This is a genomic window from Enteractinococcus coprophilus (genome assembly GCF_006716305.1).
GTDB lineage: Bacteria > Actinomycetota > Actinomycetes > Actinomycetales > Micrococcaceae > Yaniella > Yaniella coprophila.
This window is the reverse complement of record NZ_VFOU01000001.1, coordinates 1-230,686: the sequence shown is the minus strand read 5'-3', so window position 1 is coordinate 230,686 and position 230,686 is coordinate 1. Positions and strand designations below refer to the sequence as shown.

Below are 230,686 nucleotides of genomic sequence, written 5' to 3'. Positions count from 1 at the left end.
GCTCGGCGTCGATCAGCAAGTAGTCCATCCCGGCACCGGCGACGATCTCGGCGATGCCAGCATCCCCGGAGGACAGGAATATGCCGGCGGCTGCACGATTACGCTGGGCCTTGGCTTCGTCGGTGAACAGGGTTTTCAAAGAGGGGCGCGGGGTCAAAGCCATGGGCGAGTCTCCTTCGTCGTCGTGAAGTGTTATTCGAACTGGATGCCGATGCTGCCCAGCGGACCGAATTCGGCGAAGACCGTATCGCCTTCATAGACCCACATGTAGCGGGTGAAGGAACCGGCCAGGATGATTTCGCCGGCTTCTAGATAATCGTCGTGACCGGCCAGGCGGTTGGCGAGCCAGTGCACGCCGTTGGCTGGGTGACCCAGAATGCCGGCGGATAGGCCGGTTTCCATGATTTCATTATTGCGCCACAGGGCTCCACCAATCCAACGCAGATCGATATCTTCCGGTTTGACCGGGGTGCCACCCAATACCATGGCGCCTAAGGCTGCATTGTCCGAGATGGTGTCGGTAATCGTACGGCCTTCCATCTCGATATGTGCGTCCAGGACCTCCAGCGCGGGGGTGACGTATTCGGTTGCGCGCAGCACGTCGAAGATGTTGACGTTGGGGCCGCGCAGGTCGTCTTTTAGTACGAAGGCTAATTCGATTTCGATGCGCGGGTGGGTGTATTTCTTCCACTCGAACACATGTCCGGATTCAAACACCTGGTCGTCAAAGATGACGCCGTAGTCGGGTTCATCAATGCCGGTTGCGGCCTGCATGGCCTTGGAGGTCAGCCCAATTTTGTGGCCGACTTTGCGGCGCCCAGCTTCAATCTGGCGGTCGGCCCAAATTTTCTGGATGGCGTAGGAATCTTCGATGACCATCTCGGGGTAGCGCTTGGTCAGCAGCGGGACCGGGGTGCGGTCAATGTTGGCCTGGTGTAGTTCGTCAGCGATTTTGACGTGGGTTTCGTGGTCTAACATCGGACTCCTTATGAGATAGAAAAGCCTGGGGTTAATCGTATACGAAACGAGTTTCGGGTGGGCAAAGACATCGTTTTGTTCAGTGAGGCTATCGGCCACTGACTTTGCGCAGGTTGCCGTCCAAGCGTTGCGTCCAGCCGCGGGCATCTAAATGTTCCAGCAGCGGGATGAGCGTGCGTCGGGTCGTGCCCAGAGCCTGCCGGGCATCGGCTGCGGTAAAGGGTTGCTCCAGGCGGACCAGTTTACGCATCGCCATCGCGGGGGTTTTGGGGTGCAGCACAATATTGTCAGGCAGACGGAGCAGCCGCTGTTGGTGGGCTGCGGCGGCCAGTTCTTTATCGCTCAGGCCCAGCTCGGCGAGTTCATCGGCGGTTGGAGCGGTGAAGGGGTCAGCCAGGAGTCGGCGCTCAAGTTGGACAACCGCCGCTTCGGCTGCGCCTAGCGTCGGTTTTAGCCCTGGGTCGGTCACGCGGCCACTGCGCTCCGCCAGTTCGGCATGCTCTACGACCAGCTGTAGCAGATTTCTATGTGGGAGTTCCAGCAGATGGACGGCGGCCTGCTGGCTGATCCCACCGGCCGCAGGATCGCGCTCGTATTGTGCCGCCACAGCGTCACGAAGCTGCCGCGCCCAGGCGGCCAAACGCTCGCGGTGAATAAACCATTCGTCATGGTTCAGGACGGTTTCCGGAAGAGGATCGGGGACCGGAATGCCCATTGCATCGAGGCTCGCCTGTTCGATCGCACCACGCCGGGTGATTTCGACTTCGAGATGGTTAGCGGCACCAAGCTGGCCAAGAGTTTCGGCTCGCCGTTTGGCCGCCCCACGACGACGGAGCGTTGGTGGGTCGACGTCCAACACAGTTGCTCCACCGGTGATGAGCCGTTGGCCGGTCCCGCGCAGGATGAGGCGGTCGCCCACGTGGAGAGGCAGCGCGCGATCCAAAGTGAGCCGCGCAAAATTCGTTCCGAGCGGTCGACAGTGAACGTAGGCCGTTGCCGTCCCAATATGGACGGAGAACTCTTGGGCCAGGTCAGTGAAATCGACCCCCGGTGTGCCGACGACGTCGACGACCTCCGTGTGAAACCACGCGCCCGGGGTGACCAGGACGTCGCCACGAGTGATGTTCTCGGCGTCGACACCGCGCAGATTGACCGCTGCTCGAGTTACCGGGGTGAGTTCATTCGCTGAACTGCCGTGGCTTTGTAGGTTGCGAACCGTCGCCTGGGTATCAGTTCCCGACAGCTGCAGCACGTCATTGATTCGAAGGGTCCCGGCCGCCAGCGTGCCAGTGACCACAGTGCCCGCGCCCTTGACCGCAAAGCTGCGATCCACCCAGTACCTGATGGGCGCCGAGGTATCGGGGGAGTCAATACCGTTGAGTATTCCGTCGAGCTCCTGCGGGAAGGTATCCAAACCGGTGCCAGCGAGCGCTGAAACGGCCACGATCGGAGCCTCAGCCAGCGCAGTGTCCGCGAGTTCCTCGCGGATTTGCTGGGTCACGATCTCAACGTTATCCGGTGCTAGATCAAGCTTTGAAATAACGACCAGCCCGGTGTCAATCCCCAGGGCCGCTATGGCGTCGCGGTGTTCGGAGGTCTGGGCAGACCAACCGTCATCCGCGGACACGACCAGGCACACAATCGGCGCTGGGCCGAGTCCGGCCAGCATATTGCCCAAGAAGCGTTCGTGGCCGGGCACATCAACAAAGGACACCGAGCGCCCAGAGTCCAGTGTCATTTCGGCAAAACCTAAATCGATGGTGAGTCCGCGCTCGCGTTCCTCGTCCCACCGGTCGGGCTCTGTGCCGGTCAGCGCGCGAACCAGTGCAGATTTGCCGTGATCCACGTGGCCCGCGGTAGCAATCACGAACCGCTGGGTCACAGTGCTACCTCATCGGCGGCCTCACGTAGCCGGGTCAGCAGAGCCTCATCTTGATCCGCGGGCACGCAGCGCAGGTCGACCAGACACTGACCGTCTGCGACCCGGGGCAAAATTGCCGGGGTGCCGTTGCGAAGCGGATATGCATAAGACTCGGGCAGACGAATCGCCCAGCCGGGCAGCGGAACGCCGGCGCCGCCACCACCACCGACTCGACCATCGTGCGCCACCACATCGACGCCCAGCTGACTGGCGATGCTTTGACTGCGCTCGCGGAGTGTATCGGAGTCCGCATGCAGCGCGTCGTGTATGGGCGTCGATGGCGAATTCAGGGTTGCTTCCAGAGCCGCCAGGGTGAACTTATCGGCTCTGAATGCTCGGGCCAACGGGTGTTTCGCCAGCTGTTCGATGATCTCTGTCTTACCCAACAGAATCCCGGCCTGCGGTCCGCCGAGGAGTTTGTCGCCGCTAGCAATCACGACGTCGGCGCCGTCGCGCAACGCTGCTGACATGGTCGGTTCATCGGTGAGTACTTCATCGGATTCGACCAGCCCGGAGCCGACATCCACGATTAGCGGCAGGTTGTGCTCGCGGGCCAGCTGCGCAAGCTCTTTGATTTCAACCGATGCGTTGAACCCACCGATCCAGTAATTGGACGGATGCACCTTCAGCATCGCGCCGGTGCGTTCGGTAATTGCCGACCGGTAGTCATTGATATTGGTCCGATTCGTCATGCCGACTTCAGCCAGCTCTACGCCAGCCGAGACAATCAGATCCGGTAAGCGGAATCCCGCACCGATCTCTACCAGCTCACCGCGACTAATCACCACCTCTGGTAGGTGCTGGGCAACAGATAAGGTCGTCGTTGCCAGCGAGAGCGCGGCAGCCCCATTATTGACCACGAGCGCATCTTCGGCTTCTGGCACCGCAGAGAGTAACGCGGCCTTGGCCCACATGCCACGTTTGGAGCGTTTTCCATCGCGCAGGTCAAGTTCCAAATCCACGTATCCCGCCGCAGTTATCAGGGCTTCGCGTGCAGCCTTCGATAGAGGAGCCCGCCCGAGATTGGTGTGGATGATGACGCCGGTGGCATTGAGTACCGGAGATAACCGGGTTGGGTGCGTAGCCTCAAGCCTGGTGGTAATGATTGTGGCGACGTCGTCGGGAGCCAGTTCACCGTGCCGGGCATCGTTTTGCACATCTGTGATGATGCGTCGAATGACGTGTGGTGCCAGCCGGGTGCTTGCGGCTTGCACTTCAGGCAGAGCTAGCAGTCGGTCGGTCGAGGGAATCGCGCGGCGCGGATCTGCAGCCAACAAACGGTCCTTTCATCGCACATCAACCGGTTCTGGCGGAGGCGGACGGGAATCGAACCCGCCAGACCAAGCTACTTGGTCTCGTCGGTTTTGAAGACCGCGGGGACCACCAGGAACCCTGACGCCTCCAAAACTTCAAACTATCACGTTTATTCTGTTTGATCCCATAGATCAAGGTTCCTGTCACAGAAGCTGGCCCGTTCCTATACTGGGTGGCATGACTGAAACATTTGAACAGACCACACTTCCGCGACTAACCACAACTGCGTCCGGCGGCGGGTGCGCCTGCAAGATCCCACCCGGTGAACTCGAGGAGGCCGTGGCGCAGCTCGCCGGTCAAGACTATGACCACGTGATTGTCGGCGTTGACGACGGCGACGATGCCGCAGCTGTCCGATTGGATGGCGATACCGCGATCTTGTCGACGGCGGACTTTTTCACGCCAGTGGTCGACTCAGGCTATGACTGGGGTCGAATTGCCGCAGCGAATGCGATGAGCGATATTTATGCAATGGGCGGCAGCCCGATCGTTGCCATCAACCTAATGGGCTGGCCGCGAGGTGTTCTGCCGGCTGAGCTGATGTCCGAGGTGCTCGCCGGTGGACTGGCTGTGGGTAAGGAAGCTGGATGCCCGGTGATCGGTGGCCACACCGTCGACGATCCCGAGCCCAAATACGGCATGGCCGTTACCGGCGTGGCGAAAGTCGATCAGCTGATGCGCAACGATGGTGCCACAGCTGGGCTTCCGTTGACCTTGACCAAGCCGATCGGTTTGGGATTGTTGAATAACCGTCATAAAGCTACCGGTGAGGTCTTTGAAGAAGCAATCGCGACCATGACCACGCTGAATAAGGCTGCTGCAGAGCAAGCGGTTGCTGCGGGAATCAAGGCCGCAACTGACGTGACCGGATTCGGTCTGCTGGGCCACCTGTACAAGATGATGCGTGCTTCCGGCACCGGTGCAGTTATTGATCGCAGTGCTGTCCCGCTGGTCGACGGCGCTGCCGAAGCGCTACGCGACGGCTTTGTCTCGGGTGGCTCCCGACGCAACCTGGAGTGGGTGTCTCCAAACGTTGAAACAGGCGAGGCCGTTACGGAAGATGACCTGTTGGTCCTGGCTGATGCTCAAACATCTGGTGGTCTGTTAGTTGTTGGTGAATTACCAGGCTATCCAGTCATCGGGTACACCACAGATCGCGCTGGTGTGGTTGAAGTTCGCTAACCGACCGTCGTAATCGAGTCGTCTACAATACCCTTAGCGCGGCGGGCGGCCAGCCGGTCGCGTTGCGGTTCCACAACGTGGCGTGGGTCCTTGGTCGAGTTGATCCCGGCTTCCATGATGGCCGAACGGGTCAGCATCGATGCCGTGGCGAGGGCGGTTCCTGATGCGATGGCTGCAATGCGGTTGCGACTCAGAAGCGCTGCACCAACTCCGCCTGCGATGGTGAGTGCTTGGGCCCAGCGCAGTTTGCGTGCCGGACGCCCGGTCTGGAGCGGCTCGGCTTCGACCGGGTGCATATCGGCGGTGAGCTTTTCAGAAAAGAAGAGCTCAGCGACGGCGCCAAGAGTCGCAAACGTCCGGGCGGGGCGGGTTTGGGATGTTGGTGTGGTTATGAGCGCGAACCCAGAGGATGCCATCGCTGCGGAAGAAACGAAAAGGTACGACAGATTATCTTTACCGCCGTTCCAGGTCGGAACCGAGGTATCGGCCAGCAAAGCCCCGGTATATGAGGCCAGGGGCGCCCCCATGACGGCGGCTAATAATGCTGCTGGTTTTTCGAACGCGTAGACAACTTTACGCAGCACACCCAATGGGATCTTCTGACCTGTCAACTGGTCGACTTCGATGGCCGCGACCACGCCTGCACCCATCCCGAAAGAGCTCAAGATCCAGGTTCCCATGTTCATCGGGGAGGCAGGTTTGAAGGTGCGTAGCATGTGGTGGAAACGTTCGGGCCGCCCCAGGTCCAGGATCAAAAATACGGTCCCGCCAATAGTGGCCCCCAGCGCGGTCAGTCGAGTGTTGCGCCGCAGCTTGTCGAAACCGATACGGTCGGCACCGACCGCTAACATCGCCGAACCGCCTGCCACGCCACCTAAAAATAGGTAAGCGGAGATTTTATCGTCCCAGGGTGGGGCTTTGACAATGGGACGACCGTAGTACGAGTCTGCGAATTCAACGTCTTCGACCATCGGCATTTCGCGCGCACCGTCGCCGTTACCGCCCCCACGGCGTTTGCCGGGTGGGCGATTGCGGCGCCTTTTGCGACGCGGTTCGTTTTCGGGCCGATAGGCGTCAAATTCAGACAGGGTCACTTCTTGCGGGCTCCTAGAAATGCGGTCGCAGCAGCGGCTAACATACCAGCGGCAGCGATACCGACCTTCTTATACATCTTCGGCAGGTCTTTGGTAGGCACCTGAGGATCCGGTGGCAGACCATAGACTTCGGGTTCATCCAGCAGGAGGAAGACCGATCCGATACCGCCGACGCCGTCGTTAGGATTGGCACCATAGAGACGCGCTTCGGTGAGGCCTTTTTCGTGCATGGCCGTGACGCGTTTCTTGGCGTTGTCAACCATTTCTTCGCGGCCACCGTACTGGATCGACTGTGTTGGACAGGTCTGGGCACACGCAGGAGTCTGTCCATCGACCATGCGATCAAAGCAGAAGGTGCACTTCTTGGCTGTGCCCTTGTGTTTGACGTCCATTGAATACCGCGAGTCGACGCGATCTGGCTTGGTGTGAATTGTGCCGGTATCGCGACGTTCGATAACCCCAAACGGGCAACCAGCCACACAGGTTCCGCAGCCATTGCAGATATCGTCCTGGACCACGACGGTGCCATACTCGGTCCGGTACAGCGCGCCGGTCGGGCACACATCCAGGCACCCGGCATATGTACAGTGCTTGCACACATCCGAACTCATCAGCCACCGGAATTCCGGGGTATCAGGATTCGGCGGGTTGTCGACCTTGTTTTTGATGCGGACCCCGGGCGAGCCGAATTCTGGCATGCCTAGATCCTCGGTGGTATTCGGTTCGCGCGTTTCCGGAGCGCCAAAGGCTGGCATCCCGAGACCAACCAATCGCGCGCCAGATTCACGGGCCTTGTCGATTTGTTCTTGGCCCTGTTCGATGAACGCAACGTGGCGCCAGGTATTCGCCCCCAGGCTTCCGGTGTTGTCATAGGAGGACCCCAGAATTTCCAGATCACCCTTCATCGGGTTCTGGTTCCACTCCTTACAGGCCACCTCGCACGCTTTACACCCGATACAGATCGACGTGTCAGTAAAGAAGCCCTTGCGCTCGGTATCTTGCCCGTAGGCTTCCATCAGCTCGCCGGGACGCTCGAGGAAATCAACCACGTTATTCTCCTGTGTGAGGCTCGGGATCGGTCAGTGTTGGTGGATCGGATACTTCCATGGTCTCAGCATCGCGTTCAAACGTCAGCCGTCGATGTCCGGTCAGCACCGTGATACCGGCCTGTTCTCGAAGATCTTCCACGAATTTCACGAGGGCAGGGCCTCGCGGACGGCGGCCCGGCATGATCGTACACGCTACCGCCTTGGCCGATTGGATATACACGTTCGGATCCAGGGTCATCCCTAGCAGGTCGTTGACGCTGTCACCAGTCACCAAGGCTTGGTTCCCGACGCCGAAGTGGAACGGCATACCGATCTGGTGGACGGTCTTGCCCCCGGCGACTACCGGTTGCATCCGCTGAGTTACCAAGACTTTGGCTTCGATCGCACCGCGTGGCGACGCGATCGTCGCCCAACCGTAGGGCTCCAGCCCGGCTTCAGCCGCGAGTTCTTGGGAGACCTCCACGAACATTTCTGGTTGGAGTTCTGAGAGGTAGGGCAAGAACCGGCTCATGCCACCGGCCGTTTGATGTTCGGTCAGACGGTAGGTGGTAAACACGTGCGGGAAGACCTCAGCGCCGGGTTGATCACCTGCCGGTGCCAACTGGTTGCCACGCGAGGTAATCAGTACTCGCGATGGCGATTCCTGCTGCGGATATAACGGGTTTGTCACTGGTGACTCGGCCGGTTCGAAGTGCGTCGGCATTGGTCCATCGTTCATGCCCTTGGGCGCGAACAACCAACCCTTACCGTCGGACTGCATGATGAACGGATCGTCACCGGCCAGCGCATCCGGACCATGGGTGTCGTGAGCGGTCTTGGTCGATGGTGGGCGTTTGATCGGGAAGTCGGGCACGTCTTTCCCGGTCCAAACTTCTTGTTCTTCATCCCACCACACGAGCTTCTTGCGCTCGGACCACGGGTTGCCATCCAGGTCCGCTGAGGCTCGGTTGTAGAGGATGCGACGGTTGGCCGGCCACGCCCAGGCCCACTGGTGTGCCATCTCGTCTTGATCTTTACCCGGCACGCGGTTGGCTGCATGGTTAATGCCACCGGCGTAGACGCCGGCGTATATCCAGCAACCTCCGGCGGTTGAACCGTCGGCCTTGTACTGGTTGAAGTTATCTACCGGCTTGCCGGCATTCGGTCCGGTCGTGTAGTAACCGTTGATTTCTTTCAGGACGGCTTCGGCGGATGGTTCACCGTGCTCATCGACCGGGTAATCCCAGGTCATGGCCTGCAGCGGTTTGTCGCGTGGATCGGTCGAGTCTTTGAGCTTTTCTTTGAGCCTGACGCCAAGGTCGTAGAAGAACTCGAGTTCTGAGCGCGCATCCCCAGGAGGTGTGATCGCCTGGTGGCGCCACTGGACCAGCCGCTGGGTCTGCGTGAAAGTCCCGGCTTTTTCCGTGTGGTTGGCAGCCGGCATGAAGAAGACCTCGGTCGCGATGTCTTCGGTCTTCAACTCACCGGTGGCAATCTCGGGTCCTTCTTTCCACCAGGTTGCCGTCTCGATGAGCTGGAAGTCGCGAACGACCATCCATTTCAGATTCGACATCCCCAGGCGCTGCATGCGCCCGTTGGCTGAGCCGACCGCAGGGTTTTGACCAAGGACGAAATAGCCGTCGACACTCTTATCAAACATCCGCATCAGGGTCTGATACGTGCCGTGGGCACCGGTCAGACGCGGCAGGTACTGATATCCGAAGTCGTTTTCTTCAGTCGCGTCGTCGCCGAACCATGCTTTGAGCAACGAGACCATGTAGGCGTCGCCATTGGACCAGAAACCCTTCTGGTCCTTGGGGACGGCATCATCAAGGTAATCGCGCAACGTGTCATGCTTGCCGGCAACCGGGAATGGTAGGTAGCCCGGCAGCAGGTTGAACAGTGTTGGGATATCCGAAGAACCCTGGATGGTCGCGTGACCACGCAGCGCCATAATACCGCCACCAGGACGACCCATATTTCCTAACAGTAACTGCAGGATCGCGGCAGTGCGAATGAACTGCGAGCCCATCGAGTGCTGGGTCCACCCCAGCGCATAGGCCATCACGGTCGTACGTTCGCGACCCGAATTCTTGCCTATCAGCTCGGCGAGCTCCAGGAAGTCTTCCGTCTTGATACCGGTGACGTTGCCAACCATCTCAGGGGTGTAGCGCGAGTAGTGGCGACGCAGGATCTGAAAGACCGAGCGCGGGTGCTGCAAGGTCATGTCCTTGGCAATACCGTCGGCCTCATAGGGGTCCTTTTCGTATTGCCACGTGGCGTTGTCGTACCCGCCGGTATCTTTGTCGAACCCAGAGAACAGACCATCGAGGTCTTCGGTGTCTTGGTAACCTTCGTCGACCAGATGTGCCGCGTTGGTGTAGTGGGTGACGTATTCCTTGAACCACATGTCGTTTTCGATCACGTGGCGGATCAGTCCACCGAGCAGCGCGATGTCGGTACCAGCACGAATGTGGACGTGTTTATCCGCCATGGCCGATGTTCTGGTGAAACGTGGGTCAACGTGGACAAGTTTGGCTCCGCGAGCCTTGGCTTCAGCAACCCACTGGAACCCAACGGGGTGTGCTTCAGCCATGTTTGAACCCTGAATCCATACCAGGTCTGCATTCGCCATATCTTGCAATGGCTGGGTGGCACCGCCACGCCCAAAGGAAGCTCCTAAACTAGGAACTGTGGAAGAGTGTCAAATCCTGGCTTGGTTCTCGATCTGCACCGCACCGGCAGCCGAAAACAATTTCTTGATCAGGTAGTTTTCTTCGTTATCGATGGTTGCCCCGCCAAGGGAAGCAATCCCCATCGTGCGGTTAACTGGCGAACCATGTTCATCAAAATCTTCCCAGTGATTCCGGCGAGCTTCTAAGAAGCGCTCCGTGATCATTTCCATTGCGGTCTCGAGATCAAGCTCTTCCCAATCCGTGCCATAGGGCCGGCGGTAGAGGATTGTTTTCTGTCGAACCGGGGTGTTGACAAGCTGCTCAGATGCAGCACCCTTCGGACACAACCGGCCGCGCGAGATCGGCGAGTCGGGGTCACCTTCGATGTGGATGACCTCATCGTCTTTGACATAGATGCGCTGACCGCAGCCCACCGCACAGTACGGACAAACGCTTTGAACGACTTTGTCAGCGTCTTCCGTGCGAGGGCGCATATTTGCATATTTCGGCGATTCAACCGCCGGACCGCGCCCCAGTTTGTCTTTAGACTTGGCCTGGCGGAACACCGGCCAACCGAGAACTGAGAACCGTGCCATGAGGATAACACTAACAGAGCTTTTCCCAAGTTGGGAGGGGTATTGCTATCGATCGGCTACGTGTCAGTATTTTCATATGCTATCCGTGACGTCATGCTTTGACGTCACCTTCCTAGTCCAGATGGCCGAAGACGGGACGCACCCGGTGTCCAAAGCAAAATATGAGACAGGCAGGAGTAACAACTAGTGTCGAACTTCGACCACATCAAGACCCTTGCGACCCCGATCGACGTGCAGCTGCGGTGGTCTGACCAAGATGTTAACGGGCACGTGAATAACGCGCGGATCTTGACCCTGTTAGAGGAAGCACGGATCAGGGCGACCAAGCAATGGATGGATGCCGTCCCTGGCTCCAGCGGGCTTCGACGGGTGGTACGAGCGCTCAACACCAGCTTTGACCGCGAAGTGCATTATGGTAAAGAAACCACGGTCTGGGTGTGGGTCCCAAAGATCGGGCGCACATCATTTGTATTCGCACACCTCCTATCACAAAACGATCATCCCTGCGTCTACCTGGAAATCACCATGGTAGTTACCGATGCAGATACGGGTCGACCGAAACCACACGATGCCGCATATCGCCAAATACTCGAAGTTCATGCCGGACCGGCGTTTAGTCACTCCCCAGACTAAATACGAAGTCTGACACCGTTCCTATAAGACGATAACTCCTTGTGGGATATGTATGATCTGACCAGCTGCACGGTGGCGCTACACCCGTAGTCCTCGAAGAAACGGTCCATCCTGCATGTCGGCACTACAATCGAACGCTGCAGCGGGGCTTAGCGTGGTGGCCAGGCTACGCCCATCGCTGCAATAATGCGTTCCAGCCGCTCCGTGGAGGTGCCCATATTTAGTCGTGCATAGCCACGTCCGGCGTCTCCAAAGTTCACACCGGGGCTCAGCGCAACGCGGGCCTCGCGTAAGAAGTAGTCAGCAGGTTCCTCGGTGAGCTCAGTGTCGCGGAAATTCAGCCACGCCAAGAAACTGGCTTGTGGCGGGTGGAACGTGACGCCGGGAAGGTGTTCGGCTACCAACTTCGTGAGGTGCTGGGTTTGCTCTTGGAAGTGGGCACGGACGGTATCGATCCAGGGGCGGGAATCTCTGAATGAGGCTTCGGTGGCTAAAAGTCCCCAGAAGCCGGTGTCGGTACGCGTCATCGTAGGGTCAAGTTCAGCAGGCCACGGACCGGTTGCTGATCGAATGGCGATACCGCATTTGAGGCCAGCAAAATTCCAGGACTTAGTTGCAGTGTGCAGTGCGATGCCTGTGTTCCGTGCCGCATCAGATACAGTGAGCCACGGTGTGAATTCCACTCCCTGATACACCATGGGCGCGTGGATTTCATCAGACAGCACCACGGCGTCATATCGATGGGCGAGCTCTGCTAATTCGCTGAGCTCGTGTTGTGAAAAGACCCTGCCCAGCGGGTTGTGTGGGTTGCACAATAAAATGACTTTGGTCCCAGCGTTGAGTCCGGCCTCAATACCGTCCAAATCAAAGAAGCCGCCGTTGGGGACATCAGTCAAAGGTACTTCCACCGGTTTGACCCCGCTGCCGGCAAGCCAATCATAAAACCGGTTGTAGACGGGTGGCATGATGAGTACTGAACGGTCTGGTCCGGCGTAGTGGCGCATCAGTTTTGACGCGGCAGTGGCGGCGTCGACATGGAAACTGATGTGATCCGGTTCGATATGCCAATCCCAGCGGTCATGAGCGAAACTGGTGAAAGCTTGCACGACGTCGTCTGACTCACCGGGGTAGCCGGCATCGTGGCGTAGCAGGGCGTTCTGCAGGGTGTCGATGATCGGCGACGCAAGCATCACATCCATTTCGGCGACCCAGGCCGGTAAGACGTCGGGCTCGACGGTAGACCACTTGAGACTTGCGCGAGCGCGCAGTTGATTATCTGATAAGTCGAAGAGATGGGCGGCTGTTGGGTGCGCTGTATCCGTCATAGCCACCACGATAGATGGCAGTTCTACAGAATGCGAGAGGTGGTAGATGATAGGAGTTGTTGGCTGACTACGTGACCTCGCTGGCGCCTTCGTTGCGTGTGACCATCTCGTGAATCCAGATCGGTGCATACGGGGAGGTGCAGTTCGGGGGAGTGGGATAGTCCTTGAGCACTTCCAAGCGTTCGCCGATTTCAATGGCTCGGGCACGGTATTTCGGGTAGTGAATACCAATGCTGGCCAAACATTCGTTCATGAACCACTGCAGTCGATCCGGTGCGAGTTTCATTTCAGCTTCAATAGCGTCGAGCAGTTCCGCGATCTTGAGGTTTTCTACTCGTTGGGCCACGGCGTGGCTGGTCAAAGCCCACCCGGCGCTGGCGACGAATTCGTCGACGTCGTCCATCCAGGGAATCCGTCGGGACTCGGATTCGGGGTTCTTTTTCAAAATGTAGTTGATGAACCAGTCGTGAACTTTGGGTACCCGTGTTTCTCGGAGCATCGTATCGAGTTGTTCGGCGGTGTATTTCTTCGGACTGCTGATCAAAATGGCCACCAGCCGAGCTTGGGAGTCACCGGTGGCCCAGAGCTGCTGGGCGAACTCGAGTTGAGTTTTCAGCCGTTTGGCGATGGCACGCAGCTGGGAGAGATTGACACCGATGTCGTTGCCGTGCCGTTCATTGACTGCACGCATTTTAGGATCATCAAGCGCGTCAAGCTCCGCGAGAATCTCTTCGACAGTAACGGCGGGTGGTGGGATAGGCGTTGCCATGGTCTCCTCCAAATACTTGTTGGTTCAAGCATAAGGCTCATCCGAACAAGTTGACCGCAGTCGCGGGTGATTTGGAGGATCTTACCAGTTTGGCGTCCGCGGCGTGCGGACGTGTAAAAATTCGTTGACGACTGCGGCTCCCAGGTCTTGGGCACTTGGGGCAACGACTTTGCCCTCGACACGAGACGCCATGGCCTCCAAGAACCGCTTCAGCCCGGGGTCGTCACCAAGTCGGAAAAACGTGATGGCGGCGTTGAGACGTTGGATGCGATCAAGCTCGGTGACGGTCAGTTCCAGTGTCTCGGACCGCGGTGGATACCAGAAGAGGGCTTCACCACGGGTCGTGAGGTGGGCCGTTGGTTCACCGTCGGTCACCACGAGGAGCACTGGGCGCATGGTGGGATGGCGTCGAAAGAAGCGAGCAGCCAACAACAGTCCGTGGTGTAAGTTGGTCCCTTGTTCATAGGCCGGAGGCATAGCGGTGAGTTCGTCGAGTTGGATCTGGTTGGCGTAGCGGCCAAAGTTGATCAGTTCTAACTCATCGCCCCGGAAACGGGTGGAGATCAGCTGATGCAGCGCCAGAGCCATGCGCTTCATGGGCACCCAGCGCCCCTCGGCAGCCATCGAAAACGACGTGTCGACCAATAGTACGACGGCAGCCTGGGTGCGGGCTTCGGTTTCTTGAATTTCGACGTCACCGACTTCAAGGCGTAGTCCGGTGCCTGGATCATTGCCCTCGGAAACGGTACGGGTGATGGCATTGGTGATCGTCCGGGTGACATTCCAGGGTTCGGTGTCACCAAAATGCCAACTGCGGCTGGACCCGGTGAGTTCACCTGCGGCCCCGGCATGGCGAGTATCGCGCTGACCTTGACGGTCCGACAGATACCCGGTGTCTTTCAGTAAGCTCTTGCCCAGGCGACGGATAGCCTGCGGGGAAAGCCGCAGGTCACCGTCGGAACTGCGGCGCAGCATATCCGAGTCACGTAAGGCCTTCTCAAGCTCGGCCAGTGTCTTCGCGGAGACGGCAGCGTCGTCACCCAGCTGACGACTGAGTTTTTCGATATCCAGATCCGACAGAGTCGAGCCGGCATAGGACTGGGAGAGTTGTTCGGCCAGCGCGTCCAGTTCGGCTAGGTCCTGGAGCACCCCGGTACCATCTCCCAGCCCGAGGCCTTGGTCCCCCTCAAATTCTTCGGAACCGGCCCAGTCTTCGCCGGGGCGGAGGGCCTGTAAATTGGCATCCAGTCGACTCAGCTGATCCATCAGCTCCGGTGACCCGAAGGCCTGCATCGACAGTTCCATCAACTCAGCACGCTGTTCCGGGGTCATGGAGGCCAGCATTCGTTGGGCTGCTGCCGATCGCTGGGCTAAGGTGTCGATCAGCTCGTCAATATTCTGGGGATTTTCGGGGAACTGATCACCGTGTTTAGCCATGAAGTCATCAAAATCTTGTTGCGTATCTTCGCCGCGGGCATGCTTATCCAGCAGGTCGTTCAGGTCGTTGAGCATTTCTGAGATGGCCGCCCGGTCTTCCTCGGTGGCACCTTCGAGCGCTTGTTTCATCCCCGCAAACCGCTGGTCTAACATTTCCCGGCCGAGCAGATCTTTGATTTGCTCGTATTTTTCGCGGGCGGTGGTTGACTGCCAGTCATAATCCGACAGCTCGGTTACTGCCGCCGCGGTGGCTTCGGGCAGGTTCATCAGCTGCATTTCACGAAAATCCCGGTCCATGTCGTCCATGGTGATGTCCCGGGCCAGCTGTTTGCGTTCTTCTAACACGGCTTCATCAAGCAGCTCACGAACCTGGTCGAGGGTGCCATCCAGACTGTGACGTTTGAGTAAGTCACGACGACGTTGTTGCACGCGCCTGGACAACTCATCCAGGCCGGTCATATCCCGTGAACCGCGCCGCAAGTACTCGCGCATGGCACGTTCCGGCGAGTATCCGGCCATCACGTCGTCGGCGATCTCTTCGAGCGCTTCGGTGAGATCAATGGGTGGAGCCAACGGATCGGGGCCGCCGGTATAGCGGCCGTAGCGTGACGCTTTGCCGTGGCGCATGACGCCTCCTTAGCCGTAGATGGTTTGCCCGTCTGCGGTTTCTTTGGATAATTCTTGAGCCAGATACAGTCCCTCTAAAGCCAGCTCGATAGCCCCGGCGCGATGTCCTGCAGAGACGCCAGCGTCTAGGCGCTCAACGAGCTCGTCGTAGAGATTCGAGTCTTCAAGCTCTGGCAGCTCGGCCAAGAAGTGTTCGGCTGTGACGTGTTCGCCGGTGGTAATGGTGGTGGAGCCGTCGAAAGCTTCAACCAGTGGGCTGAAATTCAGGCCACCAAAATGTGCCCTCGCAGCCTGTGCGATCGACGTGCGCAGCAGGTGTTCTAAGATTTGGTTTTCGCGACCCTCTTCGCCGGGTTCGAATTCGACCTTACCGCGCAGCACATCGGTTGCGGTCTGGGCATCTACCAACCGAGCGATTGCTTCCTCACCGCACACCGTGGCACGGTGCCGGGCTGCAGCAGCAATGGTTTCTGCCCCGGCGATCGAAAAGCGCGCCGAAACCCCAGACGACTGGTTGACCGCAGGCGAATTGCGCAGTGCTCGGGTAAAGCGCGCCAGAATTTCCAACAGCACATCTGGGACGACGGCGCTGAGTTGGGCTTCTTGCTGGATTACCGCGATCTCGTCTTCTAATTCGACCGGGTAGTGGGTGCGAATCTCGGCACCAAAGCGGTCCTTGAGCGGGGTAATGATGCGACCACGGTTGGTGTAATCCTCTGGGTTGGCGCTAGCTACCATCAACACGTCTAATGGAAGACGCAATACGTACCCGCGCACTTGGATGTCACGTTCTTCCATGACATTCAACAGTGCAACCTGAATACGCTCAGCCAGATCCGGCAGCTCGTTAAGTGCTACGATCCCGCGGTTTGCTCGCGGGACCAGTCCGAAGTGGATGGTCTCTGGATCACCCAGACGCCGTCCCTCAGCGACCCGCATAGGGTCCACATCACCAATCAAGTCCGCAACCGAAGTGTCCGGCGTGGAGAGCTTTTCCACGTAGCGTTCGTCGCGATGCAGCCACGCCACGGGCAGATTATCTCCTTCGGTTGCAGCACGGCGCTGCGATTCAACAGTGATGGGATCGTACGGGTGTTCATGCAGCTCGGAACCCTCAATGACCGGCGTCCACTCATCCAACAGGCTCGCCAATGTGCGCAGGAGTCGGGTTTTACCTTGGCCGCGCTCGCCGAGCAGAACGACGTCGTGCCCGGCAATGAGCGCCCGCTCCAACTGGGGGAGCACGGTGTGCTCAAATCCGTGCATCCCAGGCCATGGGTCCTCCCCGGCTGCCAACTTTGTCAGAAGGTTGTCGCGCAATTCTTCGCGCAAAGACTTCTGGACATGTCCAGAAGCTCGAAGTTCAGCCAACGTATTGATTTCAGGTGAGGTAGTCACAGTCATCACGCTAGTGCTGTTCGGGCAAAGTGTACAGGGGGTGATCTTAGGACCGGTTCGGTAAGCTAGCAGTGATGAACGCTAAAAATGAGACCCAGACCACGCTGATCCTGCTGGTCCGGCATGGTCAGACTCCTACGACCGGAAAGATCCTTCCCGGCCGCGCGCCCGGCCTGTACTTGAGCGAGCAAGGAACTGACCAGGCACAGCGAGTTGCCGAGCGGCTGGCAACCTTACCAGTCACTGCGATTTATTCATCGCCCATGGAACGCACAAAACAAACGGCGGAGCCCACAGCTCAACGTTGCGGTTTACCGGTGGTTGAAGAGCCTGGGTTGCTGGAAGGTGACTTTGGTGACTGGACCGGAGCCGAGCTCGCAGACCTGATGAAGCTGCCCGAATGGCGAACGGTCCAATGCCAGCCCGACCAGTTCCGCTTCCCAAATGGTGAGAGCTTTGTCGAAATCCGCGACCGGATGGCAACCACATTAGAGAAGCTACGGGGAGCACATCCCGGGGGAACCGTGGTGTGTTTTTCTCATGCTGACCCGATCCGCATTGCGGTTGCGGATGCTTTGGGCACGCCGTTGAATAAATTCCAACGGATTAGCATCAACCCGTGCTCCGTATCGGCCATTGCATACCAGGCGGACGCTGCAGCCAGTGAGCCGAGCGTGCTGACCGTCAATTCCACGTTGGAATCGCTGGCAGGACTCCGGCCTTCATAGAAACGATGACGACATGATGCAGGAATCAGAAGTCCCAACGCCCCACGACAACTCGCTGGTGGATGCTGAAGTACTGCGGTGCGGGCAATTCAGACTGCTGGGTCAACTGGCCAACAGCAGCAATGAGACCTTCTTAGTTGAAGTCACTGACGGCGATGTGCAGCTCTGGGGAATTTATAAGCCCGAACTCGGGGAGCGTCCCCTCATGGACTTTGAGCACGGCTTACACCGCCGCGAATTCGCAGCCTATCTGCTCAGCGAAGCACTGGGCTGGCGTCTGGTCCCAGCCACTGTCATCCGAGATGACGGCCCACTGGGGGTCGGCTCTCTTCAGTTGTTTATCGACCATAATCCAGCCGAGCACTATTTCACCTTGCTCGAGCATAAACCTGAGACATATCAGCAGCTACGCTGCCTGGCATTATTTGATCTAATCGCTAATAACGCTGATCGCAAATCAGGCCATGTCCTGTATGACGATCAAGGTAAGATCTGGGGGATCGATCATGGTTTATGTTTTGCCGCCCCAATGAAATTACGCACCGTGATGTGGGAGTTTGCAGACGAAGATATTGCCCAAGAGCTCCTCGACGATATTGCACCGTTTGCAGAACGTATCCCGGCCACTATCGCGCAACAGCTGAGCTCACTGGAAACATCCGCGTTGCAGAGCCGGGTCCAAAAGGTACTGGATACCCAAAAATATCCGCGTGACATTACCGGGCGACGCTTCCCTTGGCCACTGATATAAGCGCTGCATCTGGCTGTTGCGGGCGGTAATCAACCACAAAGAAGCCACGCCAGCGGTCGGTCCGGTGGGATAGGCGTTCTTGATATACAAAGCCTGACTGTTCGCCGTCGTCGTCCACTCTTCGAAGAACCCCCGGCCGATAATCATTCGAGGACTCGCGGAATGGATCATTGGGGTCATAGACCCGGAATTCTGGGCGGCCGGAGGAATCGAGACGATAGCCGTAGCACACGACTTGATGGTTCACACCCTGTGCCTTCAGTCTCCGGCTGGTGGCTTTGATGAGTCCCAACACCACGGGCTGACCTCGATCAAGCGATTCGATAACCTTCTGCTCTTCGATTTTGGTTGTCGCAGCGATGGTCGTTGCTGAATAACCGCTCCAGCGGAGGTACCGAATGCCATCGCGTATCCCACGGACCGTGGTGAGCATGCTGTGGAGTTGGCGACAATAAATGTAATCGGCCAACGGGTAGCCATCGGCAGGGACACAAGACGGTGCGAAATCTTGTGTGCTAAATGATGGGACCGGCGTTCCCAGGTGGTAAAAATCCAACGAAGCAAATGCCATCCCACCACAGCGGCCCGCGGAAGTCAGCTCAACCTTGCGACCAATCAGCGGCGGCACGCGTCCCCTCCAGAGGTGGTTGACAAATGCGTTTGGAAAACGAAAAGCGTACAACTCCGGTGAGTAGTCGGTCATGACTGCGTGGTTACCGGATTGTTGATCAGCGGAGGTGTTCGACTTTGGCATGACTAAGTGTCCTTTCGGGGTATCTATCGAAAGCCTACAGGGTCATCGGTGTACGGGCCGTCGCCTTTTAAATGCCTAGCGCCTGCGAACCGGAGTTCGCAGGCGCTAGTTCTGGAGGTTATGTCACACGAGGTGTGTCATAGGTTTTACAGCTGGTTGCCGAGTTTGAACTCGCCCTTCTTCCAGTCTGGCATTTCTTCGTCATCGTCTGCACGAGTGTAGGAGAAACCATCGGCACCGATGGTGACGTCCATTTCTTTGGCAGCTTCACGAGCAACGATTTCGACGGGGTTGCCGTCGAGGTCCAGCACGGTCGAGGCATCGGTGTACCAGGAAGGTACAACCGGGGTGCCCCACCAGTCACGACGCTGGTTGTCGTGGACGTCCCAGGAGACAACTGGGTTGTCTGGGTCGCCGGTCCAGTAGTCCTGGGTGTAGATCTCGACGCGGTGACCGTCTGGGTCGCGCAGGTAGAGGTAGAACGCATTGGACACACCGTGGCGGCCGGGGCCACGTTCGATCGCATCCGAGCGACGCAGGGCACCCAGGCGGTCACAGATCGCCAGGATGTTGTGCTTCTCGTGGGTAGCAAACGCGACGTGGTGCATGCGTGGGCCGTCGCCACCGGTCATCGCGGTATCGTGCACGGTTGGTTTCCGACGCATCCAGGCGGCGTAGACGGTACCGTCTTTGTCCGAGATTTCTTCGGTGATGCGGAATCCGAGGTCCTGCATGTAGCGGGCCGCGCGAGGCACATCTGGTGTGACCTGGTTGAAGTGATCCAAGCGAACCAGTTCACCTGGGATCTGCAGGTCGTAGCGCCAGGCAAGGCGTTCCATGTGGTCGACTTCGTAGAAGAATTCGTATGGGAAGCCCAGTGGGTCTTCGACACGAACCGAATCGCCAATACCGCGGACGAAACCGTCTTTGCGACGTTCGGTGCGGCAGCCGAGTTCTTTGTAGAAGGCTTCGGCTGCATCGACGTCTTCTGGGGAACGCACACGGTAGGAGAACGCACCAACGGCAGCAATCGGGCCCTGTTTCAGGACTAGATTGTGGTGGATGAATTCTTCTGCCGAGCGCAGGTAGATCTCGTTGTCGTCTTCGTGGGAGACATGCAGACCCAGGACATCAACGTAGAACTCGCGGGATGCTGCCAGGTCGGTGACCTGGAGTTCCATGTACGCTACGCGTAGTACATCCGGTGCCGGTGCTTCTGGCGTCGGGATGGGGTTGTCGGTGTTGACCGGTGCATCCTGTGACACGTGGAAACCCGAGCTGGTCAGGGTGCGTTTGTTTTTATCAATTTTCATTGGTGATCCTTCGGTACTGATGCCAAACAGTATTTACTGTTGTTTTCCGAAAACTGGGTTGTGAACCTCACCCAGGTTGATGTGGACTGCCTGCTGCTCGGTGTAGAAGTCGATCGAGCGGTAGCCACCTTCCTGACCGAGTCCGGAGGCTTTCACGCCACCGAATGGGGTGCGGAGGTCACGCACGTTGTTGGAGTTGAGCCAGACCATGCCGGCTTCAACTTTCTGCGCGAAGTTGTGTGAGCGCTGCAGATCGTTGGTCCAGATGTAAGCGGCCAGACCGTAGGTGGTGTTGTTAGCCAGCTCGAGTGCTTCTTCGTCGGTATCGAACGGGGTGATCGCGACCACTGGGCCGAAGATTTCTTCCTGGAAGATGCGAGCATCTGGGGCGACGTCGGCAAAGACGGTCGGCTGCAGGAAGTTTCCTTCTGGGAATTCTTCCGGACGGTCACCACCGGCGACCAGACGGGCTTCTTCTTTACCGATCTGGACGTAGGACCAGACCTTGTCGAAGTGCTCTGGGTGAACCAGCGCACCGACTTCGGTCTTCGGATCGTTTGGCATGCCGACTTTGACGTTGGCGGCCTGGGCTGCGTAGCGCTCGACGAATTCGTCGTAGATGCTGCGCTGGACCAGGATACGGGAACCGGCGGTGCAGCGTTCACCGTTGAGGGAGAACACACCGAAGATGGTCGCATCAATGGCGGTTTCTAGGTCGGCGTCTTCGAAGACCACGGCTGGGGATTTACCGCCCAGCTCCATGGATAGGCCCTTGAGGTATGGAGCAGCGTTGCCCATGATGATCTGACCGGTGCGAGATTCACCGGTGAACGAGATCAGTGGGACATCTGGGTGCTTGACCAGCGAGTCACCGGCGTAGCCTTCTTCGCCGTAACCATGAACCATGTTGAATACACCAGCTGGCAGACCGGCTTCTTCGAAGATGCCTGGCCACAAACCTGCCGACAGCGGGGTGAATTCGGCTGGCTTCAGGACTACGGTGTTACCGGTGGCCAAGGCTGGGCCGAGTTTCCAGGATTCCAGCATGAACGGGGTGTTCCACGGGGTGATCAGACCGGCAACACCGATTGGTTTGCGGTTGACGTAGTTGATCTGACGGCCCGGTACCTTGAAGGCGTTGTCTTCCTGAGCAACGATCAGGTCGGCGAAGAAGCGGAAGTTCTCGGCTGCACGGCGTGCCTGACCCAGGGTCTGGGAGATTGGCAGACCGGAGTCCCAGGTTTCCATTTCGGCCAGTTCCTGCTGACGGGTTTCTACGACGTCGGCAATCTTGTGCAGAATGCGGGAGCGTTCGCGTGGCAGCATGTGTGGCCATGGGCCATTGTCGAAGGCATCTTTTGCCGCAGCGACGGCGGCATCGATGTCGGCGACTTTACCCGAGGACGCTTTGATGTAGGCCTCGTTGGTGACCGGATTGAGCACATCGAAGGTGTCGCCGTCGATTGAGTCGACGAATTCACCATTGATGTAGTGACGGATTTGATCTGGCAGGTTAGCTGGTTTGCCGTTTGTCATGTCGTCCTTTCGAATATTTTCAAAAACTTTTTGGATTGGCTTTGGCGTGGTGGTCGAGATAGGCGTGCATAGCGTTGAGCCGATGGTTGCGGGCTGCCGCTTCGATGACCAAGAACTCGGCCCCGTCGGCAATCAGATCCAACAATTCATCGTGCTCGACCACCGAATCCGGGGCCCGCGATGGCACGAACGTGAAGGTTGTCGAGCGCAGTGCCGCCAACCGGTTCCAGCCGCGGTGGACCAGATCCAGGATGTGCGGGTTCGGGTGGTGTTCAAACAGTGCCAAATGAAATTTTTCATTCAGTTCGGTGAACAATTCCGGAGCGAACTCTTCGTTGAGCAGCTCGCGCATCTGCTGGTTGATCCCGCGGGCCTTGGTGAGGGTCTGGGCTGTGACTAGTGGCGCACACAGCGCCGTGGAGTACCCCTCAACCAGGGCCAGAGTTTCCATGGTGTATTGGTATTCGATGGGATCGATACCGGTCACCGTGGCACCCACGTTGCGTTCAAATGTCACGAGATTATCGGTTTGCAAGCGTCGAATGGCTTCCCGCACCGGTACCACCGACATCCCCAGTTCATTGGCGATGCTCGACAGGACCAGTCGGTCACCGGGCTTGTACTGACCGGAAGTGATTCCCTTCAGGACATGCTGGTGAGCCTGGTCGGCTTTCGAGAGACCATTCAACGTCATTTACTCGCTTTGGGCTGCGCGGTACGCCTCGTATTTGGCTTTCCACTCACCGGTTGGTGGGAACAGACCGTCCACGGCAGCACCGTTTTTGACCTGTTCGTACACCCATTCGTCCTGCTTTTCCTGTTCGTAGGATTCTTCAATCACTTCGACCAGAAGTTCAGGTGGAACAACCACGACGCCGTCGTCATCACCAATGATGATGTCGTTTGGCTGCACGGTCGTGCCACCGCAAGCAATGGTTGCGTCCATTTCCCATGGGACGTGACGACGACCCAGTACAGCAGGGTGGTAGCCGTTCGAGTAGACCGGGATGCCTACTTCGGCCACGGCAGCAGCGTCACGGACACCGCCGTCGGTGATCACAGCGTTGGCGCCGCGCACTTTAGCGCGCATGGCTAAGACGTCACCGAGGGTCCCGGTGCCTTTTTCACCGCGTGCTTCCATGACGACGATGTCGTCTGGCTGCACGGAGTCCATGGCTTGTTTCTGCTTATTGAAACCGCCACCGTATTTCTTGAACAAGTCTTCACGGTTTGGCACATAGCGCAGGGTCTTGGCGAAACCAAGAATCTGCTGGCCCGGGTGCATTGGGCGTGGACCGTCAATGGTGCAGTTATTGATGCCGCGCTTGCGCATGTTGGCCACGATGGTTGCCACCGCAGTTTTGGAGATTTTCTCGCGCAGTTCTGGAGTCAGAATGGCGCGTGGATCTTCCAGGCCGGCTTTAGCTTTTGAACCCCAGGCTTCTTCGCGCTGCAGGTCATCAACCTTTGGCCCGTGACCGTAGTCGGCCATGGCAAACGATGATTCTTTGACGTTGGAGACCAAGCGGCCGGTCGATGGTGCGCCGGCAGCGTTTGGTGCATCAACTTCCACCTCGACGACGTCGCCCGGCTGAGCAACTGAGGAACCGGCTGGGGTACCGGTCAGGATGACGTCGCCTTCTTCCAGGGTCATCAGCTGGGATAGGTCGGCTATGAGCTGTCCGAATGGGAAGACGAGATCTTCGGTGGTGTCGTCTTGGACGACTTCGCCGTTGACCCAGGTGCGGATGCGCAGCTGTGTCGGATCGATACCTGCCGCGTCGATAATCGCAGGCCCCAGTGGCGTGTAGTTGTCACCCGATTTGTTCTTGACGTTGGAACCTTTATCTGCGTGGCGCAGATCGTACAGGCCCCAGTCATTTGCTGCGGTGATACCGGAAACATAGGACCAGCCGTCTTCAGGTGAGACGCGGCGAGCGTCTTTGCCGATGATCAGGGCAATTTCGCCCTCGTAGGCCAGCAGTTCGGTGCCGGCTGGACGTTCAATGGTTGCACCACTCGGTGCGATCGAAGAGGTGGCCTTCAGGAAATAGCCAGGGAATTTTGGATTACGCCCGCGTTCGTTGATGCGGGATGGGAAATTCAAGTGCAGGGCAACGATTTTGCCCGGCCGATTCTGCTTGATTGAAAAATCGTAAGCAGTGACTGTCATCGAGACCGTACCTCCATGGGGGTTGCTGGAAATCTCTTAGTACAGATCGTATACGATCTTACCGAATCTGTGAAGTTAATATCTGAAATTCAGCTTTGTGATGTCACGTCGTGCCATCAGCGACTGTAGTAGGGTCACGTGAATGCCAGATGACAGCCAGCTTCCAAAAGGCTGAATGTCAGAAGCTCACGATTCGAGACATCCATATGGTCAATTCAATGACGGCGTAGCGGCGTCTCCCGCCCATTCGAGGGTTAATGTCAATGACCAGGGGCTTGCGGCTAGAAGTTTCGCAGAAGTCGACGTCGATGCTGCCGGTGGGACGTAACATCTTTCAGAGTTGCCGGATTGGCTCGCGGAACGGATCGGCCGACACTGTGGTAGCAAAGTCGGTATCCCGATCTCGCATCCGATCCTTGCATCGAGCGACCAACCCGAATAATTCCGAGCGCCCGTCAACCGAGAAGACACCGTCGACGCCGTATTCTGAGCCCGGTAGATAGTCCTGGATGACGACCGAGTCTGGATTATCTTCTAGCGGGAGCCCATCGGTGCCGAGGTGCTGACAAGCTGCGCATGTTGGGAGCGCAGAAAAGCCGCAGGGGTGGGGATACCATGTTTGTCGAGTTCGACAGCGGTTCGGTATTTATCGATGACGCTTTGTTGAATGGATCGATCTAGCACCGCTACAGCACAGCCCATAGTGCGCAGCTCATCTGCCAGACCTTGGGAGAGTGCTTGCATCTCGTAGTCATTCATCACCAGGAATAAGTCCAGTTTTTCAACGGCAAACCACTCACAGATCATGTGGTGATACTCGGGGGCTGTTGTAGGCCGGGGTGGCGTATGCCCGATCTGCTCAGCCGAGGGTTGGGCTCATGGAACGATAATCCAATGCGATGATTTCCCCGGAAGATCTTGTTTTCGAAGCGCTTCCTTAAACCATTTCAGATAATGCGCACGTTGACCGACTGAAGCGATCACGATTTTCAGGTACGTGGGGTGTCACTTTCGTCCTCTTCAAAGAATGCACTACTTCGTCGAGCAGTAGTGGCGTCTGGTGGGGTGATGGTATGAGTTGACGTTTGTCTGCACCCTGGACGGGTGGTCTGGTGCAGCGTGCCCGGGGACACAAGATCAGTGGATTATCAGACCTGTCGCATCCTCAGGAGATTATTCTAAGATCGGGCCCGGGCCTTGGCCTTTATAAAACCAGCACGAAACTCAGGGCATCTCAGGACTGGTGCATTCCAGATGAGGTGTTCCAATATGGATTGAATGGAACCAACGAGGTTTCACGAAAGGAAGGTATTATGCGCGGAAGTGGTTTGATTTGGACGATCGTTGGGATCCTAGCGATCGTTGCGTTGTTAATTTTCATTTTCTCGGCACTGTAAAGAGCCGATCTTTACCCAATGAAGGCCTCCGGCCGAATGGAATGTATTGCACGTTCCATTCCCAAACCGGAGGTCTTCATGTTTAATGTCATCGCGGTTTAGGAGCCGTCTGCGGCGAGCAGCTGCGCGGTATCGAATGGCTCAAGGCCTAACACGGTGTTGAGCTCGTCGTCGTTGACGGTGATGCTGATGTCTTCAATACCCGAGGTCGAGGCGGCTGTACCGTACAGCTGGGCTTGGATGCGATGCGCCTCGCACTGACTTTGTGCGACGACGTCGCCCGATAACGCGATATCAACCGAGTTGCGACCGACTTGGACGTCGTCGAGCTCCAGGGTCTCGGATAGGGTCAGCGAATTCGTCACGGCGGGGGAGCCGTGATAGTACTGCGAGTCGTTGATCAAGAATTGGATGGCCGCAGCGACATGTTCCTGCGGGGAGTCGGCGTGGGCGGGCACCGTGCTGATCGTCACGAGGGTGTCAGAGCATCCGAAACTAATGCCGTCGACGCCGTCGGGAAAATAGGTCCCGGACTGCGCAACCATATTGACATGCAGTGCTTGAAAAGGATCGGCCGGATCCGCCTGGGGGCTGGCTTCGGTTTGATCTGACTCAGGCTGAGGTGTTTGGGCTGCATCAGTGGGTTCTTGAGTGGTTCCACAACCCGCGAGGAGCCCTGTCGTACAGGCAGCCAGCGCTACGAGGGTGGGAAGGTGCTTCAAGATGCGTCTCCTTGAGGCCGTGAGGTTCAACGGCGAACGATTTCGAATGTGATTCTAACCCGTATTGTTCGCCAAACCGGTTAAACATTCGGTACCGGTGATCGCGTGGCTTAGAATAAATAGTTCAGATTTGTTTTGACCTTGAGGTTTTCACCATACCGATGAGACACAGTGCACCCCACGGTGAGCCAACCGGGAAAACACCCCAGCGGCCCGAACCTGTATTTGAACCACCACGTCCGGGCCGGGATCGGTTCGCCGACCCATTATCTGGTGCAGCAACTGGGAAAGTCTCCGGGCACCAGGTGGAAACCGGGCTGGGCTCGGCCCACGGCAAAGCCATCCTCTTAGGTGAGCACTCGGTCGTTTACGGGGCACCGGCGATTGTGCTGCCACTGCTGGATTTACAGGCCACCGCTTCGATTCGACGCGCCCGGCGCGGATTTATTACCTCGGATTTATATACCGGTCCGCTGGCCGCGGCCCCCAAACACATGGATCCGGTGCTGACCGCGCTGCGGGTTTCGGCCGAGCAACTGGATGTGCGTGGGGATCGGGTTGAGCTGACCTTGCGTTCAACCATCCCGTTTGAGCGCGGGCTGGGATCGTCTGCGGCGACCTCGGCTGCGGTAGTGCGTGCCGTGGCGAACCTGGCCGGGGTGCGCCTGGATGCAGCCCAAGCACACGCGCTGGTCCAAGAGGCCGAACACGTGGCCCACGGTACGTCGTCGGGCCTAGATGCTCACGCGGTGCAGTCGATGACGCCGCTGCGCTTCCAGCAGGGGAAACCCACGACCGTAAAAGTTGCCGATAAGTTTACGTTTGTCATCGCCGACACCGGGACCTCGGGGTCGACCGCAGCCGCCGTCGACGGGGTCGCGATGCTGCGCGATATCCAACCCCGTGTCGTGGACCGGGTGGTTGAGGATCTGGCGAACCTGACCGATGACGTGGTCTACGCCCTCGGCCTCGGGGACCCGATCCGTGTGGGCCAATCGATGCACGAGGCCCACTCGCTGTTGGCCTACCTCGGGGTATCGTCCCCGGCGCTAGACGCCGTAGTAGCTGCCGCCCTGGAAGCCGGCGCGTACGGAGCCAAACTGACCGGTTCGGGACTGGGCGGTTGTGTGCTGGCCGTGGTGCCCGACCAAGAACAAGCCGGTGATGTCGCCGCCGCAATGACCGCCGTCGGGGCAACCCGCACCTGGACCACCACGCTGGTCCCCAATGATTTCGACCTGATGACCGCCCCGACCGCTCGGGTGCACAAGGAGGACCGCTAGTTGGCGTCAATCGCTCGAGCCCACCCCAATATCGCCCTGGTCAAATACTGGGGCAAAGCCGATGACGACCTGATCATCCCCGTGGCCGGATCGATGTCCATGACCTTGGATAAATTCGCCACGACGACGACGGTCGAGTTGACCACCGGGCTCGATTCGTTTGAGCTCAACGGGACCTTGGCCGACGCCAAGGCCACGCAGCGCACCACCGTGTTCCTTGACCTGGTGCGCCGCCTGGCCGCCGACGCCGGATTAGAAACCGCCACTGCCTCGGCCAACGTCACCTCGGTCAACGAAGGCCCAACCGCCGCCGGGATGGCCTCATCTGCCTCGGGCTTTGCCGCGCTGGCCGTGGCCGCAGCCGATGCCTACGGGCTGAAGCTATCAACCAAGGACCTGTCGCGGCTGGCCCGCCGAGGGTCGGGCTCGGCCTCGCGCTCACTGATCGACCGGTTTGCCGTCTGGCACGCCGGGACCAGCGACGAAACCAGCTTTGCCGAGGCTATCGACGCCCCGGAGATGGCGATGGTCTCGGTGACTGTGGACGCCAAGGCCAAAAAGGTTTCCTCGCGCGAGGGCATGGTCGCCACCCGGGACACCAGCCCGTACTATCAGGCCTGGATCGACGTCACGCATAAAACCCTGGATGAGATGATTGCGGCCTGTGCGGACGATGACTTCGCCCGCGTCGGGCAGATCACCGAAACCCACGCCCACCGCATGCACGCCGTCATCCAGGCTACCGAACCGCCGATCCGGTATCTGGCACCGGTATCCTGGCAGGTGTTCGACGAGGTCGCCGCGATGCGCGACGATGGCCTGGAAGCCTACGCGACCGCCGACGCCGGGCCCAACGTCGTCATTATTTGTCGCCCCGACGACGCCACCGCGGTGGCCAAGCGTGTTGCAGGCTTTGGTGCGATCGAAACCTTTGCACCCGGTCCCGGCGCACACCTGTTGGATGCTGCGTGAGGGCCACGCCATTTGCCGTGGCAGGCCCCGGAAAACTCTATGTGGCTGGTGAATACGCCGTGGTCACGCCCGGCCAGCCCGCAATTTTAATCGCCGTGGACCGGTACATGACCGTGACTGTTACCGACGCCGAACCTGCCGCCACACCCGCACCCACCGCCGACCTCTTAGCCCACGACCACTGCGTCGCGGCGGTCCAAACCCACGAGTTCGGAACCGATTATGCGCTGGCCGCTTGGCTGGTCATGGACAAACTGCGCGCCGAACGGGGCCTTGAACGCCGGCCCGTGGATTTTCACTTCAGCTCAACACTGCGCTCCGAAGCTGGAGAAAAATACGGGCTGGGTTCCTCGGGTGCGGCCACGATGGCCGTGATCACCGCGGTCAATGAGCTCTACGGGCTCGGGCTGACCGCGATCGAACGCATCAAACTGGGCATTTTAGCCTCGATCGAAATCTCCCCGCGCGCCTCGGGCGGTGATCTGGCCGCAGGGGCCCTAGGCGGCTGGGTCTACTACCAGGCCCCCGACCGCGAAAAGCTGCCCCGAGTGCTCACCGACGACGGTTCGGTGACCCAAGCGCTGACCGGCCCGGCCTGGATCCCGCTGCGCGCCCGCCGCATCCCGACCCCGGAGGACGTCCAAGTGCTGATCGGCTGGACCGGTAGCCCTGCCCAAACCGATGACCTCGTCACCCAGGCCACGACCAACGGCAACGGCTTTGACTGGGAGGACGCGTTCCTGCGCCCCTCGGCCGCCAACGTCACCAGCCTGCTGCTGGCGCTGGCCGAAGCGAAATTCGCGCTGATCCACTCGGGCATCCGCACCGCCCGCACCCTGTTGGCCCGCATGGCCGAACACACCGCCACACTGGTCGAAACCCCCGCGCTGACCGACCTCATCGAAACCGCGCAGGGCTTTGCCGGTGCTTCAGCCAAAACCTCGGGTGCCGGCGGCGGCGACTGCGGTATCGTCTTGGCCGAACCCTGGGTCAACGCCGTAGACATCTACACGGCCTGGTCCGCACACGGCATCCACCCGCTGCAATTATCCGTGACGCAACTGGGCGCCGGACTCAAGGAGTAACCATGGCACAATCCCGCAAAGACGATCACATTCGGCTCGCCGCAGCCCAACAAGACCAACTCACCGGCACCAGAAATGCCTTCGACGACGTCGACTTCATCCACCACGCCCTGGCCGGAATCAACGACGACGCCGTGGATATTTCCACTCGCGTCGGGCCGTGGCGACTGACCGCCCCGATTTACATCAACGGCATGACCGGCGGCACCGAGATGGCGCTGCCGATTAACACCGCGCTGGCCCAAGCCGCCGCCGCAACCGGGGTACCCATGGCCTCCGGGTCGGTAGCCGTTGCGCTGGAATACCCTGAGACCGCACAGTCTTTTACCGTGATCCGCGACCACAACCCCGATGGCATCGTCTGGGCCAACCTGGGTGCCGGACGCAACCTGGACCACGCGAAAGCCGCCGTCGACCTGCTGGGCGCCGACGGGCTGCAAATTCACCTGAACTCGATCCAAGAAACGGTGATGCCCGAGGGTTCCCGGAACTTCTCCGACTGGCTGCGCCTGATCGACGACATCGTGGCCCACATCAACGTGCCGGTCATTATTAAAGAAGTAGGTTTCGGACTCAGCGCGAAAACCGTCCACCAGCTCACCGGCATGGGCGTGCGCATCGTGGATGTGGCCGGCAGCGGTGGCACCAATTTTGCGCGCATCGAAAACGACCGGACTGCGCACCCGTCGGGGGCCATCGACGTCCACGCGAAATGGGACTGGCTGGAAGCCATGGGGCTGACCGCCGTCGATTGTCTGGTAGACCTTGCTGAAACGCCGCAACCCGAAGACCTCACCATCATGGCCTCCGGTGGGGTACGTAACCCGTTGGACGTGGTCCGCGCCCAGGCACTGGGTGCCAAAGCCGTCGGCCTGGCCGGTACGATGCTCAAAGTCGCGATGTCCGACGGCGCCGAAGGCGTCACCGAAGTCCTGGAGCTCTTCAAAACCCGTATCCGCCAGATCTACGCACTGCTCGGAGCCGCCAACATCGACCAGGTGATCTATGAAACCGATCTGCTGATCACCGGGTCCAGCGCCGAACGTGCCCGCGCGCGCAATATTGACGTCACCCGGTTCGCCGATCGGCTCAGAATTTGACCCAAACCCTGCGCACCGTCCACCATAAAGAACACGCCCGCCTCTAAGGAACACCGTGATCGATCCAACACCTATTGAGCCATCTGCCTCCACCTACGACGACACCTTCACCACCGGCGTGCCCACCCGCTGGGTCGGCCCGTTGCGCATGACCGGGGACGCCTTTACCGGCGTCGAAGAAGTCGACGTCCCGCTGGCCACCTACGAGACTCCGCTGTGGCCCTCGGTTGGGCGCGGCGCCAAAATCTCGCGCATGCTCACCTCCGGGATCACCGCGACCGTCCACGATGAGCGCATGACTCGGTCCGTGTTATTCACCGCCGACGACGCCGCGGCCGCCCAACACGCCGCCGATATCATTACTGCACGCTTTGATGAACTCGCCGCCGTTGTGACCCAGGGGTCGCGGTTCGCCAAACTCATCGAGATCCACCCGGAAATCGTGGGCAACCTGTTATTCGTGCGCTTTGCGTACCTGACCGGCGACGCCTCGGGCCACAATATGGCCACCGCCGCCTCGGATTCTCTGATGTCCACGATCCTGTCCTGGAACATTGGGTTGTCCTACGGGTCGATTTCGGGCAACTTCTGCACCGATAAAAAGGCCACCGCCGTCAACGGGATTCTGGGCCGCGGTAAAAAGGTCACCGCCGAGGTCATCATTCCCCACGAGATCGTCGAGCAAAACCTCCACACCACTGCGGCCAAAATCGTGCAGCTCGTCGTCACCAAAAACTACGTTGGCTCGAATGTGGCCGGCGCCATCCGCTCGGCCAACGCACACTTTGCCAATATGCTCTTAGCGTTCTATTTGGCCACCGGCCAGGATGCAGCAAATATTGTAGAAGGGTCTCAGGGATTCGTGTGGGCCGAGAACCGCGAAGACGGACTGTATTTTGCCGTGACCTTACCGCACCTCATCGTTGGGACCGTGGGCAACGGCAAACATCTGCCCTATATTGAAGATGCCATGGCACGCATGGGCATTGGACACAGTAGTCAACCCGGAGCAGATTCGCGTAGACTAGCTAGCTTGATTGCTGCAAGTGTGCTGGCAGGCGAGTTGTCCCTGCTGGCCGCCCAAACCAATCCGGGCGAACTGATGCAAGCGCACGTCGCCTACGAACGCCCCGGCACACAGGCATAACCTCAAGGAGTCATTCGTGAAAATAGGCATCCACGACCTGGACGTCGCCACCTCCCACTACGTTTTGGACCTCGATACGCTGGCCGAACACCACGACATCGACCCGAATAAGTTCCGTATTGGTTTAGGCCAGGACGCGTTCTCGATGCCGGCCCCCGACGAAGACATCGTCACCATGGCCGCCGAAGCAGCACAAACCTTGCTCGAACGCCACGATGTGTCCAAGATCCGCCAGGTACTATTTGCCACCGAATCTTCGATCGACCAGTCCAAAGCCGCCGGCGTCTACCTGCACGAACTATTGGGCTTACCCGCCAATGTGCGCTCCGTCGAACTCAAACAAGCCTGTTATTCCGGGACCGCAGCCCTGCAGATGGCAGTCAACGCGGTCGCACGGAACCCCGAAGAACAAGTGTTAGTCATTACCTCCGACGTCGCACGCTACGCCCTGGACTCGGGCGGCGAACCCACCCAGGGTGCTGGATCCGTGGCGATGCTGATCAGCGCTGCCCCCAACCTGGTAGAAATTGAACCTGAATCGGGCTTGCACACCACCGACGTCAATGACTTCTGGCGCCCCAACGACTCGACCACCCCGTTCGTGGACGGGCAGCTCTCCCTGGACGCCTACCTGGGTGCCACCACCTCCGCTTGGGATGACCTGCTGGCCCGCCGCGAGCTTGCTATTGACGACGTCGATCGGTTCCTGCACCACCAGCCGTTTACCAAAATGGCCCGCAAACAGCTGGCCGCCCTGGCCGAACACACCGGCACCGAGCTGACCGATGACCTGATCGAAGAGTCGATGGGCTACAACCGGGCGCTGGGCAATACTTATACGTCATCGCTGTACTTCGCCCTGACCGCCCAGTTACACAACAACCCCGACCTGGCCGGGAAACGTTTAGGCTTCTTCTCGTATGGCTCCGGCGCGGTGGCTGAATTCTTCACCGGGATTGTCCAGGACACCTATCAGGACCACATTTATCCGCAGAACGTGGCAAAGCAGCTCGACAACCGTGTTGAACTGACCTATGACGAGTACCGCAAACTCCACAGCGACTTTACAGCCACCTCGGAAACCTTCACCACCGATAAAACGACCAATGCACCCTTCCGGTTGAGCGGCGTCACCGAACACCAACGCCGCTACGAGGCACAGTGAGTTACCCTTTCGTTGACATCCAAGCAGTCGTCGTCGCATTCGGCGACACCATGACCCAACGCGGCCGCAACTACGCCGCAGAAGATCGTGTCCTGACGCTGAAATTCAACGAAGAATCCGGCCGGCTGGTCGGTCGGGTTAAAGGCTCGGCAGACAAGATCTATCGGGCCGCCGTCACCCTGCGCAAAACCGACCGCACCCTGGGCGGGGTGTCCGTGTGGGACGTTGACTACGCCACCTGCAGCTGCCCGGTGGGCGTGGACTGTAAACACGGCGCCGCCCTAATCTTTGAGTCCAATCAGCGTGCCGTTGCCGACTCGGCGGTACTCACCGCCGCTGACCTCGACGGTCCGCGCGAATCCGAAGAACCCGAACACTCCGTGCCCGGACTCCCATGGCGCCAGGTCGTCACCGAGTTACTGCCCACCATTGACTCGACCCAAGAGTTCACCGACGTCGCCCTCGGGGTCGAAATCGATGCGCTGCATACCGAACCATCTGGATATCGGACCCGCTTTACCTGGCGTGAGGCCACTGCCGCAGACCTCGAACACCAAAACGACCTGACCATCCGCCTGCGTCCGTTACGCATCGGCGCCCGTGGCGGGTGGATCAAAGGCAATATGAACTGGACCCTGTTCGATCTGCCGTTTCACCAGTCCTCCCACGCAGAGTTCCAGTTCCTCCCCGAACAACACGATGCGCTACACGAACTCAACCAGCTCTACACCACATCGGTGTCGTCGCTGGGCTCGACTGACGTCATCACCCTGGCCACCATCAACATGCCACAAATGTGGGACGTGTTAGCCAAAATTGATAACGCCGGCATTCCGTTGGTTCCGCTGCAGAAAATTATTAACCGGGTGACCATTACGGAACCGGCACGCATAATTTTTGACGCCGCACAAACCGCCGACGACGACATTGCCCTGACCATCCAGGCGCAGCTGCCTTCCGAAGCTTTGAAACCTTCCGGCGCGCTCGGCGCCATCGGCCTCTACACGATCGATTACTATCCGGACTCGGCCACCGCGGACATCAATGTCATCCCGCTGAAACAGCCACTGACTCGGACCGTCATGGACCTGATCGAAGCACCCGAGCCGATGGTCATTCCCGCCGATGACACCGAGGAGTTCTTTGAAAATATCTATCCGTTGTTGGCCGGAGTCATCCCCCTGGCCAGTCACGACCAGTCAGTCGAACTGCCCGACATTCCGCCGTCGACCCTCGAACTGACCCTGGAGTACTACCAGGCCACCCACCATGGCGAACGCCAAGACCACGTGCGGATTTCCGCTCAGTGGGATTACCTGGGCACCGAAGACCAAACCGAACACCGCCATCAGGTGCTCCACGACGTCGAACAGCACGTGGAACTTGCCGCCGTGCCCGGAAAGACCACCTTAATCGGTGCTACTGCTGCCCGTTTCGTGGACGAAGCCCTGCCGGCGCTACAACAGCAAGAACACGTGCGCATCATTGAGACTGAAGACCGCCCGGTCTATACCCGGTTGACCGGTGACCCGCACATCGCCATCAATGCCACCCCGTCGGAGAAGAACGACTGGTTCGATCTGGGCTTCCAGATCACGATCGAAGACCGTACCATCCCCTTCCGCCAACTGTTCATTGCCCTGGTGCGGAACCAAGACAGCCTGCTGCTCTCCGATGGTACGTATTTCTCGCTGCAGCATGCAGCGTTTGAGCCCCTGCGGAAACTGTTAGAAGAAGCAGCGGCGCTGGACGATTTCGCCGCCGATAACCCCTCAATCTCCCGCTTCAATGCCAGTCTGTTAGAAGACGCCGAAGAAGTTGCCGACGCGTTCACAGCCGACCCCACCATCGTGGAATGGCAAAAAGCGCTAGCCGTACTGCGCGACGCCAAAGACATTCCGACACTGGAAAAACCAGCGATGCTTCATGCAGAGCTGCGCGACTACCAGCATGAAGGCTACGAGTGGTTGTCATACCTTTACGACCTTGGTCTAGGTGGGATTCTCGCCGATGACATGGGCCTGGGCAAAACGCTGCAGACCATTGCGATGATCGCCCGTGCCAAAGCGCTGGGGGAGGACCTTCCGTTCTTAGTGATTGCGCCATCGTCCGTGTTGACGGTTTGGCGCGATGAAGTTGAACGCTTCGCACCTGACCTGGATGTCGCGATAGTTGATGTTTCGAATCTGCGCCGTGCTGAATCCATTGGTTCGATCCGCGGTCGTGCAGACATTGTCGTCACCTCATATGCGATTGCGCGCCTGGACGAAGATTTCCTTGCCGAAGAACAATGGGCCGGGCTGATCCTGGACGAGGCGCAATTCGTCAAGAATCATCAGACGAAAGCCCATCGCGCCATCCGCAGTTTCAAGGCCGGTTTCAAGCTGGCCATCACCGGTACTCCGATGGAAAACACATTATCGGATCTCTGGTCGATCTTCCGGCTGGTCGTGCCTGGCATGTTGCCGCGGTACGCCAAGTTCCGGGATGATTACCTGCGTCCGATTGAGGCAGGCCAACGTGTGGCGCGTACTGAACCTTCCTCGGACGACGACGTCGAGGAACGAGTACAGCAACAGACTCGATCGCGCGAAGCCATGACCAAATTGCGGACGAAGATCCGGCCGTTCATGCTGCGGCGTACGAAAGAATCGGTTGCGGCTGAACTGCCTGATAAGCAAGAAATGGTGCTGCGTGTTCCAATGGAACCAGAGCACGAGAAGTTGTACCAGCAGATCTTGCAGCGTGAGCGTAAGAATGTGTTGAATCTGGTTACCGATATGGATTCGAACCGGATGTCGATTTTCCGTTCATTGACACTGATGCGAATGTTGGCACTGGATCCAGCCATTGTTGATGACGAGCACGCGCACGTGCCGTCGTCGAAGCTCAATGAGCTGATGTCACGATTATCCGAGATCTTGCCTGAGGGTCACCGCGTGTTGATCTTCTCGCAGTTCACGTCATTCCTTGCACGTCTGGGGCAGCAATTGGAAGCACAGGACATTGACTATGCCTACCTGGATGGTTCGACTCGTAATCGTGCTGCTGTGGTGGAGGACTTCCGCTCCGGGGAAACACCAGTTTTCCTTATTTCGCTTCGTGCGGGTGGCTTCGGGTTGACCCTGACCGAAGCTGACTATGTCTTCCTGTTGGATCCGTGGTGGAACCCTGCGGTAGAAGCCCAAGCTGTTGACCGTGCCCATCGTATTGGTCAGGAAAAGAACGTCATGGTGTACCGCATGGTGTCGAAAGGCTCGATTGAAGAAAAAGTGCTGGCACTCCAGCAGCAAAAAGTCGAGATGTTCGCTGCGTTAACAGAAGACGATACGGCGTTTGCCTCCAGTGTGACGGCAGAAGACATTCGCGCTTTATTTGACGATAGTCCAGTAGATCTTTCGGAGATATCAGAGAACGTGGTCCAAGGAACGGGCGAGTAGCTACGCGCTATCGAGCTGAGGCTAGGAACAGCTTCTATATTGCCCAATACATGTTGCGCAATAACGGTTGGTTGGGGTCTAACCAGGGTGCTGGTTGGAAGAAATGAGCGCCGTTGATGGTACGGATGGTCCATTTGCCGTTGTGCACTGCGGCGTGGTGGACAGCGCACAGACTAATGGCGTTGTCCATATCAGTGGTCCCGCCGAGTTCCCAGGGGCGCAAGTGGTGGATCTGACACCAGGCGGCGATGATCGTACATCCGGGGGCTTGGCAGCCCCGGTCGCGGGCCAGGATGGCGCGGCGTTGGGTCGGGGTGAAGGTCCGATAAGTTCGACGTTGGTTGAGTACGCTGTGGTGGTTATTCCAGATTTGCCCGACGATTTGACTGTCACAGGCCAGTTTTTGGGCATCTCCCGGATGCAGGGCACCAACGTTGAGTGCCTCAGAGATATACCCGGTCCACGGTGGCGGGCTCACTCCGAATACGTGATCGGGATTCTTGCACAAGGTGTTGGGGTCGTCTGGATTGGGGCGCTTTAGGACAGTGGGCAGAATCCCGTCTGGGTCTCTGGGTCGTCGGGCGTCCGCAGGAAGGGCGCCGATGTCCAATGTCTTATATGCGGTTTCAATATCTTGGACGATCACCAGAGTCGAATCTGCCCCGTGAGATCTTTTCACTTGCAATTCATCAGGATCCATACTGAAGATGGCTTTGAACGCGCCCAATAAGATAGCCGTGACCAGTTGCCCCGGTGTGAGTTGCTCGATAGTGTCGAGGTCTTTTCGAATTGTGGGGTTGCCATGTTCATCCTCCGCGACGACCGTTTCTGGATCACGATCAATACTGAGATCATCCAGCATGGCCGTATTGAGAGGGTGGTCGGCTTCGAAATCATCAAACAGGCCTGCGTCGTTCATCGGCCCGTGATCGTCACCAGGAGACACTTTGTTGTCCTCTGCGTTAGCACCGTTGGGGTCTTGTGATTCTGCGGTGGTACCGAAGAGCCACTCCGTATATTTTTCATCCGTCTTCAACGGAGCGCCACTTTTGTTGAGTTGATTGACTGCAAAATTCTTGAACTCAGCATAGACATCTGGGGTCGCATGCATCCACATTTTGCCAGAACCGTCGCTATAGGCCTGATCATGGATCACGTTGTCTGCTTTCTTGCGGAGCGTTTGGGCAACGGGAGGGCCATCAGCGTCTAAAGCGTGGGCGATCTTGTCGGCCCACCGGCGTCGAGCAGCGTTAAAAGCATCCGGGCTCGAAGCTTCAGCAGCCTCAATGAGGGTCGGTTCAAACTCCTTCAAAATCGCATCTTTTTTCTCCGGGGTGGCATTAGTTTTGTGGACGTATTTGCTCAGATCTTGATCGAGCCAAATGATCCGATCAAGATTTTCTGCCGGGATATTTCCTTCGGTAAAGACTGCGGCCAATCTGAGGAGTTTGGGTTGATGCATGCCCAAGGTGGGATCTTGGCCAGGGTTCCATGTGACGTAGGGCAGCCGATCGTGAATCTTCTTGGTCAGTTGTCCCGAAAACCTTAGGACTTCTTTGAAATACGCAGTGCTGTCTTTGAACGCTGTGACGCCTTCCGGGGAACCGAAATACTCCGGCTGTGCATTAAACATGGGCTGCAGATGGCGCGCAAAGCTTGTCATCGTAGCCTCTTGCAGGTGCTGCTTCCGCCGCATCATTTCGGCAATCATCGGCACGGTGTCATAGCGACATTCTGGGGCGGTTGGCAAGGGTCTCGCTGGAATGACTGGTGTTCCATCCGCGTGCGTAGGGTCGTCACCGCTAGCAGTGTGTTGCGATGCTGTCGCAGAGATTCCGGTATTTTCAACCTGAGGTTCGTGCCCCGACCAATCTGCCCCTGACACCCTGGTGTACTGGGCGAAAGTCGTGGCGGGATCGGCCATCCGTTGGGACATTTCAGAACTGACCACCAAGTCCAGATACGCCAATTGCCCGGGGCTGAGATTTCTGATCGCATTGAGGTCGAGTTCATCGGGCATGGGCACCGCAACACCGATATCCGGGAATGCATTGGTTGCGACCATGGCAGTGTCCTCTCAACGGCAAAGGGGAAATGGGTGCAGGGAACCTCGAGCGAAGATTTTGGGTGGGAGAAGGAGAAGCAATGAACGACTAGTAGCACTATTTTACCTGGAATAGGGCAATCAATCAATAATTTTATAGTCATTGTTTAACGCTTTTATCATATTAGAGGCGATCTTTATCATTGTTTTATATTTAGGTAAATGCGTGTCACTTGTATTGTGTATATCTAACTAGTATGTTTCGAGCTATCCACAATCCGTACGACACGGTTGCGTATCGCCGCCAGGCAAGGGGACCGGCGTCGCGGTGAGCGCTCCGGTATCTTTCGAACACGACAATTGGACCCTCAAACGGGATTGATCCCTCAACTGAGGATGTCGTGCACGACGGCGTTAGCGGCTGAGATTCACGGAAATCGTATCGCCGAGACCGCCTTGGCGTCCTGGCAGGACAACGATCTTTTCCACGACCTCCACGGTGGTGGATTCGTCGGATACCGCGGTAATCACTCCGGTGACTTCGCCGAGTCCACCGAGCAAGCTGGCCACCGAGTCTGACAAGTCAGCTATATTCAGTGTTGAAACCGGGCCGAGATCAAGGATGCTGCCCTGCTCGACCACACCGATACGGTCGGCCACGGTGGTGGCTTCGGCGGGGTCGTGGGTGACATAGATTGCCGAGGTACCGGTTTGTTTCAGCAACTCTCGAATCTCGACGGCAAGACGCTGTCTCAGACCACGGTCGAGAGCAGACAGCGGCTCGTCGAATAAGATAACGGCCGGACGGATGACCAAGCAGCGAGCGAGGGCCACACGTTGTGCTTGTCCACCCGAGAGTTCGGTGATGGCGCGGTTGGCGAGTTCTGCGATGTCGACCATTTCGAGGACTTCAGCTACGCGACGACGCCGTTCGGGCTTTGGGACGTTGGCGGCTTGCAGGCCATAGGCTACGTTGCCCGCGACACTACGGTGCGGAAACAGCTGTGCGTCTTGGAACACCATGGTGCAGTTGCGACGATGCGGTGGGACGTGCTCGCCGTCGTCGTCGGTGATCACGCCTGCGACCTCAATGGTGCCGGTCTGCGGGTGCTGGAGTCCGGCGATGACGCGCAACAGAGTGGACTTTCCGGATCCCGAGGCGCCGAGGAGCCCAAGGATCTCGCCTTCAGCAAGGGTGAGATTCGCGCCGGTGAGCACCTGCGCTCCACCGGGGTAGGCCAGGTGCAGGTTGGTGACATTGATGGCGGTCATGAGGTGCTCCTGAGGGTGCGCGGGCGGATGCGTTCGCCCAGTATCAAAGCGACGGCAGCGACGACCCCGAGGACGACGGCGGCCGCCAGTGCCATGCCGAAGTTATCGGCGCCGGGGCGGGAGAGTAAACGCACGATGTAGACGGGCAGGGTTTGGTAATCGGGGGAGGCTAGGAAGCTGGTCGCACCGAATTCACCCAGCGATACCGAGAAACTCAGACCGGCGGCAAGCCCAATGGCGCGCAGCAGATACGGGCCGTCGATCGTGGCCAGGATGCGCGCGGGCGAGGCGCCCAGCACGGCGGCGGCGTGGCGTTGCCGTGGGTCCACGGCCGCGAGGATCGGGATGAGGCTACGCACGACCAGCGGGAGGGCGACGACGGCTTGCGCCAGCGGGACGAGCACCCCGGATTGGCCCAGGCCGGGGTTGAATGCGTGGATTGAGACCAAGAACCCGAAGCCGATGGTGACCGAGGAGACGCCCATTGGCATCATAATAAACGTATCCAGGGCTCGTTGGGCGCGGGCGAGGGTGCGCGAGCGCACGTGGCGGGTGATGACCAGGGCGGTCAGTATCGCCATGACCATGCAGATGATGGTTGCATCCAGGGCGATTTTCAGCGAGTGCTCCAGCGCTTGGGCGGCGGTGGCTCCGCCGGCGAATCCGCTGCCCGATGAGGTCATCAGCAGCCGATAGTTGTGCAGGCTGTAGCCGGTTTCGGTAGCCAGGGAACGTTCAACCAGCGTGATCATGGGCAGCAAAATAATGACGACGACGGCGAACAGGGTGACGGTCAACGGCAGCCAGTCGGTGCGGGCTAAAGGTTGGCGCACCGGTTGTTGTAGGCGCAGAGCGGTGGTGGCGCGATGAGACAGGCGCTGGGTCACCCACACCGAGGCCAACACAAACACGACCTGCAGTGCCGAGAAGACGGCAGCAGTGCGCAGGTCGAGGAAGGTTTGGGTCTGGCGGAAGACTTCGGTTTCTAAGGTTCCAACACCGGGGGTACCCAGCGTGCGGACTAGCGAGTAGGCAGTGGAACAGTATAAAAACACCAGCCCGGCCGAGGCGCCGATGGCCGGGGTTAGGGACGGCAGGGTGATCGTGAAGAACGCGCGGATGGGGGAGGCCCCGAGACTGCGGGCGGCTTCCACGGTGCGCGGGTCCAGCATTTGCCACAGGCCGCCGACCTGGCGTGCGATGAGGCTGATGTTGAAAAAGATCATCGCGGCGATCACAGCCCAGGTGGTCTGGTCGAGACCGAGGAAGCCCAGGGGACCGTTGACGCCGAACACTGCGCGGAAAGCCACCCCCACGACGACGGTGGGCAGCACGAAGGGTACCAGGGTGATCGAGCGCAGCACGGTGCGTCCAGGAAAATCTGTGCGGTACAGAATATAGGCGGCAGGGACTCCGAAGACCACGGAACCGATCGTGCCGCCCAGGGCCATCACCAGCGTGTGTCCGATGATGGCCCAGGTGCGCGACGTCGTCAACACCTCACCGAATGCACTGAAATCCAGCGCGCCGACGTCATCGGTGATGCCGCGGATGAGCATTGCGCCGACGGGCCATGCAAAGAAAATGGTGAGGAAGATGAGGATGACCGCAACGGCGGCGCCCCATCCGAGACGAGCGCGCATATTAGCCGGCGTGGTTTTCGGTCAGTTCGGTCCACTCGTTCAACCAGGTGTCACGGTTTTCGGTAACCTCGTTGAGATCGGCGGTGATGGGCTCGTCGGAGAGTTCGGCGTAGGAGGCCCATTCTTCAGGCAGTTCGACTTCTTCACGGACCGGATACATGTACATTTCTGTCGGCAGAGTTTCTTGGAAGTCTTCGGACAGCAGGAATTCGATGAACGCCTGAGCGCCGTCGGGGTTTTCTGCTGCGGCCAGTACTCCGGCATATTCGACCTGCTCGGTGCAGGTGCCCAAGATTGACGACGTGCGGCCCTCCTCGGCGGACGGTGACGAGGAGTAACTGACCACCAGCGGGTAGTCTCCCTCACCGGTTGCAGTGAAATCCGAATAGTAGGCATCGGACCAGCCGCCGGCCACTTTTGTCCCGTTGTCTAACAGGTCTTGCCAGTAGGCCTGCCAGTCATCGGTGCCAGCAATGGTGGCTATCAGAAACGCCAGCCCCGGCGACGACGTCGTGGGGTCAGTGGTCACTAATAGCCCTTTATAGTCTGGTTCGGTGAGGTCTTCGAGGGTCTCGGGCGGGGTGAGGTCTTCAGCCTCGAACCATTCGTTGTCCATATTGATACAGACTTGGCCGTGGTCGATGGGCGCTAAGTGGTTGTCGTCGTCGGAGGCCAGCGCAAAGGCTTCGGCTGAGCCGAGATCAGCGTCGTGAGTCGTGAGCATATCTTCGGCCAGCAGGCTTTCGGCCGAGTAGTTATCGATCCCGTAGACAGCGTCGACGGTGGGATTGTCTTTTTGCAAGATCAGCTGGTTCAACACGGCCCCGGCGTCACCGGGGGAGGTAGTGGTCACAGTGTAGCCAGTGTCTTCTTCGAAGGCTGCAACGAGTTCTTCGGGGACGTTGAACGAGTCGTGGGTCATGATCGTGACCGAGCCGGCGGCGCCGTCGTCGGTATTTTGCGCTTGGTCAGCGACCGAGCACCCGGTGAGTCCGAGCGCGACGGCAACAATAAAGGGTAGAGATTTTTTCATGGTTCCTCCTGTGGTTAGGAGGGCACGCAGTGCGTGGAGAGTTTGACGACTTCCTCCGCCAGTATGATCTGGAATCAGGTTCGAGGGTCTGCTGGAGCACTCTCAGCAGCTGTAGTGGCTGCTCCCCTGTCGATGCCTTTAACCTACCGTATGGAACACGGCCTGAAAGGTATGCTAACGCCTGTGACGGCGTGGAAACCAGGGGAGGTTAGCGACCTTCATCCCCTTGCGGGACGGCGGCTTGGGCGCGGCGTGTTCCGATGATGTCGACGATCGCCACGAGCAGCGCGATGGAAACTAACGCCAGGATCGTCCCGAAGGCAGCTACGAATGCCCAGTTCCAGGAGAACGCTGCGGCAATACCGAACAGTATCGAGGTGATGATCGCGGTCCCGACCGAGGTGCCTACGCGCTGACCGGTTTGCATCACGGCGCCGGCAACTCCGGAGACATACGCCGGTACTTCCATCAGCGACAGGGTTTGATTCGGTGAGACGATAAATCCTTGGGCGACTCCCAAGAGGGAGAGGGTTGCGATGAGCCACCACAGTGACCAATCCCATAATTGCACCCCAACGACCACCAGGATTGAGGTGCTCAGTGCAAGTATGGTCACGCTCATACCCCAGGCGACCATCGCGCGCCCGGCGGATAACACATACCGGCCGGCGATCACCGACGAGATCGAGGTCGCAATGGCCGAGGGGATCCCGACCAGAGCTGCGATCAGGGCCGAAATGCCGTGCCCGGTTTGTAAAAAGATTGCGACGGTCACCCACACAGACGTAGACCCGGTGAAAAATAGGCTGATTAGCAGCGAGCCGTTACGATACGACCTGTTACGAAACAGCGCCATATCGACCATGGGTGCGCCGCCGCGGCGTTTATAACGGCGCTCCCACCACACCCACCACACCAACATGACAATGCCCACGGGCAGCATGGCCCAGTAGATCCCGCCCTTGTCAATTTCTAAAAACGTCCACATGACCAACAGAGTGCCCAGCGTAAAGGCCACGGTGCCAATGGGATCCAGGTCTGGTTTGCCGGGTTGTGATGCAGTACCTTCCGGCGCATCCGGCACCCAGGCCGCCTTCGGGAACGTCCGGTAGGCGACGATAATCGCCACGATCGCGATGGGGACGTTGACCAAAAACGTCCAACGCCAACCCCAATCCGGCCCGGCTAAGGCGATGAGCCCCCCGCCCAGGACCGGACCGATGGCCACCGACACCCCGACGACTGAACCAAATGATGCAAACGCCCGCGCTCGGCGTGGGCCGTCGAAAAACTGTTGAATAAAGCCCACGGTTTGCGGGTTGAGTAGCCCGGAACCAAACCCGGTAATCAGCCGGGCGATGACCAACATCGGGCCGTTGAGTGCGAATCCGGCCAGTAGCGAGCCCAAGCCAAATAGCGTCAGACCTGCAACGAAAAGCCTGCCGCGCCCGAAGGTGTCGCCGGCACGACCACCGGCCACCAGGAGGACTCCGAAGGCCAGCGTGTACCCGGATAACACCCACTGGATGGCACTATTGGACGCGTCCAGGGACTCTTTGACCGACGGCAGGATCACGTTGATCGAGGAGATCGATAGTAACGACATGAAGACGGGAACTAACACAACCGCCAAAATGGCTCGCTGCACACCGGTCATCTTCTGTCTGGTCACTGGGCTCCTCATCGACGTCGTTATGCTCACGATATCGTTTGTGGCCGGGTCCCGCTGTGGCCTACGAGGCTTTTGTGCCCGTCAGCTAAGTCTTTCGCGACGTCGACTAACGCGCGGTTGGGGCAGCGTAATCGCCCGGATTGAGGCCCCGTGATCAAATAGCGCCTGGGCGGTGAACTGGATGATCCGGTGTTCGGGATACAGCTTTTGCATCAGCTCATAGGCCTGAGCATCGAAGGGGTCGATGAATCGTGGCATCACGATGACGTCATTGAGGATCAGAAAATCCAGGTAGGACCAGTTGACCGGACCGCTAAGATCCGAATGTGTTTGGGGCGCTGGAACGTCAATGATGTCAAACCCCTGGCCGGTCGCATCGTGCGCGGAGCTGAGAATTTCGCGCACCTGCTGGCTGACGGCGTGATCCGGGTGGCTGGGATCCGGTTGGTTGTGCAGTAGCACGCGGCCGGGGGAGTGGAAAGCCACGACCTGATCGGCATAACCGCCCCACCCAACCGGGGCCGCCCCGCGGGTCAGGCCTTGGGGGATCCAGATGATCTGTTCCAACCCGAGGTTGCGCCGCATTTCGCGTTCGACCGAGCGAGTATTCCAGCCCGGGTTGCGCCGCTGATCAGTCAAAATCGCCTCGGAAGCAATCGCGGTGCCGGCACCATCGGTCACCCAGGAACCGCCCTCGCCGACCATCATCGAAAAATTGCGGTGCCCCCATCCGCGTTCGCCGGGCAACAGTTCAGACAGGGTGCCTGGGACCTTGTCATCCAGGCCGTACTCGACCCCGGGTAGGTGCCCGAAACCATTGAAAGTGAAATCCACCATGCCCAGCACACGCCGCGGCCGACGTCCGCTGTTGGCTTGTGCCTGACGGGACACCACCAGGGTGGCGGCAGTGCGCCGTATCGAGGCGTTATTAAAGGGTATGACGACGACGTCGAGCGGCTTCGACAGATGGGAACTCACGGTGCGCTGATCGTCCGGATCGACCAGCAAGGTGACCGGGACGTGGTCATTGATTCCTTCAGCCAACCGGACCCAAGCGCGCCGGGCCGAGGAGAGTTGCCAGGATGCCCGAAAGTTCGCGGCACCGGCTCGAGGAAAGCTCATCCAGACACGTTGGACCGGTTCAGTCTCGGCTGGGATAACCCACCGTGAACCTGGGACCATCAGGAATTCCTCTCTTTCCTTGAAATGCCTGAGCTGTAAAGTACTGACCTGTCACAAGGGATAATAGCGGCGTGAGCCTTGCGCCTTATTGTACCTGCTTGCCAGTGTGGCACACGCCGCACCAACCAAGCCGCTCACCATGAGCCAAACACATCGTGGAAAAGCCGCTGCAAGTATCTTACTTGCTCCCTCACCCAGACAGTGACACCAACGGTCAAGACGCCACAAAACCGCTGAGAGCACTACTGTTACCGTACTGGAGATTACTAGCCCGTGGTCTGTGACGCAGCTAATGTGGTGACTGGAAGAAAAGGAACACCATGCCCCACACAACACTGCCGCGGCGCGAAGCGCTCACCGAACTTAAAGATCAACTGGCCGAAAAGATTGTTGAAGCCGGCCCCGAAGTCGACCGACTGGCCCGCGATAGCTCCCGCTATGCCCCGCACGGCCGGCCCTTAGCCGTGGTGATGGCTACGTCAACCGCCGACGTCGCAACCGCTTTGGCCTGGGCACATCAATATCATGTTCCGGTGTCGGTACGAGGTGCAGGCACCGGGCTAGCCGGTGGGGCGGTGGCCTATGATCAAGGCCTGGTCATCTCGCTGGAACGTTGCAATAGGATCCGTGAGATCGACCCGGTCAACCGTCTAGCGGTCGTGGAAGCCGGCGTGATTACGGCCGACCTTGATCGGGCGGCTCACGAGCACGGCTTATTTTTCCCACCCGATCCGGCCAGTGTTGAAACCTCTACGGTCGGCGGCAATATCGCAACCAATGCCGGGGGTTTACGCTGTATTTCTCACGGGGTGACCCGCGATTCGGTCGCGGCCCTTGAGGTTGTCCTGGCCGACGGCCGGATCATGCACACCGGAACTCGGACCCGCAAAAATGTGGTTGGTTTGGATCTGACGAGTTTATTTGTTGGTTCTGAGGGCACTCTGGGTGTCATCACAGCCGCGACGGTGCGACTCAAGCCCATACCACCGGGCACCTCGCACACGTTTCGGGTGAATTTTGATTCGATTCATGCAGCCGGCGAAGCGGTCACCGAAATCGTCAACGGGGAAGCGCAACCCGAGGTGTTAGAGCTGCTTGACGCCCACAGCGTCAGAACCATCGAAGAGTTTTATCCCTCGGGGCTCACCGTGCCCGAAGCCGCGCTGCTCATCGGCCAGACGGTAGGGTACAACGCCGCCGAAGATGCCAAGACCATCACCGAAATTTGTGCCCGCCACGGTGGCAGCGACGTCGTCATCGCACAAAATGACGCCCTGCTCGAAGCCCGCCGCCTGGCTAACCCGGCGTTGTCAGCACGCGGCCTGCGCGTCTCGTGTGATGTCGGCGTGCCCATCGGTGAGTTGGCGAATGTATTCCGGGGTATCGATCAGATCGCTGCCAAACATAACCGGGCGATTTCAATTGTGGCCCACGCGGGTGACGGGAATCTGCACCCCACTGTGGAAGCCGGCGATACCGAAGACGAATACGCGGCCGCTGAAGCCGTCATCGTGGATATCTCGCGTCTGGCGGTCTCCTTGGGTGGGACCATTAGTGGCGAACACGGCATTGGGGCGGTTAAACACCATGAATTACCGATCCAACTCGATGCGGCAGTTTTGGACACCCAGCGTGCGATTAAACATGCGCTCGACCCCCACGGCATCCTTACTCCCGCACGTGCTATCTAAGGCAGTGGCTACGCTCGGAGTGTACAAGCCGTCTGGGGCGCAATGATGTACCTGGTGCTGGGTGTGGCCATCGGGGTGCTCATGCCCAACCAGTCCGCGATTAATAACCGTCTCCGACATGCAGTTTCGACCCCTTGGGTCATGGCCGCCATCTCATTTCTGGTGGGCACGGCATGTTTGCTGCTACTCACCTGGACGACCGTGGGCACCGTGGGGTTGGATCCGGGTCACCTTAGCGCTCAACCCTGGTGGATCTGGTCCGGTGGTGTCTTTGGGGTGATCGGGATGACGACGAACGTGTTGTTGTTGCCGGTCATTGGAGCGCTGTATTCCACGGTGTTGAACCTGACCGCCCAGGTCATCACCACGCTCATCATCGATCACTTCGGGCTCTTTGATGTTGATCGGTACCCAGCAGATGCCTGGCGGTTGCTAGGTGCCAGCATCGTGATGCTCGCCGCGGTGCTCGCTGTGGTAGCAGGCCGCAGCAGGGTTCAGGCGGATCGACCGGCCCCCTCGCGGGGCTGGTATTTGGCCGGGCTGGGCATCGGGGTGTGTTTTGGGCTGCAAGTCGCCGTGAACGGCCAGCTGACGCTGGTGCTTGGCTCAGCGATTCATAGCGCGTTTGTCTCATTTCTCGTGGGCACGATCGTTCTGATCACGCTGGTTGTTTTGACTCGCTCACCACTACGACTGCGGGTACCTGATGGCGAAACGCACAATCCATGGTGGATGTGGCTTGGGGGAGTCCTCGGTGCACTGTACGTGACCGGTGTGGCGTTTTTATCCCCGCTCATTGGATCGGCGGTCACCGTCGTTGTCGTGCAAGTGGGGTTGATCGCAGGTGCGTTGCTGGTAGATCAATTCGGGTTGTTATCCGCCCCAAAAAGAGCAGTCCGACCACTGCAAGTGATCGGACTGCTCTTGATGATTACCGGGGTCGTCGTGATGAACGCCCCGAAGATACTTGCCTAGACTTCAAGTGCTTCGTTGATCAGGTCTTCAACCTGTGCGCTGGTCAGCAGGCCTTTTTCTACGGCGAGATCGGTCACTTTGGCGCCGGTTTTGGTCGCTTCAACGGCCAGTGCGGTGGCCGCCTTGTACCCGATAACGGGGGAGAAGACCGTGGCCAGTCCGGCGGATCCTTCGACGACGTCGCGCATCAGCTGTTCGTTGGCGGTGATACCTTCGATACATTTGTCAGCAAACATGGTTGCAGCGTTCGACAGGATACCAATCGAGTCGAACAGGCCGCGGGCCATGATCGGTTCGAAGGGGTTGAGTTCAAGCTGACCTGCCTCAACTGCCATGCTGATGGCAGCATCGTGACCGGCGACCTGGTATGCGACCTGGTTGACAGCTTCAGCAATGACCGGGTTGACCTTGCCCGGCATGATGGACGAACCCGCCTGGCGGGCAGGGAGGTTGATTTCTCCGAATCCACCTGATGGGCCCGAGGATAACAAGCGCAGGTCGTTGGCGATCTTCGACATGGTCAGGCCCACTCGCTTCAGCGCCCCGGAGAGATCGACGAAGATTTGAGTATCGGCGGTTGCAGCAATCAAGTCTGGAGCCGAGGAGATGTTGGTCAGCCCGGTGATCTCGCGCAAGTATTCGACGGCGCGCTCGCGGTAACCGGGATTGGCGTTGATCCCCGTACCGATTGCCGTACCACCCAGGTTGAGCTCGAGCAGATCGAAACGAACCCGCTTCAACCCGGTTTCGGCGCGCTCGAGCATTACGGCCCAAGCAGCAAATTCTTGACCCAGCGTCATCGGCACGGCAATCTGCATCTGAGTACGACCCATTTTGACGCTGGTACGGAACTCTTTGGCTTTCCCGCGCAGCGAGGTCTTGAGCACCTCGAGGCTTTCCAGCAGGTTGCCGGTCATCTTATGCAGCGCCAGTTTCAGTGCGGTGGGGTAGACGTCGTTTGTCGACTGGCCCATATTCACGTGGTTCAGTGGGTGCAGGGCATCGTATTCACCCTTGGCCAGACCCATGTGCTCCAAGCCGCGGTTGGCAATGACTTCGTTAGCGTTCATGTTGGTGGAAGTTCCTGCGCCACCTTGAATCATGTCCAAAATAAATTGGTCGTGCAGCTGGCCTGCAGCCACATCTTTCGCTGCGGCAATAATCGCGCTGGCAATTGTTTCATCTAGAGCGCCAACATCACGGTTCGCAGCGGCAGCAGCATGCTTGATGATGGCCAGAGCTTCGATCAGCTCCGGGAATTGCGCGACCCGCGACGACGACAGTTGAAAGTTTTCTGCCGCACGAACAGTGTTGACACCATAATAGACATCGGCTGGTAATTCGACTGTGCCGATCAGATCAGATTCGGTGCGTAGCTGTGTTTGAACTTCAGTCATGACTCTCTTATCCCGTACCCCCTGCCGATGCGTACTGCCATAGGACTGCATCGTGGCGGTTTATACATACGAAGACCCGGGCATCCGCCCGGGCAAAAATGCATATTCGCTCCTGGATGTGGAGCAGATTTTGCGGAAATACTTTCCGCTTCAGAGTCGTCACACACGCCGTTGTGGGCAACGTCAGCATCCCAGCTTGTGGCTGGCACACTGTGTCTAGCATACAACCCAAAACATCGGTGAGGGGCTAGGGGTGTGGAAAACGTGGAGTATCCACAGCTGGAGGAGCAAAGACCCTGATGCGCGGCCATCCTAGATAAGCTCAACACCAAGTCCACGACCGAGAGATCGTTACACTTCTGTTATTTCGCCGCTGGACGAACCGAGTTTACTTTACGGGTGAACAGCGACGAACCCTACTGCGTGACCCCGATCTCACATGGGGGTGTGTTTCCTACTCAGACATTAGGGAGAGGTGGTGGTTTCTGAGGTCCCTAGCGAAGGGTTCGTGTGTGCTAACAGTGCGATATCCGTTCGGAGCAGCTTGACGATTGGAGATAACGAAATGATAACGCTACTATGTAACAGGCAATTCAAACTTCCCCCTTTCTTGGTGACCAGCTTTTATGACAGTTTCTGAATACCCATCCCGCCGCGAGCTGCGCGAAGCCGCTGCCAAAAAGAAGAACGGACGCAAGGCCACCGTCATTACGGCAGGCGTTGCAGTCGCCGTGTCTTCGGCGGCTGTGACGTTCGGTGGCAGCACTGTTACAGATGGCAACCTTCTGGCGTTTGGTGACACGGCGCATGCCGACACTAATAAAGCCTCGCTAGAGGCGGCTCCCCGTCAGACCACAGTTATCCCAGCTGCCATTTCGGGTGGCAATGAACGCGTTGTTGCCAAGATGACGAACGAAATGGCCGCTTCCCAGGTCGGTCTCGGCCGCCTTTACCAAGAAGGTGAAGGAGACGTTGCAGCTGGGCAGCTGGCCGTTGCAGAAGCGCAAAACCCGCATAATGGGTCCCTGAAATCACTACCAGGGAACTTACAGATGATTTACCCGGCTGACTCCACCCGGACCTCTTCGACTTTCGGCTTGCGTAGTAACCCAACCGGTGCAGGCTCGCAGTTCCACGTCGGAACCGACTTCCCAGTGCCAACCGGCACTCCGGTCAAAGCAACCGAAGCAGGCACTGTGACCTTTGCAGGGGTGCACAGCACCGGCGGATACCGTGTAGAGATCGATCACGGTAATGGCGTCACAACTGCTTATAGCCACAACTCCCAATTCAAAGTGAACGTTGGCGATGCTGTTTCTCAGGGACAGATCATCGCTCTGGCAGGGTCCACCGGTAATTCAACCGGCCCGCATATTCATTACGAAATCCAGGTCAATGGCAAGTGGGTCGATCCTGAGTACTATCTTCCATCTCAGTCCGATGGCGGAGAAAAACGCCTTCACACAGCTTCAAGCGCGCAATAGCTTATAGCATTCAAAATGCTCAGGCCAGGTTCCAGTTGGAACCTGGCCTGAGACGTTAAGAGAATGGAAGCGTTCGATCCAATAAGTTTTTCAGGGCACTATGGTCACGGCGTGACAACGAAGCGGTGAGTGCCTCCTCAACGCGTTGTACTAACACTGCGGCTTGCTGATATAGACGCTTACCGTCTGCGGTGATGATCAGTGCTCGTGCACGTCGATCTTCTGGCACGGTCTGTCGTAGGAGTAACCCGCGAGCGGCAAGTCCTTTCGTAAGCGTGACAACTTGGGAGGCGTCGAGATGCAAGATATGGCCCAGATCTAGCTGGGTCGGCCTATGACCCCCGACAATATACGCCAGCGTCGTATATTGTCGGACATCTAGGTCTACCTGTTCCAGTGCCGCCTGCATTGTGGTCCGAAACTCGTGCTCAAGCTGTGTTAAAGCAAAGAACAATTGCCGGCCCAAGGCGGATGATTGGGCGGCAACCAGTGCGGTGCGGGCTCGCGTATGCTTCGACCCGAATGATGTGTGCATGCTGCTCCCAATCTATGGCTGCCTTCATTGCTTGACCCGCAATAGTTTCGAGCGTTCATCTAGTCGGCTCCGCTGTATATCTGACAGCGCTAACGTTGAAACGCTTGGTATTCTTGTCCAAGAATATCGCCCCTCGGTTCAGGCCGCGGTTATGTAAAAAGGAAACTTGTTCGCGACCTATGAAGAAACGCTCCACGACCCCGCTGCCGGGTTGGTTATGGCTGATGGTGACCGCCGGCGTGTTGACGCAGACGACCGCAAACCTGGTTCGGCCGGTGACTAGCTATAAGCTCATTTTGCTTGGCTGGGGCGAAACAGAGATCGGCATCGCAACTGCGGCCTACGCCCTGTTACCGCTATTTGTTGCATTACCGTTTGGGCGGTTACAGGCGCGGCTGCGCTCACCTCGGAATTTTGTGGCACTGGGGGTGCTCATTTTAGCGACCGGTGCCGCCTATCTTGCACTCACGAATAATGTGATTCACCTAATGATCGCGTCTGCGGTCCTTGGTGTGGGACATCTGATGTTTACGATTGGCGGTCAAAGCATGGTCGCCAGACGTTCGCGAGCCACGCAGATGGACGCGAACTTTGGCTGGTTTACGGCGTCATTTTCTGTCGGGCAGATGCTTGGCCCGCTTCTGTCGGGGGTGTTATTGGGCGGGAGTTCCTTAGCTGAGGCACAGGCCGGCGGCGGGGATTTGTCGTTCAGTATCGATCTGGCCCTGTGGATCGGTGCGATCACTTCGATTGTCGCGGTGCCGGTCTTGTATGTTCTGCGCTCTACGCAGCCGCCTCCGACCACTGCGACACAGGACTTAGTGACCGTGGAGCCGGGTATGAAACCCTCGGCACTTAATATTCTGCGGCTTCCCGGTATTGCGTCGCATATGCTAGCCGCGCTGGCGTTGCTTGCGATTTTGGATATTTTGGTGGCCTTCATGCCGCTGGTGGGTGAGTCTGTTGGAGTATCGCCCTTGGTCATCGGAGCGCTCTTGGCTACGCGCGGCGCCACATCAGTGTTGTCCAGAATATTCATCCGTCCGTTATCCGCGCGGTTTTCTCGCAACACCCTGGTCCTGGTGGCACTCCTGGTTTCCGCAGTAGCTATTGCTGTAGTGCCCGCCGTGTTGGGCTTCGGTCCGGTGGGGATTGCAAGTGCGTTTGTGTGCATGACCATCGGGGGCTTCACCCTAGGGGTAGGCCAGCCGATGACGATGACGTTGATCTCCCAAGCGGTCCCACGCTCGTGGCGCGGCACAGCATTAGCGTTGCGGCTGATGGGCAACCGTATCGGTCAGGTCACACTGCCGATTGTCGCCAGCCTGGTGACAGGCCCCGTCGGTCCGGCCGGCGGGATTTGGTTCGCGTGTGCTGTCTTGGGAATATCGGGCGCCGAACGGTTAATCAATAAGCGCACCGGCCCGAATGTGTCACCTCGTTAGAGATTGTGTCGGCGGCGTTTCAGCAACCAGAAAATCGCTAGGCCCAGACACAGAGCAGCGATCAGGCTGGGTACGAGCGCATTGGATGTGCGATTGGATATCCGCTCATCAGCTGACGCGAGGTGATCGGCTGGCGGCCGGTCAGCCCTGTCAGGTGAACTCAGTCGTGCCTTGATTGCCTCGAGTTCCTCTTCAGAGACCGGGGGAAGCGTTTCTAAATCTGGTGGCCCTTGGTCAGCGCTGCGCGGTTGAAGCATGATGAGCCCCGAGCCAGGCTGTACATCAATGCCTAATAATTGCGGCAAGAGATGACGCGGATCGTGAGAGAACTGCCGAATAATGCGCGGCCCAATCTGGCCGGAGGGCCGACGCTGCGTGGTTGATTCCTGTTGCTGAGTCGTCCCCGATGGCAGCAACGATGGCGTGGTAGACATTGGTGGGCTACTGGCTGGTCTACTGGGTGCCGCGGACGACGAGCCTGGGGCTGTGACTGTTGGCTTCGATGGTGCTGTCGGTGTCGGTGTAAGACCCGGAGATGTCTGGGAGGGACCTGGCGTCGGACGGCCCGAAGTCGGCGTTGTCTCAGGCTCAGTCGGGCTGGACGGAGTCGTCGGTTCGATAGTTTCAGTGGGCGTGGGTTCCGGTGGGGTAGGTTCTGCCGTGGTGGACGGTGCCGTCTCGATACATTCCCCAGTCAACGAAGCATTTTGCCATAGCTCTATGCCGACAGTGCTCCCGGAGTCTGGCCGCTCGATGACTATCGAGCTGTCGTGAATAGTCTGCGGATCAACGAGTTGACCGTTAACTTTCACAGTGAGCTCATCGAACGGGGGCTCAGGGGAGAAGTCAATGGTCAGTTGAGTACTCGTCACATCCACTTGGCATGACATTGCCAACGAGCGAGCCGCTGTATCGACCGGCGGACTGGGAGACACAGTCTGGCTGGCCGCTGATGTCGTTACCCCATTGGGATGAGTCATGGGAGTGGCTACGGCGTAGGCAGCAGGGACCAGACCGTAGGACACTAGACCTGTGATGAGTCCGACTCCTAAGCGCGCGAGAAAGTTCATGCCAATGGTGTCACCTTCTGGGCGATGAGGCCTCGGTCCGACTCGGTGACACTGCATTCGACGAGCTGGTCTGTGGAGATAAAGCCGTATCCTTGTCCGACGTTGAACCACTTGACGGTTCCCGATAGTCGATGAGACATAAGGCAGCTCGCGTTCCTTATCTGAGCGGGGAGGGTGTCGTTTCGAGGTATTTGACACCAGATTTTAGGCTACTGGAAAAGCCCGTTTTATAAAACTCTGCGGAACGATATCAAGACGCATGATCTAAAAGTATGTGGATGGCGCTCCCGGGTCTTCATTAAATACGATGAAAAATCCCGCCGCCTGATGAAAGGGGATCATCGGGCGGCGGGATCTTTACAACATCACTCGCACCTTGAAGAGGTATCTATAGTCTAAGGAAACTTGTTTGAAGTTGTCCGAACGTTTGCTGGGAGGTTCCTGTGTATCTAACGGTTAGTATAACCACGCAGGCGATCGAGCTCCCGGCGTTGTTTCTTCGTTGGTCGACCTGCACCGCGTTCACGCCGTGGAACCGCCAGCAGATGGCGAGCGACGGGCTCTGGCGAATGATCCTTGTACTGCTTTATGGCAATCGGGTGGCCAACACGTTTATCTAGCAGGCCGGTGACTTCGATAATGCGTTCGCGTCCGGGCTCTCGAAACGTCACAGTCTGACCAACCCGTAGTTTGTGGGAGGGCTTGACCGGGTCGCCGTCGATTTTGATTTTGCCACCTTTGACCGCAGTGTTGGCAGCGGAACGGGTTTTGAACAGCCGAACCGCGTGCAACCAGACGTCTACGCGAACAAAATCCATGAGCGCGGTTGTTAGTGATCGCGGACGTTACGGAACTGGGATTTATGGAATACCAATGGTTCGTGAACGTCAGTGAAATCGGCGATATTGTGCACTTCGAGCAGGGCCACTACGTGGTCGCCTGCTGGGAATTCACCGTAGATTGAGGTCTCTAGCCACAGCGCGGATTCAGCAACGAAGATCGCATCGTTGTTGGTCTCCAGGTTGAGACCCTCGAAACGATCGGCACCCTTGGCGGCCATCTGCCGGGCAATCGTGCCCTGACCTTCACCCAGAATTGAAATACCGATGCGATTAGTTTCACGCAGCACGGGCCAGGTGGTGGAAGTGTTTTGCACAGCCACTGAGACTAAGGGTGGCTCTAAGGAAACACCGACGGTGAATGACGAAGCGACCATGCCTTGTGCTACACCGTCTTGGGTGTAGGCGGCGAGTGCTGCGACGCCCGAGGGGAACTGGCCGAAGGCGCCGCGGAGCGACAGTGGCGATAGGTCGTTGGACAGTTGGGTGGTGGTCTGCAGGTGGTGGACTTGCAAAGTAGTTGTCACAATCATGCCTTCAAAGTTTTGCGCCCGAATATGCGCTCGAACGCTGTACTTGCCCGACACGGGGTGTTCCGTGAGGCCGAATCATCACCTGGGGCACCCCACTACAACGTGGGAGGGTTGCCGTCTTACCAGCCAGGGCTACGGTGCGGTAAGAACTCGTGATTCTGCAAAACAGACTAACCTATTTTGACCTGCCACGGCAGTGCAGTTTGTCACATTCCGTTAAATCGTTGCGCGATGGCCGTGGCATGGGCATGAAGTCCTTCGGAAGCGGCAAGCGCTTGGATGCCGTCAGCAAGTGGCTGCAGGCCGTCCTTGTCATAGCGAATGCGTTGTTGCAACCGGAGAAACGACACGGTATTGAGACCCGATGAAAACCGGGCGGTCCCGGAGGTAGGTAAAACGTGATTGGAACCAGCAGAGTAATCACCGAGTGGAACCGGCGCGTAGGGTCCCATGAAGATCGCGCCAGCGTGGGTGATCTTTGCGAGAACGGCTTCATTGTCTGCGGTTTGAATTTCCAGGTGCTCGGTTGCAATCGCGTTGGTGACCTCAATGGCTTCCTCCATTGTGGTCACAACCAGGGCACCCGACTGTTGTCCGGTCAGGGCTTCACGGATCTGACCTTCTAACACTGCACCAGGAACTTGCGCCTCGATTTCTGCCACCACGGACTCTGCGAAGTCCATCGAGGTGGTCACGAGCACCGAGGCTGCTAGCGGATCGTGTTCCGACTGGGAGATGAGATCGGCAGCGACCCAGGCTGGGTTCGCAGTCTCATCGGCTAAGACGAGGATTTCGGAGGGGCCGGCAACCGCATCAATGCCGACTTGACCGAAGAATGCCTGTTTTGCCGCAGCAACATACACGTTGCCGGGACCGGTAATCAGATCTACCGGCGCACAGACCGGGTTGCCTGCAGCATCCTCCACACCCAGTGCCAACATAGCAACGGCCTGTGCACCACCGGTTGCATACACTTCGTTGATGCCAAGCAGCTTGCAGGCGGCCAAGATCGTGGGGTGTGGCAGACCGTTGAAGTTGGCTTGTGGGGGAGACGTGACGACAATGCCCGGCACGCCGGCGGCTTGAGCTGGCACCACATTCATGATGACCGACGACGGATACACGGCTCGTCCGCCGGGCACGTACAAGCCCACTCGCTGGATCGGAACCCAGTGGTTTTCTACTGCTGCACCGTCACCGAGTGGGACAACAGTATCGGTTGGCACCTGCGCGGCGTGGACAGCACGCGCACGACGGATGGATTCTTCTAGCGCTGCGCGAACATCGTCGTCGAGTTCGGTTAGGGCTTGGTCGAGTGCGGAACTCGGTACTCGCAGGCTTTCAGGACGGACGCGGTCGAACTGTTCGGTCAGTTCCAACACTGCTTCGGCACCACCGGCTTTGACCTTGTCAATGATGGGTTGCACGATGGCTGAGGCATCAGCAACTTCAAGTTTTGCCCGCGGCATCACGGTTGCTGGATCATAGGTTGTGTTGCGCAAATCGGTGATGTGAAGCATGACTGTTAGTGTAGCCGTTTTCAGGTTTAGTTCAGATCGCGCTGAGAGGATGGTGCCTATGTTGCGTCACGAAACTGAAGAGGCCCCGGCTGAGCCGACCGAGGTGCCTTCACTGCCGAATATGGAAGAAGCCGTCCCCGAGGATGTGCAGAACTCGGCACTAGAAAATATCGAATCACTAGGCCCGCTGTTTGGTGTCTCGCTCAATATCGCCGTCGGGGTACTCATAGGGCTGCTCGTTACCGCAGCGGTCGCTCTCGTCGCTCGTTTTCTCCTACGATCGCGCAAACGCTTTTTATCCCATCTGAAAATTCTTCTGGTGCCCGCCTTCACGGCGATGGCTTTCCTCGGTGCCCGCATCGGCCTGGAACTGTCCGGCCGCGACATCGCGATGTATGACCTCTTGGCCTTCATACTGCTGATCGGTACGGCCTCAGGTTTTGCCTGGTTAGCACTGCGCCTCGTCAACGTCATTGAGCGGCGTGTTGAGGTGCGCTATGACGAAGTCACCACCGAAGATCGACGCGGTCGTCGCATCAAAACTCAGATGCAACTCATTAAACGCGTCCTGCACGCCATCATTATTGTGATCGCTATCGCTGCAATCCTGCTGGCCATTCCGCAGGTACGCGCTCTGGGCGCCGGTCTGTTGGCCTCGGCCGGTTTAATTTCAGTGGTCGCCGCTCTGGCCGTGCAAACCACGCTGACGAACGTTTTTGCCGGAATGCAGCTGGCTTTCACCGACGCGATCCGCGTGGGCGACGTCGTCGTGATGGACGATTACTACGGGACCATCGAAGACATCACGATGTCGTATGTTGTACTGAAAATTTGGGACGGCCGGCGCATTATTTATCCGTCGTCGTATTTCACCACCACTCCGTTTGAGAACTACACGCGCGTTGGGACCGAGATTTCCGCCGGAATCGATTTCCAAGTTGACTGGCGCGTGCCGGTAGATGCGCTGCGCGCCCGCCTGCGTGCGCTGGTAGAGTCCTCGGATCTGTGGGATGGACGTGACGCCAAGATCCAGGTCTTAGACATTGCCAATGATCGGGCAACCCTGCGCGTGGCGGTGTCAGCACGCAACGCCGGAGAGTTGTGGGACCTGCAGTGCCTGGTGCGCGAGGACTTCATCAAGTTCATTTCCGAAGAGCACCCGTATGCGATGAACGTGATGCGGATCGAACAAGCCCCGCCAGAACCCCGCGTTGAGACACCCGAGCAGCAACCCGAGCGCGAACCTGCTCAGCGCAAGCGCGCCAAGGAGCCCGCCCATCGCAGCAGTCGCTGGGATATGAACTCGGTGCCAAGCTTCGATCATGACAAGGCGCAGCGCTACAGTACTGAACCACCGGTTGAGATCGGGACGATTCCTACGATAACCCGTCGCCAACAGGAACAGGACGACGAGTTAGTCCCGACCGGTCCGGATACCTCATCGGTGCCGCTGACCAAACCGTCCGAAGATGGGACGATGTACACCGGCTCGGTTTCTGCGATTGAACGCAGCGCGGATATGGCAGGCCCCGGCGAAGAGGCCTACCGCAGTCGTGCGCAGAACACCAGCGAGCTCGAAGTCGTAGACCAAGGTCGCCGTGATGACGACGACCAGGAAGGTGCCGAGGACGACGACCGCCGCCGTCGTGACGACTAGCCACCCTACTTAGCCAGGTGGGCGTTGTAGAGCTGTTCCATGTCTTCCGAGAACGGCACGAACACTACTGTGGCAACCGAAATTTTAGACGCCATGGAGCGTACGGTGTCCACCGCAACGGCCACGGCGTCGTCGTGCGGCCAACCATAGACGCCGGCTGAGATGGTGGGGAACGCGACCGATGTGGCGCCCAGCTCATCAGCGACTTCCAGTGAGCGCCGATAGCAGCTGATCAGCAGGTGGCGCCGGTCCTTGGACTTTGCATAGACCGGTCCCACGGTGTGAATGACCCAGCGAGCGGGCAGTTTACCGGCTGTGGTCGCCACGGCGTCACCGGTTGGCAGACCATCGGGCAGCTCAGTAGCCCGTAACGCTTTGGTTGCTTCCAGGATCTCAGGTCCGCCGGCTCGATGAATCGCACCGTCGACGCCACCACCGCCTAATAATGTGGAATTGGCGGCATTGACGATCGCATCAACCTCGACGGTGGTGATGTCACCGCGTTGGACAACCAGTTCCATATCTAATCCTCTTCGTGCTTGGCCTGTTTCGTGACGGCAGTCTCGGGGACTTTAACTGAAACGACCGGAACCGGCAGTTCGCGCAGCAGTTCATCGGCAACGGAACCCATCATGAACTTGGAAAATCCGGTGCGTTTTGCGGTCCCAATGATCACCGCATAGGGGTGCAGCTCGGCGACGACGTCTTTAAACTCATCAGTGGTGGAGCGGCCGCGCGAGTATTTCCGCAGTTCCGTTGGCACGCTGAATCGGGCCAGATACTGTTCTAGCTGTTCGGTTTGGGCTTGCGTGAGCTCTGACTCCGAGCGTCGTTCTGCTCCGGGGCCGGCATTGACGACGACGACGCTCATGGACAGTTTCTCGGCGAGGTCAAGCCCGAAGTCTAGGGCTGCTCGTGATGGTTCTGACTCGGTGTATCCCACAATAATGGTCATGACTTAATCCTTCGGGCTAGCAAGCAAATAGTCCAGGGTTGCAGCCAAGGTTTTCATGGCTGGTCCGCGAACCACATCGGGCAGGTTGGGGTAGAGCCGCATCGATACATCACGCACGACGACCGACTCCCAATCCACCGGCGTCAAAATGGGTGGCAAATCTCGGATGAGTTCGCGTACCTGGTCCACACGTTCTAACCGGTGCGTACGATACTCCTCGGCAGTGCGAGCCACTGAGGCAAGAGTTGGGCCGTGGGCCGGCAGGATGGCCACCTGACGTCCGGCACCTTCCAGCCCCGCTAGGGTGTCCAAGGACTTCAGATAATCGTGGAGTGTACCGTCTGGGTAATCCAGCATGGTGGTGCCTTCACCCAGAATCGTATCCCCGGTCAGGACGGTCCCGCCCGGGTGCGGTGGCGCATGATCTTCGGGCAGGAAGAAGGATACTGAGTCGGAAGTGTGGCCGGGGGTTGCGACCACGCGGATCCGAGTGCCGCCGCCGGTGAGGACCTCCCCGCCGATCAAGGGCGGCGCATTGCGGCACCACTGCTCATCGACTGCCCGCACCGGCGCATCAAAGCGTTCAATAAAGGTGGGCAAGGCCCCCGTGTGGTCGAGATGATGATGGGTGATCAGGATGGTTTCGACCGTGCGATCACCCAACACTTTGCTGACCGCGTCAGCGTGGGCGGTGGCGCCGGTAGCATACCCCGGGTCCACGATCACCGCCGTGTCGGCCCCGGGCGCCGCGATGACATACGTGTTCGTGCCGCTCAAGGTCATCCCGGAAGGATTGTCCTGGGTAATTCGGGTTGTGAACAGGCTACTAGCCACAATGCTGGAAGAACTCATATGGTGAAGTCTATGGACTCTTCGACCAATACTGGATACTCCACACCCGGCAAACCATTTACTCGCGACACAAACTACATTAATGATCGCATCGTCGCCGACCCTGAAGCACACCGGGACGCCGACCCCTATGAATACAATACGATCGGTACCTTGACCACCGGTCTGACCAAAGATGCTGAAGCCTGGCCGGTCGAGGCCGGCCGGTACCGCTTGGTGGCGGCCCGCGCGTGCCCGTGGGCGAACCGGACGATTATCGTGCGTCGTCTATTGGGATTGGAAGACGCCATCTCGCTTGGCACTCCGGGCCCCACCCACGACGCGAACTCCTGGACTTTTGATTTGGATCCTGACGGCGTTGACCCGGTGCTGGGTACCCATCGGCTGCAGGAAAACTATTTCAAACGCTTCCCAGATTACCCACGTGGCATCACCGTACCGGCGATCGTGGACATCCCAACCGGGGGCGTGGTGACCAACGACTACCCGCAGATCACCCTGGATTTCTCTACCGAGTGGACCGCATTCCATCGTGACGGCGCTCCAAACTTACTGCCCGAAGAACACCTTGATGAGATGTTTGACATCATCAAACGCATCTTCACCGAGGTCAACAACGGCGTCTACCGTGCGGGCTTCGCCGGCTCCCAGGAAGCCTACGAGGATGCCTACGAGCGGTTATTTACCGCGATGGACTGGCTGGAAGAGCGCCTAACGACCCGACGGTATCTGATGGGTGAACACATCACCGAGGCCGACGTCCGCCTGTTCACGACCCTGGTACGTTTTGATCCCGCCTACCACGGACATTTCAAGTGCAACCGCAATAAGCTCATCGAATTCTCGGCATTATGGGCCTACGCGCGTGATCTGTTCCAAACCCCGGGCTTCGGGGACACCGTGGACTTCCAACAGGTCAAAGACCACTACTACATCGTCCACCGCGACATTAACCCTTCCGGCATTGTGCCCAAGGGTCCCGTACTGGCCGAATGGCTCACCGAGCACGGACGCCAGGACTTGGGCGGTTCACCATTTGGTGACGGCACTGCCCCCGGCCCGGTACGTGAGGGTGAAGGCGTCGACCCGGCCACGAACCCGCTGTACGCCTAACGCTGTCTACCGAACCCGTTAGGCTTCGGTACGTGGTCGAATCCACACCTCAGTGATCTGGGTATCCGAGGGGGCTTCGATCACGTGCCGGATGGTCCGAGCAACAGTCGAGGGCTTGATTAGGGTTTCGGGGAGCAGCAACGGATAGTTGTCGTCCCAGGCAATCATCTGCGTATCAACATATCCCGGCGCAACGGTTGCTACCCGGATCCGGTCAGCCTCCGTCCGCATCCGGACCCCATCGGCCAGGGCCTGCAGAGCGTGTTTCGACGCCGCATAGACCACATTATTTGGCGACGTCGTCCGCGAGGCTCCCGACCCTAAAAACACCACGGTTCCGGTGGCTTCTTGCAACTGGGGCAACAGCGTGCGAGTCAATTCAGAGGGCACAGTGACGTTGAGGTGCATGACCTCTGACCACACGGCCGCATTGGCGTCGTCGAAAGCGAATCGGGGCGCGATGGCCGCAACATTGAGCAGCGCATCGACGCGGGGTAACATTCCAAACGTGGTTGCAAACTCTTCGGTGTCGACCAGATCGCATTGCACCGGATAAATCTCTTCACCCAACCGGGACAGGGTCAACAAGCGAACCTCATCGCGGCCCTGCGCGACAATAGCGTAGTCGCCTACGAGTTCTTCGACGATCGCCTGACCAATGCCACCGGTAGCACCTGTGACCAGCACGACCGGTTTATTCGTCACGGCCAAAGCTTTCAGATGATCGGTGATTTTGAGCTGTTGTTGAGCGGTATTCATCGTACTCCTTAGCGAGTTTGGTCAGCGAACATAGTGCGCAGCGACTGCTCTGGTAGGGAGTGGGAAACTAACACGGCCAACAGGATGCGCGCCTGATACGTGTTGAGCTGATGCGCGCTCATGGCACCCGCATCCAACAGCGTGACCGCCCCGCCGTTACCATAAATGGGTGCTACCGGGCCGGCCGGCACCCGGGTCGAAAGCACTACCGGAATCCCGTCAGCCACGGCGGTTTCTACGGCGTCGGTAAATGCCGGTGGGGCATTGCCAGCACCCACGCCTTGCAGTACCAGCCCATCAACCCCGTGTTCCAACGCCGCATAAAATAAGGCTGCATCCGTGCCAGGCGCTGCATCAATGACCGGGATGTTAAGCTGCCCGAAGCGTTCTGTTGGCTCCTGAAGCACCGGATAGGACACCGGTGCCGCCAGGCGGGTGAGCTCGTGGTGATAGAACTCAGCGATCAGGGTGCCACCGGAAAAGGCCGATGTTGCCAGCGTGTGTTGTTTGCGAGTGCGACGGGCCGCATGAAATTGCGCATCAAATCCAACGACGACGCCGGCACCGCGCAGCGTGGCAGACCCCGCGGCCAACACGGCCTGGCGGAGGTTTTCTGGGCCATCAGTGTTGGGTAAATCGGCGGCACGTTGAGCGCCGGTCAGCACGACCGGTTTCTCGGAATCGTGGAACAGGGACAAAAAGAATGCAGTTTCTTCCATTGTGTCGGTTCCATGAGTCAGGACAATCCCGTCGATCTGCGGATCATCAAGAGCTTCCGCGACGGCGGCCCGGATTTTGAGTAGATCGGCAAACGTGAGATGAAATGAGTTAATGTGCAACACATCGTCGGTGGTGACGTTGGTGTCCAAGCCCGTGGCATCCAGGACATCGCCTGCCGAGTCTGCCACGACGGAACCACCGACGTCAGCCCGCGACGCGATAGTGCCGCCGGTACCTATTACATGCACATTGCTCATGAAGCCATTGTAAAGGTGACCGGTTAGAAAAGCTCCCCGTCAACGTAGACCCAGCGATCGTTTTCGCGAGCAAACCGGGAACGTTCATGCAGGAAATCCCGGGCGCCGTCGACCGTGCGAAAATGCGCGACGAACTCGACCTCGCCGGTTTCATCATCCGGGCCGCCAGCAACGGTGTCACGAATGCGCAGCCGTCGCCAGTCGATACCTTGCGGCGCCGATGGGTCGGCGGGACGCGTCGCGGAGTGCCAACTGGCTGCGAGATAGGCGTCGTCGCCGATGACGAATGCCGTGTAGCGCGAGCGCATAAGTGCCTCGGCAGTCTTGGGGAACGCTGCACCGTTGAGCAACGGTGCACAACAGTCCTTGAAGCGGGCTGTTGTGCCACAGGGGCATGGCGCATCCTGGTGAACTGTCATCGTGACCTTCCATTGAGCTGGGTGCGCCCTGGGCGGGGGCCTCGGATTGCTACTGTAGCCGCAAGGCTTTGTTCTCGCAGCCGCTAGCCTCAGAATCAAGCCTCCGCTGGGTCACTATCACAGCGCTGGTGGGTCGTCAGTGTCATACCCTAAAATTAGCCCGATAGGCTAGCCTGTCGTTGTGACTGACCAACAACAATCCGAGGTCCGTTCCCCGTGGATCGCTTTTGCCGTCACCGTCTCCGTGGCGGTATTAACCATCCTTGACGTGGTCAAAGTCAATGTCGTATTGACTCCGCTAGAGGAAACACTGCAGGCAACACCCGCTCAAACAGGGCTGGTTGTTGCCGGCTATGTCTTGGCGTTTGGTATCGCGCTGGTGCCCTCGGGGCGACTCGGGGACCAGTGGAATCGCAAAGCGATGTTTATGATAGGGCTGGTTATTTTCGCCGTCGCGTCACTCGGGGCAGCTTTAGCTCCGACTGCCAGCCTGTTGGTCATAGCTCGCATTCTGCAAGGAATCGCCGCTGGCATCCTCATGCCCCAAGTGTTGGGCATGATCCAGACGATATTTCAAGGACAAGCCCGAGGGCAGGCTTTTGGTATCCTCGGAGCTGCCATTGGGTTAGGGACGGCGTTTGGGCCAACCATCGGCGGGCTCTTCCTCGGTGGCTTGGGTTCTGAGCTTGGCTGGCGTTGGACTTTCGGAATGAATGTCCCATTAGTGCTGCTTGTCATTCCGCTAGCACTATGGCTCATTCCGGCCGCACAACCCCGTGAAGGACGCGCCGATCTTGATATCGTGGGCGTCCTGCTGATGGCTGTCAGCGTCTTATGTGTCATGTTGCCGTTTGTGTTGACGACAGGATCTGGTGACCACCCGGCTCGCTGGGCGTTATTGGGCCTGGGAGCTGTGACCGCCTATTTATTCGTGCGGTGGGAAAACCGCTATCGGGCTGCAGGAAAAAGTCCCGTTTTGGATTTCACCCTGTTTACGTTGTCGTCTTACCGTAACGGCGTCATCATCACCACGCTGTTTTTTGCAGCGATGCCTGCGATGTTTTTAGTCATGACGCTCTTCAACCAACAAGGACTCGGCCATGATCCAGTGGTGGTCGGACTGATCACCGTGCCCTACGCTGTTGTATCCGCCATTGTGGCCGCTGTTGTTGGCAAATATACCTACCGGCATGCGACCGGCCTGATTATCTGGGGTTTCATGATCTTTATCGCCGCACTGATCGGACTGGTGATCGTGGCAGCGGTGGTCCCGCCGGAACATAACCCACTCGCTATGGCCATCGTGTTAGCTATCGCTGGCGTTGGACCGGGTTTTATTATGGCCGCAAACCAGATGCGCACACTCATGGACGTGCCGGTCACCCAGGGTGGCGTTGCAGGATCCTTCCAACAAGTCGGACAACGACTTGGCAACGCGATTGGCATAGCTGTGGGTTCCGCAATCTTCTACTCATTAGTCGTAGCCGTTCCGCGTGACGCCTCCGGTCTGCCCGACCCCACCAACCCATCGAGTGTTGCCACCTACGCGTACGCATTCCAAATGGCGATGGTAGTGCTCATAATGTTCTCGGTGGTCGCGCTGGTCTTCGCCGGCATTGACCATCGCGCTCGCAGCCGGCAATTGGCCGAACAGGCAGCCGCGAGCATTGGATCATAGCGCTCTACGCAACCGGGCAACGTCGTCGTCGAGTTATCCACAGTTGATACCGGTTCCGGGCGTGTTCATCGCATAGGTTGCATAGTCTCGGACTCACATCAGACTGCATACGGCAGTCCAACTGAGTTGAGGAGACACGTTGAATCACACCCTTTTGGCGTCTCTAGCCGCCGTCACCCTAGGTGCAACAGCATTGCTGGGGACAGCACCTGCTTACGCCAGCCACGCTGTAGAGATCGAGCACGAAGTCAGTGCTGTGATGGGTCCGGAACAAGAATATCAGCGGGGTCTGACCGTCAACGGTGTAGCGCCGACTCTTCGATCCGTGACGGTCGATGAGGAAACTATTCTTGCCTACTGTATTGAATACTGGGTTCGCGCTGCGCAGCCTGGCCATCAAGCAGCTGTTACCAGCTGGGATGGTTTCACTGGAGATAATCACTTCAAGACCAGTCCACAGGTTCGGGAAGCCGTTGCATGGATTTTGCATAATTCGTATCCAGCGCTTGCCATAGACGAGCTGGCAGCACGAACAGCGTCCACCAGCCTCACCGAAGCGGAAGCAATCGCCGCAACACAGGCCGCCATCTGGTTCTACACAGATGATTTCGTCTCCGATGGGGTTCTTACTGTTGAGCCGGCTCCTGATGATGCTGCAAGTTTGACTGCTACCGCTGCTCCGAACGTCCAAAATGTTTTCGATTATCTCACCGGGGATCAGAACACCGGGCTAACGGAACAAGAAGTTCAAGCCAGTGTCACGCTGCACGATGCCAGCGGCGCCGAAGTCAGTGTGCCCGGTCCTGTACTGGAAGCCAAAATCGACGATGACGACCACATTCTAGGGCCAGTGGCTGTCACAAGTTCATCAGAGAACGTCAGCTTGCACCTTGAAACCACGAATCCTGCCGTATCACCAGAAGATGTCACACTATTAGATGCGCAAGGACAAATCATCGATGCGACCGAGCCCGTGACAGTTCCGGAACTGTGGGTGCTTGTGCCCGCTGATACAGCATCAGGCGGCGTGCAGTTAGCTGCCGAATCCACCGAATACGGCTATACGGGCCGTTTGATTATTCCCGAGCCTGCACCTGACCGCCGGTTTCAAACCATTGTGGTGGCAGACCAAATTTCCAATATCGCCACCACTGAACTAGCGCTGCATTGGGAGAAACCTGAACTGACTGAACCGCCCTTGGAAGAGCCCGTGGAAGAAGAAATTTCTGATAATGCCGAAGAGCGTCCTGCTGACGAAGAAATGACCTCAGCCGCGGGAGCAGTCATTGCTAACCCCACCCAAGAACAACAAACCAGTCAGGCAGTATCAACCACCGTTACCCTCGAAAGCGCCGAGCACACACCAGCGCCGAACCAAACGCTAGCTGACACCATCGAGACTGAAGAAACGGTCCAGGCTCACCAAGCATCTACTGAAGAACTCGCCGAAACCGGAGCACATCAAACACGGAACATCCTTGTAGCACTCGGGACAATAGCCGTCGGTGGTGTCCTAATTGTGATGAACCGATTGCGACGGAGGTGGGCTTAGTGGGGGCCGGGTGATTTTGAGGATGATGTCGACCCGAAAACGCCAAAAGATGGAAATTTAACATTAACGTGAAGGCAATCATTGATCGGAGTGCTGCAACCATCATGGCGAAGCTTTCCAATATTCGGATGCTTACGACAATGAGTGCCTTGAACGTAGCGAACATGTTGACCTTCAGGCGCTTGCTGACGGAAGTTTTCGAAGACAGCTAGAAGGGACATGGTTTTGACTACATCACATGACATTGATGCACGAGAATACAACGACGCACTTTGGACCTCAGAGGAGTTAGGGTTCTGGCATCGAGTCGTCGCGGTCTATATGGGTGTTCTGCCTGAACTGGAACGCGACCTCCAAAGAGCTGGAAGACTCAGCTTCTTCGAATACCAGGTGCTCGAACATCTCTCATCAGTCGACGGGGCCATGAGCATGACTCAGTTGTCAACTAGGTGTAACTCATCGTTGTCTCGACTCTCGCATGTCGCACGGAAACTGGAAGGGCGTCGATTACTGACCCGCCAACTATCTGAAGAGGACAAACGGGTCACGGTGGCTGAACTTACCGCAGAAGGCAGAAAGCTCGTTGATAGAACCCGTGAGATTTACCGTCAATCAGTAGAAACTCGTGTGTTGCAGTCGCTATCACCGGATGAGCTTCGTCAGGTCACCGGTCTTCTCGACAGTATGCTGCGCAAAAACGAGCCGAATCACTGGCTCTTCTCCTACTAGCAACAACCGACTCCTCCCGTCGCATTGCGGGGAGCGCGACCCCCGGTTTTAGTTTGATTAAATGATTTGCTCATACTAGACTGTGGGGTTGTTGTCTGCACTGTGCCGAATCTGGTTCGACCATGACCAGATGAAGGCGACGGAGAGCATGTGCGACAACCGAAATATGGCTCTCTTTCGGTACTTTGTATCGACGGAGACTCACCGTCTTCACCCTAGCGATAAAAAGGGCACTTCGGTTGGTTCTCACCCAGCCTGGTATTCCTTCGAGAAGGTCGCAGTAAGAGCGCGGTGTAACAACTGGTGGCGAAAGTTCTGCTGATTCCATCAGCCAGACCATTATTTCGCCCGTACTTTTACTACTGCTTAACACGAGGAGTGATCATGGCAGCACACTGCCAGGTAACCGGAGCTGGACCGGGATCAGGGAACCGAGTTTCCCACTCGAACCGCAAAACTAAACGCCGGTTCAACCCAAATATTCAAAAAAAGAGCTACTTCGTCCCATCCTTGGGTCGCAAAGTAACGCTCAATGTATCCGCCCGCGGTATCAAAGTCATTGATGCACGCGGCATCGATTCTGTCATTTCAGAACTGGTCGCTAAGGGAGTGAAGCTCTAACCATGGCAAAAGATAAGGGCTTGCGCCCCATCATCAAAATGAAATCAACCGCTGGCACTGGTTACACTTACGTCACCCGTAAGAACCGTCGGAACAATCCCGACCGTATTACTTTGAAAAAATACGACCCAGTAGCCCGCAAGCATGTTGATTTTCGAGAGGAGCGCTAAGCATTGGCTAAGAAATCTATGATCGCGAAAAACGAGAAACGCAAAGAAATCGTTGCTCGTTACGACGAACGTCGCAAAAAGCTGAAAGCACAGCTGATCGACCCGAACGCAACCGATGAAGAGCGCGAAGAAGCACGCCTTGGCTTGCAGAAGCTGCCACGCGACGCCTCTCCGGTCCGTGTTCGTAACCGTGACTCCATTGACGGACGTCCACGCGGTACCCTGCAGAAGTTTGGTATCTCACGTGTCCGCCTCCGTGAAATGGCTCACCGTGGTGAACTGCCAGGCGTTACCAAATCATCCTGGTAATCACGTAAAGCTTTAACAAAATCTGGCCGGTGGGTTCCCTTCGGCCAGATTTTTCTTTTAACCGTCTTCCGCGATTGAACTGCAGGCCACCATACCTGACACGGCGATGCGCAGAGAAGATATCGACCGGCGACACCATGCGTTATCCTTGCCATATCAGTTGCTCAGAGGGAAGGCATTATCGTCATGTCAAAGTTGAGTTTTGTGGCCCTCTCCTTACAGACCACACACTTGGACCCGGCCTCGGTTTCAAGAGTCACTTATGTGAAACTCGTCGACGGAAACATTACCCGTCAAGACGATATCCCAATCATTCCGCCTACCGGCAAACTGAAAGCTACTGATGAGCAAGCCGAAAGATCCCATATTACGTGGAATGCAACGCTTGAAAAGTTAGGCATGATGATTGGCAAACTACCAATTGTCAGCTACTACCGAGATGCCGACAAGGAAATTTTCCACGCGGCGTCTCGTCAGCTCAATATCGAGCCACCGGTGCTGCACTGGCTGGACTGTCGTGAGCTGGCGCGCAAGCTGCTTCCTGAACTTCCAGATGTGCAGTTATCTACGGTGCTGAAAACACTTGACCTCTATGACGACTATGCCGATAGCAGTGCTGTAGAGCAGACGACGCAGATCGTTATAGCACTTGCCCAACGTCAGGACGCTCAGACGGTTGCTCAACTCTGGGATGAACTCTATAACCAGCCAGAGAATTTACTCGGGCTCGATTCCACATTCGAAGGCGCTGCAGACTCAGGGAGTTCTACAGATGACGACGACGTGATTGATGCACCATCGGCAGCCGAAGTCCTGCCATTTGCTCCAGCAGTCGGTGCTGCTGGCCAAACTGAGCAAGCCGAGCAGGCTGCTGAACCAATATTTGCTGATGCTGCTCCAGCTGAAGCAACACAGGACGAATCCGGCGATGCACCAGCATCACCGGGACACGCACCATCCCTTGATGAGGCGACCGAGGTTGCTTCAAGCACCCAAACCGACACGCAACTACCAGCAGCACACGCGGAGACTGCCGTTGACCAGGTGCTGCCACCTGCCCCGGGCTCGGACGAACTGCCACTGTTCTTACAAGAACCTACTCGTGATGAGCGAGATGATCTGCACACCGAAGCGACCGAGCCAGACGCTCAACCTGATACCGCCGCCGAACTTGCAGGCGCAACGGCTACCAGCTCATCCCAGTCCGTAGGCTCCGATGACGAGTCGGTGGAATCACTCGACGCCGCACTGGATGAAGAGACACGCGTCGATGAGGCCGTTGAAGAATCCCACACCGAACACTCCCAGCCGCTTGCACCACCAGCCCTCAATAAAAAATCGGTAGAACCCGCTGACGATGTACCAGTCGAACGCGTCGATGAAGACGCGGTTGACCCTCATGAGCCAGAAACATCTCGAGCCTTTCTGGAGGAAACTGCCCCTGAGGTGATCGCACAACAGGACATAGAGTCCGCTGCGCCTGAACAAGCTGAGCCGGCAGATTTGGTAGCCGCAGACGAGGTATTCTCAGACAGCCCACAAGAGGAACCGCATCCTGCAGAGGCCAAGGAGGCCCCTGTGCTGGCGACTACTGCCAGACCGCCAGTCGTAACACCGATAGGCGACCGAGCGTCCCAGCCGACGGATTCGATGGCACAACCACAGACGGCGCATGCGGTCAAAGTATCTGACCGACCGCGGGTGAGTAGAACTTCTCGACCAGCCTCGAACGTCAACCAAATTTTCGGTTTTGTTGGGTTGTTTGTTTTTGGGCTGCTCAGCATCATCGGTATTGTCTTAGTGGTCATGGCAAGCATGCTCTTTTTTACCGAGAACTCATTAATGCTTGAAACCAAGATCGCCGGTATGATTCTCACCCTGGCGATAACCCTACTGAGCCTATTGATGACGAGCGTGAGTTATCGGAGTTTTCGTCAGAAATAGCTAGCCCATATGGAGCTCTTTCGGTAAAAATGCCACCGCATACGTCACACGATATGGGTGCCATTGCTGGGAAGAAGCTGAGATTTTGGGGACTTTTTGCCCAAAAAAGGCGAATTTCCGCGAATTTCCGCAAAAACCGCCGCCAAAAGCGCCACAAACCGCGCCAATGGTGGTAGTTTTTCCAAAAGGAGCCCGGCGAACGTCGGGTTTAAGACAACCTAAGTCCAGGAGGACATATGGCTATGAATCGCAGTGAACTTGTTGCAGCAGTCGCCGAAAAATCTGGCAACTCTGCTACCGCCGTCAATGGTGTGCTCGACGCCGTATTTGAGGTCTTTGCATCCCAGGTTTCCAAAGGCGAAAAAATCACCATTCCAGGCTGGTTCTCAGTAGAACGCACCAACCGTGCAGCCCGCACCGGTCGTAACCCACGCACCGGTGAAGCAATCGAAATCCCAGCCGGTCACGGTGTCAAGCTTTCCGCTGGTTCGAAACTGAAAGCAGCCGCCACAGGTGAGAAGAAATAGGTTCTAGTTCTCCTATAGAACCAAGACGCTCCGGAATTGACCGGGGCGTCTTTGCTCTTAACAAACATTCTGCGAGCGAAGTGCGAAAAGTGGTTTAATGAATTCGACCACCCGTAGAATTCACGGAGCGCCCTTGCGCTGACCCAGGAGAGTACATGTCGGACCATGCCGTCTTGTGTAGACGTAGTTCCGGTATTGTTCGACTTCTCCGCGGATGGACCATTGCCGTCATTGCGGTGCTACTCGCCGCTGGCGGTCACCAGACTGCTCATTCCGTCATGCACGGAGCGACCGAAGCGATCCCGTTGCAACTGCTGGCATTCTCAGCGGCACTCACGGCACCCATGGCTGTGGTCTTAGCTGGCCGACGTATCTCCGCCTGGTCAACGGCTGCCACCACGATTCTCGGGCAGATTATCTTTCACGGACTGTATTCGCTGCCATATACCGGCGTCTCCAACCTGCCCACCGGGCATGACCTCCACCACTTAACGCCCCGTGTGGCAGCCGAGCCGTTAGGTGTACAGCACGCAGCGCACTCAACAGCTGCGGCAGATATCGTGATGATCGCCGCTCACTTACTAGCTGCGACCATGACCGTCGTCGTCATAACGCACGGCGAACGCAGCTTCGTAACGCTGGCAGACTGGCTTACACTCACCCAGGTGCGTGTGGTTTTGGCCACCCGTCCGATGAGCCCTGTGCGCACTCCCACGATACCGTCGGCTGTGCACGTCTGGATTCCCCATCCGATGAATGTGGCCCAAACGCGCACGACCAGGGGTCCGCCTGTATTAGCGTAGACGTGGCCTACCTGTGGAAGTGGCCCTCCCACATTCGTTGGATCATCCCAAAGACTTTTGGGGAGGAACTATGCAAAAAACTCTCACCACCAGGCTCCGTGTCTGGTTCGCCGCCGCCCTCATGACCACCCTTGGCTTGATGCTCGTCCCACAATTGGCACACGCCCACGATGTGTTAATTGAATCGACGCCAGAAGTTGGGGGAACCGTTGACGAGACCCCAGCCGAAGTTCGGCTGCGCTTCTCCGGTACGCCCTTAACTGGCGAGGGGCTGGCCAATCTGATTCGCGTCACTGATGCTCAAGGCAATCAGTGGCAAGATGGCGAACCTGTCGTGGAAGGTTATGAACTGGCCGTACCGCTGTGTGAAGGCCTTCCGCAGGGGGAATACACGGTGGCCTACAGAGTGATCTACTCGGATGGTCACACCGGTGAGGAACGGTTCAGTTTCACCAACGCCGACACGAATGCCCCAACTCAGGGCGCACCGCAAAAGTGCGGAGAAGCCGTAGCGGCAAGCTCACCGAACGCAAGTGATATTGAAAAACCTGAGACCAACGAACCACAGGCTACGTCCGACGCCGAAGCAGCCAACCAAGAAAACTCTTCAGCGTCTATCCCCGCATGGATTTGGATCTCTGCGATTGTTGGCATTGGCGTGGTAGCAACGGTCATTGTGCTGTTGTTGCGCGGTAGCCGCAGAGCAGAGAGCCGCCATGACGATGATGACGCCTAACCTGTAGGACATCATTCATGAATACAACCCGTCACTTTATTATTACCTCAGCACTAGCTGGGCTGGTCCTGGCCGGATGTGGTACTGCAGACTCTGCCGAAACCACACGCGACCACGCAGAAGATGGCGAATTCTTTTCGGTGGAAGATCCTTGGATCAAAGCCACCGAAGAGTCCCTGGACACTTCCAGTGACCACTCTATGACCGGAGCGTTTGTACACCTGACCAATGTATCGGGTGAGGACCAGACCATCATTGGTGCTGACGCCGAGATCGCCGAGGTCGTGGAGCTCCACGAAGTCGTTGACGACGGCGGTGTGAACCTGATGCAAGAAAAAGAAGGTGGCTTTCCCGTCGCTGCGGATGAGCGGTACGAGCTTAACCCGGGGCAAGACCATATCATGCTCATGGATCTCACCGACGACGTCAACCCCGGAGATCGGATCGAAGTCACTCTGGAATTGGCGAACGGTGAAACCCAAGTCATCGACTTTGTTGCCAAAGAATACGTTGGCGCACAAGAAAACTACGGTGACCTAGAGCATGACCACGGCGATGACGCCGAGCATGATCACACGCACTAAGGAAAACGATACCTAGTGACCAACAACGACATATCCGCCGACAAGCAGCCCAACCAGGGTGTGTCGCGGCGCGGATTGCTGTTGGGCGCCGGAGGAATCGTGGGGGGTGGCCTGGTTGGTGCCGCAGCAGGATACTCTGTGGCATCGACCGCGGCCACCGCCGCACCCGGTGATCTTCAACAACCCGTAGACGTCACCCCGGGGGTGGCTAACACGCAGGTGACGGTGTCCCACCCGTACGGCACGGACACGATACCGTTTTATGGACCACGCCAGGCCGGAGTTGATACCCCGCAGCAGGCCCACGGGGTCTATATTGGGCTGACCCTCAAAGATGACACCGACGCCGAGCGGCTGTCATCCATGATGCGCCTCCTCACCGACGACGCCGCACGACTGACCCAAGGTCGCGGCGCGCTGGCCGATCTCGACGAGGAGCTCGCCGCAGCCCCGGCACGCTTGACCGTCACTTTCGGATTCGGCTCCGAGGTCTTTGCCCGGACCCGACCCGAGCTGAAACCCGCCTGGCTGAAACCACTGCCAAAATATGACATCGACCAACTCGACCCGGCGTATACCGGCGGCGACATCGTCATCCAAGTTCAAGGGGACGACCCGTTATCAGTCGCGCACGCTCGGCGTATGCTGCTCAAAGACGCCCGTGCATTCGCCACGGTGGCCTGGGTGCAAAACGGTTTCACCCATGCTCGAGCCACACGACCGGATAACACGACGATGCGTAACTTATTTGGCCAAATCGATGGCACCGGCAACCCGGAACCTGGTTCCGAGCACGCTGAGCGCATCATCTGGGGTGTCGGGCAAGGTGACGGTAGCGGCAGCAAGAACTTACAACCGTGGATCGAAAACGGCACCTCAATGGTCATCCGGCGCATCGCGATGAACGTTGACGAATGGGACGAACTAGACCGGTCCGCCCAAGAGGGCGTCATCGGGCGCACACTGGGTTCAGGCGCGCCACTGACCGGGCAACATGAGCACGATGAACCCGATTTTGAGGCGCTGGGACCCTCGGGGTTCCCGGTCATTTCGGATATTGCACACCTCCGCCGTGCACGCTCAGCTGATCCAGATGAAGCGATGTTCCGACGCAGTTTCAACTATGATGAACAACCTGCCACGTCCGGCGATAGCCTGCACGGCCAAACCGGAGTATCCCAATCCGGGCTGATCTTCGTTGCCTTCCAGTGTGACGTCGACCAGCAATACACCCCGATTCAGGACCGGCTGGCTGAAACCGACCATCTGAACCTGTGGACCATTCCCATCGGCTCGGCGGTTTTTGCCGTGCCGCCGGGCTGCCAACCGGATGGTTATATTGGCGAAGCGCTCTTCGCCTAGCACCCCCAAGGAGTACCGTTGACGAAAACGACCACACAGACGACGCAGACACCCAGCTGGTTATGGCCGGTTGCGGTGATCACAGGTGTCGCGTTTTTAATCGTCATCGGGATCTCCTCGGGCGTGACCGCCGTGCAGCAGCTCTCAGATCCCGGGGCGCTGACCCGCTGGGCGCTACCGGCAACCAAGATCATCCACAACTTGGCCTGGTCGTTAACCTTCGGGGCGTTAATGTTCGGGGCCATTATTTTGCCGCGCTGGACGGCGATGCCCAAGCGCGGCAGACCGGTCCCGGCAAACGCTCAGGAACACCCGGCCTACACTCGCACCGTGAAGATTGCCACGGTGGCCGCGATCATCTGGACGTTTAGTGCGATCGCCCAAATCGTCTTTACCTATTCGGATGTCGCCGGGATGCCGGTGAACGCTTCCGAAGGGTTCTCATCGGGCATGTTGGACTATGTGCTGGCTATTGCGGTCGGCCGGGCTTGGTTCTGGATGACGATTATTGCCGCAATGGTGACCAGTATGATCGTCGCATGGCGCACCCCGACCGGGATGGCTTGGGGTGCAGGGTTAGCACTGTTGGGTGTCGTCCCGCTGGCACTGGTTGGGCACTCGTCTTCGGGCGATGATCACTTTGCCGCAGTCAACTCGATTGGCCTGCACCTGTTGGGCGTGCTGCTGTGGGTCGGTGGTCTGGTGCTGCTGGCCATGCTGGCGCCGACGCTGACCGGCACCTCGCAGTTAAAGCCCAAGGTGAAAAAGGGGCACACCCAACCGCTGGTCTACACCGTGTTGAGCCGATACTCGGCTGTGGCCGGCGTTGCGATCGCACTGGTCGCCGGGTCCGGGGTGGCCAATGCCGCCATCCGGATGGAAAATCTGGAGCACTTTACCTCCCCATACGGCCAGATGGTGGTGCTCAAATTCGTCCTGACCATTGCGCTGGGCTTGATTGGTTTAGCACACCGGGTGCGTGTCATCCCGCGATTAAAAACCGGCACGACCCAACCACCCGGCAGCGCCCGAAAAACCCTGTGGCAACTCATCGCTGTCGAAGTCGTGATCATGGTCGCGGTCATGACCACCGCGAGCCTGCTGGGCAAATCCGAACCACCCAAACCTGAAGAAATCCCACCCAATGCCTCGCCGGCACGAATTACCACCAAATATGAGCTGCCACCCGAGCTGACTGCGATCCGGTGGATCACCGAGTGGCGATTCAACTGGCTATGGGTCGCTGTCGTGCTCTTCTTGGCCGTCTGGTATATCCGGGCGATACGAAAATTGGCCGCCCGGGGCGATAAGTGGCCCGTTGTCCGCACCATTTTTTTCTTCACCGGGCTGACCATCCTGGTCTGGGATACCTCCAGCGCTCCAGCCATCTACGGACTGGTACTGTTTTCAGCACACATGATCAACCACATGATCTTGACCATGCTCATCCCAATCTTTTTGGTCTTGGGCGCACCGATCACGCTGGCGATGCGCAGCATGGAATCCCGCAAGGACGGCACCCGGGGCCCGCGCGAATATATGCTAGCCATGTTGCAATCCAAATACGCCAAGGTCATCACACACCCAATCTTTGCAGCAGTAAACTTTGCGGGTTCGCTGGTGATCTTCTACTTCACTCCCGTCTTTGAATTCGCGTTGCGCTATCACATCGGTCATGAGCTGATGAATGTGCACTTCTTACTCACCGGGTTCATTTTGGCTTCCGTGATGATCGGTATTGATCCGCTGCCCAACAGACCCACTTATCCGCTGCGCCTGGTGATTCTGATTGCCACCATGGTCTTCCACGCGTTCATCGCCGTCTCCTTGACCGGTTCGGACTCATTGCTCATGGCCGAGTGGTTCTCTGCGATCGGCCGCGACTGGGGCCTGCCGGCCATTGATGACCAAAAAGCGGGTGGGCTGCTCATGTGGGGGACCGGTGAATTCCCTACCGTGGCTATGGTTCTGATCGTGCTATACCGGTGGCGCACCGAAGACGTTCAACATGCTAAACGCCGCGACGCGCGCGTTGATAAATACGGTGACACCGATCTTGATGAACTCAACGAATACTATGCCCGCATGGCGGCAGTCCAGGAGCCCACCACGCATGACAACCCTCGGTAAAGTGACCCAGACCCTGACAGTGTTCTCGATAGCCGCCCTCGGGTTGGTCGGCTGCGCCTCAGATGCCGGAACCGCTGACGACGGACAGACTCACCAAGTTGATTCACTGCTGGCTACCGATGCACGCCCGGACCAACGGGCCGCTGGAGGAGCTACCGCCATGGCCATCGAGCTGGGCTTCGACCAGGTCCAACCCGCTTCGCAGGAAGACATCACCAGCGTGCGAGAATCAGCTGCCGAACGCACGGACACCGCTCGCCAGCTCAATGTCGAACCTGCCAGTTGCGCCGCACCGATTGCCGAACTCGATTGGTCGCCGATTCAAGCATCGTCCGAATCCGTAACGCGCGTGGATTTCACTCGCGAGAACTTCGCAGGTGCCGGCAGTGTTGAAGTCGCCGGCATCACCGAGGACACGGGCGGATCTGCCGAGGCCGCTGACGAAGTGGCGGCCCATCATCAAGCGGTGGAAGAAATCACGACGAATTGTGGTGACATTACGATGATGTTAGCCGATGCTGCAGAACCCGATTGGGCCGAAATAGAATACACCTTCACCGCGCAGGCTGTGGAAACAGAGTCGGGGTCCGGGCTGTTGTGGCAGCGCTATCCCACCGATGATCCCGAAAGCCAATCCACGACAGCCCTGACGCTGATGACCGAACATGAAGGGCATGCGATCATGGTCGCATTTATTGGCAGTCAAGAAATCGCGGATGCGGAATTTACCGACATTAGTGAAGCGATTCTTGCCTCGGCGGTCGCCCAGCTGGACTAGAGGTGCAACGCAAAACGGTCAGGCCGTTGGCGAGCCTGACCGTTTGTGCATGTGTCAATTTGGAGCGTTCCTTAGGTCACTGGAACGACTCCTAATTTAGGGGCCCTGGGTGACCTAAACCTTCCACTGAGGTAAACGCGGCATCAACTTTTGCCCTGAACTTTTCTGCAATTTGCCAGCCGCGTAGTTCGCCAGACAGCGAGCACGGGCCGGACGCGGCGTCAGCAACGTTAGTATGAATTTATGACCACACCGTCTCCGACCCTGCGACTCATTCAGATATCTGACCTGCATCTGGTGGAAGAAGGCAAACTTCTGCGTGATGTGATGGACACTCCCAACCGCATGCGTGATGCCCTCGATCGTGTGCTCACACTGGGTCCAGCGGCCGTCATTTTGTCTGGAGACCTCGGGCAGCGAAATCATTATGTGCATGACGACGTCGCCGCCTACGTCGGCCATTTCCAGGAACAACTTGGTATCCCGTTCATCACGGTGGGTGGCAACCATGACCCAATCGACTCGGTCGGTCCGGCCTTCAATCCAGCCAAAATTGCCTCCGGCCCAGAACTGTGCGACACCGTGCACGACGTCCAGGGTTTGCGAATTATCGGCCTCGACTCTCACGGGGTGGGACGAAACTTTGGCCATCTGACGCAAGAACAACTCGACTGGTTGGCCCAGATGACTGCTGAACCTGCCAGACACGGCACACTGCTGGTAGTGCATCATCCGCCACTTCCATCGACGACGACGGCACAGCGCGGTTCCGGGTTACAAAACGCCAAGGCACTGCACGACGTTATTAAAGCTTCGGATGTGCGGGCAATTTTGTCGGGCCACTACCACTACCAGGTTGCTGGCACGCTGGGGCATATCCCCGTGTGGGTCTCCGGGGCGGCGTCGTATAACTTTGATCTCTTCGCACCCGGTGAGGTGCTGCGAGGCATGGCCGATGGGTGGGCCACTCTCGTGGACGTCTACCCAGAGACCATTACCTTCTCCTCGCTGTTACTGACCCATCGCGATGAGGTGTTTGCAAAAACCGTTGGCTAATCAAAGGTCTGATCCCATGGCTTTCCGCGAACTCTATGAGCTGCTCGATGCGTCGGTTGATCCGGGTACCTGGTGGCCGGCCGATACGCATTATGAAGTCGGCGTGGGTGCGATCCTTACGCAGAACACCGCCTGGTCGAATGTCGAACAGGCCATCGAGGCGCTGCGTGCCAACCGGCTGCTCACGCCCACCGGTATCGCGGCCGTGGACAAAGAGGGACTCAAAGAGCTGATTCGTCCTGCCGGATTCATGAACGCCAAAGCCGCGTACTTGAAGAATTACACGACCTGGTATCTGGCCAATTACACGACTGCCGCGGAACTTTCGGACGAGCAGTTGCGCAAGAACCTCATGGCGGTGCGGGGAATTGGGCCGGAAACCGCCGATGTGCTGATGCTGTATGTCTACGACAGACCGGTGTTTATCTGGGATTCTTATGCTCGACGTGTTCTTGCCGCAGCCGGTTATGCAGTAGCCAATGGCTATGAGTCGGCGCGACGCGCTCTGACGGAGCCGATGCTTGCCGCGGAGTTTACAACGCTCGAACAGCAGCGATTCCACGGGCTGATTGTGGAGGCGGGGAAATTGGCCACCGCGGCCGGTGGTTGGGAGAACTACTGGCATCAGCTGCAGGACTAAACCCGAGGTTGTCATCCTCGCACGTGCGACCCCTGTTGGTGTTCCGCTGCATCGACTCGCCCTAGGTCTGCTGAGCTGCCTTGAACACAAGGAGCTGAGAACCATGCTGAAAAAAACACGGCGAATCTTGAGCTCGCTCAGCTGCCGTCCGTTCGAGATTGCCCGAGCAATGCTGATTCTAGAAAATATCGACGCAGCGCTCGACGAAGGCGGGCGGCAAAGCCCGTCGACAATTCAGAGATTGACCGGGTGTTGTCGTGTTCTCTTCTTTAAGAACTTAGGCGGGGCTCAGACTTGTGAGGAGCGATCGCTGAAGCCGATCTGTTCCACGCGTGTGTGCTACAACTACGGGCCGACAACTAGGGTAAACCGACTCGCGACATCCATGAGAACCCAACGCTTCATAAGCATTTATTCCAAGATATATACAATAGGGCCGGAAAGTTTCGGACTAGCGATATGCGGCGCGGAAATTTGGAACATTTCGCGCCACGGAACCATCTTCCAATATTGATGGACGAAGTTACAGCCAAGCTTGCTGGTAGGGACACGTGGAGATCACGCATCCGTAAGTGGAGCGGGTGACGGGAATCGAACCCGCGTATCTTGCTTGGGAAGCAAGCGCTCTACCATTGAGCTACACCCGCACAATTCGCAACGGCTAAGTACGCCGTCGTCATTGGTACAAAAGATATCTTAACACCCGATGACGTTGAATCAGTGCATTCGATGAGTGTGGCGATTTGCCCACCGTGAACCTGACTACTGAATGTGACGCAAACACTTGCGTTGCATGGGGGATAGGGAAGAATACAAGGCATGACTTCGGCACCATCAACTCCCCGTATCCGCGCCTCAGAACTAGTTGGCGAAACCTGGTTCAACATCGGCGATCAAGACCTGAGCCTCAAAGAGCTTCGCGGCAAGATCGTGATCCTAGACTTCTGGGCGTTTTGCTGTGTGAACTGCCTACACGTACTCGACGAGCTGCGCCCATTAGAAGCCAAGTACTCCGACGTGCTGGTAACCGTGGGTGTACACTCACCAAAATTTGATTACGAGGCCGAAACCTCGGCGGTGGCCGCAGCGATTGAACGCTACGACATCGCCCACCCGGTGCTCAATGACCCGGAATTGATCACCTGGCAGGCATACACAGCACGCGCCTGGCCAACCCTGGTGGTCGTAGATCCAGAAGGCTACGTTGTTGCCCATCTGACCGGCGAGGGCCACGTGTCCGGGCTGTACTCGCTGATGGACCAACTCATTGAAGAACACGATGCCAAGGGCACCCTGCACCGCGGAGAGGGACCATACGTTGCACCAGAACCGGTGGCACGTGACCTGAAATTCCCGGGCAAGGCCATTGCGCTGGGCGCTCGCGGGACCCAGACGGGTTCGTTCTTGGTGGCTGACACCGGCCACCACCGCCTGGTGGAAGTTGCTGACGACTTAGAAACCGTCTTGCAGACCATTGGTGGCAACGGCACCGGTGAGGCGGTGTCTGAAGATGCCGCCCAGGCCGATCCTGAGCTGATTTCGGTGCGTGGGTATGCTGATGGCGGTCGTGAAGTCGCACTGTTCAATGAACCGCAGGGTCTGGCCCTGTTGCCTGACGATGTGGCCGCTGCAGTTGGTTACGATGTGCTGATCGCCGACGCCGTGAACCACCGGTTGCGCGCAGTGAACCTGACCACCGGTGAGGTCTCAACCGTTGCCGGCAACGGGGTGCAACGTCTGATCGACTCCGAGCGCGTCCAGGCCGAAGCCGACGCGAACGATGCCAGTGCAGTTGACTTGGCACCATTTGCTGCCGGTGCTCTGAACACCTCGTTGTCGACCCCGTGGGATGTCCAGTACTCTGCAGCCGAGGCCAAGGCTATTATCGCGATGGCCGGAACCCACCAACTGTTCTCCTACAACCCAGTAACCAAAGACCTGGCGATCTATGCTGGCACCGCACTGGAAGGTCTACTCGATGGACCCGCTGATGAAGCCTGGTTCGCTCAATCTTCTGGCCTGTCGATCGACGCCGATGGCACCCTGTGGGTTGCTGATTCGGAAACCTCTGCGGTCCGGTACGTGATCCCGTCAACCAAAACCGACTCGGGTAAACCCGAAGTTGGCACCGTCGTCGGCACTGGCCTGTTTGATTTTGGCTTCCGCGACGGCACACCCGAAGACGCCCGTCTGCAGCATCCGCTGGGTGTCACGAATCTGCCAGACGGTTCGGTGCTGATCGCCGATACGTACAACCACGCGATCCGTCGCTGGGCGCCACAAACCCTGAATGCGGATGGCACCAGCAAACCGGCCGAGGTTACCACGGTGGCCCGTGACCTCGAAGAACCCTCCGACATCCTGGTGGAAACCGATGCCGAGGGCAATGCGGTGTCGATTGTTGTCGTCGAAACCAACGCCCACCAGCTGGTGCGAATCTCGGTGCCGGAGAAATTCTTGCACGTCGACGAAGGCGCGATGCAGGTCCAGCGACCACCAACGAAACTGGTCGCCGGTGAGGTGCCAATCAATATTTCGTTCACTGCACCCAGAGGCCAAAAGCTCGATGACCGCTGGGGTGATCCAACGCAGTTGACCATCTCCTCCACCCCAGAAAACCTCCTGTTACAGGGTGAAGGCCGCGAAACGGGGCTGACCCGACAGCTGAAACTCAACCCGGAGGTCACCGAAGGGGTGCTCCACGTGACTGCCCGTGCTGCGGCCTGCGACGGTGAGCATGGTCAACCGATCCCAGATTCGGCCGCCTGCCACCTCTATCAGCAAGACTGGGGCATTCCCGTGACTATCCACGCGGATACCTCCGACGGCGCGCACGCCACACTGGACCTTGACCTGCGCGGTATCCACTAAAACCCAGACTCAACACAGCAATCCGTTCGGGTTAGACTAGGCACCAACGTGTCGTCTACCCGAACGGATTTGTTGTTTCATGGCAACTCTCATCGCCCACAGCCCCGAACCAGCAACCCAGCACTTCGTCGACCACCTCGCGACCCTGCTAAAACAACAGCGTGGAATCACACTGGCCGTGGTGGATTTGGCGCGCGCTGACCGCTATATCGATAACGTGGACGCCGTCATTGTCGTGGCCGAAGCCGATGCGGAAACCTTCAATACTCAGGCCCGCAACTTTCTGGCCGCCGAGCACGCCGAGCTTGCCGAAAAGTCACTGTTCGTCGTCGCACTGGGCACAGTCGCTGGCCTCACTGAAACCCAACAGCTTGCCATGGACGCCTTCCAGCCGCGCGACACCGCTTATTTCCGGACTGACGTCCTCGATGAGTCGGCGCTCAACGCGTGGGTCGGCCAGATTTATCGGCGCGGTGTCGCCTAGTTACTGCCAGTCGGGACGCACCCGAAGATTTTCAGGGGTCAGCTCTAGCTCGGCTGTCATTTCAAAGACTTCTTCGTGCCGAACTTCTGCCTGCTGCCCCGAACCAATATCAATCTCTTGGGCATTGAGCACCGCGGTCGCCATGATCCGATCGATTCTTGGTTCCGAATCTTCCCACGAATAGTGCACTTTAGGAACATCGATCGACCAGTTGACTGACTCCGGCACAATCCGGTTGGTGGTCTCATACCCAAACGGACAGCCCGTAGGTTTCAACACCTGTTGCTGCGTGCACCGCTGCAATTGTTCTTGAACTTCTTGGGTAATTGCATCGTCAACGGCTTGGGTGGGCTGGACTTCGAATTCAAAATCCGTATGCGCCCCGGCGGCCAAGACATCGTGGGCTACCAGATCTACCGGTTCGGGGACCTCCAAGTATGTGCCGTGATACTCCAGTTCTATGGACGACGGCGCAAAAGCCGCAAGTGTGGCAGGGGTGCCATTGGACCCCAGCAGAGGAGTGGGCTCATCGTGGATGTGTGCCACCGGTTCATCGGCTTTAGCGTTTTCCGGCATTTGTAGCGGCGTGAGCTCAATTTGCTGCAGCGGGAGCGGGTGCAGTTGCCACTGGTTAAAGAACAACCACGAGGTCCCCACCTTATCCACGACCAGCACGGTTGAACTCGCCTCGTCGTCGGCATCGCGGTAGCGGATCTCGACTACTCGTTGGGAAACATCAGGGTCTCGAAAGCTCTCGGGTATCTCGGCGTCAGTTGCCACAATGTCAGCGCCTTCCAATATCGCAGCCGAAGCAGCTAACGGCTCGCCGTCCAATAACACCGTGGAGATTGTCTCGGGGGCATTATCTGGCAGGTACCCTTGAGACAGTGCCATCGCGGTAGACCCGTCACCGGCACGCAGCGCGGCAATGTAGTCTTCGACCGCTGACTCTGCGTTGTACACCAGCGAGTTGAGTAGCATGACCACGCCAGCGCCAGCCAGTACCAGTGCGCCGATGATGATGCCCCAAAAGCCTGGCCGTGTGGCGACAGGCCGCTGTGTGGAAGTTTTGGGCACGTTCATGTCCTTCGAAATGACAGATAATGCTCTAGGCTAACAGACCCGCGACGATGATCATCGCCGGTATTGCAAGGATGGTCGTCACGAACACTGTATCGCGGGCAACGATCAGGCCGGTGTTATAGCGAGATGCCGAGACAAACACGTTTTGTGCCGTCGGCAATGACGCTAACACCGTGGCCACGAGCACCGCATGAGCATCGAGTTGGAATACAAACTGTGCCAGTAGCCACGCCACCACCGGATGGATGAGTAATTTGATCGTCGCAGCTAGCACGGTGTCACGGCGTCGACCCTGTTCTTTATCGAGCGGACGTGAACCAACCAGCGAGATGCCAAAAGCCATCAGCATGGTGGGAATAGCGGCACCGGCGATCAGATTGATGGACTCGTCTAACGGCTCCCACAACTGCCACCCGGTAATTGAGAAAAGTAAACCGGCAGCAGAACCGATAATTAAGGGGTTGCGTAGCACGGTGGCAAAGATGCGCCAGAGACTTCGCCAGAACCCGGCGCGCACGACCTTCGTGCCCGAGGTGCCTTGCTGGGATTCTTTCAGCGTTTGAGTATCTAGGATAAAGACGTAGATGGGCGTATAGATTGCCAGCTGAAACAATATAACGGGCGCTGAATAGCTGGCGTCACCGAGTACATAGGCGGCAATCGGTATCCCAAGATTCGCCGAGTTTATTAATGACGCCGATAACGCGGCAATCATTTTCTCTGAACCACTGCGTCGCGTTAGCAAGAAGCGCGCACTGACCAGATAGAGCCCTGCTGCGATGCCAGCTGAAAGCGTAGCGATCCATAGCTGCGGTCCCAAGACCACAAACACGTTGCTATTGGATAAGGTATTGAATAGTAACGGGGGAGAGGCCACGAAGAAGGCTACACGAGAAAGCACGGGCTGAGCATTCTTTCCGAGTGCGCCAGTTTTACCGACCGCATACCCGACCAGGATGATCAACCAGATGATGAAAAACCCCGACAGAACCTGTGTCACTGGTACCTTTCGTCAAGTAATAGTGTCCGGGCTATCCTTCGTTCTTGAGGCGCACTTGCACTAAACTACCCCCGAAGTGAATCGGAAGTGCCCCAAGATAGGAAGTCATGGCTCATCAGCAACGCAGACGAACCAGAATCTGGTGGCTGTCTGGAATTCTAGCTATTCTTGGCGCGGGTATTGCAATGTTTGCCGCTATGGAATTATTTGTTGTCACACTGGTGACCGTAGGGGTTGCTCTGGTCGTGACTATCCTGTTGGGGGCTGCCCTGGCGGAGATGGATTCATAGACTTGTTCCCGCGACTCTTTATGCCAGTAGTGAAAAGCCAGCCCCCGAGTTCATGTTGTACGGCTCACTTTGCTAGCTGAGGTTCCCTGCGGTCGGCGAACACGTTGCCGCGTTTCGTAATCATTGTGCTGCGAGCCGCGGAATTCCGCCGAAGTTTGCCCTTCGTAACCAATTAGGGCACACCTTATGTTCGCTAATTCGGCAAGCCCAAATTGCCTAGATCCTCCGCTCTCGGCACGTTATATTATGAGTAATTCAAAATACGATTTTGAATGCCGTTCTATATGAACATCAGGAGGGAGCAGCTTTGATTCATCACCAGAACAAAAACACACTTATGGGTGCGCTGGGTGCTGTCGTTGCCGCCCTGTCTGCATTGGTCGTCGTTACCGCGATCGCTCAGATGTACGCGCTCACCGTCAGCTTCATTGTCGCTCAGCTCGCCGTTCTTGGCGCCATTGGCTATGTCTACACGAAGGCCCGCGAACAAAAGAACGAAATGTTCTGCGCTAGCTTGACCGTTAGTAAATAACCCTTTCAGTCGCACCTGTGACAAACGCATAACTTTCCACGCTTTCAAGCCCCCGGTCTCGAGCTTCGACGCCGGGGGCTTGGTATTCTTAACGTGAGGCACGCGACATTAGCAGGAGGGTTGACCATGTCACATCCAGAGCAAGAATCGCTGATTGTCCTGGGCGGGACAGGTAGCCTGGGGACACAGGTGCTGCCGATTCTGGCAGATGCCGGGTATCACCTCGTGGTATTTTCTCGACGTCAAGTGACTGGCCAACCATTCGATGATCCTCGGATGAGCCTCGAAATCGGCTCATTGGATGATACGGCCTGTATTGACTCGTTGGTGACGACCGCGCTGGAACGTGCGGACACGCTTCGTGGAGCCATTTTTTTGAATGGTGGCTTCAGTAGCGACCAAGGTATCGGTGCCGAGGGATTTACCGAAGTCTTACAGGAAATGATGGAAAAGAACGTCTACCCGACGACCAAAGTTCTGTCGCGAATCTTGCCACACTGGAAGTCCCACGGCGGAGGGAAGGTTGTGTTGACCTCCGCAACGGCAGTGGAAAGACGGTTTACTAACGGCGGGGCCTATGCCACCTCGAAAATGGCAGTCGATAGCTTGGCGCGACAAATACAGCGAGAGTACGAACCCGAAGAGGTCGATGTTCATGTGCTCCGTCCAAGAATTATTGGAACCAAAAAAGGCCAGAACTCCCCCGCGGATCTTGCCCAAGAAATGCTAGCGGCTATTCGCCACTAATGCACAGTGTTGGTGCCGGTGGAAAGGAGCACTCATGGCCCGGTCCCTCACACATCCAGAACACACTTTGATTAGCGCCATGATTACCAGCGCCAAGGCATCCGACCCCGATCGGCTCAAAGGATCCGTGGCGTGGCGGAACTGGCGCCATGAGCTTCACGCAATGATTGACCGCCTCTCAGTGGGAAAATTATGTGATTGCGGTAAGTGCCCGTCATTCCAGCTCCGGGTCGATGGGCAAGAAGTGCAACCCAGCGATGCCCCCATCATTCTTGAAGCATTTATTCCTGAAGGTATCGTCATGCTGTTCGTCGATGACGGGAAACCCTCGTACTTTGAGGTTGCTCCTAATCTTGACGTCAAAGTCGATCTGCCGCTCGAATCAGCGCTGATTTTCTAATCGGTCTAAGGTGATGGCACGCCTGCTGCCATAATGGCTACGCTCTTCGGATCGTGCGCTACCGTTAAGCTGTGCTTCTATCGGATCGTGATATCAAGAAATCATTAGAAACTGGGCGGATCGGTCTAGACCCGCTGGACGTTGCCATGGTGCAACCGGCCAGCGTGGATGTCCGGATCGACCGGTATTTTCGGCTGTTCGATAACCACAACTACCCGTTCATCGACCCAGCGATAGAGCAGACGAACCTCACACGCATGGTCGATGTCGAACCCGATCAGCCCTTCATTCTCCACCCCGGAGAATTCGTGCTGGGCTCGACCTATGAGAAGGTGACGTTAGCAGACGACGTCGCCGCTCGATTAGAAGGTAAATCCTCTCTCGGGCGTCTGGGCTTATTGACGCACTCGACCGCAGGTTTCATCGATCCCGGGTTCTCAGGTCACATCACGCTGGAGTTGTCTAACATGTCGACGCTGCCAATCAAGCTGTGGCCTGGTTCAAAAATTGGTCAGATGGCCTTCTTTGCTCTGACTTCGCCGTCGGAACATCCTTACGGCACGGGACCCAACCTTAACCGGTATCAAGACCAGCGTGGGCCGACTGCCTCCAGGTCGCATCTGAATTTCCACCGTTCGACCATCGAACGGTAAGCACCTGTAGCCGTCCCGTCTGCTCAACAGTTGAGCCCTAACCCGGCCGAAGCTGCCGCAAATCTCGGAGCGTAGGAGCCGTTGCGCTGAAAACAGAATGCAGCCTGTCAGTGCTTCACATTTCGATCCAACATCTCCCATTCGCGACGTTATGGGCGGTGAATAATTCGCGCCGTGCAGCGTGAGAGCGGGATTTTAAACCTTCTGGGAATGCAGGTTAAGGCCTTGGAGCCAGGGCGCCAACTGCGGTTCGTTTTCAGTAACACAACGGTGATTTTAGTAATGCTCTTGATCCAGGTTGTTTGGTATAAACCAAACTAGAACCGGTAAAACAAGACTTAAGCGGGATAGGTCGAGAATGTGAACCTCAAACGCCCTGCGCCAAAGGCCTCCTCCACTATGTAAGGTTAACCAGGTGACCGTCCCCTAGACCTCACGGAGGCAACCATGCTGATTGTGCTGCTTGCACTTTTTGTGGTTGCGCTCATCGCACCCCTGATCTTCCATAAAACCGGACGTTCAGGCTTCCTCATACTCGCAGCGATACCAGCGGCCGGGTTTATCTGGCTTACGGCACAATTACCCAATGTCCTTGCAGCCGAGGAATTGTTAGCGTCGGGCGCTGCTGCAGATCACCAAGATACTTCCCTTGTCCAAACCTGGCAATGGATCCCACAGCTGGGGATCGAACTTTCGTTCCGCTTAGACACGCTCAGCGCTTTCCTCGGACTGATTGTCCTGGGCGTTGGTGCTGCGGTGCTGGTCTATTGTGCACGGTACTTTAAAGCAGATGAGCCGCGCTTGGGCAGCTTCGGAGCCCAGTTCTTGGCCTTTGCTGGAGCCATGTTTGGTTTGGTTACAACCGATGATCTCATGGTGCTCTACGTCTTTTGGGAAGTCACCTCGATCCTGTCGTTCCTCATGATCGGGTACCAGGCGCATCGTATTTTTGCTCGCCGGTCCGCGATGACCGCTTTGATGATCACCACTCTTGGTGGCTTGGGCATGCTGATCGGGCTGGTCATGTTCGGACATGCAGCAGGGACCTTCCGCATTTCCGAGATCGTTGCTCAAGGTGCTGAACTCCTCGCCGGAGATTTCGCCGGGACTTATATGACCTGGGCTATCGGCCTGGTCCTCCTTGGGGCAATTACGAAATCGGCACAAGTCCCGTTCCACTTCTGGTTGCCGGCAGCCATGGCCGCTCCAACTCCCGTGTCTGCTTACCTGCACGCTGCAGCGATGGTGAAAGCCGGTATTTATCTGGTGGCACGGTTCGCTCCTGCCTTTTCCAGTGAAAATATCTGGCAAATCATGGTCTTGGGCGTGGGCATGTGGACCATGCTCGTGGGTGGTTGGCGCGCCCTGCGACAAACCGATATTAAACTTATTTTGGCCTACGGCACCGTCTCCCAGCTGGGCTTCTTGATGATCGCCAATGGGCTTGGCACAGCTGCAGGAGCTCAAGCGGGCCTGGTGATGCTCTTGGCCCACTCCCTGTTTAAAGCACCGTTGTTCATGGTGGTTGGTGCCATCGACAAGATCACCGGGACCCGCGATCTGACGAAGCTTTCCGGACTGCGGAAGTCCCATCCAGGATTATTCTGGACGGCGACTATTGCCTCACTGTCGATGGCGGGTGTGCCACCGCTGTTTGGCTTTATCGGCAAAGAAACCGTGATGCAGGCCGCCATGGACTGGGGGCTGTGGCGAACCGATGCGTTTTTGCTAGGCCAGCCAAACTTCTGGGGCGCTGTGTGGAGCTGGGCTCCACTGGTCATCGTTGTTCTGGGTTCCATCCTGACAGCCGCCTACACCGCACGCTTTCTGTGGGCCGCATTTGCCACCAAGAAAGTCCGAGCGGGTGGCCAGCTGCAAGAACTTCCACAAACCCCAGCACTGCGCGGATTTGGCCGACTCGGTCTGATCCCGGCCGCATTACTCTCGGCCGCCGGCGTCGTAGCAGCACTGGTCCCCAGCTGGGTAGGCGCTTTACCCTACGGGTTCAGCCAGACCTTCGAACACATCGAAGGTGAACATGTGGAACCGATTGCGCTATGGCACGGTTTCAATCTGGTGCTGGGACTCTCCGTGCTGATTATCCTGGCCGGTGTCGGGCTCTTCGTCATCCGCGGCCACGTGAGTCGTGCCCAGGACGCTGTGCCCACCTGGATCGATATGTCGCGGGTCTACCGTAATGGCCTGGCCCGTCTGGACGATTTGGCCATTTGGATCACCGGCCGGACCCAACGGGGTGACTTGTCGGTCTACCTCTACATCATTCTTGCCGTCACAGTGCTGGCACCGCTTGCCGTCTTGTTGTTCCCCACCAATACTGATGAGACCACCATTTCGCTGCCCAATGCGGCCTTTGCCGGCGACTGGATACTCACCGGTCATCCGGTGTACTTCGTGGTGGCAGCCGTGATGATCCTGGCTGCGATCTCGGCGATCCGTGCCAAACGACGTTTCTGGGCCGTCCTATTAGTCTCGACAACCGGATATGCCCTAGCAGCGGTCTTCGCTTTCCAAGGTTCCCCGGATCTTGCACTGACGCAAGTGCTGGTTGAATCTGTGTTAACCGTTGCGATGGTCTTGGGACTACGCGTCTTACCCCCAGAGATTCCTAAAGTCCAAGAAGAACACGATAAGCAGTGGGCGCGAGCGCTACTAGCCATCGCGTTCGGATTCGTCATGATATGGATCGCCGCTACCGTCATGGCCTCGCGCATTGCCGACCCGATTTCACTAGCCATGCCAGAGCTGTCCTATTACGAAGGTGGGGGCACAAACATCGTCAACGTAACCCTGGTCGATATGCGTGCCTGGGATACCTTCGGGGAAATCACCGTCCTGGCGGCCGCAGCCACCGGCGTCGCCTCACTGGTGTTCATTGCTGAACGCGAGAAGCGCCGCAAGAGCCTTTCGGAAATCACCGCCGGAACCGTGGGCGCATACCGTGTCGAAGAACTGCCAATGAACGAAACCGAAGTGAAAAGTTTCCGCAGCTTTTTCAATGTGCAGCGCGAACCCTGGATTGTTGCCGGTTCCACCATGGCCCCGGAACGTCGCTCGATCATTTTCGAAGTGATCACCCGACTAATCTTCCACGCCATTATCCTCGTGTCACTGTACTTGCTGATTTCCGGCCATAACCTCCCCGGTGGTGGATTCGCCGGTGGTCTATTAGCCGGTATTGCTTTTGCCATTCGTTATGTAGCTGGAGGCCGGTTCGAGTTAGAGCAATCCATTAAGGTCCCCGCCGGCATTATCCTGGGCTCAGGTCTTGCCATCGCCGCCGTCGCTGGTGTCATTCCACTCTTCTTTGGCGGGCAAGTCTTCCAAGCCTATGACGTCGAAGTCGTCCTGCCGTTGTTTGGTCATGTCCACTTCGCCTCGGCCATGGTCTTCGATATCGGTGTGTACCTCGTTGTTATTGGGCTGGTCATTGATGTGCTGCGCTCCCTAGGTTCCGAAGTGGATCGCCGCTACGAAATCGAGATCCGTGACCGAACCGAGGCCGAACAACGTATGACCGCAGCCCGAGTCAGTGCACAAAGTTCAGGAGGCCGCCGTGACCATTGATGCCATATTGCTCATCATGATGGGTGTCATGTTCGCCGCGGCAATCTACCTGCTCCTGGACCGCACCCTGACCCGGATTATGTTCGGTTTGATGATGTTCACCAACGCTGCGAACCTGCTGATTATCATCATGGCCGGTCCAGCAGGACTCCCGCCGATCTTCCGCGATGACATCGCGGCCGACGAATACCTCGATCCGCTGCCCCAGGCACTGACGCTCACCTCGATTGTTATTAGCTTTGCGGTCACCGCGTTTATTCTGGCGCTCATCTACCGATCCTGGGTGCTGGCCCGGCGTGATGAAGTCCAAGTCGATATCGAAGACATCCAGGTTGCCGAACAGCCAACCTACGATGCCGAAGACGATGCGCTCATTGCCGATGAAGCATCCGAATTCCTCGAAGATCACGAGGATCCAAATATTTATTACGAATACACCACCGAGACCAATCCCAATGTGGACTCTGCAGAACCGAAAGAAGGTGACCGCTGGTGATTGACATTTCTGTGGTCGAACTCGCGCCACTTTCGGTACTGCTGCCCATCCTGGGTGCAGCAATCGCGTTCACCCTGGTGCGCAAGCCAGTCAGTCAGGTTGCCGTCACGCTCAGCACGCTGGCAATCACCCTTGCCTTAGAAATCTGGTTGCTGATCGATGTGTGGATCCACGGTGGCGCCGAAGCCGTACTGTTAGGTGGCTGGGAAGCCCCGATCGGCATCGTCCTGGTCGTGGACCGGTTCTCCGCGCTAATGCTCGTGGTTTCATCCGTGGTGGTCATGCTCGTGCTGCTATTTTCTTCGGCCCAAGGTGTCGGCAGTGACGAATCCCCGCAGCAGCCGGTGTCTATTTTCCACCCGACGTTTTTGATCTTGACTGCAGGCGTGTCCAACGCGTTTCTGGCCGGAGATCTCTTCAACCTTTATGTTGGGTTCGAGATTCTCCTAACAGCCTCCTACGTCTTGCTCACCATTGGCGGGACCGGACCGCGAGTACGAGCCGGCGTTACCTACGTCGTCGTCTCCGTCGTTTCGTCAGTGGTCTTTTTGGTCGCCATCGCGATGATCTACGGGGCCACCGGGACCGTGAACATGGCTGATTTAGCTATGAAACTCGGAGATTTGGACCCGGATCTGCAACAGTTATTGCACTTGATGTTGCTGGTGGGTTTTGGTATCAAGGCGGCGGTGTTCCCGTTATCGTTTTGGTTGCCAGACTCCTATCCGACCGCCCCAGCACCGGTTACCGCAGTGTTCGCCGGCTTGCTGACCAAGGTCGGCGTCTACGCCATCATCCGTACTGAAACGCTGCTGTTCCCAGGCGACCGCGTCAATTCGCTGTTACTGGTGATTTCTGGGCTGACCATGATCGTGGGGATTCTGGGTGCCCTTGTCCAGTTCGACATCAAACGTGTTTTATCCTTTACGCTGGTCTCACACATCGGATACATGATCTTTGGTGTGGCAGTGTCCAACCACATTGGTCTGACCGCCACGGTGTTCTACGTCGTCCACCACATCACCATCCAGACCGCGCTATTTTTGGTGACCGGTCTGATCGAATATCGCACCGGATCAGCGAACCTGGACCGGCTTGGGTCGATGCTCAAGATTTCCCCGCTCGTAGCCATTCTGTACATTATCCCCGCACTCAACTTGGGTGGTATTCCACCGTTTTCTGGGTTCATCGGCAAGGTTGGTCTGGTCCAGGCCGGCGTGGCCAATGGTTCCGGACTGGCCTGGGTGCTCGTGGCAGCCTCGATTATTACCTCACTGTTGACGCTGCTGGTCATGATGCGCATCTGGAGCCGTGTCTTCTGGCGACCGATCGAAGACTCCGAAGACCCCGCGATGCGTGGCACCGAAGAAGCCAAACGCGTCGACCAACGGAAAAAACCTCTGCGCAAAGACTCTCCAGGTCTGGTAGCACCGACCGTCGCCCTAGTCACGGTCGGGGTGGCACTGACCGTCGTGGCAGGCCCGCTCTTTGAATTTGCAGATGAAGCCGCCGACGACATGATCCACCGGACCCCGTATATTCAGGCGGTGTTGGGCGACGAGGCCGCCCAACAGGCCCAGCTGGAAGCCGACCAGTTGGAAGCCTGGGGGATTGAGGGCTCCGATGGAGCGGGCACTTCACAGGATTCGGAAGGAGGCACGAACTAATGCCAAAAACCGCGAAGACATCGCAGAACCGGCGCCCCGACATGCCTTCGGCCATCGAAGATAAACGATCCAGGCTGTCTCAATGGCCCATGATTGTGGTGCTCACCTTCGTTTGGGTCGCCCTCTGGCAGGATCTCACACTGGGCACGATCGTATTGGGCATCATTTTTAGCTCCGCCGTCATGTTGTTATTACGGTTGCCACAGGTTCCGTTTGCTGACCGTTTCAACGTGTATTACAGCATCAAATTCGTGTTCTATTTCCTGTGGAAAATCACAGCAGCTACCTGGGATGTCGCCGTCAAAGCCGGCAAACCCGGGCCCAATGTTGTCAACTCGGTGGTCGCGGTGAAACTGCGCACCCAAGATGACTTGCTGTTGACGTTAGTTGGACATGTCTATGCCCTCATCCCGGGTTCGTTGGTGATCGATGTTGATCGACCGACCTCGACGCTGTTCTTACACGTGCTGGACGTTCCAGACGAAGCGGCGGCAGAAGCGTTTCGCGTGGATTCCTTGGATATTGAAGCACGGATGATTCGTGGCTTCGGTTCCAAACGTGATTACGCCCTGGTAAAAGCCGAAGACCACGCCGACGACGGGGTGATCCGTCGGCATAGCGAACTAGCGGAGATCGCTGAGCTGACAGAGCTGGAGGAACGATCATGAGTGTTTTATCTCTGGCCGGTTGGATCAGTCTGGGCTTCCTAGCTTTGGGAGCCATCGGGGCGCTGTACCGCATTGTGCGCGGCCCAGCACTGCTCGACCGTGCAATTGCCGTCGACGTCATCCTCATAGTGCTCTCGTCTGGACTGACCGTGTGGATGGCGCTGAACGATTCGACGCATTTCATCGTGTTGGTCGTGGTCGCATCGCTGATTGGCTTCATCTCCTCGGCAACATTGGCGCGATTCACGGTGGAAGGCGCCCACGCGAATCAAGCTGAACCCGAACCCCAACAAGGTCCCACAGGCGGTGACGTCTAAATGGAAATTACCTATGACTCCTGGATGGACATCGTTGCGGCGATCTTGCTGGTGCTGGGCACGCTATTATCGGCGGTGGCCGGATTTGGTCTCCTGAGGTTTCCTGATGTGCTGTCGCGCATGCACGCAGCCACTAAACCCCAGGTACTGGGTCTCTTTCTAGCATTGGCCGGTTTGGGCTTCGCCTTGAAAACCTGGGTGGTGGTGCCGGTTTTGATCGTCGCGTGGCTGATGCAGCTGATTACCGCCCCGGTATCAGCACACCTGGTCGGACGAGCAACCTACCGGTCCCATCACCTGGATCCGGCGCATATCGCCGTCGATGACTTGGCCAAGGTCATTTACGAACAAGAGCGTGCCGACGCGGAAACAGACGCCGAGGATCGCGCGAACGGGCGTCAGTAACGCACCCCGGTCAGTGCTTCACTCAGTTCCCACAGTCGCTCTTGGACCTGGAGATCATACGTTTGCGGGTGGGCTCTGGCAGGCTGCTGGATGGAAAAGTACTGCCCGGATACCCCGTCGAGCTTGGGTGATTCGATCAGCTGCAAGACCGCATCCACACCGGTCTGGAGATCATCAACCGTGCGGCCGTAGCCTTCATGCACCATCCGAGTGGGCATCAGCGTGGCCGGATGCAAACTATTGACCGTAACCGTCTTCGGCGCCAGGGTACGCGCCAGTTTGAACCCGGTGGCTACCATGGCGAACTTGCTTTGCGCATAGGCCCGATTTCCTGAGTAGTGCTGTGCCAGCTGCGGGTCTTCGAAATCTACGGGTTCTTGCGCCCCGGACGCCACATTGACGATCCGGCTGGGCGCCCCGGCTTCTAACAACGGCAGCAGGTAATTGGTTAAGGCAAACGGGGCGAGATGGTTGACCGCTAAGCGCAGCTCATATCCATCAACGGAAAGCTGTCGAGTATCGGTTGCACCCTTGCCAACTCCGGCATTATGCACCACCACCTCTAAATGTTCGGTCAGCTCGGCGACGTCGTCAGCCAGTTGTACTACCTGGGATAAATCCGCCAGATCTGCTTGAACAACGTCGATCACTGCGGTCGCGTTGCTGAGTTCTGCACGCAGTTGCTGCAGTCGTTGTGCATCGCGCCCGTGTAAAATCAATCGACTTTTCCTCGTGGCCAGCGTAGCGGCTACCGCCCGGCCCAAGCCACTGGTCGCACCGGTCAGGAAAATCGTTGGCTCGGCAGCTACCATCTTAATCCTCCTCGCCGTGAGCGCTGGCGGCCCAGACCTGAGCCCATTTTTCACCCAGCGTTTCGACGGACTCATGAGCGTTCAGCCCACTGGGGTCCGGCACGACCCACAGCTGTGACTGCTCGGGCCATCCCGTCAGGTCATCGGTTGGTTGCGGCCCGAGCAGGGCCTTGGGTGACGCAAAGGCCGTCCGAAACGCGGTGATCCCGGTAAACGCTACAACGCGAGGTCTTAACACTGCGACGCGCTCTATCAGCTGGGCACATCCGGCCTGTAATTCTTCGCGGCTGAGCTCACTGGATCTGGAGGTTGGTCGGGAGACGATATTGGTGATGCCAACACCGCGTTGCGCCAGCATCAACTCATCGGAACGCTCCATGCCATTGGAGTTATTGACCAGCCGCTCCGTCACGCCACCGGCGTGGAGGGATTTCCAGAATCGATTCCCCGGCCGAGCAAACGGCGCTTGAACGGATGCCGCCCATGGGCTGGGATTGGTCCCCACGATAAGCAATCGCAACAGGCCTGCATTGTCGTGTTCGGCAGGATAGGGCAGCACATCGTCCAAAGTCACGCCGTTTGCCGCGGTCTCAGCCAGCTCTTCTTTGGTGGGACGGCGCCCCTGCAGTGGGGAGGGCGCACGCCACGGGGTCCAGGTGTCGGGAAGCTTAGTGTCCATATGTTCTACCCTAAGACGCCGCCGTGGTAATGCAACGTTAGAGTAGAAACATGAGTCAACCTGTATCGCGTCCGGAGCATCCTGATCACGAAAACCCCTGGGCCATGCAGTTGGTGATCCATCGCAATAAACAGGATCCAGCCAATCACCTTGATGTGCTAGAAGCCGCCGGGACGGCCGTAGTGCAGTTGTTGGACGACCCGCAGGCATCCGATCCGCGAGGGGCGTGGGCTGCTGCGGTTGCACACTGGCGTGCCGGGTGGATCCGCAAGGTAGCCCGCCGGGCAGAAAATAAGCGGTGGGATGATGTCCACAACTTAGACGGGATCACCGCAGCCTCGGGGAGCGCCCAGGTGAGGGCACTTGTTCCCGGCCCGGTGGATCCACTGCCCGCGGCAATAAAAAAACTGCAGGTTCGAGGCACCGAACTGCCGCGGCTTCGTGCTTCGGTGCAGCAGCATACTGTCGTAAGCATCGAGGTGACTCCGCACACCGAGCTCACTACCGGCAAGGCGGCCGCCCAAGTCGGCCACGCCGCGCAACTGGCCTATGAGCATCTCGTCGAACAATCCCATGCCGGTGATGACCAGGCCCAACAGGTGCTGGCAGCGTGGCGCGACGATAATTTCCGGATCCGGGTCGAGGAACCATCCGTGTCTCAGTGGGACGCCACAGACCGGCCGGTGCGGGTGATGGACGCCGGTCTGACTGAAGTTTGCGGTGTTACCGAAACCGCCCGCGCCTATTGGTAGGGCCTTTAAACACTCGTGGTGCCAGAGGTTTCCCTCCGGCACCACGGTGAAGCAATAGTTGTCAGGTGTTTAGACTTCGGCGCGGCCGAGCTGTTTGGCTTTTTTGTTATCGGTCTTCGACATGGCCTTATTCACTAGGCGCTGGGAACCGACTTCGAGCAGAGCCGAGACTCCGGCAGAGATCGTGGCGAAGGCAACAACCCGCAACAGGGTGGCCTGGTCGTCGTCGGTGTTTGGGGCCTCGTCGTCACCGGTTGCGGCTTTCCAAATGGCTTCAACGGCTTTAGTGCCAATGAAACCAGCGCCGATGGAAACTCCGGTACGCAGAAGTTTTTGCATCATGTCATTCATCCTTATGCCTTTCTCGATGGGGAACCGTTTCTAGCTTAGACCTTGCGGCGCGAGGTTGTAACGGGCGTATCGGTCGCGGTTTCGTCTGCGTGGCGCCCGGCGTCGTCGGTGGTGTTGAGTTCCGCTAGTTTGGCGCCTTCGACGTCCACATCCGGCAGGATGCGGTCCAACCATTTCGGCAAGTACCAGGCCGCGGGCCCCAGCAGGTGCATGAGCGCGGGCACCATGAGCATACGCACCAGAAATGCATCAAATAGCACCCCGATGGCTAACCCAAAACCGATCGGCCGGATATAGGAGTCGTCGGCGTAGACGAAACCGCCGAATACCGAGACCATGATGATCGCAGCAGCTGCGACGACGGCCCGGCCCTGCACAAAGCCTTTTTGGACGGCCAGGCGTGCCTCGGTGCCATGGGCATAGGCTTCGCGCATTCCCGAGGAGATGAACAACTGATAGTCCATGGCCAGGCCGAACAGCACTCCGATCATGATGGTCGGCAAGAACGACAGCACGGGTGCCGGGTTGTGCACCATGAAGATATCGCCCAACCAGCCCCACTGGTAAATTGCTACGACAGCACCCATGGCCGCGCCCACGGACAATACAAATCCTCCCGAGGCGATCAGTGGGACCACCAGCGATCGGAAGACCAGCACCATGATCAACAGGGACAGCCCGACGACGACGCCCAGGTATAGCGGCAGGACCTCGGCGAGCGCGTCAGAGATGTCAATGACGCCGGTTGCGTGCCCGGCCAGAGCAAGGTTGGTGACTTCACCGGCCGGGTCGAGGTCACGAAGCTGATAGACCAGATTTACGGTGGCTTCATGATTCGCGTCGTGCACCGGGATAATTTGGTACATCAGGATATCGCCGGCTTCGTTTTCACCCACCGGCACGACGTGTTCGACTTCATCAAGCGCGGCAATCTGTTCGGCTTGTTCGACGGTCGTGGTGAGCAGGTCGGTTTGATCAAGGTCCGCTGGGATGTCGGCTACTGCAATGATCGGCGCGTTCCGGCCGGCCCCGAAGTGTTCGGCCTGGGCCGCATAGGCTTGGTATTCGGAGGTGTCTGGGGCCTCGGCTGACCCATCGGGGATGCCAAGGCGCATCGAAAACACCGGAATGGCAATGAGGGCCAGCACGGCGATGGTACCGATGGCCGTGAACACGGCGCGCGCCGTCGACATGGGTTGCAGCGTTTTGGTTACTCCGGTCCGGTCTGCGCGCTCGTTGAGTTGGCGACGTTCGCGTTTCGACAGAGCACGGTGCCCCAGCAGCGAGAGCATCGCGGGGGTCAGGGTGATGGCCACCAGCACGGCAATGACCACAACGAAGCCGCCGACGGTTCCCATGAGTCCCAAAAATGGGATGCCGGTTAGGTTGAGTGCCAGCAGTGCGATCACCACGGTCGAGCCGGCAAAGACCACCGCGTTGCCCGAGGTGCCATTGGCCATGGCAATTGAATGGCGTATCTCCATGCCGGTCTTCAACTGGGTACGGTGCCGGTGGACGATGAACAGGGCGTAGTCAATGCCGACCGCCAACCCGAGCATCACACCTAACACGGGGGTGACCGAGCTCATCTCGACCACCGAGGAGAAGGCCATGGCCGCTAATGCGCCAACGCCGACACCCACCAGGGCGTTGAGCAGCGGCAGTCCTGCGGTGATGAAGGTTCCCAGCATGACGACTAACACGATGCCGGCGATGACCAGCCCGACGACTTCGGCCCAGCCTAAGACCTGGGGTACGGCCATGGAGAGTTCTTGGGAAGGGAGGATGTCGACGCCGTCGATCTGGGCGTCGGTGAACGTGGTGACAACGGCTTCGCGAATCTCGGTCGAGACATCCATGTCTTGGTCAACGAACTGTACGGTGCCAATCGCCGCGGACCCGTCCGCTGAGACCACCGAATAGTCGTTGGTAGTAGTCAGTAGACGGTCACCGAGTTCCACGAGTTCTTGGCCTTCTTCGTATTCGGCACGGCCTTCTTCATAGTTCGTGCGTTCCTCGGCCAGCTGCTCACGGCCGGCTTCAAGTTCTTCGACCGCTGCGTCTAACTGGGCTTGTTGCGTGGCGAATTGTTGTTCGACGGCGGCTTCGGGCAGACCCGCTCCGAGGGCCTGGTGTTTGCCAGCATCGAGTTGTTCTTGGGCGGCTTCGAGCTCGGCTGCAGCGGCATCGAGTTCTTCTTGGGCGGCTTCAAGTTGTGCGGGCGCGGATGCAAGCTGTTGGCCTGCGACCTTCAGCTCTTGGCGACCCTCCGTGAGCTGTTGTTGCTGCTCGGCCAGTTCGGCTTCGGTAGCAAACGGGTCGATCACCTCGGCAACCCCGTCCACCTCGCCAGCATCCTCAAGCACCGTGGTGATGGCCTCACGCTGGTCGGTGCTCAATTCCGAGCCGTCTACGGTCTGGAAGACCACATTGCCGGTCCCACGTGCGGCATCAGGAAATTCTTCTTGAAGCCGGTCCGTGGTTTGCGCCGTCGGGGTGCCGGGGATATCAATGGTGGAAACCAGCGTGCCGCCGAAGGTTAGAAAAGCTGCCGCGGCGATCGCGAGCATGACCAACCAGGAGAAGATCACTGCAAGTGGCCGTTTAGCTGCACCGAGCCCAAGACGATAAAGAAGCTTTGCCATGTTCACCCTTGTATATGAAAGTATGGTGGGCCGTTTGCGACCCTATACAACTGTATCGGAAGCGAACAGGCCCGTAAATTTGTCCGATGGGCGCTGCCCAACCTGTTTCTATGGCTTCGTGGCCTAGACTATTGGCATGATTTGGTCGGTGGCTGACTTGGCGGATTTTCCGTTCTGGGTGCGTGTTTTGTTCACGAGCGCCGACATTGCCATCCGTATCGCACTGCTAGGCATTGTCCCGGGCAACCGTCGACCTGCCGTGGCCATGGCCTGGCTGTTGGTCATTTTCTTTTTCCCCATCCCGGGGCTGTTGTTGTTCTTGACGTTTGGCTCCTTCCGGCTGGGCGGCCAACGCCGCTCGCGTCAAGTCGCAGTCAATTCGGAGCTGCGACGAGCCACCGCGCACTTGGATTTACCCGACCAGGTGGGTGCGGCCCCGGATTACGTGGCGGCGAATTCGAAACTGACCCGTCGGTTGACCGGTTTTCCCATGTTGGACGGCAACACGTTTGAATACCTCACCGATTATCGGCTGACCATGCAGCACATGGCCGACGATATCGATCGGGCCCAAAACTACGTCAATGTGATGTTCTATATCATCGGCACCGACCCGAAACATCGGCAGGGTTATGCGGACTTGGTCTTAGACGCGATGGAGCGCGCGGTGACTCGAGGGGTGACGGTGCGCTTGCTGTTCGATCACATTGGCACTGCTCGGGTCAGAGGATACCGCCAGCTCCTGCGGCGCTTGGACGCGGCCGAAATCGAGTATTTTCGGCTCATGCCGGTGCGGCCCTGGCGCGGACAATATCAACGCCCAGATCTGCGCAACCACCGCAAAATGATCGTCGTCGATGGTGTCGTGGGATATACGGGCTCAATCAACCTCATTGAACCCGGCTATAAGCGAGCCTCGGCACACCGGCTCAACCGTCACTGGGTCGATATGATGGCGCGGATCGAAGGGCCCACGGTGGCCTCGCTTGACGTGGTGTTTGCTACCGACTGGTTTTCAGAAACCGGCAAACAACTGCATCAAGAACTCCGCGACGTCACCGAAGACGAGATTGAGGATCACGAAGGTCCCGCAGCCCAGGTCATTCCCTCGGGACCTGGGTTTTCCCAAGAGAATAATCTGCGGGCCTTTATCCATCTATTTTATGCGGCTCAGGAGACCATCCGCGTGGTCACCCCCTATCTCGTCCCCGACGACACGATGCTCTATGCTCTGACCACAGCGGCTCAGCGCGGCGTGCGCGTCGAGGTGCTGGTGGTACGCCGGGCAGATCAGCTGGCCGTCCAACACGCCCAGCAGTCCTATTATGAGCAACTGTTGCGCGCCGGGATCCACATTTACCGCTACCCGGATCCGGATGTGCTGCACTCCAAGATGTTTACCATCGACGACGACGTCGGCGTTTTTGGGTCCTCGAATATGGATATGCGCTCGTTTTCGCTGAACTCAGAGGTGACGGTCATGGTGGTCGGCTCCGAAGAGGTTGCCAAACTCGATGCGATTATCGATATGTACCAGGCCAAGTGCGAGCACCTGTTACTCAAAGATTGGTTGGCTCGGCCGCGCTATTACCGCTGGGTGGATAACGTCTTCCGCCTGACCTCGGCCTTACAGTAGCTGCCCAGGCGCGCATCGCCCGGCCTAAGCGTCGCTCTGATCGGCCGGTGTCGGATCCTCCAGACTGCGTCCGGTGGCCAACATTGCCTGGACAACAGCCAGTGCGGAGATGTGATGGCGTTCATCGGGTTCATCAGCCACCAGCACTAAGTCTGCGGCATCATAAATCTGGTCCTGGTCTAACATCGCACGCTCCTGAGCCGCCCAGCGATCCCAGTGAGCACGGTAGGTGTCGCCGTCGCGTCCCATGGCGCGCTTATGCCGGACCTTATCGGGCACGCGCAACCAGATCAGGACGTCCAGATATTCGCGGTTCGGCCGGGCCCCCACACCCACCCCTTCACAGATAATGACTTCGCTGGGTTGCGTGATCACGACCGGCCCGGGACCGCCCTGGGGCGTATCGGAAGCATGCCAGTCCCAGGTTTGATAGGTCGCAGTTTCGCCCTCGGCTAAGGCCGGTAGGACGTCGTGGCTAAATTTTTCGATGCCGGCTGCCAACCCATCCCAGCCGCGGTAGAAGTCTTCAAGACGTACCACGGTGACCTCGTGGTCGACCGAGAGCGTTTCGGCAAGGACCTTCGATAGGACCGTTTTGCCGGAGCCCGAACGGCCGTCGATACCAATGATGAGCGGACGAGCGGCGGAATAGCGTGACATAACTCTATGCTAGGCCACCGATCTCGATGCATCGACGAACCGGTCAAGGCGTGTACGCCAAACCACATTTGCGTGCAGGCGGGAATAAAACCAAGGTCCTGAATGCTATACGTGACAGATGCGAAGTTGAGTCCACTTGACTCAGGTTTTATTTGACACGGAGTCGCAACCTGTGGCACCTTGAGTGTAGAGAGCTCAAGGAGTGGGCTGAGAAATTTTAAAACACGAAAATACTTTCCCAAGTATTTGCAACGAAAGGATTCCCATATGTCACGTGCTGTAGGTATTGACCTGGGTACCACCAACTCGGTGGTTGCCGTACTAGAAGGCGGCGACCCAACGGTTATCGCCAACGCCGAAGGTGCACGCACCACGCCATCGGTGGTCGCATTCACCAAGGGCGGCGAAGTCCTGACCGGTGATATCGCCAAGCGCCAGGCCGTCAACAACCCAGAACGCACCATTTCTTCGGTTAAGCGTCACATGGGTACCGACTGGAAAGCCGAAATCGACGACAAGTCGTACACCGCGCAGGAAATCTCGGCCCGTATTTTGATGAAGCTCAAGCACGACGCCGAAGAATACCTCGGCGAAAAGGTAACCGATGCGGTTATCACCGTGCCGGCCTACTTCAACGACGCCGAACGCCAGGCCACCAAAGAAGCCGGTGAAATCGCCGGGCTCAACGTCTCACGTATTATCAACGAACCAACCTCGGCCGCTTTGGCCTACGGCCTGGAACGCGGTAAAGAAGACGAACTGATCCTGGTCTTTGACCTCGGTGGCGGTACCTTCGACGTCTCCCTGCTAGAAGTTGGCAAAGACGACGACGACTTCTCGACCATTCAGGTTCGTTCCACTGCCGGCGACAACCGTCTCGGTGGCGACGACTGGGACCAGGTTATCGTCGACTGGCTGCTCGAACGCGCCAAAGCCTCAGGTGCAGACCTATCCAAAGACAAGATTGCGCTGCAGCGTCTGAAGGAAGCCGCCGAACAGGCCAAGAAGGAACTCTCCTCGGCAACTTCGACCAACATCTCGCTGCAGTACCTGTCCGTGACCGAAAACGGTCCGGTTCACTTGGATGAGCACCTGTCGCGCGCCAAGTTCGAAGACATGACCTCCCATCTGCTGGAGCGCACCCGTCGCCCATTCGAAGACGTCATCAAAGAAGCCGGCGTTTCGGTTTCCGAAATTGACCACGTCGTCCTCGTGGGTGGTTCGACCCGTATGCCAGCGGTTGCCGAACTGGTCCAGAAACTGGCCGGTGGAAAAGAACCAAATAAGGGTGTCAACCCGGACGAGGTTGTCGCTGTCGGTGCTGCCATTCAGGCCGGTGTGCTGGCCGGTGAGCGCAAAGACGTGTTGCTGATCGACGTCACCCCACTGTCACTTGGTATTGAAACCAAGGGTGGTGTGATGGCTAAACTCATCGAGCGCAACACTGCTATCCCAACCAAGCGTTCCGAAACCTTCACCACCGCTGATGACAACCAGCCATCGGTTGATATTCAGGTGTTCCAGGGTGAACGCGAATTTACCCGCGACAATAAGCCACTGGGTAACTTCCAGCTGACCGGTATTGCGCCTGCCCCTCGCGGTGTCCCACAGATCGAGGTCACCTTCGACATCGACGCCAACGGTATTGTGCACGTTTCTGCCAAGGACGGCGCAACCGGAACCGAACAGTCGATGACCATCACAGGTGGCACCTCGCTGTCTGATGAGGAGATCGATCGCATGGTCAAAGACGCCGAAGCCCACGCTGAGGAAGATAAGCAGCGCCGCGAAGCCGCCGAGGCTCGCAACGCTGCCGAAACCACTGCGTACTCGGTGGACAAACTGCTCAAAGACAATGACGAAAAACTGCCTGAGGATGTTAAGACTGAGGTTCAGGCCGACGTCGATGCGCTCAAGGCAGCCCTTGAAAAACAGGATAATGACGCAGAAATCCAGTCGGCGTTCGAGAAACTGCAGCAGTCGCAAACCAAGATCGGTGAAGCCCTGTATGCAACTTCGCAGCAGGAGGGCGCACAGCCTGATGCTGATGCCAACGAGGACGAGGACATCGTCGACGCTGAAGTGATTGACGAAGACGAAAAGAAGTAACTTTCTGACCGTTTAGCTGTTCAATGTTTAGGACCGAGGCCGGCCGGTTTCCGGCCGGCCTCGCGTGTTAAGTTTTTCAAGGAGATATACCATGACCGATCAGCCGCATAATGAAGAAAACGAACCGATCCGGTTTACCGATAAACGCCGCATCGATCCAGAAACCGGCGAGCTACGCGATCAAGCTGCCGAATCTGAAACAACCGACGAGTCGTCAGAGCATGCCGATCCGCTATCGCAGGTTGAAGACATCCTCAACGCTGCCGGTGCTGAAGCCGAAGAAGAAGCTGCCACGGACGAGACTGCCCAGGTGGACGAAGCCGCCGAGCTGCGCAGTGACCTGCAACGATTGCAGGCGGAGTTCGTGAACTATCGCCGTCGCGTTGAACGCGACCGCGACGTCGCCAAAGACAACGCCAAGTTTTCGATGCTGGAAGCGCTGCTGCCGGTGCTCGATGATATCGATGCCGCCGATGCTGCCGGTGACCTTGACGGTCCATTTGCCGCGATCGCCCGCAAACTGTTCACCACGCTGGAGTCCGAGGGCCTGGTCAAACACGACAGCGACACCCTGGTGGGAGAAGCATTTGACCCAGCCCACCACGAAGCGATGTTGCGTCAACCATCGCAAGAGGTTGCCGCCGAACACATCGTGCAAGTATTCCGCAACGGTTACCTGTATAACGAACGCGTGCTACGCGCCGCTCAAGTGATGGTCTCCGCCGGTGACGAATAACAGGAGGGAGATCCCATGGCCTCACAAGACTGGCTAGAAAAAGATTTCTACGCCATTTTAGGTGTCGACAAAGACGCCAGCGACGCCGAGATCAAAAAGGCTTACCGCAAACTCGCCCGTAAATATCACCCCGACGCCAACCCCAACGACGCCACAGCAGAGCAACGCTTCAAAGAAATCACCGAAGCCAACACTGTGCTGTCGGATCCGACACAGCGCCAAGAATATGATCAGCTGCGTGCTATGCGAACCGGTGGCGCGCGCTTCACCGCGCCCGGGGCCGGCCAAGGAGGATTTGAGGATATCTTCTCGGGACTGTTTGGCCAAGCTGGAGGTGGGGGTGGCGGCCGCAACGCCGGATTCAGTGATATGTTCGGTGGATTTGGCGGCGGCCAAAGCTTCGGCGGTTTTCAACAGGCGCCAACCAAAGGTGCTGATTTGAAAAGTGCCATCACGATCAGCTTCGCCGATGCCATTCGCGGCACGACCGTCAAGGTCAACACCGGTTACGGGGCCCCCACCGAGGTGCGCATCCCGGCCGGAGTCAAAGATGGCCAAACGATGCGCGTCAAAGGCAAAGGACAACAGGGGACCGGTGGGCGAGGCGACCTGATGGTCAAAGTCTCGGTGACCCCGCATCCGGTTTTCGAACGTGATGACTACAATATCCGGATCAAGGTACCCGTCTCTTTCGATGAGGCGGTTCTGGGTACTACGATCGAAGTGCCAACCCTGGAAGGTGCCGTGAAAATCGGAGTTCCTGCCGGATCGTCGTCGGGCCGTGTCCTGCGATTGCGCGGGCGAGGCGTGAAGACCGCCAAACGCACTGGTGATCTGCTCGTCGAACTGGTCATCGATGTGCCCACCAACCTCAGTGACGAGGCGCACGCCGCAGTGGAAGCCTACCGTGCGGCAACCGCCGGCATTGATCCGAGGGCCGAGCTGGTAAAGAAGGCTAAGTTGTAATGGTCAGCCGTCACAAACACGATCCGGTCTACGTCATTTCGGTCGCGGCCCAGCTGGCCGACATGCACCCCCAGACCCTGCGGCAATATGACCGCATGGGACTGGTGGTGCCTGCGCGCCAAGCTGGCGGCCAACGCCGATACTCCGCCGAAGATGTCCGGCGGTTACGGCGGATTCAATCGTTGTCTCGTGACGGGGTCTCATTGGAAGGCATCCGCCGTATCGTCGAGCTGGAGGAAGAAGTCCAAGAACTCCGCGATACGGTCAGCGACCTGGTCGACCAAATTGCCGTGATGCGATCCCACGTGTCCTTCTCCCGCACCTTTACTGCCGGGTCTTCTGGCGTGACGACGAATATTCACGGTCTCACAGAACCCAACCACCAGCATCACGACGACGCCGCGCGCGCCTACCGCGAAGAACGGCGTCGTCAGCGCTTCGACCGCGACCGGGTCGAACAAGCCGTGATGTTCGCCCTGGAACAATCCACACCGCGGTATGCGCTCAACCGCCCACGGTATGCCTTGCCACGCTGACAAGCTTTGACGAGGTGTGTGTCGCGCATCTTGGCCAGAGCTATGAGCATCTGACAGCCGGATCCCGAGTCATCGGATCCGGCTGTTGTCGTCCACAGTCCGGCGTGTGATCACCCTGGTCTTAGTCGATTTTTTGGTAGGCCAGATCAAAGATATAGCGACCCGCACGTTGTGCTTTAGACTCAAAACTCGTGACCGGGCGGGTTTCAAACCTGGGAGCCCAGCCGCCGACTTCATCAAGTGCTTCTGTTAGCGGTTGTGGGATTTCATTATCCGTGCCGTGCAACCTCGCCAGCGTTAGCGGTGAGTCTGGTCCGGCTAACCGTCCTGGATGGAGGTTTTCAAAGGCCGGATGAGTATCAGCCACCTCGCGCATCTGGGCCGCATAATTGGACCAGTCGGTGGCCAAACGCAGGATTCCGCCGGGGGCCAGGACCCGCGCCACCTGGTCTAAGAATTTGGATTGGATCAACCGACGCTTGTGGTAGCGATTCTTCTGCCACGGATCCGAGAAAAAGATCCAGACTTCTTGTGCAGCCCCGGCGGCGAGCATGTGGTCAAGCACTTCTGGTGCATTGGCCTCGACCATTCGCACATTGGTTACACCCTCAGTCACCACGCGGTCTAGGAGTTTGGCTAGTCCGGGGCGGTACACTTCCACCGCTAAGAAGTTCGCCTCGGGATGCTGCACTGCTCCGGCGAAGGTCGATTCGCCATGTCCCACCCCGATATCGACGATCAGCGGGCCAGCCTGTCCCCAGACTTCGGCCACATTGAGATGTGATTGAGGAGCAACGGAAGTATCGGCAAAGGTGCGAGTGACCGGCAGAATCGTGGTGCCCATATGGTCCTGCCATAGACGTTGGCGGGTGGGGGACATCGCCAGTTCACGACGCACGAAAGATACCGGGCCGTCGCGGACGATCTTGATTCCTTCCCGAGTTTCGACCTGCTGATACCCCTTGGGGATCTCGTCCAGCTCGGCGGGCTCATGGCGGGTCGCAGCGTCGTTTGGCTGTTGCTTTGAGACGGGTTCTTGCGGAGATCGCGGGGTATCAGAGTGCTGAGAAGTCGGCGTCATGGTGTTTCGTTGAATCTTTCGGATGGCGGATGGTCACAGTTTGTTCGGGTGCGCAGTGACCTTGCGAGGTGGCAAGTTCATGCCCGTTGAGGCACTTCACTGGCAGGGATGTTTCGCATGTGCAGTCTGTGCGCACATGGAACGTGTTGGATTTGGTCAAGAAAGTATTACAGTTAACCATAACGAGTCCCGAATGGAAGGAAGACTTATGAGCTTAGCTCAGCTGCCAATACGTTTGACCACCGGTGCGTTTGTCCTGAACTCTGGTATTTCCAAGCTCAGCTTGTCAGATGAAGAAGCCGAAGGTTTGCAACAGATGGCCTCCAATGGTGTCCCTGTCCTGGCTGATATGTCACCGGCTGCGTTCCGTAAGTTCATCGCGGTCACCGAAATCGGTGTCGGTGCAGCGCAGTTGATTCCAAAAGTTCCGGGCTGGTTTGCAGGAGCTGCGCTCAGTGTGTTTTCCGCCGGCATGCTTAACATGTATCTCAATACTCCTGGTATGACCCAGGAAGACGGTGTGCGTCCGACTCAGGAAGGCACTCCGGTTGCCAAAGATGTTTGGATGCTGGGTGCCGGGGTCTCCATGATTGTTGATTCCATGTTGAACACCTCATCGCGTCGTCGCAGAGCTGCCAAACGCCGCGCGACCAAGATTCAGGATGCGAAAGAACAGAAGGTCGAAGCGATCCAAAGCGCTCGCGAAGAGCAGCAAAAGGCTCTCGAATCGGCTCGTGAAGCAGCCCGCGAAGAGCGCAAAGCTGCTCGCAAAGCGGCCCGTAACGTGCGCAAAGCCGCCTAACGCGCCCGCTGAACGCTTCGCATCGCGTATTACGACTACGCGCAAGCGCCCTGCCAAGTGCAGGGCGCTTGCGTATTTTTGCAGGATTAATCGGGCTGTGACTCAGGGCTATCGGTTGGGCCGCCGTCATCCCAGGTGAAGTGCTTCGCGGGTGGTGTGGGATCAGCCGTGTGAAATGGGGTGCCCGTTGACGGTTGATAATCAGGTTCCTTGATTGCCCAGAAGCTGCTGGCTTCGGTGAGCTGTGGCGTTCGCGGCGTCGTCACCGCTTCACCGGTGTGGTAGTTGTCGACTATCAGGCCAGAAATCCGTCGCCGGTTGGCATCTTCGGCATCGAGTCTGCGCAAAACCCAGGTGTGTTCGGTGGCCAGTTGGAGCTCATCGCATGCTCGATACCCTGAGGCCAGTTGTCGGGCGCGTAGCATTTCGGCGTCCCACCCAGCAGCGATGAGCATGACTATAAACGCCAGCCACACCATCAAGATCACGTAGAGAATTCCATTGACCGTTGTGAAGACTCGTTCAAAGATCGCCACTCGGTCTAACAGCCAGCCGGTCAGGGCAAGGCTGGAAAATAGGACGATGACGGTCACCGCTGCACCGGTGGTGATCACGCGGTAGCGGGGTCGAGTCACATTGGGTCCACGATAAAATGCCTGCGATACCAGAAATATTAGGACCAATAAGATCAATGGCCATTTCAGGATGTTCCAGGCTGCAACAGCCTCGTCTGTCAGCCCTAGCATTTGGCCCAGACGCCGCGAGAGATCACCGCCAAGGATGATTAATACCAGCAGTGCCAGCGAGGCAATGATCAACACGAGGGTTTCCAGAAACACCACGAAGCGAAAGTAGATCAAGGGTCGGCCTTCGCGAGTGTCATAGATGCGGTTCATTGCACGATGGAACGCGGCGACGACATTGGATGCCGAATATAACGAACCGATGAGCCCGAGGGTCAGCGCCAGGACTCCGCCCGGGGTATCGATCAGGGTAAATAGTGTCTGAGCTACGATGGCGGCATCCATTGCTGGGAATAGTTCATTGGCCAGTCCTGCAATCGTCCAGATGGTTTCCTCAGTGAAATCGACCACCGAGACGATCGAAGTGATCGCAATAAGCCCTGGGAGCAGTGATAAAAATAAATAGAATGTCATGGTTGCTGCGACATCCCACACCTGCATGGAGATCGCTTTCGCCCAAGTCCGTCGTGCCACAAACCACAACGTGGGACGAGGCTGCCGGTAGGTCCGCAGCGGACGGGTCGGGGTCAAGCGTGCTAGCGCAGCCGAAGCGATGCGCTGAGGCACCCCGGCCTGGTTCCCAGCTGAAGACGCGACAGGTGAGTGCTGCGCGGCATCCGACGTCGTCGGAGTAGCCGGCGGGTTGTGCGCATCGGGGGAGTCGGCCGCGGGGTGGGACATACCTTTGAGCTTAGCTGCACCGGTGTGGGTGTGTCGGTAGCGGAGGCGCTGACAGGTGGCTCGAAGGTTGCAGTCGACGGTTGCAGAGCCTGTATCGTAGAGGGTGTGATGTGTGTTAAACGTAGAGTTCTTCGGTTCTCGGCCCTGGCCGCTGTGGGTCTGCTGGGGCTTGCCGCGTGTGCTTCCGACGACGGCGAGCAACCCGACTCCGCACCAACCGACAACGAGGCCCCCGCAACGTCGCCGGTGGCCACTGAGGTCGACCTCGACCAATTTGCTGCCGCCCTGGTCACCGACGCTGAGGTGGTGGGGGTTGCCCAGGATCCCCCGATCGAAGGCTTTGCGGATGATCCTGTCACGATGTATCTGACCTTGAGTGAATTTGAACCCACTGGCCGCTGTGCGAGCCTGCTGGAGGAATTGAATTCTTTTTCTGCCCCTGCGGTCGGTGGTGTTTCGGCGAAGTTTATCCGCGAGGTACCTGATCGTTCCGAGGAATCGGCGTCTCAGGCCACCCGGGGTGCTGCGGTGGAGACCATGATCTTTGAAACCACCGAACTGACTGAACCTATGGCAATTTACCGCGATATTCCGAACGCCTGCGAGACGCTGACCTCCTCCGAGGTCGAAGGCGCTGAGGCCACGTTTACCAAAGTCCCCGGTCTCGATGCATTACATCTGGAGATCTCGGACGGACAAGACGTGGAGTCTTTGGCCGTGGGCGGCTCATCAGTCAACGCCCGTTTCCACATGTACATGACCGCCGAGCAAGTCACGCTACAACAAGCACAAGACATGTTTGGTGCTCAGGCTGAAAAACTCCAGGAAACCTTCCGTGATCGGGTCGATAGCGCAGCAACACCGTCCCCGACCGCTGAACCGTCTACCGAATAACTCACTGTCCTCGTCAGCGCACCCGCTGAGCCGGGTAGGGTGCGGCCCGGCGCTGATGAACAGTCGACGTCAGCACCATACTTTTCCATGGACGCTTCGCTCATGGAGAATATGTTTTTCTCTCTTCCGGAATATTCCGCACCCAGTTAGGGTTGAGTTAAGTAGGCTCAAGTTTAAGTTTCATTTCGGTATGCATTCCGAAAGCAAGGAGTTTGCATTGAAAAATTCGCAATTCACGACGAAGTCTCAAGAAGTGCTGTCGGCCGCGGCCATGAATGCCTCGACGGCGGGCAATCCGCAAATTGAACCTGCTCACATCCTGAAAGCGCTGATGGATCAGCGCGGATCAGTCGCCGTCGCAGTGCTCAAAGCCGCTGGAGTCGATCCCGACGTCGTCTCGACCAAGGCTTCCAGTCAAATTGCCGCATTACCCAAAGTGTCGGGATCCACGATCGCTGAAGCCCAGCTGTCTCGTAGCGGACTCAACGTTCTTTCTGCCGCCCAGACACAGGCCACGAAGAACCAGGATCAATTCGTTTCCACAGAACACCTGCTGCTCGGGCTTGCCGCGGACGCCGGCGATACCGGAGCGGCGCTGCGCGATGCAGGAGCCAGCGTGGAAGCATTGACTTCTGCCATGCAAGCGGTTCGCGGCGATACGAAGGTGACGTCACAGGATCCTGAAGGAACCTTTCAGGCTCTGGAACAATACGGCACCGATCTCACGGAGATTGCCGCTGCTGGCAAGCTCGACCCGGTGATTGGTCGCGACGCTGAGGTTCGTCGCGTCATCCAGGTACTGTCCCGTCGTACCAAAAACAACCCGGTGCTGATCGGTGAGCCAGGTGTCGGTAAGACCGCAGTCGTCGAAGGCCTGGCACAGCGCATCGTTGCCGGCGACGTCCCGGAATCATTGCGTGGCAAGCGACTCATATCGCTTGACCTTGGCGCGATGGTTGCGGGCGCGAAATACCGCGGCGAATTTGAAGAGCGGCTCAAAGCCGTCTTGGAAGAAATTGCTGCTGCAGGTGGCGAGGTCGTGACGTTTATTGACGAGCTACACACCGTAGTCGGCGCAGGTGCCGCCGAAGGTTCGATGGACGCTGGCAACATGCTCAAGCCAATGCTGGCCCGTGGTCAGCTGCGGATGATTGGTGCCACGACGCTGGATGAATACCGGGAAAATATCGAAAAAGATCCCGCGTTGGAACGTCGCTTCCAACAGGTCTTTGTTGGTGAACCCTCCGTGGATGACACGATTGCTATTCTGCGCGGCCTGAAAGAACGCTACGAAGCCCACCACAAGGTTGCCATTGCCGACGCTGCCCTGGTAGCCGCAGCCAACCTGTCGAACCGATATATTCCGGGACGCCAATTGCCAGATAAGGCCATCGACCTGATGGACGAAGCGGCCTCGCGGTTACGGATGGAAATCGACTCAGCACCCGAGGCCATTGACAAGCTACGCCGCGCTGCCGACCGGTTGACCATGGAGGAACTCGCGCTGGAAGGTGAAACCGATCCGGCCTCGGTGGAACGCTTGGCTGCGCTGCGTGCAGAGTTAGCCGACACGAAGGAAGAACTCGCCGGACTCACAGCCCAGTGGGAATCGGAAAAGGCGTCCTTGAATAAGGCCGGTGACCTCCGCGTGCAGCTCGACGAGCTGCGTTCAGCAGCAGAAAAAGCTCAGCGTGAAGGCGACCTAGCCGAAGCATCCCGGATTCTCTACGGTGAAATTCCCCAGGTCGAAAAGGATCTGGCCGCAGCCGAAGCCGCAGATTCGACCGCTGCCAGTGAGGACCAAATGGTCTCCGAACAGGTCACGGCTCATGACATCGCAGAAGTCATCGAAGCCTGGACCGGCATTCCAGCCGGGCGCATGTTGTCCAGCGAGCAGGAAAAATTGCTCAACATGGAAGCCGAGATCGGCCACCGCCTGATTGGGCAGCACAAAGCTGTGGCCTCGGTGGCAGACGCTGTCCGGCGCTCGCGTGCCGGAATCTCGGATCCAAACCGGCCGATTGGTTCGTTTCTCTTCTTGGGACCCACGGGGGTCGGCAAGACTGAGCTTGCCAAATCCCTGGCGGAATTTCTCTTCGACGACGAACACGCGATGGTTCGCATCGATATGTCCGAGTACTCGGAGAAACACGCAGTGTCACGCCTGGTCGGTGCTCCTCCTGGATACGTGGGCTACGACGAGGGCGGCCAACTGACCGAAGCTGTGCGTCGTCGCCCCTACTCGGTCATCTTGTTAGACGAGGTCGAAAAGGCACACCCAGAAGTCTTTGACATCCTCTTGCAGGTCTTAGACGACGGTCGGCTCACCGACGGACAGGGCCGCACCGTGGACTTCCGCAACACCATATTGATTCTGACCTCCAACCTGGGTTCAGAATATCTGGTCGACCCAGGCCTCGAACCGGCCGAGAAACACGCCCGTGTTGATGCTGCAGTGCGAGCCGCGTTCAAACCTGAATTCTTGAACCGACTGGACGACATGATCCACTTCGATCCGTTGACCATCAAGGATCTGGTAAAGATCGTCGACTTGCAGATTGCACAGCTGGTCGATCGGCTCGCTGATCGCCGCATTAGCCTCGAGGTGACCCCAGCAGCTGCTGAATGGTTGGCTCGAGTTGGGTACGATCCCGCATATGGTGCCCGTCCATTGCGTCGACTCATCCAGCGTGAAATCGGAGATAATCTCGCACGAAAAATCCTGGCAGGCGAGGTAAACGATGGTGATAGCGTGACGGTCGATGCTGACGACGAGGGCATCATACTGACAACACATCCGGTACAAGCCGACACCGGCCAGGAATCTACCGTCTAACGGATCCCTTTGGAACCCCGTGGGGTTCTGAAAAGGCCGAGTGCCCACCCCTGCAGGTCGGCACTCGGCCTTTTTTCGTATGCGAGAAAGTACTGCTCGCCGCGATCCGGCGTCTAGGATTCCTCTGAATCAGCCGTTGGGGAAGCTGTTGCTTCGGGATTGGCGGCAGCTTCGGCTGCGGTCTGAATCGGGTTCTCGGCCTGTTCTTCTTCGGAGCGTTGATCGTCAATGGCAGGTTCTTCTACCAGCGACTCGGAGAAGTTTGTTTCGTCATTGGTTGACACGATGCAGTCGACCCGGCGGTCTGCCTCGGTTTCCCACGTGTATTCCGACGGACGCGAAGTGTTGATCGAATAGGTCGCCTGAGTGTTTTCCAATAAGGCAATGTCTGCGCAGAATGCCTCGGACGATTCTCGTAGCTCTTCTTCACCAGGGTAGGTCATCTCCCCGGAGTACAGGCGTCGTCCAATGAGCTGAGCGTTATGCGGAGTTGAGCATTCGACAATGTCAGCAGGCTGGCTAGCGTCCGTGTAATTCGCCAGACAGTCCCCGGGTAGGAAGTTCTCTGGGGCCACATTGGTGGCTACAATGCCGTCGATACCAGGCGATGGGTTACGCGTGGTGGTTTCGGTGGGGGTTTCAGCCCCGTTGTCATTATTCGAGGAGCTGAAGCTATAGACGAAGAACATGACAATCCCAAGCACCACGATCAGCACCGTGAAAAAGATGATCCAGGAATTGCGCCGAGAGCGCCGTTCACGTTGCTGACGAATCTCACGCCGCGATGGCGTAGACGGATCTTCAGCTGACAGCGGAGGCTCCGGGTTTGAGCCTGGCTGGTAGTCGGCTGGGGTCATGCCGTTCCATCATCCTTCCTGACAGCAGCGTTTTATTTCCTCGCGACTGCTTCGCCATCGGCGAGCGACGCGGGGGACTGCTGGTTATAAGCTGATCTTAGAGCGAAAGCCCCGGTTATACCAGACATATTTTAGCGCCAAAGGGGCGAACTCTACTCAAACATGTTAACCTGGTAAGCACGAACCATTACGAAAAAGAGACCTCAGCGACAACATGAGCCTTATGTTGTCGCTTTTGGGGACAGAGACCGCGAAGGGGGTCACGCTCATGGGGCGCGGCCGTCAAAAGGCAAAGGCAACCCGTCAGGCACGGGACATGAAGTACTTCTCGCCAGCTACCGATTTGGCAGCACTCGAGCGAGAGCTATCCGGAAAGAAACCCGATAGGGAAGAGAGTAACGAGTACGCCGAATACGCGGAAAAATATAACGCCTACGACGACGAATACGACGAAGATACATCGTATTAGTAGGATCTTTTCGCTTATGGGTTTCCTTGACTCTTAACAGGTCGGTCCGGTGAGATGACAGATTCATCTGACCGGCCGATCTATTCTGAGGCGTCAACGCTTTCGGAAGATCATCCGGCTTACGCTACCCACCAGGCCGCCATGCGGTCTGTTCAGCGTGTCATCGAAAATACAGCGCCCTATCAGAACGTCCAGGTCGCATCCACCGGCATCGGTCAGCTACTCAGGCTCAAACCGTTGCTACTCACCGGTGCTGGTATGTCTACCGATTCTGGGATCCCTGATTATCGTGGCCCCGAAGGCTCGCTGCGGCATTCACGCCCCATGACCTATCAGGAATTCCTGCATGACGATGCTGCCCGTCATCGATATTGGGCGCGGTCTTTTGTCGGTTGGAAACACATGTATGCCGCGGTCCCTCACTTGGGACACGAGATCATTGCAAAATGGAACGCTGCGGGACGGATTGCAGGAGTCGTCACGCAAAATGTCGATGGTCTCCATCAGCGAAGCCAACGACTAGCAGATCAGCAAGCAGACCATGGCACGGAAGCTGGCCCCATTATTGCGCTTCACGGGTCCATGGATGAAATTGAGTGCCTCGTGTGCGGTGCTAAAGAGGACCGGGCAGATTTCGGTGTACGTCTGCACGAAGCAAATGCTGGCGTTGCGGATGACTGGGAAATATCTGAAGAACTGATTAACCCCGATGGCGATGCACGCATCCCGCAGCACTGGGTCGAGCAATTTCAGATGGTGCATTGTCTCAATTGTGGCTCGGATAAGCTCAAACCGACCGTGGTTTACTTCGGTGAGATTGTGCCACAACAGCGTAAGAAGGCCATTCAGGAGCTGTTAGACAATTCCGGAGCCCTCATCGTTCTTGGCTCTTCACTAGCTGTGATGAGTGGATATCGTATCCTGCTTGAGGCTGATCGTGCCCGTAAGCCGATTGGCATTATTAATCTGGGTCCGACTCGTGGCGAAGACCGAGCTACCTTCCGGTGGAGAACCGGCGTAAAACAAGCCTTAGCGTGGTTGGACCAAGAGATTTCCTAACACGGGGCGGTGGAACCAACCGACCGGCCGGGATATGCGTGAATACCCTCGTTGTCGTATGTGTGGCTTTGGTATACCAGCACGAGACACACGATATAGAGGATCAAAAAACGACGACGCCGCACGGAACTACCGTGTGGCGTCGTTATATGGCTCAGACGAGTGCTGAACGGTTATTGGGCGTAGCTGCCGCGCAATAGTACCCCGCCACCGTCAACACCTTTTGCACCCTGGATAAAGTCGTCACCGGCGGCAGCTGCGTCCTGCGTCAGTGCGCCGACTTCGCCGATCTGCCAGGAGGTCATACCGTTGGTGTTCAGCCAGGTGAGCGCGGACTCAGCGGCTTCTGGCGCGACCACGGCGACCATGCCAACGCCTAGGTTCAGGGTGCGTTCCAGATCGGCCTGAGGGACCTGACCGGCCTCGGCCATCACTGAGAACACCGCGGGCAACGACCAGGTCGACCGGTCGATCGTGGCCATCGTGCCCTGCGGTAGCACACGTGCCAGGTTGGCTGCCAGACCGCCTCCGGTGATGTGCGAGAACCCGCGCAGTGCAAATTCGCCGTCCGTGTTGAGCTCAGCAATCAGATCGAGGCAGGTTGTAGCATAGATCCGGGTCGGCTCGAGGAGCTCTTCGCCAAGACTGCGACCAAATTCGTCAATGTGCTGATCCCAGCTCCAGGCACGCGCAGCAACGATCGAGCGCAGTAGCGAATACCCGTTCGAGTGCACTCCGGACGAGGCCATGGCTATGACGACGTCGCCTTCGCGGACGCGTTCTGGCCCGAGAATCTCGCCACCTTCGACCACACCGGTGACGGCCCCGGCAACATCATATTCGTCGGCGGCTAACAGGCCCGGGTGTTCGGCGGTTTCGCCACCGATGAGCGCAGTATCGGCAAGTTTGCACCCGTGAGCAATCCCGCGCACGATATCGGCGATGCGCTCGGGTACGACCTTGCCGGTGGCAATGTAGTCGGTCATAAACAGGGGTTTCGCGCCCACAACGACAATGTCATCGACCACCATGCCCACCAGATCCTGACCGATCGTGTCATGGATATCCATCGCTTGGGCAATGGCGACTTTAGTGCCGACTCCATCGGTTGAGGTGGTTAAGACGGGCTGACGGTAACTGGTCAACGCCGTGGCATCCCACATGCCCGCAAACCCACCAAATCCGCCCAGTACGCGCGAGGAATGGGTGGCGGTGACCGCCGACTTCATGAGCTCAACGGCGTCGTCGCCGGCTTCAACATCGACCCCGGCGGTCGCGTAGGTGATCGGCTCGGGGGTTTGGTCTTCAGTCACGTTATTTCCTGTCTGTGGTCAGCATGGGGACTTCGGTGGGGTAGTTACCCGAAAAACAGGCGGTACACAGGGTGTCTTCGTCCTGTTGGGTGGCGGCAATCGTGCCCTCGAGTGAAATATAAGCCAGCGAATCAGCGCCGACGTGTGCTCGGATTTCTTCGATACCAGCACCGGTCGCAATCAGTTCGGCGCGCGTGGCGAAGTCGATACCGTAGAAACACGGCCATTTGACGGGCGGCGACGAGATTTTCACGTGCACCTCGCGAGCGCCTGCCGAGCGCAGCATCGACACGACCTGGCGCTGGGTATTGCCACGCACAATCGAGTCATCGACAACGATCACGGATCGGCCAGCGACCACGGAGGGCTGGACATTGAGTTTCAATCGGATGCCTAGCTGGCGCAGGGTTTGGGAAGGTTTAATGAAGGTGCGCCCGACGTAGGAGTTTTTCACGAACCCGTGCCCCAGGGGAATACCCGACTCTTCGGCGTACCCAATCGCGGCGGGTGTTCCAGACTCGGGAACCGGGATCACGACATCGGCTTCCGCAGTGTTCTCGCGGGCCAGTTGGCGCCCCATCTCCAACCGGGATTCATACACACTGCGCCCATTAATCGCAGCATCCGGGCGGGCAACGTAGACGTATTCAAAAATGCACCGAGCTAATTGCGACGGCGCAAACCGGGTCGAACGCACCCCGTTGGTGTCGATCGCCAGGATCTCACCGGGGGCTACCTCGCGAATAAAGGTTGCACCGGTGGTTGCCAGGGCGGCTTGCTCCGAGGCGATGACCCAACCACTGGAGAGTCGTCCCAGCACCAGGGGGCGGAAGCCATGCCGATCTCGCACCGCATACAGGGTGTTTTCTGACATCATGACGACGGAAAACGCGCCCTGAAGTTTGGCGAAGACTTCAGCTGCGGTTTCTTCAAGTGAGTCACCGGTCTGGCCGCGCAACAGGGTGGTGATCAGGGCGGTATCCGAGGTGTTCCCTTGGGCGAGTTCACCCGAATCGATTTCACCGTAGCGTTCGGCGATCAGGGCTTTGATCTCTTCGCGGTTGGTGAGTGCGCCGTTGAAGCCCAGCGCGACCGTGCCGTCATCCGAGGTGGCACCCAGGGTTGGTTGGGCGAATCGCCAGTCGTCGGCGGCATGTGACCCATATCGGCAGTGACCGATGGCAATGTGGCCGGTCAGCGAGGACAGTGTGGCTTCGTCGAATACCTGAGAGACCAGGCCGACGTCTTTATAGACAGAAATGCGGTCACCGGCGGAGGCTGCGATACCTGCCGATTCCTGACCGCGGTGTTGGAGGGAGAACAAACCGTAATAGGTAAGTTTGGAGACTTCTTCGCCCGGAGCCCAGACGCCAAATACTCCGCAGGCGTCTTTGGGTGAATCATCGGTGAGGTTTTCGACCATGAACTATTTCCGTTTATTTCGTTTGTGGGCTTTGGCTGCGGCTTTTGCCTCGAGCTGGTGCTGTCGGCGTATTTCGTCAGCGCGCTGGCGTTGTTGGAACTGGGACCATTCCAGATAGTCGTCTTTCGTCAGGGCGACGTCGGCGGCCTGAGGATCAGTGGTTTCTCTGGCATAAACAGTTTCGGTATGACGTTTGGATCGACGATCCAGCAACAACCACACTAAAGCGCCGATGGTCAGCCCAACGACTCCCAGCAGTGCCGCCATAAAGCCCAGAGTCTGAGCCCGCGTATATTCATCGGACGTGCCTTGAAACGCGACCCAGAAGAAGGCGATCACCACTCCAAAGAATCCACCGGTGACCAAAAATGGGGTAATTTTCGGCGCTCGGCGGTACACCATTTGTTGGGGTGTTTCATGTGCGGTGTTATCACCTGCGGCGCCGGCCATGTCAGGTTGGTCAGGAAGTCTGCTGTCAGCCATAGTCCCTTTAGTCTAGCGCGTCGGGCGCGTCGTCGTCATACGTGTCCACGGGGCGGGACTCGACCAGAAACGTGGTCTGGCCCTCATATTTTGACCAATGGAAACAGCGGTCCCAAGTCTGTTCGCTGTCCAGATGCCACCACGTCGCCGGCAGCCACGGCTTCTGCCCAGACACGTTGCCCGGTAACAAGCGCCAACCAGGTATCGGGAGAGGTTTCTACCACCGCCGGGGGAGTGCCCCGAGTGTGCACGGTGCCTTCAATAATCTGCGTGACCCCAAACGGTGGCACCCGAACCTCGACCGACCGACCAGGCACTAACTCGGACAGCGCTTCTAACGAATACCGCACCGCGAGGGCTCGAACCGGACGTGGCGCAGCCGAGGGATCAGCCGCCCACGCGCGCACCGCGGCCACGCCCTCGGTGACATCGATCTTGCGTCGTGCCATGGTCCCTCCATCTTTTGTTGTCGTCCGGCTGCTAGCTTAGCTGAGCAATCGCAGCACCGCCGGTGCTACTTTCACACCACCGACCGGCTGACCCCCGCCATACACGGGCGGGACAATCCGCTCGATGACGTCGCGCATGGCGTCCACCGGTAGTACCTCTGGGGCGAAATTCGCCAATAAGACCAACGCCACCAGATGCGTTGCCCGATGCGTGGAATCAATCATGGAGACCGCCACTGCGGTGCCATCCGGTGCAGCGAGTGCAACAATGCCGTCGGCGCCAGTTTTGACGAGCAATTCCAGCGACTCCAGCACGACTGTATCGGGTCGCTTGGGTCCCTGAACGGCGTGTGGGTAATCCAGCATCGCGCGAGCAACCATCGCGGCCTGCAGTTCAGCTCCGCGATCGGTGACGGCGCGCCCCAGAGCCCCAAATCCTCTGGCCAAGGAGGTCAGCGACATGACCGGGGTGGGTGCCCCGCAACCATCAACGCCCACCTGCGTGATGCTGGTCTGGCAGTATTGCTCCAAGACCGTCAGCACCTCGGATTGCACCGGTGCATCGGGGTGCAAATAGTTACTCGGGTCTTCACCCGCAGTGACCGTGGCGGACAGAAAGCCCGCGTGTTTGCCCGAGCAGTTATGGGCCAACCGGGAACGTTCTAAGGGTAGTGGCGCAACCTGCAGGGCAGCCTGGGCGACCTGTGATGCCGACGATGGATAAACCGCCGGGCAGCCCAAGTTTTCGGCGGTCAGCCCAACGTCGGATAGCACTGCGGAGGCGATCTCCTGATGCTGGGTGGAGCCGATATGAGAGCCGCATGCCAAAGCTAACTTTTCACCGCTAAGATGCGCACCGCAGCGCAGGGCAGCTATGGCTTGAAACGGTTTCAGCGCAGAGCGAGGATAAACGCCGGCATCGGGATCACCCACCGAAGCAAGAATGCCGCCGTCGGGATCTACCACAACGGCCGATCCAAAGAATCGGTTTTCCACAAATCCGTTGCGAGTTGTCACGGCCAGTTGTGCCGCATCGGACGCGCGAATCGGTTCAGACACTCGGTCTCCTTTTCGATGGTTAGTCGTTGGATTTTTTGCGATAGACGGCCCAGGTCACGATTGTTGCTGCCACCGCCCCAATGCCGAGCGACGCGATGGCATAGGGGATATCGCCGCGGGTCGCATCGACAAAGGTCCGAAACCCAAGCCACGCTACCCAAGAACACGAGAACATGATCATGAGCCAGACGTAAACAATTTGCAGCCAGCGCGGGAAAAACGGGCCCTGACCATAGGGGAGGTGGCGGCGACGAAACGACATGGTCACGAGTCTAGTCGCGGTGTCCGCATATTTCAGACATACCGCCCACCAGGTGCCGTGAAACGACTACGCTTAGGAGCGTGAAAACTTTAGTCCTGGGCCCAGGTGGCCGTGAACACGCAATTGTGCAAGCCCTACGCGACGATCCGCTGGTTTCTGAGGTGCGCTGTGCACCCGGCAACGCTGGCATCGCGAAGGAAGTTCCCGTCTACCCAATCGATGTTTCCTCCCCGCAGTTGGTCGTTGAACTATGCCAGGAGCTGCAACCTGATCTGGTGGTCGTTGGTCCTGAAGCCTTGCTGGCCGCAGGGGTGACCAATGCGTTGCAGGCCGCCGGGTTCGCCGTCTTCGGCCCGACTCACCAGGCGGCCAGGTTGGAGTCATCAAAAGCGTTTGCCAAAGAGATCATGCACGCTGCTGGGGTGCCCACCGGGCAGGCCCACACCGCGACCAACCTGGAACAATTAGAAGCTGCACTGGATGACTTTGGAGCACCCTATGTCGTCAAAGACGATGGGCTGGCCGCAGGCAAGGGCGTGATCGTGACGCAGGATCGCGACGCGGCCATCGCCCACGGACAAGCCATTTTCGCCGGCGGGGATCCGGTGTTAGTCGAAGAGTTTCTCGACGGTCCAGAGGTTTCGGTATTCGTCATCGCCGATGGCAAAGATGGCGTGGCCATGTCGCCCGCCCAGGATTTCAAACGGATTTATAACGACGATGAGGGTCCTAACACCGGCGGCATGGGTGCCTACACCCCGCTGGAGTGGTTGCCCGAGAACTTCACCGAAGACGTCATGGCACAGGTCGCCCGACCAGTTCTGGCCGAAATGGCTGAGCGCGGCACGCCATTTACCGGTGTGCTCTACTGCGGGCTGGCGGTGACCAAAAAAGGCATCCAGGTCATTGAATTCAACGCCCGGTTTGGTGATCCAGAAACGCAACCGGTTCTGGCACGGTTAAAAACCCCGCTGGGCCAACTGCTCCAAGCCGCAGCTGATGGCAAACTGGCCACCACGTTCCCCACCATCCAGTTCCATGACAACGCAGCAGTGGGAGTCGTGGTGGCCTCGGAAGGTTATCCAGAGACACCAAAAACCGGGGCTCAGATCACCGGTGTCGCAGATGCTGCTCAAGACGAGGATGTCACGGTGTTGCACGCCGGAACGACCGCCGGAAAGACCGGGGAATTTACGGCATCGGGCGGTCGAGTCTTGACCGTGGTCGCCACTGGAAAAGACCTCGGTGCAGCCCGCGATAAAGCCTATGCTGCCGTGGAAAAAATCTCGATCCCGAATGGCCAATACCGTACGGATATCGCTGCCAAGGCCATCAACGGTGAGATCACGATCTCAGGAGCCTCAGACCATGACTGATACCGCAACGTCGCTACCCGGTTGGCGCCACATTTATTCCGGTAAAGTCCGCAACCTGTATGAACCCGCAGCTGCTGAACCAGGAGAATCCGAAACGCTGCTGGTGGTAGCAACCGATCGGGTTTCGGCTTTTGATCATATTCTGTCCCCGGGCATTCCGGAGAAGGGCAAGATCCTCACTCAGCTGTCGCTGTGGTGGTTCGAACGATTGGCTGAAGAAGTTGAGGTACCAAACCACGTGGTTTCCACGCAGGTGCCCACCGAAGTTGCCGGGCGTGCCATGGTCGTCAAACGCCTCAACATGTTCCCGATTGAAGCCATCGCGCGAGGATATCTCACCGGGTCGGGACTTGCCGAATATCGCCAGACCGGTGAAGTCACCGGCATTCCATTGCCTCAGGGACTTGTCGATGGGTCGAAACTCGAACCTGCCATCTTCACACCGTCGGCCAAAGCCGAGGTTGGCGAGCACGACGAGAACATCAGCTTTGCCGAGATGACCTCGCGTATCGGGCAGCAAGCCGCTGATGACATTCGGGATAAGACGTTGCAGCTATATACGGCAGCCGAGCGGATCGCTCGTGATGCTGGCATCATTCTGGCCGACACAAAAGTCGAATACGGTACCGACGAAAACGGGATCATCACACTAGGCGATGAGGTCCTGACACCGGATTCGTCACGTTTCTGGGACGCCCAAGCATATGCTCCTGGCACGTCGCAGAAATCATTTGATAAACAGTTCGTGCGCGACTGGCTCGCATCTGAGACCTCGGGGTGGGATCAGGCCGCTGATACCGAACCACCGGAGCTACCAACCGACGTGGTGGAAAAAACCGCTGAACGTTATCGCGAAGCATTCCGCCGGCTCACCGGACGCGTCTTTCAGTAAGCCCTTGCTTGGTCTGCTGAAACCAGGTCGATGACCACGGCTTCTGGCGGGCAGAAAGTCCGTAACGGGACGGCTGGTGAAGCCCCGATGCCGGCGGTGACATTGACCAGCGCGCTGCGTCCAGCGCTGCGCCATGTAAAAAGGCCAGCGGCCAGACCGGTGGGCAGGTCACAGTTAGCGACCAGCGCGCCATAAGCCGGTAGGGCCACCTGTCCGCCGTGGGTATGCCCGGCAATGACGATGTCAGCGCCGTCGGCAACTGCCGCATCGAGCACCCGCCGATATGGGGCATGCGTGACCGCAATTTTCAACAACGGTTGGCTGTCCTGGGTGATTGCAAAGCCTGGCCACTTATCAGCCTGCATGTGCGCATCGTGTGTGCCAGCGACATGGACTTTTCTGCCATCCCGAAGCTGTACTGTCGTGGATTGGTTACAGAGCTGATGCCAGGTGCCGTGTGCTGTGAACGCTTCAAACATTGTTCGTGCGTCAATTTTCTCATGCTGCTTCTCCGCGCCATCAGTCGTAGACGGGGCGCGCAAATAGCGCAGCGGATTTGCCCGATGAGGGCCAAAAAAATCGTTGGATCCGGGGACGAAGACACCAGGAAATTCTAAGAGCGGTTCCAGCGCATCCAGCACGTCATCCACGGCGTTGACGCCACCGGGATTGTCACCGATATTGATGACAAGGTCGGGCCGGGTTGCAGCAAGACCCCGGACAAAATTGATCTTCGCCTGATCACCGGCCACCAAGTGCATATCGCCTATATGCAAGACGCGTAATGGAGCGTGGCCGGAAGGCAACAGGGGAAGAGTTTCGTAGCGCATGCCAAATTGACGTGCGGAAACCAGCCCAAAGAGCGTTGCGGAGACTGCCGATACGGCACCGAGACTGAAAACTTTGGCCGCGCCGGATACCATCCGACGCGGCCAACGCTGTGCCTTAGACACTAGTCGTCATTTCCTGACGAATCACTGTCATCGGAGTCGTTATTGCTGGATTCATCTGAAGAATCCGAGTTCGATCCCGAATCGGAATTCGAGTTGGAATTCGAGTTCGAATTAGAGTTGGAACTGCTTGACGACCCGCCTCCGTACTGACTGGGGTCACCGGTTGGTCCGTCAAATTTCGGGAATGCATCGGTGCCGTATTTCGGGCCGGCAACCTTCATGAAGTCCACCCACATAGGACCAGCAATCAGCGAGCCCCAAGCGTCTTGGAAGTAGCGTCCGCCGATGTTCTTACCTTTTAGGGTGTAATCGGGGCCGTTGCCCAGATAGTTCCCCACCCATGAGGCCGTTGACAGTTCCGAGGTGTAGCCGATGAACCAGGTCGAGGACTCGAAGTTGTTCGTACCGGTCTTCCCAGCGATCGGGAAGTCGAGTTCTCCCTGAGAAATACGTTTGCTTGCAAGCGCGGTCAAGGTGTTATTCAGTTCTTTAATATTCTCCGGGTTCAAAGCACCAGGGGAGCATTGAATCGGCGGAACAGTATATTCATTACCATCGGCATCCACAATCGACTCAATGGCACGCGGTTCACAGTAGGTGCCGCCGGAACCTAAGGTCGAGTAGGCCGATGCCATGGTCAGCGGGGAAACGTTGTATGCCCCCAAAACGAACGATGGGTTTGACGGATCTAGACCTTCGTTATTTTCGGCATCGGTGATACCAGCAGCATCGGTGATATCGGTGATTGCACACAGGTCGGTGTTATAAGCCGCAGCAATGGTCGCGGTGTTAATCGACCAGTACAAACCGTAGTCCATACGCATTGGTTTGTGCATGTCAGCAATGGCGTTCTTTGGTCGCCAGCCGTCACTACCGATGCGGGCATGTCCACCTGGAAGACAGTAGGCCGGAAAGCGTGCGCCGTCGTAGTTATTCCGGGAAGCATCCACGCGGTCGCGCATGGATTTCCCCGACCCGATCCAAGCCATCGCAACGAAAGGTTTCAGCGTTGACCCCAGCTGGAAGCCTTGGCCTCCGCCCCAGTCTTTGTCGACGTTAAAGTTCAGCGAGGTTTCACCGTTGCCCAGGTCCTCGCCGACCTCATACTTGGTGTTCTGGGCCATCGTTTTGATGTTCCCAGTGTTTTGCTGGACCGTCACGATGGACGAGCCAATGCCTTCATTTTCACCAGCAGGGACGTTGCGACGCGCGGTTTCTACGGCGGCTTTTTGCAGATCAGAATCCAGCGTGGTGGTAATTTCTAGACCAGAGCGATCCAGCATGCGCTGACGGGATTCACGATCGGGACCAAATGCCGGATCAGCAAGAATCAACCGTTGGATATAGTCACAGAAATACTCGAAACCATCTTTGGCGTAATAACAGCCCGATGGCAGCGGGTTCATATCGAGTTTAATTTCCGAAGCGACAGCTTCTTCGTATTCCTCTTCCGTGATGAAACCCTGATTGCGCATATTGCCCAGCACCAGGTTGCGACGGTGGGTGGCGCTCTCCGGGTTATTCTCGGGGTTCAATGCGTTCGGTGACTGCACGAGACCGGCCAAGAGCGCTGATTCTGGAATCGTCAGTTCAGCGGCTGACTTGTTAAAGAAATACCGTGCTGCAGATTCCACGCCGTAGGTACGGCCGGAAAATAGCACGATGTTGAGGTAGCCTTCAAGGATTTCGTCCTTGGACATCTCTTTTTCAATGGCCACCGCAAGCTTCATTTCGCGGATCTTATCCGGAATCTGCTTGGTCCCAGACACGGTCGTGCGCAAACCGTTGAGGTTTTGGTAGTTGACCAGAACGTTATTGACGTACTGCTGGGTCAGCGTGGAAGCGCCCTGCTGCGTGTCCGAGGTGACGTTGTGCACGACGGCGCGTGCCAGGCCTTGGCCATCAACACCGGCATGGTCATAGAAACGTTCGTCCTCAATGGCGATGATCGCATCGATCATGTGCTGCGAGATGTCTTCGAGATCAACCGGGGTGCGGTCTTCTGCGTAAAAGGTTGCAATCTCTTGACCGTCTTGATCGAGAATGACTGACGGGATAGACAGGGGCTCTTCATTGAGCTCAGCAGGCAGCTGATCCAGCATTTCGGTACCGACCTGTGAGGCTGCACCCGCGAGCATGCCTGCGGGGAGCAGCATGCCTGCCCCGAGGGCGCCTAAGAGCGCGGAAATACCGAAAAAGGCGAGCAGTTTCGTCAGCACGGGGTTGTTTTTGAGCACACTAGATCCTGAGGACTTCGTTTTGGCCATGTCGGCAGTCTACTACGAAGCACAACATCAAATCTGTTCGAAAGCTCTCGGCGCAAGATACGGTTAAGGTATGAGTGTTAACCAAAAGTGGGAATACGCCACGCTGCCCTTGCTGATTCATGCTACGAAACAAATTCTCGATCAGTGGGGTGACGACGGCTGGGAGCTTGTCACCGTCATCCCTGGACCGGACGGTAATGCGCCGGTCGCCTATCTCAAACGACCAAAGTCAGAATAACAAGGAGTCTCATGTCCGCTATCGAACAGCGTATCGAAGAAGCCGGGTATACTCTGCCCGCAGTCGGCAAGCCGCTGGCCGCTTACGTGCCCACCATGCGTGATGGTGACAATATTTATACCTCAGGCCAGCTTCCGATGGTCGATGGCAAACCAGCTGGCACCGGCAAAGTCGGTCAAAATGTCAGTGTTGAAGATGCCGCAGATTATGCCCGCATTTGCGTGCTCAACGCGTTGGCCGCCATCAAAACGGAGATTGGGGATCTAGATAAGATCACACAGGTCACGAAAGTAGTCGGGTTTGTATCCTCAGCTTCAGACTTCGATCAGCAACACATCGTGATTAATGGTGCATCCGAATTTCTCGCCGAGATCTTCCAAGAGAAAGGACAGCACGCCCGATCAGCAGTGGGCGTAGCGATGCTCCCGATGAATGTTCCGGTGGAAGTCGAGATGATTGTGAAGGTCCAAGACTAGGACTCCAAGACTCAGGACTGTGACACGCAGTCTGTGATTAAACCACTGCCGGGCTGAAGAGGTATTCTTCAGCCCGGCAGTGGTTTAACAAGCGTTGGAGCTGTTTAGCGTGCGCGCTGGCGCAGACGCTGCAGGTCCAGGATAATGACGGCGCGGTTTTCGAGACGCAGCCAATCGCGCTGGACGAATTCGGCAAGGGCCTTGTTGACGGTTTCACGGGAAGCTCCGACTAGCTGAGCCAGCTCTTCCTGCGTGAGATCGTGAGCTACCAGCAGACCGTCTGCGGTTGGACGGCCGAAGCGGTCGGCCAGGTCCAGCAGAGCCTTGGCAACGCGTCCTGGGACATCGGAGAAGACAAGGTCTGCCAGAGATTCATTTGTGCGAGACAAACGACGTGCTAGAGCGCCAAGCAACTGCATGGAAACTTCTGGCGAAGAATAAATAACCTTGCGTAGGTTTTCGTGGCGAAGGCCAGCCAGGCTCGTTGCTGAAACTGCGGTTGCCGATGCGGAACGAGGAGCTGGGTTGAATAGCGCCATCTCGCCAAAGACCTCGCCTGGGCCAAGAATAGCCAGCAGGTTTTCGCGACCGTCTGGGGCGGTGCGACCGAGCTTGATCTTGCCCGACAAGATGACGTACAGCTGATCGCCGTCATCGCCTTCGTGGAATACTGAAGCGCCGCGTGACAGTTCGACTTCGGTCAGCTCCGCGGTCAGAGCGCTGAACACCTCATCGTCAAGGTGAGTGAAGAGCGGTGCATTGCGCAATACGTCTAGATCCATGGTGGTGAAAATTTCCTTACTGGCCTTATGGGCCGAACTCAAACGTGTCGGAACTTGGTCACTGTTGGTGAAGTGCCGATGAATGCCGGATCGGGCACACAAATGTTAGTGCGTTTCGACATGGGCTTCCAGCCAATTCTATCCAATGTAGAAAGCATTGTGGAAATCGTCACAACCAGCAGCGAAATATTCTTCTACGATAGTCTAAAAATCAACCGAATAATGACGCTTTCCGTGGCTCGGGCATAAGATAGCAGAACCGGCTACGCTTAAATGATTGTAGCCGCCAATAGGGACAGCTGATGGGACGGTGGGTGGTCATAGCGCTTTCCTTGCTTGATTGGGCCTTACTCGTTGTGCTCAGCATTGTTATTCTGATCGGTTTTCGTCGAGGGTTCTGGGTCTCGATGGGCACCGTTGCAGGCGCAGTTGTAGGGGTATTCGGTGGCTTGTTTTTGATGCCACTGATTGTTCAACTGGTCCCCGCTGGGGTCATCCGGATTGTCATCATGGTGGCTGTCACTGCAGTGTTGATCTGGCTCGGTATGGTGATCGGTCGCAAGATCGGTCGCAGACTGCGCTTACATATCAGCCACCCGTTGATGCGCACCATCGATAAATTCTTAGGCGCAATCGGCAATACAGTGGTGGCGGGTCTCATCATTTCGCTGGTCGCCTTCTCTATCTCCAGCGTCGGTGTTCCTGGCATTACCAGCGTGCTAAAAAATTCCACAATTGTGGCGTGGACGACAACGCTGACACCTGAAAGCGCTCGTATTTGGGTTGCTGATGTCCGAGCAGACATCCTGGACTCCTCGGAACTTCCCGAAATGGATCTGGCAGGAACGGCAGAGCCAGAGGTCGAGAAGCCCGCGCTTGAACCCGCCGATGAAGTACACGAAACGAGTGCCTCTTCGGTGCGTATCACGGGGAGTGCCTATGAATGTGGCCAGAGCCAGACCGGTTCTGGCTTTGCCGTGACAGGTGACCGGGTGGTAACGAACGCCCATGTGGTAGCGGGCGTCGAAGCGCCCCAGGTTGAGTCATTCGATGGAGAACTCTTCACCGGTCAAGTCGTGGCTTTTGACCCGGATATCGACGTTGCCATTATCGCCTTGCCTGGAGCCCAACTGCCAAGTGTGGAGTTTGGTGAGGCTCTCGAGCCGGGAGATCCGGCATTTGTTTTAGGGTTCCCCTCCGGCGGACCACACCAGATCCTTGGGGCCGAAATTCAAGCCCGAGGCCCAGCGACCGTGGCGAACATTTATGACGAAAATGCCCAGTTGCGTGACGTGTACCAATTGGCTGTCGAAGTACGTCAAGGAAATTCGGGCGGAGCGCTGGTAGGGGAAGATGGCACGGTCGCAGGCGTCATTTTTGCTCGCGCTTCAGAAGCCGATATTGGTTATGCGATGTCCCATGCTGAAATCGCTGAGGTGGTCAACCAGGCCGCTCATCTTTCGCAGCCGGTATCCACTGGACACTGCCTGGAATAAGCACCACAGCATAGGCCAGAGCTCGATTCCCAAGTCAAAGCGTGTCTGTTTCGCCCGGGTATATTGTTCTAACGCATGACAAGGCGTAATCTTGGTGGCACAAGTCATACTGTGACTGTTGCTCACATCGCCTGTTCTGAAGGGGTAGAGATGTCCTCTCAAGTAACTTCTGCGCCAACAAAATCCCAAGTGCGTGAAGATTTTGGTGGTCGTTGGATATTCATCCTTGCGGCCATGGGCTCTGCAATTGGGCTCGGCAATATTTGGCGGTTTCCGTATATCGCGTATGAAAATGGCGGCGGCGCGTTTATTATTCCGTACCTCGTTGCCCTGTTATCGGCCGGTATCCCGCTGTTATTCTTCGACTACGCGTTGGGCCACCGTTTCAAAGGGTCCCCACCGCTGACCTTCCGTCGACTCCACAAACGGACCGAGGCCGTCGGTTGGTGGCATGCGATGATCTGTGTCGTCATCGGCATCTACTACGCAGCCATTCTGGCCTGGTCTGCGATGTATATTTTCTTCTCGGCAACTGAAGCGTGGGGAGATGACCCCAATGTTTTCTTCTTTGAAGAGTATTTGCAAGCGGCAGAGACTCCGGCACTCAACTTTGACCTTGTTCCGGGAGTGTTCTGGCCGCTGCTGGTCATCTGGGTGGCAACGCTTTTGATCCTCGCTTTCGGTGTCCGGCGTGGTATTGGTCTCGCCTCGGCAATTGGGATCCCTTTACTTGTGCTGATGTTTTTGGTGCTGGTCGTGATTGCGCTGACCCTTCCGGGTGCGTTCACAGGCTTAGATGCCCTGTTCACACCGAACTGGGAAGCTTTGCTCAACCCGAGCGTGTGGATCGCGGCTTATGGTCAGATCTTCTTCTCGCTGTCTGTTGGCTTCGGCATTATGATTACCTATGCTTCGTACCTGAAACGGCGTACCAACCTGACGTCTTCAGGCATGGTCGTAGCGTTTTCAAACTCAGGGTTTGAGATCCTAGCGGGCATCGGCGTCTTTTCGACCCTGGGCTTTATGGCGCAAGCCGCCGGTGTGCAGATTGGCGAAGTCGTCACCTCAGGCATTGGCCTGGCGTTCGTGGCGTTTCCGGAAATTATCTCTCAAGCCCCGCTCGGGCTGGGACCAGTCATCGGTATTTTGTTCTTTGGTTCACTCTTAGTGGCGGGCTTCACTTCGATGATCTCGATTCTGGAGGTCACCTTCTCTGCTATCAAAGATAAGACCGGCTGGTCCCGTAATGCCGTCGTCTGGGGCGTCGGAACGCTCCTAGCCCTGATTTCACTCTTCGGGTTCGGTACGACCTCCGGGGTGTATCTGCTGGATACTTTAGACAAGTTCGTCAACCAATTCGGCATCGTCGCTGCAGCATTTGTAGCAGTCGTTGTCGTGGCATGGTTACTACGTCGTCTCGGCCGCATGGTGACCCACCTCAACAAGGTCTCATCGTTCAGGCTGGGCACCATTTACAAGATCCTGGTCGCCATTGTGCTACCGGTTGTTCTTGGATACATGCTTATTTCGGAGTTCATCAACCTCATCACGGCTGAAGAACCCTACGAAGGCTATCCAGGGTGGTATGTCAATACGTTTGGCTGGGGTATGGCTCTCGGCTTGATCGTTATTGCCGTCATTCTGAGCCTGATTCCATGGCCGCAGAATTCAGCACTGTACACCGAGCACTCATCGAATGAGTACCCGCTTGATGAATCTGATCCACCTGTGGGTAAGCACGCTTCCGCACAAGAACCAGAACAAGAGGTCACACCATGAGCGCCATTGCAATCATCATGATGGTCATCGCTTGCGTTACCGTCTTTGGCGGTGTCATCTTTGCGCTGATCAATCTGCAACGTAACCCGGACGAACTGTCTGGCGAATTTGCAGACGAAGAACGTCTAAGCCGTAAAACCCTTTAGCCAACGTGAATACTCAAAAAGGGTCGCGGCCCACAACCAAACCGGTTGGGGGCCGCGACCCTTTTGGGTTTAGCGATCCTCAGTGGCTAGCCACGCATACCGTTGAGAATTTCCTCCATGACCGCAGGATCGGCCAAGGTCGCCAGCGCGGTTGCATCAGCCTGGGTCTTGCCCTCCGCAGCGTCTTTGAGCAGACGCCGCATGATCTTGCCCGAACGAGTCTTCGGCAGGTCGCTGGTGACCAAGATCCGACGTGGCTTAGCAATCGGCCCGATATGCGATGCCACATGTTCACGCAGCGTCGCTTCCGCTTTCTCGCCGGCAACACCGTCTGATTCCTCGGTCAAAATAACAAACGCATAGATTGCTTGACCGGTGGTCTCATCAGCGGCACCCACGACCGCGGCCTCGGCGACCAGCGGGTGTGCGACCAGGGCGGACTCGATCTCAGTGGTCGATAAGCGGTGACCGGAAACGTTCATCACGTCGTCGACACGGCCCAGCAGCCAGATATCGCCGTCCTCGTCAAAGCGCGCGCCGTCGCCAGCAAAATACATGCCATTAAATCGTGACCAGTAGGTGTCGACGAACCGCTGATCATCCCCCCAAATGGTACGGGCCATAGCCGGCCAGGGTTCACGAATAACCAAGAACCCCTGAGACGTATCTTGCATGGTGTTGCCGTCTTCATCCACGACATCGATGGCAACCCCGGGCACGGCTCGCTGCGCGGAGCCCGGTTTGAGCTGCTCGGCGGTGAGCGCAGGCAGCGGAGTCAGAATGTGTGCGCCAGTTTCGGTCTGCCACCACGTGTCGGCAATGGGCACCGGATCGGTCTTGCGCGGGCCAGGTGTGACGCTGCCATCTTCGTTGACCGTGCCAGCACCATTATTGTTTCCGATAACTTCGCGATACCAGTACCAAGCTTCCGGGTTGATCGCTTCACCGACCGAACCCAAGAGGCGCAGGGACGATAAGTCATAACGATCAGCGATATCACGACCCCATTTCATAGCAGCCCGGATCGCGGTTGGCGCGGTGTAGAGCGTGGTCACGCCGTATTTTTCGACGATTTCCCACCAGCGGCCGCGATGTGGTGCATCCGGGGTACCTTCGTAGATGACCTGGGTTGCCCCGTTGGACATCGGGCCATAGACAATATAGGAATGCCCGGTCACCCAGCCGACGTCGGCGGTACACCAGAACACGTCGGTCTCAGGTTGCAGATCAAACGTATCTCGCGCAGTGGCGGTGACCTGGGTCAGATACCCGCCGGTCGTGTGCAAAATGCCCTTCGGGGTGCCCGTGGTGCCCGAAGTGTACAGAATGAACAACGGATGTTCGGCCTCGTGCCACACAATTTCGTGGGTGGTGGGCTGGGCGTCAACGACGTCGTCGAACCACGCATCGCGGCCTTCGACCCAGGTGATATCTTCACCGTTACGCCGCACAACAAGCACATGTTCCACGGTGTGCCCGTCTTGAGTCAGCGCCTCATCGACAATTGGTTTGAGCATATTGGGCTTACCGCGACGATAAGAACCATCGGCGGTGATAACCACCTTGGCTTCGGCGTCATCAATGCGCGAGCGCAATGCCTCGGCCGAGAAACCGCCAAAGACCACCGAATGGACCGCGCCGATGCGCGCACACGCCAAAATGGCCACCACGGCCTCGACCAGCATTGGCAGGTAGATTGCAACCCGGTCGCCCTTGGCGATGCCCAGAGATTCCAGGGCGTTAGCGGTCTGGGAAACCCGTTCGAGCAGTTCGGCATAGGTTACGGCCTGAGAGTCACCAGGTTCTCCCTCGAAATACAGGGCAACTCGGTCGCCATTGCCGGCAGCAACGTGACGATCCACCGCGTTGTAGCATGCGTTGGTTGTCCCGTCGGCAAACCAGCGTGCAAAGGGTGGATTGGACCAGTCCAGTATTTCAGTAAATGGGGTGTCCCAGTGCACTTCGGTGCGGGAACGCTCCGCCCAGTACTCGACATGGTCGGTGGCGGCTTGTGCATAAAGCTCTTGCGCTCGTTGTTGTGTGGCAAGTTCGTGTGTGGTGACCATGAGGCTCCTTCGGTCGTGATCGTCGTCACATCTAGGGTCATGGTAGGAGTTTTGGTTGCGTCATTCAAATTCACACTGCGCTGAACGGTCATGGTTGTCACGATGAGCGGTCATTACGTTATGATCCGCATGGATTCGACGTGGGGAGACCTGTGCGGCCTAGGATAAGACAGGATGACGCAAGGAAAGGACCACCGTGAGTAACGAGACGCCCCTAGCCAAAAAGCGCCGAGCCCGCAAGATTTTCCGCGTGCTCGGGGAGGTCTTTCCCTATGCACATGCGGAACTGGATTATTCCAACGCCTTCGAGCTGTTGGTCGCCACGGTGCTCAGCGCCCAAACCACCGATATCCGCGTCAATACCGTCACCCCGGCACTGTTTCAGCGTTTTCCTGATGCCCATGCGATGGCCCAGGCCTCCGAGGTCGAAGTACAAGACCTCGTTCGCTCCACCGGGTTTTATAAAAATAAAACCCGCGCGCTGCTTGGTCTTTCCCAGGCGCTGGTGGAACATCACGACGGCGAAGTTCCTGGCACCCTCGAGGAACTTGTCAAGCTTCCAGGGGTGGGGCGCAAAACCGCATTTGTGGTGCTGGGCAACGTTTTCGGCGTCCCCGGCATCACGACCGATACTCACGTCATCCGGTTGGCCAACCGGTTTGGGTGGACGGAGTCAACGAATCCTAATGTCGTCGAACGCGATATTGCCGCGCTCTTTGAGCCCAAAGACTACACCGAAGTTTCCAACCGCGTCATTTTCCTAGGGCGCCGAATTTGTCACGCTAAACGTCCCGCGTGCGGCGCCTGTCCGGTTGCTAGATGGTGCCCCTCGGCGGGCATCGGTGAAATCAATCCCCAGGCCGCCAAAGAACTCTTAGCTTATGAACTCGCCCCCGGGCGCGAACACATCCATCAAGCGCTGCTCAACGGCGCCACTCGTGCCCAGTTGCGAGCTGACGGCTACGTTTGGGAGGTTTAATGCAGCTCGACGGCGCGCTAGCAGACTTGCTTGCCCTGGTCCACACCCATGGGACCGTTCATCCTGACATCGCCAAACGGGTCACGGTCTCGCCAGCGGCGACTCTGCCCGAATATGAATCAACCTGGCCGTTCAAACTCAGCGATCTGGTCGATCCGCGCCAGGCTGCGGTGCTGTTACTCTTCGGTGCCCTAGATGACCGGCCGGCCACGTTTCAACGCACCATCGTGCCTCAAGAGCTTGACGTGTTACTGACCCAGCGTTCCATGGCGCTGCGCAATCATCCGGGTCAAGTCTCCTTTCCCGGAGGTGGGGTGGAACCCCAGGACGACGACGAGGTTGACTGCGCGATCCGGGAAACTTATGAAGAAACCGGAGTCGACCCCACCGGCATCATCCCGCTAGGCAAGCTGCCGGAACTGCCGCTGCCCGTCTCCAACTTCCGCGTCACCCCGGTGGTTGGTTGGTGGCAGCACCCCAACGAGATGATCACCACCGAAGAAGCCACCCGCGTCTTTCGCGTTCCAGTCGGCGATCTGGTCGACCCGAAGCTTCGCGTCACCGCGGTCGCCACGGATCGTTCCGCCAACCAACGCTTCGGCACACCGGCTTTCACCGTCGGCGGCACCCTCGTGTGGGGCTTCACCGCAATGATTCTTGATCGAGTCTTGGAACTGCTCGGCTGGGCCGAACCCTGGGACCCTCGGTACAAAATCGACATTACCGGCTGGGACGCGACCCAGCCCGTACCTGCCGCCTACTTCGATCCTGCCCACAGTGAAGTCGACCTTACCGGTCACAAATAATCCTTCTGGCGGACCATCCACATCTGGTTGCCGTCAGTCGAGGTTTTCCACATTCGACGCCAACCCCGGATGAGCGCCTCGTTGCCTGGTTGATGCTGGAGGCATGTCAACCACGCAACGAAAACTTCGCCGAGGCAAGAGCACACCTCCGGTCACCCTGATGACGGTGCTGGTGGATACCACCGATGCCCGCGACGATGCTGCACGCTTCGTATATTCGGTGATTGCCGCGCTGGGCCTGGAGTTCGTCGAACTCGCCGATGCTGAGGATGCGCCCTACGCTGCGACGATTCAGGTTCGGGGCAATACGATCCTTACGGGCAATAACCAATGGCGCCATCCAGGTCACGAAGCGACTTTCGAAGACTGGCTGGTTACCACCTGCTTTGCTCGTGTTTCCGACCCCACGGTGTGGGCAGTCGTGCAAACCGGGTCCGAACGTTTCGAGCTGCTAGCGGCCGCAATGGCCTACGCGTTCCAGGGCGATGGCGCGTTACTCATCGATGCAGATGCTGCCGAAGCGTTATCGCAGACTATTCTCAAGGCCACTGATGACGCCGTTGAGATCTTGGATTTCGATTTCGATTTGCCGTCGCCGCACATCTACATGCTTAATGCGCCCACCTGGGAAGGTGTGGCGATGCTCTTGCAGGTTGACCGAGCGAACCCGTTGAACTCCGTATTATTGCCCGACACACTCCAGGCGGCGCAATACCATTTCGCACATACCATCATTGACTGCGGAGCAGACCTCTTCTTGGCCCAGCGTCTGGAAGCAGCGGGAAGCCGCATCGTCCACATCGATGACTGCACTCGTCCGCTGTATGTGGACCTGACGCCATATAAACGCATTGAATACTTCGCCCACGATATTCCGCCCTATGGCGCCCGTGACGACTTCGAACTCATCGTGCACAAGACCCGACGCCGTGGCAGCATGCGGCGCTGGATGCAGCGAGGTGATCAGACATGACCCGCGGATGGGTACCCACACCGCCACCGAAAACCGGTGGGTTGACGGCGGCTAAACACTGGTTAGCAGCGCGTCTCAAACCTGCCACAGATCGTACTCATCAACCATCTGAACCGGCACCCGCCTTGGTGGCCACAGCAGTTGCCAAACACGTGCCGGTGGCATCGGCGAACCAAGCTGCTTCCTCAATGCAGCACTTGCTCGATGATCTTCTTGGTCTGGGGCCGTTGGCCGTATTTGCTCGCAATGCGACCACGACCGACATCATTGTCGATGGCCACGGCCGTGTCTGGACCGATACCGGTGCGGGGTTGAACCGAACCGAAACTGTGCTGGATGCAGAAACAACGCGTGCGCTTGCCGTCCGTCTCTTGGGTCAAGGCGGCAAGCGCTTGGATGAAGGCATGCCGTTTGGCGACGTGCAGATAGGAAGCGCTCGTGTGCATGCCGTATTGCCGCCGATCGCGACCGCCGGACCCCAACTGTCCATCCGCCTGCCCTCCAGGACGCAACCCACCATCGAAGCCTTAGCCACCGACTGGCCCGGCGCCGACAAATGGCTCAACGTATTGCATCACCTCATGCATCATCGGGCCAATATCCTCATCTCCGGTGCAACAGGTTCTGGAAAAACAACTCTGCTCGCTGCACTCTTAGCCACGGTCGACCCTGACCAGCGCATCCTCACCATTGAAGACACCCCAGAGTTAGATATTCGCCATCCGCATGTTGTTGGACTGGCCACCCGAGAGCCAAACACCGAAGGCCAAGGGGGTATTGGCTTACCAATCCTGATCCGCCAGGCGTTGCGCATGCGTCCAGACCGGGTCATTGTCGGTGAATGTCGTGGCGCAGAAGTCGCCGAATTTCTGTCAGCCATGAACACCGGTCACCGCGGTGCCATTGGCACAGTGCATGCAAACTCCGCCAGTGATGTGCCCGCACGGCTCAACGCCATGGCGGCTCTGGCGGGGCTTGACCCAGCGACCGCAGCCGCACAAATTCGCTCGGCTATTGACGTGGTGCTGCACTTAGAACGCAACGAGCAGGGTCAACGATACCCAGCCGAGGCGGCATTGCTATCCAAAGCCAGTGAAGATACCAACCTGCCACTCATGTCGGTGCTCACAACGGTTAGCCAGCAGGTTATCGAAGGCCCCGGCCTGGCACTGTTAGATGGCTTGGCCCACCAGGAGGCGGCATGAACCCCATCAAAGCCTTAACCAACCTGATTACCGCAAAACGCCGTGCCGCACAACAATACGCAGAATTCATCACGGTGATCCGCCAAGCGGCAGCCCTATTATCTGCTGGCCGACCGTTGAGTCATCTCTGGCCGGAGGTCGCAGATGCACACGCTCCGTGTAAGGCGGCGCCAACACCGGACGTCCGAGATCCAAAATGCTGCATGCATCATGTGTTGGCTACCCAACATACCGCCATGCTGCTGGAGGAACCGTATTTCGCGCACATCACCGCTCCCAGTGACACTGCGGGCTGGCAACAACTTTCTGCCACGCTCACGCTAGCCCAAGACACCGGGATGTCATTGGCCACTATTCTCTCCCGTCTGGCCGATGCACTCGAAGCAGGCGAAGACGCGCATCAAGCCCGCGAGGCAGCATCGGCGGGCCCACGAGCCACAGCCAGTTTATTGGCATGGCTCCCTGTAGCCGGACTCGGACTAGCCCACATGCTCGGAGCATCCTTAACGGAGCTTATGACCACCCCAACAGGGTGGATATTGCTCGTATCCGGAGCTGGCTTAGCACTGCTTGGCAGACGCTGGAGCGCGCGCATGATTCGAACGGCCCAAGAACCATGAAAACCACCCACAGCTCAACAGACCCGGCACTCGTCCTTGACGTTATGGCACAACTCTTTGCATCCGGCAGTTCCTTGCCTGCTGCACTGGCCGCAGCCGGACGACACTTACCCGGATGCCAAGCGCTCACCGACGTCGCGCAGAAACTCCTGTTGGGCCTGGATTGGGACACCGCCTGGCAGGACACTACCGAAGATCCTGATCTGACAGTGCTCGCTCAAGAACTACGCTTCGTGTACTCCTCAGCGGTACCTTCGGCACACATGCTGATCACCGCCGCCACGGCACTGCGGGCCAACCGTAAACGCCTCGCCGAGCAACTAGCGCAAGAACTTGCTATCCGCCTGGTGCTACCCACCGGAATCTGCCTGCTGCCCAGTTTCATTTTACTCGGCATCATCCCCATGGTCCTGACCCTGCTGCCAGGATGATCACCCCAGACGCATAACTAAATATGGCAATCCACACCATCCACCATCCAAAGGAGAACATCATGGAACACAAACAAGCATTCGAACTCGATTTCACCGATGATACGGGGGCGAATACCGCAGAATATTCCATTGTGACACTAGCGGCTGTAGCCTTTGCTGGACTGCTTGCAGCCGTCTTATCCTCGGGTACTGTCCAGGGACTGCTCGAAGGCCTCATTGAACGAGCCTTGAGCTTCTAACCCATCAGATGTGGCCGGGGTCTCACCCCGGCCACCCCACCAGGGGAGTCACTATGACCGCAGCCAAGAAATCGACCGCAGGTTCCGTCACCGCAGAGTTCGCTGTGATCCTGCCCGTCGTCGTGTTCGTTATAGCAATGCTGATTAACATCATCGCGGCGGGCATTCATCAGTCCAGACTGCATCAAGCTGCTGCCGTGGCCGCTCGCCAACTGGCACGCGGGGAATCCACCGCGACCATCACGACCTCGGTCACCACGATGACAACCACCACAACCCAGGTTTCGACCTCGGTATCCGGCCAGTGGGCCAGCGTTGACCTCACAAGCCCAGTTCCCGGACCACTGGGCTTGCTTCCCACACTCGAATTGACCGCCCAAGCGAAAGCACCGAATCAATGGACCGTCGAACCCTAGTCCGCGCACGGTGTGCCGAAGATACTGGAGCATCGACAGTCATGATGCTCACGATTTTCGCGGCACTCATGTTGCTCTTAGCCGCCGCGCTGACGCTGATTCAGGTTCACGTAGCCGCCTCGCGAGCCGCCGTAGCCGCAGACTTAGCCGCACTATCAGCGGCCGATGCAGCCAGGGGACTGATGATCGGAGAGCCCTGTGCGCTCGCAGCATCTACCGTGTCGGCTCACGGTGCCACGCTGGATTCTTGCGATATTAGCGCACCAGGTGTGGCCTATGTTCAGGTCAGGTTGGCCAGTCCGCTCGGACTCGATGCTACGGCTGAGTCTCGGGCGGGACCGAAACAGCCCTAGTTAAAGCCTCGGCTACGTATTTCAAAACGACGATGGCGCCAGGCTTATCAAGCGGCGAGTTCCGGTTGCCGCACTTGGGGGACTGGACACACGAAGGACACCCGTCAGTGCAGGCGCAATCTTCGATCGCGTGCATGGTCGCGGTGATCCAGGTGCTTGCTTGACTGAATCCTCGGGTGGCAAACCCAACTCCGCCGGGATGACCATCGTAAACAAAGACGGTTGGAGCTTCGGTATCAGGATGTAATACCAGTGAGACTCCACCAATGTCCCAGCGATCATTGGAAGCCACCAAGGGCATCATGCCAATCATCGCGTGTTCGGCAGCGTGCAACGCGCCAGGTAATCGATCGGTGGTCAGACCAGCGGCTATGAACTGCTCTGAGGGTGCCGTAAACCACACCCCCTGGGTATACAGCTCCCGGGCTGGTAAATCTAGGGGCTGCTCATCGATCGCCTTGCCACTGGACACCTCCTTGCGCTGATACGACACCACTTGATTGGTTACTTTGACGGGCCCGTGGACCCACGCCAGGTCGTCGGGCTCCGAATACAGGCGGGCGTCTTCGCCCAAGATCTCTACATCCGTCACATCTCGAGCCTGGGTGTAGTATTCCGGCTCAGCTCGTAACACCACTACGGTGGAGTGCTCTTCGTCGAGGTCTTCGACCACCCAGGTGCGACCCTGGTGCATGTACACCGCGCCCGGGTGTGTTTGCGAATGTGCTTGTTCTGCCCCAATGGATCCCAGAATGGCTCCGGTTTCGCCATCGATAATCTGCATCGGACCGCCACCGGCATCGCGCAGACTGATCATGCCGGCCGCGTGTTGCTCATGGGTCCAATACCAGCCTGCCGGACGGCGCCGTAGATACCCTGCTGTAGTGAGTTCCTCAACAATATCGCGCACATGGTCAGCGTCTCCGAAGACGCCAAGGTCATCGGGTTGTAAAGGCAACTCGGCGGCTGCAGCACACAGGTGAGCCGATAAAATATGGGGATTTTGCGGATCGATCACATTGTCTTCCACCGCTAAATCAAAAACAGCTTGCGGGTGATGCACCAGATAGGTGTCCATCGGGTCATCGCCGGCAACATACAGCGCTATCGAGCGCTGCCCGGCACGACCGGCACGCCCCAATTGCTGAAAGAACGAGGCACGTGTGCCCGGCCAGCCGGCTACGACCACGCCGTCCAAGCCTGCGATATCGATCCCAAGCTCCAAAGCGGGGGTGGTAGACACGGCTAATAACTTGCCGTTATTCAATTGCTCTTCGACTTCGCGACGTTCTTCCGGCAACAGCCCGGCTCGATAGGTCGCGGCTCGCCCCACCAACGAGGGGTCGACTTCGGCGAGTTGGCGTTTGACCATCTGCGCCATGGCTTCTGCCCCGCGGCGTGACCGTATAAATGCGACCGAACGGATCGAATTGACCGCCAGATCAGTCAACATATCCGCCCCGGTGGCAACCAATGATCGTCGCAGTGGCGCGTCGTGTTCACCCGTGGCTCCGGAAAACTCTGATTCCCAGAAACCCACGACCACTTCACCATGCCCGGAGGTATCTTCTTCGACGCTGCGAGCGGGCGTACCGATCAGTGCCGAAAAGCTGTCTGCCGGAGCAGAAGATGTGGCCGATGCCCCGAAGAACACGAGCTCGGTATTACCCAGATGCGCACAGATTCTGCGTAATCGTGTCAGGACAACCGCGACATGCGACCCGAACACCCCACGGTACGTGTGTGCCTCATCGACGATCACGTATTTCAAGTGACGGAAAAATTTGGACCATGCACTGTGATTTGGCAAGATGCCCACGTGCAACATATCTGGATTCGTGACCAGCACATTGGCGTGTTCCCGAGCCCATGTTCGCGACTGCGGATCGGTGTCGCCATCATATGCAGCTGGGCGCAACCAGTTGACTCCGTGATCTGCAAGGTACTGCCAGGACGCTAACTGGTCGGCACTGAGTGCTTTGGTGGGCGCCAAATATAGGGCAGTAGATATCCCATCGGTCAACGTGGTCGCTACCGGCATGTGATAGGCCAACGACTTGCCCGACGCCGTACCGGTGGCCAGGACCACGTGCTCACCGGCCGACGCCAGTTCGGCTGCGGCGACTTGATGGGCAAAGGGATGTTCCACGCCGGTAAAGCCCACCGCAGTACGGAATTTTTCTGGCAGGCTCTGTGGCCATACAGAAAACCTGGCGGTGCGTTCCGGCAAGACTCGGGTGTGGACTAATTGGTCCGGCACCCGTGAGTACCCCAGAAGCTCCGCCAGGTAGGCTGCAGCGTGGTCGTGGCTGGGACTTACGCTTCGAAGGTTTGGGTCGCCCACTGATCTTTCGGGTCAATATCGGGGTGACCAAGGACGACGACGTCGCCGATTGCAGACCACCCCAGGTAGGTGTACAGTGCCTGGCCTTCGAGTCCGGCGATGAGCAGCCCGGTTTCGACGTCGTCCTCCAAAGCTAGCGAGCTCAGATAGCGCATCGTGAGCGAGCCGAGACCTTGACGGCGGAAATCTGGTGCCGTCCAAATCTGGTCGAAGACCGCGTAGGTGCCGTCGACCACAGCCACACGACCGCGGGCGGCCAGCTGATCAGCGCCGACATCGGCTTCATCAGTCGTTTTGAAGGCCACCAGATGCCACCCGTCATTGCGCGTAACTTCGGCCGTGAACTGTTCTGGGATGATCGGCTCTTCGACGTCCTGCTGGGTCATATCGGTAACCATCACCAGTTCATCAACACCGATGGGACGCAAGCCGGTTTTATTCGCAAAAAATTTCGCGGTAGACCCCGCAGGCTGTGGGTCATCTGCCAAGTCGGCAGCAACAATCAGCTGGCGACTAGGGTGTTTGAGAATCTCATCTGCAACAACCTGCAGCACATCATCGGAAGCATTCGTGACGACGTATTCCCAAATGTCTTCACCGGCTTCAGCCGACTCTGGAGTACGCAGGGCAGCATGGATATTACCCTGAGTGGTCAGGTGATAATTTCGTATGCGGGCACGTCCGGTCAGCCACGCCGTGGCAAGTTCGTCTGTCAGTGAAGTAGTGATAGCCATGCCCCTAGAATAGCTTTAGTCACGCTCTAAGCCCAGCTACGGCTCATGACATTGCACGAGCGTCACCAACTTGTAACCCTTAAGAAAGCCCAACTCACAGCCTGACAGCTCGAAACCATGCAACAGAAATGCCAACTATGAACCCGCAATCCAAAATCGCACTGTACTACCTTTTCGCACCCATCACTGATCCGCAGGCTGTCGCGCTGTGGCAACGGGAACTGTGTAAACGGCTGGAACTTACCGGCCGAATCATCATTTCCGAACACGGTATTAACGGTACGGTTGGCGGGCCGATTCGCGCGGTTAAAGAATACGTTAAAACGACGCGCACCTATCAGGCGTTCAACGAACTCGAAGTCAAATGGTCTGAAGGCGGAGCAGAAGACTTCCCGCGCCTGAGTGTCAAAGTCAAACCCGAACTTGTGGCTTTTGATCGTCCAGAGGAAGTAGCCGTCGCTCCCGGCAACACCGTAGTGGGTACGGCAACGCACCTGACCCCACAAGAGGTCAATGACCTCGTCGCGACAAAAGCCGCCGAAGGCCGCCCGGTGACGTTTTTTGATGGTCGCAACAAATTCGAAGCCGAAATCGGCAAGTTTAAAGACGCCGTCGTCCCGGATGTCACGACCACGCGCGATTTCATCGCCGAATTAGAGTCCGGTAAATACGATCACCTCAAAGACCAACCGGTCATCACATACTGCACCGGCGGAATACGTTGTGAGGTACTCACCGTGTTGATGGCCAATCGAGGCTTCCAAGAGCTCTATCAAATTGACGGGGGGATCGTGCGATATGGCGAAGCCTTTGGCGACGACGGGCTGTGGGAGGGTTCCCTGTATGTCTTCGATGACCGGATGGCCCTGAATTTCTCGGATACGCCCAAAGTCATCGGTTCCTGTCAGTTGTGCAACACGCCGACGGCGCAGCTGCGTAACTGCACCGATCCTGGCTGCAAAACCCTGGCCGTGATCTGCGATGACTGCCACCAATCGCACACCGAGCGCGTCTGTGAGACCTGCCTGACCGACGTGACGGTGAAGCAATAATGCATCCTGCACCGGTTGCGCACGGACCAGACCTCGCTGCCCTGGCTCAGGACTTGACCTCGGCCGGATATACCGCCGACAATATTGCCCACCTTCTGGGCCCTACGGCAGCTGCCGCCCTGGACCGCGAGCAGCTGATACCGGCCCGCCAAGTGCTGGCGGGCCCGCTGGCCGAGGGGAATCGTCTGGCGGGATTCATCAGTTGTTTCATGCTGGCCGATCCGATCAGCACGCCACTGGCCGAACGCCTCTTTGCCACGGTCGGTCTCGACGGTGCGCTGGCGTTAAACATTGTGCGCCTCACAAAACACGGCGACGTCGTCGCCACCGTCGATCTGTCGGCCTATGCAACCGATCATCCCGGCGACATGTGGGTGGCCTCGGATCAGACCGCACTGCAACTGGGTGGTCCGTTACCGGCTGAGCATATTCTGGGGGTGGGCAAAGCATCCATGACGTTAGCCGAAATTACCCCGCGACACGAGGTTGACACCGCATTAGATATTGGCACCGGTTGCGGAGTCCAGGCGCTGCATCTGCTCACGCACGCTCGACACGTGACGATTACTGATGTTTCCCAGCGGGCGTTAGATTTCGCGGTCTTCAATGTGATGCTCAACGCCGCAGTGCTCGATATTGATCCGGGCAACCTTGATGACCGGGTCACCGTCGTGTTGGGCAACATGTTAGAGCCGGTGGCTGGGCAACGCTTTGAACTGGTCGTGACCAATCCGCCCTTTGTGATCGCACCGGCGGCGTCTGCCATCACGCACACGTACCGCGAAACCGGACACACCGGCGATCGCCTGGTCAAAAAACTCATCGCAACGATCGATACGGTGCTGACCGATGGCGGTCAAGCCGTCATGTTGGCCAACTGGGAAATGTTTGGCAAAAGCGATTGGCATGCGCGGCTGTCCACCTGGCCCGACTCGTCGCTGGACATCTGGGCGATCCAACGCTCCAGTTCAGATCCAGCCCAGTACGCCGAGATCTGGTTGCGAGACTCGTCCGAACACCTCGACCCCGATGCCTATGCCCAGGCCTATGCCGCCTACCTGGCCGATTTTGCCGCGCGCGGCGTCACCCAGATCGGCTTTGGCTGGGTGTGGTTACGTCAACGTGCTCACACCCCACCGTTGCGCCGGTTTGAGTATCTCACCGGGGCCGTGCAGCAGCCCGTGGCGAGTGCGTGGGCGAATTCGGTGGCCCGTCACGATGAGACCTCCGACGACGACTGGGCGCTGGCCAATAGTCACCTGGTGGTGCCAGACTGGGTGACCTATGAGCAATACCAACGCTTCGGGGCCGAACACCCGGAGGTCCTCATGGCCCGCTCCGGAACAGGTTTTGCCCGCCACATCCGACTCGACACGGCCACCGCGGCAGTGTTGGGCGCGTGCGATGGCGAGCTGACGGTCAGACAAATCACCGCAGCCGTGGCAGGATTACTGGAATTAGATGACACCCAAACGGCTGCGCTGCAAGACGAAATCACCGCGTTATACGTTGACGGATTTTTAGAAGTATTCGAGCATGGCAGCGCTACGGGTTAGATTAGTGTGGAAGCTGCTGTATTGAAAAGGAGCCACGTGAGCGCAAAAAGTTCTGCATCGACCAATGGTGATACCACCAAATTGGTTATCGTGGAATCCCCGGCCAAAAGCCGATCCATCGCCAAATTCTTAGGTGAGGGCTGGATTGTTGATTCCTCGGTAGGCCACATTCGCGACCTACCCCGCCCATCCGATTTGCCCACGGAGATGAAAAAAGGCCCCTACGGCAAATTCGCGGTGGACACCGAAGACGGTTTCGAACCGTATTACGTGGTCGCAGACGATAAGAAAAAGAAGGTCACGGAACTTCGCAAAGCGCTCAAATCCGCTGACGAACTCTACCTGGCAACAGATGCTGACCGGGAAGGCGAAGCCATCGCCTGGCACCTGCTTGAGGTGCTCAAACCCAAAGTCCCGGTCTATCGCATGGCGTTCACCGAAATCACCGAAGAAGGCATCCAGCGCGCGCTGGAAAACATTCGCGAGCTCGATACCGACCTGGTCGATGCTCAAGAAACCCGGCGTATCCTGGACCGGCTCTACGGTTATGAGATCTCCCCGGTGTTGTGGCGCAAAGTCGGCCCCGGCCTGTCGGCCGGTCGTGTTCAGTCCGTTGCCACGCGTCTGGTGGTTGAGCGTGAACGCGAACGCATGGCATTTGTGCAGGCATCTTACTGGGATCTGACAGCAGACTTTGTGACCGACGCCGAAGAATCCTTCGGTGCCAAACTCACCGCTGTCGACGACGTACGCGTTGCCACCGGTCGAGACTTTACTGACAAGGGCCAACTGAAATCCACGGCCGAGGTGGTCCATCTGGATCAAACATCGGCGCAGTCGCTGGCCGAGGGTCTGGCCGACACCGAATTTGCGATCACCTCGTTAGAGGATAAGCCCTACCGCCGTCGTCCGGCAGCACCGTTCACCACCTCGACGTTGCAGCAGGAAGCATCACGTCGTCTGCGGTTTACCTCGCGGGTGACCATGCAGGTCGCTCAGCGACTGTATGAAAACGGGTACATCACCTACATGCGTACCGACTCGGTCGTACTGTCGACCCAAGCGATTTCTGCGGCACGCAAGCAAGCAACCGAGCTCTACGGCGGCGAAATGGTACCGGATAAACCCCGCTACTATGCCTCCAAGAACACTGCCGCGCAAGAAGCGCACGAAGCGATCCGGCCATCCGGGGACCATTTCCGCACGCCGTCGCAGGTGAAAAACTCGCTGACCGCCGATGAGTTCCGGCTCTATGAGCTCATTTGGAAGCGCACCGTGGCGTCGCAAATGATTGATGCAACCGGATACACCGCGACCGTGAAGATTGCTGGCACCTCGGCCGAGACCACCCCGCGGACGGCGGAATTCTCGGCCTCGGGAACCGTCATCACCGTGCCCGGGTTCATGAAGGCCTATGAATCCGACCAGAAGTCAGTCCCCGGTGAAAAACAGGAACGCGACGACGCTCGCCTGCCCGATATGGGCGAAGGTCAGATTCTCGAGGCACGCGATTTGGTCGCCGAAGGTCACGAAACCACGCCACCGGCCCGCTACACCGAGGCCTCGCTGGTCGCCGAATTGGAAAAACGCGAAATCGGCCGCCCGTCAACCTATGCACCGACCATTTCCACGATCTTGGATCGTGGGTATGTGCGCAAACGCGGCTCTGCGTTGGTACCGTCATGGATCGCATTTTCGGTGATCCGGCTGCTGGAAGAACACTTCGCGCGCTACGTGGATTACGAGTTCACCGCGCGCATGGAAGACGACCTCGACCAGATTGCCGCCGGGCAGATGGATCGACGCGACTGGTTAGAAGGCTTCTACTTTGGGCAGGCCGAATCGGCCGAGGGGCTGAAGCACACCGTGGAAAACCTCGGGGACATTGATGCCCGAGCCATCAACTCGATCCCGGTGGCCGAGGGGATCACCCTGCGGGTGGGCCGCTACGGACCGTATTTGGAGAAGGCGCTGGGCGACGACGCCAAAGAAGGCGATGATCCCAAACGCGCCAATGTGCCAGAAGAGATGGCACCGGATGAGCTGACGCCAGAAGTCGCAGTCGAAATGATTGAAACCGCCGGACCATCCGAACGGGTGTTAGGAACCGACCCGGACACCGGCTATGAGATTGTGGCCAAAGATGGCCGCTACGGCCCCTACGTCACGCAGATCGTCCCCGATTTTACCGAAGAGGAAATCCAGGCGCATAAAGACGCGCAACCGGATGAGTTCTATAAAAACGGTCGCAAGAAGCCCAAGAAGGCCCCGAAGAAACCGAAACCGAAAACCGGTTCGCTGCTCAAGGGCATGGACCTGGCGACCATGACCTTGGACGACGCGCTGAAGATCCTGTCGCTGCCGCGCAGCCTCGGGGTTGCCTCTGACGGCGAGGAGATCACCGCCCAGAACGGTCGGTTTGGGCCGTATTTGCGCAAGGGCTCGGATTCGCGTTCGCTAGAATCCGAAGAGCAGATGTTTACCATCACGCTTGCCGAAGCCGAGGAAATCTACTCGCAACCTAAACAGCGTCGCGGGCGTGGCCAAGCCAAACCCCCGATTGCCGAATTTGGTAATGATCCGTCCTCGGGTAAAAAAGTCGTCATTAAAGAGGGCCGATTTGGCCCGTATATTACCGACGGCACCACGAACGTGACCGTGCCACGCGGGACCGCACCGGAACAGATTACCGAAGGTCAGGCCTTCGAACTGCTCGCCGAGAAACGGGCCAAAGGGCCCGCCAAACGAACCAAGAAGAAGTAGCAAAACAATGCGTCTGGGAGTCCTGGACATCGGCTCGAACACGGTCCACTTATTGTTAGTGGATGCGTTTCCCGGAGCACGCCCCACCGCGTACGCCGACCACAAACGTCCGATGTCGCTGATTCAGCATCTTGATGACGACGGTGCCATCACCGAAACCGGGCAGCGCAATCTGATTGATTTCATCAACGGAGCTGTGGCCTTTGCCAAGGCTAACGGCGCCGTCGACATGATCAGTTTTTGTACCTCGGCCATCCGCGACGCGGCCAATGGACCCGAGGTTTTGCAACGCATCACCCAGGAGACTGGTGTATACCTGACCGTGCTGTCGGGCAACCAGGAAGCCGCGATGACGTATTTCGCGGTGCGCCGCTGGCACGGCTGGCACGTGGAGAACCTGCTGAACTTTGACATCGGTGGGGGCTCTTTTGAGATGTCGTTTGGCACCGATGAACTCCCAACCACCGCGGTTTCTGTGCCGTTGGGCGCGCAGCGGCTAACCCGAGAATTCTTCCCCGACCCCGATCCGCCCACCGCTGGGCAGGTGCAAGCACTGGATGACTACATCCATACGGTCCTCAAGAAATATCGCAAGAGATTTCCGAAAAGACTACCTGACAACACGGTCGTGACCGGCACGTCGAAAACCTTCCGTTCGCTGGCACGACTGTCCGGCGCCGCGCCGTCAACCGACGGGCTGTTTGTGCCGCGCAGACTCCGGGTCAAAGACCTGGTGACGTGGAATCAGACGCTGGCGTTGATGAACGAAGCCCAGCGCGCCCAATTGCCAGGGGTTTCGGATATCCGAGCCCGCCAAGTGTTGGCCGGGGGTATGGTTGCCCAGGCTGCGATGGAAATGTTCAAAGTCAAAAAACTCAGCATTTGCCCCTGGGCGCTGCGCGAGGGACTCATCCTGGGTCGCCTGGATGCCTTAAGGCTGCAAGGACGCGTCGCCCAAACCAACGACAACCCGTGGGTCCAGGGCGTAGACTTGACTTCGGATGATCAACGGCCCGGATTCTCACTAGGAGTAACAGGTGGTTAGACCAGAAATCCCGGTGACGTTGTCGTCGTCATCGATCTTTTCTCTGCCACCTCAACACGTTTTTGCGATGGCCGAAGACCTCGGATATGACGGGGTCGAGGTCATGGTCACTCAGAACCGGTGGACCCATAACCCCACCAAACTTGATGACCTAGCCCAACGTCACTCAATGCCTATCCACTCGATCCACGCCCCGACCCTACTGTTCACCCAACAGGTCTGGGGGTCGGCCTGGACCAAGGTCGCTCGAGCAGCCGATCTGGCGCGCGAATTGGGTGCGGAAATCATGGTGGCCCACCCGCCATTTCGCTGGCAGGGCTCCTATGCAGTGGAATTCGCCGACGGCATCCGCGACATCATGGAAGCCACCGGAGTGACGATCGCGGTGGAAAATATGTATCCCTGGCGAGTCAGCGGCCAAGAAATTCAGATGTATCTGCCGCATTATGACCCCATTCCGCAAGATTATGATTACGTCACCTGGGACTTCTCGCACGCCGCTACCGCCAAGATGGACTCGCTGCGGGCCATTAAGCTGCTCGGTTCCCGCCTGGCACATGTGCATCTGACCGACGGGGCTGGTTCAGCGGCTGATGAGCACCTGTTACCCGGTTACGGGAACCAACGCGTAGTTGAATCTCTGCGTTATTTGGCCGAAAGTGACTACGACGGTGCAGTGTGTGTCGAGGTGTCAACGCGCGGGCAGAAGTATCCGGGCCACCGCGAAGAAATGCTAGCCGAAGCCTTGGCCTTTACTCGCAAACATCTGACACGTAACCCCGCAACGCAAGGAGAGTAACACTAGTGCGCATCAGCTTTATCGGTTTGGGTCATCTTAACTCCGCGATCGTCGCGGGTCTGTTGGCCGATGGCTACGACCGCGACAACATCGTCGCCACCACCCACTCAGCTGCCTCAGCTGCCACCCGACGTCAGGAGTTTGGGATCTCGGTGACCGCGGAAGAGGACAGTCCGGGAACCAATGCTCAGGCGGTGGCTGATGCCGATATCGTGGTGCTGGGTGTCAAACCCTTCCACATCGTCGATACCGCACAGTCCCTGGCCGATGCGCTGCGCCCGGAAACCGTGGTCGTGTCCGTTGCCGCCGGCACCACGCTGGCCACGCTGACCTCGGCGCTGCCCGAGGGCCAACCGGTGGTGCGCACCATGCCCAACGTTGCACTGACCGTTGGGAAGGGAGCGGTCGGGCTGGCCCGCGGTGCGACCGTCACCGATGAACAAGTTGCTCAGGTGGAACGCCTATTTGCCGCATCCGGAACCGTCTTCCACCTGCCTGAAGATCAGCTCAACGCGCTGGCCGCGATGGCAGGTTCCGGGCCAGGATATGTCTTCCGATTCGTCAACGCGCTAGCCGCCGGGGGTATGGCATTGGGCCTGGACGAGCATGTAGCACAAGAACTCGCCCGGCTGACGGTAGTCGGCGCCGGGGCGATGTTGGACACCGACGATGCCGATCCGGCCGCGCTTGAAGACTCGATTGCTACCGAAGGCGGCGTCACCGAAGCCGCCCTGAACTCGCTGGATGCCAATGACTTCAACCAGGTCATTGTCCAAGCCCTTCAGGCCAATGTCACCCGGTCGCAGGAGCTTGGCGCCTAGCGCTGCAGGTCTTCGAGCGCACTGCGCGCGGCGTTAAAGCCTGCCATCCCGTGCGCCCCGGCACCCGGGGGAGTGGAGGCCGAACACAGATACACTCCGGTTGGTCCTAACCGGTAGGGATTAAACGACGGCCGTGGTCGGAAGAGTAACTGGTCCATGGAGTTTGCCCCCGAGACGATATCACCGCCCACAAAGTTGGGGTTCTCGGCCTCTAAGTCTGCGGGCGTGCGCGACGTCTGGGCTACAATGCGCTCCCGCACCCCGGGTGCAAACCGCTCTAATTGGCGCACAATGAGCTCGGTGGCGTCATGGGGGTAGCCCGAGGGCACATGCGCGTACGCGTCAATTGGGTGAACATTATTGTGCGCCCGCCCTGGATCGGCCGCGGACTGCTGACCGACCAGTACATAAGGATTATCGGGCATCTTCCCCTTGGTGATCTGGGCTTCCACGACGGCGATTTCAGCAAAAGAGCCGCCAACGTGCACGGTACCAGCGCGACGTGCCGGCTCATAGGTCCACGGGATGCCACCTTCCACCGCTAGGCTCACCGTGGCTGCTGCCGGACCGTACCGGAACCGACGCAACCCCGCGGCAACGCGCTCGGGCATTGCCGGGCCTAAAATATCCACGGCGGCTCGCGGACCGGTATTGAGCATCACGATATCTGCGGCTGGCAGCTCAGCTAGCGAGTCAATATGGGCACCGGTCTCCACTCTACCGCCGTGGTGAACTAAGGCCTTGAGCATCGCGTCAACAATTGCCTGCGACCCACCTTTGGCCACCGGCCACCCCACCGCATGCGCGGCCGCCAACAGGGTCACCCCGATGGCAGAAGACCCCAGCGTGTGCAACGGTCGAAACGCGTGAGCAGCAACCCCGGCAAATAACGCTTTGGCCTGCTCGGTCCGGAAGGCTTTGGCCAAAACATTGGCCGGTAGCCCGGCGCGTAAGCCAAAGCGGGCAAACCCGATGGGTGACTGCGGCAGCTGCAACATGGGTTGGACCACATCGGCACTGAGCTTGGCAAAATGCCGAGCCAGGGGACCAAATAGTGTCTGCCACGCGGGATCGTGGAGCAGACGGCTGGTTTGGTCAACCGAGCGATACGCTGCCGCCCCGTGACCATAATCGAGCGGGTGAGCATACTGAATTTCTGGCAGTGCCCACTCGAGCCCGAAATTGGCTAACTCGGCGTCCATGAAAAAAGCGTTGTTGACCGACAGCGCGTGAAAGCCCGCACAATGATCATGCAGCACCCCCGGCAGGGTGGCCTCAACCGACCGCGCACCACCACCCGGAGTCGCATTGCGCTCATAGACGGTGACATCCACCCCCGCTTTGGCCAGCGTTACCGCTGCCGCCAATCCGTTGGGGCCTGAGCCAATCACATTGGCAGTCACCATAAGATTCTTACCTTCCGTTGGTGTTACAACCGCTTGGCGAACTCATCAACCCGGTCGGTCGGGCCCGCCACGAGCATATTGGTACCTTTCGGGAGCTTGGTGTCTGTAGAAATATTCAAAAACTCCGCATCGGCTTCATACGCCACGAGGGTGACCCCGTAGCGCTCTTTCAACCGTAATTCACTCACCGATCGATTCGCCAGGACTGCCGGCACCGTGATAATTGCCAGCGCATAATCTGGGGAGAGTTCCGTGAAATTGCGCATCGTACCGCTCAGTAGATGCGCGGTGCGCTCGCCAGCTTCTTGTTCTGGATAGATCACATGGTTTGCGCCAATGCGCTCTAAAATCTCACCGTGGGAACGCGTGATCGCTTTCGCCCAAATATTTTTGACTCCCAGATCCACAAGGTTCGCCACCGTCAGCACGGAATTCTCAATGGAAGTCCCAATGCCGACGACGGCGGTGTCGAACTGATCGGCACCGACCTGTTCTAGTGCTGCAAGGTCGGTCGAATCCGCCTGCACGATGGAAGTAAACGCGTCGGCAAAGTGTTGGACGATGCTCCGGTCCTTTTCTAAGGCCATTATTTCTTGTCCCAGGTCAGTGAGCTCTCGAGCCAGCGCTGAGCCGAAGCGACCCAGCCCGATAACCAATACCGGGGAATCCGTTCGTCTAACCAATGATCGGCCTTTCAGTAGGGAAGCGATACAGGGTTTGTTGTTGGCGGATCGTCAGCCCCGCGGCAAACGTAATGGTGCCCACACGTCCGATGTACATCACCGCGAGCAGAATCCACTTGCCGGCATCCGGGGCACTCGCCGTCAACCCGGTAGACAGCCCCACGGTGCCAAACGCCGAGAGCACCTCAAACGTTGTGGTTGCTAAATCTGCTCTGGTCACCCAGGTCAGCAACACTACGGCGGTCAACACGACGACGGAGCCGGCCATCAGCACGGCCACTGCCACGCGAATGAGACCAACTGGGAGTTCGCGGCGGTGGACGCGCATGTGCTCTTCACCGCGAATCTCGGTCACAATGGCCAACAGCAACACGGCCAGCGTGGTGACCTTGATACCACCGGCCGTCGAACCAGACCCGCCACCGATGAACATTAACACGCTGGTCACCAGCAGCGTTTGATCGGTCTGGGCTGTCACATCATAGGTGTTGAAACCGCCAGAGCGCGTCATCCCGGAGGCAAAAATCGCGTTGTGCAGTTTGTCGCCGGTGCTCATGGTCCCTAGTGTGGCCGGGTTATGCCACTCAAAGATCGCGAGCAACAAGGCACCGCCAATCAGTAAAATGGCGGTCATTTCAAGGGTGATCCTGGTGTGCAGATTCATCCGAGCCTTGTGAAATATCATCCGGTACAGCATGTAGACCACCGGGAAACCCAGGGCCCCGGCAAAGACGCCAATGTTAATGGTGGTCATGACCACCGGGTGGTCCAGGCTGTTGGGGTCCAAAACGAAGCCCGCATTGGAAAACGCCGAGACCGAATAGAACAATGCGTGAAAAAGCCCCTTGCCAAACCCGAGCGCCTGCACAAAGATCGGCAGCATGACCAGCGTCAGTAGCGCCTCGATCGTCAGGGTCACCACGAACACGGTCAACAGTAGCGCAGGGACTTCGCCAAGTTTCGAAACCCCTAAAGATTCGGTCGATAACAGCCGGGTGCGCAGACTCAACCGTCGAGACACGAGCAGGGTCAACCAGGCACCCAGGGTGACAATACCCAGTCCACCGGTTTGAATCGCAGCCAACAGCACGACCTGGCCGGCAAATGAATAAAACTCAGGATCTTGCGACGTCAAGCCCGTCACGGTGACCGCCGAAGTAGCGGTCAGTGCCGCATCGGTGAGCGTCATCGGCATGCGTTCCGCCGATACCCACGGCGACGCCAGTAATATCGTGAACACACTGATGACGAGCAGAAACAACGACACCGCGGCCCGAGCCGGATGGCCCGCGAACACCTGGGTCAAGGTACGCGTGAATCGCACCGCGCCGCGAGGTTCGCGATGCAGGCGAGCACCGAGGGAATAACGTGACTGTCTCACTGATTACATCTTCGTCCCAAACGGTGTTGATCACCAGTCCTGAGGCCAACTGTTGAGACTCGGGGGCTTCACAATCCTTGGTTTAGATCGGTATCCCAGCCGAACGACCTACGCTAGTTGGTGATGGAAAACACAGCTGGACCTCGTAGTGCTCTGGTGTGGGACGACGCGTTTTTGAATTATCGCTTCTCTGACACCCACCCAATGAATCCGGTGCGCCTGAAACTCACGCACCGGCTCGCAAAAGCACTGGGTGTCCTAGACCGGCAACGCCTGGTTCAGCTGAAACCTCCCCTGGCCACTGATGCTGAATTGGCGACCGTGCACTCCATCGAATACATCGCCCAGGTCAAAGCAGCCTCGCGCGACGCCGAAACAAGTGACGCCACAATCTTTGGCAACATTGCTCGGGTCTATGAAGGCATCGGTCTGGGGACCGAAGACTGCCCGGTGTTTGCCGACTTGCACGCCTCATCTGCCCGAATCGCCGGGGGTACCCTTATGGCGGCCAAAGCCGTGTGGAATAACGAGGTGGATCGCGCCGTCAACTTTGCTGGCGGTATGCACCACGCCCAGCGCGCCGCGGCCTCCGGGTTCTGTATTTATAATGACGCCGCCCTGGCCATCCAGTGGATGCTGGACAACGGGGCCGAACGGATCGCCTATGTCGATTTGGACGCCCACCACGGTGACGGCGTTGAACAGGCCTTCTGGAACGACCCGCGCGTGCTGACCATTTCGATTCACGAAACCGGGCTGCTGTTGTTTCCTGGGACCGGATTTGCTAAAGATATCGGGGGCCCCGAAGCCGAAGGTACCGCCGTGAATGTCGCGGTGCCGGCCTCGGTTTCAGATGCCGGATTCTTACGCGCGGCCCACGCCGTCGTCCCACAATTATTGCGTGCCTTTCAGCCACAGGTCTTGGTGACCCAACACGGTGCGGACGGCCACCGCCACGATCCACTGGCCGATTTGAACTTATCAGTTGACGGGCAACGCCAGCTGATGCTTGATGCTTGCGACTGGGCCGAAGATTTTGCCAACGGGAAATGGTTGGCGCTTGGCGGGGGCGGGTACAGTCCGATGAAAGTCGTGCCGCGCGCTTGGGCTCACCTGGTTGCCATTGCGGCCGGCACGCCGATTTCGCCGCGCACCGAAATCCCGCAATCTTGGCGTGAGCTGGCCGGTGCGGAGCTTGGCGTCGACAATATTGATGACGTCGTCACCACCATGTCCGACGAGGTCGACGTGTGGTGGCGCTCCTGGGAAGTTGGCTACGATCCAGCGGATGCGACAGATCAGTCCATCATGGCGACCCGCAAAGCGGTGTTTCCATTTCATGGTTTGGATCCGTGGTTCGATTAATGAATGCTTGCAATCCGATCGGTAAGCTATTATTAATGTCTAATGGTGGTTGCCGCCTTCACTTTGAACTTCCCCTCAGGCTAAAACCCCGCTCTTGAGGGAACGTTAAAGGAGTATGAACCGTGGCGGAGAATTTCGCGAAGGCCCAATTCATGACGGTCACTGAGGTCGCCGACATGATGCGTGTATCACGTATGACCGTATACCGGATGATTCACGCAGGTGATCTGCCGGCTGTGCGGTTCGGGCGCTCCTACCGTGTTCCGCAGGAAGCGGTGCAAGCCATCGTCTCCGATACGGACGCGGCCACTGGCACCGACGAATAACCCACAAGACTTTTCACTACGAAGCCGCCTCTTGCAGGCGGCTTTGTGTTTATCGAACGGAAAGAAGCCCAAGTGGATCTGAAATTGCTGACCAAACCAGAATGTCACCTGTGCGCTGCCGCCCGGCAGACCATGGATGAGGTCACAAGCGAATACAACATTGGTTGGCAAGAGATTTCTACAACCGACCATCCGCAGTTGGCCGAACAATTTGCTGAAGAAATTCCGGTGCTGTTCGTGGACGGTAAACAGCGTGATTTTTGGGTGATCGACCCGGCGCGCATGCGAGTAATGATCGAAGCCGGCTTGGCGTCATGACCGACCAGCCCACGGCCAAGAAACTCTCAGCCCGGACGCTTTCTCGGCTGCCACAATATTTACATTACTTAGATGCTCTACGAGCAGCCGAGATCGCACACGTCACCTCGGCTCAGCTGGCCAAAGCGCTGGGATGTTCGGATGCGCTAACCCGCAAAGACGTCGCCGCACTTGGTCATAGCGGCCGTGCGGGACTGGGCTACTCGGTGGAGGCCCTGCGTTATACCATTGCCAGGATCTTGGGGGTGACTAGCGGTCGGCGCGTGCTGCTCGTCGGGGCCGGCAACTTAGGAACGGCCCTGATGTCCTATGAGGGGTTTGGGGACCGTGGCATGCACATCACCGCGGTCGCAGATAGCGACCCAGCCAAAATTGGAACCACGATCAACGGGTACACAATTTTGGATATTCACGACATCGGCACCGACCACGATATGGAACTAGCCATTGTGGCGGTGCCGGGAGATGTCGCCCAACAGATCACGGATCTGTTAGTTGACGCTGGCATTGCCGGGATCCTAAATTTTGCACCCCGCAGGCTCCAAGTGCCCGAACATGTCAAAGTGCAAACCGTTGACCTATCTGCGGAGCTGCAGATTCTCGCTTTTCATCGCGACGGCGCCTCCGGGTAGACGCGTTTCGCGGCCTTCTGCCAAGCCTTCTGACGGAAGTATTCAGTGGAGGTGGGCAGCCAGGCATACACAATACCGACGATACCTAACGCAATGGATAGCCCGGATAGAGCTCCTGCGAGCACGGTCACGGCGGTGAACATGAGCAGCGACAAGACCGCAAAGATCGTGCCGATGATGCGCATTGAGCGCCAGCCATGGCGGATACCCAGGGCCACCAGAATGTAGATGACCAAAACAATGACCGCTTGACCGATCATTGCGGCGGTCATCATCGGAGAGTTCAGATACGCTTCGACGCTACCGAACGGCAGCTCGGAAAGCATCGGACCCAGCATGTCTTCTAATAGGGTGATTTGTTCGTCGTCGTAGCCCCGATTTGGCAGAGGTACGGTCACCAAAATGGACAAGAGGTACGCGACACCGGCGGTGATGATAGCCCAAAACGAAATGTTCACCGTCTTGGGGCGAACTGGTTCCTTGGCCATATCCGGGTGCAGTTGCGGCCCACCAAAAGGCTGCCCGTAGGCTGGCTGCTGTTGGAAACCTGGTTGACCATACCCTGGTTGCTGATATCCAGGTTGTTGGTATCCGGGCTGTTGGTTCCCCGGCGCCTGATACCCAGGATATTGATAGTTCGGCGGTGGTTGATACCCACCCTGTGGGCCGTACTCGGACGCCGCAGGGTCTTGGTGTCCCTGGGGGCCATATTCGGTCCCACCACTACCGGACGACTGAGACTGGAATCTTTGTTGATGCGCACTTAATTCATCACCGGTTAACCGCACACCATAGTCTGGCTCTTTGCTGGGCTGTTGGTCGTTCATCACAAGCCTTTCGCTAAATACTTGGTTCCATCCTAACGACTTACCAGACCCGGCAAAGCCACCTGTTGGAGCAAAATTCTTACCCGGTAGCTTAAGCACCCCGTACCGGGGACCTTCAGGCAGAGGGCGAGTGAACTCTATGTAAAAATGAGCGGTATGACAGTTAGCGTGCATCTGGTTCGCCACGGCGAAGTACTTAACCCTGACAAGGTGCTCTACGGCCGTCTCCCCGGATTCGGACTTTCGGAGCTTGGCCAGCAGATGGCCGAGGAACTCGCCGATGGATGGGATGAAGCGCCGGCTATCCTGGTCTCGTCACCGCTACAGCGCGCTCAAGAAACCATCGCCCCGCTGGCCAAAAAATTTGACCTCGACGTGCGCTTGGAACCACGGGTATTAGAAGCCGAAAATAAATTTGAAGGCCTGTCGGATATGCGCCGTCGACTCCGCAACCCAAAGCTATGGCCCTTGGTGCGCAATCCAATGCGACCATCCTGGGGCGAACCCTATACTCAACAAGCAGCCCGGGTGGCAGCCGCGATCCAAGATCTACGCGATGAACTCATGACGACGTATGGTCCAGGTTCCTCAGCAATCGTGGTGTCCCATCAACTGCCGATTTGGGTGACCCGGTTATCGGCCGAAGGCAAACGGCTGGCACACGACCCGCGTCGTCGGCAGTGTTCGCTAGCATCGGTGACCAGCTTTGCATTCGCCCCTGGACAACGCATTCCAACCGTACGCTACACCGAACCGGTGGAACACCTGAGCCAACGAGCAGCCGCACTGCCGGGCGCCTAAACACTCAGGAACTACTCAGTAACCGGAATTAGAATCTAGCGCGGTATTTGAAAGGGAGAACTTTTGTGAAGAATAAGACGTCACGTGCATTGATCGGCCTAGCCATCGCCGGGTCGGCACTATTCACGGCGTGCGCATCAGATGATCCCCTGGCTGCTCAAGCAGGCAACTCCGGTGGCAAGAACTACATTGCAGGTGACGGTTCCGTCATGGAAGTAGCCGCCGAAGAGCGCGGCGAAACCGTTGAATTTTCCGGTCAGACATTTGACGGCGACACCATCTCAACCGAGAGTCTGGAAGGCCCCGCACTGGTGAACTTTTGGTACGCCTCCTGTGCCCCCTGCCGGATAGAAGCACCCGATTTGGCAGACCTGAGTCAAGAATTCTCCGATGATGTCACCTTCGTGGGTGTCAACGTGCGCGACGCCGCCGATACCGCTGCAGCGTTCGAACGCAATTTCAATATTGAATACCCTTCGATCGAGGGTCGCGACGGCAATGTCCTGCTGGATTTCGCCGATTACGTGCCACCGCAGGCTGTCCCAACCACGCTGATCCTGGACGCTGAAGGCCGCGTGGCCGCCCGGGTTTTGGGCGCCGTTGAACATTCCACCCTGAAATCACTGCTGACCGGTGTGGTGGATGAATGAATAACCCGTTCGCCGAGATAGCACTCGACGGGTCCATGTGGCTTGCCATGCCCGTGGCCGCCCTCGCCGGGCTCGTCTCATTTCTTTCCCCGTGCGTGCTACCGCTGGCACCCGGGTATCTCGGCTACGTATCCGGCCTCTCCGGAGCCAGTGCGGGAGATACCAAACGCGGCCGGATGCTGACCGGTACCACGCTGTTTGTGCTGGGCTTCACGGCAGTGTTCGTGACCGCCGGACTGCTGTTGACTCGGGTCTTCATTTGGCTCAAAGGCGATGGCCAATGGCTCACCCAGGTACTGGGCGGCGTCGTGATTATTATGGGCATTGTGTTCATGGGCGGGTTGTCGTTTTTCCAGCGCGACCGCAAAATCCAATACCAACCCACAGCTGGACTGTGGGGCGCGCCCATCTTGGGCATGATCTTTGGGCTTGGTTGGGCGCCGTGTATCGGGCCGACCATGGCCGCGGTCATTGCGATGTCGACGGCGGGCACCGATAGCCTCTGGCGCGGCGGCGTGCTAGCCGTGGTGTACTCGCTTGGCTTGGGCATACCTTTTATCCTGCTGGCCTTAGGGTTCTCCCGCGGAATGAAACGCCTCGCGTTTTTCCGTAAACACCGCTTATTTATCATGCGCGCCGGTGGGGTGCTCCTGATTCTGCTCGGGCTAGCCATGGCCACCGGGTTATGGAATGACTGGGTCAATCAGCTGCAAAGCTGGTTCGCTAACGAGGTGACACTACCGATTTGAGTACCGCACAAACCACGCTGCCATCGCTAGGATTCCGCGGCACCCTGCGATTCATGTGGACCCAGTTGACCAGCATGCGCACAGCCTTGATGCTTCTGCTGCTGTTGGCCGTGGCTGCCGTCCCCGGCTCGCTCTTCCCACAGCGTCGCGCCGGTGCCGATATCGTTGAAACCTGGATTGAAGATAACCCGACCGCCGGGCCCATCATGGACGCCCTGGGAATGTTTGACGTCTACTCGTCGCCGTGGTTCTCAGCAATCTATCTGCTGTTGATGGTCTCACTGGTCGGGTGTTTGTGGCCGCGAGGTCGTCAACACCTCAAAAGCTTGCGCCAACCGCCGGCCCGGACACCACGCAACCTCAATCGGCTGCCCGAATACGGCCAGCTAGTGCTCGAAGCCGATGGCCCCACCCCGGATCAGGCCCTGGTTGATGCCGAAAAGATTTTGAAAAAAGCCGGCTATCGCACCGAACTGCGCGACGGTTCAGTCGGGGCTGAGCGCGGCTACACCCGCGAAATCGGCAATATCTTGTTCCACTTTGGACTCCTCGGCGTCATTGTGTTCATGGGCCTGGGCGGTCTGTATAAATATGAGGGGCAAAAGATCATTGTCGAGGGCGAAGGCTTCACCAACAACCTCGTCTCCTATGACTCGTTTACCCCCGGCACCGCGTTTTCTGAAGAACGGCTCCACCCGTTCGCCATCCAGTTAGAAGACTTCGACGTCGTGTTTGACCGCGAATCCGAGACCCATTTCGGTCAGGCACTGGATTACACCGCGACCATGCAGGTCACCCCCGCCCCGGGCGCGGAAACTTACCAGGATACGATCAAGGTCAATGACCCATTGACCATCGACGGCGTCCGCATGTTCCTCGTCGGCAACGGTTATGCCCCAAACATCACCGTGACCGACGGCAACGGTGACGTCGCTTACTCTGGCCCGGTCATCGCCCAGATCCAGGACCCCAACGTCAACAGCTCCCTGGTAGTGCTGAAAGTTCCGGATGCCCGACCCGAACAGCTGGGCTTTGTCGGGCTGTTCTTGCCGACGTCATACACCGGCGACGACGGGGTGGCGATCTCGATTGACCCGGATGCCTATAATCCTGAGCTGATTTTGAACTCGTACTACGGTGACATCGGCCTGGACTCGGGCGTGCCACAGAACGTGTATGTACTCGACACCGAGACCATGACCGAACTGAACTCGCGCAATAACGACAACGGCGGGATCACCCTGGGCGTTGGCGATACCTACGAGCTACCCGATAACATGGGCACCATAACGTTTGACTCGTGGGACCGCTACGTTGGGTTGGATGTGCACTATGACCCGTCCAAGTGGGGAGTGGGCTTTTTCGCTACCCTGGCGTTGGTGGCCCTGGTCATCTCGCTGTATGTGCGCCGTCGTCGGGCCTGGGTGAAAGCCAGCGCCAAGGATGGACACACCGTGATCGAATACGGCCTGTTAGCCCGCGGTGAGACCTTCGGGCTGCGCGATGAAAACATTAAGCTTCGTCAAACATTTGACACCACGTGGCCGGTCATCCCGCCCAACACTTCGGAGGACTCATGACACCTGTCAACGAAACGCTGGCCTCATACAGCGAATTGTTCATGCTCATTGCATCATTTATTTACTTGGCTGCGTTCCTGTTCTTCTCGTGGGATATCGCCACCGCGTCCAAAGCGGTCAAAAAGCTCGAGGCCGAGATCGCCACCGAACGCTCTAAACAACTGGTCGGCGCAGGTGGTCCTGCAATGGACCAGCCGAATCAGTCCCGTCAGTTCGTTTCCGATGACATGGAATACACCGACGGCGTCAAACGCCCGGCCGCCAATATTGGTGTGGCTATCATGCTCATTGCCACGCTAGCTCACGGGTTTGCCGTGATTGCTCGCGGCATGGCAGCATCACGTGCTCCGTGGGGCAACCTGTATGAATTCATGACCTCAGGCGCCCTGGTCATTTCGGTGGTGTATCTGGTGTTCTTGCTGCGCAAAGACTTACGGTTCGTCGGGACCTTCGTCTCCGGTGTGGTGTTGCTGATGATGATGGCCGCCACCGTCGGTTTCCCCACCCCGGTGGGCAACGTACAACCGGCACTACAGTCGTGGTGGCTCATCACGCACGTCTCCGTGGCGGTCATTGCCACCGGGATTTTCTCGCTGACCTTTGCGATGTCGGTACTGCAACTGATCAAACAGCGCGCCGAGAAAAACCACAGCGTCACAGGCTTCATGCGCCTGGTCCCGTCGTCGTTGGCACTAGAGAACTGGTCCTACCGCCTCAACGCCATCGCATTCGTGCTGTGGACCTTTACGCTGATCGCTGGGTCGATCTGGGCCGAGCAGGCCTGGGGCCGGTACTGGAACTGGGACGCCAAAGAAGTCTGGACGTTTGTGATCTGGGTGATCTACGCCGGCTACCTACATGCCCGGGCGACCCGTGGTTGGACGGGTACCCGGTCAGCCTGGCTGAACATCACCGGATTCTTAGCCCTGGTGTTCAACTACACCATCGTGAACGTGTACTTCCCGTCACTGCACTCCTACGCCGGGTTCTGACCGTTACCTGACCCTGTTCCAGAATCTGTGCCGTCATCAGTGTCCGAATCATTATTGCTCTTGAACTGTTCTTCACGACGTCGAAGTTCTTCTTCACGCTTGCGCAGTTCCTCGGCCTTTTTCTGCTGAGCGCGTTGAATATCCAGTGAGCGCAAGAATTCCTCGTCGTCATCGGGGCTGGCGGGACGGACCGGACCGGAAGTTTGTTTGAAACCCTGTACGGTGGACGCCAGATATGAGTTTTGGTTCCCAAATAACAGCCACAGCACACCGCCAACCAGTGGAATCAGGACGATGACGACAATCCACACGCCTTTGGGCATGATGCGCACCCGATCGGACGGCGTCGAGATCGCCTCGATGAGGGCGTAAATCATGACACCGACGGCAACGAGGATCAGGGGAATGAGCAAACGTGGCATATTTCCTATCTTACGAACTTGGCAGGCAGAACGCACACCCGCCCGGAATGGAGACGCACATGAAATTTTGGATCTACACCGCTCTGCGGTTTGTGTTATTTGGGGTCGGTTTTTTCCTGACCATCTTCCTCACCGACAACGTGTTCTACGCGGTGCTGGTCGGGCTGGTCGTCGGATTCGCCCTGACGTACCTCTTTACCCCAAAACTGCGCCAACAAGCGTCCGAAGACCTGATGCGCGCTTTGGATTCGCGCAAACGCAATAAGACCGCCGTGGATGACGCCGATGCCGAAGACGCCTACACTCAGGGCCGCTTCGTTGATCCGCAGGACCTACAAGGCAACGCCAAGGGTGAACAAAACGGCGTAGAGGATACCAAATAAACCGGTCATTTTCAGTACCGGAATCAGCTCACCGCGTTCTTGTGCCTCCAGCATGATCAGCGAAGGACGCAGCGATACGACCAGCAGGACCAGCATCAGCCACATCCCCGGATACTCGCGAACAAAAAATAGTGGGGCAGCGACGGCCACGGCGAGCATGATCGGATATGACCAGCGGGCTTTAGTATCGCCCAGACGCACGGCCAAGGTGCGTTTTCCGGCTTCGACATCGGTGGGGATGTCGCGCACGTTATTGGCCATCAGCAAGGCAGTGGAGACCAGTCCGGTTCCGATGGCCCCCACCCAGGCCACATCGGAGAGCTGCTCGGCCTGGGTGTACGTGGTACCCAACACGGCCACCAGTCCGAAGAAGATGAACACGAAAATCTCGCCTAATCCCATGTAGCCATAAGGATTCTTACCACCCGTGTAGAACCACGCCGCGACGATCGAGGCCAGTCCCACCAGGAGCAGCCACCAGGCGTTCGCCCAGATCGCCAGTGCCAACCCGGCCAGTGCTGCGATCCCATAGAACGTAAACGCCATATTGCGTACCGTGGCCGGGGCCGCGGCTCCCGAACCGGTGAGTCGAAACGGACCGACCCGGTCGTCGTCGGTGCCGCGAATGCCATCTGAGTAGTCGTTGGAATAGTTCACCCCGATCTGCAGAGCCAGCGCCACGATCAACGCCAGCAGCGCCTTGCCCAGATGCAAACTGCCAAGTTCTGCTGCAGCGGCGGACCCCACCACGACCGGTGCAATAGCCATGGGCAGGGTACGGAGGCGGGCGGCTGCCACCCACTGGGAAAACGAAGCCAATTTTATTCCTTTATTAACCATTTGGTGAGCGTGATACGATCCGGTTTGCCGTTTTCTAACATGGGCAACGTTTCGAGTCGCAACCATGTTTTCGGTACTGCTGGTGCGCCCAGCGCACTGCGCACCGCATCGGCCAGGATCTCCTCAGACGTGTCACCGGTGACGACGGCGGCCACTCGATCGCCCCATTCGTCATCTGGGACCCCGGTGACAAACGCTTCGGGGACCCAGCGTTGTAGTACTTGCTGTATTTTAGCCGCCGAAACTTTAATGCCCCCGGTGTTGATGACGTCATCTAATCTGCCGTGGATTTCTACAACCCCGTTGTTCACGGCCCCATAGTCATCCGTCAAATACGCGCCGTCGTGGAAATGGGTGGCGGTCATTTCAGGGTCATCGAAATACCCAGCGGCGACCATCGGTCCGGTAATGCGCAACCGGCCAACCCCGTTGTACTGGACGGTGTCCACGGTGACACCGGGTAGGGGGATGCCATCATAGACGCACCCTCCACAAGTTTCCGACATGCCGTAGGTCCGGTAGAGGTTGAGACCGTAGCGGTTTGCGGTCTCGGTGATGCGTTGCGGGATCGCTGCCCCGCCCACCAGGATGGCGGAGAAGGATTGCAGCGCTATGATTGCGGCGTTGTCGTCTAGCAGGCGCAGCATTTGGGTGGGCACCAGAGATACCGCGGTGAACTCATGGTCCAGTTGGTTGGTGCCGGCGACAAATTCTGCCGGGGTGAACCCGGGATCGATCGTGACCGGTACGGTCCCGGCCTGAACCGAGCGTGACACCACGGCCAACCCCGCAACGTATTGGGTGCCCACGGCTAACAGCCACTGGCCCTGACCACCGATGCGCTGGGCGGTGGCCTCAGCCGAGGCTGCCAGGGCTGAGGCAGTCAGGAGGGTTTGTTTGGGGGTGCCAGTAGATCCGGAGGTTCGCACGACGGCGATCGCATCCGGGTGGCCGCGGTGTTCATCCGTAATTTCGGGACGTTCGATGACGCCGTGTGCGGTCGCCTCGAACGGTATGCCGTGTTGCAGCGCGTGATAAACATCCATTAGAAGTAATACGGGAAGTTCGTCCAGTCAGGATCGCGTTTTTCGAGAAATGCATCGCGTCCTTCGACGGCTTCATCGGTCATATAACCCATCCGGGTTGCTTCACCGGCGAACACTTGTTGGCCGGCCATGCCATCATCCGCGAGGTTGAAGGCAAATTTCAGCATCCGGATCGCCTGCGGTGACTGCGCGTTAATATCTGCTGCGTATTCCAGGGCCACGTTTTCAAGATCTTCGTGATTGACGGATTCGTTGATTGCGTTCATGGCCAGCATGTCGTCGGCCGAGTACTCGCGGGCAGTGAAGAAGATTTCGCGGGCGCGTTTTTGTCCGACGTGCCGGGCGAGCAGTGCGGAACCGTACCCGGCGTCAAAGGAGCCCACGGTCGCATCGGTTTGTTTGAATTTGCCGTGCTGCTTTGAGGCCAGCGTCAGGTCGGCGACCACGTGTAACGAGTGTCCGCCACCGGCGGCCCAGCCGTTGACCACGGCGATGACCACCTTCGGGCTGGTGCGCATCAGGCGCTGGACTTCAAGAATATGCAGCCGGCCCGCACGTGCCGGATCCACGGATTCGACGGTCTCGCCGTCGGCATACCGGTAGCCGTCACGACCGCGAATCCGCTGGTCACCACCAGAACAGAAAGAGTGGCCGCCGTCCTTGGGGGAGGGGCCATTGCCGGTGAGTAACACCGTGCCGACGTCGGAGGTCATCCGGGCGTGATCCAGTGCGCGGTAGAGCTCATCGACCGTGCCGGGGCGAAACGCGTTACGCACCTCAGGCCGGTCAAAGGCGATGCGCACGGTGCCCAGGTCGCGCACCCAGTTGCCGTCGGTATCGCGCTCGACTTGGCGGTGATAAGTAATGTCTGCAAAATCGAAGCCCTGGACTTCACGCCAGTGGCTGGGCTCAAAGATATCGGAAACTTTTTCAGGAACAGGGTAGTTACTCACATCGCCTAGTCTATACCTATGGTCTCTTCTACAACTCAGTATCTGCATCCAGCTGATTGGTCTGGAGCCCGCAATGCGTGGCAAGTCAGACCACATTTGTGGCGCATGGGCCGTGCCGAGTGGGTTGATGCTACCGGTTGGCAACAAATGCTCGACGACGGCGTTGCCACCGTCATTGACGTGCGCACCCCACCTGAGATTAAGCGCCGCGAGCTGGACCCAGAAGCGACCGTGCCTCAACAAATCCAACGCCTCCACCTGCCCGTGGAAGACGTTGACCATGAGCCCTTCTGGCAGCGCAACGCTCCCTACCCGATGCATCCTGATGCTTATGCCGACACGATGGAAACCTTTGGGGATCGTGTGGCGCAGGCCATTGCCACCGTTCGAGACTCGTGGCTGGGTGGCGGAACAGTCCTGCACTGCACAGCCGGACGCGATCGCACCGGTCTGGTACTGGGGCTGTTGTTACAGATTCCTGATATCCCCGGTGGCACGGCAGACTGGGGCGAACACGAACGAGTCTATGCCTCCGGCGCCTACGGCATCAATGAACACCACCGCACCAGTCCGGTGCCACATCCTTACGAATCATATTTACCTCCTGGCGACTTCGCCAAAGAACTGGCGAACCGTCTGACCAGCTACCGACGTTTTCTCCAGCAATGGCCGGGTGAGCGGGTGTTGGAATTACTCGATCGACACGGCCACTAGATCTTCTCAACATACTCACAGTGCCGCCCACCACTGGGGAGTCTGGGGCCAATTGTGGAAAACACGAAGTTATCCACAAACCGAGATCACGTCGGTTGGGGCGTCGATACCCGACGTTACTGTGATGGTATGACGACACTTCCTGTTGAAACGAATCCGGTCACCGCTCTGGGTGACTGGATGGCCGCGCGCCCGGTGGCAAAAACCGAACAGGAACATATTGAGCGAATTCAGGAGTATCAACGGCTCCGAGGCCAAAGCGATGCTGCCATGGCTGTTGAAGCTGCTGAACTAGAACGCAAACGCATCGCTGCAGAGAAAGCACAACAGATCCCGAAAGCGGACCGTGGCAAAGGCCTAGCCGGAGAAATCGCGCTAGCTCGGACCGAATCGCCTGCAAAAGGCAAACAATTCTTAGACCTTGCTCGGACACTTGATCACGACTTACCCCACACCAAGGCGGCCTTGACCGCAGGTAAGATTCGGGAAGAACACGCCCAAAGTATTGCCAAAGCCACCGAAGTGTTGTCCTCCAAGCATCGTCGCAAAGTCGATTCAGCACTCAAAGACCGATTGGGTGTGGCCGGACCGAAAGACCTGGGCAAACAAGCTCGAGCCTATGCACAATCCCTCGAGCCCTCAGCGGCTGCCACCCGACATCGTAAAGCCAACGATTCCCGCCGCGTAGCCACCCATCCTGCAGGCGACGGCATGGCCTTTTTCACCGCGTATGGTCCAGCCCCTGTCATTCAAAACATGATGAATGCTGTGGAGTCGAAAGCCAAGACTATTATGAACTCGGGGCACTCTAAGGATGCGAACGGTCAGAAGCGTACGCGCGATCAGGTCATGTTTGATGTCCTTGCTCAATGGTGCACCGGCAAGGCAAATCCCATGGCCGCTTCCAAAGTCGATCTCGTGGTCCTGATGACGCCGCAAACTCTCTTGGGACAATCCCATACGGCAGCCTGGTTGGCAGGACATGGCCCGATTCCTGCACACATCGCACGCCAATGGTTGGCTGACGAGGATCTGCACGTCCTTTTGCGGCGGCTATTTACCGATCCCACAGCAACACAGCTGCTGGGAATGGAATCTCGAGGTCGGAATTTTCCTGCTGGATTGCGCAAAATGATGTTGATGCGAGACAACGGATGTCGCAACCCATTTTGTGAAGCGACCATGAAAGATGGCGACCATATCGAAGGCCATGCCAAGGGCGGCAAGACGGCGCTGAATAATGGCTCTGGACTATGCGGCTATTGCAACCAACTCAAGGAAAACCGGGGATGGAAACATACCGGAGATGCTCAGTCGCTCACGGTGACGACACCGACCGGACATGAATACACTAAACCCCCGGCGCCGCTGTTACCAGGACAAGAGTTTGAAGTAGAACCGCTTGCTGCCCCTGTACCAGAAGGACCACCGACCCAGGGTGCTCCGCGGCCAGGGTCGATACCTAAACGGCCGCCAAAAACTCAACCAGAACCATATAGACGCAAATCGCACCGGATTGCGATTACCCAGTATCTGCGGTGCTGACCCTCGACGGCGTCTGTCATCGCAGGAGCTGGCAGCCGGTGCAATATCTACCGGGCAGTTAAAGGGTTAAATGCTGTGGCGTGGCCAAAGCATTGTTTGGCCACGCCACACATTGGAATTTGCGTTAGATGATTTCGGATTCCAACAGGTCTTCGAGTGACTGTGGGCTGAGCAAATACAGCGGTACTTCCAATACGGTGTAGGCACCGGACTGGCCTTGTGCTTTCAACCGTGCTGCTGCACGTCCAAAAGCGACCATGGCCGCTGCGGTGAAGTTCGGGTTCGACTCCAGATCTAAGCTGAACTCCACGCTGGCGTTGTGTCCTTGGAGGTTCCCGGTCGTGATGACGTAGCCACCATGGGGAGCACCTTGATGATCACGTTCGAACTCGTCTTCAGAGATGAAGTGAACAGTGGTGGTGTACGGTTCGAAGTAGGCCGGCATGGTCACGATTTCTTGGCGGATGCGTTCGTGGTCAACCTCGTCTGCCACGACATACACGATACGGTCATGAGCCTCGGTCTTCGATAGATCTTGACCATTGCCCGCACGTGCCTGATCGATCGCATCCTGTGCCGGGATCGTATACTGGACCCCTCGCTTGACGCCCTCCACCTGACGTACTGCATCGGAGTGACCTTGCGATAGGCCTTTGCCCCAGAACGTGTTCTGTACGGGTTCGGGGAAGAGACTCAGACCCAGCACCCGGTTCATTGAGAACAGGCCTGGATCCCAACCGGTAGAGATCACTGCGACGTTGTTATTCGCGCGCGCAACTTTATCCATCGCGGCACGATGCTCGGCAACTTTTGAGTGATTGTCGTAGGTATCCACGGTCGTGAAGTGTTCTGCAAACCCCGTAGCTTGTTCCGGAATATCGGTTGCAGAACCAACACACAGGAACATCACGTCGATGTCGTCTTTGTAGTTGGCAGCATCCTCGACCGGATAAACGGCGGCGTCGGTATCTAGTGTTTCCCGGCGTGAGAAGATGCCGAAGAGTTCAAAATCGTCAAGGGAGTTGATGAGGTATTCAACCCCTTGGCCGAGGTTTCCGTAGCCAACGATTCCAGCTTTGATGGTCATGAGTTCTCCTGGTTGAAGACGCGTTCTTGGGCATTGAGAGCGGTGAGGATGAAAGCGAAATCCCAGGCCCGGTCTTCCCAGGCGCGGTATCGGCCAGAGGCGCCACCGTGACCGCCATCCATCTCAGTTTTCAATACGATCGGTGAACCACCTTCGGCTAAGGAGGTGTTTTGATCATATGTGGTGTTGGCACGCAATTTCTGCACCCATTTTGCCGGCTCGACATATAGCACTCGAGTGTCATGCAGAGAGGTCACCGCCGCGATGGCCGGATACTGGGTGGAGGCCACGTTGTGGTACGGAGTGTAGTCGAGCATGTAATCGAAGACTTCCTTATCCTCAATTGGGTTGCCCCACTCCTCCCACTCCAGTGCGGTTAGCGGCAGATCGGGGTTTAGAATCGAGGTCAACGCATCCACGAAGGGCACTTGCGCTACGCACACCCGGTACAGTTCGGGTGCCATATTCAATACCGCACCCATCAACAGGCCGCCGGCCGAGCCGCCCATCGCGGCAATGCGGTCAGGGTGCACCCAACCGGATGACGCAACAAATCGCGTGGCGTCGACAAAGTCGGTAAAGGAGTTCTTCTTGGCCAGTTTTTTCCCGTTTTCATACCAGGTACGACCCAGCTCGCCGCCACCGCGCACATGCGCGACGACGTAAATCACGCCGCGATCTAATAGCGACAAGCGCGACGGCCCAAATCCGGGATCCATCGACATCTCATAGGACCCGTATCCGTAGATCAACGCCGGGTTGTCGCCATTCCACTCCACATCTTTATGACGAATAACGGTCAACGGGATGGCGACGCTGCGGTCGGTGGATTCGGCTGGCGCCCACCAGCGCTCGACCAAATATTGTGCGGGATCATAACCGGGAACTTCAGTCTGCCGGCGTAGTTTCGAGGAATTCGTTGCGGGATCGTAGTCCAGCACCTGCGACGGGGTAATCCAGGAGGTGTACCCCAGGCGGATATATGGCGAATCGATGTGCTGGCCTATCGGGGCCGCAGAGTAGAGTTCCTCGGGGAACGCAGGCTCGATGACGTCGGCCTGGTTTTCGGTGCCAATGTCTTCAAGCGGCATGAACCACATGCGCGGCGTGGTCTCAGAGCGCACTGCGGCAAACAGGTACTCGCGGGTCACGCCTACGCCGTCGAGCTTGACGGTTGCCGAGTGCTCAAACACCGTGCGCCAGGCCGAGCGATCTGTGACTTTGTCGGCGTCAACAATGGAAACCTGGTTATTGGGCAGCGGCGTGCCATCAGCGGCACGATTATGCGTGATGAGGTACTGATCGCCCACGGGCACCACATCGTGCAGCGAGCGCTCGTCGCGGCTGATCACTAGTTCTAAGGGCGCGGCAATCTGTGTCAAATCCAAGATGTGGGTTTCGGTGACCTCCGAGTTCCCCAGCTCCAACAGGAGCTTGGTTTTGTCAGGGCTCAGCCCGAAACCGCCCCACATCTGGGGGTCGTCTTCTTGATGGATGACGGCGTCGAAATTGGTATCAGTGCCCAGGCGGTGGGAACGCAAGCGGTAGGGGCGCCAGGCTTCGTCGGGCTCCATGTAGAACAGGCGAGAGCCGGAAGGATCAAAAGCGATGCCATAGGACAATCCGGAAATTTCATCGGGGAGTTGTTCACCGTCGCGCAGATCGCGAACACGCAGGGTGAAACGCTCGTCGCCGGTTTCATCGACCAGATACGCCAGCAGGTTGCCATCGGGGGAGACTGTCATCCCACCCAGCGAGAAGAATGCTACTTTTTCGGCCTCGACGTTACCGTCCAGGATGACTTGTTCACCCTCTAACGGCACACCACGTTGAATTTGTGGCGGCTCCCAGGAGTCGTGTTCTACCGGTACTCGACAGTGCACCGCGTACTGTGCACCTTCTTCGGTGCGGGTGAAGTACCACCAGTCATCAATGCGTGAGGGCACCGACATGTCGGTTTCCACGGTGTGTGATTTAATCTCGGCAAAGATCGTCTCACGCAACGGCTGCTGGTCGGCAGTGACGGCGTCGGTGTAGGCGTTCTCGGCCTCTAGGTGCGCAATGACCGCGGGGTCGTCAGGGTCTTTGAGCCAGTCCCATTCATCGACCAGGTCCACGCCGTGATAGCGGGCGGTGACCGGTTTTCTTTGAGCTTTTGGAGGGGTAGAAGTCATGGTCTCCACTATAGGGAACTACAGTCCCAGCATGCCCTGGAATACGCCCATTCCGAAATAGAACACAAATGCTACGGCCACGACCCACAGCAGCGGGTGGACTTCGCGTCCGCGGCCTTGACCGGTGCGAATCACGGCATAAGCAATGATTCCGGCGCCAATGCCGTTGACGATCGAGTAGGTAAAGGGCATCAGGGCGAAGGTAATAAATGCGGGGATGGAGGCGCCGACGTCGTTCCAATCAATTTGGCGGACCTGGGAAACCATCATGAACCCGACAATCACTAGAGCCGGGGCTACGGCTTCGAAGGGGACCAGGTAGATCAGCGGGGTGAGGAACATCGCGGCCAAGAACAGCACCCCGGTGACAATCGAGGCGAATCCGGTGCGGGCGCCTTCGCCAATGCCGGTGCCGGATTCAACGAAAATCTGGGTCGACGACGCCGAGCCGGCGCCCCCGGCGGTGACACCCAGCGCGTCAACCAGCAGCACCCGGTCGAGGTTTGGGATATTGCCGACGTCGTCCACGTTGCCGGCTTCGCGGGCCAGGCCGACTGATGTGCCCATCGCGTCGAAGAAGACTGACAGCAGGATCGCGAAGACCAAGAGTGAGGCGGCGATCGAACCGATGGAGCTAAATGCACCAAACGAGAAGTTGCCCAGCAGGCTGAGGTCCGGTGCGCTCCAGCCGGGCATCGAGGGAGCAACTAAGCTCCAACCTTCGGGATTGACATTATCGGCGGCATCAATCGAAGGCCCAATGTCAAAGACGGCCTCGAAGACGTTGGCTAACACGGTGGACACGACAATTCCGATGAGAATCGCGCCGCGCACCTGACGCACAACGAGAATTGCGGTCACGGCCAACCCGATGACAAATACTAAGACTGGCCAGCCTGACAACTCCCCGCCAACGCCGAGTCCCAATGGGACGGTGGTGCCGGCTTCATCGGGAACGCGACGCACAAATCCTGCATTGACTAAGCCGATGAGGGTAATGAAAAAGCCAATGCCAACGACGATGCCGGTCTTGATGGCATCCGGGACGGCGCGGAAGACCGCGGTTCGAAAGCCAGTCAAGACCAGCAGGATCATGACCAGTCCTGCGATAACGACCAGGCCCATGACTTCGGGCCAGGTTAGGTCCGGGGTGGTGGCGATGGTGATGGCCAGCAGAGCGTTGACACCCAGTCCGGCGGCCAGACCGAAGGGGTGGTTGGCCCACAGTCCCATCAGGAAGGTGATGATGGCGGCGATCAGTGCAGTTGCAGCTGCGACCGCGGAGATCCCCAGAGTGTTACCGGAACCATCTGGTCCGGACAGGACAAGCGGGTTGAGCACAATGATGTAGCTCATGGCGAGGAAGGTCGCGAGCCCGCCGCGAACTTCGGCACCGATCGTTGAACCGCGTTGGGAAATTTTGAAGAACTTGTCGAGTTTATTTTTGGGTTCGACGTCCCGGTGATTCACTGTGCGCAACGTTGACATGGAAATATCCTAGAACGTTTTTCTACCTCGAGGTTAACGCACACCATAGCGGCGGTCGCGAGCGGCCTCACGGCCGGCTTCCCAGCGGAAGAAACTGGTCAACAGCGCGCAGACCAGACAGGCCGCACCACCAATGAGCGTCGTGCCAAACATAAACCAGCGCAGCGATGGGGTGACCTGGTCGAAATGGGTTGGCAACTCGCCAAGCCCGAGAAATAACATGCCCACCGAACCACCGACCCCGACGACGGCCAACAGCCATAACAGGATTTCGCTGAGTGAGGCGTGCTTGGCGCGAGAGCGGGCAGAAATGACGTTGTAGTCGGCAGACACTCTGTAGATGATGAAGCCACCGATCAGCGTCCATAACCCAACGACGAGGTAGGCGGCCACAATGTCAGCTGGCCGGTGCCAGCCGTCGAAAAAGGTTGCCACGCCTACGGTGGCCGAGAAAATCATGCCGACCAGTCCCACCGTCGAACGCCAGCGGGGAGCGACCAATAAGAACACCGCAGCAAAGGTTGCGGTGGCAAATGTCACATGACCGGAGGGTAAGGAATTGCCCGTGTAGTACGGCACGCCGTTGGCCAGTTCGGGGCGATCGAGTAGCACTTTCAGCATCTGGGTCGTGAAATTGGCGGCGGCAAACGTCAGCGCTACGATCAGCGAGGCGGCCCATCGTCGTCGCCACAATGTGAGTACTAAGAACCCGGCTGCGGAAATTGCTGCGACAACGATCGGCAGGTCAGCCAACAGGCTCACCGAGGCCGCATGCAGTGATTGGAGCCGGACCTCTGCCGAAGCCAGCGCGGCATGATCCAAGATTTGTCCCTGAGATGAGACCACAAAGACCCGATAGGTTGCCACGAACCCTGCGATCATGACAGCTGCTAGTACCAGCCAGGCCCATATTCTGGACCCGGGCGCGCGAATAATCCGGCGCTCCGGTTGGGAGGCCGGCAGATTATCCTCCGGCAGGTGATGGACAGGGTCGGAATACATCATTGAGCCTAGACTAACTACATGGTCGACAACTCACACATCTTACCGCTAAATGCTGACGTTGCTCTGGACGAATTAGCCACAAACGCCGTGGCGATCGGGTTGCCCATGAACACGACTTTTCGCAACACCACCCTGCGGGAAGTCATGCTCATCAAAGGGCCCCGCGGCTGGGCTGAGTTCTCACCATTTCCTGAATATGGCCCCGACGAATCCGCCAGGTGGTTATCTGCGAGCATCGAAGCCGGGTGGCACGGTTGGCCCGAACCTGTCCGCGATACGGTTCCGGTCAATGCGACGGTGCCGGCGGTTGCTGTCGACGATGTTGAGTCGGTGTTAGCTAAATTCGGACCGGTCCCAGCGGTGAAAGTCAAAGTCGCCGAAGGTGATCTCGCAACAGACATTGCCCGGGTCAAGCGGGTGCATGAACTATTGCCCGATGCCGATATTCGCATCGACGCCAACGCGGGATACACGCATCAGGAAGCTGTCGAAGTTATTACTGCACTGCCGTTTCTGCGCTACGCCGAACAGCCAGTGCCCGGTATCGAACCTCTAGCTCGGCTGCGTGCCGCCTTGCGCGCAGCGGGCAGTACGGTGTTGATCGCTGCTGACGAAGCAGTCCGCAAGGAAACCGACCCATTGGCCGTTGCCCAAGCCAATGCTGCTGATCTGATTGTGGTCAAGGTGCAACCGCTGGGCGGGGTGCGCCGGGCGCTGTCCATCGTCGAACAGGCAGGCCTAGACGCCGTTGTGTCCTCGGCTCTGGATTCCTCAGTCGGGATTGCCGCAGGGGTCGCGCTCGCCGCCGCACTGCCACGCCTGGAACATGCCTGCGGTCTGGCCACCGCAGCTTTATTTGCTACGGAACCTGCCAAGCCCGCGCTCCCGGTGGACGGTGTGCTCACCCCCGGGCCGGCGCCGGTCCCTGATCCACAAGTGCTCAAACAGTTGAAACTGCCCGCCGACCGGCAACGCTGGTGGCAGAAGCGATTGGCAACGGCGCACGGAGTGTTAGTGCAGAACGCGTAGGATGGAGCGCATGGATTCCATGGATACCGCACGAGCCATCATCACCGCACTGCGCGATTCCGGGGTGCAACACGTTGTCATCGGGCCAGGCTCGCGCTCGGCACCACTCGTGTACGCACTGGCTGAAACCGCCGATCCTGAAACGATGCGATTACACGTCCGCATTGATGAACGCTCTGCGGCATTTACCGCGCTGGGTATCGCTCTGGCCTCCGGCCACCCCGCAGCCGTGGTCACGACGTCGGGCACCGCCGCCGGCAACCTGTTACCCGCGATGATGGAAGCCGCGCACGCCGATATCCGCCTGGTCGCCGTCACCGCCGACCGTCCAACGGAAGTCCAATTTACCGGCGCAAATCAAACCACCGATCAGCGCAATATCTTTGGCGTGCACGCCCGCACCTCCATTACCGTCACCGGCGACGCCGCAGACTATGCAAAAACCCACGCCTCGGTCATGGGCGCACTGGCCGTGGGAGCCGGCACCGCAAGCTCACCAACCGGTCCGGTACACATCAACGTGCGGTTCCGTGAACCGCTCATCCCGCAGCCCGATGCGCTCGCCGTCGTCCCCGACGCAGAAACCGGCGTGCTGCCCGTATTACACCCCGCACCGGGCCAACCGCGTTTTACCGTTGATAAGCGCTGGCGCGAGCGCGGGCAGTCGTATCACGACCAGTTAGTAGGCATCTCGAATCTGCGGGAACGTCACACCGTAGTCGTTGCGGGGCATGGTGCCGGTCCGATCGCTCACGACTTCGCGTTGGCCCTGGGGCTGCCGTTATTCGCCGAACCGTCCTCCAATGCGCGGTTTTCACGCAACGCTATTGCCGCCTACCCGTATCTGTTGGGACCCGAAGGTGGGGTCGGCGAGCAGGCCCACCGGCTAGGCAAGCACATCCGTCGCATCGTGCTCTTTGGGCGTCCCACGTTGTCGCGCCAACTTCAGGCGTTACTGAAACGTGATGACATCAAGTCCGCGCTGTACCATCCACGTCCGGTCGGTTGGTTCTCACCCGGTGCGCGCAAAGAACAGTTGGTCGCCGATCTACAAGAGCTTGCCGAGTTTGCCGGCAGCGGTCCTCCAGGATGGCTTGGTTCCTGGCAGTCTGCCGCCCAGCGCGCCCAACGTGCCCTAGAGCAGGCCTTGTCACAACGACAACACGTGGTGGGTAAGCCGGGGGCCATGCGCACCGCCCAATTAGTGTCGGCGACCGCACTCGGTCAACTCGTGCTGGGATCCTCGTCGGTGATTCGCGACGTCGATCTGGCCTGGCGGCCACCGTCCGAGGCGACCTCAACGGTTTTTGCCCACCGCGGGCTGGCCGGCATTGACGGTACGATCTCGACGGCGACCGGCATCAGTCTGGCAACGAATCAACGCACTACCCTGATGGTCGGAGACCTCACGTTTCTTTATGACACCAACGGGCTGTTGATCGGTCCCACAGAACAAGAACCCAATCTCGATATCGTCGTGATCAATGATTCCGGTGGCGCTATTTTCCACGGGCTCGAACACGGTGAAGTGGCCACTCGCCCCGGTATGTCATCGGTGGTCGAACGCTTTTTCGGTACACCCCACACCGTTGACATCGGGGCGGTGTGCGCCGCGCACGGTATCAAACACGAGCGACTCACCTCGGAACAACAACTGATCCACGTCCTTGGAGACCCATCCCAGGGACGTCGTGTTCTGGAGGTTATTTCGGATCGCAGCCAGCGGCCCGAGGTACATGCAGCAGTTCAAGCCGCCGTGCGCGCCACATTCGTTTAGCGGCCGTCGACATAGCACTCCGCCTGCGATCCCCGGCGTTGGATGATGAGAAAATCGTGCGGGCGCTGCATGAACAGCTGGTAGTTCACGATAGTTTCGAGTTTCTTCTGGCTCAGGGATCGTGGGATGAAATCCTTGAAACTATCCAAGGCGAACCACGCGGTAAAAATTTGCCGGAAGGGCGGGTGCCAGCCGACTTCTTTTGGTTGAAGTCGATGGCGAAATTATCGGTCGGGTCTCCACCAGGCACAAGCTCAATGAGTACCTGTTGAACTTCGACGGGCACATTGGCTATGCCATCGCTCCGGAATTTCGAGGCCGCGGATACACGAAGCAGATTCTGTGACGCGCTCTTGACCATCTTGCGGTACTAGATATCGACCGGGCTTTGATCACCTGTAAAGACGACAATCTACTATCCGCCGAAGTCATTGAACACTGCGGGGGCGTGCTCGAAGATGTCCGGCGGAGGTTCAGGTTGATTCGTTAGGCTACTCCACGTCAGTCCGTAGATGACCCGGACAGAAAGGAGTACCTGTGACGAAGCCAACACCGAGGTCCCCGCAGCACACCCTGCTGGTGGGTTGTGGCACAGTGGGTACCGAATTAGGCCAACGTTTAACGGCCGAGGGCACCCGGGTGCACGGTCTGCGCCGCAACACGGCACAATTGCCTGCCGCGTTTATGCCGCTCGCGGTGGATCTCACCCGACCCGTTATTCAGCGGTTGCCCGCCGTCGACACCATGGTGATCACTCTGACGCCGAGCATGCCGGAGGTCAACGCTCAGCCCGGCTATCTGGCTGCACTCAACAATCTCGCCCAGGCGCTGCCCAAAATCCCAACCCGGGTTGTGTTTGTCTCGTCCACCCGGGTATTTGACGGCAACCCCGAAACATCGGCGCTCACCGAAAACGATGCCCCAGCTCCGGTGTCAGAACGTGCACAACTTCTGGTGGCCGCCGAACACCTGGCAGCCGAGCTCTTCGATGCGCACATTGTACGCCCAGCCGGTATTTATGGGCCCGGCCGCGAAATGCTCATCCGCAAAGTCCGTGCGGGCGAAGCCATCAACCGTAGACGACGTACCAACCGTATCCACCAGACCGATCTGGCCCGGGCATTGCACATGATGCTCACGATGCCCAACCCACCGGCAATCCTGCACGCTGTGGACGTGGCCCCGGGCATACCACGGGGCGACGTCGTCGACTATATTGCCCAGTGCTTACAACTTGCGCCACTACCGGCACGCGCCCCCGACAGCGTCGGCGGGAAAATCCTTGATGCTCGCCTGCTGCACACCCTGTTGGGTCCGCTATATTACCCAACCTTTAGGCAAGGATATGACCAAGTCATCGCGGCCCACCGGAGCTGAGTTGCCGGAACAGGCACCCGGTCTCCAGGTACAGGGTATATGCTTGGCCTGGTCCATAACGCGTCACCAAAGAACTCACTATGTCTCGTCTTTTTCGTCTGTTCGCAAGTCTCACCGCCGTCTCGTTGCTGGTGGCTGGCTGTTCACAACCACCCCAATCGGCCGAAACGGAAGCGCAACCTCAAACGGCACAGCCGACTCCGGAAGCCGAACCAACCCCTAGCGAAGAGCCACCCGAATTAATCGGGGGCGGCACCGAGATTTTCCCCGAACGTCGTTTCATTGCCCTCTATGGCCACCCCGAGTATGCCGAACTTGGTTCACTGGGTGAACAAGGCCCGCAGGAAGCAGCCGAACGGGTCATAGAGCTGGCGGAAATGTATGAGGCCCACGCCGATGAGGACATCATCCCGGCCTTTGAAATCATCGCAACCATGGCCTCGGCCGCGCCTGGCGAGGACGGGAACTACTCGGCCGTAGCCGACCGGGCCGCATTGGAAGCCTACGTCGACGCCGCCGAGGAACACGACATTTATGTGGTTTTAGACCTGCAACCGGGCCACGCGGATTTTCTCACCCAGGCAAAACTGTTCGAAGACCTGCTCACCCGTCCCAACGTGGGACTTGCCTTGGACCCCGAGTGGCGACTAGCCCCCGGTCAGGTGCACATGCAACAAATCGGCTCAGTCAGTGCGGTCGAAATTAACGAAACCACCGAATGGTTGGCCGAGCTAACCGCGGAACATGATCTGCCCCAAAAACTTGTCATCCTGCACCAGTTTCGACTATCGATGATCCGTGGACGTGAACAAGTCAACACCGACCATCCGGAGCTGGCTGTGGTCCTACACGCCGACGGCCACGGCACCCCGGAACAAAAAATGGACACCTGGCGGGCACTGAAACAAGATCTCCCAGACAACATGTACATGGCGTGGAAAAACTTCTTCCGCCAGGATCAACCGATGTTTGCGCCAAAGGACACCTTTGAAATCGAACCAAAACCCTGGTTCGTGTCCTACCAGTAACTGCCGGCTAGACCGCGCTCAGGGCGTGGGCGTCGGTCAGCGTATCGGCGAGGTGTTCTGCGATCGCTAATGACGACGTAGCCCCATTGGTCATAGCGCGTTGGTAAATATTGTGCAGCCGCCCGCAGAGCTTTATCAAAGACCGTGACTGCGGCTTGCGGGAATCGGTGGAGCACTGCGTGCGACGGCGACCCCAATAACGTCGGCATCACTCACCCCGAAGGTGATACGTCTCGACGGAAACGTCACGAGTCCGCCGCAATCGTTCGCAGGGCGTGTTTCATAGGTCGCATCTTGGCGTGGGTCTCGGCCAGTTCTTCGGCTGGATCAGAACCTTCAACGATGCCGCCGCCCGCGTAGAGGCGGATATGGTGCGCATCTTCGATGATGCTGCCGCGCAGAGCAATCCCGAATTCGCCGTGACCGTGAGCATCCAACCAGCCAACCGCACCGGCGTATAAGCCGCGATCCATCCCGTGGGTCTGTGCTTCCAGCTCCCAGATCACCTCCAGCGCAAGGTCTCGTGGAGTCCCACCAACCGCCGCGGTCGGGTTGATTGCAGCCACCAGATCCAGAATCGAGGTGGCATCTGTGAGTTGTGCCGACACATCAGTGGCCAGGTGATACACGTTCGGCAGGGCTAGCACAAAAGGTGTCTCGGAGACGTTCATCTCGGTGGCAAATGGTGTCAGTTTTTCCACCAGGGAGTCCACCGCGGCTTGGTGTTCGAAGATTTGTTTGGGACTGTCGGAGAGCTGTGTGGCGATCAGTTGCTCATTAACGGCTACCGTCCGATCCACGGTCCCGGCCAGTACCCGAGCCTTTGCAGCAGCATCTTTGCGAGCAATTAGTAATTCTGGAGTGGAGCCCATCAGGTTTGCAACTTTATAGGTCCAGGCCGTTGGATTATGGTGCGCCAGAGCACGCAGAGTGGCCGGTATGTGAAAACCGGTGGCGCTGTGCAGCAGCTCATCGCGAGCAAGCACGACCTTTTCGATGCCGCCTTCTGCCAGCATCGCAACGGCAGCCTGGACGCTGTCTTGGAACGCGGTTTCAGTCATCTGGGCTGCCAAGTAGGTAAATGTCGCATCGCCAACGGTGGCCGTGTCGGCTGGCAGCTCTGAGATAAACGCTGCGAAGACTGTTTCTGGAGTCGCGATGGTTTCACTGGCGTCGTATTGGTAGTGCAGCCACGTGGAGGTTTCGCCGACGTCCAACACATACTTGGGCACCGTCACCACAGAATCGACGTCGGAGCGTGCATCAAAACTAAAGGCCGCAAAGCATACCGGTGCGCTGGCGGTGAATCCGGTGGGCACCGCGGTGACCGAAGTGGAGGTCAGCTCGTCCCACCGATCTCGCGCGTTACTGAACCGTTGTGGCCCGTGCGTACAGAAACGATAGCGTTCGCCGAAGCCGAATTTGCCTCGGTGATGACGAGAAAACGCACTACTGGCCTGACCAATGATCTGCGTGGGCAGTTGTTCCAATTGTGCATCAGAAAGCTGAAAGGCTACGGCGGTAAAAGACATGATAGGCAATAATGTACCGGGTTTTGCTCGTACGCGTGCTTGTCATCTTCCTATCGTGACCACCACAATAGGAAGTGACCGGTTGGCGAAAGGGGTGCGGTCATGCAAGAACATTTGATCTGGCCTCGACGAACTCGGTTGTGGTCGTGGTGGCGCAAACGACGTCGTCGGGCTGGGAAATTACCGACGACGCCGCAAGGCAAGCACAACGTCAAGCCTGCACACGACTGAACGACCGCTGATGGTTATCGCTACTAGATATTGCGTGGGGCGGTCGTTGGGCTGCTCGGACAGCTGAAAATCCGTACTGGTCAGGGTAACCTCTACACACTGAAGTCTAGGGCGGGGTAAGTTGGGGCCAGACAAATATAAGGTCTCAAGATGATGATTCGAGCGGCCCAAATGGGTCGCTAGTGTAGGGTTATACGGGTGGATATTTCTATTTCGCTGCCTCCGGGGATTGACGCACTCCAAGAGCACGAACAGCTTTTCGATGCGCTGCTCACCAGCTTGTCCAAGATCGAAGAAGACTTAGCTGATGCACTGGTCTACCCAGACGGGTTGGCACAGGCCACAACGCGTCATCTGCTAGATGCCGGCGGCAAACGAGTCCGTCCTATCGTGACAATTTTATCCTCCATGTTGGCCGACGAAAATGTGGGCTCCGGGCTGGTCGATGAACCCGGCAAGCCGATCCGACAAGCGGCCGTCGCGTTAGAACTGACCCACTTGGCCACGTTGTATCACGACGACGTCATGGATGAAGCAGACCAACGTCGCGGGGTGACCGCAGCTCATCGGCAATGGTCAAACTCGATTGCGATTTTGGCCGGCGACCTCATCTTTGCCCGAGCTTCAGCAGAAATGGCAAACCTGGGACCTCGCGCGGTGCGAGAGCACGCGATCACTTTTGAGAAACTGGTGATGGGGCAGCTGTGGGAAACTGTCGGGCCAGCAGCCGGGGACGATCCACTGGAGCATTACCTGCGGGTGATCGACGGCAAAACCGCCTCGCTGTTGGCAGCAAGTGCGCTGCTGGGCGCCTTGCTTGCAGGCGGCTCAGACGAGGTAGTCGAAATTGCTGCTACCTATGGTGGCAATGTGGGCATGGCATTCCAGTTAGCTGATGACATTATTGATCTGACCAGTTCTTCTGATACCTCTGGCAAAGTTCAAGGTACGGACCTCAAAGAGCGCGTCCCCACGTTGCCCACCCTGTTGTTACGTGAAGCCGCAGCAGAAGGCGATACCAGTGCCATCAAAGCTCTTGAACTGGTAGATGGGCCACTGGATACCGACGCCGAACTTGCCGCGGCGGTTGAGGCCGTCGCTTCGCATCCGGTGATCGATCGCGCCTGGCTGCTGACGCAGCAGTGGGCCGATAAGGCTATTGTGGCGCTTGACGGTCTCCAGGAATCGCCAGTGAAGACTGCGCTGTCAGACTTCGCCCGGTACGTCGTTTCGCGCGACGCCTAGGATTCCGGCAAGAACGTTGCCGCTGGATTCAGGGTGGCTTTAATATCCTGGGCGATTCGTGCGCGGTGTTCGATGTCCATGGGTTGGCGCAGGTGACGATACAGCATATCGCCGGAATAACGCGGGAACACATGCAGATGGTAATGCCACACGTGCTGGTTTCCAGCGGGCTCATTGTGCTGCCGGGTTGAGACCCCTTCTGGATTCCAAGCACGCTTTATCGCAAGAGCGATCTCTCGAGCCATCAGACTAATGCGCATCAGCACCCGGTCGGGGAGGTCGTAGAGTGCCTCATAGTGTTCAGTAGGGCAGATCATGACGTGGCCGGCGTGCGGACCAAAGCCATCCGCTGCGCTAAATACGATGACGTCGTCATCCTGATAAATCAGATCGGATAACGCGCACCGGTTATTCGGATCGGCAACATCACCGTTGACCAGTCCACAGAACGGGCAAACATACCCCGCGGGCGCATGGGAGCGGATCTGCGGGGGAGTGGGGTGGGGGCCGTGGCCGGTGGTGTCAGTCAACGTCGTCCTCCGAGTAGTTCCAGGTCAAAATGTCGGTGATGAGTTCAGATACCGTCAGCTCCGTAGTTTCCCAGGTGCCTGCGTGATCGGGCTCATCTGCACCGACGGTCCGCCGGAAGGTAATGGGGTCGGGTAGCGAGGTCTGATCAATCGGCACACCCCACACCGTCGTTTCATCGGCGTCTTCGACGAACATGACCATGTCGTCGCGAACCTCAAGCTCGTCAGGGTCGAAGAAAAAGTGATTCGTCTCCATCATTTCAGAGACCCCCAACGCAAGATAAAATTCCTGGAGAGCCAACGGCGCAATAGTGTGCACTGAAGCGTCGAGCCCGCGAGTCTGTAATTGTTCGGCTGCGATCGACGACTCCACGAGTCGGTGGAATTGCTCAGAGTCCATGCCGTCATTAACGGTCCATGAACGGTCTAGGAGTTTGGTCACCAAACCCTGATATGAAGGATAAAATACTTTTGTATCGCGTCGAGCCATGCCTTCCAGTGTAGTCGTCAGAACGGTCACAGCTACTGTTGCTAATCGCTGAATTCATAGGTGACAACCAGCATTAGGCGATACGGTGATTACGTAATTAAGATTTACGGTACCTCTGTGTCATCAAGAATAAGGGAGATACGTGTCCGATACTATGCATCGTCCACTGCGGATCGCCGTCGTAGGCGCTGGTCCGGCCGGTGTGTACACCGCAGACTCACTGCAAAAAGCTGATATCGATTTCGACGTGTCGATCGACCTATTTGATCGATATCCAGCACCTTTTGGACTGATTCGCTACGGTGTGGCACCCGATCACCCCCGCATTAAGGGCATCATTAACGCTCTGCACCGGGTGATGGATCGTGGAGATATTCGGTTCTTGGGCAACGTCGAATACGGCACCGACATTCACTTAGAAGATCTACAAAAACACTATGACGCGATTGTCTTTGCAACCGGTGCGATAAAAGATGCCCGTTTGAACATTCCGGGTGTCGACGCCGAAAACTCTTTTGGGGCAGCAGATTTTGTGTCGTGGTACGACGGTCACCCGGATGTCGACCGTCATTGGGATCTTTCTGCACGCGAAGTCGCCGTCATTGGCAACGGCAATGTCGCGCTGGACGTGGCACGGGTGCTTGCCAAACCTGCCCGACAGATGCTGGAAACCGAAATCCCGGACAACGTCTACCAAGGGTTGAAAGCATCTCAGGTGACCGATGTGCATGTTTTCGGCCGTCGTGGACCAGCCCAGGTGAAATTCACACCGCTGGAATTGCGCGAACTGAAAACTGTTGAAGATGTAGACATTATTCTCTACGAAGATGACTTCGAATTTGATGAGGCCTCCGAGAAGGCTGCCGAAGAGTCCAACCAGGTGCGCAACATGGTCAACACGTTGACTAACTGGTTGTTAGAACAAGATGAGAACCCTGAGGGCACCGGGGCGTCGCGTCGTCTCCACTTGCACTTTTTAGAAGCACCCGAGGAGATTTTGACCGAGAACGGCAAAGTCGCCGGTATTCGGATGCAGCGCATGGAATTGGACGGTACCGGAAATGTGCGCGGCACCGGCGAGAAGAAGTTTTACCCGGTCCAAGCGGTGTACCGTGCGATCGGTTACTTTGGCTCCGCCGTCCCGAATATCCAATTCGATGAAGAACGCGGCATCATTAAGAATGCAGAAGGTCGCGTATTGGGTGCCGACGGTAAACCGGTACCTGGACTCTATACCGCAGGCTGGATTAAACGCGGTCCGGTAGGTCTGATTGGGCACACCAAGGGTGACGCTTTAGAAACGATCGGCCACATCATTGAGGATGCTGATCACCTGTACACCGCCGAGAATCCAGATGCAGACGCCATCTTGCATCTGCTAGAAGAGCGCGGAGTTGCATATAGTGATTGGAACGGGTGGAAAAAACTCGACAATCACGAAATCAACCTCGGTGATCTGGCCACAGAGACCGGTCCGGTGGAACGTGAACGGGTCAAAGTCGTTGATCGTGACGAACAAGTTCGCATCTCCCGAGCAAAATCCCGAGCAGCCGCACATAGTTAGAGGAAGACAGCATGCAACGCGCAGCACGAAATCGCACAAAAACTTGGTTTCTTTTTGCCCTCATGTTGGGCATCCTGGTCGCCATTGGCGGTGCTATTTCGGGATCCACGGGCAGCAGCATGTGGATCGTGCTCTTTACGGGGATCGGTCTGGTCACTACCGCAGTGACCTACTGGAACTCGGATAAGATCGCGCTGCGCAGCATGCAGGCTTACCCTGCTGATCCAAACCAGTTCAGGGGGATCTATGAGATGGTGCATGATCTAGCACAGAAAGCCGGCCAGCCTGCCCCTCGGATCTATATTTCCCCGGCCCAGCAACCTAACGCATTTGCAACCGGGCGAAACCCTGAGTACGCGGCGATCTGTTTCACCGAAGGCATTATGCACCTGTTGAATCCTCGCGAATTGCGAGCAGTGACCGGGCACGAGTTGATGCACGTGTATAACCGTGACATCCTCACCTCGTCCGTCGCCGCGGCCCTGGGCACCGTGATCCAGGGTGTGGCCTACATGCTGATGTTCAACCGCGGCAATAACAGCAATGCGTTGTTGAACCTGGTTGCTGCAATCCTGGCACCACTGGCTGCCGGACTTGTTCAGGCCGGAATTTCGCGCGATCGTGAAACGTCCGCCGATCATGACGGCGCAGTATTGACCGGCGATCCGATGGCGTTAGCCTCAGCTTTAGAAAAGATCTCCGGTGGCGTCCAACGGCACCCTATGCCGGCTGAGGATCATCGCGTCAAGGCCGCCTCACACATGATGATCGCGAACCCGTTTGCTGGCAAAATTCGTAACTGGTTCTCGACCCACCCGCCCATGGATGAGCGGGTCGAGCGCTTAACTCAACAAGCCCGCGATATGGGCCAGCACCGCTAACAAACACCGGGGATTATCTGCCGTGGTTCTTCCAGTGCAGCTCTAGCCGGTCATTGATCGGCTGCTTCAGGAGATCTTGGCGAGCGGTATTTGCCCAGCCCAGTGCCTCTTCGTGATCGAGTCGGGCTTCTCGTGCATCCTGACCTTTTTGTTGAAAGTGACCGGCATTTTCTACCGACACCGGACCATCATCGAGTTCCGCCAGTTGAGCTGCTAGCTCGTCTTGTGCAGACGCCGCTTTTTCCAGTCGCGATGGTGCGGTCATGATATCGACCAGTCCGCCATCGACCAGGAGCCCCCGGGGGTGCGGGAACCCGTGGCGTAATGCTGGCTGGAGCACGTCATCTGAGTTGAACGGTAGCTCGACTGGGCTCAATTCCAGTTGATCAAACGACTCGCCGTCTTGTTCCATCACATGTAGGTCACCAACCGAGGATGGTGCGGTATATACGTCATGGTCAAAAGTGATCAGATACAGCATCGACAAAGCTCCTTAGTCTCTATTTGAAGTTCACAAATTGTAGTGCGGCATCGTCGAAGTCACGCAATAGACTCATGGTTGCTTGCAGATCATCCCGCGACTTCGAGGAGACACGCAGCTGATCGCCCTGGATGTTGGCCTTGACTGACTTTGGAGCTTCGTCACGGATCAGCTTGGAAATTTTCTTAGCTGTGGCCTGATCAAGGCCTTCTTTAATCGTTGCGGCAATTTTATAATGTTTGCCCGACGCGATGGGATCCCCGGCGTCCAGTGCCTTGAGGGAGATTCCGCGGCGTACAAATTTTGATTGCAGCACATCAAGGATGGCGTTCACTCGTTCTTCGGCGTTAGCGGTCAGAGTGATCGTGTTGTCTGTGTGATCGATCGAAGCATCGGTGTCTTTGAAGTCATAGCGTTGTTGGATTTCTTTAGACGCCTGGTTTACTGCGTTTGCCACTTCTTGTTTATCCACCTCGGATACGATGTCAAACGTCGATTCCTTGGCCATGAGTTCTCCTTGCACAGACTGGATTACTGGTACTGGTCAAAGTGTAGCGCGAATCTACGAGGGTGCCCCAGACAAGGTCGACTGGCGGGTCATGACCGGCAGGTGACACCCACCTAAAGGCACGGAATGGCTCGATTCGCAAAAATAAAAAAGTGCTGGTAAGGTAATCATTCGTGCACGGATGACGTGCACATGGCAGATTACCCAAGCGGCCAACGGGGGCTGACTGTAAATCAGCTGGCATTGCCTTCACTGGTTCGAATCCAGTATCTGCCACCAGTTCAATACAGCACTATGACCTCGGAGAGATCCGAGGTCTTTCGCTTTTCAGGCCGCTTATTCCAGTAAGCGGCCGTGTCGTTGGACCAGTGTTTCCAGCTCTTCAGCGCGAGTCTTGAAAGTGTCTGGCGGTAGGTCGTGGGTAAACCCGGTGACAGAGACGGCGGCAATAACAGTGCCACTGAGGCCCAACAAGGGGACCGCGACAGCCGTCATATCGGCATCCCATTCATTATTTGATACCGCCCAGCCGCGTTCTTTCGTCAGAGCAAATTCCTCGGCCAGGCAGACCGGGTCAGTAATAGTGTGTTCAGTGAATGTTTCCAGTTTGGCGCTGAGCACCTGATCTTGCACGGTTCGATCAGCAAAAGCCAGCAATACCTTGCCGCTACTGGTGGCATGACCGGGAGTTCGGCGTCCCACGTACTGGCGGGGCGTAAAAAACCTCTTAGACGGGGCAGATTGGGCGATGTTCACCGCAAAGATCTCATCACGGATGGCCACATTGGCAGTGAGCTGGAAATGTTCCGCGACCATTTCCACGAGTAATTGCGCGGAACGAGTCAGGTCATTTTGTGATCGGACTGTGCTGGCCAATTGTAGGACTCCGTGGCCGAGCTCATAGGCCATCGAACCGGGTTGTCGGACAACGAGGCGGTGCTGTTCCAATACTGCGAGGAGTCGCGAGGCCGTGGACTTATGTACTCCGAGTTCTTCGGCGATCTCAGTAACCGTGGCTTGCTGTAGTCCATTGAGGATCCATAAGACCGTCAGTGCCCGGTCAACTGATTGATTCGAACTCACAATATTCGTCCTCTTACGACGCTCTGACAAACCCCTTGTGTCCTGACTCCAATCGCACTATGATGTGTGCGACAAGTCACAGTTGCATCTTACGCATAAGTTGCAACATATGCAACTCAAGGGGATAGACCATGGAACAACAGACTTACTCACCTGATGCGAAAATCGTTGTTATTGGTGCCGGCGTCGTCGGCGCCGCAGTGGCGGATGAATTGACGCAACGTGGTGCACGCAATGTCACGGTAATAGACCAAGGACCGCTGTATCGAACAGGTGGCTCCTCCTCGCACGCGCCCGGTTTTGTCTTTCAGATCAATCCGTCGAAAGCCATGTCGGAGCTAGCTCAGCGCACGCTGAATAAACTGGACGAGTTGAATCCCGGTGGGGACGACAATTGGGTACTGAAGCGGGTTGGTGGTATCGAGCTGGCATACACGGATGAACAATTCCGCGAGCTGAAGCGTCGCCACGGTTTTGCTCAAGCTTGGGGTGTGGACTCCCGATTGATCGACGCCCAGGGGGTATGCGAACTCTGGTCGGGCATCAACACCGAAGGGCTGGTCGGTGCGCTGCACACTCCGACGGATGCGGTGGTGCATTCGGTGAGGGCAGTCGAAGCTCAAGCGACTCGGGCGATTGAACACGGCGCAACCTTTCACGGCCACACACAAGCTGTTGATCTGGTGGTCGAAGACGACATTGTCGTCGGGGTCAAGGTCGTTGATGCTCTCAGCGGAGACAATGAACGCATCATTGAAGCTGATTACGTGGTAGCTGCTGGCGGCATTTGGGGGCCCACGATTGGCAAATGGTTGGGCCGCAACCTCCCGATGCAGCCGATTGAACACGGGATGGGTTATAGCCACGAGTTGGACGAGTTCCAAGACGCCGTCAATGATGAGGCCTGCAACCACCCGATTATCCGCCACCAGAGTGCTGGGCTGTATTTCCGTCAGCAAGGCAAGACGCTTGCGGTGGGCGCCTATGAGCACCGCCCACTAGAAGTGCGCCAAGACGAAATCGCGACTCCGCAAGCAGCGCATATTTCTGGACGCCAACCCGCCATCCATGAGTTTACCTATAAGGACTACGCGCCAACCTGGGAAGAGATTCAGCGGGTTTATCCTTCGGTTCGTGACGGTGGACTTGATGAGGAGCGCTCCTTCAACGGCCTGTTCTCCTTCACTCCCGACGGCGGGCCACTGCTGGGTCCATCAAATACCGTGCGTGGTGTGTGGTTGGCGCAGGCCGTGTGGGTCACCGCCTCGGCCGGCGTGGCGCAAGTAGTAGCCGACTGGATGACGACGGGTGACCCAGGCATCGACACAGCAGACCTGGATGTGGCCCGCTTCGACACCCAATTACTGTCACCCGAGTTCGCGCGGCAAAAGGGTCTAGAAGCCTATGACGAAGTCTACGACATCCGTCATCCGCGTGCTGCGTCGGCTAAATTGCGGCGCTTGCGGACCTCGCCGTTCTACTTCCACCAGAAGCTCGCCGGCGCGCATTTTGTCGAAGCCAATGGGTGGGAACGCCCGCTATGGCTGGAAGAAAACCGCAGGATCCTTGAAGAAGCTGATCTGACCTTCCCGAAAATTCCGGCATGGGATACCTCCGAATTCTCACCGATTGCTGTTGCAGAAGCCTGGGCCACCCGGAACCGCGTAGCGATGTACGATATGACCTCACTCACTCGCTACCGCGTTGAAGGTCCGGATGCCACCGCACTGCTCGAACGGCTCACTACGAATAAAGTTTCGAAGGCCCCCGGCTCGGTGACCTACTCGCTGATGCTGGATGCAACGGGCGGTATTCTCTCGGATATCACCGTAGCCCGGGTGAGCGAAGACGAATATATGATCGGGGCGAATAATCACCGTGACCTGATGCACTTGAAGAACAATGTCATAGACGGTGAACACGTCACGATCACAGATATCTCCCCGGGAACCTGCTGCATTGGTCTGTGGGGACCGCATGCCCGCGATGTCCTAGGTAAACTCACCGACGACGACATCAGCCATGAGGGTTTCGGTTACTTCAAAGCCCGGCAGATCTACGTGGCGGCCGTGCCGGTCTTGGCACTGCGGGTGTCGTACGTTGGCGAACTGGGTTGGGAGCTCTACACGACCGCAGATCATGGTGCCCGTCTGTGGGAGGAAATCGAAGCCGCAGGCAGAGCATATGGACTGATCATCGGCGGACGGTTAGCCTTCAACGCGCTCCGTTTGGAAAAAGGCTACCGCTCTTACGGGGCAGATATTACTCGTGAGCATCGGCCAGACCAGGCCGGTCTCGGATTCGCGGTCTCTAAGGTCAAAACTGATTACCTTGGCTATGATGCGCTAGCGACGCCGCCTCGGACTTACCGCAGGATGGTGTCGTTGACGTCTGCCTTCCCTTTCGGATCGCCGAACCCTGGTTCCCCGGTACGCAATCAGGCCGGCGAAACGATCGGGTACACCGCCTCATCGGACTTCGGATACACCGTGGGCAAAACCATCACGTATGCCTGGTTAGATCCCGAATACACCGAGCCCGGCAACGACGTCGTGATCCAGCACTTTGACCGGTCCGTCCCGGCAGAAGTTGCCATGGATCCCATCTACGATCCTGAAGGAGCCAAGATTCGTCGTTAAATATCCCTGACCTCATACGCAATGCACCGGTGGTGGGCGCCTCGAGCAACGCCCGCCACCGGTGGTATGTATGGAGCCAACTACCGAAGCAATCACCCGAAGACAGGATCAGCTGCTTTGGGAGCGCCGATTCCTGGGTCGATTTGGTGGGGACCGTTGGCTGATGGTCGCACGTCAAAATCGAAAATCGCGGTTGGAATGTAGACCGTTGAACACGAGTTCGGAATATCGACGACGGACGACAGACGTCCTTCGACCGGGGCTGCACCCAGCAGCAGGTACGCCTGTTCGGGTGAGTAACCAAAAGTCGCGAGGTAATCGATCGCGTGCAAGATCGCTCGCTGGTACGACAGGTGGGAGTCAAGATAGCGCTGCTCGCCGTCCAAAGTTACCGAAGTACCGGAGAATGCGATCCATTCACTGAACTGTGGATCCTGGCGACCCGGCATAAAGATCGCGTTTTCGGACACTCCATAGAGCTCCATGCCGTTTTTTATCAGGTCAACGTGCAGTTCCAGATAACCCCCCATCTCGATGCCGCCACAGAACGTGATTTCCCCGTCACCCTGTGAGAAGTGCAGGTCACCAACCGAGAAGTTCGCACCGTCAACAAAGACCGGGTAGAACGCCCGGGTACCTTTAGTCAGGTTCTTGATGTCCTGATTTCCACCGTTTTCTCGCGGAGGAGCGGTACGGGCGGCTTCAGCTGCGATGCGTGCCCGATCAGCTTGCGGGACGCTGCCCAAGACGGACTCTTCGGGCTCCGGTGGTAGCGCCAGTGGCGGGACACGCTCCGGGTCGGTAGCGATTAGGGCCGCTTCCCGAGTATTCCATTTCGCCAACAGTTCGGCACTGGGTGCAGTAGCCATGATCCCGGGGTGGGTAAGGCCTTCGAATTTCACCCCCGGAATGTGGCGCGACGTCGCCCAGGGGCCGTGGAAGTCCCAAACCGCTTTGTACGCGTCCGGGAATTGTTCGACTAAGAAACTGCCGCCGTTGGATTTAGCAAAGATGCCCGTATAGCCCCACCCCTGTCCAGCTAGTGGACCTTGTTCCTGGGGGATTGGTCCGACATCCAAAATATCGACGATGAGTAAGTCGCCGGGTTGGGCACCTTCGATCCGGAAAGGTCCGGATAGGCCATGGACTTTCTTCATGGGCGCATTGAGAATGTCCTCAGCGGAGTCATCATTTTTGATGGCGCCGTCAAACCATTCTCGAGAATCCACTCGGAAGCTGTCTCCGGGTTTTACAGTGGCTACAGGTGGGATTTCGGGGTGGTAACGGTTGTGCCCGATCTTTTCTTGTTCGGTAAATGGTTTGGATGAATCGAGGGGGAAAAGATTGCCAAGCATTGATGCTCCTTCGTTCGTATGCGAGCCCCTAAGGGCGGGGCAATTTTTGATGCAGTGGATTTCGGGTGACAGGAGTCGAGGGGCGTTTCTTGGAGCGAGCACCTGAGATGGAATGCACCACCTCGGGAGTTTCGGCGGTGGCTCGGGTTGCATCTAGGAGGCGCATTTGTGCCGAGTTGAGCTTCGAGGGGCCGATAGCCGGCATGAGACTGCTGGCGCTTTGCCCACAGCTCGGGCAGGTGGCAGTATCGGGTTTGTCATGCATGGAAAAGAAGGCTTCGAAAATATCCCCCTCGGGGCACCGGTAATCATAGAGTGGCATATAGTGTGATCCTCTCAGAGTGCAGGTCGGTAGTGCCGAGCCAAACATATAGTTGGCTCGAGCACAATGGGTCTGACTTGGAGTGCAGTCGGCTACGGTGCTCTCAAGAGCGGTCTCATGCCGGTTCGACGAAATATCCCCCGGCCTGACCAGAAGCTCCTCAGCCGCATTTCATTGAACAAAGTGTCCCAAACCGCAGCTATGCGGTTGACAGGCGTCAGTCGGTCGGTCATAGGGTGAGAATATGAGTAGCCGTAAGATCGTCATCAAACGGATCTATGATGACGCTGATGATTCCGATGGTCTACGAGTTCTGGTGGACCGAATCTGGCCACGCGGCGTCAGCAAAGAACAAGCGCAGCTAGATCATTGGTTAAGAAACATCGCGCCAAGCCGTGACCTGCGAAGGTGGTGGGATCATGACCCGAACCGGCTCGACGAGTTTGCGGAACGATACGAGCAGGAACTTTCCGATGAGGACCACGAAGATGCTGTCGATGAAATCATCCAATTGATTCACGATAACGAGCGCGTGACGCTGCTCTACGCAGCCAAAGATAAAGCCATCAACCACGCGAGCATCCTACAGGACTACTTACGGAGGCATAGCTAATGGGAGACCCAGCGTGCTGGCTCGACCGGCTGTGTCCTGATTGCTCGGCCATGCTTGATGACGTCACATCACAGAGCACTGTTATATGTTGGCGCTGTGGTGCTCAAATACGCTTCGACGATGACGGCCCGACCAGCGTCTGAGGCAACTATGACCGTGCAGTATTCTGCGATGCCTATTTTCGTTTCCCCCAATCTTCTTGACTGTGATGAGCACCACTGTATATATTTGCTGCAACACTGTTGCGTTCGAGGCAACTTTATGAATTGCACATTCTCTGATCGGCACGTTGCCGGAATTATGACCCCGACTGTTGGGGAGTCAAGGAGTACATATGTCTTCAGTCTTTCTGGAAGACCTCGATGCGGATACATTTGCCGAGTATCTCAGTCGAGAAGGATCAACGGTTATTATTCCCACCGGAGCAACCGAACAACACGGTCCCCACATGCCACTTGGTGTCGATGCCATGCTGTCAGCGGCGATCGCTGCATCAGTCGCAGAGAACATTGGAGCTCTCGTCGCACCAGTCTTCGCATACGGATATAAATCCCAGCCCCGTTCAGGTGGAGGCAACCACCGCTTGGGAACTACGAGCCTGAGGGGCGTCACTATGATCAATCTGATCGAGGATGTGGTCTCGTCTTTTCTTGCACAAGGTTTCCAGAATGTCGTCGTGCTCAATGGCCACTTTGAGAATTACCAGTTCGTCTATGAAGGTCTCGACTGCGCAGTGGCACAAGCCCGCAAGGATGGAAATGCAGGACGGGGCATGCTGCTGTCCTACTGGGATTTCGTTGATGAGACGACACTCCAAAGTGTCTTTCCCGATGGTTTCCTCGGTTGGGACATCGAGCACGGTGGAGTACTCGAGACCTCGCTGATGCTGTTGTTATACCCCGACAAAGTCGACATGTCCCGAGTCATGGATCATCCGCCAGCGCAGCTAACGAATTACGATATTTTCCCAGAAGATCCGGGACGCACGCCATCAAGTGGGTGCCTATCGTCGGCAAAAGCTGCTACCGCTGAAAAGGGTCAGCAATTATTTGAAGCTGTCCGCGGAGCGGTTTCTTCGGCTCTCGTTTCCGAACTTCAACTCATGGCTGCCCCACGAAAGGCAAATTGACATGACCAGTGCCAAAACTACGACAAAATCTTCCGAAGTGTCGGTTGAATATGCAGGAGAGCAGCCCGTGGAGTCCGATGAACAGCCCCCGGTTGAAGTGCCCCGGTTCATGGGCCGACAAATCCCACCCCTAGACCGACTGCTCATCATGATTATTCCGCCGGTACTCATAGTTGCCGCGGTTATCTGGGTCATCGTCAACCCAAATGGTGCAGCCGCAGCTATTTCGATGCTGCGGACATTTGTTACCGGTGAATTCACATGGCTATTCATCGTGTACTCGCTGGTTGCACTGATCGTATGTATTTGGGCGGCCTTTAGTAAATTCGGCAAAGTTCGTCTTGGTGGTCCGAAGGCAAAACCTTTGCACGGGCGCTTCGCGTGGTACTCTATGCTCTTTGCGTGCGGGCAGGGCATCGGGCTGATCTTCTGGTCGGTAGCTGAACCCATCATGCTGCGGGATGACAACCCTGTCATCCCTGTTGTGGGAACAGGTGGAGCAGAAGAAGGCGCGATCGTCTGGACGTACTTCCACTGGGGACTGACAGCCTGGGCGATGTACTGCGTCGTGGCGCTCTGCTTGGCATACTCGCATCACAACCTGGGTAAGACGCTAACCTTCCGCGAAGCGACCGTTGATATCCTGCCCAAGAAAGTACAGCGCCCGGCTGGTGTGGTAATCGAACTCTTGGCAATCATCGCCACAGTGCTCGGTTTGGCAACATCATTCGGTTTTGCGGCGATGCAGTTCGGCTCAGGTATTACGTCGTTTACCGGACTCGAGTCAGGACCGGTCATGTGGATGATCGTCATCGGTGCTTTCGCTGCCGTGACGGGCATCTCAGCCTTTGTTGGCATTAACAAAGGTATGGCCCGATTATCTGGACTGAACTCGATTCTGAGTATCATACTTGTTGTAGCGGTGTTCATCTTCGGCCCGACGATTTACATGCTCTCAACCATGACCCAAACTTTTGGTACATTCGGTCAGCATTTCTTGTCGATGAGCTTCTTCACCGACTTCCAGCTTGCCGCAGGGTCGCTCGATACGTGGCAGGATAGCTGGAACGGCTGGTGGACGGTCTTTATCTGGTGCTGGGTTATTGCTTTCTCGCCGTTCGTAGCGGGTTTCGTGGCACGCATTTCCCGTGGGCGGACGATTCGCGAATTCGTCCTCGGTGTGACCGTTGTGCCGTCGCTTATTGTGATGGTCTGGGTCGGCGTCATCGGCGTTGCATCGATCTACTATGACGACCAGTTGGGCCGCTCTATTAGTGAACAGGTCGCAGCTGACACCTCAAGCGGGCTATTCGCGATGCTCGATCAGATCCCGGTGATTGGAACCATCTTGCTTGTCGTTGCGACAGTGCTGGTGGCTACCTACTACATCACCTCGCTGGACGCTGGTACGTATGCGTTAGGTGAGTTCGTGACGGCACCGCGCAAATCCAGTCCGGTCTTCCGTGTCGTGCTGGTCGTGAGTATTGGCACCGTGGCAACTGTCTTATTGTCGATCGGTGGTGAGGCAGTCGTAGACACCGTCCAAACCGGAACCATCATCGGCGCCTTCCCGTTCTCGTTTGTCATCCTGCTCATGATCGCCAACCTGATTAGACGACTACATAAGCGCAATAAGCAGATTCGTCGTATGGAGCGGGCCATCAATGACCCGGATCCAAACCTGGTGCTAATTCCTGACCCCGACGGTGAGGGTTTCGTGGAGTCACCTGATGACGCCACTACTGTCTCCTCACGTCCGCCAGGATCCGGTGATAACTTGTCCTAACCTTTGGGGGCAGGCAAAACGGGTGTCTTCCCTCACGGGAAGCGCCCGTTTTGGCGTGTTCTGATGCCGTCAGGCGACCTCATGGCAAGGTTTGAAAGATTTTCCAAAACCCTCTTGACAGTGAGGATACTCACACATATCCTGGATGCAACGGCGTTGCACTGATCGCAACTTGATCGGTTGCCGGTTTCCATATCAGAGCGGCGGGATTCAGCCCGCGAGGCTCAAAACCTATTCACCACTATGGTTCAGCACCAAGCACACGGGCTGAGGATTTTCAAGGAGAACCACATGGCTAATGTCACGAATGTCAGCGAACTAGAGCGTCTGAAGACCCTCCATAATGGAGAAAAGCAGCCGCTGACTTTCTCGGACGCCGAATTTGAGCGTCGTTTGACTGGTCTGCGCTCAATCATGGCCGAAAAAGAACTCGACGCAGTGATCTTGACGAGCTATCAGAGCATCAAGTACTACTCGGACTTCCTCTTCACATACTTCGGTCGCTCCTACGCGTTGGTTGTGACAGCACAGGAATCCATTTCGGTGACTGCCAACATTGATGCCGGCATGCCATGGCGAACCAGCTACGGTGACAACATCGTCTACACCGACTGGCGCCGCGACAACTTCTACTACGGCCTACAGGAAGCCCTTGCCCGCCAGGGCATCAGCGCTAAGCGCATCGGCGTCGAAGACGACACTGTGACCACGATGCAGCGCAGGGCACTCCAGGACACCTTCCCATCCGCCCAGCTGTTGGATATTTCCCAGGCAGCGATGCGTCAGCGCATGATCAAATCCGCCGAAGAAATTGAGGTCATCAAGCACGGTGCCCGCATCGGTGACATCGGCGGTGAGGCAATCAAGGCCGCGATCCGCGAAGGTATTACCGAATACGAAGTCGCACTGATCGGTGTCGAAGCAATGACCCACGAAATTGCCAAGACCTTCCCAGACCAAGAGGTACGTGACACCTGGGTATGGTTCCAGTCGGGTATCAACACCGACGGTGCACATAACTGGGCAACCACTCGCAAACTGCAGCGCGGCGATCTGCTGTCCCTGAACTGCTTCCCAATGACATCGGGCTATTACACCGCTCTCGAACGGACATTGACCCTGGGACAACCGGACGCTCGTACGTTAGAGCTGTGGAAAGCAAATGTGGAAGTTCACGAAGCCGGTCTCGAACTCATCAAGCCCGGTGCAGTCTGTAAAGACATCGCACATGAACTGAATGAAATCTTCATCGGACACGGTCTGTTGTCGAACCGCACCTTCGGATACGGCCACTCCTTCGGGGTGCTGTCGCACTACTACGGACGCGAAGCAGGCCTAGAACTGCGCGAAGACATCGATACAGTGCTAGAACCTGGCATGGTCGTGTCGATAGAACCGATGATCACGGTCATGGAAGGCGAGCCGGGCGCCGGTGGCTACCGCGAACACGACATCCTCGTGGTCGGAGAAGATGGTGCAGAAAACATCACTAAGTTCCCATACGGCCCAGAACATAACATTATCGACGCGTAGTAAAAGCTGGCTCTGAAACCACCCAGAGCATGCTGCGTAAGAGAAGCCTCGGACAGCTCAGCTGTCCGAGGCTTCAAGCGTCTATGTGATGAAGTGGTTAGAGCTCCGTGTAGTCGGTACGAAGCGCGGTAGCCAAAGCTTCAAGATCTCGCGAGGCGGGGTGCGCGAGCTCCAGATCGCTCCCAGCGACCTCGGTGATATCCACGACGAACCACGTGGCATCATGTACCATCGGCAACGCACCGTCTTGGGCTGTGGCCATCCTGTCCTGAATCTCCTCGATGACGACTTCATTATCTGAATAAGCCATGACAATGCTTTCGGCGCACCGTCGGCCGCTCAGCAGTCCATGCTCTTCGCCGGCGTCGAAAGCATAATCTCCACTAGTGTCTTCTGGGCACTCCAGGTGACGATCAACAGCTTCGAATAATTCATCCACACTCTTGAAGTTGACTGGTTCGACCTCGCCAACCTCATCAGACATCCCGCACCCCGTCACCGCGAGCATCGCGGTGAGACCCCAGAGGGCCGGAGCGGGGAGTCGTGCCGTGTCGAAGTCGGGTGTAGCCATATCTATGACCCTAACGATCCGGGTGATATGCGTCACGATCTGGTTGGCGAGGGTTCGTGAGGTTATGAAGCGCGGTTGATACCCCACGTAGGCGCTGCAGCCATGAGTTCTTGAGTATAGGTGTGCCGTGGATGATTCAGGATCTGTTCGGCGATCCCAGTTTCGACAAGTTGACCGTTCGTCATGACCGCGATCGTGTCGGACATGTGCTCCACGACCGCGAGATCGTGGGTGATAAAGAGATAACTCGTTGCTGTTTCCAGTTGGATGCGATCCAAGAGGTCCAAGACAGTGGCCTGAACTGAAACATCCAAGGCTGATACCGGCTCGTCCAGGATCAGGATATCCGGTTCTGGAGCTAACGCGCGAGCGATCGCGAGGCGTTGTCGCTGTCCACCAGACAGTTCTCGGGGATACCGACTCAGCACAGAGCTGTCTAGCTCTACCGTTTCCAGCAGTTCTTCGGCCCGTTTGCGATACTGGCGTGCTCTTGAAGTCGTGCCCTGAGATAGAGCGTTGATCAGGATCTGAGATACCGAATAGCGTGGGTCGAAGGACGCAAGCGGATCCTGATAAATGGCTCCGATTCGGTCGCGGAGGGCGCGACGTTCAATTTCTTTAGCCGGCGTGAATTGCTCACCGAAGATATGCACCGTACCGGTGTCTGGCGCGGTCAAGCCCAGGATCATGCGAGCGGTTGTGGTCTTCCCGGATCCGGACTCACCGACCAAACCCAGCGTGGCGCCTTTGCCAATGGACAACGAGACGTCGTCGACCGCAACGTGATCACCGAAGGTTTTCGATAACCCCGTGACCTCAACTGCAAGTTCATCGGTGGCCTTGCGTGATGCTTCTGACCGGGGGAGACCCGCCTGTGGCGTGGCACCCTGGGATACCTCACGGGCCAACGGAACAAATCGCGGAACCCCCGCCGGGACCGCAGCGAGCAATTGCTTGGTGTAATCATGGGATGGACGTTCGAGGATCTGATCAGTTAACCCCGCCTCGACGATCTCGCCGTGACGCATCACGATAATCTCGTCAGCTACTTGAGCGATTTGTGCCAGGTCATGCGAGATGATCGCCAGTGCGATGCCTTGAGTGGTGAGCTCGTGCAGTTGATCCAACACCAGTCGTGTCAGCCGAGTATCGAGCGCGGTGGTTGCTTCGTCCGCGACCACCACAGCCGGATTGCCAATCATGGCCTGGGCGATCAGTGCACGCTGACGCATGCCCCCCGAGAGTTGTGGACTGCGTTGATCAGCGCGCACCGTGGGGTTAGGCATTTCGACACGGCGCAGCGCCTCGACCGCGGCATGTTTCCGTGCTTTCCGCGCTAAGGGCAGCGCATCGGCGATCTCCCGGTGAATCGGACGCAGCGGATCCAGACTATTCAGCGCATCTTGCAAGATCATCGCCACCTTGCCACCGCGCAGCTCGCGCCACTGAGCATCCGGCAGCTTTCTGGCATCCGTGCCCAGAATATTGAGGACATCGGCGGTCACCTGCCCTCCTGCGAGACCTAACAGCGCGCGAGCGGTCACCGATTTTCCTGAACCAGACTCACCCACAATACCTAAGGCCTTGCCTGGTGTGAGCTTGAACGAGACGTTCTTGACCGCTTCGATCACAGACTTGCCATGCCCGGGAAACGACACCGAGAGGTTCTTGACTTCAACAGCTGCCTGGCTCATGTGCTCCTCCGCGTAACCGACCGCCCTAACAGAGTCGCCCCGGCGGCAACGGTGACAATCGCAAGCCCAGGAAACACCGTCATCCACCAGGCAAAATGTAAATATGTGCGGCCGGACGCCAGCATCGCACCCCACTCGGGTGCCGGAGGCGGCGTTCCCAACCCGAGAAATGACAGCGCAGAGGCCCAAATGACCGCCTGGCCAATACCCAACGTGACCAGCGCTAACAGGGTCGTAAGCGTATTCGGGACCAGATGGTTGCGGACTTTGCGCCAGGTGGAGTGTCCAAGGACCGTGGCGGCGTCGAACATCTCAGAGTTCACCAAGGTGCGCAGATGGGTACGAATCAGCCGAGCATAGCCCGGGGCAGTGGATAGCCCTACGGCGATAATCGCGGGGGTGGTCCCGGGCCCGGTAAATGCGATGATGATCAACGCCATCAATAAAGTAGGAATCGCATACAGCACTTCAAGTCCGCGCAGAATCACCGAGTCAATCCAGCGTGGCGCGAACGCCGTGATAATGCCCAGGACGACGGCGATGCCCATACCCAATCCGGTGGCCGCAAGACCAATGGTCAACGAATCGGCCGTGCCGTGGACGACACGGGTGTAAATATCGCGGCCGGATTCATCGGTGCCAAAAGGGTGGCGTAACGACGGGGATTCGAATGCTTCGGCCGGATGCACGGCTAGGGGGCTGCCTGGTGCCAGCAACGATGGAAACAGGGCAGCGACGGCGATGAGGGCCACGAACACGCCGGCAAGGAACTTCCCGGTGCGGGTCACTGGTCATCACCTCGTGCCGCTGCAGGATTAATGAACGCTTCGATCGTCTCGACCACCAGCATCACCACCATATAGATCAGTGCTGAGAACAGCGCGATGCCGGTGACCATGGGCATATCCCGAGACAATACTGCTCCAAGAAGCGAGCGCCCCAGGCCGGGGCGTGCAAAGACTTCTTCAACGACGACGGCCCCCGAGATCGAAGCCGCGACCGCCCAACCGGTGAGATTGAGTGCAGGTAGGGCTGCGTGTCGGAAACCGTGGCGGAAGAAGACCTGACCTTCGGAGGCTCCGCGGGCACGGGCCGCTAATGCGAACGGCGAGTTCATCGCGGTCAATAAACTGTCGCGCATCAATTGTGCAAGGAAACCCGACAGTGGGATGGCCAGGGTAACGGCGGGCAGAATGATGCCCTGCACAGTGCCGGTATCCACGGCTGGCAACCAACCCAGCCAGGTCGAAAAGATAATGATCAGCATCGCGCCCAACCAGAAGTGGGGGATGGCAGCGGCGATAACTTCGATAATGGTGCCCATCGCCTGACCAATGCGAGAGCTGCGCGCGGCAATGGCGGCCATGACAAACGCGATCAACCAGGCGATGACTAATGCAATGAGCGTCAGTTGCAACGTTGCCGGCAGCATTTCGGCCATGACTTGCGCAACCGGGCGGTGCTGGGCGTAAGAGGTCCCCAGATCACCGGTCGCGAGTTTCCCCAGGTAGAGCCCGTATTGCACCAAGATGGGCTCGTTGAGATGGTACTGCTCGCGGGCGGCTTCTAAGGCTTCGGCCGAAGCCTGGGAGCCGGGTCCTCCCATGATGGCTTCGGCTGGATCACCCGGGATGAACCGGATGGCGATGAAGATGACGGTGGCCACAAGCCACAGCAAAATAGCTGCGGCTCCTACCCGGCGGGCCAACCACGTGATGATGTGCATGAACTACTTACTGGGTGAGCCAGACGTTGTAGTACTCAGGTGCAGCGATGGCCGAAGCCTCACCCATGCCTTGGACATCAGCGGTGTAGAGGAAATGGTTCTGCTGGTCATACAGCGGCAGTACGTAGAAGTCTTCTAACACCATTTGCTGTGCTTGTTCGTAGAGGTCAGCGCGTTCGGCGCCGTCGGGTGTTTCTTCGGCTTGGATTAGGATCTCATCCAGCTCTGGGATATCGACCTGGGCGTTATTTGCGAAATAACCGGATGGTGCTGGCTCAATCGACGATGAGTGGTACAAAATGCGCAGCACAGACGGGCCAACTTTGGTGTACGGGGCCGAAACCAGGTTGTAGTTATGCTCAGCTAGTGCGGCATACCAACTGGACAAATCCAACAGATTGATCTGCATGTCAAAACCGACTTCGGAGGCCTGGGCTTGGAACTGCTCAAACAGTGACTGTTCGGCCGGTACCGACTGGTTGGTCGAGACCGGCATGACGATCTCTAAGCGCTCGCCGTCTTTCATCCGAACATCGTCGTCGTCGCGGTCGGTCCAACCGGCTTCATCGAGCAGGTCGTTGGCCTCGTCGACGTCGCGGTAAAACAGCGCATCATCGGAATAGCCCAGCGACTCGACCGAGGATAACAAGGAGTGCGAACGCGGGGCGGTGTCGAAGAATAGAGCCTGGATGCCGCCGTCAACATCCACCGCACGAATGAAAGCTTCACGCACCAGCTGGTCATCAAATGGTGCCTGCGAGGAGTTCAGCTCGATGCGGTTTGACGCGCCCGGGCGTGGGGAATCCAAGTGACCAATGTTGGCATTATCAGCAGACTGGATGGTGTCTGGTTGGGCGTTGTCGATGATATGAACTTCACCGGATTGCAGCGCAGCGTAGCGGGTGGCAGCCTCGGGGATCAGACGCCAAGTAATGCCGTCCAGGTAGGCCAGGTCGTTTTCACGCTCTGGGTCTTCAACCGGCAGGACATAGTCTTCGTTGCGCACCAGGTTGATTTGTTGTTCGCGGTCCCAGGAATCGACCTGGAAAGGACCGGTGCCAATCGGAGCTTCACAGTTTTCTTGGACGTCGCGAGCCAGCGCGTCGGGAGACTGAATCGCGGTCCAGTGCATAGACAGGGATTCTTCCAGCGCGTTATCTGGTGCCGACAGGTGCAACTCCGCGGTCAGGTCGTCGACGAGTTCGACTTCTTCAACCTTCTGCACCGCCAGGAAGCCGGTGGAGGATGCGGTGTCCGGGTCTTGGAGGTGTTCAATATTGGCTTTGATCGCCTCGGAGGTCAGTGGGGTGCCATCGTGGAACGTGATGCCATCGGTCAGGGTAATGGTGTGGGTGAGACCGTCTTCGGAGACTTCCGAGCTCTCAGCCAGCCACGGGACGGTTTCGCCATCCTCATTCTTGGTGAATAAAGTCTCGAGATACTGGGTTGAGATCAAACCCTGCGGGTAGTTTCCGCCGTAGTGGGGATCTAAACAGTCAGGTTCGGCGTCGCCAGAGGCATAGATCAATGTCCCGCCGGACTGGGGGTCACCGGCTGCTTCGTCTTGGGTGGAGCCGCTATCGCCACAGCCGGCCAGCGCGAGCCCGCCGATGGCGGCGGTTGCCAAGATCTTCAATTGTGAGGATGAGAATTTTGCCATGGCCACAACTTTACGGCTAGCAGCCCGGGTGCTCCGGGTAAAAGGTCACATACGACGATTCCGTTCGGTACCAACGAAATCTCCTCACTCCCAGCGTATTATCAGCGCACCCTGAGGCAACTTTAGGCCACGGACTCTTGTCAGTAGCAGACCCGATACGTAGCGTCGAAAATAGCCTGATCCACCAAACAATCCAAGGAGGACATCGTGGCATCTGAAAGCAACACGACCACCGATCATGACGAGATTCGCAAATGGGCAGAAGCCCACAGCGGTAAACCCGCTGTGGTGCGCGGAACCGATTCGTCAAACACCAGCGGTATTCTGCGGATTGACTTCCCTGGAGGTGCCGGAGAAGACGAGCTGGAACACATCGAGTGGGATGACTGGTTCGAAAGATTCGATCAAGAGAATCTAGCTTTCCTTTACCAGCAGCAAAAAGCCGATGGCAGTCACAGTACGTTCTTCAAACTGGTGTCGCGCTAAGTCTGAGCCCCAATAGTTTGGACCTGCAGCCACCCTTCGGGGTGGCTGCAGTGCTGTTTACGCCCGTTGCAGTTGTCCGTACATGAGCACAGAATGCGTCATTGATTGCTGGCGTTACTTCTAGACGGTCGTTAGGATCCGAATATGACTGAACACATTGATCATGGACCACATCCGTACGTCGTCAACATTGAAGAAGCCACACTGACCAATGAAAACTTCCGGACTACTTTGTGGACCGGGGAGAAAATGCAGCTCACCGTGATGACCATCCCGGTTGGTGGAGATGTCGGACTGGAAGTACACGACGACACCGATCAGTTTCTCCGCCTCGAGCAGGGCCATGGTCGCGTCCAGATGGGTCCGTCGAAAAATGAGTTGACGTTCGACGAGGAGGTCTCAGACGACTGGGTTATCCTCGTCCCCAAGGGCCAGTGGCACAATATCACCAACATTGGGGATGAACCCATGAAAATCTATAGCCTCTATGCTCCGCCACATCACGCGCACGGCACCATTCATCAGACGCAGGCAGACCAGGACCACTAGAGTTTCACCGTCCACCATGAGTGTCACTGAGCGAGTCTATTCGGCGCTGGTACGCCGCACCCTTGAAACCGAAGACCAGATGACGGCGGAAAGCCGCAGCAACCTGGCGCCGAACGGGCTTCGTCTCGTGCTGGCCAATTCATTGCAGTCATCGGGCGACCAGGTAGTGAATGCGTCGACCATTCTACCCTGGCTGTTTGCCGCACTGGGCGTACCCCCGGCGCTCACGGGTGTGCTTGTACCCATTCGGGAATCCGGGTCTATGCTGCCCCAAGCATTTCTCACGCCCTTAGTGTTGCGCGTGCGATACCGCAAGTGGGTTTTTGTGACCGGTGCTATTGTACAGGCGGCCGCGGTCGCCGTAATGGCTGCCACCGCAGCCCTCAGCGAGGGCATGATCGCCGGGCTCCTGATCGTGGCAGCGCTGGCGATCTTCGCGCTGGGGCGTTGTCTGTGTTCGATCTCGTCCAAAGACGTTCAAGGCCGCACCATTCCTAAAGGAGAACGCGGACAACTCAACGGCCTAGCTACGACTGCCGCCGGACTCGTCGCGATCACCCTGGGACTCGCAATCCGCTGGTTCGGAAGCAACGACTTACCGGCCGAGGAACTGTTTTGGCTGCTCGTCCTAGGTGTGGTCCTGTGGGTAGGGGTTGCGGTTGTATATATCGGTATCCGGGAGCCTGCTGATGAGATAGCACCACAGCCGGTCGATACTGCTGATGAGACCCAATCTGGGCAAACCACCAACTGGTTTACTCAGATGATCACCCTGTTGAGAGATGACAAACCGTTTCGAAACTTTGTTACAGTTCGCAGCCTTTTACTGGTGTCATCGTTGAGCCCACCGTTTATCGTGACGCTCTCGGTACATTCCGGAGCCTCAAGTCTGACCGGACTGGGCGGGTTCATCATCGCCTCTGGGCTTGCGGCACTCATTGGCGGTCGTCTGTTTGGACGTTTTGCAGACCGTTCCAGTAAGAAACTCATGAGCATAGGAGCCGGTGTCGCATCAGCTATTATCATCGTCACCGTTATCTTGACAGCACTCCCGGCTTTTACCGCTGATAGCTGGCTCGGCAACCTATTGTTCGTGATTGCCTACTTCGCGGTAACGCTGATGCACACCGGGGTTCGCATCGGGAGAAAAACGTACATCGTCGATATGGCCCGGGGCGATCAGCGGACGGTTTATGTGGCCGTCTCCAACTCCGTGCTAGGCATCGTTTTGCTGATAGTTGGTGGACTCAGTTCACTGCTGGCGCTGATCAATATCATCTGGGCGCTGCTCTTTCTAGCAGTCATGGGGCTCATCGGAGTCGTCGCCGGAAGCCGGCTGCCGGAGGTCTCTCAGGGCTAGCTGCAGGTAGCATTACTGAATCGCACTAGCCGCTAGGAGATATCTGTCCTCGGCGACAGAACGAAGCGTTTCGTCAGTGTTCGCGTTCGACGGATGGTCATCTGTGGATTCACGCTAGGCACGATATGGCTCCACTAGTAGGCTGGCCGCATGGCAACAAAAGATCTCACCCAAGAAACGTTCCAAGAAACTATCGAAAACAACGACATCGTCCTGGTGGACTGGTGGGCCGATTGGTGTGGTCCCTGCAAGATGTTCGCACCGGTCTATGATGAAGTCTCTGCAAAACACGACGACATTGTCTTTGGCAAAATCGACACCGAAGATCAGCAGCAGCTCGCCGCAGCAGCCGGCATTTCTTCGATCCCGACACTAATGGCCTTCCGGGAAAACGTGCTGGTTTTCTCCCAGCCCGGCGCGATCAACGCCCAGCAGCTTGACCACCTGATCGAACAGGTTCGCGGACTGGATATGGCAGAAGTCCACAAACAGGTCGAAGAAGCTCGCGCCAAAGCCGAGCAAAACAACAACTAACGATCCCGAAAATCGGTTGCCGCCATGCGCGGCCCGTAACGCGAAAAGCGGATCCCCGAGGCATAAATCAGCCTGACAATACGCTGCCGATGACCGGCCCAGGGCTCAAGGAGCTCTAACATGCCGGCATCATCGGTGCGTTTTCCGGTCAGCGCTTCGCCGACGTGGTGGGCAATGTGAAAGTCACCCACCGCCACGTAATCGGCTGCCCCGTGGGTCCGCTGCAGTGTTTCTGCCACCGTCCACGGTCCGATACCCGGCAGCGAATTCAATCCTGTACTAATTCGTTCCAAGGGCTTATCAGCCAACCGGTTGATTGCGCTCGCGCGGGACGCCACGGTTTTCAACGTGCGCACCATAAACGGCTGCACCCAACCTGCATGCCACTGCCAGGGGGCAATATCCATGATGGTCTCGGGACGCGGTGCCAACTTCGGCGCAGGATCGCCCGCGGGGGAAGGGTTGCCATGGGTTTCGGCCAACCAGCTCCAGGTCGCACGAGCCTGTTGCTGGGTAACTTTTTGTTCTAACACCACGGTAAACAGCTCATCGAGGAGCTGACCGGTCGCTATCAACCGCATTCCCGGATGACGACGCCGTGCTTCCACCACGCGTTCCGGCAACAGATCAGCAGTCTGTGCCAACAATTCATCGAATGCAGCCCAGCCCGCTAGGGCATCATTATCGATCCCCAGCAGTAGTGGCATGCGTTGCACGGTTCTCTGAATGGCGTCGTCGTCACCATTGGCCCATACGTGATATCGGATAGGACCAGGGTGCAGCGCTGAGGCCGGGTGAACAATCGCGATGGTCACCGGGCCGGTGGCGACCGGCTGGAACGAAAGCCAGCTGACCCCATCCACGGTAGCTGCAGTAGGGTCGCCCTTGCCACGAACCAGCGGTGCCATATTGGCGGCTACATCGACTGCGACACCAGGGTGCAAAACATCAGAATAGTCGGGCTTGCGCACAAAGTTCATGGCGTTTTATAACCTCCTGACACACCGTGAAACCACCGAAGCAGGTAGCGTGGTGACTATGAGCCAAAATCAGCCTACGTCAGCGACACCTCAGTACGCAGAAACCATTCTGGACCTCATTGGCAATACGCCGTTGGTCAAACTCAACTCGATCGGATCGGATCTGAAACCAACGATCCTGGTCAAATGCGAATTCCTCAACCCCGGCGGATCCATCAAAGACCGCATTGCCCTGAAGATGATTGAGCGGGCAGAAGCCGAAGGCAAACTCTCCAAGGGCGGAACCGTGGTTGAACCCACCTCCGGTAACACCGGTGTCGGTCTGGCCATGGTGGCACAACAAAAAGGCTACCGGTCCGTCTTCGTCACGCCAAGCAAAGTAGCCCAAGAAAAACGCGATGTGCTCAAAGCCTACGGCGCTGACGTTGTCGTATCGGAAACCGCGGTGGCACCGGACTCATCCAACTCGTACTACGGAATCACGAATCAGCTAGAAGAATCCATCGACGGCGCCTATCAGCCCAACCAGTTCTTCAACGCTGCTGCTCCGGAATCACACTATGAAACCACCGGACCAGAAATCTGGAACGACACCGCAGGCCAGGTGACCCACGTGGTCATTGGTGCGGGCACCGGCGGGACGATGACCGGCACCGGACGCTACCTCAAAGAGGTCTCGACCGACCGCGCATCCGGTCCGGTTAAAGTGGTCGTCGCTGATCCATCCGGTTCCGTGTATTCCGGCGGTTCAGGCCGACCGTACTTCGTCGAAGGTGTCGGCGAAGATATGTGGCCGGGCAACTACGATCCACAGGTGCCAGACTCGATCCACGAGATCACGGATGCCGAAGCATTCCATTACACCCGCCGTCTGGCTGCTGAAGAAGGCATTCTGGCCGGGGGATCTTCGGGGATGGCGCTTGCAGCTGCGCTGAAAGAAGCCAAAAAGCTGACCGAAGACGACCTGATGGTCGTGATCCTGCCGGATTCGGGTCGCGGATATCTGGGCAAAGTCTTCTCGGAAACCTGGATGCAGGAACATGGTTTTGACACCAACGCACCACAACCTGTCGCGCCAGAACGCATTGGCACCGCATACCGCGATGGCACCGATCCGATAGCCCCACAGGAAGCGACAACCACCGTTGAGGTTGCCGGGCTGGAAACCCAGATCGGGGAGCTACTGGATGCCAAAACCCAATGGCTGCCGGGTTCACTGCCGGAGGTCGTCATCGCAGAAATCGACGCACCGGTTACCGACGCGATCTCGACGATGAACCGCTACGGCATCGACGCTATCCCGGTGGTCGGCGGGGTCCAAGAGCACTACCGCATCGGTGAGCTGCGTGGAGCGGTCACCGTGAAGGACCTGATGAACCAGCTGGTTCTCGGCAAGATCACCGCCCAGACGCCGCTGTCAGAAACTGAACTGGTAGAGCTCCCCATGGTCGGATACATGACGCCCGTGGCCGAAGTGAAAACCATTCTAGATTCGGCTCCAGCTGCGCTGGTGACACGCGATGGCAACATCGCCGGCATCGTCAGCGCGCACGACATTCTGATGCACCTCATTGACAACGCATAACCCAGGAGCATATTTTTATGACGTTCATTGATAAACACACCTCCGGGTTCAACACCCGGGCCGTGCACGCCGGTCAGGAACTCGACCCGGTCTACGGCGCTGTTGTTCCGCCGATCCATTTGTCATCGACCTACGCACCCGAGGCCATCGGCAAACTGCGCAAAGGCTACGACTATGGACGTGGCACCAACCCGACCCGCGACGCACTCCAAACCCAAATTGCTGGACTCGAAACCGGCAATGCGGACACCGGGTATGCCTACACCTTCTCATCCGGGCTAGCTTCGGAAACCGCGTTACTCATGGCCACCTGCAAACCCGGCGATAGGGTAGTCGTTGGCAACGATGTCTACGGCGGCACCTACCGTCTGCTCGACAAAGTGCTTGGCCCCTGGCAGTTAGAACACCAAGTCGTCGACATGTCGAACCTGGATCAAGTACGCGAGGCCTTGGTCTCGGCGAAAGCTCGGATCCTGTGGGTTGAAACGCCGACCAACCCGCTGATGAAAATCGCCGACATCGCAGCCCTAGCGGAACTGGCCAAAGAGTTCGACACCCTGCTGGTTGTGGATAACACGTTTGCGACGCCGTATCTGCAGCTGCCCCTGAAACTCGGTGCCGACGTTGTCGTACACTCGACCACCAAATACATGGGTGGCCACTCCGACACGATCGGTGGGGCACTGGTAACCGAGAATGCAGAGCTGGCCGAGGCGATCAAGTTCCAGCAATACGCTGCTGGTGCATCGAATTCTCCGTTGGACTCGTACCTGGTCACCCGCGGGCTGAAGACCCTGGGTGTGCGCATGGATCGTCACGTTGCCAATGCCACCGCGGTTGCACAGTGGCTCACCGAACAACCTGGGGTGGAAAAAGTTCACTACCCCGGCTTAGAAGATCACCCTGGTCATGAGATCGCTAAGCAGCAGATGTCTGGCTTCGGCGGCATGGTCTCCGTACAGTTCAAAGCCGGTGTGGAAGCAACCCGCAAGGTGGCCGAGTCCACGCACGTTTTCCGTTTGGCAGAATCTCTTGGTGGCGTAGAATCGCTGCTGAACTATCCAACCGCTATGACGCACGCCTCAGTTGAGGGCACCGAGTTGGCGGTTCCTGGTAATTTGATCCGGCTTTCTGTCGGTATTGAAGATATTGACGACCTGATCGGAGACCTCGAACAGGCCCTTCAAGGTCTCTAGAGGCGACCTCGATTATTGAAAACGCCGGATCTGGCTTAGACTAGAACAGTTCAGCCAGATCCGGCTTCTTCCTTTTCGTCTTCAACTCCAGTCACTGGGACTGTTGAGTGGACCGTAGCGTGCATTGCAAGGAATACATCCGGATCCTTACATCACCTTACGAAATCTAGGAAGTCTTTTTGACCGAACAATCTTCGCTGCCCGAAACTGAAATTACTTTTGAATCGCTCAACCTCGCCGACCCGATCACCAAAGCGTTGGAAGGTCTCGGCTATGAAAAGCCCTCGCCAATTCAGGCGCGTACCATCCCGCTGCTATTAGAAGGCCGCGACGTCGTGGGTCTGGCCCAGACCGGTACTGGTAAAACCGCAGCTTTCGCACTGCCTGTCCTGTCCAAATTGGCCGAGGTCGACGAACGCCACGACAGCCCCCAGGTCCTGGTGCTGGCACCAACCCGTGAACTCGCGCTGCAGGTCGCTGAGGCATTTACCTCTTATGCCGCCCACATCCCAACCGTTTCAGTAGTGCCCGTCTATGGTGGCTCCTCGTATGGTCCACAACTGGCCGGGCTACGTCGCGGGGCAACTATCGTCGTGGGTACTCCAGGGCGCGTCATCGACCACCTGGAACGCGGGTCATTGGATCTGTCCGATCTGAAATATCTGGTGCTCGATGAGGCCGACGAAATGTTGCGTATGGGCTTCGCCGAAGACGTCGACCGCATCCTGTCTGAAGCGCCCGACGGCAAGCAGACCGCATTGTTCTCGGCGACCATGCCACGCGCGATTCAGCGCATCACCGGTGACTACCTCAACAATCCTGAACAGGTCGAGGTCGCAGGTCAGTCCAAACCTGCTCAGAACATCCGTCAGCGGTATTTACAGGTCGCTCAGCCATGGAAGCTTGAAGCTATGACTCGCCTGTTGGAAACCGAAGAGACCGACGGCATTATCACCTTCGTGCGTACCCGAAATATGGTCGAGGAGCTCACCTCAAAACTTATCGCTCGCGGCTTTGCTGCGGCCGCCATCTCCGGTGATATTCCGCAGAACCTGCGCGAAAAAACCGTGAACGATTTGCGCGCCGGCCGCATCGACATCCTCGTTGCTACCGATGTTGCCGCCCGCGGTCTCGATGTCGAACGTATCAGCCACGTCATCAACTATGACATCCCACACGACACGGCCTCGTACGTGCACCGTATTGGCCGTACCGGCCGCGCCGGGCGTCAGGGCGATGCCATCTTGTTGATGACCCCGCGGGAACGCTACTTGCTGCGCTCGATTGAAAAAGCCACCAAACAATCGGTGGAAGAAATGCAGTTGCCGTCGCTGGACGAAGTCAACGCGTCACGTCGTGCAGCCTTTGCAGAAGAAATTACCAAGACCATTGCGTCACAGGTAGAATCTGACGAATTCTCGGTGTACCGAGACCTGGTTGCCAACTACATCGAAGAACACAATGTGGCAGCCGTCGATATTGCTGCTGCGCTAGCGATGATGGCCCAAGACGGTCGCCCACTGGAAGCTGCAGAACCAGACCTGCCACCGATGAATATGCGTGGACGTCGCAAGGAACAGCAATCAGGTGAACGTTCCAGCCGTCCGAAGCGCCCAAGTAAGGAAGGTCAAGCGACCTATTGGATCGCCGTAGGACACAAAGACCGGGTCGGTCCTGGCAACATTGTGGGTGCCATCGCGAACGAAGCCAATATCGACACTTCCGATATCGGTGACATCCAGATCCGCCCGACCTTCTCACTGGTGGAACTGCCTGAGAAATTATCTCATCAGCAGGAAGAGGCCCTCAAGAATGCCGTGGTCGGTGGACGCAAGTTGAATCTGCGTCTTGACCGCGGTGCGCCGAAGTCCTTTGATTCTCGTGGTTCGCGCGGTGGCGGTTTTGATGGGGCACAGCGAGGTCAAAAGAAAAAACAACGCTGGTCCAAAACCAAGAAACGGTCCGACTTTAACAGCTAAAACCAACGCACCGTGACGTTTGCCATAAACGAGCATATCGATTTTGCCTTTTGATCATTTGTTGGTAAAGTCTTATCTCGTTGCCCCGATAGCTCAGGGGTAGAGCGCCATCTTGGTAAGATGGAGGTCCCGGGTTCAAATCCCGGTCGGGGCTCTGATAAAAATAGCCTGCGTGCTCCGCAGGCTATTTTTATCCGGAGTCAGATATCTGACGTGGCTGTGTAGCTCAGTTGGTGAGAGCGCACGACTCATAATCGTGAGGTCGGCGGTTCAAATCCGCCCACAGCTACAGTAAAACTCCCCTGCAATTGCGGGGGAGTTTTTTGTTCCCAACTATTTCCCAGTCACATAATTCGTACCGTGTGCGCACTGCGGGACGCCCCAGGTCACGTGCAGTCCACGGTCCTCACCAGTCCTGAAGAAGGTATAGGTGGGGAAACGTACTTCCCCACCCATACCGCATAGCATCTCGGTATGACTATGAGTCGATGATGTTATGTTCCGGGCCGACTTCAAAATCGGTCAGGTTTTTGTGCCCATCTTCCGTGAGCACGAGGATATCGTGTTCACGGTACGCGCCAGCGCCCGGCAAATTATTTGGAATGGTCAACATCGGTTCCATCGAAACCACCATGTTTGGTTTCAGTTCTGTTTCGATGTCTTCACGGAACTCCATCGCGGCTTCGCGACCGTAATAGGGGCTCATGACACCAAACGAGTGACCATAACCGATCGGGGCGTATTTCAGCAGGTCATGTTTTTCGAAGAACCGGTTGAGTTCAGCTGCAATATCCTGGGCAACGGCGCCAGGCTTGATAAGTTCTTTTCCGAGTTCAAAGGCCTCAACGTTAATCTTCCATAATTCCAGGCTGCGTTTGTCTGGCTGACCTAAGAACATGGTGCGTTCCATAGCGGTGTAGTGGCCTGACATCATCGGGAAGCAGTTGATCGATAAGATGTCACCTTTTTGCAGTTTGCGGGTAGTCGGCCAGTTGTGTGCACCATCAGTGTTGATACCGGCCTGCACGAGGCACCAGGTTTCGCGGAGTTCTCGTGAGGGATAGGACTTGGCGATCTCGGGCACCATCGCTTCGGTACCAATCAAGGCCAATTCGTATTCGGTGATGCCTTCCGTAATTGCATTTTTAATCGCCCGACCGCCAATATCAGCGATTCGTGCACCCTCGCTGATCAGGTGAATCTCTTCCTCTGATTTGACCACGCGCTGATTCATCAGATCCGTAGCTACGTTGACAAGCTCAACGCCGTCGAACCAATCGTGGAGGCGGTGGTATTCCTCAACGGTGAGGCCATCGTGTTCGATCCCCAACCGGCGCGGTTTGATGTTGCGTTCATCCAGCGTGTGCTGGATGGCGCGGAAAAAGTTTTGTGCATCCCAATCCGAGTAGACGATATTGTCACCGTACGTAGTGCGCCAAGGCATGCCGCCATCAACCCAGGGGGTGATGGTAATGGAATCTTCAGGGGTGATGATGATGCCGAAAAGCCGACCGAAGGGGGAAGGAACGAAATCAGAGAAGTACTTGATATTGTGCATGCTGGTGAGTACCAGCGCCTCCACATCATCAGCCGCCATCACTTTTCGAGCGTTAGCCAGCCGGCGATCGAATTCCGCTGGTGAGAACGTCAGCTCCTGCTGATCACCGTTGTGCTGCGTAAAAACATGCGGGACCGTACTGTGGTCGGTTTTGTGAGGTTTGATCGGGCTAGTCATTAAGCGATGCTCCACTTCAACTCTGGGGTCATATTCTGTGCCTTATCGTTCGACCCCATCCTATGCACCGGTTAAAAGCGACTTCAAGATAAGACCCGCTGTGATCCTTGTACGCGCCCGGTGTAAGTGTTCAGCGTCATACGTTCCCAGCCATCTTGCCGCAGCCAAACCAGCCAGAAGACCTAGTCAGTGCTACATGGCCAGTGTTTGCGGATTGCGCCATTACAATGACTCGAGGGACAAACCTGCGCTGATACAACGGATAAGGGTTGGAGTCAGCGTGCACAACAACAGAAGACGGTGAATGATATCTGCCCGGGACTGAACGTGGTGAGGATTCAAGGACACGGCACACCAGGACTGTGGAGAACTCAACGAACTATTGGTGGCCTACCTATGGTCCGGGGTCGTCACGAGTGATGCGCCACATTAATCGAAGCCTTGTCTTTCTTGTCGGAGTGTTCTTGATCGCGATGGGTATTGCCATCTCTGTCCGGGCAGATCTCGGAACAGCGCCGATTGCTTCGTTGCCCACAGTGCTATCTTTTGCAACTCCCGTCAGCGTGGGGACCTACGTCATGACGCTGAACTTGTTATTCGTCGGGTTGCAAGCGCTCGTACTGCGTCGCAGGTTCAAGTTATTCCAGCTCATCCAGATACCTGTCACTGTTGCCTTTGGGCTGCTCGTTGATTTGTGTATGCACCTGACGTCCTGGCTTAATCCGTCGAGTTATCTTGAACAGTGGGCCTGGATTACCGTCAGTGTGGTGAGTCTGGCTCTGGGGGTGTTTATTGAGGTGCAACCGCGTCTGACATACCTGCCTGGTGATGGGATTGTTTTTGCGATCTACACGGTTTTGCAAAATATCCCCTACGGAACCGTCAAAATCGTGGTCGATACGATCATGGTGACCTTAGCAGTGATCGCGTCCTGGGTGCTGCTCGATGGGCTGTATGGCGTACGCGAAGGTACGCTCTTTTCAGCCCTCACCGTGGGGCTCGTGATCCGCGTGATCAGTCGGATAGCTGAGCAGGTTCGAAAGCCACGCACCGAGAATTAGGACTGGTCGATGCTTAGAGGACCATCGCAGCAACCCAACCAGAAGCGGTCAGCGGGATGTTGTAGTGAATGAAGGTCGGAATGACAGTATCTCGCATGTGGTCGTGTTGGCCATCGGCTGCTAATCCTGCGGTGGAGCCCAGTGTGGAGTCGGAAGCGGGGGAGCCAGCATCGCCCAGGGCGCCAGCCGCACCAACGAGTGCCACGGTAGCTGCCATCGAGAAATCGAGTGAGATACACAATGGGACGTAAATCGCGGCGATAATTGGCAGGGTCGAAAATGATGAGCCGATGCCCATGGTCACAATCAGCCCAACCACGAGCATGGCCAGTGCTGCCATGGCCTTGTTTCCACCGAAGAATTCTTGGACGACGGCGACCAGTGGTTCGATCTGATTCGATTCGTTGATCACTGCGGCAAAGCCTTGCGCCGAGATCATGACAAATCCGATCAGCGCCATCATGCGCATACCTGAGGTGAAGACGTCGTCGGCCTTATTCCATTCGACAACACCGGACAGCAGGAAGATGCCGAGACCGACCAGTGACCCCAAAAGCAGGCCATCGGCTTCAGAACCGCTGAACTGCACAATGAGCTGGATGGCAAAGGTAACCACGATAGCTACGATCGACATGATGAGGTTATAGCGGGTCGGCGTTGGTTGAACAATTGTGCCGCCTGCCAGCGGGCGTTCTTCGTATTGGCGTGGTTTGCGGTAGCTAATAAATACGGCGATGAGTAACCCGGCGACCATGCCCAGAGCGGGGATGGCCATGACTTGCACAATGTTGATCCCCGAGGTGTCCAAGCCCGCACGTTCGATGTTGCTCAGCAGAATATCTTCCAAAAAGATTTTACCGAAGCCCACCGGTAACAGCATGTAAGTGGTCACCAGACCAAAGGTCAGAACGCAGGCGACGAGTCGACGATCCAGGTTCAACCGATTGAATACGGTCAACAGCGGTGGTATGAGCAATGGGATGAACGCAATATGAACGGGTATGAGGTTCTGCGACATGATGGACATCGCCAGGATCCCACCGATGACCAGGTAGGTGGTTATCGTGATAACTTTTTCAGAGGCTCCGTCGGCATTCGCATCTAACTTGCGAATTAACGCATCGGCTAAAGCTTTGGGCAAACCGGAAGCAGCAACTGCCATCGCGAACGCCCCGAGGAGGGCATAGGATAGGGCGATTTTGGCCCCGTCGCCAAGACCTGATTCGAAGGCCAGCATCGTGCCTTCTAGTCCCATGCCGGCCATGAGGCCGCCAGCAAGGGCACCGATAAAGAGGGCGATAACTACGTGAACCCTCAACAGTGCTAGTAGAAGCATGACGGCCACGGAAATAACTACAGCATTCACGAACGATAAGCATAGACCATAGGGTGCCTCCGCACCGAGCCCACCTTTGACATTCATCGCCGGAAGAACCGTTCGTTGGCCTCTCGTTGCTACTCAGCAGCCTATTATGTTTCAGGGGAGCTTGCTAAAGTGGTGATATGAGACACATCGCAGAGCATCCAGCAACAGGTACTGTCGTCGTTGGTGTGGACGGATCAGAAAACAGCGAACGAGCATTCGACGTTGCCGTTGAAATTGCCCAGAAATTTGGTTACGGCTTGCGAGTCATTGCGGCTTACACCGAACCAGGATACGAGTATCTTCCAGAGAACACCCAAGGCCTGGCTCAAGAAAATGCCCAGGCGGTTATTAATGACTTGGTAGCTACCGTCGATGATTCCGAGCTTGGCATCAGCGGCACCACGATCGAAAGTGATGCAGCCGGTGCACTCATCAAGGCTTCCCAAGACGCGGTGCTCGTGGTGGTGGGCAAGCGTGGACGCAGCCGGTTTGCTGGTCGCTTTTTGGGGAGCGTTTCGGCCTCGGTTGCTTCGCATGCTAAATGCCCGACCTTGGTTATTCCAGAAAAACGCCACTCCGGTGAGCACTTGGAAACGCAATTTGCACGGTTATCGGGCAGTCCAGAATTGTCGGAGTTCGGAGTCCTATCATCCCAGGATGATGGTGACCCTACTAACTTTAGTGGAACCGTTGTCGTGGGCGTCGACCTGGATGCCTACCCGGTGGAATTGTCATTGCATGCAGCAAAACATGCCCAAGTGTTAGGCAAATCTCTGACGTTGGTTACGGCCCAACCTTTCACTGGCAGCATGTGGATGCCTGTCTCACCAATTTATCAAGCAGAGGTGCCAGACCTGCGCAAAGATGTCGCCAAGCGCCTGGCAAAGGTTGCCGAACAGGTTGCCGAACAAAGCTCCGTTGAGGTGCATTGGCGTTTCTTTGATGCTTCACCTGCAGATGCATTAGCAGAGGCGTCGCGCACCGCCGACATGGCAGTCGTGGGTACACGCGGTCGTGGTGGATTTGCCGGTTTGCTCTTGGGGTCCGTGAGCCAGGCGGTGTTGAACCGTGCTGTCACGCCCGTGCTCGTGGTGCCAACCGCAATCGACTAATGTGCAACACAAGACAATCCAGTCTCGCGGTTATTGCGAGTCTGGATTTCCCATCCGGGTGGAAATCTTTGCTGCGGTCGCCACGCACTGGTCTATCAACGCCTGGGTGGTCTGCTCATCACTCCGATAGGAGGGCGCGGCGATCAAGACCGCAGCGACGACTTCGCGCCGATGATCGTAGACCGGTGCAGCAATCCCCACTTCGTCATCAAAGGTTTCTTGCAAGTTCGTGGCATACCCTTGCTTGCGGACCGCCTCGAGCCGTTTACGCAATTTTGCTCGCGTCCATCCATGCTGCAACTCGATGGTGCCTTCATCCAACAATGTGGTGACCTGTTCATCGGACATTTCGGCCAGGAAGACCTGCACCGAGGCTGAACCCGTTGATGCGTAACGCGCGCCTAGTGGGGAAGTATGTTTGACTGTGCGATCGGAAGCGATTTGTTCGACCGTGACTGCCACGGACCCTTGCCACACCGCTAAAACTGCGGTTTCTTTCGTTGTTTCAGCCAATTCCTGCAGATATGGATAAGCCACTTGCCGGACGTTGAGATTTGCCAGCAATGGTCCGGCAATGGCAATCAGTCCGAGCCCGAGCTGGTATCGCCGAGTGATGGAATCCTGCTCGACCCACCCCTCGGCTTCCAGAGTGGTTAATAGGCGAGAAACCGAGGATTTATGTAACCCGACTCGATCAGCTATCTCTGTGACGCCCACCAGGGGATACTCGGATGAAAAGCATCGCAAGACGTCGATAACGTTATGAACTACCGAGTTGCGAGGGGCACTCATGGATCTCCTTTGATGTGGGAACACTTAAGAATCTTACGTCACAGCCCTGACCTGAGTCATGGTTGAGAAGCGACTATATAGCGCTCGTGAAGTTGTGCTGCAGGTATAGGATGAAGCCGTGCCCTGTATTGTCAGAAATGAAAGCGAATTTCATGGCTTCTCCCACCGAGACTGATCTCACCGCACTAGCCGAAGCAGCCACTAGAACCGGGGCACGTCCGTTTAACGGTGCCACCGGGAATTGGACAACCGCCGTAGAAGTCGCGCTTATGGACACGATCTTGAGCATCGGGGCCGAAGCAGACGGCGCCTATGGGGCCGGGGTGCTGCCGCGGCTCAGAGCGTATAAAGCTTTTCGGGGCCCGGCCAATATGATGCGACTCCTTGCCACGCTAGGTCCTTTTGGGTTGGCAGATTTCGTTGCCGAACAATACCAAATCGACAGGTTGATGACCGCCGCTGGTGCGTTGCTGGACGCAGGCATCAACAGTGCAGCGGATGTTGATCCGGCGTCGCAGCAACAGCGCGATGCATTATTGACCACCGATGGGGTACCCACCCCGGCTTGGGACTATTTCTTGATCGTGCTAGGCCACTACACCCCGCACTTATCGGAGGTGCAAAACGCCTGGTTGGATGCTTTCGTTGCTCGTGCGCTCGGCTTTGGACAGTTCAGCCGCACACAACGTGATGACCTCTTGCTGGGTGTAACCTCTAAGCTTGACGTCGAGCACCAACGGAGATCTTTTGGTCGAATGCCAGAATTTACCTTGCCACAATTACACCACATAATATTTCGGGCCGAATTCGCTCGAGTCACCGTGTAGTGCACTCTGAACAAAGTCGGCCCGAGTTGGGGACTACAAGATGCTTAGCAGTCTTCGAGTTCTTTGTGGCTTGTTTCTGGTGAGAGCCAGACAGCTATCAGCGCGATAACAGCTGCGCCCATCAGGTACCAGCCCGGAGCAATGGCGCTGCCAGTGCTAGCAATTAGCAAAGTTGCAATAGCCGGGGCGGTTCCGCCAAAGATCGCGTTACCCACGTTGAATGACACAGCGAAGCCGGAGTAACGTACTCGGGTGGGGAAGCTCTCTGCGAGGAAACTGGCCAGGCTGCCGTCATTGAGTGTCAGCATGGCGCCTAGCAGGACTTGGACCAGCAGAATCACCACTACACTACCTGTGCCGAGCAGTAAGAATGCGGGCACGGTGAGCAGGATGAACAGTACAGAAGCACTCATGAGAATTTTGCGGCGCCCAAAGCGGTCAGATAGATGTCCTGTGAGGAAGATGAATCCAATGTAGGTGATCAGCGATATGGTGGTAGTGACGTTGGCTGTAGTGAGATCAAGCCCGATGGTCTGGGACAAGTAGGTCGGCATGTAGGTCAAGATGACATAGAAACCTACGGCATTGAGCAGCACTGCTGCTGTGGCACGAACTAGTGCACGCCAGTGGTCACGGAACAGGGCCCATACAGGTGCTTTGACGGCTTCATCTTCTTGTGCCATTTCCTGGAAGACAGGGGAGTCCTCTAGTTTTCGACGGATATATACGCCGATGAGCCCAAGTGGAGCTGCCAGGAGGAAAGGAAGCCTCCAGCCCCATGATTCCATCTCTGCGGTCGTCAGTGACGCAGTCAGCGTGGTTGCCATGAGCGAGCCGAATAGTAGACCTGCTGCGGTCGATCCTGGCACGACGGCTGCGTAAATGCCGCGTTTGCCTTTAGGCGCATACTCGACGAGGTATGCCGATGCTCCGGCGTATTCTCCCGATGCGCTGAATCCTTGCAGCACGCGGAAAAGTAACAGTAATGCCGGGGCCCATAAGCCGAGTGTGGCCGCACCGGGTAGCAATCCGATGCAGACAGTGGAGGCACTCATAATCAGAATGGACCATGCTAGTGCGTTGCGTCGGCCGACCCGGTCGCCGATGTGGCCCCAGATGAACCCACCGAGCGGCCGTACAAGGAAAGACACCGCAAACAACGCAAACGTCCAGATTAATCCTTCGGTAAGGTTGTCTGACGGGAAGAATACGGCAGCAATGACAACAGCCAGATAGCTGTATGCGCCGTAATCAAACCATTCGACAAAGTTGCCAATGAAACTCGCCACAATAACTTTGCGACGTGCTTTGGTTCCGATCCCCCCAGGATGTGGACGTTCTTGGCCCGAAAGCGTTGGACCTAAATCTTCTTTGAAGGTCGGAGCGCTTGGTTCAGACATTCTTCACCGCCGTAGCATCAATAGTTGCAACTCTTGCAACGCTGTTGCACCACAGTAGAATGTGATGCACATTACTGTCAAGGGGGCTTAGAGGTTGTGTGCGATCGAAGGGTTTGAGGCAAGAAAAACCGGGCCTCTATCGGATGAGGCCGGGCGTGACTGCAGGGGCCGTCTTACAGGGCTTCGCGCACCATGGTGTAGAAGTTTTTCACGTGTTCTGACGCTGTCTGCTCGGCGGCTTCGGCATCGCCGGCGACGATCTGTTTGAGTAGTTCGGTGTGCTCGACAATGTGTGAGTGGAGCGAAGGTAGGCGGTCCGACAGTGCCGCCCAAATGCGAGTGGCGATATTGTCCAGTCGAATCAGGGTCTCTGACAGGTGCTCATTGTGGGTCACGCTGTAGATGAGTCGGTGCACTGACAGGTCGTAAGACAGTAAGTCGCGCTGCGATTGATTTGGGTCGAGGCTTTTGAGTTCATCCAAGACTTCGAGAAGCTGCTCCCTCATCTCACCGCCGTTGACCTCTGCGGCGCGACGCGCGGCCAGGGGTTCTAGGGCTTGACGAACTTCGGAGACATGAGCAAGTTCGGTTACATCCACCTGGCTGGCAAACGTACCTCGACGCGGATAGGTGACGACGAGGTGGTCCGACTCAAGGCGCTTGAGTGCCTCACGTAGAGGCGTACGACCCACCCCCATTTCCTCGGCTAGGTGCTTTTCCATAATGGGTTCCCCGGGCTGAATGTCCAGCATGATGAGGCGGTCTAGCAGGATGCGATAGGCGCGAGTCGACAGAGACTCGCTGTTCGTGTTGACAGTGTCCAGCGTGGTCATCAGTGTCCTTTCATTGCTCCTTATTGTGCACTACTTGCGTGGAATCCGCAGCGTCTCAAAGATTTTTGGGTAAGCACTTGACATGCCTGTGATGTTCATCATAGTCTGTGATCGGTAACTGATATATCAAATGTCGTTCAGGACTTTTTGAAGGAAAATACATGACTAGTATCACCTCACAGGTTGCACCATCGCTGACCGAAGATCTGGCAGACCTCGATCCAGAAATCGCTGGATTTATTAACCAAGAACTAGACCGTCAGCAACGCGGTCTCGAAATGATCGCCTCGGAAAACCACACGCCGCTAGCAGTCATGCAAGCGCAGGGATCGGTGCTGACCAACAAATACGCAGAAGGTTATCCAGGACGCCGTTACTACGGTGGCTGTGAACACGCCGACTCGGTAGAACGTCTCGCCATCGAACGTGTCAAGAGTCTTTTTGGTGCCCAGTTCGCCAATGTCCAGCCCCACTCCGGGGCACAGGCCAATAGCGCAGTCATGCACGCGCTCATTCGTCCGGGCGATACCGTGATGGGCTTGAACCTGGCTCACGGTGGACACCTGACTCACGGGATGAAGCTGAACTTCTCGGGCCGCCTATACAACATTGTGCCGTACTCGGTCGATGAAAATACCTACGAAGTTGATATGGATGAAGTCGCTAGCCTAGCTCGCGAACACCAGCCGAAGATGATCGTTGCAGGCTGGTCGGCATATCCTCGCCAGCTCGACTTCGCCCGCTTCCGCGAAATCGCGGATGAAGTCGGCGCTTACCTGTTCGTCGACATGGCCCACTTCGCCGGACTGGTAGCAGCCGGACTGCACCCCTCACCCGTTCCACACGCCCACGTTGTCTCATCGACGACGCACAAAACCCTGGCCGGGCCTCGAGGCGGCATCATCTTGACCAACGATGCTGAAATCTCTAAGAAGATCAACTCAGCCGTCTTCCCTGGTCAACAGGGCGGCCCGTTGATGCACGTGATCGCAGGTAAAGCTGTTGCCTTCAAAGTGGCTGGCGAGGAAGAATTTGCCGAGCGGCAGCGTCGCACTCTGGAAGGTGCCAGAATCCTGGCGGATCGCCTATCACAGCAAGACGTTGCCGACGTTGGTATCTCCGTACTGACCGGTGGAACGGATGTCCACCTGGTGCTCGTTGATCTGCGCAATTCAGAACTCGACGGCAAGCAGGGCGAAGACCTCCTGGAGGAAGTCGATATTACCGTCAACCGCAATGCCGTTCCTTGGGATCCCCGCCCACCAATGACGACCTCTGGTCTGCGCATCGGCACCCCAGCGTTGACCACCCGCGGCTTTAGCACTGAAGCATTCGAAGAAGTCGCCGACATTATCGCTGAAACTTTGATTGCCGGGGCTACCGGCAATCGTGATGCACTTCCAGAGCTGGCCTACCGCGTTCAAGCGCTGGCCGATGCTCACCCGTTGTACCCCAACCTTGAACCGTTCGGAGCATAACCATGGCAGAACTCCTCCCACAGCACCCTGAATTTCTGTGGCATAATCCAGAGCCCAAGTCCTCCTACGATGTGATCATCGTGGGCGCCGGTGGCCACGGACTTGCCACCGCCCACTACCTCGCTGCCCGACACGGCATTACTAATGTCGCGGTAATCGATAAAGGCTGGCTGGGCGGCGGCAATATGGCTCGAAATACGACCATCATTCGTTCCAACTACCTCTGGGATGAATCCAGCCTGATGTATGAAACCTCGTTGAAGCTCTGGGAAGAGCTCCCGGAAGAGCTTGACTACGACTTCTTGTTCTCTCAGCGCGGCGTCATGAACCTGGCTCACCATGTCTCGGAAGTCCGCGACTCGGTGCGCCGTGTCAAAGCCAACCAGCTCAACGGTGTGGATGCCGAATGGTTGACGCCGCAAGAGGTCAAAGAAGTCTGCCCGATCATCAACATCTCGGATAACATCCGCTATCCAATTATGGGTGCGACCTACCAGCCACGCGCCGGCATCGCTAAGCACGATCATGTCGCCTGGGCCCTGGCTCGCTCTGCTGATGCTGCTGGCATTGACATCATCCAGAACACTGAAGTCACCGACATCCTGGTTGAAAACGGACGTGTCACCGGGGTGGAAACCACTCGCGGAAAGATCTCCGCGGGACAGGTTGCTCTGTGCGGTGCTGGGCACTCCTCGCAACTGGCCGAAATGGCCGGTGTGAAACTGCCAATCCAATCGCACCCGCTGCAGGCGCTGGTTTCAGAGCTATTTGAACCGGTCCACCCGACCGTAGTTATGTCCAACCATATCCACGTCTATGTTTCTCAAGCCCACAAGGGTGAGCTGGTGATGGGTGCGGGTATCGACACCTACAACGGCTTTGGTCAACGTGGTGCGTTCCATGTGATCCAGGAGCAGATGGCCGCGGCGGTCGAGCTGTTCCCAATTTTCGCTCGCGCACATGTGCTGCGTACCTGGGGCGGCATTGTGGACACGACCCCGGATGCTTCACCAATCGTGTCCAAAACTGAGGTCGATGGTCTGTATGTCAACTGCGGTTGGGGTACCGGCGGCTTCAAGGGCACTCCGGGAGCAGGCTACGCGATGGCTCACACGATCGCTCACGATGAACCTCACGAGATCAACGCAGCGTTTAGCCTCGAGCGTTTCGAAACCGGTCACCTTATCGACGAACACGGCGCCGCAGCCGTAGCCCACTAGAGAAAGGCAATTGCCATGATGCTCATTGATTGCCCGTACTGCGGGCCACGTAATGAAACCGAATTCGGCTACGGCGGCGAAGCACACGTCGCCTATCCACAAGACCCCCATGCTCTCTCTGATAGAGAATGGGCCGAATTCTTGTTCTACCGCGATAACCCGAAAGGCGATTTTGCCGAACGCTGGGTTCATAATGGCGGGTGCCGCAAATGGTTCAACGCCGTCCGCGACACGATCACCTACACATTCAAAGCCACTTACCCGGTCGGCGCCCCACGCCCCGAGGTTTCCGGAGGTACCAAGTGACACGCACCACCACAGATCAGGACACGCACATGCGTGAGCAACTCGGCACACAGCGCTCATACCGGCTCGCTCCGGACCAAGCGCCCCACGCTGTCGTGGACCACACCGATACCGTTGACATCGAAATCGATGGCAACCCCACTCAGGCCCTACGCGGCGATACGGTCGCCTCAGCACTATTAGCCACCGGGACCCGCGCAGCAGCGAATTCGATGTACTGGAACCGCCCGCGCGGCGTGTTCGCAGCGGGCGTTGAAGAACCCAACTCGCTGGTTCATCTGTCCCCACGCCACGCCGGTGACGTCGAAGAGTCGATGATGACTTCTACCACTGTTCCGGTGACCAACGGATTAAAGGCAACACAGCTTCGTGGATTAGGTAAACTTGACCCTGCTCAGGACCAGGCTTACTACGACCACGTCCACGTCCATACGGATGTATTGGTGGTCGGGGCCGGTCCGGCAGGACTTTCTGCCGCCGCCAACGCAGCCGCATCTGGTGCTCGCGTGATGCTCATGGACGAAAAGCCATGGGCCGGCGGGAGCCTGCTTGATGCCCCGTATGAAATCGTCGACGGCGTGCCTGCACCACAGTGGATCAACGACACCGTGACCAAACTGTCTTCGACCGACGACGTCGAGATCCTCACCGACACCACGGTTACCGGTGTCTATGACGAAAACTATGCGATCGCCGTCGAACGTCGCACCCACCACCTGGACGATAGCCCAGGCGAAGGCATCTCACGTGAGCGCATCTGGCATGTGCGCGCCGATCAGGTTGTGTTGGCCACCGGAGCCCACGAACGCCCACTGGTTTTTGCGAATAATGATCGCCCGGGCATCATGTTGGCTTCCGCCGTGCGCACTTACCTGAACCGCTACGCTGTGCGCGCCGGACAACAGATCGCGGTCTTCACCACCAACGACTCGGTCTACCCGCTGGTGTCTGAGCTTGCCGCGACCGGGGGAGTCGTCGCCGTTATTGATGCGCGCTCCTCAGCCTCGGCCGCCGCCCAACAGGCAGTATCCGAGGGCGTCAACGTGCTGATTGGCTCGGCGGTGATCGACACCCACGCCGGTGACGACAATGAACTCAATGCCGTGACCGTGGCTCCGCTCAACGGCGGCAAGCTCGACACGTCCCAAGCCCAGCGTATCGAGGTCGACACCTTGGCGGTTTCGGGTGGCTGGTCGCCCGTCGTGCACCTGCACTCGCAGCGTCGCGGTCGGATCGACTGGGATGCTCAACTCCAGGGCTTCGTCGCTGTGGAATCTGTCCATGACATGCGCTTGGCTGGTGCGCTGATCGGCAAATACAGTACCGCTTCGGCGTTAACCTCGGGTGCCAATGCCGGTGCCGCAGCCGCCACCGCGGCCGGGTATGAAACCGAAGCCACAGCCGCTCGCGCTATTGACCGCCCGTACGGTCCCGTCGTCCCGCTGTGGATGGTTCCATCCCCGGAGGGTGACGACGCTGATAACTACAACAATCACTTTGTTGATCTGCAGCGTGACCAGTCCGTCGCCGATATTCTGCGCGCTACCGGTGCCGGGATGTCCTCAGTTGAGCACGTCAAGCGTTATACCTCGATCTCTACGGGCGCTGACCAGGGTAAAACCTCGGGCGTGCCTGCTATCGGCGTGATGGCAAATATCCTCGGTGTTGAGGATCTTTCCGAGATTGGTACCACAACCTTCCGTCCACCGTTCACACCGGTAGGTTTCGCAGCCTTAGCTGGACGTCGTCGTGGCAAACTCTTTGAAGTCGCGCGTGGCACACCAATCCACTCGGCCCACGTGGCTGCCGGCGCGGTGTTCGAAGACGTCGGACAGTGGAAGCGTGCTCGTTACTACCCTCAGGGCAACGAGACCATGGACGAGGCCGTCTACCGTGAGTGCGCTGCCGCACGCGAGTCAGTGGGCATGTTCGATGGCTCAACATTGGGCAAGATTGAACTACGCGGCAAAGACGTCCCCGAGTTCCTCAACCGTATCTACACGAACGGCTACATTAAGCTCAAAGAGGGCATGGGTCGCTACGGTGTGATGTGTACACCAGACGGCATGATTTTCGACGACGGCGTGACCTTGCGTCTAGCTGAAGACCGCTTCTTCCTGCACACGACCACCTCGGGTGCCGCTGATGTCCTGGAATGGATTGAAGAATGGCTCCAAACCGAGTGGCCGGAACTCGATGTGTTCGCCACTTCGGTCACCGAACAGTACGCGACCGTCGCCGTGGTTGGACCAAAATCTCGCGACGTCATGCAGAAACTGGCACCGCACGAAGACTTCTCCGCAGAAGGCTTCAAGTTCATGGCCTTCCGAGATATCACCCTGGCCTCCGGTATTCCGGTTCGCGCCAGCCGCATCTCGTTCTCGGGTGAACTCGCCTGGGAATTGGCCGTAGAATCCTGGTACGCACTGGCCGTGTGGGAAGCAGTCGCTGAAGCGGGTGCCGAATTCAATATCACCCCGTACGGCACCGAAACCATGCACGTGCTGCGTGCGGAAAAAGGGTTCATCGTCGTCGGCCAAGAAACCGACGGCACCGTGACCCCGCAGGACGCCGCCATGGAATGGATCGTGTCCAAGCACAAAGATTTCATTGGCAAGCGCTCCTTCTCTCGGGCAGACAATGTCCGCGAAGACCGCAAGCAGCTGGTATCTGTGCTCCCGGATGATCCAACCTTCCGCTTGGAAGAAGGCGAAGCCCTGGTGGCCATGGACACGCCCATCGATATCGCTGCCGGACCAGTCCCACAAGAAGGCTGGGTCACCGCCTCGTATAACTCGCCTGCCCTGGGCCGCACCTTTGGTCTAGCGCTGATCAAAAATGGTTTTAACCGCGTGGGTGAAAGCCTCAAGGCCCTGGTTGACGGCGAAGTTGTCACCATGAAAATCGGACCAACCGTTCTATATGATGCCGAAGGAGCTCGTCGAGATGGCTAATGTACAACAGCTGCGGCGCTCACCACTTGCCGCTCGAAGTGAAGAACTACACAACGCCTCCGGTGACGCCGTGGCGGTGCGCGAAATCCCGTTCACGACCCAGGTCGGCATTCGCGCGACCCAAGGAACCGAAGGGTATGACGCGCTGGCAGCAGCCCTTGGTGGGCTGCCCGCCAAAGTCGGCGACGTCGTCGGTGAACCGTCGACTACGGCGGTGGTGTGGATGTCACCGGATGAATTCCTAGCGATCGACAAACCCGACACCGGGCTGGCCGAAACCCTGGAACGCACCCTGGGAGACCACTCCGGTCAGGTCCTGGACCTGTCAGCCAACCGCACGATCATTGAGGTCTCGGGTGAGGCTGCTGAACTGGTACTGCGCAAGTCCTGTCCGCTGGATCTGCACCCGCGTGCTTTCCAGGTCAACCAAGCCTATGTCACCGAAGTCGCCCAAACTCCGCTGATTTTGTGGCGGGTTGCCGAACACACCTGGTGGTTGGCACCGCGAATTTCATTTGCTGACCACGTCACTAACTGGCTGCTCGACGCAATGGTCGAGTTTTCCGGTACGAAAGGATAACTCCATGGCTCTCAGTGTGCTGGACATGTTCTCAATTGGTTTGGGGCCCTCCTCGTCCCACACCGTTGGCCCCATGCGGGCAACAGCCCAGTTCATCAATGGTCTGGACGTCGACACTCTGACGGCTACCGCGCGTGCCAAAGTCGAGCTATTTGGCTCACTGGGAGCCACCGGTATCGGACACCACTCCGATACCGCGGTGATTCTGGGTCTGGCCGGGCACGATCCGGGCACGATCGAACCTGATCAAGTCGATGGGATCATCGAACAGGTACAAACCACGTCCACCCTGCAGTTGGGGGGTATCAAAACGATTGAGTTCGATCGAGGCCGGGACGTCATCTTGCACCTGCAAAAGTCTCTACCGGGTCACCCGAATGGGATGAAAACCACGGTCTACGGGGCTGATGGCCAAGAGCTGGCCTCCGAGATCAGCTATTCGATCGGTGGCGGATTCGTGGTGACCGAGGATGAGCTCGATAAACCACTGACCACTGAACGCAAAGTCCGCCATCAATTTGGCACTGCCGACGAACTGTTAGAACTGTGCCGCGTCCACGACAAATCGATTGCCGAATTGACGTGGGAAAATGAGATCGAATGGCGTGAGCCCGAAGAGATTCGTGCGCAGCTGTTGAAGATCTGGCAGGTCATGCAGGACTGCGTGCAGTCCGGCATTGAGCGTACTGAGACCACCCTGCCCGGCGGGCTGCAGGTTGCCCGTCGAGCACCGAAGCTGTATAAGCAACTCACCCAGGGTGGTGCGTCAGAGCGTACCGGAGACACTACAGATGCACTGCGCGGTATCGAGTGGGTCAATCTGTACGCCCTGGCCGTCAACGAGGAAAATGCCTCCGGTGGCCGAGTGGTTACCGCCCCCACGAACGGGGCAGCCGGCATCATCCCAGCGGTGATGCACTACTATGCCCGGTTCCTGGATGATGTGACCGATGACAAGATCATCGAGTTCATGCTCACCGCAGGGACCATCGGCATCATCATCAAGACCCAAGCCTCGATCTCGGGAGCTGAAGTCGGATGCCAGGGCGAAGTCGGTTCGGCATGTTCCATGGCAGCCGCAGGACTGGCGGCTGTTATGGGCGGCACCGCAACCCAGGTGGAGGACGCCGCTGAAGTGGCATTGGAACACAACCTCGGGATGACGTGCGACCCAATTGGTGGGCTCGTGCAGATCCCATGTATTGAACGCAATGCCATCGCATCGGTCAAAGCGATCAACGCGGCACGCCTTGCCCTGCACGGCGATGGCAGCCACAAGGTCAGCCTCGACGAAGCTATCGAAACCATGCGCCAAACCGGTGCTGACATGATGGATAAATATAAAGAAACCTCGCGAGGTGGACTGGCCGTCGCGGTCACACTTCCTGAGTGCTAACGTCTCACAACCACGAAGGTCGGCTCGGGCAACCGGGCCGACCTTCGTGGTTGCCGACCGGGTTACTCGGGGCTAGATGTTGCATACCGGAGCAGGACGCCTCCACAAGAAAACGGGTGGCGCTCCGTGAGCTCCACCTGGGGCGCTGGTCTGCATTCAGGATGGGTTTTCCCCGGCAGAGCAAGGTCGGAGGGACGATGAAGTCGAACTCATCGATCAGGTTCAGCACATTGAGTGCGCCAATCAGACTGAGACTGCCGTAGACGATCACGTCACCGGCAGATCGGTCCTTGATCCTCTGGATCTCGATGGCCGTTGCGTCTTCGACACGGTGGGTTCCCGGCCAGAACGCGACGGCGCCGGATCGTGACACGACGAATTTGTCCATCTGGTCCAGCCGGTGTGCGTAGCGTTTTGTGCCCTCGCCCGCCTGGGTCTCATCGGCAGCAACGGCAGGCCAGTAAGAAGCGAAATCGCCATGCGTGATCCTGCCGAGCAGCAGGGTACCGGCGTTTTCCATCAGGCTGCTCTCATAGTCCATGAGATCGCCGTGGGCGTGAAACCAGGCTGGGAGTGGGTACGCGACATCCACGCAGGGCAAGTTCAGAGCGTCGCTCTAAGAGCTAAAGACTAGCGCTGGTGGCATGAGGAAACGACTACAAGGCTCACTCGGCAGGCTCACAGCTCGGGCGATCCGAACCATTGCACCTGACCTAGCGCGGGTCCCACCCTCTTGCTGACCGCGACCCTCATCGCCGCCATTGCTATCGATCTCATCACGCTGCCGACCACGTCGATCGCAGCACGTCACGCCAGTCGGATCGTCGGAATCCAAGCTGTCTATTGCTGATTGTGTCCAAACAAATGCGATGACTTGGTGCTTTGAGTAGAGTGACCTGCGATACTCACACTCACAAGGGCAGTACAGTGATCACACTTGAATCAGTGTCAAAACGCTACTCCGGAAAATTTGGCCATATTGACGCTCTCATTGACGTGTCAGTCCGGGTTGAACGATCAGATATTTTCGGCATCGTTGGGTTTTCTGGAGCCGGAAAATCAACGCTTATCCGCATGGTCAACCGCTTAGAAGAGCCAGATAGCGGAACCATCATGGTTGATGGTGATGACGTGACCGCGATGACGAAAAAACAACTCCTGACCAGTCGCCGCAACGTTGGCATGGTGTTCCAACAGTTCAACCTGCTAGAGACCAAAACCGTCTTCCGCAACGTCGCCATGCCGCTCATGCTGCAAGGCAAGTCCCGTGCTGAAATAGCCCGGCGGGTCGATGAAGTGCTAGACATCGTCGAGCTGTCCGATAAACGCGACGCCCGCGTCAGCCAGTTATCTGGTGGGCAAAAACAACGTGTCGGGATTGCCCGGGCCCTGGCCACCGAACCGGACATACTGTTATGCGATGAGGCCACAAGTGCGCTCGACCCCAAGACCACCGAGGCGATCCTGCAACTGCTGAAACGCATCAACAAAACAATGGGCGTGACGATTTTATTGATCACCCACCAAATGCAAGTAGTCCAACGAATTTGCAATAAGGTCGCCGTGATGGAAGGCGGCCGAGTGGTGGAACAAGGCTCGGTTATCGAAGTGTTTGGCAACCCACAAACCGCCACCACGCAAGAATTCGTCCGAACGGTGATCAATGACCAAATCCCCGAAGCCGTGATGGACCTAGTTAAAAACGACCCCCGTAATGCGCGCATTTATCGACTGCGATCAGTGGGAGTAGCTTCTCAAAATGCTCTGCTGTCCAAGCTCAACCAGACCACCGGATTAGAAATCAATATTCTGGGTGCCACCATCGAGCAATTAGAAGACACCGTGGTCGGGGTATTCCACGTGCAGCTGGTGGGCAGCGACGACGCCATTGACCGCGGTGAAGAGCACATCGATGCCGCCCGGATCACCAAAGAACAGGTGCGCTTCTAATGGACTTTATGGAACAAGACTTCTTCGGTGTTAGCGGTGAAAGACTGCTCCTGGCTGGTGCCCAAACGGTGTACATGCTGGGCTGGAGCATGCTTTTTGGTGCGGTTTTAGGTATCGCCATCGCCCTGCTGTTGGTGATGACCCGGCGCGGCGGACTAACGGAAAACCGGGTGGCCTATTCGATCTTGAACTTCATCATCAACGTCACCCGCAGTGTGCCCTTCATTATCTTGTTGGTCGCGCTCATTCCGTTCACCCGGTTCGTCGTGGGCACCAGTATCGGCAGTCAAGCCGCACTGGTGCCATTGACCATCTACATCACCCCGTTCATCGCACGCATGGTGGAATCCAGTCTGCTCGAAGTCAAACCCGGTGTCATCGAAGCCGCCCAGGCTATGGGTGCCACGAACTGGCAGATCATCCGGCACTTCCTGCTTCCGGAGGCTTACCCTTCGATTGTGCTCTCGCTGACCACCAGCATCGTTGGACTCCTGGGCGCCACCGCGATGGCCGGCTATGGCGGAGG

215 protein-coding genes, 5 tRNA genes and 2 riboswitches (1 of these 222 cut by a window edge) are annotated in these 230,686 nt (G+C 57.6%); of the genes, 126 read left to right on the top strand and 94 right to left on the bottom strand.

Annotated features, from left to right (window positions below; all coding sequences use genetic code 11):
- From FB556_RS01100 to FB556_RS01080, 5 genes are all read right to left on the bottom strand, one after another.
- A protein-coding gene (locus FB556_RS01100) for an HpcH/HpaI aldolase family protein (RefSeq protein WP_141863967.1) crosses the window boundary here: on the bottom strand, positions 1-163 show its beginning. The gene continues 650 nt to the left of window position 1, outside the view; 163 of the gene's 813 nt are visible here — the first part of the coding sequence; the start codon lies at positions 161-163; its stop codon lies off the left edge, out of view.
- A gap of 29 nt (positions 164-192) precedes the next feature.
- On the bottom strand, positions 193-978 hold the full coding sequence (locus FB556_RS01095) for a fumarylacetoacetate hydrolase family protein (protein ID WP_141863965.1): 786 nt from the start codon (positions 976-978) through the stop codon (positions 193-195).
- 88 nt (positions 979-1,066) lie between these two features.
- Positions 1,067-2,860: a selenocysteine-specific translation elongation factor gene (selB, locus tag FB556_RS01090; protein WP_141863963.1), complete on the bottom strand. Its 1,794-nt coding sequence runs from the start codon at positions 2,858-2,860 to the stop codon at positions 1,067-1,069.
- Positions 2,857-4,173 carry an L-seryl-tRNA(Sec) selenium transferase gene (selA, locus tag FB556_RS01085; RefSeq protein ID WP_342774639.1) on the bottom strand — a complete coding sequence of 439 codons (1,317 nt, stop codon included), beginning with the start codon at positions 4,171-4,173 and terminating at the stop codon, positions 2,857-2,859. Before selA ends, selB begins: the two co-directional genes overlap by 4 nt.
- Before the next feature lie 33 nt (positions 4,174-4,206).
- Positions 4,207-4,302: transfer RNA gene (locus FB556_RS01080), tRNA-Sec, on the bottom strand.
- A gap of 88 nt (positions 4,303-4,390) precedes the next feature.
- On the opposite strand from FB556_RS01080, the gene selD reads away from it, so the two are divergent.
- Positions 4,391-5,395 carry a selenide, water dikinase SelD gene (selD, locus tag FB556_RS01075; protein WP_141863959.1) on the top strand — a complete coding sequence of 335 codons (1,005 nt, stop codon included), beginning with the start codon at positions 4,391-4,393 and terminating at the stop codon, positions 5,393-5,395.
- On the opposite strand, the gene nrfD is transcribed toward selD, so the two are convergent.
- From nrfD to fdnG, 3 genes are read right to left on the bottom strand one after another with little or no spacing between them, the layout of a single operon-like run.
- The gene (gene nrfD, locus FB556_RS01070; protein WP_141863957.1) at positions 5,392-6,489 is read right to left on the bottom strand and encodes an NrfD/PsrC family molybdoenzyme membrane anchor subunit; all 1,098 of its coding nucleotides are present in this window, start codon (positions 6,487-6,489) and stop codon (positions 5,392-5,394) included. The genes selD and nrfD overlap by 4 nt on opposite strands.
- Positions 6,486-7,505 carry a 4Fe-4S dicluster domain-containing protein gene (locus FB556_RS01065; RefSeq protein WP_141865231.1) on the bottom strand — a complete coding sequence of 340 codons (1,020 nt, stop codon included), beginning with the start codon at positions 7,503-7,505 and terminating at the stop codon, positions 6,486-6,488. The genes nrfD and FB556_RS01065 overlap by 4 nt, the downstream gene beginning before the upstream one ends.
- 34 nt (positions 7,506-7,539) lie before the next feature.
- Entirely contained in the window at positions 7,540-10,788 is a 3,249-nt protein-coding gene (fdnG, locus tag FB556_RS01060; RefSeq protein ID WP_246057137.1) for a formate dehydrogenase-N subunit alpha, read from the bottom strand.
- 186 nt (positions 10,789-10,974) lie between these two features.
- Between fdnG and FB556_RS01050 the strand changes: the two genes are divergently transcribed.
- Positions 10,975-11,421, top strand: a complete 447-nt coding sequence (locus FB556_RS01050) for an acyl-CoA thioesterase (RefSeq protein ID WP_141863951.1) — start codon at positions 10,975-10,977, stop codon at positions 11,419-11,421.
- Positions 11,422-11,570: 149 nt separating this feature from the next.
- Here the strand turns inward: FB556_RS01050 and FB556_RS01045 are convergent, their stop codons facing one another.
- The 4 genes from FB556_RS01045 to FB556_RS01030 all read right to left on the bottom strand — a co-directional run bounded on the left by FB556_RS01045 (position 11,571) and on the right by FB556_RS01030 (position 16,977).
- Positions 11,571-12,746, bottom strand: a complete 1,176-nt coding sequence (locus FB556_RS01045; RefSeq protein WP_170200311.1) for a MalY/PatB family protein — start codon at positions 12,744-12,746, stop codon at positions 11,571-11,573.
- Between the two features lie 67 nt (positions 12,747-12,813).
- Complete coding sequence (locus FB556_RS01040; RefSeq protein WP_141863947.1) at positions 12,814-13,515, bottom strand: DNA alkylation repair protein; 702 nt, start codon at positions 13,513-13,515, stop codon at positions 12,814-12,816.
- 81 nt (positions 13,516-13,596) lie between these two features.
- Entirely contained in the window at positions 13,597-15,579 is a 1,983-nt protein-coding gene (locus FB556_RS01035) for a vWA domain-containing protein (protein WP_141863945.1), read from the bottom strand.
- 9 nt (positions 15,580-15,588) lie between these two features.
- Complete coding sequence (locus FB556_RS01030) at positions 15,589-16,977, bottom strand: sigma 54-interacting transcriptional regulator (RefSeq protein ID WP_141863943.1); 1,389 nt, start codon at positions 16,975-16,977, stop codon at positions 15,589-15,591.
- 74 nt (positions 16,978-17,051) lie between these two features.
- On the opposite strand from FB556_RS01030, the gene FB556_RS01025 reads away from it, so the two are divergent.
- Both FB556_RS01025 and FB556_RS01020 read left to right on the top strand, forming a co-directional pair.
- Positions 17,052-17,705, top strand: a complete 654-nt coding sequence (locus tag FB556_RS01025; protein WP_141863941.1) for a histidine phosphatase family protein — start codon at positions 17,052-17,054, stop codon at positions 17,703-17,705.
- A gap of 13 nt (positions 17,706-17,718) precedes the next feature.
- On the top strand, positions 17,719-18,456 hold the full coding sequence (locus tag FB556_RS01020) for an SCO1664 family protein (protein ID WP_246057136.1): 738 nt from the start codon (positions 17,719-17,721) through the stop codon (positions 18,454-18,456).
- Here the strand turns inward: FB556_RS01020 and FB556_RS01015 are convergent.
- The 7 genes from FB556_RS01015 to FB556_RS00980 all read right to left on the bottom strand — a co-directional run bounded on the left by FB556_RS01015 (position 18,422) and on the right by FB556_RS00980 (position 26,351).
- Positions 18,422-19,210, bottom strand: coding sequence for a cysteine peptidase family C39 domain-containing protein (locus tag FB556_RS01015; protein ID WP_141863939.1), 789 nt, complete (start codon positions 19,208-19,210; stop codon positions 18,422-18,424). The genes FB556_RS01020 and FB556_RS01015 overlap by 35 nt on opposite strands.
- 146 nt (positions 19,211-19,356) lie before the next feature.
- Positions 19,357-20,523: a 3,4-dihydroxyphenylacetate 2,3-dioxygenase gene (gene hpaD / locus FB556_RS01010; RefSeq protein WP_141863937.1), complete on the bottom strand. Its 1,167-nt coding sequence runs from the start codon at positions 20,521-20,523 to the stop codon at positions 19,357-19,359.
- 33 nt (positions 20,524-20,556) lie between these two features.
- The gene (gene hpaE, locus FB556_RS01005) at positions 20,557-22,059 is read right to left on the bottom strand and encodes a 5-carboxymethyl-2-hydroxymuconate semialdehyde dehydrogenase (RefSeq protein ID WP_141863935.1); all 1,503 of its coding nucleotides are present in this window, start codon (positions 22,057-22,059) and stop codon (positions 20,557-20,559) included.
- A gap of 19 nt (positions 22,060-22,078) precedes the next feature.
- Positions 22,079-22,753 (bottom strand): GntR family transcriptional regulator, encoded by a 675-nt coding sequence (locus FB556_RS01000; protein ID WP_141863933.1) that lies wholly within the window; start codon positions 22,751-22,753, stop codon positions 22,079-22,081.
- Positions 22,754-24,232, bottom strand: a complete 1,479-nt coding sequence (locus tag FB556_RS00995) for a fumarylacetoacetate hydrolase family protein (protein WP_141863931.1) — start codon at positions 24,230-24,232, stop codon at positions 22,754-22,756.
- Between the two features lie 534 nt (positions 24,233-24,766).
- Positions 24,767-25,039, bottom strand: a complete 273-nt coding sequence (locus FB556_RS00990; RefSeq protein ID WP_141863929.1) for an ATP-grasp domain-containing protein — start codon at positions 25,037-25,039, stop codon at positions 24,767-24,769.
- A 688-nt stretch (positions 25,040-25,727) separates the two neighbouring features.
- Positions 25,728-26,351 (bottom strand): GerMN domain-containing protein, encoded by a 624-nt coding sequence (locus FB556_RS00980; protein WP_141863925.1) that lies wholly within the window; start codon positions 26,349-26,351, stop codon positions 25,728-25,730.
- Positions 26,352-26,512: 161 nt separating this feature from the next.
- On the opposite strand from FB556_RS00980, the gene mvk reads away from it, so the two are divergent.
- From mvk to FB556_RS00945, 7 genes are read left to right on the top strand one after another with little or no spacing between them, the layout of a single operon-like run.
- Positions 26,513-27,634, top strand: a complete 1,122-nt coding sequence (gene mvk, locus FB556_RS00975; RefSeq protein WP_141863923.1) for a mevalonate kinase — start codon at positions 26,513-26,515, stop codon at positions 27,632-27,634.
- Positions 27,635-28,606, top strand: coding sequence for a diphosphomevalonate decarboxylase (mvaD, locus tag FB556_RS00970; protein ID WP_141863921.1), 972 nt, complete (start codon positions 27,635-27,637; stop codon positions 28,604-28,606). It begins immediately after the preceding gene.
- The gene (locus FB556_RS00965) at positions 28,603-29,691 is read left to right on the top strand and encodes a phosphomevalonate kinase (protein WP_170200310.1); all 1,089 of its coding nucleotides are present in this window, start codon (positions 28,603-28,605) and stop codon (positions 29,689-29,691) included. The genes mvaD and FB556_RS00965 overlap by 4 nt, the downstream gene beginning before the upstream one ends.
- A gap of 2 nt (positions 29,692-29,693) precedes the next feature.
- Positions 29,694-30,791, top strand: a complete 1,098-nt coding sequence (gene fni, locus FB556_RS00960) for a type 2 isopentenyl-diphosphate Delta-isomerase (protein WP_141863917.1) — start codon at positions 29,694-29,696, stop codon at positions 30,789-30,791.
- Positions 30,792-30,846: 55 nt separating this feature from the next.
- The gene (locus FB556_RS00955) at positions 30,847-31,938 is read left to right on the top strand and encodes a hydroxymethylglutaryl-CoA reductase (RefSeq protein WP_246057135.1); all 1,092 of its coding nucleotides are present in this window, start codon (positions 30,847-30,849) and stop codon (positions 31,936-31,938) included.
- A 16-nt stretch (positions 31,939-31,954) separates the two neighbouring features.
- Complete coding sequence (locus tag FB556_RS00950; protein WP_141863915.1) at positions 31,955-33,103, top strand: hydroxymethylglutaryl-CoA synthase; 1,149 nt, start codon at positions 31,955-31,957, stop codon at positions 33,101-33,103.
- On the top strand, positions 33,100-36,543 hold the full coding sequence (locus tag FB556_RS00945; RefSeq protein WP_141863913.1) for a DEAD/DEAH box helicase: 3,444 nt from the start codon (positions 33,100-33,102) through the stop codon (positions 36,541-36,543). Before FB556_RS00950 ends, FB556_RS00945 begins: the two co-directional genes overlap by 4 nt.
- A gap of 34 nt (positions 36,544-36,577) precedes the next feature.
- On the opposite strand, the gene FB556_RS00940 is transcribed toward FB556_RS00945, so the two are convergent.
- From FB556_RS00940 to FB556_RS00915, 6 genes are all read right to left on the bottom strand, one after another.
- Positions 36,578-38,608 carry an HNH endonuclease signature motif containing protein gene (locus FB556_RS00940; protein WP_141863911.1) on the bottom strand — a complete coding sequence of 677 codons (2,031 nt, stop codon included), beginning with the start codon at positions 38,606-38,608 and terminating at the stop codon, positions 36,578-36,580.
- Between the two features lie 393 nt (positions 38,609-39,001).
- Complete coding sequence (locus FB556_RS00935) at positions 39,002-39,859, bottom strand: ABC transporter ATP-binding protein (protein ID WP_141863910.1); 858 nt, start codon at positions 39,857-39,859, stop codon at positions 39,002-39,004.
- Complete coding sequence (locus tag FB556_RS00930; RefSeq protein WP_141863908.1) at positions 39,856-41,502, bottom strand: ABC transporter permease; 1,647 nt, start codon at positions 41,500-41,502, stop codon at positions 39,856-39,858. Before FB556_RS00930 ends, FB556_RS00935 begins: the two co-directional genes overlap by 4 nt.
- Before the next feature lies 1 nt (position 41,503).
- Positions 41,504-42,535: a thiamine ABC transporter substrate-binding protein gene (locus FB556_RS00925; RefSeq protein ID WP_141863906.1), complete on the bottom strand. Its 1,032-nt coding sequence runs from the start codon at positions 42,533-42,535 to the stop codon at positions 41,504-41,506.
- A 33-nt stretch (positions 42,536-42,568) separates the two neighbouring features.
- Positions 42,569-42,673, bottom strand: a riboswitch (TPP riboswitch).
- 70 nt (positions 42,674-42,743) lie between these two features.
- The gene (locus tag FB556_RS00920; protein ID WP_246057134.1) at positions 42,744-44,207 is read right to left on the bottom strand and encodes an MFS transporter; all 1,464 of its coding nucleotides are present in this window, start codon (positions 44,205-44,207) and stop codon (positions 42,744-42,746) included.
- Between the two features lie 81 nt (positions 44,208-44,288).
- Positions 44,289-45,389 carry an agmatine deiminase family protein gene (locus FB556_RS00915; RefSeq protein ID WP_141863904.1) on the bottom strand — a complete coding sequence of 367 codons (1,101 nt, stop codon included), beginning with the start codon at positions 45,387-45,389 and terminating at the stop codon, positions 44,289-44,291.
- A gap of 320 nt (positions 45,390-45,709) precedes the next feature.
- Between FB556_RS00915 and FB556_RS00910 the strand changes: the two genes are divergently transcribed.
- Positions 45,710-47,080 (top strand): FAD-binding oxidoreductase, encoded by a 1,371-nt coding sequence (locus tag FB556_RS00910; RefSeq protein ID WP_141863902.1) that lies wholly within the window; start codon positions 45,710-45,712, stop codon positions 47,078-47,080.
- Between the two features lie 42 nt (positions 47,081-47,122).
- The gene (locus tag FB556_RS00905) at positions 47,123-48,055 is read left to right on the top strand and encodes a DMT family transporter (RefSeq protein ID WP_141863900.1); all 933 of its coding nucleotides are present in this window, start codon (positions 47,123-47,125) and stop codon (positions 48,053-48,055) included.
- On the opposite strand, the gene FB556_RS00900 is transcribed toward FB556_RS00905, so the two are convergent.
- The gene (locus FB556_RS00900; protein WP_141863898.1) at positions 48,052-49,452 is read right to left on the bottom strand and encodes an aspartate ammonia-lyase; all 1,401 of its coding nucleotides are present in this window, start codon (positions 49,450-49,452) and stop codon (positions 48,052-48,054) included. The two genes, FB556_RS00905 and FB556_RS00900, sit on opposite strands and share 4 nt — an antisense overlap.
- Positions 49,453-50,078: 626 nt before the next feature.
- On the opposite strand from FB556_RS00900, the gene FB556_RS00895 reads away from it, so the two are divergent.
- Positions 50,079-50,936, top strand: a complete 858-nt coding sequence (locus tag FB556_RS00895; RefSeq protein ID WP_141863897.1) for a M23 family metallopeptidase — start codon at positions 50,079-50,081, stop codon at positions 50,934-50,936.
- 55 nt (positions 50,937-50,991) lie between these two features.
- Here the strand turns inward: FB556_RS00895 and FB556_RS00890 are convergent, their stop codons facing one another.
- A complete protein-coding gene (locus FB556_RS00890; RefSeq protein ID WP_141863895.1) occupies positions 50,992-51,471 on the bottom strand; it encodes a MarR family winged helix-turn-helix transcriptional regulator in 480 nt (159 codons plus the stop codon).
- A 179-nt stretch (positions 51,472-51,650) separates the two neighbouring features.
- Between FB556_RS00890 and FB556_RS00885 the strand changes: the two genes are divergently transcribed.
- Positions 51,651-52,916: an MFS transporter gene (locus FB556_RS00885; RefSeq protein WP_141863893.1), complete on the top strand. Its 1,266-nt coding sequence runs from the start codon at positions 51,651-51,653 to the stop codon at positions 52,914-52,916.
- Here FB556_RS00885 and FB556_RS00880 read toward each other — a convergent pair.
- Complete coding sequence (locus FB556_RS00880) at positions 52,913-53,350, bottom strand: hypothetical protein (RefSeq protein WP_141863891.1); 438 nt, start codon at positions 53,348-53,350, stop codon at positions 52,913-52,915. The genes FB556_RS00885 and FB556_RS00880 overlap by 4 nt on opposite strands.
- Between FB556_RS00880 and FB556_RS00875 the strand changes: the two genes are divergently transcribed.
- Positions 53,340-53,690, top strand: a complete 351-nt coding sequence (locus FB556_RS00875) for a hypothetical protein (protein ID WP_141863889.1) — start codon at positions 53,340-53,342, stop codon at positions 53,688-53,690. The two genes, FB556_RS00880 and FB556_RS00875, sit on opposite strands and share 11 nt — an antisense overlap.
- Before the next feature lie 745 nt (positions 53,691-54,435).
- Here the strand turns inward: FB556_RS00875 and FB556_RS00865 are convergent.
- The 3 genes from FB556_RS00865 to hisD all read right to left on the bottom strand — a co-directional run bounded on the left by FB556_RS00865 (position 54,436) and on the right by hisD (position 56,878).
- Positions 54,436-54,804 carry an RNA-binding S4 domain-containing protein gene (locus FB556_RS00865; RefSeq protein WP_141863885.1) on the bottom strand — a complete coding sequence of 123 codons (369 nt, stop codon included), beginning with the start codon at positions 54,802-54,804 and terminating at the stop codon, positions 54,436-54,438.
- Positions 54,805-54,815: 11 nt separating this feature from the next.
- Positions 54,816-55,352, bottom strand: coding sequence for a flavin reductase family protein (locus FB556_RS00860; protein WP_246057133.1), 537 nt, complete (start codon positions 55,350-55,352; stop codon positions 54,816-54,818).
- A gap of 40 nt (positions 55,353-55,392) precedes the next feature.
- A riboswitch (SAM riboswitch) is annotated at positions 55,393-55,516 on the bottom strand.
- Positions 55,517-55,564: 48 nt separating this feature from the next.
- On the bottom strand, positions 55,565-56,878 hold the full coding sequence (hisD, locus tag FB556_RS00855; protein ID WP_141863881.1) for a histidinol dehydrogenase: 1,314 nt from the start codon (positions 56,876-56,878) through the stop codon (positions 55,565-55,567).
- 58 nt (positions 56,879-56,936) lie between these two features.
- Here hisD and FB556_RS00850 point away from each other — a divergent pair, with 58 nt between their 5' ends.
- Entirely contained in the window at positions 56,937-58,535 is a 1,599-nt protein-coding gene (locus FB556_RS00850; RefSeq protein ID WP_170200309.1) for a mechanosensitive ion channel domain-containing protein, read from the top strand.
- Between the two features lie 5 nt (positions 58,536-58,540).
- On the opposite strand, the gene FB556_RS00845 is transcribed toward FB556_RS00850, so the two are convergent.
- The 3 genes from FB556_RS00845 to FB556_RS00835 are packed head-to-tail and all read right to left on the bottom strand — an operon-like array spanning position 58,541 to position 60,342.
- Positions 58,541-59,056 (bottom strand): O-acetyl-ADP-ribose deacetylase, encoded by a 516-nt coding sequence (locus FB556_RS00845; RefSeq protein WP_141863877.1) that lies wholly within the window; start codon positions 59,054-59,056, stop codon positions 58,541-58,543.
- Between the two features lie 2 nt (positions 59,057-59,058).
- A complete protein-coding gene (locus FB556_RS00840; protein WP_141863875.1) occupies positions 59,059-59,490 on the bottom strand; it encodes a universal stress protein in 432 nt (143 codons plus the stop codon).
- A 3-nt stretch (positions 59,491-59,493) separates the two neighbouring features.
- Entirely contained in the window at positions 59,494-60,342 is an 849-nt protein-coding gene (locus FB556_RS00835) for an MBL fold metallo-hydrolase (RefSeq protein WP_141863873.1), read from the bottom strand.
- 12 nt (positions 60,343-60,354) lie between these two features.
- Here FB556_RS00835 and FB556_RS00830 point away from each other — a divergent pair, with 12 nt between their 5' ends.
- A complete protein-coding gene (locus FB556_RS00830) occupies positions 60,355-61,455 on the top strand; it encodes a glutathione S-transferase family protein (protein ID WP_246057132.1) in 1,101 nt (366 codons plus the stop codon).
- 18 nt (positions 61,456-61,473) lie between these two features.
- On the opposite strand, the gene FB556_RS00825 is transcribed toward FB556_RS00830, so the two are convergent.
- The 3 genes from FB556_RS00825 to FB556_RS00815 are packed head-to-tail and all read right to left on the bottom strand — an operon-like array spanning position 61,474 to position 63,610.
- Complete coding sequence (locus FB556_RS00825) at positions 61,474-62,214, bottom strand: SDR family NAD(P)-dependent oxidoreductase (protein WP_141863869.1); 741 nt, start codon at positions 62,212-62,214, stop codon at positions 61,474-61,476.
- 8 nt (positions 62,215-62,222) lie between these two features.
- Positions 62,223-63,191 carry an asparaginase gene (locus FB556_RS00820; protein WP_141863867.1) on the bottom strand — a complete coding sequence of 323 codons (969 nt, stop codon included), beginning with the start codon at positions 63,189-63,191 and terminating at the stop codon, positions 62,223-62,225.
- Positions 63,192-63,214: 23 nt separating this feature from the next.
- Positions 63,215-63,610 (bottom strand): YchJ family protein, encoded by a 396-nt coding sequence (locus FB556_RS00815; RefSeq protein WP_141863865.1) that lies wholly within the window; start codon positions 63,608-63,610, stop codon positions 63,215-63,217.
- 181 nt (positions 63,611-63,791) lie between these two features.
- Between FB556_RS00815 and FB556_RS00810 the strand changes: the two genes are divergently transcribed.
- The 16 genes from FB556_RS00810 to FB556_RS00735 all read left to right on the top strand — a co-directional run bounded on the left by FB556_RS00810 (position 63,792) and on the right by FB556_RS00735 (position 79,229).
- Complete coding sequence (locus tag FB556_RS00810; protein ID WP_141863863.1) at positions 63,792-65,288, top strand: MFS transporter; 1,497 nt, start codon at positions 63,792-63,794, stop codon at positions 65,286-65,288.
- 139 nt (positions 65,289-65,427) lie between these two features.
- Complete coding sequence (locus FB556_RS00805) at positions 65,428-66,840, top strand: thioester domain-containing protein (protein ID WP_141863861.1); 1,413 nt, start codon at positions 65,428-65,430, stop codon at positions 66,838-66,840.
- A gap of 225 nt (positions 66,841-67,065) precedes the next feature.
- On the top strand, positions 67,066-67,569 hold the full coding sequence (locus FB556_RS00800; protein WP_170200308.1) for a MarR family winged helix-turn-helix transcriptional regulator: 504 nt from the start codon (positions 67,066-67,068) through the stop codon (positions 67,567-67,569).
- Positions 67,570-67,953: 384 nt separating this feature from the next.
- Positions 67,954-68,190 (top strand): 50S ribosomal protein L28, encoded by a 237-nt coding sequence (rpmB, locus tag FB556_RS00795; protein WP_141863858.1) that lies wholly within the window; start codon positions 67,954-67,956, stop codon positions 68,188-68,190.
- Positions 68,191-68,192: 2 nt separating this feature from the next.
- A complete protein-coding gene (gene rpmG, locus FB556_RS00790) occupies positions 68,193-68,360 on the top strand; it encodes a 50S ribosomal protein L33 (protein ID WP_141863856.1) in 168 nt (55 codons plus the stop codon).
- Between the two features lie 3 nt (positions 68,361-68,363).
- Positions 68,364-68,669, top strand: a complete 306-nt coding sequence (gene rpsN / locus FB556_RS00785) for a 30S ribosomal protein S14 (protein WP_141863854.1) — start codon at positions 68,364-68,366, stop codon at positions 68,667-68,669.
- Positions 68,670-68,855: 186 nt separating this feature from the next.
- Positions 68,856-70,613 (top strand): hypothetical protein, encoded by a 1,758-nt coding sequence (locus FB556_RS00780; protein WP_141863852.1) that lies wholly within the window; start codon positions 68,856-68,858, stop codon positions 70,611-70,613.
- A gap of 236 nt (positions 70,614-70,849) precedes the next feature.
- A complete protein-coding gene (locus FB556_RS00775) occupies positions 70,850-71,140 on the top strand; it encodes an HU family DNA-binding protein (RefSeq protein ID WP_141863850.1) in 291 nt (96 codons plus the stop codon).
- Positions 71,141-71,295: 155 nt separating this feature from the next.
- Entirely contained in the window at positions 71,296-71,943 is a 648-nt protein-coding gene (locus tag FB556_RS00770; RefSeq protein WP_141863848.1) for a hypothetical protein, read from the top strand.
- Positions 71,944-72,013: 70 nt separating this feature from the next.
- Complete coding sequence (locus tag FB556_RS00765) at positions 72,014-72,679, top strand: copper resistance CopC family protein (protein ID WP_141863846.1); 666 nt, start codon at positions 72,014-72,016, stop codon at positions 72,677-72,679.
- A gap of 17 nt (positions 72,680-72,696) precedes the next feature.
- On the top strand, positions 72,697-73,263 hold the full coding sequence (locus FB556_RS00760; protein ID WP_141863844.1) for a copper chaperone PCu(A)C: 567 nt from the start codon (positions 72,697-72,699) through the stop codon (positions 73,261-73,263).
- A 15-nt stretch (positions 73,264-73,278) separates the two neighbouring features.
- On the top strand, positions 73,279-74,625 hold the full coding sequence (locus FB556_RS00755) for a Dyp-type peroxidase (protein ID WP_246057131.1): 1,347 nt from the start codon (positions 73,279-73,281) through the stop codon (positions 74,623-74,625).
- Between the two features lie 18 nt (positions 74,626-74,643).
- Positions 74,644-76,755 (top strand): bifunctional copper resistance protein CopD/cytochrome c oxidase assembly protein, encoded by a 2,112-nt coding sequence (locus tag FB556_RS00750; RefSeq protein WP_141863842.1) that lies wholly within the window; start codon positions 74,644-74,646, stop codon positions 76,753-76,755.
- Positions 76,739-77,533 carry a hypothetical protein gene (locus FB556_RS00745; RefSeq protein WP_141863840.1) on the top strand — a complete coding sequence of 265 codons (795 nt, stop codon included), beginning with the start codon at positions 76,739-76,741 and terminating at the stop codon, positions 77,531-77,533. The genes FB556_RS00750 and FB556_RS00745 overlap by 17 nt, the downstream gene beginning before the upstream one ends.
- A gap of 243 nt (positions 77,534-77,776) precedes the next feature.
- Positions 77,777-78,589 carry a metallophosphoesterase family protein gene (locus FB556_RS00740; protein ID WP_141863838.1) on the top strand — a complete coding sequence of 271 codons (813 nt, stop codon included), beginning with the start codon at positions 77,777-77,779 and terminating at the stop codon, positions 78,587-78,589.
- A gap of 16 nt (positions 78,590-78,605) precedes the next feature.
- Positions 78,606-79,229, top strand: coding sequence for an endonuclease III domain-containing protein (locus FB556_RS00735; protein ID WP_211343937.1), 624 nt, complete (start codon positions 78,606-78,608; stop codon positions 79,227-79,229).
- 573 nt (positions 79,230-79,802) lie between these two features.
- Here the strand turns inward: FB556_RS00735 and FB556_RS00730 are convergent.
- Positions 79,803-79,876, bottom strand: a tRNA-Gly gene (locus FB556_RS00730).
- 172 nt (positions 79,877-80,048) lie between these two features.
- Here FB556_RS00730 and FB556_RS00725 point away from each other — a divergent pair.
- Both FB556_RS00725 and FB556_RS00720 read left to right on the top strand, forming a co-directional pair.
- Entirely contained in the window at positions 80,049-82,100 is a 2,052-nt protein-coding gene (locus FB556_RS00725; protein ID WP_141863834.1) for an NHL domain-containing thioredoxin family protein, read from the top strand.
- A 79-nt stretch (positions 82,101-82,179) separates the two neighbouring features.
- Positions 82,180-82,584: a flavodoxin domain-containing protein gene (locus FB556_RS00720; protein WP_141863832.1), complete on the top strand. Its 405-nt coding sequence runs from the start codon at positions 82,180-82,182 to the stop codon at positions 82,582-82,584.
- Here the strand turns inward: FB556_RS00720 and FB556_RS00715 are convergent, their stop codons facing one another.
- Positions 82,585-83,661 carry a hypothetical protein gene (locus FB556_RS00715; protein ID WP_141863830.1) on the bottom strand — a complete coding sequence of 359 codons (1,077 nt, stop codon included), beginning with the start codon at positions 83,659-83,661 and terminating at the stop codon, positions 82,585-82,587. It abuts the gene before it with no gap.
- 31 nt (positions 83,662-83,692) lie between these two features.
- Entirely contained in the window at positions 83,693-84,667 is a 975-nt protein-coding gene (locus FB556_RS00710; protein WP_141863828.1) for an AEC family transporter, read from the bottom strand.
- Positions 84,668-84,774: 107 nt separating this feature from the next.
- Between FB556_RS00710 and FB556_RS00705 the strand changes: the two genes are divergently transcribed.
- The 11 genes from FB556_RS00705 (at position 84,775) to mnhG (ending at position 94,427) form a co-directional block, all read left to right on the top strand.
- Entirely contained in the window at positions 84,775-84,957 is a 183-nt protein-coding gene (locus FB556_RS00705) for a hypothetical protein (RefSeq protein ID WP_141863827.1), read from the top strand.
- Between the two features lie 307 nt (positions 84,958-85,264).
- The gene (locus FB556_RS00700; RefSeq protein ID WP_141863825.1) at positions 85,265-85,489 is read left to right on the top strand and encodes a hypothetical protein; all 225 of its coding nucleotides are present in this window, start codon (positions 85,265-85,267) and stop codon (positions 85,487-85,489) included.
- Positions 85,490-85,615: 126 nt separating this feature from the next.
- Positions 85,616-86,236, top strand: coding sequence for an SDR family NAD(P)-dependent oxidoreductase (locus FB556_RS00695; RefSeq protein WP_141863823.1), 621 nt, complete (start codon positions 85,616-85,618; stop codon positions 86,234-86,236).
- A gap of 34 nt (positions 86,237-86,270) precedes the next feature.
- The gene (locus tag FB556_RS00690) at positions 86,271-86,636 is read left to right on the top strand and encodes a hypothetical protein (RefSeq protein ID WP_141863820.1); all 366 of its coding nucleotides are present in this window, start codon (positions 86,271-86,273) and stop codon (positions 86,634-86,636) included.
- A 71-nt stretch (positions 86,637-86,707) separates the two neighbouring features.
- On the top strand, positions 86,708-87,289 hold the full coding sequence (gene dcd, locus FB556_RS00685; protein WP_141863818.1) for a dCTP deaminase: 582 nt from the start codon (positions 86,708-86,710) through the stop codon (positions 87,287-87,289).
- A gap of 447 nt (positions 87,290-87,736) precedes the next feature.
- Positions 87,737-90,874 (top strand): Na+/H+ antiporter subunit A, encoded by a 3,138-nt coding sequence (locus tag FB556_RS00680; protein ID WP_141863817.1) that lies wholly within the window; start codon positions 87,737-87,739, stop codon positions 90,872-90,874.
- A complete protein-coding gene (locus tag FB556_RS00675) occupies positions 90,864-91,370 on the top strand; it encodes a Na(+)/H(+) antiporter subunit C (protein ID WP_141863815.1) in 507 nt (168 codons plus the stop codon). Before FB556_RS00680 ends, FB556_RS00675 begins: the two co-directional genes overlap by 11 nt.
- A gap of 5 nt (positions 91,371-91,375) precedes the next feature.
- Positions 91,376-93,037, top strand: a complete 1,662-nt coding sequence (locus tag FB556_RS00670) for a Na+/H+ antiporter subunit D (RefSeq protein ID WP_141865221.1) — start codon at positions 91,376-91,378, stop codon at positions 93,035-93,037.
- Positions 93,037-93,705, top strand: coding sequence for a Na+/H+ antiporter subunit E (locus FB556_RS00665; RefSeq protein ID WP_246057130.1), 669 nt, complete (start codon positions 93,037-93,039; stop codon positions 93,703-93,705). The genes FB556_RS00670 and FB556_RS00665 overlap by 1 nt, the downstream gene beginning before the upstream one ends.
- On the top strand, positions 93,702-94,022 hold the full coding sequence (locus FB556_RS00660) for an MrpF/PhaF family protein (protein ID WP_141863813.1): 321 nt from the start codon (positions 93,702-93,704) through the stop codon (positions 94,020-94,022). The genes FB556_RS00665 and FB556_RS00660 overlap by 4 nt, the downstream gene beginning before the upstream one ends.
- Positions 94,023-94,427: a monovalent cation/H(+) antiporter subunit G gene (mnhG, locus tag FB556_RS00655; RefSeq protein WP_141863812.1), complete on the top strand. Its 405-nt coding sequence runs from the start codon at positions 94,023-94,025 to the stop codon at positions 94,425-94,427. It begins immediately after the preceding gene.
- Here mnhG and FB556_RS00650 read toward each other — a convergent pair.
- Positions 94,421-95,239, bottom strand: coding sequence for an SDR family NAD(P)-dependent oxidoreductase (locus FB556_RS00650; protein ID WP_141863810.1), 819 nt, complete (start codon positions 95,237-95,239; stop codon positions 94,421-94,423). The genes mnhG and FB556_RS00650 overlap by 7 nt on opposite strands.
- A 1-nt stretch (position 95,240) precedes the next feature.
- The gene (locus tag FB556_RS00645; RefSeq protein WP_141863808.1) at positions 95,241-95,918 is read right to left on the bottom strand and encodes a mismatch-specific DNA-glycosylase; all 678 of its coding nucleotides are present in this window, start codon (positions 95,916-95,918) and stop codon (positions 95,241-95,243) included.
- A gap of 50 nt (positions 95,919-95,968) precedes the next feature.
- Between FB556_RS00645 and FB556_RS00640 the strand changes: the two genes are divergently transcribed.
- Positions 95,969-96,670 carry an aminoacyl-tRNA hydrolase gene (locus FB556_RS00640; protein ID WP_211343936.1) on the top strand — a complete coding sequence of 234 codons (702 nt, stop codon included), beginning with the start codon at positions 95,969-95,971 and terminating at the stop codon, positions 96,668-96,670.
- 69 nt (positions 96,671-96,739) lie between these two features.
- Here FB556_RS00640 and FB556_RS00635 read toward each other — a convergent pair whose 3' ends face one another.
- Together FB556_RS00635 and FB556_RS00630 are read right to left on the bottom strand one after the other, a co-directional pair.
- Positions 96,740-97,012, bottom strand: coding sequence for a DUF4235 domain-containing protein (locus FB556_RS00635; protein WP_141863806.1), 273 nt, complete (start codon positions 97,010-97,012; stop codon positions 96,740-96,742).
- Between the two features lie 44 nt (positions 97,013-97,056).
- Positions 97,057-99,666 carry an MMPL family transporter gene (locus FB556_RS00630; RefSeq protein ID WP_141863804.1) on the bottom strand — a complete coding sequence of 870 codons (2,610 nt, stop codon included), beginning with the start codon at positions 99,664-99,666 and terminating at the stop codon, positions 97,057-97,059.
- Between the two features lie 136 nt (positions 99,667-99,802).
- Between FB556_RS00630 and cls the strand changes: the two genes are divergently transcribed.
- Positions 99,803-101,302 carry a cardiolipin synthase gene (gene cls / locus FB556_RS00625; protein ID WP_141863802.1) on the top strand — a complete coding sequence of 500 codons (1,500 nt, stop codon included), beginning with the start codon at positions 99,803-99,805 and terminating at the stop codon, positions 101,300-101,302.
- A gap of 24 nt (positions 101,303-101,326) precedes the next feature.
- On the opposite strand, the gene FB556_RS00620 is transcribed toward cls, so the two are convergent.
- Complete coding sequence (locus FB556_RS00620; protein WP_141863800.1) at positions 101,327-101,962, bottom strand: nucleoside/nucleotide kinase family protein; 636 nt, start codon at positions 101,960-101,962, stop codon at positions 101,327-101,329.
- A gap of 267 nt (positions 101,963-102,229) precedes the next feature.
- On the opposite strand from FB556_RS00620, the gene dnaK reads away from it, so the two are divergent.
- The 4 genes from dnaK to FB556_RS13830 all read left to right on the top strand — a co-directional run bounded on the left by dnaK (position 102,230) and on the right by FB556_RS13830 (position 106,309).
- Positions 102,230-104,071: a molecular chaperone DnaK gene (dnaK, locus tag FB556_RS00615; protein ID WP_141863798.1), complete on the top strand. Its 1,842-nt coding sequence runs from the start codon at positions 102,230-102,232 to the stop codon at positions 104,069-104,071.
- Between the two features lie 91 nt (positions 104,072-104,162).
- Positions 104,163-104,807, top strand: a complete 645-nt coding sequence (locus tag FB556_RS00610) for a nucleotide exchange factor GrpE (RefSeq protein WP_141863795.1) — start codon at positions 104,163-104,165, stop codon at positions 104,805-104,807.
- A 15-nt stretch (positions 104,808-104,822) separates the two neighbouring features.
- Entirely contained in the window at positions 104,823-105,773 is a 951-nt protein-coding gene (locus FB556_RS00605; protein WP_141863793.1) for a DnaJ C-terminal domain-containing protein, read from the top strand.
- Entirely contained in the window at positions 105,773-106,309 is a 537-nt protein-coding gene (locus FB556_RS13830; protein WP_141863791.1) for a heat shock protein transcriptional repressor HspR, read from the top strand. The genes FB556_RS00605 and FB556_RS13830 overlap by 1 nt, the downstream gene beginning before the upstream one ends.
- 121 nt (positions 106,310-106,430) lie before the next feature.
- On the opposite strand, the gene trmB is transcribed toward FB556_RS13830, so the two are convergent.
- Positions 106,431-107,390, bottom strand: coding sequence for a tRNA (guanosine(46)-N7)-methyltransferase TrmB (gene trmB / locus FB556_RS00595; protein WP_141863789.1), 960 nt, complete (start codon positions 107,388-107,390; stop codon positions 106,431-106,433).
- Between the two features lie 208 nt (positions 107,391-107,598).
- On the opposite strand from trmB, the gene FB556_RS00590 reads away from it, so the two are divergent.
- Positions 107,599-108,192, top strand: coding sequence for an ATP synthase subunit B family protein (locus FB556_RS00590; RefSeq protein ID WP_141863788.1), 594 nt, complete (start codon positions 107,599-107,601; stop codon positions 108,190-108,192).
- Positions 108,193-108,278: 86 nt separating this feature from the next.
- On the opposite strand, the gene FB556_RS00585 is transcribed toward FB556_RS00590, so the two are convergent.
- Positions 108,279-109,616 carry a YihY/virulence factor BrkB family protein gene (locus FB556_RS00585; RefSeq protein WP_141863786.1) on the bottom strand — a complete coding sequence of 446 codons (1,338 nt, stop codon included), beginning with the start codon at positions 109,614-109,616 and terminating at the stop codon, positions 108,279-108,281.
- A 105-nt stretch (positions 109,617-109,721) separates the two neighbouring features.
- Between FB556_RS00585 and FB556_RS00580 the strand changes: the two genes are divergently transcribed.
- Both FB556_RS00580 and clpB read left to right on the top strand, forming a co-directional pair.
- The gene (locus FB556_RS00580) at positions 109,722-110,510 is read left to right on the top strand and encodes a hypothetical protein (protein WP_141863784.1); all 789 of its coding nucleotides are present in this window, start codon (positions 109,722-109,724) and stop codon (positions 110,508-110,510) included.
- Between the two features lie 190 nt (positions 110,511-110,700).
- On the top strand, positions 110,701-113,346 hold the full coding sequence (gene clpB, locus FB556_RS00575; RefSeq protein WP_141863782.1) for an ATP-dependent chaperone ClpB: 2,646 nt from the start codon (positions 110,701-110,703) through the stop codon (positions 113,344-113,346).
- 113 nt (positions 113,347-113,459) lie between these two features.
- On the opposite strand, the gene FB556_RS00570 is transcribed toward clpB, so the two are convergent.
- On the bottom strand, positions 113,460-114,203 hold the full coding sequence (locus tag FB556_RS00570) for a hypothetical protein (RefSeq protein WP_141863780.1): 744 nt from the start codon (positions 114,201-114,203) through the stop codon (positions 113,460-113,462).
- Between the two features lie 268 nt (positions 114,204-114,471).
- On the opposite strand from FB556_RS00570, the gene FB556_RS00565 reads away from it, so the two are divergent.
- Together FB556_RS00565 and FB556_RS00560 are read left to right on the top strand one after the other, a co-directional pair.
- Positions 114,472-114,672 (top strand): DUF3073 domain-containing protein, encoded by a 201-nt coding sequence (locus FB556_RS00565; protein ID WP_141865215.1) that lies wholly within the window; start codon positions 114,472-114,474, stop codon positions 114,670-114,672.
- A 54-nt stretch (positions 114,673-114,726) separates the two neighbouring features.
- Complete coding sequence (locus FB556_RS00560) at positions 114,727-115,731, top strand: Sir2 family NAD-dependent protein deacetylase (protein ID WP_141863778.1); 1,005 nt, start codon at positions 114,727-114,729, stop codon at positions 115,729-115,731.
- Between the two features lie 173 nt (positions 115,732-115,904).
- On the opposite strand, the gene purM is transcribed toward FB556_RS00560, so the two are convergent.
- From purM to FB556_RS00530, 6 genes are all read right to left on the bottom strand, one after another.
- Positions 115,905-117,044 (bottom strand): phosphoribosylformylglycinamidine cyclo-ligase, encoded by a 1,140-nt coding sequence (gene purM, locus FB556_RS00555; RefSeq protein WP_141863776.1) that lies wholly within the window; start codon positions 117,042-117,044, stop codon positions 115,905-115,907.
- A gap of 1 nt (position 117,045) precedes the next feature.
- Positions 117,046-118,467 (bottom strand): amidophosphoribosyltransferase, encoded by a 1,422-nt coding sequence (gene purF, locus FB556_RS00550; RefSeq protein WP_141863774.1) that lies wholly within the window; start codon positions 118,465-118,467, stop codon positions 117,046-117,048.
- A 3-nt stretch (positions 118,468-118,470) separates the two neighbouring features.
- Positions 118,471-118,950 carry a hypothetical protein gene (locus FB556_RS00545; protein ID WP_141863772.1) on the bottom strand — a complete coding sequence of 160 codons (480 nt, stop codon included), beginning with the start codon at positions 118,948-118,950 and terminating at the stop codon, positions 118,471-118,473.
- An 83-nt stretch (positions 118,951-119,033) separates the two neighbouring features.
- A complete protein-coding gene (locus tag FB556_RS00540) occupies positions 119,034-119,399 on the bottom strand; it encodes a sterol carrier family protein (protein ID WP_141863770.1) in 366 nt (121 codons plus the stop codon).
- Between the two features lie 36 nt (positions 119,400-119,435).
- Positions 119,436-120,458, bottom strand: coding sequence for an asparaginase (locus FB556_RS00535; RefSeq protein ID WP_141863768.1), 1,023 nt, complete (start codon positions 120,456-120,458; stop codon positions 119,436-119,438).
- 19 nt (positions 120,459-120,477) lie between these two features.
- On the bottom strand, positions 120,478-120,720 hold the full coding sequence (locus FB556_RS00530; RefSeq protein ID WP_141863766.1) for a hypothetical protein: 243 nt from the start codon (positions 120,718-120,720) through the stop codon (positions 120,478-120,480).
- Positions 120,721-120,800: 80 nt separating this feature from the next.
- Here FB556_RS00530 and purD point away from each other — a divergent pair, with 80 nt between their 5' ends.
- Together purD and FB556_RS00520 are read left to right on the top strand one after the other, a co-directional pair.
- Positions 120,801-122,096, top strand: coding sequence for a phosphoribosylamine--glycine ligase (gene purD, locus FB556_RS00525; protein WP_141863764.1), 1,296 nt, complete (start codon positions 120,801-120,803; stop codon positions 122,094-122,096).
- Positions 122,089-122,988 carry a phosphoribosylaminoimidazolesuccinocarboxamide synthase gene (locus FB556_RS00520; RefSeq protein ID WP_141863763.1) on the top strand — a complete coding sequence of 300 codons (900 nt, stop codon included), beginning with the start codon at positions 122,089-122,091 and terminating at the stop codon, positions 122,986-122,988. Before purD ends, FB556_RS00520 begins: the two co-directional genes overlap by 8 nt.
- Here FB556_RS00520 and FB556_RS00515 read toward each other — a convergent pair.
- The gene (locus FB556_RS00515; RefSeq protein ID WP_141863761.1) at positions 122,982-123,941 is read right to left on the bottom strand and encodes a metallophosphoesterase; all 960 of its coding nucleotides are present in this window, start codon (positions 123,939-123,941) and stop codon (positions 122,982-122,984) included. The genes FB556_RS00520 and FB556_RS00515 overlap by 7 nt on opposite strands.
- The gene (locus FB556_RS00510; RefSeq protein ID WP_141863760.1) at positions 123,941-126,208 is read right to left on the bottom strand and encodes a transglycosylase domain-containing protein; all 2,268 of its coding nucleotides are present in this window, start codon (positions 126,206-126,208) and stop codon (positions 123,941-123,943) included. Before FB556_RS00510 ends, FB556_RS00515 begins: the two co-directional genes overlap by 1 nt.
- Positions 126,209-126,278: 70 nt before the next feature.
- Here FB556_RS00510 and sp36 point away from each other — a divergent pair, with 70 nt between their 5' ends.
- Positions 126,279-126,446, top strand: coding sequence for a Sp36 family protein (sp36, locus tag FB556_RS13350; protein WP_170200307.1), 168 nt, complete (start codon positions 126,279-126,281; stop codon positions 126,444-126,446).
- An 11-nt stretch (positions 126,447-126,457) separates the two neighbouring features.
- The gene (locus FB556_RS00505) at positions 126,458-126,922 is read left to right on the top strand and encodes a RidA family protein (protein ID WP_141863758.1); all 465 of its coding nucleotides are present in this window, start codon (positions 126,458-126,460) and stop codon (positions 126,920-126,922) included.
- A gap of 104 nt (positions 126,923-127,026) precedes the next feature.
- Here the strand turns inward: FB556_RS00505 and FB556_RS00500 are convergent, their stop codons facing one another.
- Positions 127,027-127,704: a Crp/Fnr family transcriptional regulator gene (locus FB556_RS00500; RefSeq protein ID WP_141863756.1), complete on the bottom strand. Its 678-nt coding sequence runs from the start codon at positions 127,702-127,704 to the stop codon at positions 127,027-127,029.
- 302 nt (positions 127,705-128,006) lie between these two features.
- On the opposite strand from FB556_RS00500, the gene FB556_RS00495 reads away from it, so the two are divergent.
- The 3 genes from FB556_RS00495 (at position 128,007) to FB556_RS00485 (ending at position 131,125) form a co-directional block, all read left to right on the top strand.
- Positions 128,007-129,200 carry a MarP family serine protease gene (locus FB556_RS00495; protein WP_141863754.1) on the top strand — a complete coding sequence of 398 codons (1,194 nt, stop codon included), beginning with the start codon at positions 128,007-128,009 and terminating at the stop codon, positions 129,198-129,200.
- A 150-nt stretch (positions 129,201-129,350) separates the two neighbouring features.
- A complete protein-coding gene (locus FB556_RS00490) occupies positions 129,351-130,979 on the top strand; it encodes a sodium-dependent transporter (RefSeq protein ID WP_141863752.1) in 1,629 nt (542 codons plus the stop codon).
- Positions 130,976-131,125, top strand: a complete 150-nt coding sequence (locus FB556_RS00485) for a methionine/alanine import family NSS transporter small subunit (protein WP_141863750.1) — start codon at positions 130,976-130,978, stop codon at positions 131,123-131,125. The genes FB556_RS00490 and FB556_RS00485 overlap by 4 nt, the downstream gene beginning before the upstream one ends.
- 86 nt (positions 131,126-131,211) lie before the next feature.
- Here FB556_RS00485 and FB556_RS00480 read toward each other — a convergent pair whose 3' ends face one another.
- Positions 131,212-133,191, bottom strand: coding sequence for an AMP-binding protein (locus FB556_RS00480; RefSeq protein WP_141863748.1), 1,980 nt, complete (start codon positions 133,189-133,191; stop codon positions 131,212-131,214).
- A 196-nt stretch (positions 133,192-133,387) separates the two neighbouring features.
- Between FB556_RS00480 and nth the strand changes: the two genes are divergently transcribed.
- From nth to FB556_RS00440, 9 genes are all read left to right on the top strand, one after another.
- Positions 133,388-134,170, top strand: a complete 783-nt coding sequence (nth, locus tag FB556_RS00475; protein ID WP_141863746.1) for an endonuclease III — start codon at positions 133,388-133,390, stop codon at positions 134,168-134,170.
- A complete protein-coding gene (locus FB556_RS00470) occupies positions 134,170-134,976 on the top strand; it encodes an NUDIX hydrolase (RefSeq protein ID WP_141863744.1) in 807 nt (268 codons plus the stop codon). Before nth ends, FB556_RS00470 begins: the two co-directional genes overlap by 1 nt.
- Positions 134,977-135,079: 103 nt before the next feature.
- On the top strand, positions 135,080-135,949 hold the full coding sequence (locus FB556_RS00465) for a hypothetical protein (RefSeq protein ID WP_141863742.1): 870 nt from the start codon (positions 135,080-135,082) through the stop codon (positions 135,947-135,949).
- Positions 135,946-137,154 (top strand): TadA family conjugal transfer-associated ATPase, encoded by a 1,209-nt coding sequence (locus FB556_RS00460; RefSeq protein ID WP_141863740.1) that lies wholly within the window; start codon positions 135,946-135,948, stop codon positions 137,152-137,154. Before FB556_RS00465 ends, FB556_RS00460 begins: the two co-directional genes overlap by 4 nt.
- A complete protein-coding gene (locus tag FB556_RS13345; RefSeq protein ID WP_170200306.1) occupies positions 137,151-137,774 on the top strand; it encodes a type II secretion system F family protein in 624 nt (207 codons plus the stop codon). The genes FB556_RS00460 and FB556_RS13345 overlap by 4 nt, the downstream gene beginning before the upstream one ends.
- Positions 137,771-138,205 (top strand): type II secretion system F family protein, encoded by a 435-nt coding sequence (locus tag FB556_RS00455; protein ID WP_170200305.1) that lies wholly within the window; start codon positions 137,771-137,773, stop codon positions 138,203-138,205. Before FB556_RS13345 ends, FB556_RS00455 begins: the two co-directional genes overlap by 4 nt.
- A 62-nt stretch (positions 138,206-138,267) precedes the next feature.
- A complete protein-coding gene (locus FB556_RS00450; RefSeq protein ID WP_211343935.1) occupies positions 138,268-138,447 on the top strand; it encodes a DUF4244 domain-containing protein in 180 nt (59 codons plus the stop codon).
- Between the two features lie 53 nt (positions 138,448-138,500).
- Positions 138,501-138,863, top strand: coding sequence for a TadE family type IV pilus minor pilin (locus FB556_RS00445; RefSeq protein ID WP_170200304.1), 363 nt, complete (start codon positions 138,501-138,503; stop codon positions 138,861-138,863).
- Positions 138,845-139,216, top strand: a complete 372-nt coding sequence (locus FB556_RS00440; RefSeq protein ID WP_141863733.1) for an Rv3654c family TadE-like protein — start codon at positions 138,845-138,847, stop codon at positions 139,214-139,216. The genes FB556_RS00445 and FB556_RS00440 overlap by 19 nt, the downstream gene beginning before the upstream one ends.
- Here the strand turns inward: FB556_RS00440 and FB556_RS00435 are convergent.
- Both FB556_RS00435 and FB556_RS00430 read right to left on the bottom strand, forming a co-directional pair.
- Positions 139,179-141,476, bottom strand: coding sequence for a DEAD/DEAH box helicase (locus FB556_RS00435; RefSeq protein ID WP_246057129.1), 2,298 nt, complete (start codon positions 141,474-141,476; stop codon positions 139,179-139,181). The genes FB556_RS00440 and FB556_RS00435 overlap by 38 nt on opposite strands.
- A gap of 56 nt (positions 141,477-141,532) precedes the next feature.
- Entirely contained in the window at positions 141,533-142,294 is a 762-nt protein-coding gene (locus tag FB556_RS00430; protein ID WP_141863729.1) for a GNAT family N-acetyltransferase, read from the bottom strand.
- A gap of 137 nt (positions 142,295-142,431) precedes the next feature.
- Here FB556_RS00430 and trhO point away from each other — a divergent pair, with 137 nt between their 5' ends.
- Genes trhO through proC form a run of 6 tightly spaced genes read left to right on the top strand, consistent with a single transcriptional unit; the run spans position 142,432 to position 150,330 of the window.
- The gene (trhO, locus tag FB556_RS00425; RefSeq protein ID WP_141863727.1) at positions 142,432-143,346 is read left to right on the top strand and encodes an oxygen-dependent tRNA uridine(34) hydroxylase TrhO; all 915 of its coding nucleotides are present in this window, start codon (positions 142,432-142,434) and stop codon (positions 143,344-143,346) included.
- Entirely contained in the window at positions 143,346-144,902 is a 1,557-nt protein-coding gene (locus FB556_RS00420) for a DUF7059 domain-containing protein (RefSeq protein ID WP_141863725.1), read from the top strand. Before trhO ends, FB556_RS00420 begins: the two co-directional genes overlap by 1 nt.
- Before the next feature lie 36 nt (positions 144,903-144,938).
- Entirely contained in the window at positions 144,939-147,665 is a 2,727-nt protein-coding gene (gene topA, locus FB556_RS00415; protein WP_141863723.1) for a type I DNA topoisomerase, read from the top strand.
- A 7-nt stretch (positions 147,666-147,672) separates the two neighbouring features.
- Positions 147,673-148,710: a Ppx/GppA family phosphatase gene (locus tag FB556_RS00410; RefSeq protein ID WP_141863721.1), complete on the top strand. Its 1,038-nt coding sequence runs from the start codon at positions 147,673-147,675 to the stop codon at positions 148,708-148,710.
- On the top strand, positions 148,703-149,509 hold the full coding sequence (locus tag FB556_RS00405) for a sugar phosphate isomerase/epimerase family protein (protein ID WP_246057128.1): 807 nt from the start codon (positions 148,703-148,705) through the stop codon (positions 149,507-149,509). Before FB556_RS00410 ends, FB556_RS00405 begins: the two co-directional genes overlap by 8 nt.
- Positions 149,510-149,514: 5 nt before the next feature.
- On the top strand, positions 149,515-150,330 hold the full coding sequence (gene proC / locus FB556_RS00400; RefSeq protein ID WP_141863720.1) for a pyrroline-5-carboxylate reductase: 816 nt from the start codon (positions 149,515-149,517) through the stop codon (positions 150,328-150,330).
- Here the strand turns inward: proC and FB556_RS00395 are convergent.
- The 3 genes from FB556_RS00395 to FB556_RS00385 are packed head-to-tail and all read right to left on the bottom strand — an operon-like array spanning position 150,327 to position 153,800.
- A complete protein-coding gene (locus FB556_RS00395) occupies positions 150,327-151,736 on the bottom strand; it encodes a phytoene desaturase family protein (RefSeq protein WP_141863718.1) in 1,410 nt (469 codons plus the stop codon). The two genes, proC and FB556_RS00395, sit on opposite strands and share 4 nt — an antisense overlap.
- A 23-nt stretch (positions 151,737-151,759) precedes the next feature.
- Positions 151,760-152,419 (bottom strand): potassium channel family protein, encoded by a 660-nt coding sequence (locus FB556_RS00390; protein ID WP_141863716.1) that lies wholly within the window; start codon positions 152,417-152,419, stop codon positions 151,760-151,762.
- Positions 152,412-153,800: a TrkH family potassium uptake protein gene (locus FB556_RS00385; protein ID WP_141863714.1), complete on the bottom strand. Its 1,389-nt coding sequence runs from the start codon at positions 153,798-153,800 to the stop codon at positions 152,412-152,414. Before FB556_RS00385 ends, FB556_RS00390 begins: the two co-directional genes overlap by 8 nt.
- Positions 153,801-153,923: 123 nt before the next feature.
- On the opposite strand from FB556_RS00385, the gene FB556_RS00380 reads away from it, so the two are divergent.
- The 4 genes from FB556_RS00380 (at position 153,924) to FB556_RS00365 (ending at position 156,441) form a co-directional block, all read left to right on the top strand.
- Positions 153,924-155,165 carry an acetoin utilization protein AcuC gene (locus FB556_RS00380; RefSeq protein WP_141863712.1) on the top strand — a complete coding sequence of 414 codons (1,242 nt, stop codon included), beginning with the start codon at positions 153,924-153,926 and terminating at the stop codon, positions 155,163-155,165.
- 152 nt (positions 155,166-155,317) lie between these two features.
- On the top strand, positions 155,318-155,491 hold the full coding sequence (locus FB556_RS00375; protein ID WP_067605823.1) for a helix-turn-helix domain-containing protein: 174 nt from the start codon (positions 155,318-155,320) through the stop codon (positions 155,489-155,491).
- Positions 155,492-155,536: 45 nt separating this feature from the next.
- Positions 155,537-155,809, top strand: coding sequence for a glutaredoxin family protein (locus FB556_RS00370; RefSeq protein WP_246057127.1), 273 nt, complete (start codon positions 155,537-155,539; stop codon positions 155,807-155,809).
- Positions 155,806-156,441 (top strand): redox-sensing transcriptional repressor Rex, encoded by a 636-nt coding sequence (locus FB556_RS00365; RefSeq protein ID WP_141863708.1) that lies wholly within the window; start codon positions 155,806-155,808, stop codon positions 156,439-156,441. Before FB556_RS00370 ends, FB556_RS00365 begins: the two co-directional genes overlap by 4 nt.
- On the opposite strand, the gene FB556_RS00360 is transcribed toward FB556_RS00365, so the two are convergent.
- Complete coding sequence (locus FB556_RS00360; RefSeq protein WP_141863706.1) at positions 156,417-157,268, bottom strand: hypothetical protein; 852 nt, start codon at positions 157,266-157,268, stop codon at positions 156,417-156,419. The genes FB556_RS00365 and FB556_RS00360 overlap by 25 nt on opposite strands.
- 156 nt (positions 157,269-157,424) lie before the next feature.
- On the opposite strand from FB556_RS00360, the gene FB556_RS00355 reads away from it, so the two are divergent.
- From FB556_RS00355 to ccsB, 5 genes are all read left to right on the top strand, one after another.
- Positions 157,425-158,069 (top strand): histidine phosphatase family protein, encoded by a 645-nt coding sequence (locus FB556_RS00355; RefSeq protein WP_141863705.1) that lies wholly within the window; start codon positions 157,425-157,427, stop codon positions 158,067-158,069.
- Positions 158,070-158,134: 65 nt separating this feature from the next.
- Entirely contained in the window at positions 158,135-158,719 is a 585-nt protein-coding gene (locus tag FB556_RS00350) for a TlpA family protein disulfide reductase (RefSeq protein ID WP_246057126.1), read from the top strand.
- Entirely contained in the window at positions 158,716-159,468 is a 753-nt protein-coding gene (locus tag FB556_RS00345; protein WP_141863703.1) for a cytochrome c biogenesis CcdA family protein, read from the top strand. The genes FB556_RS00350 and FB556_RS00345 overlap by 4 nt, the downstream gene beginning before the upstream one ends.
- Positions 159,465-161,048: a cytochrome c biogenesis protein ResB gene (gene resB / locus FB556_RS00340; RefSeq protein WP_246057125.1), complete on the top strand. Its 1,584-nt coding sequence runs from the start codon at positions 159,465-159,467 to the stop codon at positions 161,046-161,048. The genes FB556_RS00345 and resB overlap by 4 nt, the downstream gene beginning before the upstream one ends.
- Entirely contained in the window at positions 161,045-162,040 is a 996-nt protein-coding gene (gene ccsB, locus FB556_RS00335; RefSeq protein WP_141863701.1) for a c-type cytochrome biogenesis protein CcsB, read from the top strand. Before resB ends, ccsB begins: the two co-directional genes overlap by 4 nt.
- Here ccsB and FB556_RS00330 read toward each other — a convergent pair.
- Positions 162,025-162,462: a PLD nuclease N-terminal domain-containing protein gene (locus FB556_RS00330; RefSeq protein WP_141863699.1), complete on the bottom strand. Its 438-nt coding sequence runs from the start codon at positions 162,460-162,462 to the stop codon at positions 162,025-162,027. The two genes, ccsB and FB556_RS00330, sit on opposite strands and share 16 nt — an antisense overlap.
- Before the next feature lie 59 nt (positions 162,463-162,521).
- Here FB556_RS00330 and FB556_RS00325 point away from each other — a divergent pair, with 59 nt between their 5' ends.
- On the top strand, positions 162,522-162,845 hold the full coding sequence (locus FB556_RS00325; RefSeq protein WP_170200303.1) for a DUF4229 domain-containing protein: 324 nt from the start codon (positions 162,522-162,524) through the stop codon (positions 162,843-162,845).
- Here the strand turns inward: FB556_RS00325 and FB556_RS00320 are convergent.
- The 3 genes from FB556_RS00320 to FB556_RS00310 are packed head-to-tail and all read right to left on the bottom strand — an operon-like array spanning position 162,795 to position 165,684.
- The gene (locus FB556_RS00320) at positions 162,795-163,664 is read right to left on the bottom strand and encodes a 1,4-dihydroxy-2-naphthoate polyprenyltransferase (RefSeq protein ID WP_141863695.1); all 870 of its coding nucleotides are present in this window, start codon (positions 163,662-163,664) and stop codon (positions 162,795-162,797) included. The two genes, FB556_RS00325 and FB556_RS00320, sit on opposite strands and share 51 nt — an antisense overlap.
- Before the next feature lie 2 nt (positions 163,665-163,666).
- Positions 163,667-164,731 carry an AMP-binding protein gene (locus tag FB556_RS00315; protein WP_141863693.1) on the bottom strand — a complete coding sequence of 355 codons (1,065 nt, stop codon included), beginning with the start codon at positions 164,729-164,731 and terminating at the stop codon, positions 163,667-163,669.
- The gene (locus FB556_RS00310; protein ID WP_141863691.1) at positions 164,731-165,684 is read right to left on the bottom strand and encodes a 1,4-dihydroxy-2-naphthoyl-CoA synthase; all 954 of its coding nucleotides are present in this window, start codon (positions 165,682-165,684) and stop codon (positions 164,731-164,733) included. Before FB556_RS00310 ends, FB556_RS00315 begins: the two co-directional genes overlap by 1 nt.
- A gap of 18 nt (positions 165,685-165,702) precedes the next feature.
- On the opposite strand from FB556_RS00310, the gene FB556_RS00305 reads away from it, so the two are divergent.
- On the top strand, positions 165,703-166,398 hold the full coding sequence (locus tag FB556_RS00305; RefSeq protein ID WP_141863689.1) for a tyrosine-protein phosphatase: 696 nt from the start codon (positions 165,703-165,705) through the stop codon (positions 166,396-166,398).
- A gap of 129 nt (positions 166,399-166,527) precedes the next feature.
- Positions 166,528-167,943: an HNH endonuclease gene (locus FB556_RS00300; protein WP_141863687.1), complete on the top strand. Its 1,416-nt coding sequence runs from the start codon at positions 166,528-166,530 to the stop codon at positions 167,941-167,943.
- A 124-nt stretch (positions 167,944-168,067) separates the two neighbouring features.
- Here FB556_RS00300 and FB556_RS00295 read toward each other — a convergent pair whose 3' ends face one another.
- From FB556_RS00295 to FB556_RS00280, 4 genes are read right to left on the bottom strand one after another with little or no spacing between them, the layout of a single operon-like run.
- Positions 168,068-169,030, bottom strand: coding sequence for a diaminopimelate dehydrogenase (locus tag FB556_RS00295; protein WP_141863686.1), 963 nt, complete (start codon positions 169,028-169,030; stop codon positions 168,068-168,070).
- Entirely contained in the window at positions 169,027-171,204 is a 2,178-nt protein-coding gene (locus tag FB556_RS00290) for a S9 family peptidase (RefSeq protein ID WP_141863684.1), read from the bottom strand. The genes FB556_RS00295 and FB556_RS00290 overlap by 4 nt, the downstream gene beginning before the upstream one ends.
- Positions 171,205-171,222: 18 nt before the next feature.
- Positions 171,223-172,692, bottom strand: a complete 1,470-nt coding sequence (locus FB556_RS00285) for an NCS2 family permease (protein ID WP_141863682.1) — start codon at positions 172,690-172,692, stop codon at positions 171,223-171,225.
- Between the two features lie 33 nt (positions 172,693-172,725).
- Positions 172,726-173,697 (bottom strand): phosphatase PAP2 family protein, encoded by a 972-nt coding sequence (locus FB556_RS00280; RefSeq protein WP_141863680.1) that lies wholly within the window; start codon positions 173,695-173,697, stop codon positions 172,726-172,728.
- Positions 173,698-173,715: 18 nt separating this feature from the next.
- On the opposite strand from FB556_RS00280, the gene FB556_RS00275 reads away from it, so the two are divergent.
- Positions 173,716-174,726, top strand: coding sequence for an o-succinylbenzoate synthase (locus tag FB556_RS00275; protein WP_141863678.1), 1,011 nt, complete (start codon positions 173,716-173,718; stop codon positions 174,724-174,726).
- A gap of 10 nt (positions 174,727-174,736) precedes the next feature.
- Positions 174,737-176,503 carry a 2-succinyl-5-enolpyruvyl-6-hydroxy-3-cyclohexene-1-carboxylic-acid synthase gene (menD, locus tag FB556_RS00270; protein WP_246057124.1) on the top strand — a complete coding sequence of 589 codons (1,767 nt, stop codon included), beginning with the start codon at positions 174,737-174,739 and terminating at the stop codon, positions 176,501-176,503.
- Here the strand turns inward: menD and FB556_RS13580 are convergent.
- The gene (locus FB556_RS13580) at positions 176,500-176,652 is read right to left on the bottom strand and encodes a hypothetical protein (RefSeq protein ID WP_246057123.1); all 153 of its coding nucleotides are present in this window, start codon (positions 176,650-176,652) and stop codon (positions 176,500-176,502) included. The genes menD and FB556_RS13580 overlap by 4 nt on opposite strands.
- 53 nt (positions 176,653-176,705) lie before the next feature.
- Between FB556_RS13580 and FB556_RS13575 the strand changes: the two genes are divergently transcribed.
- The 3 genes from FB556_RS13575 to FB556_RS00255 all read left to right on the top strand — a co-directional run bounded on the left by FB556_RS13575 (position 176,706) and on the right by FB556_RS00255 (position 178,908).
- Positions 176,706-176,849 (top strand): GNAT family N-acetyltransferase, encoded by a 144-nt coding sequence (locus FB556_RS13575; RefSeq protein WP_246057122.1) that lies wholly within the window; start codon positions 176,706-176,708, stop codon positions 176,847-176,849.
- A gap of 191 nt (positions 176,850-177,040) precedes the next feature.
- Positions 177,041-177,880 carry a sugar nucleotide-binding protein gene (locus FB556_RS00260; protein ID WP_141863675.1) on the top strand — a complete coding sequence of 280 codons (840 nt, stop codon included), beginning with the start codon at positions 177,041-177,043 and terminating at the stop codon, positions 177,878-177,880.
- An 80-nt stretch (positions 177,881-177,960) separates the two neighbouring features.
- Positions 177,961-178,908, top strand: coding sequence for a hypothetical protein (locus FB556_RS00255; protein ID WP_141863673.1), 948 nt, complete (start codon positions 177,961-177,963; stop codon positions 178,906-178,908).
- Here the strand turns inward: FB556_RS00255 and FB556_RS00250 are convergent.
- Positions 178,899-179,117, bottom strand: a complete 219-nt coding sequence (locus FB556_RS00250) for a hypothetical protein (RefSeq protein WP_141863671.1) — start codon at positions 179,115-179,117, stop codon at positions 178,899-178,901. The genes FB556_RS00255 and FB556_RS00250 overlap by 10 nt on opposite strands.
- 36 nt (positions 179,118-179,153) lie before the next feature.
- Positions 179,154-180,440: an isochorismate synthase gene (locus tag FB556_RS00245; protein ID WP_141863669.1), complete on the bottom strand. Its 1,287-nt coding sequence runs from the start codon at positions 180,438-180,440 to the stop codon at positions 179,154-179,156.
- A gap of 429 nt (positions 180,441-180,869) precedes the next feature.
- Between FB556_RS00245 and FB556_RS00240 the strand changes: the two genes are divergently transcribed.
- On the top strand, positions 180,870-181,916 hold the full coding sequence (locus tag FB556_RS00240) for a polyprenyl synthetase family protein (RefSeq protein WP_246057121.1): 1,047 nt from the start codon (positions 180,870-180,872) through the stop codon (positions 181,914-181,916).
- Here FB556_RS00240 and FB556_RS00235 read toward each other — a convergent pair.
- Positions 181,913-182,446 (bottom strand): HIT family protein, encoded by a 534-nt coding sequence (locus FB556_RS00235; RefSeq protein WP_246057120.1) that lies wholly within the window; start codon positions 182,444-182,446, stop codon positions 181,913-181,915. The two genes, FB556_RS00240 and FB556_RS00235, sit on opposite strands and share 4 nt — an antisense overlap.
- A complete protein-coding gene (locus tag FB556_RS00230) occupies positions 182,439-182,936 on the bottom strand; it encodes a hypothetical protein (protein ID WP_141863666.1) in 498 nt (165 codons plus the stop codon). Before FB556_RS00230 ends, FB556_RS00235 begins: the two co-directional genes overlap by 8 nt.
- A gap of 154 nt (positions 182,937-183,090) precedes the next feature.
- Here FB556_RS00230 and FB556_RS00225 point away from each other — a divergent pair, with 154 nt between their 5' ends.
- Positions 183,091-184,500, top strand: coding sequence for an FAD-dependent oxidoreductase (locus tag FB556_RS00225; protein WP_141865204.1), 1,410 nt, complete (start codon positions 183,091-183,093; stop codon positions 184,498-184,500).
- An 11-nt stretch (positions 184,501-184,511) separates the two neighbouring features.
- The gene (locus FB556_RS00220) at positions 184,512-185,381 is read left to right on the top strand and encodes a M48 family metalloprotease (protein ID WP_141863664.1); all 870 of its coding nucleotides are present in this window, start codon (positions 184,512-184,514) and stop codon (positions 185,379-185,381) included.
- A 13-nt stretch (positions 185,382-185,394) separates the two neighbouring features.
- Here the strand turns inward: FB556_RS00220 and FB556_RS00215 are convergent, their stop codons facing one another.
- Positions 185,395-185,862 carry a hypothetical protein gene (locus FB556_RS00215; RefSeq protein ID WP_141863662.1) on the bottom strand — a complete coding sequence of 156 codons (468 nt, stop codon included), beginning with the start codon at positions 185,860-185,862 and terminating at the stop codon, positions 185,395-185,397.
- Between the two features lie 19 nt (positions 185,863-185,881).
- Positions 185,882-186,370, bottom strand: a complete 489-nt coding sequence (locus FB556_RS00210; RefSeq protein WP_141863660.1) for a YajQ family cyclic di-GMP-binding protein — start codon at positions 186,368-186,370, stop codon at positions 185,882-185,884.
- A 194-nt stretch (positions 186,371-186,564) separates the two neighbouring features.
- Here FB556_RS00210 and FB556_RS00205 point away from each other — a divergent pair.
- Positions 186,565-186,649, top strand: a tRNA-Tyr gene (locus FB556_RS00205).
- Positions 186,650-186,706: 57 nt separating this feature from the next.
- Here FB556_RS00205 and FB556_RS00200 read toward each other — a convergent pair.
- The gene (locus FB556_RS00200; protein WP_170200302.1) at positions 186,707-187,453 is read right to left on the bottom strand and encodes an IclR family transcriptional regulator; all 747 of its coding nucleotides are present in this window, start codon (positions 187,451-187,453) and stop codon (positions 186,707-186,709) included.
- A 131-nt stretch (positions 187,454-187,584) separates the two neighbouring features.
- On the opposite strand from FB556_RS00200, the gene FB556_RS00195 reads away from it, so the two are divergent.
- On the top strand, positions 187,585-190,092 hold the full coding sequence (locus FB556_RS00195) for a GcvT family protein (RefSeq protein WP_141863656.1): 2,508 nt from the start codon (positions 187,585-187,587) through the stop codon (positions 190,090-190,092).
- A 92-nt stretch (positions 190,093-190,184) separates the two neighbouring features.
- On the opposite strand, the gene fmdA is transcribed toward FB556_RS00195, so the two are convergent.
- Positions 190,185-191,447, bottom strand: a complete 1,263-nt coding sequence (gene fmdA / locus FB556_RS00190) for a formamidase (protein WP_141863654.1) — start codon at positions 191,445-191,447, stop codon at positions 190,185-190,187.
- A 28-nt stretch (positions 191,448-191,475) separates the two neighbouring features.
- The gene (locus FB556_RS00185) at positions 191,476-191,769 is read right to left on the bottom strand and encodes an FmdB family zinc ribbon protein (protein WP_141863652.1); all 294 of its coding nucleotides are present in this window, start codon (positions 191,767-191,769) and stop codon (positions 191,476-191,478) included.
- A 244-nt stretch (positions 191,770-192,013) separates the two neighbouring features.
- On the opposite strand from FB556_RS00185, the gene FB556_RS00180 reads away from it, so the two are divergent.
- The 4 genes from FB556_RS00180 to FB556_RS00165 all read left to right on the top strand — a co-directional run bounded on the left by FB556_RS00180 (position 192,014) and on the right by FB556_RS00165 (position 196,830).
- Positions 192,014-192,382 (top strand): DUF488 domain-containing protein, encoded by a 369-nt coding sequence (locus FB556_RS00180; RefSeq protein WP_141863650.1) that lies wholly within the window; start codon positions 192,014-192,016, stop codon positions 192,380-192,382.
- 334 nt (positions 192,383-192,716) lie between these two features.
- Entirely contained in the window at positions 192,717-193,511 is a 795-nt protein-coding gene (locus tag FB556_RS00175; protein ID WP_141863648.1) for a creatininase, read from the top strand.
- A 1-nt stretch (position 193,512) separates the two neighbouring features.
- Positions 193,513-195,297, top strand: a complete 1,785-nt coding sequence (locus tag FB556_RS00170) for a BCCT family transporter (protein WP_211343934.1) — start codon at positions 193,513-193,515, stop codon at positions 195,295-195,297.
- A 291-nt stretch (positions 195,298-195,588) separates the two neighbouring features.
- On the top strand, positions 195,589-196,830 hold the full coding sequence (locus tag FB556_RS00165; protein WP_141863646.1) for an aminopeptidase P family protein: 1,242 nt from the start codon (positions 195,589-195,591) through the stop codon (positions 196,828-196,830).
- A 97-nt stretch (positions 196,831-196,927) separates the two neighbouring features.
- Here the strand turns inward: FB556_RS00165 and FB556_RS00160 are convergent, their stop codons facing one another.
- From FB556_RS00160 to FB556_RS00140, 5 genes are all read right to left on the bottom strand, one after another.
- Positions 196,928-197,401 (bottom strand): hypothetical protein, encoded by a 474-nt coding sequence (locus tag FB556_RS00160; protein WP_141863644.1) that lies wholly within the window; start codon positions 197,399-197,401, stop codon positions 196,928-196,930.
- Positions 197,402-197,463: 62 nt separating this feature from the next.
- The gene (locus tag FB556_RS00155) at positions 197,464-199,095 is read right to left on the bottom strand and encodes an ATP-binding cassette domain-containing protein (RefSeq protein ID WP_141863642.1); all 1,632 of its coding nucleotides are present in this window, start codon (positions 199,093-199,095) and stop codon (positions 197,464-197,466) included.
- Positions 199,092-199,883, bottom strand: coding sequence for an ABC transporter permease (locus FB556_RS00150; protein ID WP_141863640.1), 792 nt, complete (start codon positions 199,881-199,883; stop codon positions 199,092-199,094). Before FB556_RS00150 ends, FB556_RS00155 begins: the two co-directional genes overlap by 4 nt.
- A complete protein-coding gene (locus FB556_RS00145; RefSeq protein WP_141863638.1) occupies positions 199,880-200,821 on the bottom strand; it encodes an ABC transporter permease in 942 nt (313 codons plus the stop codon). The genes FB556_RS00150 and FB556_RS00145 overlap by 4 nt, the downstream gene beginning before the upstream one ends.
- A gap of 7 nt (positions 200,822-200,828) precedes the next feature.
- Complete coding sequence (locus FB556_RS00140; RefSeq protein ID WP_141863636.1) at positions 200,829-202,481, bottom strand: ABC transporter substrate-binding protein; 1,653 nt, start codon at positions 202,479-202,481, stop codon at positions 200,829-200,831.
- 207 nt (positions 202,482-202,688) lie between these two features.
- Here FB556_RS00140 and FB556_RS00135 point away from each other — a divergent pair, with 207 nt between their 5' ends.
- The 4 genes from FB556_RS00135 to trxA all read left to right on the top strand — a co-directional run bounded on the left by FB556_RS00135 (position 202,689) and on the right by trxA (position 205,410).
- Positions 202,689-202,967: a hypothetical protein gene (locus tag FB556_RS00135; RefSeq protein ID WP_141863634.1), complete on the top strand. Its 279-nt coding sequence runs from the start codon at positions 202,689-202,691 to the stop codon at positions 202,965-202,967.
- A 144-nt stretch (positions 202,968-203,111) separates the two neighbouring features.
- Positions 203,112-203,516: a cupin domain-containing protein gene (locus FB556_RS00130; protein ID WP_141863632.1), complete on the top strand. Its 405-nt coding sequence runs from the start codon at positions 203,112-203,114 to the stop codon at positions 203,514-203,516.
- Positions 203,517-203,532: 16 nt separating this feature from the next.
- A complete protein-coding gene (locus FB556_RS00125; RefSeq protein ID WP_141863630.1) occupies positions 203,533-204,876 on the top strand; it encodes an MFS transporter in 1,344 nt (447 codons plus the stop codon).
- A gap of 150 nt (positions 204,877-205,026) precedes the next feature.
- Positions 205,027-205,410: a thioredoxin gene (gene trxA / locus FB556_RS00120; protein WP_141863629.1), complete on the top strand. Its 384-nt coding sequence runs from the start codon at positions 205,027-205,029 to the stop codon at positions 205,408-205,410.
- Here trxA and FB556_RS00115 read toward each other — a convergent pair.
- Positions 205,407-206,390 carry a DNA-3-methyladenine glycosylase family protein gene (locus tag FB556_RS00115; protein WP_141863627.1) on the bottom strand — a complete coding sequence of 328 codons (984 nt, stop codon included), beginning with the start codon at positions 206,388-206,390 and terminating at the stop codon, positions 205,407-205,409. The two genes, trxA and FB556_RS00115, sit on opposite strands and share 4 nt — an antisense overlap.
- A gap of 58 nt (positions 206,391-206,448) precedes the next feature.
- Here FB556_RS00115 and FB556_RS00110 point away from each other — a divergent pair, with 58 nt between their 5' ends.
- The 5 genes from FB556_RS00110 to FB556_RS00090 all read left to right on the top strand — a co-directional run bounded on the left by FB556_RS00110 (position 206,449) and on the right by FB556_RS00090 (position 211,439).
- Positions 206,449-207,975, top strand: a complete 1,527-nt coding sequence (locus FB556_RS00110; RefSeq protein WP_141863625.1) for a pyridoxal-phosphate dependent enzyme — start codon at positions 206,449-206,451, stop codon at positions 207,973-207,975.
- A gap of 17 nt (positions 207,976-207,992) precedes the next feature.
- Positions 207,993-209,171 (top strand): cystathionine gamma-synthase, encoded by a 1,179-nt coding sequence (locus FB556_RS00105; RefSeq protein ID WP_141863623.1) that lies wholly within the window; start codon positions 207,993-207,995, stop codon positions 209,169-209,171.
- A gap of 179 nt (positions 209,172-209,350) precedes the next feature.
- Entirely contained in the window at positions 209,351-211,150 is a 1,800-nt protein-coding gene (locus tag FB556_RS00100) for a DEAD/DEAH box helicase (protein WP_141863621.1), read from the top strand.
- Positions 211,151-211,232: 82 nt separating this feature from the next.
- A tRNA-Thr gene (locus FB556_RS00095) sits at positions 211,233-211,304 on the top strand.
- Positions 211,305-211,365: 61 nt separating this feature from the next.
- A tRNA-Met gene (locus FB556_RS00090) sits at positions 211,366-211,439 on the top strand.
- Positions 211,440-211,628: 189 nt separating this feature from the next.
- Here FB556_RS00090 and FB556_RS00085 read toward each other — a convergent pair.
- Positions 211,629-212,885: an aminopeptidase P family protein gene (locus tag FB556_RS00085; protein WP_141863619.1), complete on the bottom strand. Its 1,257-nt coding sequence runs from the start codon at positions 212,883-212,885 to the stop codon at positions 211,629-211,631.
- 362 nt (positions 212,886-213,247) lie between these two features.
- Here FB556_RS00085 and FB556_RS00080 point away from each other — a divergent pair, with 362 nt between their 5' ends.
- Complete coding sequence (locus FB556_RS00080; protein WP_141863617.1) at positions 213,248-213,946, top strand: YczE/YyaS/YitT family protein; 699 nt, start codon at positions 213,248-213,250, stop codon at positions 213,944-213,946.
- 13 nt (positions 213,947-213,959) lie between these two features.
- On the opposite strand, the gene FB556_RS00075 is transcribed toward FB556_RS00080, so the two are convergent.
- Entirely contained in the window at positions 213,960-215,312 is a 1,353-nt protein-coding gene (locus FB556_RS00075; protein ID WP_141863615.1) for a Na+/H+ antiporter family protein, read from the bottom strand.
- Positions 215,313-215,449: 137 nt separating this feature from the next.
- Between FB556_RS00075 and FB556_RS00070 the strand changes: the two genes are divergently transcribed.
- Positions 215,450-216,424: a universal stress protein gene (locus tag FB556_RS00070; protein WP_141863613.1), complete on the top strand. Its 975-nt coding sequence runs from the start codon at positions 215,450-215,452 to the stop codon at positions 216,422-216,424.
- A gap of 30 nt (positions 216,425-216,454) precedes the next feature.
- Here FB556_RS00070 and FB556_RS00065 read toward each other — a convergent pair whose 3' ends face one another.
- A complete protein-coding gene (locus FB556_RS00065) occupies positions 216,455-217,216 on the bottom strand; it encodes an IclR family transcriptional regulator (protein WP_141863611.1) in 762 nt (253 codons plus the stop codon).
- Positions 217,217-217,368: 152 nt separating this feature from the next.
- Here FB556_RS00065 and FB556_RS00060 point away from each other — a divergent pair, with 152 nt between their 5' ends.
- A complete protein-coding gene (locus FB556_RS00060; protein ID WP_141863609.1) occupies positions 217,369-218,043 on the top strand; it encodes a hypothetical protein in 675 nt (224 codons plus the stop codon).
- A 44-nt stretch (positions 218,044-218,087) separates the two neighbouring features.
- On the opposite strand, the gene FB556_RS00055 is transcribed toward FB556_RS00060, so the two are convergent.
- Positions 218,088-219,443: an MFS transporter gene (locus tag FB556_RS00055; RefSeq protein ID WP_141863607.1), complete on the bottom strand. Its 1,356-nt coding sequence runs from the start codon at positions 219,441-219,443 to the stop codon at positions 218,088-218,090.
- 173 nt (positions 219,444-219,616) lie between these two features.
- On the bottom strand, positions 219,617-220,276 hold the full coding sequence (locus FB556_RS00050) for a GntR family transcriptional regulator (RefSeq protein WP_141863605.1): 660 nt from the start codon (positions 220,274-220,276) through the stop codon (positions 219,617-219,619).
- A gap of 161 nt (positions 220,277-220,437) precedes the next feature.
- Here FB556_RS00050 and glyA point away from each other — a divergent pair, with 161 nt between their 5' ends.
- Genes glyA through FB556_RS00020 form a run of 6 tightly spaced genes read left to right on the top strand, consistent with a single transcriptional unit; the run spans position 220,438 to position 228,210 of the window.
- Complete coding sequence (gene glyA / locus FB556_RS00045) at positions 220,438-221,754, top strand: serine hydroxymethyltransferase (protein WP_141863603.1); 1,317 nt, start codon at positions 220,438-220,440, stop codon at positions 221,752-221,754.
- 2 nt (positions 221,755-221,756) lie between these two features.
- A complete protein-coding gene (locus tag FB556_RS00040; protein ID WP_141863601.1) occupies positions 221,757-222,974 on the top strand; it encodes a sarcosine oxidase subunit beta family protein in 1,218 nt (405 codons plus the stop codon).
- A gap of 15 nt (positions 222,975-222,989) precedes the next feature.
- The gene (locus tag FB556_RS00035) at positions 222,990-223,280 is read left to right on the top strand and encodes a sarcosine oxidase subunit delta (RefSeq protein WP_043058797.1); all 291 of its coding nucleotides are present in this window, start codon (positions 222,990-222,992) and stop codon (positions 223,278-223,280) included.
- Positions 223,281-223,309: 29 nt separating this feature from the next.
- Positions 223,310-226,234, top strand: a complete 2,925-nt coding sequence (locus FB556_RS00030; protein ID WP_141865200.1) for a 2Fe-2S iron-sulfur cluster-binding protein — start codon at positions 223,310-223,312, stop codon at positions 226,232-226,234.
- Positions 226,227-226,814, top strand: coding sequence for a sarcosine oxidase subunit gamma (locus tag FB556_RS00025; RefSeq protein WP_235604988.1), 588 nt, complete (start codon positions 226,227-226,229; stop codon positions 226,812-226,814). The genes FB556_RS00030 and FB556_RS00025 overlap by 8 nt, the downstream gene beginning before the upstream one ends.
- A gap of 4 nt (positions 226,815-226,818) precedes the next feature.
- The gene (locus FB556_RS00020) at positions 226,819-228,210 is read left to right on the top strand and encodes an L-serine ammonia-lyase (protein WP_141863599.1); all 1,392 of its coding nucleotides are present in this window, start codon (positions 226,819-226,821) and stop codon (positions 228,208-228,210) included.
- A gap of 4 nt (positions 228,211-228,214) precedes the next feature.
- Here FB556_RS00020 and FB556_RS00015 read toward each other — a convergent pair whose 3' ends face one another.
- Positions 228,215-228,751 (bottom strand): dihydrofolate reductase family protein, encoded by a 537-nt coding sequence (locus FB556_RS00015; RefSeq protein WP_141863597.1) that lies wholly within the window; start codon positions 228,749-228,751, stop codon positions 228,215-228,217.
- A 404-nt stretch (positions 228,752-229,155) separates the two neighbouring features.
- On the opposite strand from FB556_RS00015, the gene FB556_RS00010 reads away from it, so the two are divergent.
- Both FB556_RS00010 and FB556_RS00005 read left to right on the top strand, forming a co-directional pair.
- Positions 229,156-230,160: a methionine ABC transporter ATP-binding protein gene (locus FB556_RS00010; protein WP_211343932.1), complete on the top strand. Its 1,005-nt coding sequence runs from the start codon at positions 229,156-229,158 to the stop codon at positions 230,158-230,160.
- A partial coding sequence (locus FB556_RS00005; protein ID WP_211343931.1) for a methionine ABC transporter permease occupies positions 230,160-230,686 on the top strand: 527 nt, incomplete at its 3' end. The genes FB556_RS00010 and FB556_RS00005, both read left to right, overlap by 1 nt.

What these genes read in the sequence shown, in the direction of transcription:
- FB556_RS01095 (WP_141863965.1), bottom strand. Translation starts at nt 978, where the DNA reads ATGTTAGACCACGAAACCCACGTCAAAATCGCTGACGAACTACACCAG.
- selD (WP_141863959.1), top strand. Translation starts at nt 4,391, where the DNA reads ATGACTGAAACATTTGAACAGACCACACTTCCGCGACTAACCACAACT.
- FB556_RS01065 (WP_141865231.1), bottom strand. Translation starts at nt 7,505, where the DNA reads ATGGAAGCCTACGGGCAAGATACCGAGCGCAAGGGCTTCTTTACTGAC.
- FB556_RS01045 (WP_170200311.1), bottom strand. Translation starts at nt 12,746, where the DNA reads ATGACGGATACAGCGCACCCAACAGCCGCCCATCTCTTCGACTTATCA.
- FB556_RS01040 (WP_141863947.1), bottom strand. Translation starts at nt 13,515, where the DNA reads ATGGCAACGCCTATCCCACCACCCGCCGTTACTGTCGAAGAGATTCTC.
- FB556_RS01035 (WP_141863945.1), bottom strand. Translation starts at nt 15,579, where the DNA reads ATGCGCCACGGCAAAGCGTCACGCTACGGCCGCTATACCGGCGGCCCC.
- FB556_RS01025 (WP_141863941.1), top strand. Translation starts at nt 17,052, where the DNA reads ATGAACGCTAAAAATGAGACCCAGACCACGCTGATCCTGCTGGTCCGG.
- FB556_RS01020 (WP_246057136.1), top strand. Translation starts at nt 17,719, where the DNA reads ATGATGCAGGAATCAGAAGTCCCAACGCCCCACGACAACTCGCTGGTG.
- FB556_RS01015 (WP_141863939.1), bottom strand. Translation starts at nt 19,210, where the DNA reads ATGCCAAAGTCGAACACCTCCGCTGATCAACAATCCGGTAACCACGCA.
- hpaD (WP_141863937.1), bottom strand. Translation starts at nt 20,523, where the DNA reads ATGAAAATTGATAAAAACAAACGCACCCTGACCAGCTCGGGTTTCCAC.
- hpaE (WP_141863935.1), bottom strand. Translation starts at nt 22,059, where the DNA reads ATGACAAACGGCAAACCAGCTAACCTGCCAGATCAAATCCGTCACTAC.
- FB556_RS01000 (WP_141863933.1), bottom strand. Translation starts at nt 22,753, where the DNA reads ATGACGTTGAATGGTCTCTCGAAAGCCGACCAGGCTCACCAGCATGTC.
- FB556_RS00995 (WP_141863931.1), bottom strand. Translation starts at nt 24,232, where the DNA reads ATGACAGTCACTGCTTACGATTTTTCAATCAAGCAGAATCGGCCGGGC.
- FB556_RS00990 (WP_141863929.1), bottom strand. Translation starts at nt 25,039, where the DNA reads ATGATCTGTGAGTGGTTTGCCGTTGAAAAACTGGACTTATTCCTGGTG.
- mvk (WP_141863923.1), top strand. Translation starts at nt 26,513, where the DNA reads ATGAGACACAGTGCACCCCACGGTGAGCCAACCGGGAAAACACCCCAG.
- fni (WP_141863917.1), top strand. Translation starts at nt 29,694, where the DNA reads ATGGCACAATCCCGCAAAGACGATCACATTCGGCTCGCCGCAGCCCAA.
- FB556_RS00940 (WP_141863911.1), bottom strand. Translation starts at nt 38,608, where the DNA reads ATGGTCGCAACCAATGCATTCCCGGATATCGGTGTTGCGGTGCCCATG.
- FB556_RS00935 (WP_141863910.1), bottom strand. Translation starts at nt 39,859, where the DNA reads ATGACCGCCATCAATGTCACCAACCTGCACCTGGCCTACCCCGGTGGA.
- FB556_RS00930 (WP_141863908.1), bottom strand. Translation starts at nt 41,502, where the DNA reads ATGCGCGCTCGTCTCGGATGGGGCGCCGCCGTTGCGGTCATCCTCATC.
- FB556_RS00925 (WP_141863906.1), bottom strand. Translation starts at nt 42,535, where the DNA reads ATGAAAAAATCTCTACCCTTTATTGTTGCCGTCGCGCTCGGACTCACC.
- FB556_RS00915 (WP_141863904.1), bottom strand. Translation starts at nt 45,389, where the DNA reads ATGGTCCCAGGTTCACGGTGGGTTATCCCAGCCGAGACTGAACCGGTC.
- FB556_RS00910 (WP_141863902.1), top strand. Translation starts at nt 45,710, where the DNA reads ATGCCCCACACAACACTGCCGCGGCGCGAAGCGCTCACCGAACTTAAA.
- FB556_RS00905 (WP_141863900.1), top strand. Translation starts at nt 47,123, where the DNA reads ATGATGTACCTGGTGCTGGGTGTGGCCATCGGGGTGCTCATGCCCAAC.
- FB556_RS00900 (WP_141863898.1), bottom strand. Translation starts at nt 49,452, where the DNA reads ATGACTGAAGTTCAAACACAGCTACGCACCGAATCTGATCTGATCGGC.
- FB556_RS00895 (WP_141863897.1), top strand. Translation starts at nt 50,079, where the DNA reads ATGACAGTTTCTGAATACCCATCCCGCCGCGAGCTGCGCGAAGCCGCT.
- FB556_RS00890 (WP_141863895.1), bottom strand. Translation starts at nt 51,471, where the DNA reads ATGCACACATCATTCGGGTCGAAGCATACGCGAGCCCGCACCGCACTG.
- FB556_RS00885 (WP_141863893.1), top strand. Translation starts at nt 51,651, where the DNA reads ATGAAGAAACGCTCCACGACCCCGCTGCCGGGTTGGTTATGGCTGATG.
- FB556_RS00880 (WP_141863891.1), bottom strand. Translation starts at nt 53,350, where the DNA reads ATGTCTACCACGCCATCGTTGCTGCCATCGGGGACGACTCAGCAACAG.
- FB556_RS00865 (WP_141863885.1), bottom strand. Translation starts at nt 54,804, where the DNA reads ATGGATTTTGTTCGCGTAGACGTCTGGTTGCACGCGGTTCGGCTGTTC.
- hisD (WP_141863881.1), bottom strand. Translation starts at nt 56,878, where the DNA reads ATGCTTCACATCACCGATTTGCGCAACACAACCTATGATCCAGCAACC.
- FB556_RS00850 (WP_170200309.1), top strand. Translation starts at nt 56,937, where the DNA reads ATGTTGCGTCACGAAACTGAAGAGGCCCCGGCTGAGCCGACCGAGGTG.
- FB556_RS00845 (WP_141863877.1), bottom strand. Translation starts at nt 59,056, where the DNA reads ATGGAACTGGTTGTCCAACGCGGTGACATCACCACCGTCGAGGTTGAT.
- FB556_RS00840 (WP_141863875.1), bottom strand. Translation starts at nt 59,490, where the DNA reads ATGACCATTATTGTGGGATACACCGAGTCAGAACCATCACGAGCAGCC.
- FB556_RS00835 (WP_141863873.1), bottom strand. Translation starts at nt 60,342, where the DNA reads ATGAGTTCTTCCAGCATTGTGGCTAGTAGCCTGTTCACAACCCGAATT.
- FB556_RS00830 (WP_246057132.1), top strand. Translation starts at nt 60,355, where the DNA reads ATGGACTCTTCGACCAATACTGGATACTCCACACCCGGCAAACCATTT.
- FB556_RS00825 (WP_141863869.1), bottom strand. Translation starts at nt 62,214, where the DNA reads ATGAATACCGCTCAACAACAGCTCAAAATCACCGATCATCTGAAAGCT.
- FB556_RS00820 (WP_141863867.1), bottom strand. Translation starts at nt 63,191, where the DNA reads ATGAGCAATGTGCATGTAATAGGTACCGGCGGCACTATCGCGTCGCGG.
- FB556_RS00815 (WP_141863865.1), bottom strand. Translation starts at nt 63,610, where the DNA reads ATGACAGTTCACCAGGATGCGCCATGCCCCTGTGGCACAACAGCCCGC.
- rpmB (WP_141863858.1), top strand. Translation starts at nt 67,954, where the DNA reads ATGGCAGCACACTGCCAGGTAACCGGAGCTGGACCGGGATCAGGGAAC.
- rpmG (WP_141863856.1), top strand. Translation starts at nt 68,193, where the DNA reads ATGGCAAAAGATAAGGGCTTGCGCCCCATCATCAAAATGAAATCAACC.
- FB556_RS00780 (WP_141863852.1), top strand. Translation starts at nt 68,856, where the DNA reads ATGTCAAAGTTGAGTTTTGTGGCCCTCTCCTTACAGACCACACACTTG.
- FB556_RS00775 (WP_141863850.1), top strand. Translation starts at nt 70,850, where the DNA reads ATGGCTATGAATCGCAGTGAACTTGTTGCAGCAGTCGCCGAAAAATCT.
- FB556_RS00770 (WP_141863848.1), top strand. Translation starts at nt 71,296, where the DNA reads ATGTCGGACCATGCCGTCTTGTGTAGACGTAGTTCCGGTATTGTTCGA.
- FB556_RS00765 (WP_141863846.1), top strand. Translation starts at nt 72,014, where the DNA reads ATGCAAAAAACTCTCACCACCAGGCTCCGTGTCTGGTTCGCCGCCGCC.
- FB556_RS00760 (WP_141863844.1), top strand. Translation starts at nt 72,697, where the DNA reads ATGAATACAACCCGTCACTTTATTATTACCTCAGCACTAGCTGGGCTG.
- FB556_RS00745 (WP_141863840.1), top strand. Translation starts at nt 76,739, where the DNA reads ATGACAACCCTCGGTAAAGTGACCCAGACCCTGACAGTGTTCTCGATA.
- FB556_RS00740 (WP_141863838.1), top strand. Translation starts at nt 77,777, where the DNA reads ATGACCACACCGTCTCCGACCCTGCGACTCATTCAGATATCTGACCTG.
- FB556_RS00735 (WP_211343937.1), top strand. Translation starts at nt 78,606, where the DNA reads ATGGCTTTCCGCGAACTCTATGAGCTGCTCGATGCGTCGGTTGATCCG.
- FB556_RS00725 (WP_141863834.1), top strand. Translation starts at nt 80,049, where the DNA reads ATGACTTCGGCACCATCAACTCCCCGTATCCGCGCCTCAGAACTAGTT.
- FB556_RS00720 (WP_141863832.1), top strand. Translation starts at nt 82,180, where the DNA reads ATGGCAACTCTCATCGCCCACAGCCCCGAACCAGCAACCCAGCACTTC.
- FB556_RS00705 (WP_141863827.1), top strand. Translation starts at nt 84,775, where the DNA reads ATGGCTCATCAGCAACGCAGACGAACCAGAATCTGGTGGCTGTCTGGA.
- FB556_RS00695 (WP_141863823.1), top strand. Translation starts at nt 85,616, where the DNA reads ATGTCACATCCAGAGCAAGAATCGCTGATTGTCCTGGGCGGGACAGGT.
- FB556_RS00690 (WP_141863820.1), top strand. Translation starts at nt 86,271, where the DNA reads ATGGCCCGGTCCCTCACACATCCAGAACACACTTTGATTAGCGCCATG.
- FB556_RS00680 (WP_141863817.1), top strand. Translation starts at nt 87,737, where the DNA reads ATGCTGATTGTGCTGCTTGCACTTTTTGTGGTTGCGCTCATCGCACCC.
- FB556_RS00665 (WP_246057130.1), top strand. Translation starts at nt 93,037, where the DNA reads ATGCCAAAAACCGCGAAGACATCGCAGAACCGGCGCCCCGACATGCCT.
- FB556_RS00660 (WP_141863813.1), top strand. Translation starts at nt 93,702, where the DNA reads ATGAGTGTTTTATCTCTGGCCGGTTGGATCAGTCTGGGCTTCCTAGCT.
- mnhG (WP_141863812.1), top strand. Translation starts at nt 94,023, where the DNA reads ATGGAAATTACCTATGACTCCTGGATGGACATCGTTGCGGCGATCTTG.
- FB556_RS00650 (WP_141863810.1), bottom strand. Translation starts at nt 95,239, where the DNA reads ATGGTAGCTGCCGAGCCAACGATTTTCCTGACCGGTGCGACCAGTGGC.
- FB556_RS00645 (WP_141863808.1), bottom strand. Translation starts at nt 95,918, where the DNA reads ATGGACACTAAGCTTCCCGACACCTGGACCCCGTGGCGTGCGCCCTCC.
- FB556_RS00640 (WP_211343936.1), top strand. Translation starts at nt 95,969, where the DNA reads ATGAGTCAACCTGTATCGCGTCCGGAGCATCCTGATCACGAAAACCCC.
- FB556_RS00635 (WP_141863806.1), bottom strand. Translation starts at nt 97,012, where the DNA reads ATGATGCAAAAACTTCTGCGTACCGGAGTTTCCATCGGCGCTGGTTTC.
- FB556_RS00630 (WP_141863804.1), bottom strand. Translation starts at nt 99,666, where the DNA reads ATGGCAAAGCTTCTTTATCGTCTTGGGCTCGGTGCAGCTAAACGGCCA.
- cls (WP_141863802.1), top strand. Translation starts at nt 99,803, where the DNA reads ATGATTTGGTCGGTGGCTGACTTGGCGGATTTTCCGTTCTGGGTGCGT.
- FB556_RS00620 (WP_141863800.1), bottom strand. Translation starts at nt 101,962, where the DNA reads ATGTCACGCTATTCCGCCGCTCGTCCGCTCATCATTGGTATCGACGGC.
- dnaK (WP_141863798.1), top strand. Translation starts at nt 102,230, where the DNA reads ATGTCACGTGCTGTAGGTATTGACCTGGGTACCACCAACTCGGTGGTT.
- FB556_RS00610 (WP_141863795.1), top strand. Translation starts at nt 104,163, where the DNA reads ATGACCGATCAGCCGCATAATGAAGAAAACGAACCGATCCGGTTTACC.
- FB556_RS00605 (WP_141863793.1), top strand. Translation starts at nt 104,823, where the DNA reads ATGGCCTCACAAGACTGGCTAGAAAAAGATTTCTACGCCATTTTAGGT.
- FB556_RS13830 (WP_141863791.1), top strand. Translation starts at nt 105,773, where the DNA reads ATGGTCAGCCGTCACAAACACGATCCGGTCTACGTCATTTCGGTCGCG.
- trmB (WP_141863789.1), bottom strand. Translation starts at nt 107,390, where the DNA reads ATGACGCCGACTTCTCAGCACTCTGATACCCCGCGATCTCCGCAAGAA.
- FB556_RS00590 (WP_141863788.1), top strand. Translation starts at nt 107,599, where the DNA reads ATGAGCTTAGCTCAGCTGCCAATACGTTTGACCACCGGTGCGTTTGTC.
- FB556_RS00585 (WP_141863786.1), bottom strand. Translation starts at nt 109,616, where the DNA reads ATGTCCCACCCCGCGGCCGACTCCCCCGATGCGCACAACCCGCCGGCT.
- clpB (WP_141863782.1), top strand. Translation starts at nt 110,701, where the DNA reads ATGCATTCCGAAAGCAAGGAGTTTGCATTGAAAAATTCGCAATTCACG.
- FB556_RS00570 (WP_141863780.1), bottom strand. Translation starts at nt 114,203, where the DNA reads ATGACCCCAGCCGACTACCAGCCAGGCTCAAACCCGGAGCCTCCGCTG.
- FB556_RS00565 (WP_141865215.1), top strand. Translation starts at nt 114,472, where the DNA reads ATGGGGCGCGGCCGTCAAAAGGCAAAGGCAACCCGTCAGGCACGGGAC.
- FB556_RS00560 (WP_141863778.1), top strand. Translation starts at nt 114,727, where the DNA reads ATGACAGATTCATCTGACCGGCCGATCTATTCTGAGGCGTCAACGCTT.
- purF (WP_141863774.1), bottom strand. Translation starts at nt 118,467, where the DNA reads ATGGTCGAAAACCTCACCGATGATTCACCCAAAGACGCCTGCGGAGTA.
- FB556_RS00545 (WP_141863772.1), bottom strand. Translation starts at nt 118,950, where the DNA reads ATGGCTGACAGCAGACTTCCTGACCAACCTGACATGGCCGGCGCCGCA.
- FB556_RS00540 (WP_141863770.1), bottom strand. Translation starts at nt 119,399, where the DNA reads ATGGCACGACGCAAGATCGATGTCACCGAGGGCGTGGCCGCGGTGCGC.
- FB556_RS00530 (WP_141863766.1), bottom strand. Translation starts at nt 120,720, where the DNA reads ATGTCGTTTCGTCGCCGCCACCTCCCCTATGGTCAGGGCCCGTTTTTC.
- FB556_RS00520 (WP_141863763.1), top strand. Translation starts at nt 122,089, where the DNA reads ATGACTGATACCGCAACGTCGCTACCCGGTTGGCGCCACATTTATTCC.
- FB556_RS00510 (WP_141863760.1), bottom strand. Translation starts at nt 126,208, where the DNA reads ATGGCCAAAACGAAGTCCTCAGGATCTAGTGTGCTCAAAAACAACCCC.
- sp36 (WP_170200307.1), top strand. Translation starts at nt 126,279, where the DNA reads ATGAGTGTTAACCAAAAGTGGGAATACGCCACGCTGCCCTTGCTGATT.
- FB556_RS00505 (WP_141863758.1), top strand. Translation starts at nt 126,458, where the DNA reads ATGTCCGCTATCGAACAGCGTATCGAAGAAGCCGGGTATACTCTGCCC.
- FB556_RS00500 (WP_141863756.1), bottom strand. Translation starts at nt 127,704, where the DNA reads ATGGATCTAGACGTATTGCGCAATGCACCGCTCTTCACTCACCTTGAC.
- FB556_RS00495 (WP_141863754.1), top strand. Translation starts at nt 128,007, where the DNA reads ATGGGACGGTGGGTGGTCATAGCGCTTTCCTTGCTTGATTGGGCCTTA.
- FB556_RS00490 (WP_141863752.1), top strand. Translation starts at nt 129,351, where the DNA reads ATGTCCTCTCAAGTAACTTCTGCGCCAACAAAATCCCAAGTGCGTGAA.
- FB556_RS00485 (WP_141863750.1), top strand. Translation starts at nt 130,976, where the DNA reads ATGAGCGCCATTGCAATCATCATGATGGTCATCGCTTGCGTTACCGTC.
- FB556_RS00480 (WP_141863748.1), bottom strand. Translation starts at nt 133,191, where the DNA reads ATGGTCACCACACACGAACTTGCCACACAACAACGAGCGCAAGAGCTT.
- FB556_RS00470 (WP_141863744.1), top strand. Translation starts at nt 134,170, where the DNA reads ATGCAGCTCGACGGCGCGCTAGCAGACTTGCTTGCCCTGGTCCACACC.
- FB556_RS00465 (WP_141863742.1), top strand. Translation starts at nt 135,080, where the DNA reads ATGTCAACCACGCAACGAAAACTTCGCCGAGGCAAGAGCACACCTCCG.
- FB556_RS00460 (WP_141863740.1), top strand. Translation starts at nt 135,946, where the DNA reads ATGACCCGCGGATGGGTACCCACACCGCCACCGAAAACCGGTGGGTTG.
- FB556_RS13345 (WP_170200306.1), top strand. Translation starts at nt 137,151, where the DNA reads ATGAACCCCATCAAAGCCTTAACCAACCTGATTACCGCAAAACGCCGT.
- FB556_RS00455 (WP_170200305.1), top strand. Translation starts at nt 137,771, where the DNA reads ATGAAAACCACCCACAGCTCAACAGACCCGGCACTCGTCCTTGACGTT.
- FB556_RS00450 (WP_211343935.1), top strand. Translation starts at nt 138,268, where the DNA reads ATGGAACACAAACAAGCATTCGAACTCGATTTCACCGATGATACGGGG.
- FB556_RS00445 (WP_170200304.1), top strand. Translation starts at nt 138,501, where the DNA reads ATGACCGCAGCCAAGAAATCGACCGCAGGTTCCGTCACCGCAGAGTTC.
- FB556_RS00440 (WP_141863733.1), top strand. Translation starts at nt 138,845, where the DNA reads ATGGACCGTCGAACCCTAGTCCGCGCACGGTGTGCCGAAGATACTGGA.
- FB556_RS00430 (WP_141863729.1), bottom strand. Translation starts at nt 142,294, where the DNA reads ATGGCTATCACTACTTCACTGACAGACGAACTTGCCACGGCGTGGCTG.
- trhO (WP_141863727.1), top strand. Translation starts at nt 142,432, where the DNA reads ATGAACCCGCAATCCAAAATCGCACTGTACTACCTTTTCGCACCCATC.
- FB556_RS00420 (WP_141863725.1), top strand. Translation starts at nt 143,346, where the DNA reads ATGCATCCTGCACCGGTTGCGCACGGACCAGACCTCGCTGCCCTGGCT.
- FB556_RS00410 (WP_141863721.1), top strand. Translation starts at nt 147,673, where the DNA reads ATGCGTCTGGGAGTCCTGGACATCGGCTCGAACACGGTCCACTTATTG.
- FB556_RS00395 (WP_141863718.1), bottom strand. Translation starts at nt 151,736, where the DNA reads ATGGTGACTGCCAATGTGATTGGCTCAGGCCCCAACGGATTGGCGGCA.
- FB556_RS00380 (WP_141863712.1), top strand. Translation starts at nt 153,924, where the DNA reads ATGGAAAACACAGCTGGACCTCGTAGTGCTCTGGTGTGGGACGACGCG.
- FB556_RS00375 (WP_067605823.1), top strand. Translation starts at nt 155,318, where the DNA reads ATGACGGTCACTGAGGTCGCCGACATGATGCGTGTATCACGTATGACC.
- FB556_RS00365 (WP_141863708.1), top strand. Translation starts at nt 155,806, where the DNA reads ATGACCGACCAGCCCACGGCCAAGAAACTCTCAGCCCGGACGCTTTCT.
- FB556_RS00360 (WP_141863706.1), bottom strand. Translation starts at nt 157,268, where the DNA reads ATGAACGACCAACAGCCCAGCAAAGAGCCAGACTATGGTGTGCGGTTA.
- FB556_RS00355 (WP_141863705.1), top strand. Translation starts at nt 157,425, where the DNA reads ATGACAGTTAGCGTGCATCTGGTTCGCCACGGCGAAGTACTTAACCCT.
- FB556_RS00345 (WP_141863703.1), top strand. Translation starts at nt 158,716, where the DNA reads ATGAATAACCCGTTCGCCGAGATAGCACTCGACGGGTCCATGTGGCTT.
- ccsB (WP_141863701.1), top strand. Translation starts at nt 161,045, where the DNA reads ATGACACCTGTCAACGAAACGCTGGCCTCATACAGCGAATTGTTCATG.
- FB556_RS00330 (WP_141863699.1), bottom strand. Translation starts at nt 162,462, where the DNA reads ATGCCACGTTTGCTCATTCCCCTGATCCTCGTTGCCGTCGGTGTCATG.
- FB556_RS00325 (WP_170200303.1), top strand. Translation starts at nt 162,522, where the DNA reads ATGAAATTTTGGATCTACACCGCTCTGCGGTTTGTGTTATTTGGGGTC.
- FB556_RS00315 (WP_141863693.1), bottom strand. Translation starts at nt 164,731, where the DNA reads ATGGATGTTTATCACGCGCTGCAACACGGCATACCGTTCGAGGCGACC.
- FB556_RS00305 (WP_141863689.1), top strand. Translation starts at nt 165,703, where the DNA reads ATGGTCTCTTCTACAACTCAGTATCTGCATCCAGCTGATTGGTCTGGA.
- FB556_RS00300 (WP_141863687.1), top strand. Translation starts at nt 166,528, where the DNA reads ATGACGACACTTCCTGTTGAAACGAATCCGGTCACCGCTCTGGGTGAC.
- FB556_RS00295 (WP_141863686.1), bottom strand. Translation starts at nt 169,030, where the DNA reads ATGACCATCAAAGCTGGAATCGTTGGCTACGGAAACCTCGGCCAAGGG.
- FB556_RS00290 (WP_141863684.1), bottom strand. Translation starts at nt 171,204, where the DNA reads ATGACTTCTACCCCTCCAAAAGCTCAAAGAAAACCGGTCACCGCCCGC.
- FB556_RS00285 (WP_141863682.1), bottom strand. Translation starts at nt 172,692, where the DNA reads ATGTCAACGTTGCGCACAGTGAATCACCGGGACGTCGAACCCAAAAAT.
- FB556_RS00280 (WP_141863680.1), bottom strand. Translation starts at nt 173,697, where the DNA reads ATGATGTATTCCGACCCTGTCCATCACCTGCCGGAGGATAATCTGCCG.
- FB556_RS00275 (WP_141863678.1), top strand. Translation starts at nt 173,716, where the DNA reads ATGGTCGACAACTCACACATCTTACCGCTAAATGCTGACGTTGCTCTG.
- menD (WP_246057124.1), top strand. Translation starts at nt 174,737, where the DNA reads ATGGATTCCATGGATACCGCACGAGCCATCATCACCGCACTGCGCGAT.
- FB556_RS00255 (WP_141863673.1), top strand. Translation starts at nt 177,961, where the DNA reads ATGTCTCGTCTTTTTCGTCTGTTCGCAAGTCTCACCGCCGTCTCGTTG.
- FB556_RS00250 (WP_141863671.1), bottom strand. Translation starts at nt 179,117, where the DNA reads ATGCCGACGTTATTGGGGTCGCCGTCGCACGCAGTGCTCCACCGATTC.
- FB556_RS00245 (WP_141863669.1), bottom strand. Translation starts at nt 180,440, where the DNA reads ATGTCTTTTACCGCCGTAGCCTTTCAGCTTTCTGATGCACAATTGGAA.
- FB556_RS00230 (WP_141863666.1), bottom strand. Translation starts at nt 182,936, where the DNA reads ATGGCTCGACGCGATACAAAAGTATTTTATCCTTCATATCAGGGTTTG.
- FB556_RS00225 (WP_141865204.1), top strand. Translation starts at nt 183,091, where the DNA reads ATGCATCGTCCACTGCGGATCGCCGTCGTAGGCGCTGGTCCGGCCGGT.
- FB556_RS00220 (WP_141863664.1), top strand. Translation starts at nt 184,512, where the DNA reads ATGCAACGCGCAGCACGAAATCGCACAAAAACTTGGTTTCTTTTTGCC.
- FB556_RS00215 (WP_141863662.1), bottom strand. Translation starts at nt 185,862, where the DNA reads ATGCTGTATCTGATCACTTTTGACCATGACGTATATACCGCACCATCC.
- FB556_RS00210 (WP_141863660.1), bottom strand. Translation starts at nt 186,370, where the DNA reads ATGGCCAAGGAATCGACGTTTGACATCGTATCCGAGGTGGATAAACAA.
- FB556_RS00195 (WP_141863656.1), top strand. Translation starts at nt 187,585, where the DNA reads ATGGAACAACAGACTTACTCACCTGATGCGAAAATCGTTGTTATTGGT.
- fmdA (WP_141863654.1), bottom strand. Translation starts at nt 191,447, where the DNA reads ATGCTTGGCAATCTTTTCCCCCTCGATTCATCCAAACCATTTACCGAA.
- FB556_RS00185 (WP_141863652.1), bottom strand. Translation starts at nt 191,769, where the DNA reads ATGCCACTCTATGATTACCGGTGCCCCGAGGGGGATATTTTCGAAGCC.
- FB556_RS00180 (WP_141863650.1), top strand. Translation starts at nt 192,014, where the DNA reads ATGAGTAGCCGTAAGATCGTCATCAAACGGATCTATGATGACGCTGAT.
- FB556_RS00175 (WP_141863648.1), top strand. Translation starts at nt 192,717, where the DNA reads ATGTCTTCAGTCTTTCTGGAAGACCTCGATGCGGATACATTTGCCGAG.
- FB556_RS00170 (WP_211343934.1), top strand. Translation starts at nt 193,513, where the DNA reads ATGACCAGTGCCAAAACTACGACAAAATCTTCCGAAGTGTCGGTTGAA.
- FB556_RS00165 (WP_141863646.1), top strand. Translation starts at nt 195,589, where the DNA reads ATGGCTAATGTCACGAATGTCAGCGAACTAGAGCGTCTGAAGACCCTC.
- FB556_RS00160 (WP_141863644.1), bottom strand. Translation starts at nt 197,401, where the DNA reads ATGGCTACACCCGACTTCGACACGGCACGACTCCCCGCTCCGGCCCTC.
- FB556_RS00155 (WP_141863642.1), bottom strand. Translation starts at nt 199,095, where the DNA reads ATGAGCCAGGCAGCTGTTGAAGTCAAGAACCTCTCGGTGTCGTTTCCC.
- FB556_RS00145 (WP_141863638.1), bottom strand. Translation starts at nt 200,821, where the DNA reads ATGCACATCATCACGTGGTTGGCCCGCCGGGTAGGAGCCGCAGCTATT.
- FB556_RS00140 (WP_141863636.1), bottom strand. Translation starts at nt 202,481, where the DNA reads ATGGCAAAATTCTCATCCTCACAATTGAAGATCTTGGCAACCGCCGCC.
- FB556_RS00130 (WP_141863632.1), top strand. Translation starts at nt 203,112, where the DNA reads ATGACTGAACACATTGATCATGGACCACATCCGTACGTCGTCAACATT.
- FB556_RS00125 (WP_141863630.1), top strand. Translation starts at nt 203,533, where the DNA reads ATGAGTGTCACTGAGCGAGTCTATTCGGCGCTGGTACGCCGCACCCTT.
- trxA (WP_141863629.1), top strand. Translation starts at nt 205,027, where the DNA reads ATGGCAACAAAAGATCTCACCCAAGAAACGTTCCAAGAAACTATCGAA.
- FB556_RS00115 (WP_141863627.1), bottom strand. Translation starts at nt 206,390, where the DNA reads ATGAACTTTGTGCGCAAGCCCGACTATTCTGATGTTTTGCACCCTGGT.
- FB556_RS00110 (WP_141863625.1), top strand. Translation starts at nt 206,449, where the DNA reads ATGAGCCAAAATCAGCCTACGTCAGCGACACCTCAGTACGCAGAAACC.
- FB556_RS00105 (WP_141863623.1), top strand. Translation starts at nt 207,993, where the DNA reads ATGACGTTCATTGATAAACACACCTCCGGGTTCAACACCCGGGCCGTG.
- FB556_RS00085 (WP_141863619.1), bottom strand. Translation starts at nt 212,885, where the DNA reads ATGACTAGCCCGATCAAACCTCACAAAACCGACCACAGTACGGTCCCG.
- FB556_RS00070 (WP_141863613.1), top strand. Translation starts at nt 215,450, where the DNA reads ATGAGACACATCGCAGAGCATCCAGCAACAGGTACTGTCGTCGTTGGT.
- FB556_RS00065 (WP_141863611.1), bottom strand. Translation starts at nt 217,216, where the DNA reads ATGAGTGCCCCTCGCAACTCGGTAGTTCATAACGTTATCGACGTCTTG.
- FB556_RS00060 (WP_141863609.1), top strand. Translation starts at nt 217,369, where the DNA reads ATGGCTTCTCCCACCGAGACTGATCTCACCGCACTAGCCGAAGCAGCC.
- FB556_RS00055 (WP_141863607.1), bottom strand. Translation starts at nt 219,443, where the DNA reads ATGTCTGAACCAAGCGCTCCGACCTTCAAAGAAGATTTAGGTCCAACG.
- FB556_RS00050 (WP_141863605.1), bottom strand. Translation starts at nt 220,276, where the DNA reads ATGACCACGCTGGACACTGTCAACACGAACAGCGAGTCTCTGTCGACT.
- glyA (WP_141863603.1), top strand. Translation starts at nt 220,438, where the DNA reads ATGACTAGTATCACCTCACAGGTTGCACCATCGCTGACCGAAGATCTG.
- FB556_RS00040 (WP_141863601.1), top strand. Translation starts at nt 221,757, where the DNA reads ATGGCAGAACTCCTCCCACAGCACCCTGAATTTCTGTGGCATAATCCA.
- FB556_RS00035 (WP_043058797.1), top strand. Translation starts at nt 222,990, where the DNA reads ATGATGCTCATTGATTGCCCGTACTGCGGGCCACGTAATGAAACCGAA.
- FB556_RS00030 (WP_141865200.1), top strand. Translation starts at nt 223,310, where the DNA reads ATGCGTGAGCAACTCGGCACACAGCGCTCATACCGGCTCGCTCCGGAC.
- FB556_RS00025 (WP_235604988.1), top strand. Translation starts at nt 226,227, where the DNA reads ATGGCTAATGTACAACAGCTGCGGCGCTCACCACTTGCCGCTCGAAGT.
- FB556_RS00020 (WP_141863599.1), top strand. Translation starts at nt 226,819, where the DNA reads ATGGCTCTCAGTGTGCTGGACATGTTCTCAATTGGTTTGGGGCCCTCC.
- FB556_RS00015 (WP_141863597.1), bottom strand. Translation starts at nt 228,751, where the DNA reads ATGGACTATGAGAGCAGCCTGATGGAAAACGCCGGTACCCTGCTGCTC.